The sequence below is a fragment of the Pseudaquabacterium inlustre genome, from assembly GCF_038066595.1.
GTDB lineage: Bacteria > Pseudomonadota > Gammaproteobacteria > Burkholderiales > Burkholderiaceae_C > Pseudaquabacterium > Pseudaquabacterium inlustre.
This window is the reverse complement of the sequence record NZ_JBBUTH010000009.1, coordinates 1-228,675: the sequence shown is the minus strand read 5'-3', so window position 1 is coordinate 228,675 and position 228,675 is coordinate 1. Positions and strand designations below refer to the sequence as shown.

The 228,675-nt window shown below is 69.8% G+C and carries 194 protein-coding genes, 3 tRNA genes and 1 pseudogene (1 of these 198 only partly in view); 102 read left to right on the top strand and 96 right to left on the bottom strand.

Annotated elements, in window-relative coordinates; all coding sequences use genetic code 11:
- The 10 genes from AACH10_RS18470 to rimP all read right to left on the bottom strand — a co-directional run.
- On the bottom strand, window positions 1–144 hold the 5' portion of the coding sequence (locus AACH10_RS18470; RefSeq protein WP_341411959.1) for a VOC family protein. Its footprint begins 249 nt before the window's first position; 144 of the gene's 393 nt are visible here — the first part of the coding sequence; its start codon is at window positions 142–144; the stop codon falls past the left edge of the window.
- Window positions 141–1,238, bottom strand: a complete 1,098-nt coding sequence (locus AACH10_RS18465; protein WP_341411958.1) for a glycosyltransferase family 9 protein — start codon at window positions 1,236–1,238, stop codon at window positions 141–143. Before AACH10_RS18465 ends, AACH10_RS18470 begins: the two co-directional genes overlap by 4 nt.
- 42 nt (window positions 1,239–1,280) lie before the next feature.
- Window positions 1,281–2,369, bottom strand: a complete 1,089-nt coding sequence (gene glk, locus AACH10_RS18460) for a glucokinase (protein WP_341411957.1) — start codon at window positions 2,367–2,369, stop codon at window positions 1,281–1,283.
- Between the two features lie 89 nt (window positions 2,370–2,458).
- Complete coding sequence (locus AACH10_RS18455; protein ID WP_341411956.1) at window positions 2,459–3,385, bottom strand: DMT family transporter; 927 nt, start codon at window positions 3,383–3,385, stop codon at window positions 2,459–2,461.
- A 6-nt stretch (window positions 3,386–3,391) separates the two neighbouring features.
- The gene (typA, locus tag AACH10_RS18450; RefSeq protein ID WP_341411955.1) at window positions 3,392–5,221 is read right to left on the bottom strand and encodes a translational GTPase TypA; all 1,830 of its coding nucleotides are present in this window, start codon (window positions 5,219–5,221) and stop codon (window positions 3,392–3,394) included.
- Between the two features lie 57 nt (window positions 5,222–5,278).
- Window positions 5,279–6,268 carry a tRNA pseudouridine(55) synthase TruB gene (gene truB / locus AACH10_RS18445; protein WP_341411954.1) on the bottom strand — a complete coding sequence of 330 codons (990 nt, stop codon included), beginning with the start codon at window positions 6,266–6,268 and terminating at the stop codon, window positions 5,279–5,281.
- Window positions 6,269–6,278: 10 nt separating this feature from the next.
- Window positions 6,279–6,647: a 30S ribosome-binding factor RbfA gene (gene rbfA / locus AACH10_RS18440; RefSeq protein WP_341411953.1), complete on the bottom strand. Its 369-nt coding sequence runs from the start codon at window positions 6,645–6,647 to the stop codon at window positions 6,279–6,281.
- An 86-nt stretch (window positions 6,648–6,733) separates the two neighbouring features.
- On the bottom strand, window positions 6,734–9,700 hold the full coding sequence (gene infB, locus AACH10_RS18435; protein WP_341411952.1) for a translation initiation factor IF-2: 2,967 nt from the start codon (window positions 9,698–9,700) through the stop codon (window positions 6,734–6,736).
- 56 nt (window positions 9,701–9,756) lie between these two features.
- Entirely contained in the window at window positions 9,757–11,247 is a 1,491-nt protein-coding gene (gene nusA, locus AACH10_RS18430) for a transcription termination factor NusA (RefSeq protein WP_341411951.1), read from the bottom strand.
- A complete protein-coding gene (gene rimP / locus AACH10_RS18425) occupies window positions 11,247–11,924 on the bottom strand; it encodes a ribosome maturation factor RimP (protein ID WP_341411950.1) in 678 nt (225 codons plus the stop codon). The genes nusA and rimP overlap by 1 nt, the downstream gene beginning before the upstream one ends.
- Before the next feature lie 254 nt (window positions 11,925–12,178).
- Between rimP and fabI the strand changes: the two genes are divergently transcribed.
- The gene (gene fabI, locus AACH10_RS18420; RefSeq protein WP_341411949.1) at window positions 12,179–12,964 is read left to right on the top strand and encodes an enoyl-ACP reductase FabI; all 786 of its coding nucleotides are present in this window, start codon (window positions 12,179–12,181) and stop codon (window positions 12,962–12,964) included.
- Window positions 12,965–13,036: 72 nt separating this feature from the next.
- On the opposite strand, the gene AACH10_RS18415 is transcribed toward fabI, so the two are convergent.
- Complete coding sequence (locus tag AACH10_RS18415; protein ID WP_341411948.1) at window positions 13,037–15,301, bottom strand: Orn/Lys/Arg family decarboxylase; 2,265 nt, start codon at window positions 15,299–15,301, stop codon at window positions 13,037–13,039.
- A 183-nt stretch (window positions 15,302–15,484) separates the two neighbouring features.
- On the opposite strand from AACH10_RS18415, the gene AACH10_RS18410 reads away from it, so the two are divergent.
- From AACH10_RS18410 to AACH10_RS18395, 4 genes are all read left to right on the top strand, one after another.
- Window positions 15,485–15,940 carry an NfeD family protein gene (locus tag AACH10_RS18410; protein ID WP_341411947.1) on the top strand — a complete coding sequence of 152 codons (456 nt, stop codon included), beginning with the start codon at window positions 15,485–15,487 and terminating at the stop codon, window positions 15,938–15,940.
- Between the two features lie 97 nt (window positions 15,941–16,037).
- Window positions 16,038–16,967: an SPFH domain-containing protein gene (locus tag AACH10_RS18405; protein WP_341411946.1), complete on the top strand. Its 930-nt coding sequence runs from the start codon at window positions 16,038–16,040 to the stop codon at window positions 16,965–16,967.
- Between the two features lie 75 nt (window positions 16,968–17,042).
- A tRNA-Ser gene (locus tag AACH10_RS18400) sits at window positions 17,043–17,133 on the top strand.
- A 157-nt stretch (window positions 17,134–17,290) separates the two neighbouring features.
- Window positions 17,291–18,268 carry a hypothetical protein gene (locus AACH10_RS18395; protein ID WP_341411945.1) on the top strand — a complete coding sequence of 326 codons (978 nt, stop codon included), beginning with the start codon at window positions 17,291–17,293 and terminating at the stop codon, window positions 18,266–18,268.
- Between the two features lie 15 nt (window positions 18,269–18,283).
- Here AACH10_RS18395 and AACH10_RS18390 read toward each other — a convergent pair whose 3' ends face one another.
- The 3 genes from AACH10_RS18390 to glgC form a co-directional block, all read right to left on the bottom strand.
- Window positions 18,284–19,942, bottom strand: a complete 1,659-nt coding sequence (locus tag AACH10_RS18390) for a glycosyltransferase family 39 protein (protein ID WP_341411944.1) — start codon at window positions 19,940–19,942, stop codon at window positions 18,284–18,286.
- A 209-nt stretch (window positions 19,943–20,151) separates the two neighbouring features.
- The gene (gene glgA / locus AACH10_RS18385) at window positions 20,152–21,606 is read right to left on the bottom strand and encodes a glycogen synthase GlgA (protein ID WP_341411943.1); all 1,455 of its coding nucleotides are present in this window, start codon (window positions 21,604–21,606) and stop codon (window positions 20,152–20,154) included.
- Window positions 21,606–22,919, bottom strand: coding sequence for a glucose-1-phosphate adenylyltransferase (gene glgC, locus AACH10_RS18380; RefSeq protein ID WP_341411942.1), 1,314 nt, complete (start codon window positions 22,917–22,919; stop codon window positions 21,606–21,608). The genes glgA and glgC overlap by 1 nt, the downstream gene beginning before the upstream one ends.
- A gap of 151 nt (window positions 22,920–23,070) precedes the next feature.
- Here glgC and AACH10_RS18375 point away from each other — a divergent pair, with 151 nt between their 5' ends.
- On the top strand, window positions 23,071–25,584 hold the full coding sequence (locus AACH10_RS18375; protein WP_341411941.1) for a glycogen/starch/alpha-glucan phosphorylase: 2,514 nt from the start codon (window positions 23,071–23,073) through the stop codon (window positions 25,582–25,584).
- A 70-nt stretch (window positions 25,585–25,654) separates the two neighbouring features.
- On the opposite strand, the gene AACH10_RS18370 is transcribed toward AACH10_RS18375, so the two are convergent.
- From AACH10_RS18370 to AACH10_RS18360, 3 genes are all read right to left on the bottom strand, one after another.
- A complete protein-coding gene (locus AACH10_RS18370) occupies window positions 25,655–26,785 on the bottom strand; it encodes a branched-chain amino acid ABC transporter substrate-binding protein (RefSeq protein ID WP_341411940.1) in 1,131 nt (376 codons plus the stop codon).
- A gap of 183 nt (window positions 26,786–26,968) precedes the next feature.
- Window positions 26,969–27,427 carry a DNA polymerase III subunit chi gene (locus tag AACH10_RS18365; RefSeq protein WP_341411939.1) on the bottom strand — a complete coding sequence of 153 codons (459 nt, stop codon included), beginning with the start codon at window positions 27,425–27,427 and terminating at the stop codon, window positions 26,969–26,971.
- 28 nt (window positions 27,428–27,455) lie between these two features.
- Entirely contained in the window at window positions 27,456–28,922 is a 1,467-nt protein-coding gene (locus tag AACH10_RS18360; RefSeq protein ID WP_341411938.1) for a leucyl aminopeptidase, read from the bottom strand.
- 27 nt (window positions 28,923–28,949) lie between these two features.
- Here AACH10_RS18360 and lptF point away from each other — a divergent pair, with 27 nt between their 5' ends.
- Genes lptF through AACH10_RS18335 form a run of 5 tightly spaced genes read left to right on the top strand, consistent with a single transcriptional unit; the run spans window position 28,950 to window position 33,781 of the window.
- Entirely contained in the window at window positions 28,950–30,083 is a 1,134-nt protein-coding gene (lptF, locus tag AACH10_RS18355; protein ID WP_341411937.1) for an LPS export ABC transporter permease LptF, read from the top strand.
- Window positions 30,080–31,189 (top strand): LPS export ABC transporter permease LptG, encoded by a 1,110-nt coding sequence (lptG, locus tag AACH10_RS18350; protein ID WP_341411936.1) that lies wholly within the window; start codon window positions 30,080–30,082, stop codon window positions 31,187–31,189. Before lptF ends, lptG begins: the two co-directional genes overlap by 4 nt.
- Window positions 31,186–31,638, top strand: coding sequence for a sirohydrochlorin chelatase (locus AACH10_RS18345; protein ID WP_341411935.1), 453 nt, complete (start codon window positions 31,186–31,188; stop codon window positions 31,636–31,638). The genes lptG and AACH10_RS18345 overlap by 4 nt, the downstream gene beginning before the upstream one ends.
- Window positions 31,635–32,597 carry a CysB family HTH-type transcriptional regulator gene (locus AACH10_RS18340; RefSeq protein WP_341411934.1) on the top strand — a complete coding sequence of 321 codons (963 nt, stop codon included), beginning with the start codon at window positions 31,635–31,637 and terminating at the stop codon, window positions 32,595–32,597. The genes AACH10_RS18345 and AACH10_RS18340 overlap by 4 nt, the downstream gene beginning before the upstream one ends.
- Window positions 32,598–32,620: 23 nt before the next feature.
- Window positions 32,621–33,781, top strand: a complete 1,161-nt coding sequence (locus AACH10_RS18335) for a pyridoxal phosphate-dependent aminotransferase (protein ID WP_341411933.1) — start codon at window positions 32,621–32,623, stop codon at window positions 33,779–33,781.
- 34 nt (window positions 33,782–33,815) lie between these two features.
- Here AACH10_RS18335 and AACH10_RS18330 read toward each other — a convergent pair whose 3' ends face one another.
- Window positions 33,816–35,366, bottom strand: coding sequence for a hypothetical protein (locus AACH10_RS18330; RefSeq protein ID WP_341411932.1), 1,551 nt, complete (start codon window positions 35,364–35,366; stop codon window positions 33,816–33,818).
- A gap of 319 nt (window positions 35,367–35,685) precedes the next feature.
- On the opposite strand from AACH10_RS18330, the gene AACH10_RS18325 reads away from it, so the two are divergent.
- The 3 genes from AACH10_RS18325 (at window position 35,686) to AACH10_RS18315 (ending at window position 38,891) form a co-directional block, all read left to right on the top strand.
- A complete protein-coding gene (locus AACH10_RS18325; protein WP_341411931.1) occupies window positions 35,686–36,390 on the top strand; it encodes a Crp/Fnr family transcriptional regulator in 705 nt (234 codons plus the stop codon).
- Window positions 36,391–36,460: 70 nt separating this feature from the next.
- On the top strand, window positions 36,461–37,549 hold the full coding sequence (locus AACH10_RS18320) for a phosphotransferase family protein (RefSeq protein WP_341411930.1): 1,089 nt from the start codon (window positions 36,461–36,463) through the stop codon (window positions 37,547–37,549).
- A 115-nt stretch (window positions 37,550–37,664) separates the two neighbouring features.
- The gene (locus AACH10_RS18315) at window positions 37,665–38,891 is read left to right on the top strand and encodes an acyl-CoA dehydrogenase family protein (RefSeq protein WP_341411929.1); all 1,227 of its coding nucleotides are present in this window, start codon (window positions 37,665–37,667) and stop codon (window positions 38,889–38,891) included.
- Window positions 38,892–38,916: 25 nt separating this feature from the next.
- On the opposite strand, the gene AACH10_RS18310 is transcribed toward AACH10_RS18315, so the two are convergent.
- Entirely contained in the window at window positions 38,917–39,675 is a 759-nt protein-coding gene (locus AACH10_RS18310) for a hypothetical protein (protein WP_341411928.1), read from the bottom strand.
- A 307-nt stretch (window positions 39,676–39,982) separates the two neighbouring features.
- Here AACH10_RS18310 and AACH10_RS18305 point away from each other — a divergent pair, with 307 nt between their 5' ends.
- Window positions 39,983–41,761, top strand: coding sequence for a protein kinase domain-containing protein (locus AACH10_RS18305; RefSeq protein WP_341411927.1), 1,779 nt, complete (start codon window positions 39,983–39,985; stop codon window positions 41,759–41,761).
- 109 nt (window positions 41,762–41,870) lie between these two features.
- On the opposite strand, the gene AACH10_RS18300 is transcribed toward AACH10_RS18305, so the two are convergent.
- The 3 genes from AACH10_RS18300 to AACH10_RS18290 all read right to left on the bottom strand — a co-directional run bounded on the left by AACH10_RS18300 (window position 41,871) and on the right by AACH10_RS18290 (window position 43,908).
- Window positions 41,871–42,086 (bottom strand): hypothetical protein, encoded by a 216-nt coding sequence (locus AACH10_RS18300; protein WP_341411926.1) that lies wholly within the window; start codon window positions 42,084–42,086, stop codon window positions 41,871–41,873.
- A 147-nt stretch (window positions 42,087–42,233) separates the two neighbouring features.
- On the bottom strand, window positions 42,234–42,761 hold the full coding sequence (locus AACH10_RS18295; RefSeq protein WP_341411925.1) for a hypothetical protein: 528 nt from the start codon (window positions 42,759–42,761) through the stop codon (window positions 42,234–42,236).
- A gap of 1 nt (window position 42,762) precedes the next feature.
- Window positions 42,763–43,908, bottom strand: coding sequence for a JmjC domain-containing protein (locus AACH10_RS18290; RefSeq protein WP_341411924.1), 1,146 nt, complete (start codon window positions 43,906–43,908; stop codon window positions 42,763–42,765).
- A 53-nt stretch (window positions 43,909–43,961) separates the two neighbouring features.
- Here AACH10_RS18290 and AACH10_RS18285 point away from each other — a divergent pair, with 53 nt between their 5' ends.
- Window positions 43,962–44,483, top strand: coding sequence for an FKBP-type peptidyl-prolyl cis-trans isomerase (locus tag AACH10_RS18285; RefSeq protein WP_341411923.1), 522 nt, complete (start codon window positions 43,962–43,964; stop codon window positions 44,481–44,483).
- A gap of 90 nt (window positions 44,484–44,573) precedes the next feature.
- Here the strand turns inward: AACH10_RS18285 and dut are convergent, their stop codons facing one another.
- Both dut and coaBC read right to left on the bottom strand, forming a co-directional pair.
- Entirely contained in the window at window positions 44,574–45,023 is a 450-nt protein-coding gene (gene dut / locus AACH10_RS18280) for a dUTP diphosphatase (RefSeq protein WP_341411922.1), read from the bottom strand.
- Entirely contained in the window at window positions 45,020–46,285 is a 1,266-nt protein-coding gene (gene coaBC, locus AACH10_RS18275) for a bifunctional phosphopantothenoylcysteine decarboxylase/phosphopantothenate--cysteine ligase CoaBC (protein ID WP_341411921.1), read from the bottom strand. Before coaBC ends, dut begins: the two co-directional genes overlap by 4 nt.
- On the opposite strand from coaBC, the gene AACH10_RS18270 reads away from it, so the two are divergent.
- Window positions 46,265–47,953 carry a PEP-CTERM sorting domain-containing protein gene (locus AACH10_RS18270; RefSeq protein WP_341411920.1) on the top strand — a complete coding sequence of 563 codons (1,689 nt, stop codon included), beginning with the start codon at window positions 46,265–46,267 and terminating at the stop codon, window positions 47,951–47,953. The genes coaBC and AACH10_RS18270 overlap by 21 nt on opposite strands.
- Here AACH10_RS18270 and AACH10_RS18265 read toward each other — a convergent pair.
- The 4 genes from AACH10_RS18265 to AACH10_RS18250 all read right to left on the bottom strand — a co-directional run bounded on the left by AACH10_RS18265 (window position 47,931) and on the right by AACH10_RS18250 (window position 53,710).
- Entirely contained in the window at window positions 47,931–48,698 is a 768-nt protein-coding gene (locus AACH10_RS18265; RefSeq protein ID WP_341411919.1) for a UPF0149 family protein, read from the bottom strand. The two genes, AACH10_RS18270 and AACH10_RS18265, sit on opposite strands and share 23 nt — an antisense overlap.
- 120 nt (window positions 48,699–48,818) lie before the next feature.
- Window positions 48,819–49,379: a GNAT family N-acetyltransferase gene (locus tag AACH10_RS18260; RefSeq protein ID WP_341411917.1), complete on the bottom strand. Its 561-nt coding sequence runs from the start codon at window positions 49,377–49,379 to the stop codon at window positions 48,819–48,821.
- Window positions 49,380–49,539: 160 nt separating this feature from the next.
- On the bottom strand, window positions 49,540–52,185 hold the full coding sequence (alaS, locus tag AACH10_RS18255) for an alanine--tRNA ligase (protein ID WP_341411916.1): 2,646 nt from the start codon (window positions 52,183–52,185) through the stop codon (window positions 49,540–49,542).
- A gap of 118 nt (window positions 52,186–52,303) precedes the next feature.
- Window positions 52,304–53,710: an aminotransferase-like domain-containing protein gene (locus AACH10_RS18250; protein ID WP_341411915.1), complete on the bottom strand. Its 1,407-nt coding sequence runs from the start codon at window positions 53,708–53,710 to the stop codon at window positions 52,304–52,306.
- Window positions 53,711–53,878: 168 nt separating this feature from the next.
- Here AACH10_RS18250 and gabT point away from each other — a divergent pair, with 168 nt between their 5' ends.
- Window positions 53,879–55,192: a 4-aminobutyrate--2-oxoglutarate transaminase gene (gabT, locus tag AACH10_RS18245; protein ID WP_341411914.1), complete on the top strand. Its 1,314-nt coding sequence runs from the start codon at window positions 53,879–53,881 to the stop codon at window positions 55,190–55,192.
- 82 nt (window positions 55,193–55,274) lie between these two features.
- Here gabT and AACH10_RS18240 read toward each other — a convergent pair whose 3' ends face one another.
- Window positions 55,275–56,165, bottom strand: coding sequence for a LysR substrate-binding domain-containing protein (locus AACH10_RS18240; RefSeq protein WP_341412314.1), 891 nt, complete (start codon window positions 56,163–56,165; stop codon window positions 55,275–55,277).
- A 107-nt stretch (window positions 56,166–56,272) separates the two neighbouring features.
- Here AACH10_RS18240 and AACH10_RS18235 point away from each other — a divergent pair, with 107 nt between their 5' ends.
- From AACH10_RS18235 to AACH10_RS18200, 8 genes are all read left to right on the top strand, one after another.
- Window positions 56,273–57,457 carry an acyl-CoA dehydrogenase gene (locus tag AACH10_RS18235; RefSeq protein WP_341411913.1) on the top strand — a complete coding sequence of 395 codons (1,185 nt, stop codon included), beginning with the start codon at window positions 56,273–56,275 and terminating at the stop codon, window positions 57,455–57,457.
- An 84-nt stretch (window positions 57,458–57,541) separates the two neighbouring features.
- Window positions 57,542–58,729, top strand: a complete 1,188-nt coding sequence (locus AACH10_RS18230; RefSeq protein WP_341411912.1) for a CaiB/BaiF CoA transferase family protein — start codon at window positions 57,542–57,544, stop codon at window positions 58,727–58,729.
- Between the two features lie 212 nt (window positions 58,730–58,941).
- Entirely contained in the window at window positions 58,942–60,042 is a 1,101-nt protein-coding gene (locus AACH10_RS18225; RefSeq protein ID WP_341411911.1) for an ABC transporter ATP-binding protein, read from the top strand.
- Window positions 60,043–60,131: 89 nt separating this feature from the next.
- On the top strand, window positions 60,132–61,181 hold the full coding sequence (locus tag AACH10_RS18220) for an ABC transporter substrate-binding protein (protein WP_341411910.1): 1,050 nt from the start codon (window positions 60,132–60,134) through the stop codon (window positions 61,179–61,181).
- Between the two features lie 48 nt (window positions 61,182–61,229).
- Window positions 61,230–62,489, top strand: coding sequence for an ABC transporter permease (locus AACH10_RS18215; protein ID WP_341411909.1), 1,260 nt, complete (start codon window positions 61,230–61,232; stop codon window positions 62,487–62,489).
- A 92-nt stretch (window positions 62,490–62,581) separates the two neighbouring features.
- Window positions 62,582–63,412 carry an ABC transporter permease gene (locus tag AACH10_RS18210; RefSeq protein WP_341411908.1) on the top strand — a complete coding sequence of 277 codons (831 nt, stop codon included), beginning with the start codon at window positions 62,582–62,584 and terminating at the stop codon, window positions 63,410–63,412.
- A complete protein-coding gene (speB, locus tag AACH10_RS18205) occupies window positions 63,409–64,365 on the top strand; it encodes an agmatinase (protein WP_341411907.1) in 957 nt (318 codons plus the stop codon). The genes AACH10_RS18210 and speB overlap by 4 nt, the downstream gene beginning before the upstream one ends.
- A gap of 131 nt (window positions 64,366–64,496) precedes the next feature.
- A complete protein-coding gene (locus tag AACH10_RS18200) occupies window positions 64,497–65,975 on the top strand; it encodes an NAD-dependent succinate-semialdehyde dehydrogenase (protein WP_341411906.1) in 1,479 nt (492 codons plus the stop codon).
- A 156-nt stretch (window positions 65,976–66,131) separates the two neighbouring features.
- Here AACH10_RS18200 and AACH10_RS18195 read toward each other — a convergent pair whose 3' ends face one another.
- Window positions 66,132–67,037 (bottom strand): GGDEF domain-containing protein, encoded by a 906-nt coding sequence (locus AACH10_RS18195; RefSeq protein WP_341411905.1) that lies wholly within the window; start codon window positions 67,035–67,037, stop codon window positions 66,132–66,134.
- 125 nt (window positions 67,038–67,162) lie between these two features.
- Here AACH10_RS18195 and AACH10_RS18190 point away from each other — a divergent pair.
- From AACH10_RS18190 to AACH10_RS18180, 3 genes are all read left to right on the top strand, one after another.
- Window positions 67,163–67,236, top strand: a tRNA-Gly gene (locus AACH10_RS18190).
- Between the two features lie 84 nt (window positions 67,237–67,320).
- Window positions 67,321–69,309 carry a DUF6538 domain-containing protein gene (locus AACH10_RS18185; protein WP_341411904.1) on the top strand — a complete coding sequence of 663 codons (1,989 nt, stop codon included), beginning with the start codon at window positions 67,321–67,323 and terminating at the stop codon, window positions 69,307–69,309.
- 72 nt (window positions 69,310–69,381) lie between these two features.
- Complete coding sequence (locus AACH10_RS18180) at window positions 69,382–70,116, top strand: PEP-CTERM sorting domain-containing protein (RefSeq protein ID WP_341411903.1); 735 nt, start codon at window positions 69,382–69,384, stop codon at window positions 70,114–70,116.
- A gap of 51 nt (window positions 70,117–70,167) precedes the next feature.
- Here the strand turns inward: AACH10_RS18180 and AACH10_RS18175 are convergent, their stop codons facing one another.
- Window positions 70,168–70,521 (bottom strand): DUF5655 domain-containing protein, encoded by a 354-nt coding sequence (locus tag AACH10_RS18175; protein WP_341411902.1) that lies wholly within the window; start codon window positions 70,519–70,521, stop codon window positions 70,168–70,170.
- A 531-nt stretch (window positions 70,522–71,052) separates the two neighbouring features.
- On the opposite strand from AACH10_RS18175, the gene AACH10_RS18170 reads away from it, so the two are divergent.
- Window positions 71,053–71,964, top strand: a complete 912-nt coding sequence (locus tag AACH10_RS18170) for a PEP-CTERM sorting domain-containing protein (protein WP_341411901.1) — start codon at window positions 71,053–71,055, stop codon at window positions 71,962–71,964.
- Here the strand turns inward: AACH10_RS18170 and AACH10_RS18165 are convergent.
- The 8 genes from AACH10_RS18165 to AACH10_RS18130 form a co-directional block, all read right to left on the bottom strand.
- Window positions 71,961–72,959 carry a DUF5655 domain-containing protein gene (locus AACH10_RS18165; RefSeq protein WP_341411900.1) on the bottom strand — a complete coding sequence of 333 codons (999 nt, stop codon included), beginning with the start codon at window positions 72,957–72,959 and terminating at the stop codon, window positions 71,961–71,963. The two genes, AACH10_RS18170 and AACH10_RS18165, sit on opposite strands and share 4 nt — an antisense overlap.
- A complete protein-coding gene (locus AACH10_RS18160; RefSeq protein ID WP_341411899.1) occupies window positions 72,956–74,218 on the bottom strand; it encodes a restriction endonuclease subunit S in 1,263 nt (420 codons plus the stop codon). The genes AACH10_RS18165 and AACH10_RS18160 overlap by 4 nt, the downstream gene beginning before the upstream one ends.
- Window positions 74,215–75,654, bottom strand: a complete 1,440-nt coding sequence (locus AACH10_RS18155; RefSeq protein ID WP_341411898.1) for a class I SAM-dependent DNA methyltransferase — start codon at window positions 75,652–75,654, stop codon at window positions 74,215–74,217. Before AACH10_RS18155 ends, AACH10_RS18160 begins: the two co-directional genes overlap by 4 nt.
- A 67-nt stretch (window positions 75,655–75,721) precedes the next feature.
- Window positions 75,722–79,309 carry a type I restriction-modification system endonuclease gene (gene hsdR / locus AACH10_RS18150; protein WP_341411897.1) on the bottom strand — a complete coding sequence of 1,196 codons (3,588 nt, stop codon included), beginning with the start codon at window positions 79,307–79,309 and terminating at the stop codon, window positions 75,722–75,724.
- Window positions 79,257–79,460, bottom strand: a complete 204-nt coding sequence (locus AACH10_RS18145; protein ID WP_341411896.1) for a hypothetical protein — start codon at window positions 79,458–79,460, stop codon at window positions 79,257–79,259. The genes hsdR and AACH10_RS18145 overlap by 53 nt, the downstream gene beginning before the upstream one ends.
- 157 nt (window positions 79,461–79,617) lie before the next feature.
- Window positions 79,618–80,073, bottom strand: a complete 456-nt coding sequence (locus tag AACH10_RS18140) for a hypothetical protein (RefSeq protein ID WP_341411895.1) — start codon at window positions 80,071–80,073, stop codon at window positions 79,618–79,620.
- 69 nt (window positions 80,074–80,142) lie between these two features.
- Window positions 80,143–81,624, bottom strand: coding sequence for a hypothetical protein (locus AACH10_RS18135; RefSeq protein WP_341411894.1), 1,482 nt, complete (start codon window positions 81,622–81,624; stop codon window positions 80,143–80,145).
- Between the two features lie 367 nt (window positions 81,625–81,991).
- A complete protein-coding gene (locus AACH10_RS18130) occupies window positions 81,992–83,344 on the bottom strand; it encodes a D-alanyl-D-alanine carboxypeptidase/D-alanyl-D-alanine-endopeptidase (RefSeq protein WP_341411893.1) in 1,353 nt (450 codons plus the stop codon).
- Window positions 83,345–83,649: 305 nt separating this feature from the next.
- On the opposite strand from AACH10_RS18130, the gene trmB reads away from it, so the two are divergent.
- Window positions 83,650–84,282, top strand: coding sequence for a tRNA (guanosine(46)-N7)-methyltransferase TrmB (trmB, locus tag AACH10_RS18125; RefSeq protein ID WP_341412313.1), 633 nt, complete (start codon window positions 83,650–83,652; stop codon window positions 84,280–84,282).
- A gap of 93 nt (window positions 84,283–84,375) precedes the next feature.
- Here the strand turns inward: trmB and AACH10_RS18120 are convergent, their stop codons facing one another.
- Window positions 84,376–85,200: an undecaprenyl-diphosphate phosphatase gene (locus AACH10_RS18120; protein WP_341411892.1), complete on the bottom strand. Its 825-nt coding sequence runs from the start codon at window positions 85,198–85,200 to the stop codon at window positions 84,376–84,378.
- Window positions 85,201–85,276: 76 nt separating this feature from the next.
- Entirely contained in the window at window positions 85,277–85,930 is a 654-nt protein-coding gene (locus AACH10_RS18115; RefSeq protein WP_341411891.1) for a hypothetical protein, read from the bottom strand.
- Between the two features lie 100 nt (window positions 85,931–86,030).
- Between AACH10_RS18115 and AACH10_RS18110 the strand changes: the two genes are divergently transcribed.
- From AACH10_RS18110 to AACH10_RS18075, 8 genes are all read left to right on the top strand, one after another.
- Window positions 86,031–86,714: a TetR/AcrR family transcriptional regulator gene (locus tag AACH10_RS18110; protein WP_341411890.1), complete on the top strand. Its 684-nt coding sequence runs from the start codon at window positions 86,031–86,033 to the stop codon at window positions 86,712–86,714.
- Window positions 86,715–86,746: 32 nt separating this feature from the next.
- On the top strand, window positions 86,747–87,934 hold the full coding sequence (locus tag AACH10_RS18105) for an efflux RND transporter periplasmic adaptor subunit (protein WP_341411889.1): 1,188 nt from the start codon (window positions 86,747–86,749) through the stop codon (window positions 87,932–87,934).
- A gap of 16 nt (window positions 87,935–87,950) precedes the next feature.
- Entirely contained in the window at window positions 87,951–91,118 is a 3,168-nt protein-coding gene (locus AACH10_RS18100; protein WP_341411888.1) for an efflux RND transporter permease subunit, read from the top strand.
- 52 nt (window positions 91,119–91,170) lie between these two features.
- Window positions 91,171–91,824 (top strand): protein-L-isoaspartate O-methyltransferase family protein, encoded by a 654-nt coding sequence (locus AACH10_RS18095; RefSeq protein WP_341411887.1) that lies wholly within the window; start codon window positions 91,171–91,173, stop codon window positions 91,822–91,824.
- A gap of 41 nt (window positions 91,825–91,865) precedes the next feature.
- A complete protein-coding gene (locus AACH10_RS18090; RefSeq protein ID WP_341411886.1) occupies window positions 91,866–92,213 on the top strand; it encodes a rhodanese-like domain-containing protein in 348 nt (115 codons plus the stop codon).
- Between the two features lie 35 nt (window positions 92,214–92,248).
- Window positions 92,249–93,601 (top strand): TolC family outer membrane protein, encoded by a 1,353-nt coding sequence (locus tag AACH10_RS18085; protein ID WP_341411885.1) that lies wholly within the window; start codon window positions 92,249–92,251, stop codon window positions 93,599–93,601.
- 81 nt (window positions 93,602–93,682) lie between these two features.
- Complete coding sequence (locus tag AACH10_RS18080) at window positions 93,683–95,098, top strand: DUF1800 domain-containing protein (RefSeq protein ID WP_341411884.1); 1,416 nt, start codon at window positions 93,683–93,685, stop codon at window positions 95,096–95,098.
- Between the two features lie 60 nt (window positions 95,099–95,158).
- Window positions 95,159–96,469, top strand: a complete 1,311-nt coding sequence (locus tag AACH10_RS18075; RefSeq protein WP_341411883.1) for a DUF1501 domain-containing protein — start codon at window positions 95,159–95,161, stop codon at window positions 96,467–96,469.
- A gap of 28 nt (window positions 96,470–96,497) precedes the next feature.
- On the opposite strand, the gene AACH10_RS18070 is transcribed toward AACH10_RS18075, so the two are convergent.
- Together AACH10_RS18070 and AACH10_RS18065 are read right to left on the bottom strand one after the other, a co-directional pair.
- Window positions 96,498–97,829: a 3-deoxy-D-manno-octulosonic acid transferase gene (locus tag AACH10_RS18070; RefSeq protein ID WP_341411882.1), complete on the bottom strand. Its 1,332-nt coding sequence runs from the start codon at window positions 97,827–97,829 to the stop codon at window positions 96,498–96,500.
- Window positions 97,830–97,863: 34 nt separating this feature from the next.
- Entirely contained in the window at window positions 97,864–99,267 is a 1,404-nt protein-coding gene (locus AACH10_RS18065) for a phosphomannomutase/phosphoglucomutase (protein WP_341411881.1), read from the bottom strand.
- Window positions 99,268–99,405: 138 nt separating this feature from the next.
- Here AACH10_RS18065 and AACH10_RS18060 point away from each other — a divergent pair, with 138 nt between their 5' ends.
- The 5 genes from AACH10_RS18060 (at window position 99,406) to AACH10_RS18040 (ending at window position 105,502) form a co-directional block, all read left to right on the top strand.
- A complete protein-coding gene (locus tag AACH10_RS18060; protein WP_341411880.1) occupies window positions 99,406–100,941 on the top strand; it encodes a DNA-3-methyladenine glycosylase 2 family protein in 1,536 nt (511 codons plus the stop codon).
- Window positions 100,938–101,471: a methylated-DNA--[protein]-cysteine S-methyltransferase gene (locus tag AACH10_RS18055; RefSeq protein ID WP_341411879.1), complete on the top strand. Its 534-nt coding sequence runs from the start codon at window positions 100,938–100,940 to the stop codon at window positions 101,469–101,471. The genes AACH10_RS18060 and AACH10_RS18055 overlap by 4 nt, the downstream gene beginning before the upstream one ends.
- Window positions 101,468–102,370, top strand: coding sequence for a DMT family transporter (locus tag AACH10_RS18050; protein WP_341411878.1), 903 nt, complete (start codon window positions 101,468–101,470; stop codon window positions 102,368–102,370). The genes AACH10_RS18055 and AACH10_RS18050 overlap by 4 nt, the downstream gene beginning before the upstream one ends.
- A gap of 74 nt (window positions 102,371–102,444) precedes the next feature.
- Window positions 102,445–103,794: an argininosuccinate synthase gene (gene argG / locus AACH10_RS18045; protein WP_341411877.1), complete on the top strand. Its 1,350-nt coding sequence runs from the start codon at window positions 102,445–102,447 to the stop codon at window positions 103,792–103,794.
- A gap of 172 nt (window positions 103,795–103,966) precedes the next feature.
- Window positions 103,967–105,502, top strand: coding sequence for a methyl-accepting chemotaxis protein (locus AACH10_RS18040; RefSeq protein ID WP_341411876.1), 1,536 nt, complete (start codon window positions 103,967–103,969; stop codon window positions 105,500–105,502).
- A gap of 81 nt (window positions 105,503–105,583) precedes the next feature.
- On the opposite strand, the gene AACH10_RS18035 is transcribed toward AACH10_RS18040, so the two are convergent.
- The 5 genes from AACH10_RS18035 to AACH10_RS18015 all read right to left on the bottom strand — a co-directional run bounded on the left by AACH10_RS18035 (window position 105,584) and on the right by AACH10_RS18015 (window position 111,035).
- Window positions 105,584–106,498 carry a GGDEF domain-containing protein gene (locus AACH10_RS18035; RefSeq protein WP_341411875.1) on the bottom strand — a complete coding sequence of 305 codons (915 nt, stop codon included), beginning with the start codon at window positions 106,496–106,498 and terminating at the stop codon, window positions 105,584–105,586.
- Between the two features lie 135 nt (window positions 106,499–106,633).
- Entirely contained in the window at window positions 106,634–107,806 is a 1,173-nt protein-coding gene (locus AACH10_RS18030) for a PLP-dependent transferase (protein ID WP_341411874.1), read from the bottom strand.
- Complete coding sequence (gene rimO, locus AACH10_RS18025; RefSeq protein ID WP_341411873.1) at window positions 107,803–109,233, bottom strand: 30S ribosomal protein S12 methylthiotransferase RimO; 1,431 nt, start codon at window positions 109,231–109,233, stop codon at window positions 107,803–107,805. Before rimO ends, AACH10_RS18030 begins: the two co-directional genes overlap by 4 nt.
- A gap of 100 nt (window positions 109,234–109,333) precedes the next feature.
- Window positions 109,334–109,915, bottom strand: coding sequence for a polyhydroxyalkanoate synthesis repressor PhaR (gene phaR / locus AACH10_RS18020; protein WP_341411872.1), 582 nt, complete (start codon window positions 109,913–109,915; stop codon window positions 109,334–109,336).
- 139 nt (window positions 109,916–110,054) lie between these two features.
- Window positions 110,055–111,035 carry a porin gene (locus tag AACH10_RS18015; protein ID WP_341411871.1) on the bottom strand — a complete coding sequence of 327 codons (981 nt, stop codon included), beginning with the start codon at window positions 111,033–111,035 and terminating at the stop codon, window positions 110,055–110,057.
- A 328-nt stretch (window positions 111,036–111,363) separates the two neighbouring features.
- On the opposite strand from AACH10_RS18015, the gene AACH10_RS18010 reads away from it, so the two are divergent.
- The 6 genes from AACH10_RS18010 (at window position 111,364) to AACH10_RS17985 (ending at window position 116,446) form a co-directional block, all read left to right on the top strand.
- Window positions 111,364–112,419 (top strand): ABC transporter substrate-binding protein, encoded by a 1,056-nt coding sequence (locus tag AACH10_RS18010; RefSeq protein WP_341411870.1) that lies wholly within the window; start codon window positions 111,364–111,366, stop codon window positions 112,417–112,419.
- Window positions 112,419–113,264 carry an ABC transporter ATP-binding protein gene (locus AACH10_RS18005; RefSeq protein ID WP_341411869.1) on the top strand — a complete coding sequence of 282 codons (846 nt, stop codon included), beginning with the start codon at window positions 112,419–112,421 and terminating at the stop codon, window positions 113,262–113,264. Before AACH10_RS18010 ends, AACH10_RS18005 begins: the two co-directional genes overlap by 1 nt.
- The gene (locus tag AACH10_RS18000) at window positions 113,261–114,031 is read left to right on the top strand and encodes an ABC transporter permease (protein WP_341411868.1); all 771 of its coding nucleotides are present in this window, start codon (window positions 113,261–113,263) and stop codon (window positions 114,029–114,031) included. The genes AACH10_RS18005 and AACH10_RS18000 overlap by 4 nt, the downstream gene beginning before the upstream one ends.
- 210 nt (window positions 114,032–114,241) lie before the next feature.
- Window positions 114,242–114,736 (top strand): hypothetical protein, encoded by a 495-nt coding sequence (locus AACH10_RS17995; protein ID WP_341411867.1) that lies wholly within the window; start codon window positions 114,242–114,244, stop codon window positions 114,734–114,736.
- Between the two features lie 758 nt (window positions 114,737–115,494).
- Window positions 115,495–115,839 carry a hypothetical protein gene (locus AACH10_RS17990; protein WP_341411866.1) on the top strand — a complete coding sequence of 115 codons (345 nt, stop codon included), beginning with the start codon at window positions 115,495–115,497 and terminating at the stop codon, window positions 115,837–115,839.
- A 1-nt stretch (window position 115,840) separates the two neighbouring features.
- Window positions 115,841–116,446 carry a helix-turn-helix domain-containing protein gene (locus tag AACH10_RS17985; RefSeq protein ID WP_341411865.1) on the top strand — a complete coding sequence of 202 codons (606 nt, stop codon included), beginning with the start codon at window positions 115,841–115,843 and terminating at the stop codon, window positions 116,444–116,446.
- 891 nt (window positions 116,447–117,337) lie between these two features.
- On the opposite strand, the gene AACH10_RS17980 is transcribed toward AACH10_RS17985, so the two are convergent.
- Window positions 117,338–118,561: a hypothetical protein gene (locus AACH10_RS17980; protein WP_341411864.1), complete on the bottom strand. Its 1,224-nt coding sequence runs from the start codon at window positions 118,559–118,561 to the stop codon at window positions 117,338–117,340.
- 672 nt (window positions 118,562–119,233) lie between these two features.
- Between AACH10_RS17980 and AACH10_RS17975 the strand changes: the two genes are divergently transcribed.
- A complete protein-coding gene (locus tag AACH10_RS17975; RefSeq protein WP_341411863.1) occupies window positions 119,234–119,515 on the top strand; it encodes a hypothetical protein in 282 nt (93 codons plus the stop codon).
- A 10-nt stretch (window positions 119,516–119,525) separates the two neighbouring features.
- Here the strand turns inward: AACH10_RS17975 and AACH10_RS17970 are convergent, their stop codons facing one another.
- Window positions 119,526–119,747: a hypothetical protein gene (locus AACH10_RS17970; RefSeq protein WP_341411862.1), complete on the bottom strand. Its 222-nt coding sequence runs from the start codon at window positions 119,745–119,747 to the stop codon at window positions 119,526–119,528.
- 2 nt (window positions 119,748–119,749) lie between these two features.
- Window positions 119,750–120,514, bottom strand: coding sequence for a hypothetical protein (locus AACH10_RS17965; RefSeq protein WP_341411861.1), 765 nt, complete (start codon window positions 120,512–120,514; stop codon window positions 119,750–119,752).
- A gap of 92 nt (window positions 120,515–120,606) precedes the next feature.
- Between AACH10_RS17965 and AACH10_RS17960 the strand changes: the two genes are divergently transcribed.
- The 11 genes from AACH10_RS17960 (at window position 120,607) to AACH10_RS17910 (ending at window position 133,625) form a co-directional block, all read left to right on the top strand.
- Complete coding sequence (locus AACH10_RS17960) at window positions 120,607–120,837, top strand: helix-turn-helix domain-containing protein (protein WP_423228624.1); 231 nt, start codon at window positions 120,607–120,609, stop codon at window positions 120,835–120,837.
- A gap of 43 nt (window positions 120,838–120,880) precedes the next feature.
- Complete coding sequence (locus AACH10_RS17955) at window positions 120,881–122,797, top strand: N-6 DNA methylase (RefSeq protein WP_341411859.1); 1,917 nt, start codon at window positions 120,881–120,883, stop codon at window positions 122,795–122,797.
- Window positions 122,794–124,038 (top strand): restriction endonuclease subunit S, encoded by a 1,245-nt coding sequence (locus AACH10_RS17950; RefSeq protein WP_341411858.1) that lies wholly within the window; start codon window positions 122,794–122,796, stop codon window positions 124,036–124,038. Before AACH10_RS17955 ends, AACH10_RS17950 begins: the two co-directional genes overlap by 4 nt.
- On the top strand, window positions 124,035–124,793 hold the full coding sequence (locus AACH10_RS17945; RefSeq protein WP_341411857.1) for a DUF3800 domain-containing protein: 759 nt from the start codon (window positions 124,035–124,037) through the stop codon (window positions 124,791–124,793). Before AACH10_RS17950 ends, AACH10_RS17945 begins: the two co-directional genes overlap by 4 nt.
- Before the next feature lie 115 nt (window positions 124,794–124,908).
- Complete coding sequence (locus AACH10_RS17940) at window positions 124,909–127,851, top strand: type I restriction endonuclease subunit R (RefSeq protein ID WP_341411856.1); 2,943 nt, start codon at window positions 124,909–124,911, stop codon at window positions 127,849–127,851.
- Window position 127,852: 1 nt separating this feature from the next.
- Window positions 127,853–128,221: a M48 metallopeptidase family protein gene (locus tag AACH10_RS17935; RefSeq protein ID WP_341411855.1), complete on the top strand. Its 369-nt coding sequence runs from the start codon at window positions 127,853–127,855 to the stop codon at window positions 128,219–128,221.
- A gap of 34 nt (window positions 128,222–128,255) precedes the next feature.
- A complete protein-coding gene (locus tag AACH10_RS17930) occupies window positions 128,256–128,786 on the top strand; it encodes an SLATT domain-containing protein (protein WP_341411854.1) in 531 nt (176 codons plus the stop codon).
- A gap of 3 nt (window positions 128,787–128,789) precedes the next feature.
- Window positions 128,790–129,566, top strand: a complete 777-nt coding sequence (locus AACH10_RS17925; RefSeq protein ID WP_341411853.1) for an SMODS domain-containing nucleotidyltransferase — start codon at window positions 128,790–128,792, stop codon at window positions 129,564–129,566.
- 13 nt (window positions 129,567–129,579) lie between these two features.
- Window positions 129,580–130,275, top strand: coding sequence for a hypothetical protein (locus tag AACH10_RS17920; RefSeq protein ID WP_341411851.1), 696 nt, complete (start codon window positions 129,580–129,582; stop codon window positions 130,273–130,275).
- Window positions 130,276–130,315: 40 nt separating this feature from the next.
- On the top strand, window positions 130,316–132,685 hold the full coding sequence (locus tag AACH10_RS17915; protein WP_341411850.1) for an AAA family ATPase: 2,370 nt from the start codon (window positions 130,316–130,318) through the stop codon (window positions 132,683–132,685).
- Window positions 132,686–132,752: 67 nt separating this feature from the next.
- Window positions 132,753–133,625: a hypothetical protein gene (locus AACH10_RS17910; protein ID WP_341411849.1), complete on the top strand. Its 873-nt coding sequence runs from the start codon at window positions 132,753–132,755 to the stop codon at window positions 133,623–133,625.
- A 293-nt stretch (window positions 133,626–133,918) separates the two neighbouring features.
- On the opposite strand, the gene AACH10_RS17905 is transcribed toward AACH10_RS17910, so the two are convergent.
- The 5 genes from AACH10_RS17905 to AACH10_RS17885 all read right to left on the bottom strand — a co-directional run bounded on the left by AACH10_RS17905 (window position 133,919) and on the right by AACH10_RS17885 (window position 139,085).
- The gene (locus AACH10_RS17905; RefSeq protein ID WP_341411848.1) at window positions 133,919–134,350 is read right to left on the bottom strand and encodes a hypothetical protein; all 432 of its coding nucleotides are present in this window, start codon (window positions 134,348–134,350) and stop codon (window positions 133,919–133,921) included.
- Between the two features lie 151 nt (window positions 134,351–134,501).
- On the bottom strand, window positions 134,502–135,494 hold the full coding sequence (locus AACH10_RS17900) for a site-specific integrase (RefSeq protein ID WP_341411847.1): 993 nt from the start codon (window positions 135,492–135,494) through the stop codon (window positions 134,502–134,504).
- A gap of 319 nt (window positions 135,495–135,813) precedes the next feature.
- A tRNA-Val gene (locus tag AACH10_RS17895) sits at window positions 135,814–135,890 on the bottom strand.
- Between the two features lie 50 nt (window positions 135,891–135,940).
- On the bottom strand, window positions 135,941–138,244 hold the full coding sequence (locus AACH10_RS17890; protein WP_341411846.1) for a RelA/SpoT family protein: 2,304 nt from the start codon (window positions 138,242–138,244) through the stop codon (window positions 135,941–135,943).
- A gap of 31 nt (window positions 138,245–138,275) precedes the next feature.
- Window positions 138,276–139,085 carry an alpha/beta fold hydrolase gene (locus tag AACH10_RS17885; protein WP_341412312.1) on the bottom strand — a complete coding sequence of 270 codons (810 nt, stop codon included), beginning with the start codon at window positions 139,083–139,085 and terminating at the stop codon, window positions 138,276–138,278.
- Window positions 139,086–139,261: 176 nt separating this feature from the next.
- Between AACH10_RS17885 and AACH10_RS17880 the strand changes: the two genes are divergently transcribed.
- Window positions 139,262–140,032 (top strand): 3-hydroxybutyrate dehydrogenase, encoded by a 771-nt coding sequence (locus tag AACH10_RS17880; RefSeq protein ID WP_341411845.1) that lies wholly within the window; start codon window positions 139,262–139,264, stop codon window positions 140,030–140,032.
- A 156-nt stretch (window positions 140,033–140,188) separates the two neighbouring features.
- Here AACH10_RS17880 and AACH10_RS17875 read toward each other — a convergent pair whose 3' ends face one another.
- A complete protein-coding gene (locus AACH10_RS17875) occupies window positions 140,189–140,926 on the bottom strand; it encodes an SIMPL domain-containing protein (protein ID WP_341411844.1) in 738 nt (245 codons plus the stop codon).
- Window positions 140,927–141,200: 274 nt separating this feature from the next.
- Between AACH10_RS17875 and ompR the strand changes: the two genes are divergently transcribed.
- Together ompR and AACH10_RS17865 are read left to right on the top strand one after the other, a co-directional pair.
- The gene (gene ompR / locus AACH10_RS17870; RefSeq protein ID WP_341411842.1) at window positions 141,201–141,935 is read left to right on the top strand and encodes an osmolarity response regulator transcription factor OmpR; all 735 of its coding nucleotides are present in this window, start codon (window positions 141,201–141,203) and stop codon (window positions 141,933–141,935) included.
- Between the two features lie 22 nt (window positions 141,936–141,957).
- Window positions 141,958–143,295: an ATP-binding protein gene (locus tag AACH10_RS17865; RefSeq protein ID WP_341411841.1), complete on the top strand. Its 1,338-nt coding sequence runs from the start codon at window positions 141,958–141,960 to the stop codon at window positions 143,293–143,295.
- A 35-nt stretch (window positions 143,296–143,330) separates the two neighbouring features.
- On the opposite strand, the gene ispF is transcribed toward AACH10_RS17865, so the two are convergent.
- Window positions 143,331–143,828 (bottom strand): 2-C-methyl-D-erythritol 2,4-cyclodiphosphate synthase, encoded by a 498-nt coding sequence (ispF, locus tag AACH10_RS17860; protein ID WP_341411840.1) that lies wholly within the window; start codon window positions 143,826–143,828, stop codon window positions 143,331–143,333.
- A gap of 371 nt (window positions 143,829–144,199) precedes the next feature.
- Window positions 144,200–144,919 (bottom strand): annotated as a pseudogene (ispD, locus tag AACH10_RS25360) (2-C-methyl-D-erythritol 4-phosphate cytidylyltransferase); the annotation flags it as partial.
- Window positions 144,920–145,019: 100 nt separating this feature from the next.
- Here ispD and mfd point away from each other — a divergent pair.
- A complete protein-coding gene (mfd, locus tag AACH10_RS17850; protein WP_341411838.1) occupies window positions 145,020–148,481 on the top strand; it encodes a transcription-repair coupling factor in 3,462 nt (1,153 codons plus the stop codon).
- Window positions 148,482–148,532: 51 nt separating this feature from the next.
- Here the strand turns inward: mfd and AACH10_RS17845 are convergent, their stop codons facing one another.
- Entirely contained in the window at window positions 148,533–148,790 is a 258-nt protein-coding gene (locus tag AACH10_RS17845; protein ID WP_341411837.1) for a DUF4212 domain-containing protein, read from the bottom strand.
- A gap of 176 nt (window positions 148,791–148,966) precedes the next feature.
- On the opposite strand from AACH10_RS17845, the gene prfB reads away from it, so the two are divergent.
- The 3 genes from prfB (at window position 148,967) to AACH10_RS17830 (ending at window position 153,850) form a co-directional block, all read left to right on the top strand.
- A protein-coding gene (gene prfB / locus AACH10_RS17840) for a peptide chain release factor 2 (RefSeq protein ID WP_341411836.1) occupies window positions 148,967–150,071 on the top strand; the annotation gives its coding sequence in 2 pieces (ribosomal slippage) (window positions 148,967–149,047 and window positions 149,049–150,071; 1,104 coding nt in all).
- A gap of 70 nt (window positions 150,072–150,141) precedes the next feature.
- Window positions 150,142–152,832, top strand: a complete 2,691-nt coding sequence (gene pepN, locus AACH10_RS17835; protein WP_341411835.1) for an aminopeptidase N — start codon at window positions 150,142–150,144, stop codon at window positions 152,830–152,832.
- 4 nt (window positions 152,833–152,836) lie between these two features.
- Window positions 152,837–153,850, top strand: a complete 1,014-nt coding sequence (locus AACH10_RS17830; RefSeq protein WP_341411834.1) for a class 1 fructose-bisphosphatase — start codon at window positions 152,837–152,839, stop codon at window positions 153,848–153,850.
- Between the two features lie 7 nt (window positions 153,851–153,857).
- On the opposite strand, the gene AACH10_RS17825 is transcribed toward AACH10_RS17830, so the two are convergent.
- The 17 genes from AACH10_RS17825 to AACH10_RS17745 all read right to left on the bottom strand — a co-directional run bounded on the left by AACH10_RS17825 (window position 153,858) and on the right by AACH10_RS17745 (window position 171,780).
- Complete coding sequence (locus AACH10_RS17825) at window positions 153,858–154,772, bottom strand: SDR family oxidoreductase (protein ID WP_341411833.1); 915 nt, start codon at window positions 154,770–154,772, stop codon at window positions 153,858–153,860.
- Entirely contained in the window at window positions 154,769–155,701 is a 933-nt protein-coding gene (locus AACH10_RS17820; RefSeq protein WP_341411832.1) for a glutathione S-transferase family protein, read from the bottom strand. The genes AACH10_RS17825 and AACH10_RS17820 overlap by 4 nt, the downstream gene beginning before the upstream one ends.
- Entirely contained in the window at window positions 155,698–156,162 is a 465-nt protein-coding gene (locus AACH10_RS17815) for a GNAT family N-acetyltransferase (RefSeq protein ID WP_341411831.1), read from the bottom strand. Before AACH10_RS17815 ends, AACH10_RS17820 begins: the two co-directional genes overlap by 4 nt.
- Before the next feature lie 14 nt (window positions 156,163–156,176).
- Window positions 156,177–157,199: an NADP-dependent oxidoreductase gene (locus tag AACH10_RS17810; RefSeq protein WP_341411830.1), complete on the bottom strand. Its 1,023-nt coding sequence runs from the start codon at window positions 157,197–157,199 to the stop codon at window positions 156,177–156,179.
- The gene (locus AACH10_RS17805; protein ID WP_341411829.1) at window positions 157,196–157,687 is read right to left on the bottom strand and encodes a PaaI family thioesterase; all 492 of its coding nucleotides are present in this window, start codon (window positions 157,685–157,687) and stop codon (window positions 157,196–157,198) included. Before AACH10_RS17805 ends, AACH10_RS17810 begins: the two co-directional genes overlap by 4 nt.
- 5 nt (window positions 157,688–157,692) lie before the next feature.
- The gene (locus AACH10_RS17800) at window positions 157,693–158,484 is read right to left on the bottom strand and encodes an SDR family oxidoreductase (protein WP_341411828.1); all 792 of its coding nucleotides are present in this window, start codon (window positions 158,482–158,484) and stop codon (window positions 157,693–157,695) included.
- A gap of 1 nt (window position 158,485) precedes the next feature.
- Complete coding sequence (locus tag AACH10_RS17795; protein ID WP_341411827.1) at window positions 158,486–158,671, bottom strand: hypothetical protein; 186 nt, start codon at window positions 158,669–158,671, stop codon at window positions 158,486–158,488.
- 41 nt (window positions 158,672–158,712) lie between these two features.
- Window positions 158,713–160,539, bottom strand: coding sequence for an acyl-CoA dehydrogenase (locus AACH10_RS17790; protein ID WP_341411825.1), 1,827 nt, complete (start codon window positions 160,537–160,539; stop codon window positions 158,713–158,715).
- A gap of 38 nt (window positions 160,540–160,577) precedes the next feature.
- On the bottom strand, window positions 160,578–161,753 hold the full coding sequence (locus AACH10_RS17785) for an acetyl-CoA C-acyltransferase (protein ID WP_341411824.1): 1,176 nt from the start codon (window positions 161,751–161,753) through the stop codon (window positions 160,578–160,580).
- Window positions 161,754–161,799: 46 nt separating this feature from the next.
- Entirely contained in the window at window positions 161,800–162,396 is a 597-nt protein-coding gene (locus AACH10_RS17780) for an HD domain-containing protein (protein ID WP_341411823.1), read from the bottom strand.
- A gap of 61 nt (window positions 162,397–162,457) precedes the next feature.
- Entirely contained in the window at window positions 162,458–164,554 is a 2,097-nt protein-coding gene (locus AACH10_RS17775) for a 3-hydroxyacyl-CoA dehydrogenase NAD-binding domain-containing protein (RefSeq protein WP_341411822.1), read from the bottom strand.
- A 225-nt stretch (window positions 164,555–164,779) separates the two neighbouring features.
- Window positions 164,780–165,475: an ABC transporter ATP-binding protein gene (locus tag AACH10_RS17770; protein WP_341411821.1), complete on the bottom strand. Its 696-nt coding sequence runs from the start codon at window positions 165,473–165,475 to the stop codon at window positions 164,780–164,782.
- 7 nt (window positions 165,476–165,482) lie between these two features.
- Window positions 165,483–166,271 (bottom strand): ABC transporter ATP-binding protein, encoded by a 789-nt coding sequence (locus tag AACH10_RS17765; RefSeq protein WP_341411820.1) that lies wholly within the window; start codon window positions 166,269–166,271, stop codon window positions 165,483–165,485.
- Window positions 166,268–167,569: a branched-chain amino acid ABC transporter permease gene (locus AACH10_RS17760; protein ID WP_341411819.1), complete on the bottom strand. Its 1,302-nt coding sequence runs from the start codon at window positions 167,567–167,569 to the stop codon at window positions 166,268–166,270. Before AACH10_RS17760 ends, AACH10_RS17765 begins: the two co-directional genes overlap by 4 nt.
- Window positions 167,570–167,599: 30 nt before the next feature.
- Window positions 167,600–168,565: a branched-chain amino acid ABC transporter permease gene (locus tag AACH10_RS17755; protein WP_423228633.1), complete on the bottom strand. Its 966-nt coding sequence runs from the start codon at window positions 168,563–168,565 to the stop codon at window positions 167,600–167,602.
- 131 nt (window positions 168,566–168,696) lie between these two features.
- Window positions 168,697–169,866, bottom strand: a complete 1,170-nt coding sequence (locus AACH10_RS17750; RefSeq protein ID WP_423228632.1) for a branched-chain amino acid ABC transporter substrate-binding protein — start codon at window positions 169,864–169,866, stop codon at window positions 168,697–168,699.
- A 264-nt stretch (window positions 169,867–170,130) separates the two neighbouring features.
- Window positions 170,131–171,780, bottom strand: coding sequence for a 3-(methylthio)propionyl-CoA ligase (locus AACH10_RS17745; RefSeq protein WP_341411816.1), 1,650 nt, complete (start codon window positions 171,778–171,780; stop codon window positions 170,131–170,133).
- Between the two features lie 233 nt (window positions 171,781–172,013).
- Between AACH10_RS17745 and msrB the strand changes: the two genes are divergently transcribed.
- The 4 genes from msrB to AACH10_RS17725 all read left to right on the top strand — a co-directional run bounded on the left by msrB (window position 172,014) and on the right by AACH10_RS17725 (window position 174,412).
- A complete protein-coding gene (msrB, locus tag AACH10_RS17740) occupies window positions 172,014–172,478 on the top strand; it encodes a peptide-methionine (R)-S-oxide reductase MsrB (protein WP_341411815.1) in 465 nt (154 codons plus the stop codon).
- Window positions 172,479–172,589: 111 nt separating this feature from the next.
- Complete coding sequence (locus AACH10_RS17735) at window positions 172,590–173,222, top strand: septation protein A (protein WP_341411814.1); 633 nt, start codon at window positions 172,590–172,592, stop codon at window positions 173,220–173,222.
- A gap of 2 nt (window positions 173,223–173,224) precedes the next feature.
- A complete protein-coding gene (locus tag AACH10_RS17730; RefSeq protein WP_341411813.1) occupies window positions 173,225–173,503 on the top strand; it encodes a BolA family protein in 279 nt (92 codons plus the stop codon).
- Window positions 173,504–173,602: 99 nt separating this feature from the next.
- Window positions 173,603–174,412 carry a peptidylprolyl isomerase gene (locus AACH10_RS17725; RefSeq protein WP_341411812.1) on the top strand — a complete coding sequence of 270 codons (810 nt, stop codon included), beginning with the start codon at window positions 173,603–173,605 and terminating at the stop codon, window positions 174,410–174,412.
- Between the two features lie 46 nt (window positions 174,413–174,458).
- On the opposite strand, the gene AACH10_RS17720 is transcribed toward AACH10_RS17725, so the two are convergent.
- Both AACH10_RS17720 and AACH10_RS17715 read right to left on the bottom strand, forming a co-directional pair.
- Entirely contained in the window at window positions 174,459–175,310 is an 852-nt protein-coding gene (locus tag AACH10_RS17720) for a peptidoglycan DD-metalloendopeptidase family protein (RefSeq protein WP_341411811.1), read from the bottom strand.
- On the bottom strand, window positions 175,307–175,990 hold the full coding sequence (locus tag AACH10_RS17715) for an ABC transporter ATP-binding protein (protein ID WP_341411810.1): 684 nt from the start codon (window positions 175,988–175,990) through the stop codon (window positions 175,307–175,309). The genes AACH10_RS17720 and AACH10_RS17715 overlap by 4 nt, the downstream gene beginning before the upstream one ends.
- Between AACH10_RS17715 and AACH10_RS17710 the strand changes: the two genes are divergently transcribed.
- Window positions 175,989–176,666 carry an arylesterase gene (locus AACH10_RS17710; protein ID WP_423228623.1) on the top strand — a complete coding sequence of 226 codons (678 nt, stop codon included), beginning with the start codon at window positions 175,989–175,991 and terminating at the stop codon, window positions 176,664–176,666. The two genes, AACH10_RS17715 and AACH10_RS17710, sit on opposite strands and share 2 nt — an antisense overlap.
- Window positions 176,667–176,714: 48 nt before the next feature.
- Here AACH10_RS17710 and AACH10_RS17705 read toward each other — a convergent pair whose 3' ends face one another.
- From AACH10_RS17705 to AACH10_RS17670, 8 genes are all read right to left on the bottom strand, one after another.
- A complete protein-coding gene (locus tag AACH10_RS17705; RefSeq protein ID WP_341411809.1) occupies window positions 176,715–178,151 on the bottom strand; it encodes a DUF6600 domain-containing protein in 1,437 nt (478 codons plus the stop codon).
- A 106-nt stretch (window positions 178,152–178,257) separates the two neighbouring features.
- Window positions 178,258–179,067 carry a type I methionyl aminopeptidase gene (map, locus tag AACH10_RS17700; protein ID WP_341411808.1) on the bottom strand — a complete coding sequence of 270 codons (810 nt, stop codon included), beginning with the start codon at window positions 179,065–179,067 and terminating at the stop codon, window positions 178,258–178,260.
- A 21-nt stretch (window positions 179,068–179,088) separates the two neighbouring features.
- A complete protein-coding gene (def, locus tag AACH10_RS17695) occupies window positions 179,089–179,634 on the bottom strand; it encodes a peptide deformylase (protein WP_341411807.1) in 546 nt (181 codons plus the stop codon).
- A 50-nt stretch (window positions 179,635–179,684) separates the two neighbouring features.
- Entirely contained in the window at window positions 179,685–180,935 is a 1,251-nt protein-coding gene (locus tag AACH10_RS17690) for an anion transporter (protein WP_341411806.1), read from the bottom strand.
- On the bottom strand, window positions 180,932–183,052 hold the full coding sequence (ligA, locus tag AACH10_RS17685) for an NAD-dependent DNA ligase LigA (RefSeq protein WP_341411805.1): 2,121 nt from the start codon (window positions 183,050–183,052) through the stop codon (window positions 180,932–180,934). Before ligA ends, AACH10_RS17690 begins: the two co-directional genes overlap by 4 nt.
- A gap of 60 nt (window positions 183,053–183,112) precedes the next feature.
- Window positions 183,113–184,033 (bottom strand): PEP-CTERM sorting domain-containing protein, encoded by a 921-nt coding sequence (locus tag AACH10_RS17680; protein WP_341411804.1) that lies wholly within the window; start codon window positions 184,031–184,033, stop codon window positions 183,113–183,115.
- Between the two features lie 245 nt (window positions 184,034–184,278).
- Window positions 184,279–185,829 (bottom strand): methyl-accepting chemotaxis protein, encoded by a 1,551-nt coding sequence (locus AACH10_RS17675; RefSeq protein ID WP_341411803.1) that lies wholly within the window; start codon window positions 185,827–185,829, stop codon window positions 184,279–184,281.
- Window positions 185,830–185,866: 37 nt separating this feature from the next.
- A complete protein-coding gene (locus AACH10_RS17670) occupies window positions 185,867–186,337 on the bottom strand; it encodes a cache domain-containing protein (protein ID WP_341411802.1) in 471 nt (156 codons plus the stop codon).
- Between the two features lie 199 nt (window positions 186,338–186,536).
- Between AACH10_RS17670 and AACH10_RS17665 the strand changes: the two genes are divergently transcribed.
- Window positions 186,537–189,368 (top strand): M1 family metallopeptidase, encoded by a 2,832-nt coding sequence (locus AACH10_RS17665; protein WP_341411801.1) that lies wholly within the window; start codon window positions 186,537–186,539, stop codon window positions 189,366–189,368.
- A 4-nt stretch (window positions 189,369–189,372) separates the two neighbouring features.
- Here the strand turns inward: AACH10_RS17665 and AACH10_RS17660 are convergent, their stop codons facing one another.
- Together AACH10_RS17660 and smc are read right to left on the bottom strand one after the other, a co-directional pair.
- A complete protein-coding gene (locus tag AACH10_RS17660) occupies window positions 189,373–190,452 on the bottom strand; it encodes a cell division protein FtsZ (RefSeq protein WP_341411800.1) in 1,080 nt (359 codons plus the stop codon).
- Window positions 190,449–193,976, bottom strand: coding sequence for a chromosome segregation protein SMC (smc, locus tag AACH10_RS17655; protein WP_341411799.1), 3,528 nt, complete (start codon window positions 193,974–193,976; stop codon window positions 190,449–190,451). Before smc ends, AACH10_RS17660 begins: the two co-directional genes overlap by 4 nt.
- Before the next feature lie 167 nt (window positions 193,977–194,143).
- Here smc and queF point away from each other — a divergent pair, with 167 nt between their 5' ends.
- Window positions 194,144–194,650, top strand: a complete 507-nt coding sequence (queF, locus tag AACH10_RS17650) for a preQ(1) synthase (RefSeq protein WP_341411798.1) — start codon at window positions 194,144–194,146, stop codon at window positions 194,648–194,650.
- Window positions 194,651–194,712: 62 nt separating this feature from the next.
- Complete coding sequence (locus tag AACH10_RS17645; protein WP_341411797.1) at window positions 194,713–195,918, top strand: MFS transporter; 1,206 nt, start codon at window positions 194,713–194,715, stop codon at window positions 195,916–195,918.
- 57 nt (window positions 195,919–195,975) lie between these two features.
- On the opposite strand, the gene AACH10_RS17640 is transcribed toward AACH10_RS17645, so the two are convergent.
- The gene (locus AACH10_RS17640; protein WP_341411796.1) at window positions 195,976–197,520 is read right to left on the bottom strand and encodes a phospholipase D-like domain-containing protein; all 1,545 of its coding nucleotides are present in this window, start codon (window positions 197,518–197,520) and stop codon (window positions 195,976–195,978) included.
- Window positions 197,521–197,685: 165 nt separating this feature from the next.
- On the opposite strand from AACH10_RS17640, the gene AACH10_RS17635 reads away from it, so the two are divergent.
- The 11 genes from AACH10_RS17635 to AACH10_RS17585 all read left to right on the top strand — a co-directional run bounded on the left by AACH10_RS17635 (window position 197,686) and on the right by AACH10_RS17585 (window position 208,852).
- On the top strand, window positions 197,686–198,234 hold the full coding sequence (locus AACH10_RS17635; RefSeq protein WP_341411795.1) for a peroxiredoxin: 549 nt from the start codon (window positions 197,686–197,688) through the stop codon (window positions 198,232–198,234).
- 17 nt (window positions 198,235–198,251) lie between these two features.
- Window positions 198,252–198,677 carry an SET domain-containing protein gene (locus AACH10_RS17630; RefSeq protein ID WP_341411794.1) on the top strand — a complete coding sequence of 142 codons (426 nt, stop codon included), beginning with the start codon at window positions 198,252–198,254 and terminating at the stop codon, window positions 198,675–198,677.
- A gap of 31 nt (window positions 198,678–198,708) precedes the next feature.
- A complete protein-coding gene (gene dapC, locus AACH10_RS17625) occupies window positions 198,709–199,929 on the top strand; it encodes a succinyldiaminopimelate transaminase (RefSeq protein WP_341411793.1) in 1,221 nt (406 codons plus the stop codon).
- Window positions 199,930–199,942: 13 nt separating this feature from the next.
- Window positions 199,943–200,776, top strand: coding sequence for a 2,3,4,5-tetrahydropyridine-2,6-dicarboxylate N-succinyltransferase (dapD, locus tag AACH10_RS17620; RefSeq protein WP_341411792.1), 834 nt, complete (start codon window positions 199,943–199,945; stop codon window positions 200,774–200,776).
- A gap of 32 nt (window positions 200,777–200,808) precedes the next feature.
- Window positions 200,809–202,026 carry a PilT/PilU family type 4a pilus ATPase gene (locus AACH10_RS17615; RefSeq protein WP_341411791.1) on the top strand — a complete coding sequence of 406 codons (1,218 nt, stop codon included), beginning with the start codon at window positions 200,809–200,811 and terminating at the stop codon, window positions 202,024–202,026.
- 57 nt (window positions 202,027–202,083) lie between these two features.
- The gene (prmB, locus tag AACH10_RS17610) at window positions 202,084–202,980 is read left to right on the top strand and encodes a 50S ribosomal protein L3 N(5)-glutamine methyltransferase (RefSeq protein WP_341411790.1); all 897 of its coding nucleotides are present in this window, start codon (window positions 202,084–202,086) and stop codon (window positions 202,978–202,980) included.
- Window positions 202,981–203,028: 48 nt separating this feature from the next.
- Complete coding sequence (locus tag AACH10_RS17605; protein ID WP_341411789.1) at window positions 203,029–204,072, top strand: alcohol dehydrogenase catalytic domain-containing protein; 1,044 nt, start codon at window positions 203,029–203,031, stop codon at window positions 204,070–204,072.
- Between the two features lie 41 nt (window positions 204,073–204,113).
- Entirely contained in the window at window positions 204,114–206,138 is a 2,025-nt protein-coding gene (locus tag AACH10_RS17600) for an ABC-F family ATP-binding cassette domain-containing protein (protein ID WP_341411788.1), read from the top strand.
- 138 nt (window positions 206,139–206,276) lie between these two features.
- Entirely contained in the window at window positions 206,277–206,813 is a 537-nt protein-coding gene (locus tag AACH10_RS17595; RefSeq protein WP_341411787.1) for a MarR family winged helix-turn-helix transcriptional regulator, read from the top strand.
- A 45-nt stretch (window positions 206,814–206,858) separates the two neighbouring features.
- Complete coding sequence (locus tag AACH10_RS17590; protein ID WP_341411786.1) at window positions 206,859–207,293, top strand: organic hydroperoxide resistance protein; 435 nt, start codon at window positions 206,859–206,861, stop codon at window positions 207,291–207,293.
- A gap of 107 nt (window positions 207,294–207,400) precedes the next feature.
- Window positions 207,401–208,852: an esterase-like activity of phytase family protein gene (locus tag AACH10_RS17585; protein WP_341411785.1), complete on the top strand. Its 1,452-nt coding sequence runs from the start codon at window positions 207,401–207,403 to the stop codon at window positions 208,850–208,852.
- 26 nt (window positions 208,853–208,878) lie between these two features.
- On the opposite strand, the gene AACH10_RS17580 is transcribed toward AACH10_RS17585, so the two are convergent.
- Entirely contained in the window at window positions 208,879–209,856 is a 978-nt protein-coding gene (locus AACH10_RS17580; protein WP_341411784.1) for an asparaginase, read from the bottom strand.
- Between the two features lie 72 nt (window positions 209,857–209,928).
- On the opposite strand from AACH10_RS17580, the gene lexA reads away from it, so the two are divergent.
- Genes lexA through AACH10_RS17565 form a run of 3 tightly spaced genes read left to right on the top strand, consistent with a single transcriptional unit; the run spans window position 209,929 to window position 211,291 of the window.
- Entirely contained in the window at window positions 209,929–210,603 is a 675-nt protein-coding gene (gene lexA / locus AACH10_RS17575) for a transcriptional repressor LexA (protein ID WP_341412310.1), read from the top strand.
- Entirely contained in the window at window positions 210,603–210,899 is a 297-nt protein-coding gene (locus tag AACH10_RS17570) for a helix-hairpin-helix domain-containing protein (protein ID WP_341411783.1), read from the top strand. Before lexA ends, AACH10_RS17570 begins: the two co-directional genes overlap by 1 nt.
- The gene (locus AACH10_RS17565) at window positions 210,899–211,291 is read left to right on the top strand and encodes a DUF3224 domain-containing protein (RefSeq protein ID WP_341411782.1); all 393 of its coding nucleotides are present in this window, start codon (window positions 210,899–210,901) and stop codon (window positions 211,289–211,291) included. Before AACH10_RS17570 ends, AACH10_RS17565 begins: the two co-directional genes overlap by 1 nt.
- A 46-nt stretch (window positions 211,292–211,337) precedes the next feature.
- Here the strand turns inward: AACH10_RS17565 and AACH10_RS17560 are convergent, their stop codons facing one another.
- Window positions 211,338–213,809 (bottom strand): penicillin acylase family protein, encoded by a 2,472-nt coding sequence (locus AACH10_RS17560; RefSeq protein ID WP_341411781.1) that lies wholly within the window; start codon window positions 213,807–213,809, stop codon window positions 211,338–211,340.
- A 222-nt stretch (window positions 213,810–214,031) separates the two neighbouring features.
- Between AACH10_RS17560 and AACH10_RS17555 the strand changes: the two genes are divergently transcribed.
- Window positions 214,032–214,493: a hypothetical protein gene (locus tag AACH10_RS17555; protein ID WP_341411780.1), complete on the top strand. Its 462-nt coding sequence runs from the start codon at window positions 214,032–214,034 to the stop codon at window positions 214,491–214,493.
- Window positions 214,490–214,891, top strand: a complete 402-nt coding sequence (locus AACH10_RS17550) for a hypothetical protein (protein ID WP_341411779.1) — start codon at window positions 214,490–214,492, stop codon at window positions 214,889–214,891. The genes AACH10_RS17555 and AACH10_RS17550 overlap by 4 nt, the downstream gene beginning before the upstream one ends.
- 2 nt (window positions 214,892–214,893) lie before the next feature.
- On the opposite strand, the gene AACH10_RS17545 is transcribed toward AACH10_RS17550, so the two are convergent.
- On the bottom strand, window positions 214,894–215,406 hold the full coding sequence (locus AACH10_RS17545) for a DUF1993 domain-containing protein (RefSeq protein WP_341411778.1): 513 nt from the start codon (window positions 215,404–215,406) through the stop codon (window positions 214,894–214,896).
- A gap of 157 nt (window positions 215,407–215,563) precedes the next feature.
- On the opposite strand from AACH10_RS17545, the gene AACH10_RS17540 reads away from it, so the two are divergent.
- Genes AACH10_RS17540 through AACH10_RS17520 form a run of 5 tightly spaced genes read left to right on the top strand, consistent with a single transcriptional unit; the run spans window position 215,564 to window position 219,600 of the window.
- Window positions 215,564–216,571, top strand: coding sequence for a D-2-hydroxyacid dehydrogenase family protein (locus AACH10_RS17540; RefSeq protein WP_341411777.1), 1,008 nt, complete (start codon window positions 215,564–215,566; stop codon window positions 216,569–216,571).
- Window positions 216,568–217,776 (top strand): MFS transporter, encoded by a 1,209-nt coding sequence (locus AACH10_RS17535; RefSeq protein ID WP_341411776.1) that lies wholly within the window; start codon window positions 216,568–216,570, stop codon window positions 217,774–217,776. The genes AACH10_RS17540 and AACH10_RS17535 overlap by 4 nt, the downstream gene beginning before the upstream one ends.
- Window positions 217,769–218,362, top strand: a complete 594-nt coding sequence (locus tag AACH10_RS17530) for a chromate transporter (protein ID WP_341411775.1) — start codon at window positions 217,769–217,771, stop codon at window positions 218,360–218,362. Before AACH10_RS17535 ends, AACH10_RS17530 begins: the two co-directional genes overlap by 8 nt.
- Window positions 218,359–218,904: a chromate transporter gene (locus AACH10_RS17525; RefSeq protein WP_341411774.1), complete on the top strand. Its 546-nt coding sequence runs from the start codon at window positions 218,359–218,361 to the stop codon at window positions 218,902–218,904. Before AACH10_RS17530 ends, AACH10_RS17525 begins: the two co-directional genes overlap by 4 nt.
- A gap of 36 nt (window positions 218,905–218,940) precedes the next feature.
- A complete protein-coding gene (locus AACH10_RS17520) occupies window positions 218,941–219,600 on the top strand; it encodes a LysE family translocator (protein ID WP_341411773.1) in 660 nt (219 codons plus the stop codon).
- A 67-nt stretch (window positions 219,601–219,667) separates the two neighbouring features.
- Here AACH10_RS17520 and sodC read toward each other — a convergent pair whose 3' ends face one another.
- The 3 genes from sodC to AACH10_RS17505 form a co-directional block, all read right to left on the bottom strand.
- The gene (sodC, locus tag AACH10_RS17515) at window positions 219,668–220,207 is read right to left on the bottom strand and encodes a superoxide dismutase [Cu-Zn] SodC (RefSeq protein WP_423228622.1); all 540 of its coding nucleotides are present in this window, start codon (window positions 220,205–220,207) and stop codon (window positions 219,668–219,670) included.
- 153 nt (window positions 220,208–220,360) lie between these two features.
- Window positions 220,361–222,124: a Y-family DNA polymerase gene (locus tag AACH10_RS17510; RefSeq protein WP_341411771.1), complete on the bottom strand. Its 1,764-nt coding sequence runs from the start codon at window positions 222,122–222,124 to the stop codon at window positions 220,361–220,363.
- 81 nt (window positions 222,125–222,205) lie between these two features.
- Window positions 222,206–223,315 carry a hypothetical protein gene (locus AACH10_RS17505; protein ID WP_341411770.1) on the bottom strand — a complete coding sequence of 370 codons (1,110 nt, stop codon included), beginning with the start codon at window positions 223,313–223,315 and terminating at the stop codon, window positions 222,206–222,208.
- A 100-nt stretch (window positions 223,316–223,415) separates the two neighbouring features.
- Between AACH10_RS17505 and msbA the strand changes: the two genes are divergently transcribed.
- The 4 genes from msbA (at window position 223,416) to AACH10_RS17485 (ending at window position 228,485) form a co-directional block, all read left to right on the top strand.
- Window positions 223,416–225,173: a lipid A export permease/ATP-binding protein MsbA gene (gene msbA / locus AACH10_RS17500; RefSeq protein ID WP_341411769.1), complete on the top strand. Its 1,758-nt coding sequence runs from the start codon at window positions 223,416–223,418 to the stop codon at window positions 225,171–225,173.
- Window positions 225,174–225,280: 107 nt separating this feature from the next.
- Entirely contained in the window at window positions 225,281–226,930 is a 1,650-nt protein-coding gene (locus AACH10_RS17495) for a phospholipase D family protein (protein WP_341411768.1), read from the top strand.
- Between the two features lie 81 nt (window positions 226,931–227,011).
- Window positions 227,012–227,593 carry a peroxidase-related enzyme gene (locus AACH10_RS17490; RefSeq protein WP_341411767.1) on the top strand — a complete coding sequence of 194 codons (582 nt, stop codon included), beginning with the start codon at window positions 227,012–227,014 and terminating at the stop codon, window positions 227,591–227,593.
- A gap of 4 nt (window positions 227,594–227,597) precedes the next feature.
- Window positions 227,598–228,485 (top strand): aldo/keto reductase, encoded by an 888-nt coding sequence (locus AACH10_RS17485; protein WP_341411766.1) that lies wholly within the window; start codon window positions 227,598–227,600, stop codon window positions 228,483–228,485.
- The last annotated feature ends 190 nt before the right edge of the window (window positions 228,486–228,675 follow it).

Genomic DNA, 228,675 nt, shown 5'->3' with positions numbered 1-228,675 from the left:
CGGCGCCACCACCACCCAGCGCTTGCCGGGGCCCTGCGGCCGGTCTTCCAGCAGCGTGAAGCCCAGCGCCTGGGTGAAGAAGGTGATGGCCGGGTCGTAGTCGGGCACCAGCAGCGCCACGGTGGCGAGCATCGGCGTGCTCATGCGACAGGCTTTCGACGCGGCAGCGCGCGCCACGCGGCCAGCGCGGCCTCGGGCGTCAGATCCATCAGCTTGGCCGTGGGCGTGGGCGCCTCGGGGCCCAGCGCGGTGACGGTGGACGTGGGCGCGCGCGGCTTCCAGCGGCCCCAGCCGGCGGTGGCATACAGCACCACCAGGGGGCAATCCATCGCGCCGGCCACATGCGCCGGGCCGGTGTCCACCGACACCATGCTGTGGGCGACGGACGCCAGCGCTGCCAGGCGCGACAACGTGGGCTGGTGCCGCGCCAGGTTGACGACCATGCCACCGTGGGCCGGCGCGCCGACGGCGTCGATCACCTCCTGCACCAGTCCGGCCTCGCGCGGCGCGCCGTTGACCAGCACCGCGGCGCCCGGCAGCTCGGCCAGGATGCCGCGGATCACCGTGGCCCAGTGCTCGGCGGGCCAGTGCTTGTCGTGCGTGGTGGTGCCGATGCGCCCGCGCTTGTAGGTCTTCTTGTGGCCGGGCTGGATCAGCACCAGCGGCCGGCCCGTCAGGCTCTGGGCTTGCAGCCAGCGCTGGGCTTCTGCATGCCAGGCTTGCGGCACGGCCAGGCGCGGCCGCGCCGGCACGGTGACGGGCTCGTCGGGCCCCGGCGCCGATGACGCATCCAGCGCGGCGATCTGCAGCCACCAGTCGGCCCAGTGGATGCCGTCGCCGGGCCAGTGCTGCCAGGCCCGCACCAGCTGCGCCTCGGGCACACCGGCCTCGCGGATCACGCGCTCGGCATGTTCGTCGGGGTCGCACAGGTAGATCGGCCCGCGGTGGGCGCGGATGTAGCGCGCTGCGGCCCAGCGGCTGGGCGTCAACCAGTACGGCGAGCGGCGGCTGGTGACCAGGCGCAACTCGCTCACCGCCGGGTCATGGCCCAGCAGCACCGGCGTCCATTCGCCCGACGACAGCAGGTGCACCGGCCGGCCGTAGCGCTGGGCCAGCGCGGCCAGCAGCACGGTGAGCAGCACCACATCACCCACGGCGGCAAAGCGCAGCACCAGCGGGGCATCGGGGTCGGCGGTGTGCGGCGAGGTCCAGTCGGCGAGCGGGCGGGTCGGGGTCATCGAGTCGAGGGTATCAGTTGCGCGGTGGGTGGCCGGGGGGCGTCAGGCGTCCGGCTGGCCCGACGGCAGCGCCGCCGCGCCGCTGCGCCGCAGGCCGCGGGGCCCGCGCCGCGCGGCGCCGGCGGTGGTGAGCGGCGAGCCCGGCGACAGCAGCGACAGCGCACGCGCCGCGCCCAGCAGGCCGGGCATGGGATCGGGCGTCAACGCCCAGGTGGGAATGGCGTGCAGGTAGGCGCGCAGCCGGCCCTTGCCCTCGAAGCGCTCGCGGAACAGCGAGCGGTCGAGCCAGCGGCCCAGGCGCGCGACGATGGGGCCGCTGAGGTACACGCCGCCGCGCGCGCCCAGCGTCAGCGCCAGGTTGCCGGCGGTGCTGCCCAGCAGGCTGGCGAACAGCTGCAAGGCCTGCTCGCACACCGCGTCGGTGCCGGCCAGGCCGGCCTGCAGCACCGCCTCGGGCGCATCCACACGGCAGGGCTCGCCGCGCAGCTGGGCCACGGCCAGGGCCAGGTTCAGCAGGCCCGGCGCCGACAGCGCACGCTCGGCCGACACATGGCCGAAGCGGCGTTGCAGCAGCGCCAGCACCGCGGCCTCGTCGGCGTCCTGGGCGCACAGGCTGGCATGGCCGCCCTCTCCGCCCAGCGGCACGGGCTGGCGTCCGTCCAGCGATGGCAGCAGGCCCGACACACCCAGGCCGGGCCCGGGGCCAATCAGCGCCACGGCAGCCCCCGGCACGCCCACGCCGCCACCCACCGGGCGCGCGGCATCGGCCGGCAGCAGCGGCAAGGCCAGCGCCAGCGCCGAGAAGTCGTTGATGACCAGCAACTCGTCGAGGCCGAGTGCGCGCCGCAGTTCGCGGGTGGAGAAGGCCCAGCCGTGGTTGGTCATGCGCACGCGGTCGCCGGTGACGGCGGTGGCCAGGCCCAGCGCGGCCACCGTGGGCCGCGGGCCGTCCAGCCGGGACAGGCAGGCGCGCAGTGCTTCTTCCAGCGTCGGGTGGGCGTGGCAGCGCAGGCTGTCGAGTGGCTGCAGCGCGGCCGCGGGGGCGGTGGCCAGCGCGAAGTGGGCGCTGCTGCCATCGACCATGCCCACCAGCCGCGGATAGGGCAGCGGGGCGTTGGAACGGCGTGGCATGGGCGGTGCGCGGCGGTGGCGGGCGTTGGGGCGAGGTGCCGGATTCTGCCCGTGCCGGTGGCGCGTTCCGGCGCGCGGTGTGGCCGGGTTCAGGCCGGCGCGGCGCTGCGCTGGCGCAGCGCCAGCGCCTCGTTGACCAGCAGCGCACCGATCACCAGCGCACCGCCCTGCAAGGCGGTGGGCCCCGGGGCTTCGCCCGCTCCCACCCAGGCCAGCAGCACGCCGAAGATGACCTCCAGCAGGCCGATCAGCGACACCTCGGCGGCCGGCAGCACGCGCACCACCTGGATCACCAGCAGGCACGGCACGGCCAGCTGCATCAGGCCGAGCAGGCCCAGCAGCGCCAGGTCATGCCCGTTGGCCTGGAACGGCAGCGCGGCCGGCAGCGTGAGCAGCGAGGACACGATGGCGCCGATCAGCACGGCGGGCAGCATGTCGGGCTCCTGCACCGAGGGGTCCTGCGCATGACGGCGGTGCAGCCACTGGATCAGCGTCCAGTTGCTGGCGCCGGCAAAGGGCACGGCCAGGGCCACCAGCGCGCCGGTCAGCGAGGTGCCGCCCGACAGCGCCTGCTGCCCGAACATCCACGCGATGCCGGCGCCGGCCACCGCGATGGCGCCCCAGGTGCGCGCGGGCAGCGGGTGGCGCAGGAACACGCGCGAGAACAGCGCGGTGATCAGCGGCGCCATGGCCAGCGTGATCAGCACCATGGCCACGCTGGTCAGCATCATGGCCACCATGAAGTTGGTGAACATGAAGGTCCAGCACAGGCCCGACGCGTACAGCGGCCATTTCTCGTGCCAGCCACCGGCCGTCAGGTCGCGCCACAGCACGCTCAGGCCACCACGCTGCCAGGCGATCATCGCGCCCAGGAACAGCACGCAGAACGCGCTGCGCCAGAACGTGACCTCGAAGCTGCGTGCGCCCTCCAGGTGCCGCGTGACCACCCCCGCGATGCTCCACAGGAAGGTCACCAGCACCATCAGCGCGGCCGCACGGCCGTGGCTCAGGCGCATCGTGCGTCAGGCGCTTTCACGCTGAGCACGCTTGCGCTCGTTTTCCGACAGGTGGCGCTTGCGCACGCGGATGCTCTTGGGCGTGATCTCGACCAGTTCGTCGTCGTCGATGAACTCCACGCCGTACTCCAGCGTCAGTTCGATCGGCGGCGTGATCTTGATCGCGTCTTCCTTGCCCGAGACACGGAAGTTGGTCAGCTGCTTGGTGCGGGTGGCGTTGACCACCAGGTCGTTCTCGCGGCTGTGGATGCCGACGATCATGCCCTCATACACCGGGTCGTTGGGCTTGACGAACATGCGGCCGCGATCGTCCAGCTTGCCCAGCGCGTAGGTGAAGATCTCACCGGCGTCCATGCTGATCAGCACGCCGTTCTTGCGGCCGGCGATCTCGCCCTTGTGCGGCTCGTAGCCGTCGAAGATGTTGCTGATCAGGCCCGAGCCGCGGGTCAGGTTCAGGAACTCGTTGCTGAAGCCGATCAGGCCACGCGCCGGGATGCGGTACTCCAGGCGCACGCGTCCACGGCCGTCCGGCTCCATGTTCACCAGCTCGCCCTTGCGCTCGCCCAGCGCCTGCATCACGCCGCCCTGGTGCTGTTCCTCGACGTCGGCGGTGACCAGCTCGATCGGCTCGCACTTCTCGCCGTTGATCTCCTGGAACACCACGCGCGGCTTGCTGACGGCCAGTTCGTAGCCCTCGCGGCGCATGTTCTCCAGCAGGATGGTCAGGTGCAGTTCGCCGCGGCCCGAGACCTCGAAGATGCCGTCCTCGTCGGTCTCCTTCACGCGCAGGGCCACGTTGCTCTGCAGTTCCTTCTGCAGGCGGTCCCAGATCTGGCGGCTGGTGACGAACTTGCCTTCGCGACCGGCCAGCGGGCTGGTGTTGACGCAGAAGTTCATCGTCAGCGTCGGCTCGTCCACCTTCAGCATCGGCAGCGGCGTGGGCTTCTGCGGATCGGTGACGGTCACGCCGATGCCGATCTCCTCGATGCCGTTGATCAGCACGATGTTGCCGGGGCCGGCCTCGTTGGTCTGCACACGGTCCAGGCCCTGGAAGGTCAGCACCTGGTTGACGCGGCCCTTGAACGACTTGCCGTCCGGGCCTTCCATCACCAGCACGTCCATCGCCGGCTTGAGGGTGCCGGCGTTGATGCGGCCCACGCCGATGCGGCCGACGAAGGTGGAGTAGTCGAGTGCCGAGATCTGCAGCTGCAGCGGCGCGGTGGGGTCACCGGCGTGGGGCTGCACATGCTCGAGCACGGTGTCGAACAGGGCCGACATGTCGGGGCCCCACTGCTCGCCCGGTGCGCCCTCGGTCTTGGACGACCAGCCGTTGATGCCCGAGGCGTAGACCACCGGGAAGTCCAGCTGCTCGTCGGTGGCGCCCAGCTTGTCGAACAGGTCGAAGGCGGCGTTGATCACCTTGTCGGGGTTGGCGCCCGGCTTGTCGACCTTGTTCACCACCACGATCGGTCGCAGGCCCAGGGCCAGCGCCTTCTTGGTCACGAAGCGGGTCTGCGGCATCGGGCCTTCCTGGGCGTCGATCAGCAGCAGCACGCCGTCCACCATGCTCAACGCGCGCTCGACCTCACCGCCGAAGTCCGCGTGTCCCGGGGTGTCGACGATGTTGATGTGCGTGCCCTTCCAGCTGACCGCGCAGTTCTTGGCCAGGATGGTGATGCCACGCTCGCGTTCGATGGCATTGCTGTCCATCACGGTGTCGACGACCTTCTCGTGCTCGGCGAAGGTGCCGCTCTGGCGCAGCAGCTGGTCGACCAGGGTGGTCTTGCCATGGTCGACGTGGGCGATGATGGCGATGTTGCGGATCTGTTGGCTCATGGGAAGGCTCTTCGGGGAACTTGGAAATCTCTTGCGGCGCCGTGGGGCGCGCCAGGCTCAGGCGGTGACGGCGGCGATCGGGTCCGGGGGGCGCAGCGGCGCGCCGCGCTGGGCGGCCAGCCCGGCCACCTCGGGCGGGCTGAGCAGGCGGTCGGCGATCAGCTGACCCGCGGTGATGTGGGCGCTGCCCAGCAGTGCGCCGTCGGGCCCGTGTACGCGCACCTGCGCGGCATCGGGCAGCGCCACGCGGCGGCGCATGCCGGCCAGCAGGCGCGCGGCCTCGTCGGCGGCCAGCGTCACCACCGGCCAGTCGGCCAGCAGCACCTCGGGCGGGCGCAGGTGCGACAGGCGCTCGTCCTCGCTCATCGCCTGCAGCTGCTCCAGCGTCAGGGCTTCATCCAGGCGCAGCGGGCCGCTGGCTGTGCGGCGCAGGCCGGCCAGGTGGGCGCCACAAGCCAGCGCGGTGCCGATGTCCTCGGCCAGCGTGCGGATGTAGGTGCCTTTGCTGCAGCGCACGTCGATCACCAGGGTGTGGGCGGCATCGTCCCAGGCCACGATGTCGATGGCGTGAATCGTCACGCGGCGTGGCGTGCGCTCGACCTCGACGCCGGCGCGCGCGTACTCGTACAGCGCCTTGCCGTCCTTCTTCAGCGCCGAATGCATCGGGGGCAACTGGTCGATCTCGCCGACGAAACGCGCGCAGGCGGCTGCCAGCTGGTCGGCATCCACCTGCACCGGGCGCGGATCGAACAGCTCGCCTTCGAGATCGCCGGTGGTGCTGCGCTGGCCCAGCTGCAGCGTGGCGCGGTAGGTCTTGTCGGCATCCAGGCTGACCTGGCTGAACTTGGTGGCCGCGCCGAAGCACAGCGGCAGCAGGCCGGTGGCCAGCGGATCCAGCGTGCCGGTGTGGCCGGCCTTCTCGGCGCGCAGCATGCCCTTGGCCTTCTGCAAGGCGTCGTTGCTCGTCCAGCCGCGCGGCTTGTCGAGCAGCAGCACGCCGTGCAGGGCACGGCGTGGCTGGCGTGGCGGGCGGACCGGCGCGGTCATGGCGATGGGCTCAGTCTTCCTTGGCGCGCGTGCTGTTGGCCTGGCGGATCAGCGCATTCAGTTCGGCCGCGTTCTCGGTGGTCTTGTCGAACTGGAAATGCAGCGTCGGTACGGTGTGGATCTGCAGGCGCTTGAACAGGCCGTTGCGCAGGAAGCCGGCGGCCTCGTTCAGGCCAGCCTGGCACTCGGCGGGATCGCCCACCAGCAGCGAGAAGAACACCTTGGCGTGCGCATAGTCGGGCGTCACCTCCACGGCATTGATCGTCACCATGCCGATGCGCGGGTCCTTCAGCGTGCGGATCAGTTCGGCCAGATCGCGCTGGATCTGGTCGGCCACCCGGAAACTGCGGTTGGGAATGGAGCGTTGCTTGTGGCGCATGGTGGGCTCTCCTGCGGTTGCAGCCCCTCAAGCACAAACCCCGCCTGGGGTCAGGCGGGGTTTGCTGCAGGAGGCTGGAAGCCGGCTTACAGCGTTCTGGCGATTTCCTTGATCTCGAAGAGTTCGAGCTGGTCGCCTTCCTTGATGTCGTTGTAGTTCTTCAGCTTGATACCGCACTCGAAGCCTTCCTTGACCTCGCGCACATCGTCCTTCATGCGCTTCAAGGACTCGAGCTCGCCGGTGTAGATCACCACGTTGTCGCGCAGCAGGCGGAACTTGGCGTCGCGCTTGACCAGGCCCGAGGTGACCATGCAGCCGGCCACCGTGCCGATCTTCGAGGCCACGAACACGGTGCGGATCTCGGCCGTGCCCAGCACTTCTTCCTTCTGCTCCGGCGCCAGCATGCCGGCCATCGCGGCGCGCACCTCATCCACGGCGTCGTAGATGATGTTGTAGTAGCGCACGTCGACGCCATTGCCTTCGGCCAGCTTGCGCGCACCGGCGTCGGCACGCACGTTGAAGCCAATGACCACGGCCTTCGACGCGATGGCCAGGTTGACGTCGCTCTCGCTGATGCCACCCACGGCGGCGTGCACGATCTGCACACGCACCTCGTCGGTGCTGAGCTTGAGCAGCGAGGCGGCCAGCGCTTCCTGCGAGCCCTGCACGTCGGCCTTGATGATCAGCGGCAGGTTCTGGGCCGCGCCCGAACCCTGGCCCATCGAGGCCACGATGTTCTGAAGGTTGGCGGCCTGCTGCTTGGCCAGCTTGACGTCGCGGTACTTGCCCTGGCGGAAGGTGGCGATTTCGCGGGCACGGCGCTCGTCGGCCAGCACCATGAACTCGTCGCCGGCGCCCGGCACCTCGGTCAGGCCCTGGATCTCGACGGGGATCGACGGGCCTGCCTCGTTGGCCGGCTTGCCGTCCTCGTCCAGCATGGCGCGCACGCGGCCGAAGCTTGAGCCGGCCAGCACCACGTCGCCACGCTTGAGCGTGCCGCTGGTCACCAGCACCGTGGCCACCGGGCCGCGGCCCTTGTCCAGGCGGGCTTCGATCACCAGGCCCTTGGCCGAGGCCTCCTTCGGGGCGGTGAGCTCCAGCACTTCGGCCTGCAGCAGCACCTGCTCCAGCAGTTCGTCAACGCCCTGGCCGGTCTTGGACGACACGCCCACGAACGGGCTGTCGCCGCCGAATTCTTCCGGCACCACCTGCTCGGCCACCAACTCGCTCTTCACGCGCTCGGCATTCGCCTCGGGCTTGTCGATCTTGGTCATGGCCACGACGATGGGCACGCCCGCCGCCTTGGCATGGTGGATGGCTTCACGCGTCTGCGGCATCACGCCGTCGTCGGCCGCGCAGACCAGGATGACGATGTCGGTGGCCTTGGCGCCGCGGGCACGCATGGCCGTGAAGGCCTCGTGACCCGGGGTGTCCAGGAAGGTGATCACGCCACGCGGCGTCTCGACGTGGTACGCGCCGATGTGCTGCGTGATGCCGCCGGCTTCGCCCGCGGCCACGCGGGCACGGCGGATGTAGTCCAGCAGCGAGGTCTTGCCGTGGTCGACGTGGCCCATCACGGTGACCACCGGCGGACGCGGCAGCTGCTCGCTCTCGGTGGCGGCGTGCTCTTCCTCGAGGAAGGCTTCCGGGTCGTCCAGCTTGGCGGCCAGCGCCTTGTGGCCCATTTCCTCGACGAGGATCATGGCCGTTTCCTGGTCGAGCTGCTGGTTGATGGTGACCATCTGGCCCAGCTTCATCATGTGCTTGATCAGCTCGGCGGCCTTGACCGACATCTTGTGCGCCAGGTCGGCCACGCTGATGGTCTCGGGCACGTGCACTTCCTGGGCCACGAACTCGGCGGGCGCCTGGAAGTTGCTCTGGCCACCGTCGCGGTCGCCACCGCGGCGGCCACCGCGCGTCGGCGCGCGCCAGTTGCCGGTGCGGCTGGCGCCGGCATCCGGACGGCCCTTGCCGGCCGCGGCGCGCTTCTTGGCGGCGTCATCGGCCCAGCTGGACGAGAGCTTCTCACTCTTGACCGACTTCTTGTCGCCCGGCTTGGCGGCGCCCGGCGCGGCTGCGCCCGGAGCCCCCGGCGCGGCCTTGGGCTTGTGGATGGTGCCCGAGATGCCGGCCTTGTCGGCGCCCGGCGCGGCGGCGGCCGGCTTGGCTTCCTCGGGCTTCTTGGCCGTCAGCACGCCACGGCGGGCGTTCATCATGTTGCGGATGGCGGCGGCCTCGGCCTCGGCGGCCTTGCGGCGCTTTTCCAGGTCGGCCAGGCGCTGCTTCTCGGCGGCTTCGGTGTCGGCGGCCTTCACCACGCGCAGCGCGGGCTTGGGCGGTTCGGCCGGCTTGGCGGCTTCAGCAGCCGGTGCGGCGGCCACCGGGGCGGCGGGCGCAGCCGGTGCGGGGGCCGGCGCAGCGGCCTTGGGAGCGGCTTCGGCCGGGGTGGGCGCTGCAGCCTTCTCGATGGCGGCGGCGGCCGCAGCCTTGGCGGCGGCTTCGGCGGCCTCGGCCGCAGCCTTGGCTTCGGCGGCGGCCTTGGCCTCGGCCTCGGCACGGGCGGCGGCCTCGGCAGCCTCACGCTGCTGACGCTCGCGCTCGGCGCGCTGGCGGGCCTGCTCGGCCAGTTCTTCCTCCTGGCGGCGCAGCACCTCGGCCTGGGCGCGGGCTTCTTCCTCGCGGCGCTGCAGCTCCGCCGACTCGGCGGCGGCAGCGGCCGCAGCCGCCTGGGCCGGCGTCTCGCCCGGCACGTCGTCGCGCTTGACGAAGGTGCGCTTCTTCACCACCTGCACCTGGATCGTGCGGGCCTTGCCGGAGGCATCGGCCTGCTTGATCTCGCTGGTGCTCTTGCGCGTGAGCGTGATCTTGTTGCGCGGGGCACCAGCGGTGCCGTGCGCGGTGCGCAGGTAGTCGAGCAGACGCTCCTTGTCAGACTCGGTGAGCTGATCGTCGGGCGACTTCTTCGCGACACCGGCAGACTGCAGCTGCTCGAGCAGCGTCCCCGCGGGACGGTTGAGCTCGGCTGCGAACTGGGCGACGGTGGTCACGGCCATGGGCGGTTTTCCTTGCGTAACTTCTCGGGCGTTTCGGGCTGGTTTCGGGGCGGCGCTCAGGCCGTGAACCAGTGCTCCCGCGCCTTCATGATCAGGGCCTTGGCTTCGGACTCGTCGAGACCGGTCATCTCGACCAGTTCATCGACGGCCAGATCGGCCAGGTCGTCGCGGCTGTGCACGCCGCCGGTGGCGAGCTTGGCGATCAGCTCGGGGTTCAGGCCCTGGCCCTGGAATTCCAGGTCGCGCAGGTCCTGCGACACCTCCTCGACCGACTCCTCGCGGGCGATTTCCATCGTCAGCAGGGCGTCCTTGGCACGGTTGCGCAGCTCGTGCACCGTGTCCTCGTCGAAGGCCTCGATCTCCAGCATTTCCTGCAGCGGCACGTAGGCCACTTCCTCGAGGCTGCCGAAGCCCTCCTCGATCAGGATGTCGGCGACTTCCTCGTCGACGTCGAGCTTCTCGACGAACAGCTTGCGCACCGACTCGGACTCCTGGGCCTGCTTGGCCTGGCTTTCCTCGGCGGTCATGATGTTGATGCGCCAGCCGGTGAGCTCGGACGCCAGGCGCACGTTCTGGCCGCCACGGCCGATGGCGATGGCGAGGTTCTCCTCGTCGACCACCACGTCCATCGCGTGCTTTTCCTCGTCGACGACGATCGACACCACGTTGGCCGGGGCCAGCGCGCCGATGACGAACTGCGCCGGGTCCTCGCTCCACAGCACGATGTCCACGCGCTCGCCGGCGAGCTCGTTGGTCACGGCATTGACGCGCGAACCGCGCACGCCGACGCAGGTGCCGATCGGGTCGACACGGCGGTCGTGCGAGACCACGGCGATCTTGGCGCGACTGCCCGAGTCGCGGGCGCAGCTCTTGATCTCCAGCAGGCCCTGCTCGATCTCGGGTACTTCCTGGCGGAACAGCTCGATCATGAAGCCGGGCGCCGAGCGCGACAGCATGATCTGCGCCCCGCGGGCGGTGGGATCGACACCGGTGATGAAGGCCCGCACGCGGTCGCCCGAGCGCAGGTTTTCCTTCGGGATCATCTCGTTGCGCTTCAGGCGACCCTCGACGCGGCCCGACTCGACGATGATGTCGCCCTTGTCCAGGCGCTTGACGGTGCCGACGAAGATCTGGTCGCCGCGCGACATGAAGTCGTTGAGCAACTGCTCGCGCTCGGCGTCGCGGATCTTCTGCAGGATCACCTGCTTGGCGGCCATGGCGCCGATGCGGCCGATCGGCACCGAGGGAATCGGCTCCTCGATGTAGTCGCCGACCTCGATCTCGGCGATGCGGTCGACGGCGTCGCTCAGCATCTCCTCGGCGTCGGGGTTCTGCAGGCCGGCCTCATCGGGCACCACCAGCCAGCGACGGAAGGTCTCGTACTCGCCGGATTCGCGGTCCACCGCCACGCGGATGTCCACCTCGCCGCCGTGCAGCTTCTTGGTGGCTTGCGCCAGCGCGGCTTCCACGGCGCCGAACACCACGTCGCGATCCACGTTCTTCTCGCGCGAGATGGCATCGACCAGCATCAACATTTCGCGGTTCATCAGTTCTGACCTCCGTCTTCCTTCTCGGCCTCGGCGGGGTGGGCGGCGTCGTCATCGAGGGCCGGCGCGGCACCGCGACGCCCCTTGAAATCGACCACCGGCACCAGGCGCGCCTCGCGCACTTCATCCAGCGAAAAATCCAGCACCTGCTGCACCGGCGCCACCGAGGCGGCATCGCCCTTGGCGACCTTGGCCGTGCGGGCAGCGGTCTTGGCCGCGGGCTTGCCGCCCTTGCGCAGACGCGCCGGCTTGTCGTTCTCGGCAGGCAGCTCCAGCCGCCAGGCGGTCTCGCCCGCGCCGGCCACCTCGGGTGCGGCCGCAGCCAGCACGCCCCGCCACTTGCGGCGGTTCATGAACGGCTCGCGCAGCGAGATCTCGACCTCGGCCCCGACGAAGCGCTGCCAATCGGCCGGCTTGTTCAGCGGGCGATCGAGACCGGGCGACGAAACCTCGAGGCGGGCATATTCAACGGCCTCGACCTCGAGCAGGTATTGCAACTGGCGGGTGACGAGCTCGCAGTCCTCGACCAGCACATACTCCCCAGGGCCGGTGGGATACACCTGACCGGGCAGGCGATCGATCGTGACGCGCAGCAAGCCGCCCGCCGAACGCTCGACGTCCACGAGGTCGTACCCCATGCCGGTGACCGTGCGCTCCAGCGCTGCCTGCCAACTCATCTGCCTAATGCGATCCCGCGATCCTGCCGCTGCTCTAAAGACATCCCGGACCGCCAGACAGGCCACCCCGGGTGTGGAAACTTGAAATGCGTCGGAGCAAAAAAAATGGGCAGGAAGTATCCGCCCACGTTGCTCTTCAGCGAAAGACGGGATTGTAGCCTGCAAATGCTGTGCCCTCAAGCACGCCCGCAGTTTTGCGCCCTCAGCATGCGAGAATCGCGGGCTTCGATCGATTGAAGCCAAGGATCACCAGCATGGGATTTCTCGCCGGCAAGCGCCTGCTGATCACGGGCGTGTTGAACAACCGCTCCATCGCCTACGGCATCGCCCGGGCCTGCCACCGCGAAGGCGCGGAACTGGCCTTCAGCTACCAGGGCGAGCGCTTCAAAGAGCGCATCACCGAATTCGCCGCCGAGTTCGGCTCGACGCTGGTGTTCGACTGCGACGTGAGCGACGACGCGCAGATCGACCGGCTGTTTGCCGACCTGGGCCAGCACTGGGACCAGTTCGACGGCTTCGTGCACGCCATCGCCTTCGCGCCGCGCGAGGCGATTGCCGGTGACTTCCTCGACGGCCTGAGCCGCGAGAACTTCCGCATCGCGCACGACATCTCGTCGTACAGCTTTCCAGCCATGGCCAAGGCGGCCCTGCCCCGCCTGCGCCCCGGCGCCTCGCTGCTGACGCTGAGCTACCTGGGTGCGCAGCGCTACGTGCCCAACTACAACACCATGGGCCTGGCCAAGGCCAGCCTGGAGGCCAGCGTGCGCTTCCTGGCGCAGAGCGTGGGCGCCAAGGGCGTGCGCGTGAACGGCATCTCGGCCGGCCCGATCAAGACGCTGGCGGCCTCGGGCATCAAGGACTTCGGCAAGCTGCTGGCCGAGTTCGCCGCCACCACGCCGATCCGCCGCGCGATCACCATCGACGACGTCGGCAACACCGCCGCCTTCCTGCTGAGCGACCTGTCCGGCGGCATCTCGGCCGAGATCGTCTACGTGGACGGTGGTTTCAGCCACGTGGCCATCGGCAACCCCGAGGCCTGATCCGGCGGCGCATCCGAGCCACCATGACAAACGGCGCCCCGCGGGGCGCCGTTTTGCTGGGTGGCCGGGCCGTCAGGCCGCGTCGCGCACGCAGTCGACGTAGTAGCGCTTGCCGCCCTTGCCGTCGTCCTCGGCCACCAGGCCGTGCACGTCGGCAGCAAAGCCCGGGAAGCGGGCATTGAACGCACGCGTGAACTTCAGGTAGTCGCAGATCTTGCGGTTGAACCGCTCACCCGGGATCAGCAGCGGAATGCCCGGCGGGTACGGCGTCAGCAGGCTGGTGGTGATGCGGCCTTCCAGTGCATCGATATCGACCCGCTCGGTCTCGCGGCGGGCGATGTGGGCGTAGGCGTCGGTCGGGTTCATCGCCGGCTGCAGGTCGCTCAGGTACATCTCGGTGGTCAGCCGGGCGATGTCGCCCTCGGCATAGGCCTCGTGGATGGACTGGCACAGGTCCTTCAGGCCCATGCGCTCGTACTGCGGATGGGCGCGGCAGAACTCCGGCAGGATGCGCCACATCGGCGCGTTCTTGTCGTAGTCGTCCTTGAACTGCTGCAAGGCGGTCAGCATGGTGTTCCAGCGGCCCTTGGTGATGCCGATGGTGAACATGATGAAGAACGAGTACAGGCCGGTCTTCTCGACCACCACGCCGTGCTCGGCCAGGAACTTGGTCACCACGCCCGCCGGGATGCCGGTGGCGGCGAACTTGCCGTTGACATCCAGGCCCGGGGTGATGATGGTGCTCTTGATCGGGTCGAGCAGGTTGAAGCCCTCGGCCAGCGGGCCGAAGCCGTGCCACTCTTCATCAGCACGCAGCGTCCACTCGTCGGCGCGGCCGATGCCCTCCTCGGCCAGCGCATCCGGGCCCCAGACCTTGAACCACCAGTCGTGGCCGTATTCCTCGTCCACCTTGCGCATGGCGCGGCGGAAGTCCAGCGATTCGCTGATGCTCTCCTCCACCAGCGCGGTGCCGCCGGGCGGCTCCATCATCGCGGCCGCCACATCGCAGCTGGCGATGATGGCGTACTGCGGGCTGGTGCTGGTGTGCATCAGGTAGGCCTCGTTGAAGAGGTGGCGGTCCAGGTGCACGGTCTGCGAGTCCTGCACCAGCACCTGCGAGGCCTGGGACAGGCCGGCCAGCAGCTTGTGCGTGGACTGCGTGGCATACACCATGGCCTGCTTGGGCCGCTCACGCTTCTTGCCCATCGCATGGAAGCTGCCGTAGAACGGGTGGAAGGCGGCGTGCGGCAGCCAGGCCTCGTCGAAGTGCAGCGTGTCGATGTAGCCGTCGAGCTCGCGCTTGATGGTCTCGGTGTTGTAGAGCACGCCGTCGTAGGTGCTCTGGGTCAGCGTCAGGATGCGCGGCTTGGCAGCCTTGGGGTCGACGCCGGCCAGCAGCGGGTTGGCGGCAATCTTGCGCTCGATGGCCTCGCGGCTGAACTCGCTCTTCGGGATCGGGCCGATGATGCCGTAGTGGTTGCGCGTGGGCGTCAGGAACACGGGGATGGCCCCGGTCATGATGATCGAGTGCAGGATGCTCTTGTGGCAGTTGCGGTCGACCACCACCACGTCGCCGGGCGCCACCGTGTGGTGCCACACCATCTTGTTCGAGGTGCTGGTGCCGTTGGTGACGAAGAAGCAATGGTCGGCATTGAAGATGCGCGCGGCGTTCTTCTCGCTGTCGTACACCGGGCCGGTGTGGTCGAGCAGCTGGCCCAGCTCTTCCACCGCATTGCACACGTCGGCGCGCAGCATGTTCTCGCCGAAGAACTGGTGGAACATCTGGCCCACCGGGCTCTTCAGGAATGCCACGCCGCCCGAGTGGCCGGGGCAGTGCCAGCTGTACGAGCCGTCCTGCGCGTAGTCCATCAGCGCCTTGAAGAACGGCGGCGCCAGGCCATCCAGGTAGCTCTTGGCCTCGCGGATGATGTGACGCGCCACAAACTCGGGCGTGTCCTCGAACATGTGGATGAAGCCGTGCAGCTCGCGCAGGATGTCGTTCGGGATGTGCTGGCTGGTGCGCGTCTCGCCGTAGATGTAGATCGGGATGTCGGCGTTCTTGCGCCGGATCTCCTCGATGAAGGTGCGCAGGTTCAGCACCGCCGGATCGAGCTCGGGGCCGGGCGTGAACTCCTCGTCGTCGATCGACAGGATGAAGGCCGAGGCACGGCTTTGCTGCTGCGCGAACTGCGCCAGGTCGCCGTAGCTGGTGACGCCCAGCACCTCGAAGCCCTCTTTCTCGATGGCTGCGGCCAGGGCGCGGATGCCCAGGCCCGAGGTGTTCTCGGAGCGGAAATCCTCATCAATGATCACGATGGGGAAACGAAAACGCAGCATCGGCGGCTCCAGTGGCCAGGGGTGATGGAAAACCCGAAATCTCGGCGAAGGCGCGAAGTGTAGGGCCGTGCGGTGGCTGTGCCGTGACCGCCCTCGCCGCCCGCGGTGACTACACTGTCGGCGAGCCGCCCCGACCGGGGCGGTGCACGCTTCCAACGCGACCCTGCAGGCTGGGAGGCCCTGGTGACCTGGACGAACGCAACCCTGTGGTGGCTGGCCAGCGGCGGCCTGGTGATCGCCGAGCTGCTGAGTGGCACCTTCTACCTGCTGATGCTGGCCATCGGCACCGCGGCCGGTGCCCTGGCCGCCCACGCCGGCCTGGGGCCGCAGGGCCAGATGCTGGTGGCGGCGCTGGTGGGCGGCGGTGCCGTGGGGCTGTGGCACCTGCGGCGCCAGGGCCGGCCCGGCGCACCGGCGGCGCAGGCCAATCCCGACGTGAACCTCGACATCGGCCAGACCGTGCTGGTGAGCCAGTGGCAACCCGACGGCAGCGCCCGCGTGCAGCACCGCGGCGCGGCCTGGGACGCCCGCTACGCCGGCGCCGGCACGCCCGCGGCCGGTGCGCATGTCATCCAGGCCATCGCCGGCACCTGCCTGATGCTGACACCGGCCGCGGCAGCGCCGCACCCGGTGGCCTGATCGCGCCACGGCGGCACGCCCGTCGACACCACGGCGCAGCCGCACACCGGTCGCGCTCCCTCTTCCCACCACGGCCGGTCCGCCGGCCCCGCATGCCATGGAAATCGTCCTCGTCCTGCTCGTCATCGCCGCGCTGTTCGTGGTGCGCTCGATCAAGGTGGTGCCGCAGCAGCACGCCTGGGTGGTCGAACGCCTGGGCAAGTACCACGTCACGCTGTCGCCGGGCCTGAACTTCGTGGTGCCTTTCGTCGACCGCGTGGCGCACACGCACTCGCTCAAGGAGATCCCGCTCGATGTGCCCAGCCAGGTGTGCATCACCAAGGACAACACCCAGCTCACGGTGGACGGCATCCTGTACTTCCAGGTCACCGAAGCCATGCGCGCCAGCTACGGCTCGAGCAACTACATCGTGGCCATCACCCAGCTGGCGCAGACCACGCTGCGCAGCGTGATCGGCAAGATGGAGCTCGACCGCACCTTCGAGGAACGCGCCGCGATCAACGCCGCCGTGGTGGACGCGCTGGACGAGGCCGCGGTGAACTGGGGCGTCAAGGTGCTGCGCTACGAAATCAAGGACCTGACGCCGCCGGGCGAGATCCTGCACGCGATGCAGGCGCAGATCACCGCCGAGCGCGAAAAGCGGGCGCTGATCGCCGCCAGCGAGGGCCGGCGCCAGGAACAGATCAACATCGCCACCGGCGAGCGCGAGGCGGCGATCGCCCGCAGCGAGGGCGCCAAGCAGGCCGAGATCAACAAGGCCCAGGGCGAAGCGGCTGCCATCGAGGCGGTGGCCGAGGCTTCGGCCGACGCCATCCGCACCATTGCCGCGGCCATCCGCGAGCCCGGAGGCGATGCGGCCGTGCAGCTGAAGGTGGCCGAACGCGCCATCGAGGCCTATGCCGGCCTGGCGCGCAGCAGCACCGCGCTGGTGGTGCCCGGCAACCTGAGCGAGGTGTCGGGCCTGATCGCCAGCGCGCTGAACGTGGTGCAGCACGGCCAGAAGGCCCCCGCGCCCCCGAAGCCCTGAGGCGAGCGGCGTGACGCACGCCACGGCAGGCCCCGGACAAGCCCTCGGCCTGGGCTAGAATCACAGGCTGACCACGGAGAGATGGATGAGTGGTTTAAGTCGCACGCCTGGAAAGCGTGTGTGGGTTAACAGCCCACCGCGGGTTCGAATCCCGCTCTCTCCGCCAGATCGATCTGCCTGACGCGCTCGACGCGACACAACATCACAAAGCCCCGGGAGCGCTGCGACATGCGCGCCGGGGCTTTTTTTGTTTTTTCGATCGTCGTTTCGCGACGCCGGACGCGCCGGGCGGGTTTTCAGGGCCACCTTGCCGAGAAGTACCGATGCCCTCGCCCGCGATCGAAACGCCAGGCCTGGCGCCTGACGAGCCGCCAGCCGCCGCCGGCTGGACCGAATGTCCGCGCTGCGGCGAGCCCTGGGTGGCCGACAGCCCGTACTGCACCAATTGCGGCTGGGTGCCCGAGCCCGCCAACGCGGCCGACGTTGCCGCACCCGGGGCCCTGGATGCCCGTGTGGTGCCGGCGGTGGCGCTGGGGCTGGGCGGCCTGGCCCTGGCGGCCATGGCCTGGGGCTGGCTGGGACTGCAAGGCGACGCACCGGCGCCCAGGCCGGCACCGAAGCCCGCGCCAATGCCCACGCTGGCCGCTGCGCTGCCGGCCGCGGCATCGATGCCGGCCGCACCGCCCGTGCCGGCGTCGCAACCCATGCCGATGCCCGTGCCCGTGCCCGTGCCCATGCCTGTGGCCGACGCCGCGGCACCGCCGGTGGCTTCAGCGCCGACACCGGCCCCTGCACCGGCACCGGCCCCGGCCGTACCGCCGGTGCGGCACGCCACGGCGCCCGCGCCGGTCGCCACCCCGGTGGCGGCCTTGTCGGCGGCCCGATCCGCTGCCGGCGCGTCGGCGACCTCGGTCGCCGAGGCTGCGGCGACGGTGAACGCCGAACGCTTCGCCAGGGAGTGGCTGGCCGCCGAATCGGCGCAGGATGCGGCCGACGCCGCGCTGGCACGCTCGCGGCCGCTGTATGCCGAGCGGGTGGACTACCGCGGTCAGGCCGGCGCGGACTGGGCGCTCATCCTGGCCGACAAGACCGAGTTCGCCCGCCGCTGGCCCAAGCGCCAGTACCAGCTGCTCGCCGTGCAGGAGGCGCGGGTCGACGCCCAGGGCCGGCTGGACACCCGCCTGCAGCTGCGCTGGCGCCTGGAGAACCAGGGCCGCTGGCGCGAAGGCACGTCCACCGCCGTGCTGCGCCTGCAGCGCATCGACGGGCAGTGGCGCATCGTGGCCGAGTCGGGGGCCTGAGCGCCGCCGCGGGCCTCAGAGCCCGCCCAGGGAATCTGCCAGCGGGTCGGCCGCCGGCGGCGCGCGGCGCTGCACGGCCAGTGCCGCTGCGGGGCAACGGTCGACGCGCTCGCTGAGCACCTCCACACCCCACCACAGCCCCTGCCCGCCGGGCACGGCCTGCGCCTGCACGGCGGCCGGCGGGCGGTCGCCGGCATCGCCCACCCACAGCACCGCGCACAGCGCGCTCAGGTCCTCGGGCAGCCACGGGCTCAGTTCGGGGCGGCCATCCACCAGCACCAGCGGCCGCTCGGGCAGGCGCAGCGCCAGCACGCTGACCAGGCGCTGGCGACCGGCGATCACCCGCACCGGGCCGCCGATGGCGGCGCGCGCCTGCGGGCCGATGGCATCGGCCACGCGCTGTGAATCGAACTGCGACGAACGGTGCTGGCTGAACACCGGCCGCGGCAGCCGGTGCTGCTGCCAGGCCCAGGCGGCCAGCACCGCCTGCACCAGCACGAAGCCCGCCAGCGCGTGGGCCAGGCGCACGCGCTGCCAGCGCCAGGCACCGCTGAAGTGGATCAGCGCGGCGCAGGTCAGTGGCATGAAGGCCGTGCCCCAGTTCATGTGCATGCGCGCATTCAGCATCACCGCCATCAGCGGCATCCACAGCAGCGGCAGCAGGCCGAAGCAGAACAGCAAGGCGCCCACGCCCGACGGCCCGCTGGCGGCCTCGCCCGGTCCGGCCGGGGCTGCGTCGCCGCCACGGCGCCAGCCCATGGCCACCGGTCCCCAGGCCCGCACGCCGCGGCGCAGCCGGTCGAGTTGCAGGCCCAGGCCGAGCAGCAGCGGCCCGGCCAGCTGGGCGAGTTGATCGCCCACCCAGCGCATCGCATCCACCGAGCACTGCACCCGGGTGTGGCGGCCGGTCAGCGCGTTCTGGCGCGCGTAGTCGAAGGGCTGGAAGTCATGATTCACCAGCCACAGCAGGTGCGGTGAGACCACGGCCAGCGCGATGACCGCGGCCTCGGCAAGCCCGCGGCGGTACTCGGCCTGGCGCCAGCCCTGGCGCAACACCCAGAAGACGAAGGCGGCGCCCGCGGTCAGCGAGACCTGGTACTTGGCCAGCGCGCCCAGGCCCAGGGCCAGACCCAGGCCCCACCAGGCCAGCCGCCGGCCCGAATGGCTGTGCGCGGCGAACGCGTGCCAGACGCACCAGGCGCCGGCCAGATGGGCCAGCATCAGCAGCGTGTCGTGGTTGAAGTAGGCCAGACGCAGGCTGTAGTAGCCCACGCACAGCGTGGCCAACAGGGCCAGCAGGGCCTGGCGTGCCCCGGTCAGACGCAGCAGCAGCCGGTGCAGGATCAGCAGCGAGGCCAGGTTCACCGCCGCGGCCGCGGCATAGGTGGCCGTCTCGGTGAGGCCCAGCACCTGCACGAACGGCCACAGCAGCACCGTCGGCAGCGGCGGGTGCTTGTAGTAGCCCCATTCGAGCGAACGCACCCAGCTCAGTTGCTCGGCGTTGTCGACCGGCGGCGACTGCGTGCTGAGCCCCGTCCACACCAACCACAGCACCAGCCAGGCCAGCAGCACGCCCGCGCGGGGGAACTGGCCGGCCAGTTGCTCGGACCATTGCCGCAGGCCGGGCTGCCAGACTCGGGTGCCGGGAAGTTGCAGGAACGGGGGCTGGGACATGGGCCGGTACAGCAGCAGAACGGCCGACATCCCGGCGGTGCCGCTCGTGGCGGCCCGCCCGATCCCATCGACGTTGCGTTCTTGGTTTGTTACGCAACGTATCTTTACAGTTTTGCAACTTGCTTCACAGTGGTGTGTGCCCGGATGCGGTCATCCGGTGGCGTCTCACCACCCGAACCGGGGGCCGCAGCCCCCTGCGTACACCCGGTTCAGCCCGCCACCAGGCGTGGCGCGCGCTGGCGCGCGGCCACCGCGCGCTCGTACAGGGCCAGGTAGTCGCGGGCCGGGCCGGCCCAGGACAGGTCTTGCGCCATGCCGGCTGCGGCCACCGTCCACCAGCGCGCGGCATCGGCACGCAGCACCACGGCACGGCGCACCGCGGCCGCGAAGGCCGTGGGCGTGGCCTCGTCGAAGACGAAGCCGGTGGCGCCGTCGGCCACCGTGTCGGCCAGGCCGCCGACACGGCGCACGATGGGCAGCGTGCCGTAGCGCAGGCCGTACATCTGGGTCAGGCCGCAGGGCTCGAAGCGCGAGGGCACGGCGATGGCGTCGGCGCCGGCGATCAGGCGGTGGGCACGGGCCTCGTCGTAGCCGATGTGCACGACCACGCGGCCGGGGTGCGCCTCCTGGGCCATGCGGAAGGCCGCCTCGAAGGCCGGATCGCCCGTGCCCTGCACGGCGAACTGCACCCCTTCGGCCACCAGCGCGGGCAGCGCGGCCAGCACCAGGTCGAGCCCCTTTTGCGAGGTCAGCCGGCTGACCACGGTGACGAGCAGCGCCGCCCCGTCCGGCGCCAGGCCCATCTCGGCCTGCAGGGCCTGCCGGCAGGCCGCCTTGCCGGCGCGCTGGCTGACGTCGTAGCGGCTGGCGATGGCGGCATCGGTGGCGGGGTTCCACACCTGCGGGTCGATGCCGTTGAGGATGCCCCAGACATCGCCGCGCCGGCCCTGGATCACGCCCTCCAGACCACAGCCGAACTCGGCCGTGGCGATCTCGCGCGCATAGCCGGGGCTCACCGTGGTGACGGCATCGGCGAACTTCAGCCCGGCCTTCATGAACGACAGCTGGCCGTGGAACTCGAGGCCCGCCGGCGACATGAAGCCCGAGCGCAGCCCCAGCAGCGCCCAGTCGTCGTGCGCGAACAAGCCCTGGAACGCCAGGTTGTGGATCGTGAACACCGAGGCCGCCGTGGTGGGCCGGTGCTCGGCCATGTAGGCACAGGTCATGGCCGCATGCCAGTCGTGCGCGTGCACCAGATCGGGCACCCAGTCGGGGTCGGCCTCGCCGGCCGCCAGATGGGCCGCCACCCAGCCCAGCAGCGCAAAGCGCTGCAGGTTGTCGGGCCATTCGCTGCCGTCGTCGGCCTGGTAAGGACTGCCGCCGCGGCGGTACAGGTAGGGCGCGTCGACCAGGTACACCGGCAGCTGGGTGCCCGGCATGCGACCCTTGAGCAGGCGCACGCGCATGGCGCCAAACACCGCGCCGATGTCCAGCACCACGCGCGGTGACTGCACGGCCTCCAGCACCGCCGGCAAGCCCGGCAGCAGCAGGCGCACATCGGCCCCTTGCGCGGCCAGCGCCGGTGGCAGCGCCGCCACCACGTCGGCCAGGCCGCCCGTCTTGACCAGCGGATAGACCTCCGCCGCCACATGCAGCACGCGCATCAGGACGGCACCCCCGCGCCTTCCGGGCCGGCATTGGCGCCGGTGCCGTTGGCCAGCGCCGCCAGCATCGGCCGCGTCACCAGGGTCACGCCCTGCTCGCTGCGGTGGAAGCGCCGCGCGTCCTCGGCCGCGTCCTCGCCGATCACCATGCCGTCGGGGATGCTGCAGCCGCGGTCGACCACCACCTTGGTCAGGCGGGCACCGCGGCCCACCTGCACACCGGGCATCAGCACGCTCCAGTTGACCTTGGCATGCGAGTGCACGCGCACGCTGGAGAACAGCACCGAGCGGAACACCGCACCCGAGACGATGCAGCCGCCCGACACCAGCGACTCGATGGCCATGCCGCGCCGGTCGTCGGCGTTGTGCACGAACTTGGCTGGCGGCAGCTGCGGCTGGTAGGTCCAGATCGGCCAGCGCGTGTCGTACAGGTTCAGCTCGGGGTCGGTGGCGGTGAGGTCGATGTTGGCGTCCCAGAACGCGTCGATCGTGCCCACGTCACGCCAGTACGGTGCGCTGCCGTGCTTGCTGCCCACGCAGCTCATCTCGAACGGATGGGCCACGGCCTGGCCGCGCTTGACGATGGCCGGGATGATGTCCTTGCCGAAGTCGTGGCTGCTGTTCGGGTCGGCCATGTCACGCTCGAGCTCGCGGTACAGGAAGCGCGCGTTGAACACGTAGATGCCCATGCTGGCCAGCGAACGCTCGGGCTTGCCCGGCATGGCCGGCGGATCGGCCGGCTTCTCGACGAACTCGACGATGTTGCGCTGCTCGTCCACCGCCATCACACCGAAGGCATGGGCCTCGGCACGCGGCACCTCGATGCAGCCCACGGTGCATTCGCGCCCGCGCGCCACATGGTCGGCCAGCATCAGCGCGTAGTTCATCTTGTAGATGTGGTCACCGGCCAGCACCACGATGTAGTCGGCGCGGTAGGCGGCCAGGATGTCCTGGTTCTGGTAGACGGCGTCGGCCGTGCCGCGGTACCAGCTTTCTTCGTCCACCCGCTGCTGCGCCGGCAGCAGGTCGACGAACTCGTTCATCTCGCCCTTCAGGAAGGCCCAGCCGCGCTGCAGGTGGCGCAGCAGGCTGTGGCTCTTGTACTGGGTGATGACGCCGATGCGGCGGATGCCCGAGTTCAGGCAGTTGCTGAGCGCGAAATCGACGATGCGGAACTTGCCGCCAAAGTACACCGCCGGCTTGGCGCGGTTGTCGGTGAGGTTCTTCAGGCGGCTGCCGCGGCCGCCGGCCAGCACCAGGGCGACGGCGCGCTTGGGCAGATCGAGGCTGGTGGCCAGCTCATGGTGGTTCATCGAAGGCATGACGGGATCACCCACTGCGCCGGCATACCGCCGCGGGCCCCCTGCCCGCGCCCCATGCCGGCTTGCTGTTGCATGGTGCCATGCCGCCATGGGCTTTCGCACGGCATGCGGCATCAATAATGCGATTCACATGCCAGCCACCATGCCCACCGACCCGACCCCCACCCCCGACCGCCCCGACACGCCGCACGGCCTGCCGTCGGATGCCCTGCCCCGCCCCGCCGACGCGCCGGCCGGCCTGGCCCGCCGCATCGAGCAGCACCTGCTGCACACCATGGCCGTGGCGCCGCAGGCCGCCGGGCCGGTGGAACTGCTGGGGGCCGTGTCGCAGGCGGCGCGCAGCGAGCTCTCGCGCCGATGGGTGCAGGCCGATGCGGCCGATCGCGCCGCCCAGGCGCGCCGCGTGGTCTACCTGTCGATGGAGTTCCTGATCGGCCGCAGCCTGGGCAACGCCCTGGGCGCGCTCGACCTGAGTGCAGAAGCTGCCGCCAGCGTGGCCACCCATGCGCGCACGCTGGAGGAAATCGAGGACCAGGAGCGCGATGCCGCCCTCGGCAATGGCGGCCTGGGGCGCCTGGCGGCCTGCTTCCTGGATTCGATGGCCACGCTGGGCCTGCCGTCCTATGGCTACGGCATCCGCTACGAGTTCGGCATGTTCGCGCAGAGCATCCAAGGTGGCCGCCAGGTCGAGCACCCCGACCCCTGGCTGGAGGATGGCACGCCCTGGGAGTTTCCACGCCCCGGCGTGGTGCATCCGGTGCGCTTCGGGGGCTGGGTCGAGCATCCGGAGTCGCCCGACGTGCCGCCGGTCTGGCGCCATGCCGGCACGGTGCAGGCCAAGGCCTACGACATGGTGGTGCCGGGCCACGGCACCGAGCGCGTCAGCACGCTGCGGCTGTGGAAGGCGGTGGCGCCCGCGCACATCGACCTGCACGCCTTCAACAGCGGCGACTACGCCCGCGCCGCCGAGTTCAAGAACGCCTTCGAGAACATCTCGTGGGTGCTGTACCCCAACGACAGCACGCCGGCCGGCCGCGAACTGCGGCTGAAGCAGGAGTACTTCTTCACCTCGGCCTCGATCCAGGATGTGCTGGCACGGCACCTGGCCGAGCACGGCCGGCTCACCAACCTGGCCGACAAAGTGGCCATCCACCTGAACGACACGCATCCGGCCATCGGCGTGGCCGAGTTGCTGCGCCTGCTGGTGGACGAGCACGGCTTTGCCTGGACGCCGGCCTGGCGCATCACGCAGCGGGTGTTCAGCTACACCAACCACACGCTGATGCCCGAGGCGCTGGAGACCTGGCCGGTGAGCCTGTTCCAGCAGGTGCTGCCGCGGCACCTGGAGATCATCTTCCGCATCAACCACGAGCTGATGGTCGAGGCCCAGGCGGCGCGGCCGGGCGACCTGGACTTCATGCGCCGCCTGTCGCTGATCGACGAGAACGGCGAACGCCGCGTGCGCATGGCGCACCTGGCCGTGGCCGGCAGCCACCAGGTCAACGGCGTGTCGGCGCTGCACTCGCAGCTGCTGGTGCAGACCATCTTCGCCGACTTCGCGGCGCTGTGGCCCGACCGGTTCTCCAACGTCACCAATGGCGTCACGCCGCGGCGCTGGCTGGCCCAGGCCAATGCGCCGCTGGCCGGCCTGATCGACCGCCGCATCGGCCCCGGCTGGCGGCGTGACCTGGACCAGCTGGTGCACTTGAAGCCACTGGCCGACGACGCCGCCTTCCGCAGCGAGTTCCTGGCCGCCAAGCAGGCCAACAAGCAGCGCCTGGCCCGCGTGATCGCCGAGACCACCGGCATCGCGGTCGATGCGGCCAGCCTGTTCGACGTGCAGGTCAAGCGCTTCCACGAGTACAAGCGCCAGCTGCTCAACGTGCTGCACGTGGTGACGCGCTACCGCGCCATCCTGGCCCAGCCCAACGGCCCCGACGGCCAGGGCTGGCAGCCGCGCACGGTGATCTTCGCCGGCAAGGCGGCCTCGGGCTATGCCATGGCCAAGCAGATCATCCGGCTGATCCACGATGTGGGCCGCGTCATCAACCACGACCCGCGCATCGGCGACAGGCTCAAGCTGGTGTTCATCCCGAACTACGGCGTCTCGCTGGCTGAAGCGATCATGCCTGGCGCCGACCTGTCCGAGCAGATCAGCACCGCAGGCACCGAGGCCTCGGGCACCGGCAACATGAAGCTGGCTCTCAACGGCGCGCTGACCATCGGCACCGACGACGGCGCCAACATCGAGATCCGCCAGGCCGTGGGCGATGACAACATCTTCATCTTCGGCCGCCGCGCCAGCGAGGTGACGGCCATCCGCGCGGCGGGTTATCAGCCGATGCGGCTGTACGAGAGCCTGCCGCAGCTGAAGGCCGTGCTCGATGCCATCGCCTCGGGTGCCTTCAGCCCCGACGAGCCCGGCCGCTACCGCGGCCTGGTGGATGCGCTGCTGTGGGGCGGCGACCACTACCTGCTGCTGGCCGACTACGAAGACTACGTGGCGACGCAGCTGAAGGTGGATGCGCGCTACCGCGACCGCGAGGCCTGGGCACGCCAGGCCATTGCCAACGTGGCGGCGATGGGCGTGTTCTCGGCCGACCGCGCCATCGGCGAGTACGCGCGCCGCATCTGGCAGGTGGCACCGCAGGCCTGACGCCCGGCGGCCATGCCCCATGAAAAACGGCGCCCGAGGGCGCCGTTGTGCTGTGCGTTTGAACCGATGATCAGTTCAGCGGCACCTTCTTGCCGTCCTTGTAGACGTACAGGGTCATGGCGGGGTTCTTCAGCTCGCCATCGGCCTCGAAGCCGACCTTGGTGGTCACGCCCTGGTAGTTCGTCTCGAACAGCTTGGCGGTGTACACCTTGGGGTCGGCCGAGCCGGCGCGCACCATGGCGTCGACCAGCACGTGCACGGCGTCGTAGGTGTAGGGCGAATAGACCTGGAACTGCTTCGGGTACTTGGCTTCGTACTTGGCCATCCAGGCCTTGCCGCCAGGCATCTTGTCCAGCGAGGCGCCGCCTTCGGCGCAGATCACGCCGCCCAGGGCCTTGGCACCGCCCGACAGCTCGGCCAGCTTGGCCGTGCAGATGCCGTCGCCGCCGAAGAACTTGACGTTGCTCAGACCCAGCTGGTCCATCTGGCGCAGCATCGGGCCGGCTTGCGGGTCCATGCCGCCGTAGAACACGCCGTCCGGGGCCTTGCTCTTGATGGCGGTCAGGATGGCCATGAAGTCGGTGGCCTTGTCGTTCGTGAACTGCTCGTCCACGATCTGGATGCCACGGGCCTGGGCCGTCTTCTTGAACACCTCGGCCACGCCCTGACCGTAGGCGGTGCGGTCGTCGATGATGGCGACCTTCTTCAGCTTCAGGTTGTTGGCGGCGTGCAGGGCCAGACCAGCGCCCAGGGCGTTGTCATTGGCCAGCAGGCGGAAGGTGGTCTTGTAGCCCTGCTGCGTCAGCTTGGGGTTGGTGGCCGACGGGGTGATGTGCGGGATGCCGCACTGGTTGTACACCGTGGACGCCGGGATCGTGGTGCCCGAGTTCAGGTGGCCGACCACGCCGTTGACCTTGGCGTCGCACAGCTTCTGCGCAGCGGCCGTGCCCTGCTTCGGATCGGCGGCGTCGTCTTCGGCCACCAGTTCCAGCTTGACCTTCTTGCCGCCGATCGTCACGCCCTTGGCGTTGAGTTCCTCGACCGCCATGCGGGCGCCGTTCTCGTTGTCCTTGCCGTAGTGGGCCTGTGCGCCCGACACCGGGCCGACGTGGCCGATCTTGACGACCACTTCCTGGGCCATGGCCGTGCCGCTGAGCACGGTGGCGGCCGCAGCGACGATCAGATTGAGCTTGGCTTGCATTAAAAAAACCTCCGGGTGGAAGAAAGGTGAGGTCGCCTGCGGGACAGGCGGTTTTCTCAACGGGCGGAACGATACACCTGTTGACAAGGCCGTCCCTGACGCCCCGCATCGGGGCTTGCACCTAGTCAACAGGCGTTCAGCCTGTGCGTGCACGCAAGCCGCGTGCCCATGAACGCACAGGCGTCAGCCGGCCTGGCCGCCCGGCTCGGGGCGGGTTTGTGCATGGGCGCGCGGGCTCAGGCCGGCGGCCTTGTACTGGCGCCAGCGCTCGCGGCCGGCCGCCACCTCGTCGGGTCCGTCGGCCACGATCTCGATCACGCGCGGCCAGGCCGCGGTGTCGGGCAAGGCCTGGGGCCCCAGGTTCACCAGCACGTCGCGCACGCCGGCATCGGCCGCCTGGTCGGCCAGCCACAGCGGTGTGCGCGCCAGCACCGGCGCGATGGCCTGGCCGGCACGCAGCCGCGCATGGGGGATGAACTCGCCGGGCTCGAAGGTCCACAGCAGCTGGTCGAGCCGCTGCAGCTCGGCCGGCTGACCGGTGACCACCACCTGCTTGCCTGCGCGCAATGCCTTGCGCAGCAGGCGGCAGGCGTAGCCGAGCTTGTCGGCCACGCCGGTGTGGAAGTCGATCGCCTGCGTCATGCCGGTCCCGCGGCGCCTGTGCCGCCGCTCACTTGGCCTGCGACAGCAGCCAGTGCGTCAGCAGGCCCACCGGCCGGCCGGTGCCGCCCTTGGCCGCGCCCTGCTTCCAGGCCGTGCCGGCGATGTCCAGGTGCGCCCAGCGCAGCTTGGCCGTGAAGCGCTGCAGGAACTTGGCCGCGGTGATGGCACCGCCAGCGCGGCCGCCCACATTGCCCATGTCGGCGAAGTTGCTCTTCAGCGCCTCGTCGTACTCGTCGTCCACCGGCATGCGCCAGCAGGGATCGAGTGCCGCGTCGCCAGCGGCCTGCAGCGCGGCGGCCAGTTCGTCGTCGGGGCTGAACAGGCCCGAGCGCACGCCGCCAAGGGCGATCACGCAGGCGCCGGTCAACGTGGCGATGTCGACCACGGCCGCGGGCTTGAAGCGCTCGGCATAGGTCAGCGCGTCGCACAGGATCAGGCGGCCTTCGGCATCGGTGTTGAGGATCTCGATGGTCTGCCCGCTCATGCTGGTGACCACGTCGCCCGGCTTCACCGCGCGGCCGCCCGGCATGTTCTCGGTGGCCGGCACGATGGCCACCAAGTTCAGCTTGGGCTTGAGTTCGGCGATGGCGCGCATGGTGCCCAGCACGCTGGCGGCGCCGCCCATGTCGAACTTCATCTCGTCCATCTCGGCGCCGGGCTTCAGCGAGATGCCGCCGGTGTCGAAGGTGATGCCCTTGCCCACCAGCACCAGCGGTGTCACGGTCTTGGCGGCACCCTGGTAATGCATGACGATGAACTTGGGCGGCTCGGCCGAGCCTTGCGCCACCGACAGGAAGCTGCCCATGCCCAGCGCCTCGCAGTGCTTGCGGTCCAGCACCTCGACCTTCAGGCCATGGCTGCGGCCCAGCTTGCGCGCCTGGGCGGCCAGCACGCTGGGCGTGCAGTGGTTGCCCGGCAGGTTGGCCAGCTCGCGCGCCAGGCCCACGCCCTCGGCGATGGCCGCGCCACGCGCAAAGCCCTGCGCGGCGGCGGCGGCTTCGGCTTTGCCGGCCACCAGCAGCGTGAGCTTGGCCAGGGCCGGTGCGGCGGGCGCACTGGGCTTGGTGGCGCGGTAGACGTACACCACCTCGGCCGCAGCGGCGGCCAGCACCTCGGCCAGGGTGTCGGCCGGCGGTGCGTCGGCAGCGGCCAGTTGCACCGCCAGATGCTTCACGCCCAGGCCCTTCACCAGGCCCAGGCCGGCCAGCGCGGCCGACTTCAGCGCCTTGGCGCTGCCGTCCTTGGCCACGGCCACCGCCACGCGCGGCGCCTTCAGCCCGGCCACGCGGCCGAGGTAGGCACTCTTGCCGGCCTTCAGCGCCAGGTCACCCTGGGTCACGGCCTGCTGGACGGCTTCGGCCAGTGTGGGATCGATCGCTGCCGGCAGGGTGTCGCCCACCACCAGCAACAGGATGGCATCGGCGCTGACGCGGCTTGTGGCCTCGGGCGCGCTCACGAGAGTCTTGCAATCCATAATTCGCTCTGGTTAGAAGAGCCAAGAATGTTATTCGATTCAACTGTGCGGCGAGAGCTGGCGAGGAGTTTCGGGGCCACCCTCGTGGTGATCCTGACCATCGTGATCACGATGATGCTGATCCGCACCCTGGGCATGGCGGCCGGCGGCAACGTGGCGCCCGAGGACGTGGTGCTGGTGCTGGGCTACTTTGCGCTGGGCCACCTGCCCACCATGCTGTCGCTGTCGCTGTTCATCGCGGTGGTGGTCACGCTGGGGCGCATGTACCGCGACAGCGAGATGGTGATCTGGTTCGCCAGTGGCGTGGGTCTGGGCCGCTTCGTGCGGCCGGTGCTGCGCATGGCCTGGCCGGTGCTGCTGGCCGTGGGCCTGCTGCTGCTGTTCGTGTGGCCCTGGGGCAACCAGGCCGGCACCGAGCTGCGCGGCCGCTACGAGCAGCGCTCGGACCTGTCGCGCGTCACGCCCGGCGTGTTCCAGACCTCGCGCGACGGCAGCCGCGTGTTCTTCATCGACCGCGCCAGCCAGGCCGCCGGCAACGGTGCCGGTGTGGAGGGCCAGAACGTGTTCGTGCTGGCCCAGCGCGACACGGTGGAATCGGTCACCTCCGCGCACAAGGGCCGGCTGGTGGATGTGGGCGAGCAGCGCATGCTGCAGCTCGACGAAGGCCAGCGCAACGAGGTGGACAGTGCCAGCGGCGTGCGCACGCTCAGCAGCTTTGCGCGCTACCGCGTGGCGGTGAGCGATGCCGCCGCGCGCAGCGCCGAGGAGCGCCCGCCCAAGGCCACCAGCACGCTCGGCCTGCTGCGCAACCCCACGCCGCGCAACCAGGGTGAGCTGGCCTGGCGCTTCGGCCTGCTGCTGGCTGCGGCCAACCTGCTGCTGCTGGGCGTGGGCCTGTCGGCCACCCAGCCGCGCCGCGCCTCCAACTGGAACCTGCTGCTGGCGCTGCTGAGCTTCGTGGCCTACTTCAACCTGATCAACCTGACCCAGACCTGGGTGGCCAGCGGCCGCATGGGCATGGGCGTGGCGCTGGCTGGCATCCACGGCGCGGTGTTCGTGCTGGCGCTGGGGCTGATCTGGTGGCGCGACCACGCCACCGTGTGGCGCGCCATGCTCGCACGCCAGGGCCGCGCCGGCCGTGCGGCAGGAGGTGGCGCATGAGGACCGTGCGGCGCCTGCTCTACCGCGACATCGGCTGGTCGGTGGTGTTCGTGGGCCTGGCCTTCCTGAGCCTGTTCTTCTTCATCGATTTCGTCGACGAGCTGGAGGACGTGGGGCGCGGCAGCTACACGCTGGCCCGCGCGCTGCTGCGCACGCTGCTGCTGGTGCCGGGGCACTTCTACGAGCTGTTCCCGATCGCGGTGCTGATCGGCACCATCTACGCCATGGCCAGGCTGGCGCAGTCGTCCGAGTTCACCATCCTGCGCACCGCCGGCCTGGGGCCTGGGCGGGCACTGCGCCTGCTGGCCGTGCCTGGCGTGCTGTTCGCGCTGCTGACCTTCGGCGTGGGCGACTACCTGGCACCGATCACCGAGCGCGAGGCGGTGGCCATCAAGGCCGGCAACCGCACCATGAGCCTGGGCCGCACCGGCGCCTGGCTGAAGGAGCACCGCGACGGGCCCGAGGGCCCGCGCGCCGTGTCGGTGAACGTGCAGGCCGTGGCGGGCGTGGGCGAGCTGCGCGGCGTGCGCATCTTCGAATTCGACGACCAGGGCCGGCTGCGCACCCGGCTGGAGGCCACCGAGGCCAGCGTGCGCGACGGCCACTGGCAGCTGCGCCAGGTGCAGCGCACCGACTGGCCCACGCCCGAGGCGGCCCATGCCGGCCAGGCGCTGCGCCAGCGCAGCCTGCCCGCGCAGGACTGGCCCAGCAGCCTGCAGGCCACCGTGGTGACGGCCGCGCTGCTGCCGGTGCAGACCATGTCCACGCTGGACCTGTGGCGCTACACCCGCCACCTGGCCAACCAGTCGCAGGAGGTGCAGCGCCACGAGATCCAGTTCTGGAAGAAGGCCCTGTACCCGCTGGCCTGCGTGGTGATGGTGGCCTTGGCCCTGCCCTTCGCCTACCTGCATGCGCGCGCGGGCGGCGTGAGCTTCAAGGTCTTCGGCGGCATCATGCTGGGCATCAGCTTCGTGCTGCTGAACAACGCCGCCGGCCACCTGGGCCTGTTGCGCCACTGGGAGCCCTGGATGGCCGCCGCGGCCCCCAGCCTGCTGTACCTGCTGATCTCGATGGCCGCCTTCGCATGGCTGGTGAGGTACCGATGACATCCGACACCCCTTCCTCCCCCGCGGCGGCCGAAGCTCCGCGCGGCCTGCTGCTGTTCGCCCATGGTGCGCGCGATCCGCTGTGGGCGCGGCCGTTCCAGGCCGTGGCCGCGCACTGCCGCCAGGCGCGTGGCGAGGCACCCGGCCTGCCCGAGGCGGACAGCCGCGTGGCCCTCGCCTTCCTGGAATTCATGCAGCCCACCCTGGTGGACGCCGGTGCACGGCTGGCCGGCGCCGGCTGCACGCAGGTGGACATCGTGCCGCTGTTCCTGGGGGCCGGCGGCCATGTGCGCAAGGATCTGCCGGCCCTGGTGGCGCAGCTGGAGGCCGCGCACCCCGGCGTGCAGTGGCATCTGCGCCGCGCCGTCGGCGAGGCCGAGGCCGTGGTGCAGGCCATGGCCGGCGTGGCGCTGGGCGCCGCCGATCTGCCGCTGGTCACGCTGCGATGAACCTGCACCAGTTCCGCTTCGTGCAGGAGGCGGTTCGCCGCAACCTCAACCTCACCGAGACGGCCAAGGCGCTCTACACCTCGCAGCCGGGCATCAGCAAGGCCATCCTCGAGCTGGAGGAGGAGCTGGGCGTGGACATCTTCGCGCGCCACGGCAAGCGCCTGAAGCGCGTCACCGAGCCCGGCCAACTGGTGCTGCAGTCGATCGAGATCATCATGCGCGAGGTGGCCAACCTCAAGCGCATCGGCGACGAGTTCAGCAAGCAGGACGCCGGCACGCTGTCGATCGCCACCACGCATTCGCAGGCGCGCTATGTGCTGCCCGAGCCGGTGGCCCAGCTGCGCCGGCAGTTTCCCAAGGTGCAGGTGCAGATGCACCAGGGCACGCCGGGCGACGTGGCGCGCATGCTGATCGACGACGTGGCCGAGATCGGCCTGGCCACCGAGGCGCTGGCCGACCATCCCAACCTCGTCTCGCTGCCCTGCTATGACTGGGAGCATGTGATCGTGGTGCCGGCCGAGCACAAGCTGGCTGGCATGGAACGGCTCACGCTGGAGCAGCTGGCCGCCGAGCCGCTGGTGACCTACCACCCCACCTTCAGCGGCCGCACGCGCATCGACACCGCCTTCGCCCGCGCCCGGCTCAAGCCCAACATCGCGCTGGAGGCCATCGACGCCGACGTCATCAAGACCTATGTGAAGCTGGGCATGGGCGTGGGCGTGGTGGCCGAGATGGCGGTGCGCGGCGACGCGCCCGAGGCCACCGGCCTGGTGGTGCTGCGCGCCGGCCACCTGTTCGGCACCAACACCTCGCGCGTCGCGTTCAAGCGCGGCGCCTACCTGCGCCACTTCGTCTACGCCTTCGCCGGCCTGCTGTCCGACCGGCTGACCCGGCCGATGATCGAGCGGGCGATGGCCGAGCGCGGCGGCGCCGACGCCGCCTCGAACTACGAACTCTGACCCGACGCACGCTGCCCCCACCCATGAGCACCCCTCGCACGCCCCTGCCCCCCAGCCGCCTGCCCAACGTGGGCACCACCATCTTCACCGTGATGTCGGCGCTGGCCGCCGAGCATGGCGCGGTGAACCTGGGCCAGGGCTTCCCCGATTTCGACTGCGACCCCGCGCTGCTGGCCTGCGTGCAGCAGGCCATGGCCGAGGGCCTGAACCAGTACCCGCCGATGGCCGGCGTGGCGCCGCTGCGCGAGGCCATGGCCGCCAAGATCAGCACGCTGTATGGCCACCGCTATGACGCGGCCAGCGAGATCACCGTCACCGCCGGCGCCACGCAGGCCATCCTGACCGCCATCCTGGCCATCGTGGGCCCGGGCGACGAGGTCATCGTGCTGGAGCCCAACTACGACAGCTACGTGCCCAACATCGAGCTGGCCGGTGGCGTGGTGGTGCGCGTGGCCTTGCAGGCCGGCACGTTCCGGCCCGATTTCGACGCCATCGCCGCGGCCATCACGCCGCGCACCCGGGCCATCATCGTCAACACGCCGCACAACCCCAGTGCCAGCATCTGGCGCCAGGCCGACATGCAGCGCCTGGCCGAGATCCTGGCGCCGACCGACGTGCTGCTGATCAGCGACGAGGTCTACGAGCACATGGTCTACGACGGCGAGCCGCATGCCAGTGCGGCGCGCATCCCCGAGCTGGCGGCGCGCAGCTTCGTCATCAGCAGCTTCGGCAAGACCTACCACGTCACCGGCTGGAAGGTGGGCACCGTCGCCGCACCCGCGCCGCTGACGGCCGAGTTCCGCAAGGTGCACCAGTTCAACGTGTTCACGGTCAACACGCCGATGCAGCACGGCCTGGCGCGGTTCATGGCCGACCCGAAGCCCTACCTGGATCTGCCGGCCTTCTACCAGCACAAGCGCGACCTGTTCCGCGCCGGGCTGGCCGGCACGCGCTTCCAGCTGCTGCCCAGCGAGGGCAGCTACTTCCAGGTGGTGGACTACAGCGCCATCAGCAGCCTGAACGAGGCCGACTTCTGCCGCTGGCTCACCACCGAGATCGGCGTCGCGGCCATCCCACTGTCGGCCTTCTACGGCGACGGCCGCAACCAGGGGCTGGTGCGCTTTTGCTACGCCAAGCGCGACGAGACGCTGCAGGCCGCACTGGCCCGCCTGGCGCGGCTCTGAGCCACCGGCTGCATCGCAACGAGGGCCGTCGCGCTCAGCCGCGCCGGCTCGGCGTGGTGGGCAGCGGCTGCGGGCTGTCGTCGAGGTCGGCGAAATCCGAGCTGCTCAGGTCCACGTCACTGAAACCCGCCGGCTGCGTGAACTCGCGCGGCGGCGGCGTCAGCTGGCCCAGGTCGATGTCGAGCGCCATGTCCAGGTCGATGCGCGGCGGCGGCAGGTCGCTGCTGCGCAGTGTCACGGTGCGGTCGCCCACCGCCTGGCCCGGCGACACGGCCGGCCGCTCGTTCAGCCGCGCCCATTCGCCGGTGCGGCCACCCAGTCCTTCGTCCGAGAACAGGCCCAGGTGCGGTCGCGGCGAGGTGGTGTCCTGGTCGTTCAGGTCATCGTCCAGCGGCAGCAGCACATCCACCTGACGCTGCGCGGGGGCCGGCGCCAGGGCGTCCAGATCGCGCGCCACGGCATACAGCAGCAGCAGTTCGCGGTAGGCCGGCAGCTCGAACAGCTCGCCCTCCTGGCGGCGGAACAGCAAGGCCTCGAGCTCGGCCATCGCGTCCAGCGGCGCGGCCCACAGGCGCTGCAGGCGCTCGACCACGCCGGGATAGTCCTCCAGCAGGCGGCCGGCTTCCAGATCGGCTTCCCAGTCGGGGGCATAGGCGTTGAAGCGCAGGTTGAAGCGGCTGCGCGTGCGCTCGTAGGCCTCGGCCTGCCCCTGCTGGCGGTAGACCTCCAGCAGCTTGAGGTACGGCAGCGGGCTGGTGCCGCCGGTGCTGCGGATGTGGCCGACGAGCAGGTCGATGGCCGCATCCTCCTGGCCCAGCACCATGAAGAAGTCGACCTGCTGTTCCAGATCGAGCAGTTCCTCCACGGTGACGTCGCGCGGCTCGTGCCCGGTCAGCGAGAGTTCGCCATTCGCCGACGCGGGCACGGTCAGCGCCGCGCGTGGCGTGGCCACGGCCGGGCGGGTCAAGGTGCCGGTATCGGAGCCGTAGGTCGCCATCGCGCCGGCCAGGGTGGTGGGCGCACCCAGCGACGGCCCCCGACTGCTGCCCGGAAACAGGCCCGACCCCGCATCGGCCAGCGGTGTCGCCGGCGCACCGGCCTTTGGCGCAGCGCTCGGCGCGGCGCCTGCCGCGGCCGGCTTGCGGGCGGTCGACGCCGCATCGAATGCCGAGAGCTCCGCGGCCATGGCGGCGCGCGGTTGGCGGCCGTTGCGCTGGGTCTGCGCCAGGCGCAGACCGAACCAGCCCGCCAGGCCCAGGCTGAACACCAGGCCCAGGCCCACCCAGGGCAGCCAGTGGCTGGCGCTGTCGGCATCGGCCTGGCGCTGACGCAACTGGCGCACCAGTTCTCGCTGGGCTTGCAGATCGGCGCGTAGGCTGGCCAGTTCGCCAGCCGCCAGGGTGTCCGCCGCCGTGGGGGCCGTCGGCGCGCCGGATGACGTGATCGCGGCGGGGCTGGCCACCGCGCTCGCCGCCGTTGCCGCCGGGTCCGGCGCGGTGCCCTGCGCCAATGCCCCGCAGCCATGCCACAGCACGGCGCTCAACAGCGCGGCACGCAGGAAGCGGAGGTGGGCGCGGCTCGCCATGCGGGGGGACTGCAGCTTGGGCGGCGGAGGGTGAAAAGTGGGGGATGCCGGGGGGCCGGCGCGGGTTGGCGGGCACTCTAGCACGCGCCTCCGGCACCACTGGTCGCCCCGGCGCGCCGATCGCGGCAGATGCCGCAGACGGCGTGCGCCGGTGCTGCGCGCGGGCGTCAACGGGTGGTTTGCTACCGGCCGGTAGCGACTGCTGCGTACACCGGCACACGGCTGTCGCGGAATCGTCGTTTGCGACGGTGCGGTGCAGCATTGGCACGTGGACAATAGAGATTGCATGTTGGCGCCCTTGTCGCGCCAGGGACAAGCCATGAATACCCCGGTTCTTACAATCGAAGAGCGACAGAACATCGAGTCAGGCGCGTGGTTCTCCAAGCTCTCTCAACCCCTGCGCAATGCGATCCTGTCGCGGGCCTATGTGCGGCGGCTGAGCGACGGCGCGCCGCTCGCCACGCGCGGCAGCCCGGCCGAAGACTGGATCGGCGTGGCACGCGGTGCGGTTCGCGTCTCGCTGGTCTCGCTGTCGGGCAAGCAGGTCACACTCACCTACTGCGAGCCCGGCACCTGGTTCGGCGACATCGCACTGTTCGACGGTCTGCCGCGCACCCACGATGCCGATGCCCATGGCGACACCACGCTGCTGTGCGTGCGCAAGGCCGACTTCAAGGAACTGCTGAGCCAGCACACCGAGCTTTACGACGCGCTGCTGCGCCTGAACTGCCGGCGCCTGCGCCTGATGTTCAACCAGTTCGAGGACCTGAACACCAAGCCGCTGGCCGCTCGCCTCGCAAAGCAGATCCTGCTGCTGGCCAAGAGCTACGGCATCTCGCAGGGCGAGGAAATCCGCATCGGCCTGCAGCTGGCGCAGGAAGACCTGGCGCAGCTGCTCGGTGCCTCACGCCAGCGCGTCAACCAGGAGTTGAAGGGCTTCGAGCGCGAAGGGGCCGTGCGCGTGGAGCCCACGCGCCTGGTGGTGCTGTCGCGCGAGAAGCTGCTCGCCATCGCCGAGCGCTGACCCCAGGTGCGCTGCGGCGCGCCGTTTCCCACATGGATACGCCCGGTCCGCGGGCACAGGAGACCTCCCGATGGACCACAGCGTGAACATCGGCACCCAGCCGGTGCTGGCTTCGCACGCCTTCGACGTGGCCGCACTTGAGCGCTGGCTTTCGGCCAACATGGGCGGCTTCGCCGGCCCGCTGACCGTCGAGCAGTTCAAGGGCGGCCAGTCCAACCCGACCTACAAGCTGATCACGCCCGGTCGCAGCTACGTGATGCGCAGCAAGCCGGGGCCGCTGTCCAAGCTGCTGCCGTCGGCCCATGCCATCGAGCGCGAATACCGCGTGATGAACGCGCTGGCCTTGTCGGGCGTGCCGGTGGCGCGCATGCATGTGCTGTGCGAGGACGAGTCGGTGATCGGCCGTGCCTTCTACATCATGGAGTGCGTGGAAGGCCGCGTGCTGTGGGCACAAGACCTGCCAGGCATGACGCCCGCCGAGCGCGGCGCCATCTACGACGAACTGAACCGCGTGCTGGCCACGCTGCACTGCGTCGACCCCAAGGCCGTGGGCCTGGCCGACTTCGGCAAGCCGGGCAACTACTTCGCACGCCAGATCGGCCGCTGGAGCAAGCAGTACCAGGCCTCGATCACCGAACCCATCGAGGCCATGGACCAGCTGATGGCCTGGCTGCCCGAGCACATGCCCGCCAGCGCGCTGGACGAGAGCCAGGTCAGCATCGTGCACGGCGACTATCGGCTCGACAACGTGATCTTCCACCCCACCGAACCGCGCATCGTGGCCGTGCTCGACTGGGAGCTGTGCACGCTGGGCCACCCGCTGGCCGACTTCAGCTACCACTGCATGAGCTGGCACATCGCGCCCGGCACCTTCCGCGGCATTGGCGGGCTGGACCTGGCCGCACTCGGCATCCCGGCCGAGCGCGATTACATCCGCCGCTACTGCGAGCGCACCGGCCGCGGCACCGGCCCCGATGCCGCCGACGCGCTGCTGGCCGACTGGAACTTCTACCTCGCCTACAACGGCTTCCGCCTGGCCGCCATCACGCAGGGCATCGCCAAGCGCGTGCTCGATGGCACGGCCTCCAGCGCCCAGGCCCGCTCCACCGGCGCCGCCACGCGCGCCCTGGCCGAGATGGCCTGGGGCTTCGTGGAGTAAATGGAGCACCCGGCGTCGCGGGTACGCGACGCCACCCGCCGGGCGGGTTGGCGGGCCGGCTTGGGAGCGGCCCGGCGCTCGGCCCGCCACGCCCCTTGATACCTGAAAGAACACCATGGAATTCGCCTACTCCGCCAAGACCCAGCAGTACCGAGAACGCGTGGAGGCCTTCATGGCCGAGCATGTCTTCCCGGCGGAGGCCCGCTATGCGGCTGAACTGGCGGCCAACACGGCGGCTGGCAAGCGCTGGACGCCGCTGCCGGTGATCGAGGAACTCAAGCCCAAGGCACGTGCCGCGGGTCTGTGGAATCTGTTCCTGCCGCACGACTCGCACCATGGCGGCGCCGGCCTGACCAATCTGGAGTACGCACCACTGGCCGAGCTGATGGGCCGCGTGCTGTGGTCCAGCGAGGTGTTCAACTGCTCGGCGCCCGACACCGGCAACATGGAGGTGCTGGCGCGCTACGGCAGCCCGGCGCACCAGAAGCAATGGCTCGAGCCGCTGCTGGCCGGCGAGATCCGCTCGGGCTTCGCCATGACCGAACCGGCGGTGGCCTCGTCCGACGCCACCAACATCGAGGCGCGCATCGAGCGCCAGGGTGACGAGTACGTCATCAACGGCCGCAAGTGGTGGACCTCGGGTGGCGGCGACCCGCGCTGCAAGATCCTGATCTTCATGGGCAAGACCAACCCGGATGCGCCGCGCCACGAGCAGCAGTCGATGATCCTGGTGCCGATGGACACGCCGGGGGTCAAGGTGCTGCGCCAGCTTCCGGTGTTCGGCTACGACGACGCGCCGCACGGCCACAGCGAGGTCGAGTTCACCAATGTGCGTGTGCCGGTGTCCAACATCCTGCTCGGCGAAGGCCGGGGCTTCGAGATCGCCCAGGGCCGTCTGGGCCCGGGCCGCATCCACCACTGCATGCGCCTGATCGGCATTGCCGAGCGCGCGCTCGAACTGATGTGCCAGCGCGCGGTGGCGCGCGTGGCCTTCGGCAAGACCATCGCGCAGCAGACCGTCACGCAGGAGCGCATTGCCGAGGCGCGCTGCATGATCGAACAGGCCCGCCTGCTGACGCTGAAGGCCGCCTGGATGATGGACGTGGCCGGCAACAAGACCGCCAAGGCCGAGATCGCGATGATCAAGGTGGTGGCGCCCAGCATGGCCCTGAAGGTCATCGACTGGGCGATGCAGGTGCATGGCGGCATGGGCGTCAGCGACGACGTGCCGCTGGCCTTCTTCTATGCCCAGGCCCGCACGCTGCGCTTTGCCGACGGCCCCGATGAAGTGCACCGCAACGCCATCGCCAAGATCGAACTGGGGCGTCACACCCCGCGGTGATCGGGGCTCCCGGCCGCCCGCGGATCTAGCCGCGGGGCGGCATGCGCTGCGTGGTTTCGTCGGGATCGGTGGGGCCGATGTGCTCCCACAGGCTGGGCTGCGTGGTCTGGCCGGCGCCCGAGGCGTCGCGCCATTCCTCGCCCAGGCGGCGGGCCTCGCGCAGTGCATGCTCGAACACCGACACCCACTGCGCCAACTGCGGCACATCGGGCTCGTTCAGCGCGGTGCGCAGCGTCAGGCGGCCACGGCCGATGGTCAGCACCACCGGATGCTCCTCGGGCACCTGGTCGAGCAAGGCGGCCAGCGCGTCGTTGAGCGGCGAGGCCAGCCACTGCTGCGCCCAGGGCAGCATGCTGGACACCGTGCCGTAGCGCTCGCGCAGCCGGCCCATGTCGGCCGCCGGCAGCTTGTGGTACAGCACCAGCCAGCGCATCTCGGGCGGTGTTTCGGTGTCGATGCGGGTCTGCACGTCGTCGACGTACTGCTCGTAGACCGCCTTCTCCATGGCCTCCATCAGGTGCCGGTTCAGCACCAGCACCTGCAGATCCTTGGGCAGGTTGAACTCGGCCATCAGCCGCAGCTCATGGCCGGTGATGTACTGGCGCTGCGGTGCGCCCCATTCGATGCGCCAGGGCTGCGCGCCCAGGCGGCCCTCGACCACGCACCCCTCGGCATCGCGCACGCGCCGGAAGGCATGGCCACGCTCGCTGGCCCAGGCCTCGAACACACCGGCGGCCGGGCTTTGCCCGCCCAGGGACAACAGGCGCCGCAACGACTTCAGCATGATTGGAATGGGGTCGAATGCCCGCTTGACGCTGGCCGAACAATCATAGACGCGTTGCGGTCGACGCGACCGCCGGTTCAGGCCGCACGCCGCCGCACAGCGCCAGCATCTGCCTTACCGCACGAATGCGGGGGGCGCGTCCCACGTTGCAGCGACGCGCACCGCTGCCATCGCACCGCCCCGGGCACCGGACTGCGCAACAATCGGCGTGCCGCCCGACTGCCCGCCGCACGCCATGAATCCGAGCGCCTCTGACGAATCGCCGACCCCGGCCCCGCCGCCGAGACCGGCCGAAGCGCAGGCCTGGGTGCCCACGCAGATCATCCCGCGGGCCCAGGCCCAGCGCCCCGCCGGCGTGGGCAATGCGCTGCCGCTGGGCACGCGCATGGCCGAGTTCGAGGTGCTGAAGGTCATCGGCGAAGGCGGCTTCGGCATCGTCTACCTGGTGCAGGACCACATGCTGCAGCGCCGGGTGGCGATCAAGGAGTACATGCCGGCCTCGCTGGCCACCCGCGGCCAGGGCCTGGAGGTGGTGGTCAAGTCCGAGCGCGACCGCAGCCTGTTTGACGCCGGCCTCGCCGGCTTCCTGCAGGAGGCGCGCATGCTGGCGCAGTTCGACCATCCGGCGCTGTTGAAGGTCTACCGCTTCTGGCAGGCCAATGGCACGGCCTACATGGTGATGCCGTTCTACGAAGGCACCACGCTCAAGGCCACGCTGAAGAACCTGGGCGCGCCGCCCGACGAGCGCTGGCTGATGGGCCTGCTGGCCCCGCTGACCGAGGCGCTGGAGGTGCTGCATGCCGAGCGCTGCTACCACCGCGACATCGCGCCCGACAACATCCTGCTGCTGGCCGGCACCGGCAAGCCGCTGCTGCTGGACTTCGGCGCTGCGCGCATGGTGATCAGCGACGCCACGCAGGCGCTCACGGCCATCCTCAAGCCGGGCTACGCCCCGGTGGAGCAGTACGCCGAGGTGCCCGGCATGAAGCAGGGCCCGTGGACCGACATCTACGCGCTGTGCGCGGTGGTGTACGCCGCCATCACCGGCGCCAAGCCCCCGGCCGCCGTGGGCCGCACGGTGCACGACGGCTATGTGCCGCTGGTACGCAGTGCCGCCGGGCGCTATTCGCCCAGTTTCCTGCAGGCCATCGACGACGGTCTGCGGGTGCGCCCAGAAGAGCGCACCCAGTCGATCGATGCCTTGCGGCAGGCGCTGGCCATCGATGGTGCGGGCGCCGGCGGCGTGACCGTGATCGTGCCGTCCACGCGGCCACCCGCAGCGCCCGCGCCAGCCACCGTGCTGCCGCCGGTGGCCGCGCCGGCGATGCAGCCGATGCCCGTGCCAGCCGCCGCGCAGGTCGCGAGCCGCCGCCCACCAGTGCTGGCCTGGGGCCTGGGCATCGGTGGCGCGCTGCTGCTGGCCGCCGGTGCGTTGCTGTGGCTGCAGCGGCCGGCGCCGGCCCCGGCCCCGGCCACTGGCGCCACCGGGCCCACCCCGGCAGCGAACACCGTCCCTGTAGCGGCCCAAGTACCGGCCGCCATGTCCCCCGCCGCAACCCTGTCACCGGCCGCCGCCTGGTCCCCATTGACCGAGTTCGACCGCATCGTGCAGGGCCGTACACCGGGTTTTGACGTGCAGGCCGGCGCCCAGCAGGCCAGCCTGCGCATCGGGCGCGACCGGCTGGCGTTCACGGTGCGCTCGTCGCGGGATGGCTACCTGTACGTGCTGGCGCACAGCGGCGACGGCCAGTGGCTGCTGATGTACCCCAACACCCAGGCCACGCAGAACCGGGTGCGTGCCGGTCAGGCCGTGACCCTGCCCCAGGCCAACTGGCCGCTCGATACCACCGAGCCGCCGGGCGAAGAGCATTTCGTGGCGCTGGTGTCGGAGAACCCACGAGACTTCTCCGCACTGCAGCCGGTGCGCGAAGCCTGGTTCCAGAAACTGCCCACCGGCGATGCGGCGGCGGCAGTGGCGCGCGCGCACACGGGCGCGGGGTCGGCCTTCGCAGGCAAGGCGCAGTGCGCCACGCCGGGCTGCGATGCCTACGGTGCAGTGCGCTTCAGCGTCACGGTGACGCGCTGACCGAGGCGCGATTCACCCCGACGCAGGGCGGCAAGCGCCCATGAAAAAGCCGCCCCGAGGGGCGGCTTTTCCGATCTGGCGAACGGCCCGAAGGCCGTGCGAAACCAGATTACTTGCTGGCGGCCGAAGCGGCAGCGTCAGCGGCGCCCGAAGCGGCAGCGGCAGCACCCGAAGCGGCGGCAGCGGCAGCCGAAGCGGCGGCGTCAGCGGCGGGGGCCGGGGCAGCGGCGGGAGCCGGAGCGGGGGCCGGAGCCTCTTCCTTCTTGCCGCAGGCGGTCAGGGCAGCAGCAGCGATCAGCGAAGCCAGCAGGAGCGACTTGTTCATTTGGTTTGTCCTTTAAAGAGGTCGATCAACAATTACCGGTAATAGGATCCGACGCATCGGTTGAAACAGATCCGTCGTAAACCAGACCCAGAAAGCTCGAGCCCTTCTGGGACTAGCCCGCCATTATAGCCATACTAGGGAACGTCCCTATAAACCCAACGTGGTCGGGGGCCAGCAGGGCTCGCATCGTTGCAAACATGCATCACTTTGCTCGCGCCAGGCGCGCAACATCGGTGCATCGCTGACGATTCTGGTGCGCCAGTGCACGTTGTCGAGCAGTTGCCAGCAACGCTCGCCGCACAGCAGCAAGCCCATCGGCTCGCCTTGCACCGGCTGCGTGGGCCGCCAGGCCTCGATGCGGTGCGACCAGTCGCGCCGCCAGCGCGTCAGGCGGGGATGCCGGCGCGCCGTGGCGTCGAAGTCATGGCCGATCAGCACCAACCGGCGGCCGGGCTCGCGCAGCCACAGCGAGAGCGCGGCGTGCACGGCCGGTTCGTCCAGCGGCCATTCACCGAAATCGCTGCCCCACAGCAACACCTCACGCGGCGCCGGCGCCAGCGCGGGCAGAGCGGTCAACGCGGTGCGCAGCGCCTGCACCCAGGCCTCGCGCCCGATCAGCACCTCGGCCGCACGCGTACCTGGCGCGTCAGGCGCAGGGCCGTCACCGGCGTTCATGTCATCCGTTCCGGCCGTGCAGCCAGCCGGCCTCGGCCCAGTCGTCCAGCAGTGCGCGGGCGCCCTCGCCCAGGCGCGCCACCTCGGCGGCGGCCAGCGCGCGTTCATCGGCCAGGCGCTGCATCAGGCGCGCATCGCGGCCGCCGGCCTCGAAGGCCTCGCCGTTGATGAACACGTGGTGCGCGTCGTAGGCCATGCGGGTGCGGCGATCCAACTGCACGCCCTGCCCCGGTGCGACCGGCTGCCCCGCGTCGAACCACACCTGCGGCTTGGGATCGGTGATCGCCGCGCCGAGCACGCGGTCGAGTGCCTTCGGATCCTCCAGCGCGCGCTCCAGCGCGGCGATGGCGAACTGCCGCAGCGTTTCGGGCATGCGGCCCGGCGTGGCGGTGGCGCCGTGGCCGGGGTCGCGGTAGATCGGCTCGCGTGCGCCGGGCGGCGGCGCCTCCAGGTCGTCGGCCAGGCGTTGCAGCAGGTCCTGCGCCAGCGTGGTCTGCGTGGCGGCGCGAAAGCCCACCGAACAGGTCATGCATTCGCCCTCGGCGATGCCGTCATGGCCCCACAGCGGCGGCAGGTACAGCATGTCGCCGGGCTCCAGCACATGCTCTTCGGTGGGCTCGAAGTTGGCCAGGATGCGCACCGGCAGGCCGGGCACCAGGCTGCGGTCCTTCACCGGCCCGAAGCGCCAGCGCCGCCGCCCGTGCACCTGCAGCAGGAACACGTCGTAGGAATCGAGGTGCGGACCGACGCCGCCGCCATCGCTGGCATACGAGATCATCAGATCGTCCAAGCGCGCATCGGGCACGAAGCGGAACGGCGCCAGCATCGCGTGTGCGGCATCCAGGTGCAGGTCCAGGCCCTGCACCAGCAGGGTCCAGCCGGGCTTGCCCACCGCCGGGATCTGCCGCCGCGTGAACGGGCCGTGGCGCAGTTGCCAGCCGGGCTGGCCGCGGCCATCGAACTGCGTCAGCAGGCGGCTTTCCACGCCCTCCTGGCCGGCCAGGTCAAACAGCGCCGAGCGGGCGATCGGGGGCTGAACGCCGGGCCAGGCCTGGCGCACCAGCAGTGGCTTCTTCTGCCAGTGGCGGCGCATGAAACGGTCGGGCGACAGGCCGCCCAGCAAGGCGGTGGGTTGGTTCACATCCATGCGGTGGATTGTCGCTGCGCAGGCCGTCGGCCGGCATGTGCGATCATGACCGCATGTTGATCCAAGCCCCTTGCGTGGTGAGCCTGACATGGACCCTGGCCGATGCCCAGGGCCAGGCCATCGATGAATTGCTCGAACCGATGGAGTTCTTCTACGGTGGCGACGACCTGCTGCCCAAGCTGGAAGAAACCCTGGCCGGCCAGGAAGCCGGATTCGAGACCGACCTGCACCTGGAACCCGAACACGCCTTCGGCGACTACGATGCGCAGCTGGTGTGCTTCGAAGACCGTGCCGTGTTCCCCGAGGCGGTGGAAGAAGGCATGCAGTTCGACGGCCTGCCCGAGGGCGCGGCCACCGTGGGCATGCCCACCGACCTGATCTACACCGTGACCGAGATCTATCCGTCGCACGTGGTGCTGGACGGCAACCACCCGCTGGCCGGCGTGGCGCTGAACCTGCACGTCAAGGTGTCGGCCGTGCGCGAGGCCACCGAGGCCGAGACCGAAGCCGGCTCGGTGGCCGAGAGCCTGCTGAGCGTGGCGCATGCGGCGCAGACGCCGCCGCACCTGCACTGATCATGGTGCACCCGGCCCTGCGGGACCGCAGGGCCACCCGCCGGGCGGGTGCGGGCCGGCTTGGGAGCGGCCCGGCGCACGGCCCGCTGCTCAGTTCTTCCCCGTCGAGCCGAACCCGCCCTCGCCGCGCTGCGAGGCGTCGAACTCGTCCACGCGGCGGAAGCTGGCCTGCACCACCGGCACGATGACCAGCTGTGCCAGGCGCGCCATCGGCTCCAGCGTGTAGGCCGTGCTGCCGCGGTTCCAGCAGCTGACCATCAGCGGGCCCTGGTAGTCGCTGTCGATCAGTCCCACCAGGTTGCCCAGCACGATGCCGTTCTTGTGGCCCAGGCCCGAGCGCGGCAGGATCATCGCCGCCAGCCCGGGATCGGCGATGTGGATGGCGATGCCGGTGGGAATCAGCTCGCACTGCCCTGGGGCCAGCGTCAGCGGTGCGTCGATGCAGGCGCGCAGGTCGAGGCCGGCGCTGCCGGGCGTGGCGTAGGCGGGCAGGTGCTCAGCCATGCGGGCGTCGAGCACTTTCAGGTCGATGGTGGTCATGCGGTCTTCGGGGTCGATGCGGCCAGGCGCGTGGCGATCTCGGCCACCAGCGCGCGGGCCAGGCTGAGCTTGTCGGCGGTGGGCAACTCGCGCTCGCCGGCATCGTCCACCAGCAGCAGCGTGTTGTCGTCCCGGCCGAAGGTGGCCGGGCCCAGGTTGCCGACGATCAGCGGCACGCCCTTGCGCAGGCGCTTCTCGCGGGCGTGACGAGCCAGGTCATGGCTCTCGGCCGCGAAGCCCACGCAGTACGGCGGCTGCGGCAGCCGCGCCACGGCGGCCAGGATGTCGGGGTTCTCGGTGAAGGCGATGGCCGGCACCTGGCCCGAGCCATCCTTCTTGATCTTCTCGCCGGCGCTGCTGGCCGGCCGCCAGTCGGCCACCGCGGCGGTGGCCACGAACACGTCGTGCGCAGCGGCCAGTGGCAGCACCGCGTCGTGCATCTGCAGCGCGCTCTTCACGTCGATGCGGCGCACATGGCGCGGCGTGTCGAGCGCCACCGGGCCGGCCACCAGCGTGACCTCGGCACCGGCCTCCTGCGCCGCGCGGGCGATGGCGAAACCCATCTTGCCGGACGACAGGTTGGTGATGCCGCGCACCGGGTCGATGGCCTCGAAGGTGGGGCCAGCGGTGATCAGCAGGCGCTTGCCGGCCAGGGCCTTGGGCTGGAAGAACGCGATCAGTTCGTCGCGCAGTTCGGTGGCTTCGAGCATGCGGCCGTCGCCCACCTCGCCGCAGGCCTGGTCGCCGTTGCCGGGGCCGAACACCGTGGCGCCGTCGGCCACCGCCTGGCGCACATTGCGCTGTGTGGCCGGGTGCAGCCACATCTCGCGGTTCATGGCCGGCGCCAGCAACAGCGGCACGCTGCGGCCGATGGCGGCATCCGCTGACTGCGGTCGCGCCAGGCACAGCAGCGACAGCAGCTCATCCGCCCGGCCCTGCGCGATCTTGGCGATGAAGTCGGCCGAGGCCGGCGCGATCAGGATCGCATCGGCCTCACGGCTGAGGTTGATGTGCGCCATGTTGTTGGGCTCGCGCGCGTCCCACTGGCTCAGCACCACCGGCAGGCCCGAGAGCGCCTGCATCGTCACCGGGGTGATGAACTGGCAGGCGGCCTCGGTCATCACCACCTGCACGCTGGCGCCGGCGCGGCCCAGCTCGCGCACCAGCTCGGCCGCCTTGTAGCAGGCGATGCCGCCCGAGAGGCCCAGCACGATGTGGCGACCGCCCAGTGGCTGCGGGGAATGAGGAACGGGGATGGACATGGTGGCGCGCAATGTACCAGCGCGCGACCGTGCATCCTGAAGGCGTGGGATGCGCGCCGCACGGATTGCCGGCGACCATCGACCCGTGCGGGTGCTGGCCAGGCCCGACCGTACCGAGCCGAGCAGGAGATCCGCATGACCACGCAACCACGCACTGTCGCTGCCGCGCCCACCGCGCTGCGCAGCGATGACCGCACGCCCCGGCAGCGCATGCCGAACATCCGGCTTCGCGACGGCGGCCTGCGCACAGCCCTGCCCTGGCTGCTGGGCCTGACGCTGGCCGGCACGGCGCAGGCTGGTACCGGATGGGCCATCGAGTACTTCTCGTTCCCCGGTCAGACCACTTCGTGGTTCTGGGACATCGACAATCAGGGCCGACTGGCGGGCACGGCCGGTGACGACGGCGGGATCGGCTTCCTGCTCGACGCCAGCAAGATCGTCCGGCTCACAGCGCCGAATGGCAGCGCCCTGTTTCCCGTCTCGCTGAGCAGCAGCGGCCTGATCGCCGGCTACCACGACGATCCGACGCGCAGCTACCAATCCACCACCTACGTCTGGGACCCGGTCAGCCAGACGCAGATCGAACAGACCATCACCGCGCCGGTCGTGGTGGGTACGGTAGGCCAAGCCGGTGGACCGTGGCAAACCGTTGAGTTGCCTCTGGCCGGCATTCAGCAGACCACCTTGCGCTCGATCTCGCCCAATGGGCGCTATGTGATCGGACAAGCGTTCAGCGACAGCACGTTCTCCCTGTTTCGCCTGGATCTCGGCACCGGCAGCTACAGCCTGCTTCCGTCGGCACGCGGTTCTGGCTTCGCAGTCGCCGCTGCGGTGGACAACGAGGGCCGCGTGATCGGGTCATCCAACGCGCCTGACCGCGCACCGCTGATCTACGACCCGCTGACCGGCACGCGCGGCACGCTGCCCTTGTTCGGCCACCAGCGGCTGTCGCCGCGCGCCGTGAACGCCGACGGCCTGATGGCCGGCTGGCTGTATGACACGGTGGGAGACAGCCTCGTGCAAAGCGCCTGGGTGGGCACCGCGCAGGGCATCGAGGTGCTGCCCACCAAGGCCGGCTTCAGCAACGCCGTCGGGCTGAACGACCTGGGCCAGGTGGTGGGCAGCTGGAGCCCAGTGGATGGCTCACGCACCGAGGGCTTCATCGCCACCCCCGTGGTGTTGCCCGAGGCTGGAACGGCTGCCGGCGAGTTTCGCTTCGCCGTGGCGGTGCGTGCCGATGTGCCGATCTTCCTCGATCCCGAGGTGGCCGTGGGCTACCGCTACCAGCTGGGCGTCGGCGACCCGCTGTTCAAGACGGTGATGCTGCCGCAGCGCATTGGCGATGACCGTTACACCCTGCTGGTGGGCGGGCGCAGTCTGGACGTCCAGGGCGGGCAACTGATCGACTTCACAGCGCTGGGCTTCGCCGCCGGCGTGGCCGAATTCACCGTCACCGGCATCGAGACCGGCGCCATGCTGGATCCGAACGACGCCCGGGCATTCGTCACGCGCGTGAGCTTCATGGCCGACGGCCGCTTCACCGGCACGCAGCTGGCCATCACGGCCCAGGTGCCCGAGCCCGGCACCTGGGCGCTCTGGGCGATGGGGCTGATCGCCGGGGCCGGACTCAGCTGCCGCAGGCCGCTCAGGCCCCGTGGCACTTCTTGAACTTCTTGCCGCTGCCGCAGGGGCACGGGTCGTTGCGGCCCACCTTGGCCTCGACGCGGCGCGTCTCGGGCTTGGGCGCGTGATCGAGCCAGTAGACGCGCAGGTCTTGGATGCCGAAGCAGGCCTCGTCGACGATCTGATCGCGCTCCAGCGTCTCGCCGGGGTATTCGGCCTCGAGGTGCTCGGCCAGTTCCTTCTGCGGCAGCGTCAGCGCCAGCACGCGCATCATGCAGCTGTCGAACCACACGCCCTCGTCGCTCTCGGGGTCTGGCTCGGGCCAGTCGTCGGCGAAGTGCTCCACGGCCTGCTGGAAGCCCTCGGACCACAGCGCACCGGTCTGCAGCAGGTCGCGCGCCTCGTCCTCGGTGGCGTGGCCCTCGGCCACCATCTCGGCGCGGGCCGCGTCGTCGTACTGGGCCATCAGCGGCGCCAGGCGCAGGTTGTCGGGGGCGTCCAGCAGTTCCTCGGCGTCCAGCTGGCTGGCCAGCAGGTCGGCATGGGTCTGCAGCGTGGCGCGGGCGCCTTCCAGGTCCAGCGGGTCGGCAAAGGTGCGCTCGAAGGCGTCACCAAAGGCCTTGGGCAGCCACTCGTCGATGGCGATGGCGCGGCGGCTGGCGGCAATGGCGGTCATGTAGCCATCCAGCCACTCCAGCGAGGTGTCGGCGCCGAAGCCGGCCAGGCGCTCGCACAGCTTCTCCAGCGCGTCGATCTGCGCCTCGGTGGCGCTGCGGGGGGCGCGGCTCATGCGGCGCGGGCCGGCGCGGGCCGGCGGTGGGGGTTCAGGAAGGTGGTGCAGCAGCGCATGGCGTGGTTCCGGTTCAATCGCACATTGTCGCCGCTGCGCGCGTCCTGGCCGTGGCGGCGATCAGGCCCCCTGCGGCGGCCAGACCGGCGGGTTGGGATGCAGGCGCGCCATCGACAGTGAATCGACGTACTGCCCGTCGCGCAGCGCATAGCCCACATGCCGGCCTTCGTGGCGAAAACCCATCGACTCGTACAGCGCGATCGCGCGGTGGTTGTCGGCGTACACCTGCAACTCGAGCCGCAACACCTGGGCCCAGCGGTCGGCGTAGTCGACCAGGGCCTGCATCAGCGCACGGCCCACGCCCTGGCCCTGCGCCTCGGGTGCCACCGAGATGCCCAGCATCATCACGTGGCGGCGGCGCAGGTGGGCGCCCACCGGGTGCATGCCGCAAGTGCCCACCACCTGCGGTTCGCCATGCGCATCGGGCCGCTCGGCCACCAGGAACAGATCAGTCTTGCCCAGGGCCTGTTGCTCGATCAGCCCGGCCTTCATGCGCTCTTCCACCATGTACGGCACCTGCATCAGGTTGGGCAGCACTTCGGGGTGGCCCATGATGCGGGTGTAGGCGGCGGCATCGGCCGGCGTGGCACGGCGGATGGTCAACGGGGCGTGGGTCGTCATCGGTTTCCTCCAGCGCCCGAGTGTTGACGCCGCTCCGGTCGCCGTCAACGGCGTGGTGCCGGCCGACTCCTCTTGGGCCTGGTCGGCAGGCCCGCGGCAGACCCACCCAGCACGAGGGGCGCCGCAGCGCCCCTCGTCTTGGTTCAAGCGAGATACCGGATCAGGCGCGCTCGCCCACCCAGGCGGCCACGCTGGCCAGGGCCTGGGGCAGGCCGGACGGATCGGTGCCGCCGGCCATCGCCAGGTCGGGCTTGCCGCCGCCCTTGCCGCCCACCTGCTGGGCGACGAAGTTCACCAGCTCGCCGGCCTTGAGCTTGCCCACGCTGTCGGCGGTGACGCCGGCGGCCAGCTGCACCTTGCCGCCATCGACCGCGGCCAGCACGATGGCGGCGGTCTTGAGCTTGTTCTTCAGCTGGTCCATCGTGGTGCGCAGCGTGGCGGCGTCGGCGCCTTCCAGCATCGCGGCCAGCACCTTCAAGCCCTTGACGTCCACCGCCTGCGCCACCAGGCCGTCACCCTGCGACGAGGCCAGCTTACCCTTCAGCGCGGCCAGCTCCTTCTCGAGCGCGCGCACCTGCTCCAGCACGGCGTTCACACGCGCCGGCACCTCGGTGGGCGTGACCTTCAGCGTGCCGGCCACACCACCCACGGTGCTTTCCAGCTGCTGCAAATAGGCCAGCGCGTTGTCGCCGGTCACCGCCTCGATGCGGCGCACGCCGGCGGCCACGCCGCCTTCGGCCACCACCTTGAACAGGCCGATGTCGCCAGTGGCCTTGACGTGCGTGCCGCCGCACAGCTCCTTGCTGCTGCCGATGCTGAGCACGCGCACCGTTTCGCCGTACTTCTCGCCGAACAGCATCATCGCGCCGCTCTTCTGCGCGTCATCAATGGCCATCACCTGGGCCTGCGTGCCGGCGTTGGCCAGGATCTCGGCATTCACCAGGGTCTCGATGCGGCGGATCTCGTCGTCCGTCACCGGTTGGTTGTGCGAGAAGTCGAAGCGCGTGCGCTCGGGCGTGACCAGCGAGCCCTTCTGCTGCACATGGGCGCCCAGCACCTCGCGCAGGGCCTTGTGCATCAGGTGGGTGGCGCTGTGGTTGCGCACGGTCTTGGCGCGGCGCTCGGCATCCACCTTGGCGACGAAGCTGTCGCCCACGGCGATGCTGCCTTCCAGCACGCGGCCCTGGTGGCCGGCCACATCGGCCTGGATCTTGGTGGTGTCCTCGATCTGCACGCGGGCCACGGCATTGCGCAGCTCGCCGGTGTCGCCCACCTGGCCGCCGCTCTCGGCGTAGAACGGCGTGTGGTCGAGCACGATCACCACGTCATCGCCCGCCTTGGCCTGCTGCACCGGGCTGCCGTCGATGTAGAGCGCCGTCACTTTCGAGGTCTCGCACTGCAGGTGCTCGTAGCCATGGAAGGTGGTGGGCGCGCCGTCGTAGCTCAGGCCGGCGGCCATCTTGAACTTGGCAGCGGCGCGGGCCTGCTCGCGCTGGCGGTTCATCGCCGCCTGGAAGCCGGCCTCGTCGACCGCCACGCCACGCTCGCGGCACACATCGCCGGTCAGGTCGACCGGGAAGCCGTAGGTGTCGTGCAACTTGAAGGCGGTGTCGCCGTCGATGGTCTTGGTGCCCGACTTGTCCATGTTGGCGAGTGCCGCCTCCAGGATCTCCATGCCGTGGTGGATGGTCTGGAAGAAGCGCTCTTCCTCGGTCTTCAGCACCTCGGTCACGCGCTGGGCGTCGCGCGCCAGTTCCGGGTAGGCCTCGCCCATTTCGGCGGCCAGGGCCTTGACCAGGGTGTGGAAGAAGGGCTTGCGCGCACCCAGCTTGTAGCCGTGGCGGATGGCGCGACGGGCGATGCGGCGCAGCACATAGCCGCGGCCTTCGTTGCCGGGGATCACACCGTCGGTGACGATGAAGCTGCAGGCGCGGATGTGGTCGGCGATGACCTTCAGGCTGGGGCTGCTGGCATCGCAGTCGTTGCCGGCCGGGCTGGCGGCGTCCACGGCCTGCTTGGCCGCGGCCAGCAGGTTCACGAACAGGTCGATCTCGTAGTTGCTGTGCACATGCTGCAGCACCGCGGCCAGGCGCTCCAGGCCCATGCCGGTGTCCACGCTGGGCTTGGGCAGCTTGTGCATCACACCGTCTTCGGTGCGATTGAACTGCATGAACACGTTGTTCCAGATCTCGATGTAGCGGTCGCCGTCCTCGTCGGGCGATCCGGGCGGGCCGCCCGCCACCTCGGGGCCGTGGTCGTAGAAGATCTCGGTGCACGGGCCGCAGGGGCCGGTGTCGCCCATCATCCAGAAGTTGTCGGACATGTAGCGGCCGCCCTTGTTGTCGCCGATGCGCACGATGCGCTCGGCAGGCACGCCCACCACCTTGTTCCAGATCTCGTAGGCCTCGTCGTCCTCGGCATAGACGGTGACCCACAGCTTGTCGGACGGCAGCTTGAAGTGCACCGTCAGCAGCTCCCAGGCGTAGCTGATCGCGTCCTTCTTGAAATAGTCGCCGAAGCTGAAGTTGCCCAGCATCTCGAAGAAGGTGTGGTGCCGCGCGGTGTAGCCCACGTTGTCCAGGTCGTTGTGCTTGCCGCCGGCGCGGATGCACTTCTGGCTGGTGGTGGCCCGGCTGTACGGCCGCTTGTCGAAGCCCAGGAACACGTCCTTGAACTGGTTCATGCCGGCGTTGGTGAACAGCAGCGTCGGGTCGTCGCCGGGGATCACCGGCGAGCTGGCGACGATGGCATGGCCCTTCGACTCGAAGAACTTCAGGAACGTGGAGCGGATCTCGGCGGCTTTCATCGGGTCGGGCGGTGCCTGGTGAGGGGTTCGAGGGTGCGTTCGCGCGGCGCACGCCAGCAAGGCGCACGGAACCCGCGATTTTAGGCCCTGGGCGAGCGCCGCCCGGGGCGGTGGCCGATCAGGCCGTGACCCGGTGCTGTTCGAGGAAGGCGAACACGCGCTCGTCTTCGCACCAGGCCACGTTGAAGCGCATCCAGCCGGTGGGTGCCAGGGTGGCCGAGAACAGGTGGCCGGGGCCCAGCAGGATGTCGTGCTCGGCGGCCATGTTGGCGATGGCGGCCGAATCGGGCAGCCCGGTGTGCCGCGCCCACAGGAACATGCCGGCCTTGGGCTCGGCAAAGATCTCGAAGCCGAGCGCGGCCAGCCGCCCGGCCACGCGCTCATGCGCCTGGCCCAGGCGTTCGCGCAGCGCCTTCAGGTGCTTGCGCCAGCGGCCCTCGGTCAGCGCGCCGTAGACCAGGCGCTCGGTGAACTCCGACGAGGTCAGGCCGGCGGTCATCTTCAGTTGCGCCAGGTCTTCCACCAGTTCGGGGTCGGCCACCAGGTAGCCCACGCGCAGGTTGGGCGAGATGGTCTTGGAGAAGCTGCTGACATGGATGACCCGCGACAGCTGGTCCAGGCTGGCCAGCGAGGGGCGCGGCGCGGGGTCGAGGTCGGCATAGATGTCGTTCTCGACGATGACCACATCATGCTTCTCGCACAACTGCAGCACGCGGTGCAGGTGCGCCAGCTGGGCCACCGAGCCGGTGGGGCTTTGCAGCCGCGGCTGGGTGAAGAACACGCGCGGCCGGTGGTCGGCGATCAGGCGCTCCAGCGCGCCCAGGTCATAGCCGCCCGGCGTGCGCGGCACGCCCACCAGCTGCGCGCCCATGAAGCGCAGGCAGAACAGCAGGTTGGCATAGCCAGGGTCGTCGACCAGCACCACATCGCCCGGTCGCACCAGACGGCGCGCGGCCAGGTCGAGTGCCTGGCTGGAGCCCTGGGTGAGCAGCACCTGCTCCGGGTTGACGGCGATCTCCTGCTCGGCCAGCGCATCGCGGATCAGGCGACGCAGCTCGGGGTAGCCCTTGGGGTCGCCGTAGCCGCCCAGGTCCAGATCCTCGGCGGCCAGGCCGCGCAGGCTGCGCTTCAGGCCGTCCTCGAACAGCCAGTCGCCGGGCAGCCAGCCGCAGCCGGGCTTCATCGACAGGTGCCGGTTCTCGAAGATCTTGCGCAGGTACCACATGGCGTCGAAATCGGCGCCACCGGCCTGCGGCGACTCGCTGGCCCGGCCCACCGCCGACGCCCCGACGCGCTTGCGCACGAAAAAGCCCGAGTGCGGCCGCGACACCAGCCAGCCCTGGGCCACCAGACGGTCGTAGGCCTCGACCACGGTGAACACGCTGACCTCGTGCGCATGCGCGAACTGCCGGATCGACGGCACCTTGGTGCCGGCGCGCAGCGATCCGTCCTCGATCAACCGGGCCAGGCCCTCGACGATCTGGGCGACCAGGGGCACGGAGGACTGCGGATTGAGCGTGAACATCGGGAACCGGGCGTGGGCGGCGATCTGTACTGGGCACGACGCCTGCACAGTGCATCGGCCCCGGCGCGCAAGCTGTACATGGTAGCGCCCAGGCCGGCTGCCTAGAGTGGGCGGCATGCTGCCGGCACTGTCGGCACCCCCACCCGCCCTGCCCTGTCCGAGGTTTCCATGCAACGCGATTCCCAGCTCCACGACGCCGCCCGCACCAACGAGATCCTGATGGCACGTCGCCGCGCCGCCCTGCCCAAGGGCATGGGCCAGAGCCACGAGATCTTCGTCGACCGTGCCGAGAACGCCGAGGTGTGGGACGTGGAAGGCAAGCGCTTCATCGACTTTGCCGGTGGCATCGCGGTGCTGAACACCGGCCACCGCCACCCGGCGCTGGTGCAGGCCGTGCAGCAGCAGCTGGGCCGCTTCACCCACACCTGCTTCCAGGTGCTGGCCTATGAGAGCTATGTGGAACTGGCCGAGCGCCTGAACGCCAAGGCGCCCGGTGACTTCGCCAAGAAGAGCTTCTTCCTGACCACCGGCGCCGAGGCCGTGGAAAACGCGGTGAAGATCGCCCGCGCCCACACCAAGCGCGCCGCGGTCATCGCCTTTGGCGGCGGCTTTCACGGCCGCACGCTGATGGGCATGGCGCTGACCGGCAAGGTGGCGCCGTACAAGGCCGGCTTCGGCCCGTTCCCGGCCGAGGTCTACCACGCCAAGTACCCCTGCGCCTTCCACGGCGTGAGCGTGGCCGACGCACTGGCCTCGCTGGAAGCCATCTTCAAGTACGACGTCGAGCCTGCCCGCGTGGCGGCCATCATCCTGGAGCCGGTGCAGGGCGAAGGCGGCTTCTATGCCGCGCCGGCCGAGTTCGCGATCGCGCTGCGCCGGCTGTGCGACCAGCACGGCATCGTGCTGATCGCCGACGAGGTGCAGACCGGTGCCGGCCGCACCGGCACCTGGCTGGCCTGCGAGCAGTGGGGCCCCGAGGCCGTGCCCGACCTGATCACCATGGCCAAGAGCCTGGCCGGCGGCATGCCGCTGTCGGCCGTGATCGGCCGCGCCGAGATCATGGACGCGCCCGGCCCCGGCGGCCTGGGTGGCACCTATGCCGGCAACCCGCTGGCGACCGTGTCGGCCCTGGCTGTGCTGGAGGCCTTCGAGCGCGACGACCTGCTGGCGCGCAGCCGCCAGGTGGGCGCGCTGCTGACCGACGGCCTGAAGGCCATCGCGGCCAGGCACAAGGTCATCGCCGACGTGCGCAGCCACGGCGCCATGGTGGCCATCGAGCTGTGCCAGGACGGCGACGCGCACCGCCCCGATGCGGCGCTCACCAGCGCCATCGTCAAGGGCGCGGCCCAGGCCGGGCTGATCCTGCTGTCGTGCGGCGTCTATGCCAACGTGATCCGCATCCTGGTCCCGCTGACGGCCTCGGACGCGTTGCTGGCCGAGGGCCTGGGCATCCTCGCCGAGCAGTTCGACAAGCTCGGTTGAATGGGGCACCCGGTCGCCGGGTACGGCGACCACCCGCCGAGCGGGTGCTCAGGCGGCCCGGCGCTCGCCTGAGCGCCCGTCCTCACGCCTGCGCCACGGCCCGCACCGTGTCCAGAAACGCCTGCAGCGCCGCCAGGTCGCGCTGCGTGCGCCACAGGCAGTGCGTGTCGTAGGGCGCCAGCGGCGCAGCCAGCGGGCGGAACACCACGCCCGGCAGGCCGGCCTGCTGCAGCGCTGCGGGCACCAGGCCCACGCCCAGGCCCTGGGCGATGACCGACACCACGCTGAGCCAGTGGCGCAGCTCGAAACGCAGGTCGGGCTCGAAGCCGGCCTCGGCGCACGCGGCCAGGATGCGGTCGTGGTAGTCGGGTGACACGGCGCGCATGATCAGCGCGAAGGGCGCGCCGGTCAGCTGCTTGAGTTCCAGCGCCTCCGCCCCCTCGACCGCCAACGCGTGGCCGGCCGGCAGACAGGCCATGAAGGCTTGGCTGGACAGCAGGATCTGCGAGAAGCCCGGCGGCACGCGCGGCGTGTGCACGAAGCCCAGGTCCAGCCGGTCCTGCGCCAGCTCGGCCAGTTGCTCGGCCGAGCTCAGCTCGTGCAGGCTCAGGCGCAGCCGCGGATGCGCCGCGGCAAAGCGCTGCAGCACCTGCGGCAGGCCGCGGTACAGCACCGTGCCGGCAAAGCCGATGCGAAGGCTGCCGGCCAGGCCCAGGCCCACGTCGCGGGCCTCGCGCGCGGCGGCGCCGGCCTGCTCCAGCAGGCTGATGGCGCGCGGCAGCAGCGCCGCGCCCGCGGCGGTGATCGCCACCCCGCGGCTGTTGCGCTCGAACAGGCGCGCACCCACCGAGGCCTCCAGCTGCTGGATGGCGGTGGTCAGCGGCGGCTGGGTCATCGCCAGGCGGGCGGCAGCGCGGCCGAAGTGGCGCTCCTCGGCCAGCGCGACGAAGCAGCGCAGGTGGCGCAACTCCATGAATTCGTCCTGCATATTGATCAATCGGTAATCAATATTAGACAGCTATTCATCACGCCACCACAATCGGCGCCATCGCAGACTCATCCAAGCAAGAGAGACACGCCATGGCCGCCACCTCCGCCAAGTTCCAATGGGACGATCCGCTGCACCTGGACAGCCAGCTGACCGATGACGAGCGCGCTGTGCGCGACGCCGCCCGCGCCTACTGCCAGGAGCGCCTGCTGCCGCGCGTGACCGAGGCCTTCCGCCACGAGCGCACCGACCGCGCCATCTTCAAGGAGATGGGTGAACTGGGCCTGCTGGGCGCCACCATCCCCACCGAGTACGGCGGCGCCGGCCTGAACTACGTCTGCTACGGCCTGGTGGCGCGCGAGGTGGAGCGCGTGGACTCGGGCTACCGCAGCATGATGAGCGTGCAAAGCTCGCTGGTGATGGTGCCGATCAACGAGTTCGGCACCGAGGCGCAGAAGCAGAAGTACCTGCCCAAGCTGGCCACCGGCGAGTGGGTGGGCTGCTTCGGCCTGACCGAGCCCAACCACGGCTCCGACCCCGGCAGCATGGTGACGCGCGCCAAGAAGGTGGACGGCGGCTACAGCCTGTCGGGCGCCAAGATGTGGATCACCAACAGCCCGATCGCCGATGTGTTCGTCGTGTGGGCCAAGGACGAAGGCGGCCAGATCCGCGGCTTCATCCTCGAGAAGGGCTGGAAGGGTCTGAGTGCCCCGGCCATCCACAGCAAGGTGGGCCTGCGCGCCAGCATCACCGGCGAGATCGTGATGGACGAGGTCTTCGTGCCCGAGGAGAACGCCTTCCCCGAGGTGCGTGGCCTCAAAGGCCCATTCACCTGCCTGAACAGCGCGCGCTACGGCATCGCCTGGGGAGCACTGGGCGCGGCCGAAGACTGCTTCCACCGTGCCCGCCAGTACGTGCTGGACCGCAAGCAGTTCAACCGCCCGCTGGCCGCCAACCAGCTGATCCAGAAGAAGCTGGCCGACATGCTGACCGAGATCACCCTCGGCCTGCAGGGCTGCCTGCAACTGGGCCGCATGAAGGACGCCGGCACCGCCGCGGTCGAGATCACCAGCATCATGAAGCGCAACAGCTGCGGCAAGGCGCTCGACATCGCCCGCCTGGCCCGCGACATGATGGGCGGCAATGGCATCAGCGACGAGTTCGGCGTGGCGCGCCACCTGGTGAACCTGGAGGTGGTGAACACCTACGAGGGCACGCACGACATCCATGCGCTGATCCTCGGCCGCGCGATCACGGGCATCCAGGCATTCAGCTGATCTTGTGCCGATCGCGTCGCCCAGGCGGCTTCGCGGCCGGCCTGGGCGGGCGATGATCCGCCGACCCTGAACAAAGGAGAAACCTTGAGCGGTCCCAAGCTGTTGGATGGCGTGCGCGTCCTGGATCTGTCGCGCGTGCTGGCCGGCCCCTGGTGCGGCCAGTTGCTGGCCGATTACGGTGCCGATGTGGTCAAGGTCGAGCGCCCCGGTGCCGGCGACGACACACGCGGCTGGGGCCCGCCGTGGTGGGGCGATCCGGCCACCAAGACCTCGGCCTACTACCTGAGTGCCAACCGCGGCAAGCGCTCGATCGCCATCGACATCGCCACGCCCGAAGGTGCGGCCCTGGTGCGTCAACTGGCCACCGAGGCCGACGTGGTGCTGGAGAACTACAAGGTCGGCCAGTTGGCCAAGTACGGGCTGGACTACCCCAGCCTGAAGGCGCTGAACCCGCGGCTGATCTATGCCTCGGTCACCGGCTATGGCCAGACCGGGCCGTACGCACCGGCGGCAGGCTACGACTTCGCCATCCAGGCCACCGGTGGGCTGATGAGCGTCACCGGCGAGAAGGACGGCGTGCCCGGCAGCCAGCCGCAGAAGGTGGGCGTGGCCGTGGCCGACCTGTTCACCGGCGTGTACACCGCCACCGCGGTGCTGGCGGCCCTCATCGAGCGCGGCCGCACCGGCCAGGGCCGTCACATCGACGCCGCGCTGCTCGACACCCAGGTGGCCATGCTGGCCAACCAGGCCAGCAACCACCTGATCGGCGGCCTGCGGCCCAAGCGCATGGGCAATGCGCACCTGAACGTGGTGCCCTACCAGGTGTTCGCGACGAAAGATGGCCACATCGTGCTGGCCGTTGGCAATGACGGCCAGTTCGCCCGCTTCTGCCAGCTGGCCGGCCACGCCGAGGTGGCGCGCGACGAGCGCTTCACCACCAACGCCGGGCGCATCGGCCACCGCGACATCCTGATCCCGCAGCTGGCCGAGTGGATGCTGACCCGCACCACGGCCGAATGGACCGCGCTGCTGGAGCCGAACGCCGTGCCCTGCGCACCGATCCTGGAGCTGCCCGAGGTGTTCCAGCATCCGCAGGTGCAGCACCGCGGCATGCGCATCGAGCACCACGGCATCCCCAGCGTGCCCACGCCGATGCGTTTCGACAACGAACGGCCGGTGGCCGAGTTGCCGCCGCCGGGCCTGGACGAGCATGGCGAGGCCATCCGCACGGCGCTGGCATCGGGCCTGAACTGGCCGCCCGCACCGCGCTGAGCCCACGGCAGGCACCAGCCCCAGGCGCCAGGCACCAGCCTGGCGCTTTGCTTTGGGCGTCCCGTTTCGGCACGCACCATTGGGGTGATCGTGTATTGGGCGTCCGGCCGGTACAGTGCCGAAACTGTCCGTTCTGTCTGTACATGGCGGTGGTGTGACAGGCGGGCCTACAGTCCGCATCGCCGTAGCCAGTCCCTGTTGCCGACCCCACCATGCCGCCCGATCTCTTCACCCGCACCGACACGCTGGTCGCCTTCCGTGGCGTGCAGAAGACCTACGACGGCGAGACGCTGGTCGTCCGCTCGCTCGATCTGGACATCCGCCGCGGCGAGTTCCTGTCGCTGCTGGGCCCCTCGGGCTCGGGCAAGACCACCTGCCTGATGATGCTGGCGGGCTTCGAATCGCCCACCGGCGGCGAGATCACGCTGGACGGCGTGCCGATCACCCGCACCCCGCCGCACAAGCGCAACTTCGGCATGGTGTTCCAGAACTACGCGCTGTTTCCGCACATGACGGTGGCCGACAACGTGGCCTACCCGCTGACCGTGCGCAAGGTGCCCAAGGCCGAGATCGCCTCCCGCGTGACCAAGGCCCTGGCCATGGTGCAACTGGGCGGCCGCGACCGCGCCTACCCCAGCCAGCTCTCAGGCGGCCAGCAGCAGCGCGTGGCGCTGGCCCGCGCGCTGGTGTTCGAGCCGCAGCTGGTGCTGATGGACGAGCCGCTGGGCGCACTCGACAAGCAGCTGCGCGAGCACATGCAGATCGAGCTGAAGGAACTGCACCGCCAGCTGGGCGTGACCTTCGTCTACGTCACGCACGACCAGCACGAAGCGCTGACCATGAGCGACCGCGTGGCCGTGTTCAACGACGGCGAGATCCAGCAGATCGACGCGGTGGAGCGCCTCTATGAGACGCCCAGCAACCGCTTCGTGGCCGGCTTCGTCGGTGACAGCACGCTGCTGACCGGCCACATCGGCGCGGCCCAGCACGACAGCTGCGAACTGGTGCTGCCCACCGGCGAGCGCCTGGCCGGCATCAATGTCAACAACGCGCTGCCCGGCGCGGCGGTGGTGGCCTCGGTGCGGCCCGAGCGCATCGAGGCGCACTTCACGCCGCCCGTGCACACCGCCAACACGCTCAAGGCGGCCGTCAACGACGTCATCTACTTCGGCGACCACCTGCGCCTGCGCTGCGCGCTGGCCGGCCAGGAGCAGGCCACGGTCAAGCTGCCGCTGTCGGCCGGTGAGCAGCCGGTGGCCGGCCAGACCGTGTGGCTGCACATTCCCACGCCCTACCTGCGCGTGTACGTCTGAGCGTTCGATCCCCGTTCCATCCCGAGCCCGGACCACCGGGCCATTCCACTCCCTTCCACCCCGACCTGTCCCCAGGAGTTGCATTGACCATGACGAAACTCGCCCGCATCGCCGCTGCCGTCGCCGCCACCACGGCGATGGCCCTGCCCGCCACCGCGGTGTTCGCGCAGAACCTCACCGTCGTCAACTTCGGCGGCGCCAACGGCGCCGCGCAGAAGAAGGCCTTCGTCGAGGCCTTCGAGAAGGCCAACGCCGGCGCCAAGATCACCGGCGTGGAATACAACGGCGAGCAGGCCAAGATCAAGGCCATGGTCGAGACCAAGAAGATCACCTGGGACGTGGTCGAGGTGGAAAGCCCCGACGTGAGCCGCGGCTGCGACGAAGGTCTGTTCGAGAAGCTCGACTACGCCAAGATCGGCGCCAAGGCCGACTTCACGCCCGCCGCGGTGCACGAGTGCGGCATCGGCATCTTCGTGTGGTCGACCGTGATGGCCTACAACGGCGACAAGTTCAAGACCGCGCCCACCACCTGGGCCGACTTCTGGGACACCCAGAAATTCCCCGGCAAGCGCGGCCTGCGCAAGGGCGCCCGCTACAACCTCGAATTCGCGCTGATGGCCGATGGCGTGAAGCCCGGTGACGTCTACAAGGAACTGGCCACCAAGGCCGGCGCCGACCGTGCCTTCAAGAAGCTCACCGCGCTGAAGCCCAGCATCCAGTGGTGGGAAGCCGGCGCCCAGCCGCCGCAGTTCCTGGTGGCAGGCGATGTGGCCATGACCACCGCCTACAACGGCCGCATCGACGCCGCCCAGCGCGAAGGCAAGAACCTCAAGATCACCTGGACCGGCGGCATCTACGACCTGGACTACTGGACCATCGTCAAGGGTACGCCCAACAAGGACGCCGCGCTGAAGTTCATCGCCCTGGCCTCCAGCGCCGATGCCCAGGCCGAGTACGCCCGCCACATCAGCTACGGCCCCACCAACACCAAGGCCCTGGCCAAGCTGGACGCCAAGGTGCTGGAAAAGCTGCCCACCGCCCCGGCCAACGCCAAGGACGCGCTGCAGTTCAACATCAAGTTCTGGGCCGACCAGGGCGAGGAACTGGAAAAGCGCTTCGCCTCCTGGGCCGCGCAGTAAGCGCCTGGCCTGACCTCGGGTTCTTCATCCCTGCGTGAGTTGTCCGCCATGAGCACAGCCGCCCTTCCTGCGATCGGTTCGCCCGCGTTGCGCCAATCGCTGCACCGCGCCGAGACCCGGCGGCGCACGGTGGCCGTGCTGCTCACGTTGCCGCTGCTGGTCTTCCTGCTGGTGACGCTGCTGGTGCCCATCGGCGCCCTGCTGATGCGCGCGGTGGAGAACCCCGAGGTGGCCGCGGCGCTGCCACGCACCGGTGAAGCCCTGTCGGGCTGGGACCGGCACGGCACGCCGCCGGCCCCGGCCTTTGCCGCGGTGGCCGCCGATCTGGCCGCCATCGACGACGGTGCCCAGGCCGGTGGCCTGGCGCGCCGCCTGAACACCGAGGCCTCGGGCGCACGCTCGCTGGTCATGTCCACTTATCGCGCCGTGCGCGACAAGGACGCCTGGCCCGCCACCCTGCCCGCCGCCGACGTGCAGCAGCGCATGCTGGCACTGGACGAACGCTGGGGTCAGGCCAAGTACTGGCAGGCCATTGCCAAGAACGCCAGCCGCTGGACGCCCGACTACTTGCTGACCTCCATCGACCTGAAGCGCCAGCCCGAGGGTGGCATCGCCCGGGTGGAGCCCGAGCAACGCGTGTTCGGCCGCATCCTGCTGCGCACCTTCGAGATCAGCCTCACCGTCACGCTGTGGTGCCTGCTGCTGGCCTATCCGCTGGCCTACTGGCTCAGCACGCTCAAAGCCCGCCAGGCCAACCTGCTGATGATCCTGGTGCTGGTGCCGTTCTGGACCAGCATCCTGGTGCGCGTGGCCGCCTGGATCGTGCTGCTGCAGCGCGAGGGCCTGGTCAACAAGAGCCTGATGGCGCTGAGCGTGATCCAGGAGCCGTTGGCCCTGCTGTTCAACCGCACCGGCGTGGTCATCGCGATGGTGCACATCCTGCTGCCCTTCATGATCCTGCCGCTGTACAGCGTGATGAAGAGCGTGCCGCCCACCTACCTGCGCGCAGCCGTGTCGCTGGGCAGCGCGCCGCTGGCGGCCTTCTTCCGCGTGTACGTGCCGCAAACCTATGCCGGCATCGGCGCAGGCGCGCTGCTGGTGTTCATCCTGGCCATCGGCTACTACGTCACGCCGGCCCTGCTGGGCGGCGCCGACGACCAGATGCTCAGCTACTACATCGCCCAGTACACCAACGTCGACATCAACTGGGGCATGGCCTGCGCGCTGGGCGCCGTGCTGCTGGCGGCCACGCTGGCGCTGTACGGCATTTACCGCAAGCTGGCGAAAGCCGAACTGAGCCTGGGCTGACATGTCCACCCCCACGTCGCTTCGCGCCGTACCCCCCGCGGGGGTGCTCAGCCGCCTTGGGGCGGCCCGGCGCCGGCTGAGCTGATCCGACCATGAGCATCGCCACATTCGTTCGCCCCCAGTTCCCGGCCTACTACACGCCCATCGACAAGGCCGGCTGGTGGGCCCTGCGCGCCGTGGGCATCGGCCTGCTGCTGTTCCTGCTGCTGCCCATCCTGGTGATCGTGCCGCTGAGCTTCTCGGCGAGTTCCTTCCTGGCCTACCCGATGCCGGGCTGGAGCCTGCAGTGGTACCAGAACCTGTTCACCAGCGCCGACTGGGCGCGCGCGGCCAAGAACAGCTTCATCGTCGCGCCGGCGGCCACGCTGATCGCCACCGTGCTGGGCACGCTCACGGCCGTGGGCCTGGCGCGCGTGCAGTTCCCCGGCAAGGGCGCGCTGATGAGCGTGCTGATCGCGCCGATGGTGGTGCCCATCGTGGTGGTGGGCGTGGCCTGCTACCTGTTTTTCGCGCGCCTGGGCCTGGCCGACAGCTACATCGGCCTGATCGTCGTGCATGCGGCGCTCGGCGCGCCCTTCGTTGTGACCACGGTGCTGGCCACGCTGCAGGGCTTCAACCACAACCTGGTGCGCGCATCGCTGAGCCTGGGCGCTGATCCGGTGACCACCTTCTTCCGCGTCACGCTGCCGGTGATCGCGCCAGGCGTCATCAGCGGCGCGCTGTTCGCGTTCGCCACCTCGTTCGACGAGGTGGTGGTCACGCTGTTCATCGCCGGGCCCGAGCAGGTGACCCTGCCGCGCCAGATGTTCACCGGCATCCGCGAGAACATCAACCCGACGATTGCCGCGGTGGCCACGCTGCTGACGATCTTCACCACGGGCCTGATGCTCACACTCGAGTGGATCCGTGGCCGCCGCGCATGACGACCGAACGCCAACTCAACCAGCCGCTGGGCGGCAACGACATGCCGCGCTTCGGCGGCATCGCCAGCATGATGCGGCTGCCGGTGGCCACCTCGCCCGAGGGCCTGGACGCCGCCTTCATCGGCATCCCGCTGGACATCGGCACCAGCCACCGCCCAGGCGCGCGCTTCGGCCCGCGCGCCATCCGGGCCGAATCGGCCCTGCTGCGCCCCTACAACATGGCCACCGGCGCCGCGCCCTTCGATGCGCTGCAGGTGGCCGACCTGGGCGACGTGCCGATCAACACCTATTCGCTCGACAAGTCGCTGGCCACGATCACGGCCTTCTACGCCCGCGTGCTGGCCGCCGGCTGCGTGCCGCTGACGCTTGGCGGCGACCACACCATCGCGCTGCCGATCCTGCGCGCCATCGCGGCCCAGCACGGCCCGGTGGCCCTGGTGCATGTGGACGCGCACGCCGACGTCAACGACACCATGTTCGGCGAGCGCATCGCCCACGGCACACCCTTCCGCCGCGCGGTGGAGGAAGGCCTGCTGCAGGGCGACAAGGTGTTCCAGATCGGCCTGCGCGGCACCGGCTATGCGGCCGATGATTTCGACTGGCCGCGGCAACAGGGCTTCACCGTGGTGCCGGCGCACGAGGTCTGGTGGCAGTCGCTTTCGCCGCTGATGGCGCGCGTGCGCCAGACCATCGGCGATGTGCCCTGCTACCTCAGCTTCGACATCGACGGCATCGACCCGGCCTATGCCGGTGGCACCGGCACGCCCGAGATCGGCGGCCTGACCGTGCCGCAAGCGCTGGAGATCGTGCGCGGCTGCCAGGGCCTGAACCTGGTGGGTGCCGATCTGGTGGAGGTGTCGCCGCCCTACGACCCCAGCGGCAACACCGCGCTGCTGGGCGCCAACCTGCTCTACGAGATGCTGTGCGCGCTGCCCGGTGTGCCGCACCGTTGACTTCCCCGCCGGGCGCCCGCCCGGCCGCCATCCCCCGCTCCAGCGACAAGATACACACCCCGATGCAACAGGCCGACACCCCCGCCATGCCCCAGCCGGGCCAGAATGACCGGCTCAACGGAGAAACCGCCATGGACATGAAGAGCTCACCGCTGGCCGCGCTGAACGACCCCACGCTGCTGAAGACCGATGCGCTGATCGCTGGCGAATGGGTGGGCGGCAACAGCCGCTTCGACGTCACCGACCCCGCCACCGGCCTCAAGCTCGCCGATGTGGCCAACCTGGGCCCGATCGAGACGCACGACGCCATCGTGGCGGCCGAAAAAGCCTGGCCGGCCTGGCGCGCCAAGACCGCCAAGGAGCGCGCCGCCATCCTGATGAAGTGGTTCCACCTGCTGCACCAGCATGCCGACGACCTGGCCCGCATCATGACCGCCGAGCAGGGCAAGCCGCTGGCCGAGGCACGCGGTGAAGTGGGCTACGGCGCCAGCTTCCTGGAGTGGTTTGCCGAGGAAGCCAAGCGCGTCTATGGCGAGACCATCCCCACCACCGACGGCAACAAGCGCTACCTGGTGGTCAAGCAGCCGATCGGCGTGTGCGCGGCGATCACGCCGTGGAACTTCCCGATCGCGATGATCACGCGCAAGGTGGCGCCGGCCCTGGCCGCCGGCTGCCCGGTGATCATCAAGCCCGCCGAGCAGACGCCGCTGTCGGCCCTGGCCTGCGCCGAACTGGCCCAGCGCGCCGGCATGCCCGCGGGCGTGCTGAACATCGTCACCGCCGACGGCCCGCAGTCCATCGAGGTGGGCAAGGTGCTGTGCAGCAGCGGCGTGGTGCGCCACCTGTCGTTCACCGGCTCCACCGAGGTCGGCCGCATCCTGGCCGCGCAATGCGCGCCGACGATCAAGAAGCTCAGCCTGGAACTCGGCGGCAACGCGCCCTTCATCGTCTTCGACGACGCCGACATCGACTCGGCCGTGGAAGGCGCGATGGTCAGCAAGTACCGCAACGCCGGCCAGACCTGCGTGTGCGCCAACCGCCTGTACGTGCAGGACAAGGTGTACGACGCCTTTGTCGAGAAGCTGGCCGCCAAGGCCGGTGGCATCCAGGTGGGCAACGGCTTCGACAAGGGCGTGAACCAGGGCCCGCTGATCGACGACCAGGCCATTGCCAAGGTGGAGGGCCATGTGGCCGACGCCGTGGCCAAGGGCGCGCGCGTGGTGGTGGGCGGCGAACGCATCGGCGATCGCTTCTACACGCCCACGGTGCTGGCCAACGTCACCGGCGACATGCTGTGCGCCCGCGAGGAAACCTTCGGCCCGGTGGCGCCGGTGTTCCGCTTCGAATCCGAGGCCGAGGTGATCGAGCTGGCCAACGCCACCGAGTTCGGCCTGGCCAGCTACTTCTACAGCCGCGACGTGGGCCGCATCTTCCGCGTGGCCGAGGCACTGGAGTACGGCATGGTGGGCATCAACACCGGCCTGATCTCCACGGCCGAGGTGCCCTTCGGCGGCGTCAAGCAATCGGGCCTGGGCCGCGAAGGCGCGCACCAGGGCATGGACGACTATGTCGAGCTGAAGTACCTCTGCCTGGGCGACATCCTGAAATAACGACAGCCCCTCGCCCGGTCTTGCGCCGGCTGAACGCCGGAAAGCCCGGTCGGTCCCCCGAGGGGATGGCGATGCTTGCGGCATTGAGCCGCAAGCACATCGCCTCGCGGGCCGGCTTGGGAGCGGCCCGGCGCTCGGCCCTCAATACCCCGAGCTTCACTCGTCGTTGGCGGCCATCGCGCCGCCGCGTGGCGTGAGGCCGGCACGCCCCAGCGTGGGCGCCTCCCCGGCCTGGGCCATGGCCCGGCGCAGAAGGGCATCGGCCTCCTTGCCATGCTCGGGGTACTGGGCCACGCCCACGTTCACCGCCACGGCCACGTCCTGACCGGCCACGGTGAACGGCCGCTGCAGCGACTGCGCCAGCTTGGCCGCCACACGCGGGCCGTCGGCTGCGCTGTCGATCCAGGCCAGCAGCACGGCGAAGCTGTCCTGCCCCACCGAGGCCACCACGTCGCTGGCACGCAGGCCCGAGCGCAGGCGCACAGCCACCTTGCGGCGCAGCACATTGGCCGATTCAGCGCCCAGGCGCGCCTCGGTGGCGGCCAGGCCGTCGATGCGCAGCGCCAGCAGCGCCATGGCCGCCGGCTCGCGCTCGCGCAGCGCCAGCAGGTGGGTCATGTGTTCCATCAGCTGCTGGTGGTTGGGCAGGCCGGTGGCCAGATCGGTGGCGTAGGCCTTGCGCGCCATGCGCTCCAGGCGCTTGCGCTCGACGGCCAGGCGCACGGCACGGCCCAGCGCCTCCACGCCCAGATCGCGCTGGGGCAGCACGTCCTGCACACCCAGGCGCACCAGGCGCAACGCATCGGCCGACGCCGGCTCGGGCGCCACCACCAGCACGGCGGCATCGATCACGGCGCGCGGCAGCTCGGCCCAGCCGGCCAGCGCGGTCAAGGGCTCGGCCAGATCGGCGCCGATGACCAGCGCGTCGCAATGGTGGTGTTCGAGCGCCAGCGCCAGTTCGGCCCGGTCGGCGCAGGGATGCACCACGAACGGCCCGAACACCGAGGTGGACAGATCGGGCGCGCCACGGCCCAGGAACAGCAGTTGAATCGGCTCGCTCATGATGGATGGCCGCATGATGCCCGATGCCGGGGCCGCGGCGCCACGCAGGGAAGTACGGGGACGGACATGCCCGCATCCACGCACGGAACATGCCGGCGGCATGGCTAGAATGCGGCCTACACCCGGCGGGCGTAGTTCAATGGTAGAACTTCAGCTTCCCAAGCTGACTACGTGGGTTCGATTCCCATCGCCCGCTCCATAGTTTCGTAAGTCCTTGATCTGTCAGGGGCTGCCGCCCGACTCGGGCGGGCGCTGGTGGTGGTGTCCCAATGGGGTATCCCACGTGAGTCAGCGCCTTCATCTGCGCCGCCGGTCCAGCGGCGTGTACGCGGTTCGCTTCGTCGTCCCCGAGCGCCTGCGCGCCACCATCGGCTGCAGCGAGGTTCAGCGCAGCACGGGCTGTCGTGATTTGGCGGTGGCCAAGATCGTGGCTGCCGAGATGGCTGCTCACTGGCATCGCACAATCGCGAGCCTAATGACGATGGACCCGCAGAAAGTTCTCCACGGCAGCATGGACCTCCTGGGCGACGGCACCCTGCCCCTCGTGGACGCCGCCAAGCTGCTGGGCGCCGAACTGGTGGACCTCACCAATCGCTTGGTCTACCGCCACGCACGCTTCTTGGTCGAGGCGAAAGACTGGTCGGGGTGGGTGCTGGACGACATCACCGAACTGGACCACGAGCAGGACGAGAGCGGCTACCTGGTGTCTGTGGACATCAGCGACGGTGCGTTGCAGCAACTGGGCCAGGAGCGCATCGTGAGCCGGCAGCTGGAGCTCTACCTCCCGAGCGACGCGGTGCGCGTCGTGCAGGCCGCAGCGGGTGCCAAAGTTGCGCTCTTTCGGTTTTCAGCCACTGGCCTCTCGAGGGTCGGCTTTGTGCTGCCCTACCCCGGTGTCGTCCTCGTCGCCGATCAACTCCTCGTGCGACGGCTGGACGTCGAGTCGTTGCGCCGGTCTTTGAGTCCACAACTGCGGCAAGTTGATCCAGGGGAGCCAGGCCATGCGTCGCCCGTCTCACCGGCACACGATAGCGGATTCGCGATCCCACGGCACGCGAAGAAGCGGCTGTCCGAACTGGCGAGCCTGTACCTGGACAAGCGCGCTGGGCACTGGAAGCCCGATGAGCTCAGGCGGCAACGCGACGCCTGCGGCGCACTGGTGGCTTTCACAGGCGACGCACTGTTGAGCGAAGTCGACCGAGAGATGCTCTGGAGCGTCTCCGACCAACTGCGTCGGCTGCCGCACCGCCGACATCTTGTCGAAGCACCCAAGCTGAGCGACGGTACGACCGACTGGCACGCACTGGTGCGCCTCGCCGGCGAGCGTTCGATGCCGACCGCAACGGCGGGCTCGGTTGAGCGCCTCGTGGAGGACATGAGCTCGATCATTGCCTTCGGCGTCAGGATGGGCTGGCTGATGCAGAACCCCGCAGCCGAGTTTGCCGCAGAGGTGTTCGAGTCCATGGGCGGTACCCGTCGCCAAAGCCACCAGCAGCGTGAGCAGTTCAGCGATGAGGACCTCGGCAAGATCTTCGGCGTGGAGTGGTTCGTCGCCGGCGTCGGGCGCCGGACGCCGCAGGGCATCTTCCATAGCTACAGACCGCACTACTACTGGCTGCCTGTGCTTGCCTTGTTCACCGGCGGCCGGATCAACGAGCTGTCGCAGCTGTACCTGGACGACATCAAGGAGCTTGAGCCCGGCCTGTGGGTGATCGACTTCAACCTTGCGAACCCCGACAAGCAGAACAGCGACGACGACGACATCGCGCCGGACAAATCACTGAAGACCGTCGCAGCAGAGCGGCAAGTGCCGATCCACAGCAAGCTCTTGGAGCTTCGTCTGCTGGACTACGTCGCCGCATTGCGCATCGCCGGCCACCAGCGGCTGTTCCCCGAACTCACACATCACCCCGACAAGGGCTACGGCAAGGCGGCGAGCAGTTGGTTCAACGAGCGCTTCCTCGGCAAGCGGCTGAAGCTGCCGCGCGATGGTCGGAAGGTGTTTCACTCGTTCCGGCACACAGTGAACACCGCGCTGGAGCGGGCTGGCGTACCCGACAAGGCGTCCAAGCAGTTGCTCGGCCACTCTCTGAAGGCCCAGGCCGGGGCCAGCGCGCACTACATCAAAGCGCGCGAGGCGGCGGAACTTCTCCCTCACATCGAGGCGCTGCAATTCGACAACGTCACACCGGCCAGGTTCGACGTCGCCGCGGGAGTCGAGGCAGTCGGCCATGCGCTGCGCCTGAAGGAATCGCATCAGCGGTCTCGCTGACCCACTCGCCTGGGTGGTGCTCGCGCTCCTGCGCCGATGGTGCAGGGCACACTCGGTCAGGCCATCGGGCCGATGCCCATGAGCCTGTCCATAGTCACCAGGGAGAACACATTGAAGTTGGCCATCAACCTTGTCTCGGCACGCATCGTGTCGCAGACCGCCGCGATCACCTTGTTCGGCGCCTTCAGCGCGAACGCCGCGCTGGTCACCACCACGGCCAGTACGTCCACCGGGCTGAGTGTCGCGGCCCTTCAGGACACCGATACTGGCCTGACCTGGCTGACGCCGACGGCAACCCTGGGCATGACCTTTGCCCAGGCGGCCAGCGGCGTGTGGGCGCAGAGCGGCTTCCGGCACGCCACCGGTGCAGAGTTCCTGGCACTGCTGGGCCATGCTGGCATTGACCCCGCGTTGGGCACGACGCCGCCGCTGCCCTACCTCTCGGTCACCTTCAGCGGCAGCCAAGCCCAGGCGGTCCGCGAACTCATTGGTACCCTCGGCGCAACCAACATCGTCGCGCCGCCCAGCGCGGGCAATCCGTTCGGGCAGCAGGATCTCTACGCGGTACTCGCAGACCACGGTAGCCGCGGTGTCGGCACCGCACCGGGCAACTCGGAGGTCTACCTCTCAGGCTTCTCCGCCGGTGCCGTGGTGCGTGTGACCGACTACACCTGGGCCGACGGCAACGCCGATGCCTATGTGGGCCACCTGTTGGTCAGTGCCCCGGTTCCCGAGCCGGCCAGTTGGGCCATGCTGATGGCGGGCGCACTGGTTCTCGCAGGCGCTGCGCGTCGACGCCAGCGCTGAACTGGCTGCATCTCTCGGTTGGTGCCAGGGGCGATGTAGGCGGCCGGCAGGTCACGCGGGCGATGCCACCGCTGGCGCCTTGCCCTCGTACGCCATCACGACCCACCCCTTGGCCGCGTCCAGCTGCTCCTGCGTGGTCAGCGCAAGCTCCAGGTCACCGGTGCCCCAGTGGCCTTGCTGGTTCACGTCGCGGGCGTTCGGGGGCAAGGGCCCCAGACTGGCCGGGTCGAGGTGCAGGTAGAGCAGCAGCCGGCCTTTCTGCGGCACCACGGTGGCGAAGTTCTTCAGGCGCTTGAACGCGGCGTAGAGCTTGAGCTCCTTGCGCTGCACGTCGTCGCCCAGCGCGAACATGTAGTCCTCCAGCGAGGCCAGCGGGCCCTGCGGCAGCTGTGCCCTGCTTGGCAAGGACCACGGTATGGGCCAGCGGGCAACTCGTCTTCACGGCCGTTGTGTCGCCCGAGATGCGATCACACTCCTTCGGATTGAGCTGGCCCGGAGGCAGCCTGGCCGGCCGCAGGTGATGCTAGGTGCGAAGACATTCTTCACCTGTGTGTACCCGCAGCCAACAAGACCAATTGGTCGACTCCCAGGTGAAAGAAGCGGCAGCCCCCATCTGGACGGGGCAAGTGCTGAACTGGCCTAGGACGGGAAGTGCACCGCAGTCGTGCACGCCCCCCGTAGAGTAGCCGCGCCCTGGTCGTATGGGCAAGACCAGACGTCGCGCAGCCGAGCTCACTCGTCAGGTGCCGAGCAATCAGTCAATCCAGGCTCGCCGCTGGTGGAGGTGCAGCAATCCCTAAATCTGAGTGCAGCTTCGGTTGTGCTGACGCCTTTCCGCCATGTTCCTAGACTGTCGCCCGGTATAGCCTTGCAGTTGCGGTCAGACCCGTCCAATCCAGATATGGAGATCTTCGGTCGCCGCCGGTGAACCATTCAATGAGTGTCAAATTCAGGGAGAGCGACGTGAGAAGCAAGCAAATGGGCCTTGACGGCTTCTTTCAATTTGAGCGACTTGCCGAATCGTTTCGGTTCACCGCGCTGGCAATATGCTGCGCCGTATTTTTCGCACCCGCTTCAGCATCTGCCATTACGCACGCCGAAACTCGCGTCACCATCAATATTTCACCCATTGATCTCGATGTCGCTGACGGAATAGGTGCTGCGATCATTGGGCGATTTGACAACAGCCTGACAGGAACGGTGTCAATATCAGAGATGAACCTGATCACTGGGAAGACGACAGAGTTGAATAGCTTTGGAGGCATCCCGGGGGCGCAGATCTCGAATGGATTTTCTTCCGCTGCTTCGACGATCAGCTATCGAAGCACACGCAGCGGCGTCACGCTCTCATTTGTTGTCGTTTCTGAAGTCGCGGCCGAGGAGGCGAAAGCGTACCCTGTCTACAGGCTGAGCGAGGCATTTGCCAACCTGACTCCATTGGGGATCAGCGTCACCCCGAACACCGGCCTTCGAGTAACAGGGAACATTGACTACTCTCTGATCAAGTCAGGTACGCCAGAGTTCGAAAGATCATATGCCCAGGGTAGGATCGTCATCAGCGGAGATGGCAGCGCGGGATACATGAATGACGATACCCTTTCGATGTCCCCAACGGACGTCTCCGAATCGAGGGGCGAAGGGTTTTCATTTGATCTGACTTCGAATACGAGTAGACATACCATCGGAATTGAGATCTCATCGACGGCGGCGGTACTCATGACCGCTGTCCCGGAGCCGGCGACAAATCTTTTGCTACTGATCGGAGCAATCGGCCTCGCCATTCGCCTGAAGCGTCAGCGCATTGACGGATTTGGTGACCTGCAACTCGCTCGACAAACTTTGAGCTAGGCTCCGTACGCTGGCGCCTTACCCTCGTACGCCATCACGACCCACCCCTTGGCCGCGTCCAGCTGCTCCTGCGTGGTCAGCGCAAGCTCCAGGTCACCGGTGCCCCAGTGGCCTTGCTGGCTCACGTCGCGGGCGTTCGGGGGCAAGGGCCCCAGACTGGCCGGGTCGAGGTGCAGGTAGAGCAGCAGCCGGCCTTTCTGCGGCACCACGGTGGCGAAGTTCTTCAGGCGCTTGAACGCGGCGTAGAGCTTGAGCTCCTTGCGCTGCACGTCGTCGCCCAGCGCGAACATGTAGTCTTCCAGCGAGGCCAGCACGTCCTGCAGCGCCGGTGCCATGCTGGCCACCACCTCGGCATACGGCTTGTCGGTGCCGGCGGGCTTGTCGGTGGCTGCGGCGGGCGCCGGCTGGTCGGTCCCCAGGTGACCTGTGGCCTCGGTGGCCTCGGTGTCGGCCTTGCCCGGCTTCTTCGCGGCGGTGGCGCCGGCCGCCTGCTGGGCGGTGTGCACCTGCTCCAGCAGCAGCAGGTCGGGGCCGAACTGGCGGTAGCGGATCAGGTCGATGCTGTGGTGCATCTGGCGCACCGCGTGGCCGTCGTACTTGGTGAAGGCGCCGGCGATGCACACCACCCGCGGCGCCTTCCACTCGATGGCCTGGGCCACGTCGGCGCCCAGGCACTCCTGCACCAGCAGGTGGAACTCGCCCTTGTGGTCGAGCAGCCAGTCCAGGTAGTACAGGCCCTGGTTGATGACGCTCTCGCCCACCGCGCGCTTGTACTCCACGATGACCGGGCAGTTGTCCTCGTCCAGGCCCAGGGTGTCGATGCGGCCGCCGTGCAGCTTGCCGGTGCTGTACTCGGTGGCCAGGAAGCGGATGCCCAGCATGGGCTCGAGGTTGGCCTCGATCAGCTTCTGCAGCGGCTTCTCCAGATCTGACGCGCTGCCCTCCAGCTCACTGGCCTTGCCGTCGATCAGGCGGTACAGCTTCACCTCGCTCATGCGGTGCTTCTCCCTCGCCTGGCGGTCTTCTTCGGTGGGGTGGATGCGGCCAGCCGGGCCAGCAGCTCGGCGGCGGGCTCGTCGTTCGGGTCTTGGGGGACGAGTTCGCCGCGGAAGGCTTTGGCGAGGGTGGCGGCGGGCAGACGGCCGACGACCGCCTGACCGGACGTGAGCCGCTGTTCGAGCGAGTCGGCGACCTGCATCAGACGCCCAACACGGCGCACGATCTCTGCCTGTTCCTCCAAGGACGGCAACGAAAGCGGCACGGCGCGCACCTTGGACAGGTTGAGGTTGGGCTGTGCCCCGCCCTCGGCCATGTCACGCATCTGCAGGTAGTTGGCCCGCAATGCCAGCTTGACGAACGGCTTGAGCGCCTTCGCTTCGTCGACCTGGACGGCGGCACATGCTTGGTTGATCGTGGCGGCCATGCCGAGCTCGGTCACTTGGCCACGGGTCTTGCCTTCGCCATACATGGCCACCAGCAACGTGCCAGGCGGATAGACGCGAAGACGGTGGTCACGAATGGCTTGGTCGGTCACGAATTCGGCCGCCACTGTCACCAGGTCCAGCGAGGTGGCACTGCTGGTGATCCAGGGCGTGCCGGTGACATCGAAGTACCCGGCCTTGGACCGCAGCGGCGTCGAGCCGGTGCCGACTTCGGCCACGTCACCAATCGTGGCTGTTGTCCATTGCCCCACATGGTTCGCCTCGCGCCATTCGGCGCTCAGCGAGCCGTTCATGGCGACGGCGAGCACCGACTGCCTGAACCGCTGCAGCAGCGGCCCCACGCGGTCGAGACGGTCGCGGCAGGCATCGACGCGGGCGAGGATGGAGTCGAGCTTGTCGGCGATGCGCTGTTGTTCGGGCAGCGGTGGGAGCTCAAGATCAAGCCCATAGGCGTCTTCGCGGTTCAATCCGGGAATCGCTGTGGCTCGATTCAGATCCGCCAACGGCATGGCGCGCAGCCGATGCATCAGGAAGCGTGGCAGGCATGACCCGAAGCTGTCGATGAAGTACGTCGTGTCGATCGGCGAGCACGGCGCGGCTGAATAGTGAACCACGCCAACGCTGCCCTTCCTCCCGATGACGATCGCCGGGCCATTGCAGAGCGGCTGGCTATGTGCGCCAACTACACCGTTGGAACCGAAGACTGGGAAGCCGACGCCGTCTCGCAATGGGGACGGCAGAGCCTTGCCGTACTTGAACTCGCAGATCTGACGCAAGTTGGTGAGCGCCCAACCATCAGGCAACCCGCTCACCCGTCCACCTCCGCACCCAGCTCTGCCAGGATGGCCTCCAGCTCGGTCATCGCGTGTTCCAGCTCCTGCATCGCGGCCTGGGCCAGCGCGGCGGGCTCGGGCAGGTCGGCGGCGTCTTCGGCGCTGTCGTCCTTCAGCCAGGCGATGTCCAGGCTGTCGTCGCGGGCGCAGATGTCTTCGCGGCTGAAGCGGCGCAGGCGCCCGGCCTCGCCCTCGTCGGTGCGCGGGCTGCTGCCGTCGGCGCGCTCGCCATAAGCGGTGATGAACGGCTGCAGGTGCGCCAGCGTGAACGGCGTGCGTTTGCCGAACTGCGGCATGTTGGCCCGCAGGTCGTACACCCACACCTCCTGCGTGTTGCCGGTGGGCGTGCGGCCCTTCTCGAAGAACAGCACATTGGTCTTCACGCCCTGGGCGTAGAAGATGCCGGTGGGCAGGCGCAGGATGGTGTGCAGCCGGCACTTGTCCATCAGATCCGCGCGGATCTGTCTGCCCACGTTGCCCTCGAACAGCACGTTGTCGGGCAGCACCACGCCGGCCCGGCCGCCGGGGTTCAAGCCGCGGTAGATGTGCTGCAGAAAGGCCAGCTGCTTGTTGCTGGTGGGGTAGGTGAAATCGCCCCGCGTGGGCAGGCCGCCGCCCTTCTTGGTGCCAAAGGGTGGGTTGGCCAGGATCAGGTCGGCTGGCGGCAGGCTCTCGCCCTCGCCCGACAGCGTGCTGCCCACGCGCACCGGGCCCTGGCCCGCGCCGGTGATGTCGTGCAGCAGGCAGTTCATCAGCGCCAGGCGCTGGGTGTCGGGCACCAGCTCCATGCCCACGAAGGCGTGCTGGCGCTGGAAGTTCTGCTGCTCCACCGTGAGGGTGAACAGGTCGTCGGTGTGCTGCTTGATGTAGCGGTCGGCCTCGATCAGGAAGCCGGCGGTGCCGGCGGCAGGGTCTTGCACCACCTCGCCGGGCTGGGGCTTGAGCACCTCCACCATGGCGCGGATCAGCGGGCGGGGCGTGAAGTACTGGCCGGCGCCGCTCTTGGTCTCGCCGGCGTTCTTCTCCAGCAGGCCCTCGTACAGATCACCCAGGCCGTCGGTGCGGGCGGTGTACCAGTCGAGCGCGTCGATGCTCTCCACCAGCTGGGCCAGGTGGCGCGGCTCCTTGATGCTGGTGTTGCTGCCGGCGTAGATGGCGGCCACGCTGGGCTCGGCGGCGCGGCTGAGCACCAGCAGGCTGCTGCGGTAGTGGTCGAGCTGGGCGATGCCGTTGCGCGCCTTCAGGTCAGCCCAGCGCTGGCCTTCGGGCAGGCGGTGCTCGGTATCGGTCTCCTGCGCCATCTTCAGGAACAGCAGCAGCGTGAGCTCGGTGACGTACTGGTGGTAGGTGATGCCGTCGTCGCGCAGGATGTCGCAGAGCGACCAGAGCTTCTGGACGATGTTGTGGGTGGACATGGGATCGTTGTCGTTGTTCTGGGCGTCGGCTGGCCCGGTGCGCGATTGTCGGCGGTGAGTACCCCGGTCAGGCCGCGTCGCTCCATACCTCGTCTTCCAGCGTGCCGATCACGTCCTTGCCATGGCCGTCGAACACCTTGTCCACGGCCTTGAAGCCGCCGTGGGTGACGTAGGCGCCCTGGGCGAAGGTGCTCTCGTCGACCACCACCTGGTCCTTCAGCGTGGTGGCGATGCGCTCCAGCCAGCGGCGCTGCGGCGGGGTGTAGCTGCCGCGGGCCAGCAGGCGGGCCACGGCCCGGTCCACCCGGGTGGCGAAGGGCAGCAACGGCGAGCCCAGCGCCAGCTGCCGGATGTAGCCAATGACGGTGGCCGCCACATCCTCCTGCCGGGCCTGGGCGAAGGCGGTGCGCAAGGCCGGCTCGGTGAACTGGTGGCGGGCCAGTTCCACGCGCAGGCTGCGCAGGTGCTCGGCGGTGAGGTCGCGTGGGCGGGTGAGCACGATCTCCAGCGCCGCCAGTCGATTGCGGTTCTCTGTGATGAAAGCCTGAAACGCGCCCAGATAGTCCTCGGGGCGCTGGTGCGGCCCCCAGCCGTGCTCCACGCCGAGCAGCTGATCCGCGTGCGGGGCCAGCACGCGGTCCACGCCCGCGGTGGGCGTGGCCTCGGTGCGCAAGGCGGCCAGGGCCTGACCGTGCTGGGCCATGAAGGCGCGCAGGCCGGCCACATCCAGGCCGCGCAGGTGCTCTACCAGCGGCGCCGGGGCCAAGCCGGTGAGCAGCTGCAGCCGCTGCAGGCCGTCGCGCAGCTCGGGGCGCTGGCCGGCCAGCTTCTGCGCCCAGCGCAACAGGTTGCGCACGCGCACCAGCAGCTGATCGCGCAGCTCGTCGGCATGGGTGATGGCTTGGCCGGTGCGGCCATCCTCGCCCACCACCAGCTGGCCGGCGCGTTCGTCCTGCAGCTCGGCCAGCAGCTGGGGCAGCGGCACGTTGGGGTTCTGCACCACCGGTCGCATGGTGTTCACTGCATCGAGCGCGGCGTACAGATCCACGGCGTCGAAGATGCGGAAGTGCTCCTTGCCGATGGCCGGGCACAGGCGCGTGGCGCGGCCCAGCATCTGCTCGTACAGGATGCGGCTGCGCACCCGGCGCAGGAACACCAGGTTGGTGATGGCCGGCACGTCGATGCCGGTGGTGAGCAGGTCCACCGTCACCGCCACCTTGGGCAAGGCTTCGTTCTTGAACAGGCGGATCAGCTCGTCGGGCTTGTCGGCGCGGCCGGTGATCTTGAGCACCGTCTTGTCATGCACCGGGCCGTGCTCGCGCTCGAGCGCCGCCGTCAGCAGGTTCACCACCAGGTCAGCGTGGGTGTCGTTGGCGCAGAAGACCAGGGTCTTCTCGTCGCCCATCGGGTCGAGGTGCTTCGCGATCTCGTCGCACACCACGCGGTTGAAGTCGGGCGTGATGACCAGGCGGTTGAAGTGGTCGATCTCGTAGTCCAGTTCGTCGGGCAGCACCTGCTGCGCCGTGCTGCCCTGGCTGTTGAGCACGGTGACGGTGGCGCCGGTGTCGAAGTGGATGCCGTGGGCGGCCAGTTGGGTGAGCAGCCGGATGGGCGGCAGGTGGTCGATCAGCCAGCCGTCGATCACGGCCTCGTGGTAGCTGTAGGTGTAGACCGGCAGGCCGAAGATCTGCGTGGTGTGCTGCGCCGGCGTGGCGGTGAGCGCGATCTTCACGGCGTCGAACTGATCGAGCACGCGGCGGTAGGCCGAGATGTAGTCTGTCTCGTCGCGGAACAGCAGCTCGCCTTCGCCCATCTCGCGGTCGAGGATGTAGCCGCGGTGGGCCTCGTCGATGATGATGCAATCGTAGCGGTCGACCGGCATGTCACCGGCATCACCGGCAAACAGCCGCCGCACCATGCCCTGCACTGTGGCCACATGCACCTTGGTGGCGGCGTCGGGCGTGATGTCAGCCAGCTCCTTGAGCTCATAGATCTCGGTGAAGCGGCGGTTCTGCTCCAGCCGGGCGTCCTTGAAGGCGTTCTGGGCCTGCTCACCCAGCGCGGAGCGGTCGACCAGGAACAGCACGCGCTGGAAGCGCTTGGCTTTGAGCAGGCGGTAGATCAGGCCGATGACGGTGCGAGTCTTGCCGGTGCCGGTGGCCATGGCCACCAGCGCGGTGCGACGCCCGGCGGCGATGGCGCCTTCCACGGCCTGCACGGCACGCTCCTGGTACGGCCGCAGGCCCAGGTAGCCGAAGGGTTCGGCCTGCAGGTCACGCTCGGCCGTGTCCACATCCTTGGCCAGCTCACGCAGCAGGCCCTCGGGTGTGTGCCAGCCGGGCAGCGCGTGGGCATGATTGGCCGGGCGGCGCACATCGCGGTGCCATACCCCGCTGAACGCCTCGAACTGGCGGTGGTAGCTACGCCCGTTGGCGCTGAAGACGAAGGGCACGCGGAAGTGCGTGGCGCCGATCACCGTGGCGGCTTGCGCCGGCCAGCCGGCGAACTGCTCGCGGGCCTTGGCGTCTCCCCCCGCCCAGCCGGGGGGCACGGCCGGCCTGGCATCGCGCTGGAACTCGAAGCCCAGGCTGTAGCGCTCGGCCTGGCCCAGCACGCTGGCGATCTCCAGCCCAAAGCGCTTGGCCTCCACCACGGCCATGGCCTGCAGGCCGCAGAACAGCACGTAGTCGGCCGGGCCGGAGGCGGTGGGCCACTCGGCGATGGCCATGTTGCGGCCGGCCTCGGGCTGCGCGCCCCTGGCGAAGCGCAGGCGCTGACTGTCAGCCTCCCAGCCGGCGACGCGCAGCTGGTGGTCGATCAGGGCGCGGGTCTCAGCTTCGTCCAGGTCGATGTCCCGCGTCGCCTGCTGGGCGGCCTGCATCGTGGCCTGGAGCTGGGCCTGGTGGGCGGGCGCAGAGGGCTTGGCCTGGGCCGCGGCGGTCTCGGCACGGATGCGTGCCAGCTCAGCGTCGAAGTCGGCCTGCAGGCGTTGGCGCTCGCGTTCCTCGTCCTGGGCCAGTTGTTGCCACAGGGCGCGCTCCTGAGCCTGCACGGCGGCATCGGCCCTGGCGCGCTCGGCGTCTTGGCCGGCGGCAGCCACAGCCTGCCGGGCGGCTTCCAGATCGGCCTGCAGGGCGGCCAACCGGGCAGCAGCGGCGGCCGCATCCACATCGGGCGCCTCGTCCACCTGACGGGCGGCCACGGCGACGTAGCTCACCTGCGCAGCCGGAGCCGTGAAAGGGCCGGGCTTGAAGCTGGCCGGCGGGTTGCGGAAGGCGCGGTGGAACCAGATGGCCAGCTGCCGGGCGATGCGCAGGGCACTCAGCGCGGCCCGGGCATCCACCTCGAAGCGGTGCACGCCCTCGTTGCCCTGGGTGCGCAGCATGTGCAGCATCGCCAACACATCGCCATCGAGCACCTGCTTGCGCCGGATGTCGGCCAGCAGGTCGGCCTGGGCGCGATCCGGGGTGGCGGCGATGCCATGCAGCGCAGCCACATGCTGGGCGACGGCCTCGCCGAACTGGCGCAGCTTCAGCAGGCTGGCGTTTGGGTCGTCATGGCAGTAGCGCTCGGCGCTGACTGCCAGCTGGGCCAGCAGCGGATCACGCGCGTGCAGGAACGCGAAGTTCGACGTCGACTCGGTACTGCCCGGCATCTTGCTGCGCTGCCCGCCCGAGGTTGACCCCGGTGCGCTCCCTGGAGATGACAGGCTTGATGATAACCAGCAGCTTCGGCGGGTTCATTGCATCGTTCTTGCCGAACAACTGCGTGCTTGCGCTGATGTTCCAAATAGGGTGCTGCTTCACTGGAAGATCGCAGCACCTGGATGAACAAGGCGAAGACCAATCAGCAGATCACGACCGGGATTGGAGATTGTGCGCTGCATACGCTACAGCACCTGGCCGTCTTCGTCGATGTCACGATCCGCTGCCAGATCGTGAACCGCTTACAGCGCCGCGACGATCAGCACTCCAGCAAGGCGACCACCGGGCCCTTGTCGAATACGACCGGGACCACACCGCGACCGAGGGTGAGCGTGCGGATCTGCTCGATCAGAGTGACCTCGCCAGGCGACAGGTTCGTGAGCTCCCGCATGCGGTTGAAGTAGTCGTGCAGTCGCGGATCGTTCTCGCGCATCCACAGACCGGCCAGGGCGATCTCGTCGATGCCCAGGGCCTTCGACAAGGCCGGCACCAGGCTCAGCGGCACCTTCATCGCCCCGGAGAGCATCTGCCGCAGGGGAGCCTCGCCCGTGAAGCCCAGCTGGGCGGCCAACTGCTGCTGGGTGACCTTGCCGGCGTCGATGTGCTCCCGCATCAGCTGAACCAGCGGCACCGGCGTGGCGGCCAGCTTGTCGGCAGTGATGAGCTCGGGGTGACGCTCGGCCCGGAGGTTGGGCATGCGCTTGAACGTGGACATGGTGGTGATCTCCTCGAAAGTGTCGGGCACGACATGTACCCGCTCGATTTGATTATTGGGACCGGTGGGTCACCACCATGCAGGCAATCTCAGCGACTTCCTCAACGTGTGCAGCAGGGTGCGCTCGGCGCGTGTGGCCCTATAAGACTTGCTCCTGGCCGCCAGGAAAAACGGCGGCCAGGGCCTCATGGATGGGCTCATCCAGCTAGGGGGTAGAAGGTCCATTCTCGATCTGCAGCCGCGGCGCCCGCCCGTCGGCCGGTCGCAGCTGCGCACACTTCGAAGCCCGGAGTACCGTTGACCCGACGACAACCGACGACTAGAGGCACGACCAGCCCCACTGAGCCCCCTCCCCTTGCCGCTGATCCCGCGGTCGATGACCTGCACAACCCCGAGAGCAGCCCCAGTCCTCAGATTTTGGGGCAAGCTAGTATTCAGGTGCGCAGCAGAACCTTTAACAAAATCAACAACTTGCCGGTCGCCCGGTCGAACTTCCCGCGCGCTGAGCAGGTGCACACCCCCCAGCCGCGCTACCTTGGTCAGCACTGACTGCCAACCGCGGGCTTGCGCAGTCGACAGGCGCTTCAGCGCCTTCACCGCCTCGCTTCCCAGCGCCGTGTCAGCGCGCGTGCCGAAGGCGTGCACTCGGCGATGTGCGTTGCGGCGGCGCTCATGGTCGTTCAGCGTGAGCGAGGTTCGGACGGCCTGCCAAGACGGCTTGACCAGGCGGTCCATGTCAGGGGTACGCCACCGGAACCAGCCACTGAGGCTCTCGAAGCGGAACGAGGCCAGGTCGTCCAGGCTAGACACCGGGCAACGCTCGTTGGTCAGTGTGACCTCGTACCGCGCGCGGGCCAAGCCCTTGGCGTAGATGCGCTGGGTGACCGGATCTCCGGCGTTGCCGATGAAGATCGTGCGCTGTGCTGCGAGCGCTCGGAGATTGTCCCGGCGGTGATCCTTGGCACTCGTCGCCGTGCCGCGGATACCTTTCTCGCCCGTGATCCGGTGGTTGTCGCTGGCCAGCACGGCCAAGCCACGGTAGAGGTGCTCGGCCATGCGCACAACATCTGCCCCGGGCCGCTGCAGCCAGAGATCGACGCCCACCTCCACGCCCACGATGCGAACCGGTGCGGCGAGTGGCATCTGGTGGTCGAGCTTGCGGAACTGCATCAGCAGGTCCGCCGCGCTCACAGGGTCTTGGACTCGAAACCGGAATTGCGTGGACGTGCCGTTCCTCGACGCCCCCACCGCCTCGACGAACGGCGCCTTGCCGTTCGTGAACCAAGCCTTGGGGAGCCTGCCCCGAACGTGGCGGGCCTGCGAGGCCCCTGCGAGCTCGATCTCGAACTCCAACCAATCGACGAACGCAGTGACGCGGAAGTCAGACAGCGCGGGCGGCACGGGTGCTTGCCAGTCGGCAGCCGTGGGGCCGGTGCCCACGGCTGCTCGCGCCACCGGGTTGGGGTGCCCGGGTTGGTGTTCGACCTCGGGCACCTGGGCCGTGGACGTGCCGATGGCCGGCGTCGTCGCGATGTTCTTGTTCTTCTTCATGGGTGCGATCAGCAGTCGGGCCCGATTCTGATGCGCAGCCTCGAACTCGTCAAAAACGCGACTTGGCTGGTGTGGCCGCACCCACGGCCCCGAGTTCTGCAGCTGGGCTGTCAAGGCTACCCGCCGTATCCATCGGCTCGATGGCGCCGCTGTCGGTGCACCGGGTCTCGCATCGGCGTAGCCCAAGGGGGTGTCCCAAACCCGCGCGGCGGGGGCTTGTGCTGCCCGCCGCCTGCGCCGATAAACTCCAAGCACGTCAACAACCTACACCGCTGGCGCCAAACTATGGGGCGGGCTCCCATCGCCCGCTCCAGACGCATCCCTCGAATGACAGGCCCGCACGGGCCTGTCGTCGTTTCCGGCCTGCTCAGCCGTGGGCGGCCAGCCACTCCACCAGGGCGTCCAGCATCGGCGTGGCGCGTGCGGCGTCGGGGTGGTTGACCAGCACCGCCAGCGCGTACACCGTGCCGCGGCCGTGCACATAGCCGGCCAGGGCGCGGGTGTCCAGCAGCGTGCCGGTCTTCAGGAAGGCGCGGCCGGTGGCCTGGCCGCGGGTCATGCGGTGGGCCAGCGTGCCATCGACGCCGGCCACCGGCAGCGACTGCACGAAGTCCTGCGACTGCGGTGCCTGCCAGGCGCGGCGCAACAGCTGCACCATGGCGCGCGGCCGGCCCCGCTCCTCGCGCGACAGGCCCGAGCCGTTGTCGACCGCGATGTCGTCGGCCGCCAGGCCCTGGCGGCGCAGCCATTGGGCCAGGCGGTCGCGCGCGGCTGGCAGCGTGGCCGGGCGTTGCGGGAAACCGGGCGACAGCGTCAGCATCAGGTTGCGCGCGGCCAGGTTGTCGCTGTTCTTGTTGATTTCGCGCACCAGCTCGGGCAGCGGTGGTGAGCGGTGCTCGGCCCACACCGGCAGCGGACGGCCGGCCCCGTCGCGCGGCACGCCGGGCGCCAGGTCGGTGCTGCGGCGTTCGCGCACGCGGCCACGCAGCCGCCCGCCACTGGCGCGCCACAGCTGGGCCACTGCATCGGCCAGGCGGGGGGCGCTCAGCGTGGTGTGCACCGGCTGCCGGGACACGCCGCCGCCGCTGGGCAGTTCACCCATCAGGCGCATGCGGCCGTCGTCCAACGTCAGCGCATCGGGCCAGGCATGGTGCGGACGCTCGGGCGACGGCACGGGTGTGCTGGCATGGTCCTGCTCGTGCAGCTGGTAGCTGCAGTGGTCGAGCACGATGTCGCCCAGCACGTCCTGCACGCCCTGCTCATGCAGGCGCAGGAACCACTGGCCCAGCTCGGCGGCGTTCAGGCGTGCGTCGCCGCCGCCCTGGATCACCAGGTCGCCCAGCAGCCGGCCCTGGCGCAGCACGCCGTCCAGGTAGGCGCGGGTGCGCCAGCAGTAGGCACGGCCCAGCAGGTCGAAGGCGGCCAGCGTGGTGACGATCTTGGCCGTGCTGGCCAGCTGGAAGCGCTGCTCCGGGTTCAGGCTGGCCAGCGGTGCGGCCTGCCCACTGACCGATTGCACCTGCAGACCCACGGCCGACTCGGGCAGGCCGCTGCCGGCCACGATGGCGCGCAAGGCCGCGGGCATGGTGGCGCCGGCCGCATCGGCCGCGCGCTTCGTTGCAGGGGCCGCGCTGGCGCGAGGCTGCGCCGTGGCGGGCAGCGCAACGCCGGCGACCGCCAGCGCGCCGCCGGTCAGCACCTGGCGGCGATCGGAACGCATGCCGCAGGACGGGCCGAACCAAGGCCTTCGGGCAGAATCTCGCACCCCGCCAGCCTAGTCCGGCCCGGCCACGCCGATGCCCGCATCAGGCCCGGGCCCGGCCGCCAGTTCTCACGTTCGACACCATGCACGATTCCCAGCCGCCCCAGGGCGCCCAGCCCAGCGACGAGGCGGATGCCCTGCCCGACACCGGGCACGACACCCTGAACGACACCGCAGCCGACACGCCGGCCGGCCCTGACACCGATGGCGCCGACACCGCGCACCACCGCCCGGTGCGCAGCTTCGTGCTGCGCGCGGGCCGCATGGGCAGCGGCCAGGTGCGCGCGCTGCGCGAACTGGGCCCGCGCTTCGTGCTGCCGTTCACCGGTGCGACCGGCCAGCCGCTGGACACGGCCGCGGTGTTCGGCCGCCAGGCCCCGGTGGTGGTGGAGATCGGCTTCGGCATGGGCCAGGCCACGGCCCAGATCGCCGCGGCGCGGCCCGACCTGGACTTCATCGGCATCGAGGTGCACGAGCCCGGCGTGGGGGCGCTGCTGCGCGAGATCGGCGAGCGCGGCCTGACCAACCTGCGCATCTTCCAGCACGACGCGGTGCAGGTGCTGGAGCACATGGTGGCGCCCGGCAGCCTGGCCGGCCTGCACATCTACTTTCCCGACCCCTGGCACAAGAAGCGCCACCACAAGCGCCGGCTGATCCAGCCGCCTTTCGTGGATCTGCTGGCCAGCCGGCTGGCCCCCGGCGGCTGGCTGCACTGCGCCACCGACTGGGAGCCCTACGCCCACCAGATGCTGGAGGTGCTGGGCGGCTGCGCGGCGCTGGAGAACACCGCCGACGGCTTCGCACCCAAGCCCGAGCTGCGCCCGCTCACCAAGTTCGAGGCGCGCGGCCTGCGCCTGGGCCATGGCGTGTGGGACCTGATGTTCCGCCGCAGGTAAGTGGGCACCCGGCCCCGCGGGTGCGCGGGGCCACCCGCCGCGCGGGGCGGGCCGGCGCTCGGCCCGTGTGGCCCGTGTCCCGACAGGTCGGAATCAGTCGCGCCAGTCGACCCAGCCCATGTGGGCGGTCAGCAGCACCAGCACGCCGAAGGCAATGCGGTACCAGGCAAAGGGCGTGAAGCTGTGGCTGGCGATGTAGCGCAGCAGCCAGCGCACGCAGGCATAGGCACTGACGAAGGCCGTGACCAAGCCCACGGCGAACAGCGGCAGATCGGACGCGTGCAGCAGCGCGCGTGCCTTGTACAGGCTGTACAGACCGGCACCGATCAGCGTCGGGATGGCCAGGAAGAAGCTGAAATCGGTGGCCGCCTTGCGCGACAGGCCCAGCAGCATGCCGCCGATGATGGTGGCGCCCGAGCGGCTGGTGCCGGGGATCATCGCGAAGCACTGCACCAGGCCCACCTTCAGCGCATCCAGGCCGCTCATCTGGTCGACCGACTCGATGCGCACCGCGGTGGCCTGACGCCGCTCGGCCCACAGGATGACGAAGGCGCCGAGGATGAAGGTGCTGGCCACCACCGTGGGCGTGAACAGGTGCGCCTTGATGGCCTTGCCGAAGGCCAGGCCGAGCACCACCGCCGGCAGGAAGCCGATGAGCACATTGGCCACGAAGCGTTGCTGTACCGGGCTGTGCCGCAGGCCGGCCACGGCGTCGCGCAGGCGCTGCCAGTAGACGATGATCACAGCGAAGATGGCGCCGGTCTGGATGGCGATCTCGAAGACCTTGCCCACCTCGTCGTTCATGCCCAGCAGCGAGCCCGCCAGGATCAGGTGGCCGGTCGACGAGATCGGCAGGAACTCGGTGAGCCCTTCCACAATGCCCATGACGGCCGCCTTGGCCAACAACACTACGTCCACGACGGCTCTCTCGGTCGAATGCGAAGCGGCGGATGATAGCCGCGCGCGATGACGGCGCCGGGCGCCGGGGCTGGGGTCAGCCGGCGCGCGCGAGCGTGATCTCGACGCCGCGCGCCGTCACCGTCACCGCACCCGGCTGCAGGCCCAGCTGACGCAGACTGGCCAGGCGCTCGGGGCTGATCTTGTAGATGCTGAGGTTCTCCAGCATGCGCTCGGCCAGCGACTGGCCCAGGCGCTGGCCGACGCTGGCAGGTGCCGACGCGCCTGCGCCGGGCGCCGGCGCGGCCGCCGGGGGCAGCGCCGCGGCCACCGCACCGGGGATCGCCGCCCCGCCCTCCAGGCTGAACTGCGACACGCGCACCTGCTGCAGCCGCACGCTGGCGTCACCGGGCTCGTAGCGCAGCGCGCCGTCGAAGGCCAGTCGGCCCTTGGCCGCCTTGCTGAACAGGCGCTCCTGCGCCGCGATGTCCAGCGCCACCGCCAGGCGGTTGCGCTCGGGCTGCAGGCGCAGGGCCGGCGCACTGAGCGTCACGTCCAGCAGTTCATACAGGCGGCGCTGCAGCGGAAAGGCGCGGTTCACCAGCACGCCCAGTTCGGTTTCACCCAAAGTGATGACGGTGGGGCTGCCCACGGTGGCGCAGCCGGCCAGCCAGGCCAGCGGCAGAGAAGGCAGCACGGGCAGTGCCAGGGCGGCACTGCGACGAAGGAGTTGTCGGCGGTGGAGGCTCATGCGGGCGCGGATTCTAGAGTTCGGCCTGCGGGCTTGCCCGTCTTGACCGGTGTCACGCCACACGGCTACATTACTGACCGGTCAGTCATTAAAGTGCATCTTGCCCCACCGTTCCGCCCCACCCGCCGATGAGCTTGCCGACGGCAGCGAGCCGCTGCAGCGCCGCCGCCGCAAGGAGGCCCGGCCGCAGGAGTTGCTCGACGCCGCGCTGGCGCTGTTCGTCGAGAAGGGCTTCGCCGCCGCCCGCGCCGAAGAGGTGGCGCAGCGCGCCGGTGTGTCCAAGGGCACGCTGTACCTGTACTTTCCCAGCAAGGAAGAGCTGCTGAAGGCGGTGATCACACAGAACCTGGGCAGCCGCATCGTGGCCGGCGCCGAACTGGTGGCCGCCCACCCCGGCACCGCCACCGAGCTGCTCAACGTGATCCTGGTCGACTGGTGGACGCAGCTGTACGACAGCCCCGCTGCCGGCGTGTTCAAGCTGGTCATCACCGAGGTGCGCAACTTCCCCGAGATCGCCGGCTTCTACCTGCGCGAAGTGGTGCAGCCGGCGCATGACCTGCTGGGCGCCGTGCTGCGCCGCGGCATCGCGGCCGGCGAGTTCCGTGATGTGCCGATCGACCACGCGGTGCATTCGCTGGTGCTGCCGCTGATCATGGTCTGCCTGCACCGCCACTCGCTCGGCGCCTGCCAGGTCGACTGGCAGATCGAAGGCCGCGACTTCATCGGCCAGCATGTGCAACTGGTGCTGGCCGGCCTGCGCGCCGGCGCCCCGAACCCGGCCTGAGCCCCACCCCACCCTCCCACCGCCCTGCCCCGATGACACGCTGGATCCGCTGGACACTGCCCGCCGTGGCGGTGCTGATCGTTGCCCTGTTCGCCGCCCGCAGCCTCAAGGGCCGCGGCGACACGCCGCCCGCCGCGGCGGCAGCCGCATCGTCCCCGGCCTCGGCCGCGCTGCCCACGCTGGCGCTGGCCGCGCAAGACCTGCTGCAGGCGCGCCGCACCGAGCTGGCGCGCCAGATCGAGGTCTCGGGCACGCTGCGCGCGATCAACACCGCGGTGGTCAAGGCCCGCGTGGCCGGCGAGCTCAAGAGCGTGGCCGTGCGCGAGGGCGACACCGTGCGCGCCGGCCAGGCCGTGGCCCAGATCGACACCACCGAGTTCGACTGGAAGCTGCGCCAGGCCGAGCAACAGGCCGCTGCCGCCCAGGCCCAGCTGGACATCGCCCGTCGGCAGCTCACCAACAACAAGGCGCTGGTCAACCAGGGCTTCATCTCGCCCACGGCGCTGGAGACCTCGGTGTCCAACGAGGCCGGCGCGCTGGCCACCCTGCAGGCTGCCCAGGCGGCCGTGGAACTGGCGCGCAAGGCCCGCAACGACGCCGCGCTGGCCGCGCCGATCGGCGGCCTGGTGTCGCAACGCCTGGCCCAGCCGGGTGAGCGCGTGGCGGTGGATGGCCGCATCCTCGAGATCGTCGACCTGTCGACGCTGGAGCTCGAAGCCGCCGTGCCGCCGCAGGACGTGGCCGCGCTGCGCGTGGGCGCCCGTGCCCGGCTGGAGGTGGAAGGCGGCGGCGCACCGCTGACCGCCACGGTGGTGCGCATCAACCCCGCCGCCGCCAGCGGCGCGCGCACCGTGCCCGCCTACCTGAGCGTGGCCGGCGCGCCGGGCCTGCGCAGCGGCCTGTTCGCGCGAGGCTGGATCGAGCTGGAGCGCCGTGCGGTGCTGGCCGTGCCGGCCACGGCCGTGCGCAACGACCAGGCGCGGCCCTATGTGGTGGTGGCCGTCACCCGGGACGGCAGCACGCAGGCCGAGCACCGCCCGCTCACGCTGGGCCTGCGCGGCCTGGTGGACGGTGCCGAGTGGGTGGAGGTGAGCGCCGGACTGGCCGAGGGCGAGCGCGTGCTGGCCGCCAGCACCGGCCTGGTGGCCAGTGGCGCACGCCTGCGTCTGCCTGCCACCGCCGCCAGCGCCCCGGCCCCGGCCTCGGCTGCCAGCCGCTGAACGGGGCCGCACCGCCATGTGGTTCACGCGCGTCTCGATCGCCAACCCGGTGATGGCCGTGATGGTCATGCTGGCCCTCGTCGTGCTGGGGCTGGTGGGCTACCAGCGCCTGAAGGTCGACCAGTTCCCGGATGTCGACTTCCCCACCGTGGTGGTGCAGGTCGACTATCCCGGCGCCTCGCCCGAGATCGTCGAGCAGGAGGTGACCAAGAAGGTCGAGGAGTCCGTCAACACCATCGCCGGCATCAACCAGCTGTTCTCGCGCAGCTACGAGGGCACCTCGGTCATCATCGTGCAGTTCAACCTCGACATCGAGGGCCGCCGTGCCGCCGATGACGTGCGCGAGAAGCTGGCCATCGTCAAGCCCAGCTTCCGCGACGAGGTGAAGGAGCCGCGCGTCTCGCGCTTCGACCCCGCTTCGCGGCCGATCTTCTCGCTGGCCCTGACCTCGCCCGACGGCAGCCGCAGCGTGCAGGAGCTCACCACCTATGCCGACCAGGTGCTGCGCAAGCGCCTGGAGAACGTGCGTGGCGTGGGCGCAGTGACGCTGGTGGGCGGCGTCAAGCGCGAGGTCAACGTCTACCTGCAGCCCCAGGCCATGGAAGGCCTGGGCGTGGGCATCGACGCCGTGACCAGCGCGCTGCGCACCGAAAACCAGACCCTGCCGGCCGGCAGCCTGCGCTCGGGCGAAGGCGAGCGCATCGTGCAGATCGAGGGCCGCGTGCAGCGCCCGGCCGACCTGGAGAAGCTGGTGGTGGCGCGCCGTGGCGCCGCGGGCGCGCAGCAGCCGGTGCGCCTGGGCCAGGTGGCGCGGGTGGTCGACGGCCCCGAGGAGATCGAGACCCTGGCGCTGTTCAACGGCCAGCGCACCATCGCGCTGGAGGTGCAAAAGAGCCAGGGCGAGAACACCATCCAGGTGGTGGATGGACTGCTGGCCGCCGTCGAGGGGGTCAAGCCCCAGCTGCCCAAGGGCGTCGCGGTGGAGGTGGTGCGCGACGGCTCGCGGCCGATCCGCGTGTCGGTGGCCAACGTCAAGCGCACGCTGATCGAGGGCGCGCTGCTCACGATCGCCATCGTGTTCCTGTTCCTCAACAGCTGGCGCTCCACGGTCATCACCGGCCTGACGCTGCCGATCGCGCTGATCGGCACCTTCTTCGTGATGTACTGGGCCGGCTTCTCGATCAACATGGTCACGCTGATGGCCATGAGCCTGTGCGTGGGCCTGCTGATCGACGACGCCATCGTGGTGCGCGAGAACATCGTGCGCCATGTGCAGATGGGCAAGAGCGCACGCCAGGCCTCGCTGGACGGCACCAACGAGATCGGCCTGGCGGTGCTGGCCACCACGCTGTCCATCGTGGCGGTGTTCCTGCCCATCGGCTTCATGGGCGGCATCATCGGCAAGTTCTTCCACGAGTTCGGCATCACCATCGTGGCCGCGGTGCTGATCTCGATGTTCGTCAGCTTCACGCTCGACCCGATGATGAGCAGCGTGTGGCACGACCCCGCCATCGACCGCGAGGGCCAGCCCTTCGTGCCGCGCAACCTGTACGACCACACGCTGGGCCGCCTGACGCACTGGGTGGACCGCGCCTCGCACCGCCTGGGCGACGGTTATGTGGTGACGCTGCGCTGGTCGCTGGCGCATCCCGTCCTCACCGTGCTGATCGCCATCGGCTCGCTGGTGCTGGCGCTGGGCCTGCTGAAGAAGGTGGGCACCGAGTTCGTGCCCAAGGCCGATTACAGCGAAAGCTCGGTCAGCTTCTACACCCCGGTGGGCACCCCGCTGGCGCTGACCGAGGCGCGCGTGCGCCAAGTCGATGCCATCCTGCGCGCCATGCCCGAGGTGCACAGCACGCTGGCCACCGTCAACACCGGCCAGGCCCAGGGCCGCAACTATGCGTCAGTGTTCGTGCGCCTGGTCGACCGCAAGCAGCGCACGCGCTCGGTCGACCAGATGTCGGTGCCGCTGCGCCAGCAACTGGCCCAGGTGCCGGGCATCACGGTCACGCACGTGGGCCTGCTGGACGCGGTGGGCGGCGGCAAGCCGATCTCGCTGTCGCTGCAGGGCCCGGATCTGGCCACGCTGCAGCGCCTGACCGACAGCCTGATGCCGCGCCTGGCCGCGGTGGCCGGCGTGGCGGATCTGGACACCAGCATGAAGCCGCCCAAGCCCACGGTGTCGGTGGACGTCAAGCGCGACGCCGCGGCCGATCTGGGCCTGTCGGTGGGCAGCGTCACCAGCACGCTGCGGGCCCTGGTGGCCGGGCAGACGCTGGGCGACTGGCGTGCCGCCGACGACCAGAGCTACGACGTCAAGCTGCGCCTGGCGCCCGAGGCCCGTGCCAATCTGTCCGACCTGGGCCGCGTGCCGCTGGTCACCGGCCCGTTTGCCGACGGCTCGGTGCGCGCGGTGCGCCTGTCGCAGGTGGTGGACCTGCGCCCAGGCACCGGCCCCAACCAGATCAACCGCCGCGACCTGAACCGCGAGAGCGAGATCACCGCCAACGCTGACGGCCGCCCGCTGGGCGAGGTGTCGGCCGACATCCGCAAGCTGCTCGACGCGACCCCGCTGCCGCCGGGCTACAGCTTCCGCTTCGGCGGCAGCACCAAGGACATGCAGGAATCCTTCGTGTTCGCGGTGCAGGCGCTGCTGATGGGCGTGGTGTTCATCTACATGATCCTGGCCAGCCAGTTCCGCAGCGTGCTGCAGCCCATCGCGCTGATGAGCTCGCTGCCGCTGACGCTGATCGGCGTGGTCGGCGCGCTGCTGATCTGGCGCAGCACGCTGAACATGTTCTCGGTCATCGGCGTGGTGATGCTGATGGGCCTGGTGACCAAGAACGCCATCCTGCTGGTCGACTTTGCCAACCGCGCCCGCGAGGACGGCGTGGCCCGCGCCGAGGCCCTGCTGCAGGCAGCGCGCGTGCGCCTGCGCCCGATCCTGATGACCACGCTGGCCATGGTCTTCGGCATGCTGCCGCTGGCGCTGGCACTCACCGAGGGCTCGGAGCAGCGCGCGCCGATGGGCCAGGCGGTGATCGGCGGCGTCATCACCTCCAGCGTGCTGACCCTGGTGGTGGTGCCGGTGATCTACGGCTGGATGGACGATCTGGGGGGCTGGCTGCGCCGCCGCTTCGGCAAAGCTGCGCCGGCGCAAGGCAGCGGTCAGAGCCCCCTCTAGAATTCGGGTTCTCCCGCCCAGTGATACCCTCTACCGTATATCAGGACCCGCGATGAACGTCGAACAGGCCCGTTTCAACATGATCGAGCAGCAGATCCGTCCCTGGGACGTGCTCGATTCCGCCGTGCTGTCGCTGCTGGCCGTCGTGCGCCGCGAGGACTTCGTGCCCGCCGAGCACCGTGCGCTGGCCTTCTCCGACATCGAGGTGCCGCTGCCCGAAGGCGAGCGCATGCTGTGCCCGCGCGTCGAGGCCCGCCTGCTGCAGGAAGCCCAGGTGCAGCGCCACGAGAAGGTGCTCGAGATCGGCGCCGGCTCGGGCTTCATGGCCGCACTGCTGGCCCACCGCGCGCAGAGCGTGGTGACGATGGAAGACAAGCCCGCACTCGCCCGCTTTGCGCGCGAGAACCTGCAGCGCGCCGGCATCGTCAATGCCACGGTGCGCGAGGGCAACGGCGCCGCCGGCCTGGCCGCCGAGGGCCCGTTCGACGTCATGGTGCTCTCCGGCTCGGTGGCGCAGATGCCCAAGGCCCTGCTGCAGCAGCTCAAACCCGGTGGCCGCCTGATCGCCGTGGTCGGCAACGAGCCGGTGATGCGCGCCGTGCGCGTCACCCGCCTGTCCGACGCCGCCTCGCAGACCAAGGAACTGTTCGACACCGTGCAGCCCCGCCTGCGCGGCTTCGACGAGCCCTCGCGCTTCAGCTTCTGAGCCGGCGCACGGCGGCCCACTCAGACGGCATCACCGACGCCATGAACGCCCCCTTGCGCCAGCTGCACGTGCAGGACCTCGCGGCCTTCGTCGCCGAGCACGCCGCCACGCAGCCCGTGCTGCTGGACGTGCGCGAGGACTGGGAGCTCGAGACCGCGCGGCTGACGCTGCCGGGCGCCCGCCTGCTGCACATCCCGATGGGCCAGCTGCCGCAGCGCCTGGCCGAGCTGGATCCGGCGCAGACCATCCTGGCTTTGTGTCACCACGGCATGCGCAGCCTGCAGTGCGTCGCATTCCTGCAGCGCCAGGGCCACGCGCACGTGTACAACGTCCATGGCGGCATCGACGCTTGGTCCACCCAGGTGGACGCCTCGGTGCCACGTTACTGACCGACCATTCCAAACGCCCCCGAAGGACCCCCTCCATGCCCTGCACGCCCCTGCGCCTGACCGCCGTCGTCCGTTCGAGCCTGCTGGTGATGGGGGCGGGACTGGTGGCCATGCCCGGTCTGGCCCAGGCGCAGAGCCTGAAGACGCTGTACGAGGCCGCCCGCGCCTTCGATGCCACCTACCTGGCCGCACGCGCCCAGGCCGACTCGGCCGTCCACAAGGCGGCCCAGGCCGACGCGCTGAAGCTGCCCAGCGCACAGCTCAGCGCCACCGCCAACCGTGCCGAGGCCAACGTGCCGGGCGGCAACAACACCTCGCTGACCAACGGCACCGTCACGGTCGATGGCAGCTACCCGCTGTTCAACCGCGCCAACAAGGCCAGCTTCGACCAGGCCCAGCGTGCGCTGGACGTGGCCCGCGCCGACCTCGAGACCGCCGAACAGGACCTGATCGTGCGGGTGGCCCAGGCCTATTTCGACGTGCTGGCCTCGCAGGATGCGCTGACCGCGCAGCAGGCGGCCAAGAAGGCCACCGCCGAGCAGCTGGCCTCGGCCAAGCGCAATTTCGAGGTCGGCACCGCCACCATCACCGACACCCGCGAAGCCCAGGCCCGCTTCGACCTGGACGTGGCGCGCGAACTGGTGGCCGAGAACGACCTGCGCACCAAGCGCGTGGCCCTCGACCAGTTGGTGGGCCGCCAGAGCGTGGCGCCGCGCGGCCTGGCCCTGCCGCTGACCCTGCCGCCGGTGCTGCCGGCCAGTGCCGACGACTGGGTCGGCCAGGCCGACGGCCGCCACCCCGGCATCCGCAAGGCCCAGCTGGCCATGGACGTGGCACGCCTGGAGACCGAGAAGGCCAAGGCCGGCCATCTGCCGACAGTCAACCTGGTTGGCCGCGTGTCGGGCAGCGACAGCCGCGGCACCGCCGTCACCGACGCTTTCGGCCGCCCCGGCACCACCACCACCACCAGCGTGGGCGTGCAGCTGGCGATGCCGCTGTTCGCCGGCTACGCGATCCAGAACCGCGTCAAGGAAACCCTGGTGTTGGAAGACAAGGCCCGCCAGGACCTGGACGCCGCCCGCCGCAGCGTGGCGCTGGGCACGCGCAGCGCCTTCCTGGGCGTGCAGTCGCTGCAGGGCCAGGTCAAGGCCCTGGAGGCAGCCGAATCGTCCAGCAAGCTGGCGCTGGATGCCACGCAACTGGGCTACAAGGTGGGCGTGCGCGTCAACCTCGACGTGCTGAACGCCCAGTCGCAGCTCTACGGCACGCAGCGCGATCTGGCCAAGGCGCGCTACGACGCCCTGGTCACCAGCCTGAAGCTGCGCCAGGCCGCGGGCCTGCTGCAGCCCGGCGATGTGGACGCCATCGAGGCCCTGCTCGTCCGCTGAACGCGGCGCCGGCCGGCGGTGCCGGGCCGGTGTTTACCCTGGCGCGGCCAACCCGGCGCCCACGCCGGCCGTTGAAGCGGCATGACCGCCGCCGCGCGCACCCTGGCCGCCACCGTCGCCGCCCACCGCTTCGGTCTGGGTGAGGCCGACACCGCCGCGCTGGCCCCGGACGCCGCCGGCTGGCTGCGCGCCCAGATCGGCCCGGCCGACGCCCCGCTGGGCGAGGCGCTGCCCGACTTCGCCCAGGCCCTGCGCGTGCAGGCCACCGCCCGCCGGCTGCGCGAGCCCGAGGCCGAACGTGCGCTGCGCCAGCAGGTGCTGGCCGACCAGCAGTCGCGCCTGCTCACCGCGCTGCGCACGCGCCGGCCCTTTGCCGAGCGCCTGCAGCTGTTCTGGTGCAACCACTTCACCGTGTCGCTGGCCAAGGGCGCGGCCCAGGGCCTGGTGGGCGCCTTCGAGCGCGAGGCGATCCGGCCGCACATCGCCGGCCGCTTCGCCGATCTGCTCGCGGCCGCCGTGACCCACCCGACCATGCTGCGCTACCTGGACAACCAGGGCTCGGCCGGGCCGCAATCGGCCATCGTGCAGCGCGTGCGCCGCCGCGGCGAGCGCAGCGGACAGGCGCCACGCCTGACCGGGCTGAACGAGAACCTGGCCCGCGAGGTGCTGGAACTGCACACGCTGGGCGTGGCGCGCAGCGGCGACATGGCCGGCGCCGACGCCACCTACGGCCCGATGGGCGGCTACGGCCAGGCCGACGTCACGGCCTTCGCGGCCGTGCTGACCGGCTGGCGCGGCCCGGTGATCGACGGTGACGCGGCATCGGCGCCCGGCACGCGGTTCGACGCCGATTGGCACCAACCGGGCGACAAAGTGGTGCTGGGCCGCCGCCATGCCGAAGGGCCGCAGGCGCTGCGCGCTGTGCTGGACGACCTGGCGCGCCACCCGGCCACCGCGCGGCACATCGCGCTGAAGCTGGCGCGCCACCTGGTGGCCGACCAGCCGCCACCGGCCCTGGTGGCACGGCTGGCACAGCGCTTCACCGACAGCGACGGCGACCTGCCGGCGGTGTATGCCGCGCTGATCGACAGCCCCGAGGCCTGGGCCGCGCCGCCACAGAAGCTGAAATCGCCCGAGGAGTTCCTGCTCTCGGCCGGCCGCCTGCTGACGCTCGACGAGCGCGCGGCGCGCCGCCTGGCCGAGGCTGGCGCCCCCGCGCTCAACGCCATGGGCCAGCGGCTGCAGGCCGCGCCCTCGCCCGCCGGCTGGCCCGACCGCGCCGACGAATGGCTGGGCCCTGAGGCCCTGTGGCAGCGCGTGGCCTGGTCGCGGCGCTGGGCCGAGCGTGCCGGCGCCGCCGTGGATGCCCGCGCGCTGGCCGCCGCCAGCCTGGGCCCCTGGCTGGGCGACACCGCCCGCCAGCAGATCGCCCGTGCGGCCGACGGCCAGCAGGCCCTGGCCCTGCTGTGGCTGGCGCCCGAGTTCCAGCGCCGCTAGGTGGCCACCGGCCGGTCCGCCCACCTGTTCCGCCCTTCTTCATCAACACAGGCCCCACCGATGCCCCCAGCACCGCGCGCTCGGACCCCGAACGCCCTGCCCACGTCCGGCGCCGCCGGCATCGGCCGCCGGCGGCTGATGGGGGCGGCACTGGGCGCCGGCCTGCTGCCGGCAGCCCGCCTCAGCGTCGCGGGCCAGGCGGGCGCCGGCGCACCGCGCCTGGCCCTGGTGATCCTGCGCGGCGGCCTGGACGGCCTGGCGGCGGTGCCCGTACCGGGCGATCCGGCCTTCGCCAACGCGCGCGGCGCGCTGGCCGCGCCGCCGGCCACGGCAGCCACCGGCGCGCCGCTGCGGCTGGACGACACCTTCGCGCTGCACCCGGCGCTGGGCCGCCTGCACGCCCTCTACCAGCAGGGTGACGCGGCCGTGCTGCATGCCGTGGGCCTGCCCTACCAGGAGCGCTCGCACTTCGACGCCCAGCAGCTGCTGGAATCGGGCGGCCGCCGCCCCTTCGAGCTCGACAGCGGCTGGCTGGGCCGCGTGCTGGCCGAATTGCCCGGCGCGCCGGCCGGCAGCAGCGCCGCCCGCGGCCTGGCCCTGCAGGCAGCCGTGCCGCTGGTGCTGCGCGGCAACGCGGTGGTGGACACCTGGCTGCCGCCACAGCGCAATGAACCCGCCCCCGATGCCTTGGCCGACCTGGGCCAGCGCGTGGCCCAGCTCTACGCCGGCGATGCCGCCCTGGCCGCGGCCTTCGAGCGCGCTCGCCGGCTGCACGCACCGGGCCCGGAGATGGCCGCACAGGGCATGGCGTCCGGCGCTGGCCCGGCGGGCAACGCGGCACGGCTGGCCGCCCTGGGCACGCAGGCCGCGGCCTTTCTGACCCGGCCCGACGGCCCGCAGACCGTGGTGCTGGAGATGGGCGGCTGGGACACCCATGCGAACCAGGCCAATGCGCTGGCCGGCAACCTGGCCGCGCTGGATGCCCTGCTGGACGCGCTGCACCAGGGCCTGGCCGCAGCGACCTCGACGGCAGGCAGCGGGCCAGCTCCGTGGGCGCGCACGCTGGTGCTGGTGGTCACCGAGTTCGGCCGCACCGTGGCGCCCAACGGCACCCAGGGCACCGACCATGGCAGTGGCGCCGCCGCCTTTGCGCTCGGCGGCGCGGTGCGCGGCGGCCGCGTGCTGGCCGACTGGCCGGGCCTGGCCCCGCGTGAACGCACCGAGGGCCGGGACCTGCGCAGCACCACCGACCTGCGTGCGCTGTTCAAGACCGCGCTGCACCAGCACCTGGGCCTGCCGCTGGCCACCGTGCATGGCCGCGCACTGCCGGGCAGCGAGCACCTGGGCCTGCTGCCGCTGCTGCGCAGCTGAACACCTGCGCCCGCCGGCGGTGGCCCGTTCAGGCCGTCCCGGGCCGGGTGGTCGGATCCTGCGGCGCCACGGCCACCGCGTCGCCGGCCAGAGCCAGCACCTCGGCCGCCATCTGCTCGGCCGCGCCACGGTGCGCAGCGGCAAAGCCCAGCGCGCGGTCGACCCACTGGTTGCGCGCCAGGTCGGCCACCGCCATCACGGCCACGTCCACGCCTTGCTGCAGGTCCTGCACGCGGCGCGCGGCGCCGCACTGCTCGGCATGCCAGGCCGCCTGGGCGAAGTTGAAGGTGTGCGGCCCCATGACCACCGGGCAGCCGCAGGCCGCGGCCTCGATCAGGTTCTGGCCGCCCAGCGGCTCGAAGCTGCCGCCCAGCAGGGCCACGTCGGCGCAGGCGTAGTACAGCGGCATCTCGCCCACCGTGTCGCCCAGCCACACATCGGCCTGCGCAGCGTTGTCGGGCGGCATGTTGACCCAGCGGCTGCGCCGCGCCAGTGTCAGCCCGGCAGCCTGCACCAGGCTGGCCACCATGTCGAAGCGCTGTGGGTGCCGCGGCACCAGCAGCAGCAGCGGGCGCGGCGACGGCAGCGCGGCCCAGTCGTCGAGCAGCGGCTCCTCCTCGCCCTCGCGGCTGGAGGCCATCATCACCACTGGCCGCATCAGCGCGCGGCGCCACTGCAGGCCGCGCGCCAGCAGCAGCGGCGGTGGCGTCATGTCGAACTTCAGGTTGCCGCTCACCGCCACGTCGCGTGCACCGGCGGCACGCAGGCGCTGGGCGTCGTCGGGTGTCTGGGCCAGCACCTTGGCCAGGCGCGCGGCGGCCGGATGCAGCAGCGCGGCCAGGCGCCGGCCCTTCCTCGCGCTGCGCTCGGACAGCCGGGCATTGGCCAGCACCATGGGCACGCCGGCACGCTCGGCCTCGCGCAGCAGCACGGGCCAGATCTCGGTTTCCATCAGCACGCCCGCGCTGGGGCGGAAGTGCCGCAGAAAGCGCCGCGTGGCGCCCGGCGTGTCGTAGGGCAGCCAGGCCTGCAGGTCACCGGGCTGCATCAGGCGCTCACCGGCCTCGCGCCCGGTGGCCGTGCCATGCGTGAACAGCAGGCGCACGCCCGGCCGCTGACGGCGCAGTGCTTCCACCAGCGGCAGCGCAGCGCGCGCCTCGCCCAGCGACACGGCATGCAGCCACACGCAGCCCGGCTCGGGCGGCGCGCCGACGTAGCGGCCCAGGCGCTCGCCCCAGTGCGCGCGGTAGCCAGGCTCGCTGGCGCCGCGCCGCCACAGCCGCCACAGGTACAGCGGCGTGGCCAGCCACAGCGCCAGCGCATAGACGGCGCGCACGGCACCCTGCCACAGGCGGCTCAAGATGGCAGGGCTCCGCTGCGGCGCAGGGGCGCGCTCAGTGCGCCGCCTGCTGGATGTGCGCGTCGGCCTTGACCGCGCGCAGCGCGTCCATGAACTGCGTCTCGATGCGGGCCAGCGCCTCGGCCGTGTGGCCCTCGAAGCGCAGCACCAGCACCGGCGTGGTGTTGCTGCCGCGGATCAGGCCGAAGCCGTCGGCGAAATCGACGCGCAGGCCGTCGATGGTGCCCACCTCGCCACCCGGGAAGGCCAGACGGCCATCGGCCACGCGGGCCAGCAGCTCGGCCACCACCTGGTGGTGCTCGCCTTCGGCGCAGGGCACGTTCAGCTCGGGCGTCGAGAAGCTGGTGGGCAGCGCGTCGAGCACGGCACTCGGGTTCTTCTCGCGGCTCAGGATCTCGAGCAGGCGGCCGGCGGTGTACATGGCGTCGTCGAAGCCGTACCAACGCTCGCCGAAGAACAGGTGGCCGCTCATCTCGCCTGCAAACGGGGCGCCGGTTTCCTTCAGCTTGGCCTTGACCAGCGAATGGCCGGTCTTCCACAGCAGCGGCTTGCCGCCGGCGGCCTTGATGACCTCGGGCACGCGCTGCGAGCACTTCACGTCATAGATGATCTGGGCGCGCTTGTTGCGCTTGAGGATGTCGCGCGCGAACAGCATGATCTGCCGGTCGGGGTAGATGATGTTGCCGCCGGCCGTCACCACGCCCAGGCGGTCGCCGTCGCCGTCGAAGGCCAGGCCCAGTTCGGCGCCGGTGGCGCGCACCACGGTCTTCAGCACCTCCAGGTTCTCGGGCTTGCTGGGATCGGGGTGGTGGTTCGGGAAGTCGCCATCGACCACCGAGTACAGGTCGATCACCTCGCAGCCGAGCGCGCGCAGGATGCCGGGGGCGCTGGCACCGGGGATGCCGTTGCCCGAGTCGACGACGATCTTCATCGGGCGCTTGAGCTGGCAGTCGCTGGTGATGCGGTGCGTGTATTCGGCCAGGATGTCCAGCTTGGCGACGCGGCCGCGCTTGGCGGTGTAGGTCTCGCTCTCCATGCGCTGGCGCAGCTTCTGGATGTCGTCGCCATAGATGGCGCGGCCGGCCAGCACCATCTTGAAGCCGTTGTAGTCCTTGGGGTTGTGGCTGCCCGTCACCTGGATGCCCGACTTGCAGCCATGCGCGCCGCGCGTGGCAGCCACGTAATACAGCATCGGCGTGGTCACGGCGCCCAGGTCCACCACATCCAGACCGGTGCTCTTCAGGCCACGGATCAGCGCCGCCGCCAGGCCGGGGCCCGACACGCGCCCGTCACGGCCCACGGCCACGGCCTTCTCGCCGGCGGCCACGGCCTCGCTGCCGAAGGCGCGGCCCAGGTGCTCGGCGAAGGTCTCGTCGATCGTCTGGCCGACGATGCCGCGGATATCGTAGGCCTTGAAGACACTGGCGTGGACTTGCATGGGATGGATGAATGCTGTGGAAGGTAGACCGGGCGGCATTGTAGGCAGGCCCCGTCGCGCCTTGCGCCAGCCAGGCGGCCGCGGCTCACAGGTCCGAAAACGGCCAGCCGTCCGGGGGCGAGTGCCTATCATGGCCGCATGCCCGCCCCGCCGCCGTCCGCCGCCCCGCCCTCCGCCCTGCACGACGATGCGGCCTATGCGGCACTGCGCACCCGCGATGCCCGCTTCGACGGCCGGCTGTTCGTCGGCGTCACGTCCACCGGCATCTACTGCCGGCCGGTGTGCCGGGTGCGGGCACCGCGGCGCGAGAACTGCCGCTTTTTCGGCCAGGCGGCGCTGGCCGAGGCCGCCGGCTTCCGTCCCTGCCTGCGCTGCCGGCCCGAGCTGGCGCCGGGCCTGTCGCTGACCGACTCGTCCGACGTGCTGGCCGCCCAGGCGGCGCGCCTGCTGGCCGCGGCCGTTCACGGTGGCGAAGCCGGTGCGCCCGCCGCTGCCGATGCCCCGGCCACCGTGCCGGCCGTCGCGGCGCGCCTGGGCATCACCGACCGGCACCTGCGCCGCATCTTCCAGCGCGCCCATGGCGTCACGCCGATCGCCTGGCTGACCACGCAGCGCCTGCTGCTGGCCAAGCAGCTGCTGACCGACACGGCGCTGCCAGTCACCGAGGTGGCGCTGGCCAGCGGCTTTGCCAGCGTGCGCCGCTTCAACGCCGCGTTCGCCGAGCATTACCGGCTGCAGCCCGGCGCGCTGCGCAAGCAGGCGGCCGATGGCGCGCCGGCGCCTCTCAGTCCAGACCGCACGGCGGCCGAGGCCACGCTGCGTCTGGCCTGGCGCCCGCCCTACGACCTGCACGGCGTGCTCGACTTTCTGCGGCACCGCGCGCTGCCGGGCATCGAGCAGGTGGACGGGCTGACGGTGCGGCGCACGCTGGCACTGCCCCACCACGGCCAGGTGCTGGCCGGCTGGCTGCAGGCGCGCTTCGAGCCTGCGCGGCACGAGCTGCACCTGCGCGTGGCGCCCGCCTTGCTGCCGGCCATTGCCGCCGTGCGCGAGCGGGCGCGCCAGGCGCTGGACCTCGATGCCGACCCGGCGCGCATCGACGCCCAGCTGGCCACGCTGCCGGTGCCCGCCCGGCCGGGCGTGCGCGTGCCCGGTGGCTGGTGTGGCTTCGAGTCGGCGGTGCGGGTGATCCTGGGCCAGCAGGTCACGGTGGCGGCTGCGCGCACCCTCACGCGCCGCCTGGTCGAGCGTTTCGGCACACCGCTCGACACGCCCTTCGACAGCCTGGACCGGCTGTTCCCCAGCGCCGCCACGCTGGCCGCCGCCGCGCCCGAGGACATCGGCACGCTGGGCATCGTGCGCCAGCGCGTGCGGGCGCTGCAGGCCCTGGCCCAGGCCGTGGCCGAAGGCCGCCTGCACCTGCACCGCGCCGCGCCACTGGACTCAACCCTGGCCACACTGGCCAGCCTGCCCGGCATCGGCGACTGGAGCGCGCAGCTGATCGCCATGCGCGCGCTGGCCTGGCCCGATGCCTGGCCGGCCACCGACATCGGCATCCTCAACGCACTGGGCCACCGCGATGCCAAGGCCGGCACGGCCCAGGCCGAGGCCTGGCGGCCCTGGCGCGCGTATGCCGTGATGAATCTCTGGCTCAGCTTGGAGGCCACCCCATGACCCCGCACCCGAAGATCGAGGCGCAAACCCACATCCCCACGCCGCTGGGCCCCTTGCTGGCGGCCGCCACGCCGCAGGGCCTGGCCGGCCTGTGGTTCGACGGCCAGCAACACCATCCCGGCGCCATCGACGCGCCCGGGCGGCCCGACCACCCGCACCTGGCCGCTGCGGCCCGCGTGCTGGCCGGCTACTTCCACGGCGACGCGATGACGCTGGACGCCCGCACCTGGCAGCAAAGCCTGCCGCTGGACCTGCACGGCACGCCCTTCCAGCGCGCCGTGTGGCAGGCGCTGCTGGCCATCCCCGCCGGCCGCACCAGCACCTACGGTGCCATCGCGGCCCAGGCCGGCAACGCGGCGGCCGTGCGTGCGGCCGGCGCCGCCATCGGCCGCAACCCGGTCAGCATCCTGGTGCCCTGCCACCGCGTGCTGGGCCGCGACGGCAGCCTCACCGGCTATGCCGGCGGCCTGCCGCGCAAGCAGGCCCTGCTGCAACTGGAGAGTGCGCAGCAGGCGATGATCGGCGCATGAAATCCCGCGATCTGACCGACCTGCTGCTGCTGGCCGCCATCTGGGGCAGCTCGTTCCTGTTCATGCGAATGGCCGTGCCGGCCTTCGGGCCGGTGCCGCTGGCCTTCGTGCGCGTGCTGGGTGCGGCGCTGATGCTGTTGCCGCTGCTGCTGTGGCGCGGGGAATGGGCCGCGCTGCGCAGCCGCTTCAAGCCGATGCTGGTGCTGGGGCTGACGAACTCGGGCCTGCCCTTCCTGTGCTTCGGCTATGCGGCGCTGACGCTGCCGGCCGGCCTGGCCGCGATCTTCAATGCCGCCACGCCGATGGCCACCGCGCTGATCGCCTGGGCCTGGCTGGGCGATCCGCTGAGCCGCCCGCGCGCCATCGGCCTGCTGATCGGCTTTGCCGGCGTGGCCGGGCTGGCCTTGAACAAGTCGCTGGCCAGCGGTGCCCTCCACGGCCTGCAGCTGAACCTGCCGGTGGCCCTGGCGATCGCCGCCTGCCTGGCCGGCACGCTGATGTACGGCCATGCCGCCAGCTTCACACGCCGCTACATGACCGGCACGCCATCGATGGTGCTGGCCACCGGCACGCAGGCCGCCGCCGCGCTGGCGCTGGCACTGCCGGCGGCCCTCACCTGGCCGGCCGTCAACCCCGCGCCACAGCACTGGGCCATGGCACTGGCGCTGGCCGCGTTGTGTTCGGCGCTGGCCTACATCCTGTACTTCCGTCTGCTGCAGCGCATCGGCCCCACGTCGGCGGCCTCGGTCACCTTCTTGGTGCCGGTGTTCGCCAGCGCCTGGGGGGCCGTGGTGCTGGGCGAGGCCATCACGCCGGCCATGCTGCTGGGCGGCGCGGTGATCCTGGGCGGCACCTCGCTGGTGCTGGGGCTGTGGCCGCGTTCGGCCCGCAGCGCATGAGGACCGGTGCAGCCGCCCATCCGGCCTAAAATGCCGGGTTTTCCCGTCAACCCCAGCACAGCGAGATCACCCCCGTGGGCGCCAACATCCTTCAGAAGCTTCCCGTCGGCGAACGCGTCGGCATCGCGTTCTCCGGTGGCCTGGACACCAGCGCCGCCGTGCTGTGGATGCGCAAGAAGGGCGCCATCCCCTGCGCCTACACGGCCAACCTGGGCCAGCCCGACGAGAGCGACTACGACGCCATCCCGCGCAAGGCGCTGGAGTACGGCGCCGAGCACGCCCGCCTGATCGACTGCCGCGCGCAGCTGGTGGCCGAGGGCATTGCCGCCATCCAGTGCGGTGCCTTCCACATCACCACCGCCGGCGCCACCTACTTCAACACCACGCCGCTGGGCCGCGCCGTGACCGGCACCGCGCTGGTGGTGGCGATGAAGGACGACGGCGTCAACATCTGGGGCGACGGCAGCACCTACAAGGGCAACGACATCGAGCGCTTCTACCGCTACGGCCTTCTGGCCAACCCGGCGCTGCGCATCTACAAGCCCTGGCTGGACCAGACCTTCATCGACGAACTGGGCGGCCGCAAGGAGATGAGCGAGTTCCTCATCGCCAACGGCTTCGACTACAAGATGTCGGTCGAGAAGGCCTACAGCACCGACAGCAACATGCTGGGCGCCACGCACGAGGCCAAGGACCTGGAGTTCCTGAACTCGGGCATCCGCATCGTCAACCCGATCATGGGCGTGGCCTTCTGGAAGGACGACGTGGTCGTCAAGGCCGAGGAAGTGTCGGTGCGCTTCGAGGACGGCGTGCCCGTGGCGCTGAACGGCCGCACCTTCGCCAATGCCGTGGAGCTGATGGCTGAGGCCAACCGCATCGGCGGCCGCCACGGCCTGGGCATGTGCGACCAGATCGAGAACCGCATCATCGAGGCCAAGAGCCGTGGCATCTACGAGGCCCCGGGGATGGCGCTGCTGCACATCGCCTACGAGCGCCTGGTCACCGGCATCCACAACGAGGACACCATCGAGCAGTACCGCGCCAACGGCCGCCGCCTGGGCAAGCTGCTGTACCACGGCCGCTGGTTCGACCCGCAGGCCCTGATGCTGCGCGAGACGGCCCAGCGCTGGGTGGCCCGCGCCATCACCGGCGAGGTGACGCTGGAACTGCGCCGCGGCAACGACTACTCGCTGCTGAACACCGAGAGCCCGAACCTGACCTACGCGCCCGAGCGCCTGAGCATGGAAAAGGTGGAGGACGCCGCGTTCACGCCGGCCGACCGCATCGGCCAGCTGACCATGCGCAACCTCGACATCGCCGACACGCGCGAGAAGCTGGGCGTCTACACCCGCACCGGCCTGCTGGGCAGCGGCTCCAGCGGTCCGGTGCTGCTGGGCGCACCGGACGGCGGCGACGCCGCCTGAAGCCCGCTTGATGCCCGCCTGACGCCCCGACCAGGGGCCAGGCTGCGCATAAATCCACCAGGACGCGGCCAGGCGCGCTTCAGCCCGCCGCCGCCCGGCCGATAAGCCCGTCATCCAGACCATCTGAAACGGGCGTCGCCAGGGTAGGCACACGGGCGCGCTCGGCGCTCCCATGAGTCACGCTTCCTCCAGTGCCCTGCTGGGCCTGCAGGCCTCGCAGGCGTTCTCGCTCTGCGCGGCCGTGTGGGCCGGCGTGCTGGGGATCATCCTCAGCTTCGTGTGGTGGCAGTTGCGCCAGCGCCAGTGGTCGCTGCTGGCGGTGGGCTGCCTGTCGGCCAGCGTCTACTACGGCGCCGAGATCCGCGCCACCTCGCTGCCCGAGCCCGGCCTGATGGCCGTGGCCCTGTCATCGGTGATGTGGGGCCTGAACCTCGAGGCCTATGCCCTGGCCTTCGAGCTCTCACCGTCTGCACGGCGCAAGGTGCGCGCCTTCATCGTCAGCGGCTTCTCGCTGGCCCTGGTCGGCATGGCCATCTGGGGCAGCTCGCGCCTGTCGGCCAACCTGGTCTACGACGGCATGCTGCTGTCGGTGATCATCACCGCCTACAGCCACGGGCGCCTGCGGCAGCACATCTGGGTGGCGGTGGCCCTGCTCACCCACACGGCGGCCTCGCTGCTGTGCCTGGCCGGCTGGATCACGCCGGTGGAACTGCGCTACCTGCTGGTGCCCACCGGCTTCGGCGCGATGATGGTGATGCTGGTCGAAGGCCTGATGGTGGCCAACGCCCGCGCCAAGCGCACCGTGGACGACCTGCAGCGCACCCAGCATGACCTGCACGACCTGATCGCCACCATGCTGCGCGGCACGCAGGAGGTGGCGGCCGCCGGCGACACCATGTCGGGCAATGCCCAGACACTGGCCATGCGCACCGACGAGCAGACCACGCGCCTGAAGCGCACCGAGACCGAGGTTCGCCAGCTCAGCGAGCAGGTGCACCACACGGCCCAACATGCCCAGGCCGTGCAGGCCAACTGCGAGGAACTGCGCCGCCACAGCGATGCCGGCCGCCAGGCGGCCGACAGCGCCGCCGCCGCGATGGGCCGCATCCACCACGGCACCCAGGCCATGCGCGACAGCCTGCAGGACATCGAGAACGTGGCCTTCCAGACCAACCTGCTGGCGCTGAATGCGGCGGTGGAGGCGGCGCGCGCCGGCGAGGCCGGCCGCGGCTTTGCCGTGGTGGCGGCCGAAGTGCGCACGCTGGCCCAGCGCAGCAAGCGCATGGCCGAGGCCGTGCGTGCCCAGGTGCTGGGCACCACCGAGCTGGCCGATGCCGGCACGCGCGAGGTGGACGCGATGCGCCAGACGCTGCAGCGCACGCAGTCGGCGGTGGACCAGGTGGCCGAGCGCATGAAGGCGCTGAGCGGAGACGCACAGGCGCAGTCGGGCGCGCTGTCCGAGGTGCTGGACGGCCTGGTGCGCGTGACCGAGCTGACCGATGCCAACGCCACGATGGTGGCCGAGTCGGTGCTGGCCTCGCAGGCCATGCACGACAGCGCCAACCGGCTGCGTCAGGCGATCAGCGAATCCGACGCCACCGAGGGCACCGAGACGCTGGCGCCGGTGGTGCGCCAGACCGTGCAGCCGCAGGCCAATCCGCATGCCGGGCTGCAGGCCTCGGCACCGTCGAACGTCGACTTCTTCTGACGCGCATCCCGGTCAGGCCGCGCGGCCTGTCGCCGGGCGCGAGGTCCGGGTTGCGGGGTGCGGGTTACGGGGTGTGGCGGCTCAGGCGTCCACCACGCGGTTGCGGCCGCCATGCTTGGCCGCGTACAGGCGCTGGTCGGCCAGTTGCAGCATCGCGTCGGCATCGACCAGCGCGGCATCCCAGCAAGCCACACCCAGCGAGGCGGTCTGCACATGGCGCACCGGTTCGGCGCCCGGCGCCGCCGTCACGCTCATCGGCCACTGGGCCAGCGCCTCACGCAGGCGCTCGGCACGGCAGCGGGCCTGGGTGGCGTCGGCGGCCGGCAGCAGCACCGCGAACTCCTCACCGCCCAGGCGGCCCAGGGCCTCGCCCGGGCCCAGCTCGGCACGCCAGCGCGCCACGGCCTCGCGCAGCACCGCGTCGCCGGCGGCATGGCCCCAGCGGTCGTTCACGCGCTTGAAGTGGTCGAGGTCGATGCACACCACGGCCGGCAGCGGGCCGCCACGCGCGGCCAGGCGCACGGCCTGCTGCAGCGCGTCCATCCAGTGCCGGCGGTTCCAGATGCCGGTGGCGGCATCGGTGGTGGCCAGGCGCCAGATGCGGTCATGCACCTGGGCGTCGGGGTTGGCCTCGACCAGGAAGCGCAGGCGTGCGCGGCCGAGCTTCAGGCGGTCGCCATCGACCAGCGGACGCGGCGCGGTGACGCGCTGCTCGTTCACCCAGCTGCCGTTGGCCGAGCCCAGGTCGTGCAGCACGGTGCCGCCCTGCGACACCTGCAGCAGCGCATGGCGGCGGCTGATGCTGGCGTCGTCGATCATCAGGCCCGCGGCGGCCGAGCGGCCGACGACATGCGCGCCGGGCTCCAGCGTGAAGCGGCGGCCGGCATCGTCGCCGCTGTAGAGCACCAGCACGCCACGCGTGGCCGCCCCGGGCGAGGCGGCGGGCATGCTCATCAGGTCACTGGCCGTGACCTCGATCGTGGACGGGTCCCACATGGCAACGTGTCGGGCTGGAGTCGCGCGGAAAAGCAGAACCGCGACGGTATCCCAGCCCGGCCGGCCGCGGCCACGGCAGGCGCCGACAGCGCCGGCCACGGTGCGAAGTTGTGCGCGGCGGCCGCGTCGGCGTGATCAGCCGAGTTGCGCCAGCGCCTGCGCCAGGTCGGCCTGCAGGTCGGCCACGCCTTCCAGACCGATCGAGAAGCGCACCAGATGGCCCGGCAGCGCCGAGCGGTCGCTGCGCATCGCGTCCAGCTCGTACGGCACCACCAGGCTCATCGGCCCACCCCAGCTGTAGCCGATGCGAAACAGCCGCAGCGCGTCGACGAAGGCATCCACCTGGGCGCGCCGCAGGGCCGGATCGAGCAGGATCGAGAACAGCCCCGCCGCCGCGGTGCAGTGGGCGGCCCAGTGCCCATGCCCCGGCGCGCCCGGCAGCGCGGGATGCAGCACCCGCGTGACATGGCGCTGCGTGCCCAGCCAGGCCGCCAGCTGGCGCGCCGCGGCGTCGTGCGCGTGGTAGCGCAGCGCCAGCGTGGGCAGGCCGCGCAGGATGAACTCGACATCGTTGGCCGCCACGCCCAGGCCCAGCTGGCCGTGCAGCTTCAGCAGCTTCAGGTGCAGGGCCTCGTCGCGGGTGATCACCGCGCCCATCAGCACATCGGCGCCGCCCGAGGGGTACTTGGTCAGCGCATGCATCACGATGTCGACGCCGAAGTCGAAGGCGCGGAAGGCCAGGCCGGCGCCCCAGGTGTTGTCGAGCGCGGTGAGCACGCCACGCGCCTGGGCCGCGGCCACCAGCGCCGGCAGATCGGGAAACTCCATCGTCACCGAGCCCGGGGCCTCGATCCACACCAGCTTCGTGCGCTCGGAGATGCGCGCGGCCAGGTCGGCCGGGTTCATCGGGTCGTAGGTCTGGTGCGTGATGCCCCAGCCCGACAGCACGCTGGCCGCCATGTCGGCCGACGGGCCGTAGACATTGGCCGGCAGCAGCACCTCGTCGCCCTGCTTCAGCAAGCCCAGATTCACGTTGGTGATGGCCGCCAGCCCGCTGGGCGACAGGATGCAGAAGCGCCCGCCTTCCAGCGTGGCCAGGCGTTCTTCCAGCTGGTAGGTGGTGGGCGTGCCACGCAGGCCGTAGGTGTAGCCGGTCTTGGCGGTGTAGCTGCGCCCGCGCAGCGCGGCCACGCTGGGAAAGATCACCGTGGAGGCCTTGAACACGCCCGGCGGCACGGCGCCCCAGCCGGCGGGCGCCTGGTAGGGGTGGTGGACCAGTTGGGTGATCAGGTCGTCGGAGTCGCTCATATCGGCAGTGCCAGGAGGTCGTGGCCTTCGACGGCCAGGATGCGGGCCTTGGTGAACTCGCCCACCTTCAGCGTCTTGCTGGCCTTCTCGGGCGGCAGCAGGCGCACGGTGCCGTCGATCTCGGGCGCATCGGCAAAGCTGCGGCCGCGGCCGCCCTTGCGGCCCAGCGCCGGCGCATGGTCCACCAGCACCTGCATGGTGGCGCCCACACGGCGCGCCAGGCGCTGGATCGACACCTCTTCGGCCACCGCCATGAAGCGCGCGCGGCGCTCCTCGCGCACCTCATCCGGCAGCGCACCCGGCAACTCGTTGGCCGTGGCACCCTTCACCGGCGAGTAGGCGAAGCAGCCGGCGCGGTCGATCTGGGCCTCGCGCACGAAGTCCAGCAGGTGCTGGAACTCGGCCTCGGTCTCACCGGGGAAGCCGGCGATGAAGGTGCTGCGGATCACGAGATCGGGACAGGCGGCGCGCCAGGCCAGCAGGCGCTCGAGGTTCTTCTCGCCCGAGGCCGGACGCTTCATGCGGCGCAGCACGTCGGGGTGGCTGTGCTGGAAGGGCACGTCCAGGTAGGGCAGGATCTGGCCCGAGGCCATCAGCGGCAGCAGCTCGTCGACATGCGGGTACGGATAGACGTAGTGCAGCCGCACCCAGGCGCCATGCTTGCCGGCCAACTCGGCCAGCGCGATGCACAACTCGGTCATGCGCGTCTTCACCGGGCGGCCGTCCCAGAAGCCGGTGCGGTACTTCACGTCCACACCGTAGGCGCTGGTGTCCTGGCTGACCACCAGCAGTTCCTTCACGCCGCTCTCGAACAGCGCCTGCGCCTCCTTCAGCACATCGCCCACCGGGCGCGAGACCAGGTCGCCGCGCAGGCTGGGGATGATGCAGAAGGTGCAGCGGTGGTTGCAGCCTTCGCTGATCTTCAGATACGCGTAGTGCTTGGGTGTGAGCTTGATGCCCGCCTCGCCGCGGAACAGCGCGCGCTGCTCGGGCACCAGATCGACGAAGGGATCGTGCGGCTTGGGCACATGGGCGTGCACCGCGTCCATCACCTCCTGCGTGGCATGCGGGCCGGTGACGGCCAGCACCTTGGGGTGCACGGCGCGCACCAGGTTGCCGCTGCCGTCATCCGTCGCCTTGGCGCCCAGGCAGCCGGTGACGATGACCTTGCCGTTCTCGGCCAGGGCCTCGCCGATGGTGTCCAGACTTTCCTTCACCGCATCGTCGATGAAGCCGCAGGTGTTGACGATCACCAGGTCGGCGCCGGCGAAGGTCTTGCTGGTGACGTAGCCCTCGGCGCTGAGCTGGGTGAGGATCAGCTCGGAATCGGTCAGCGCCTTGGGGCAACCCAGGCTGACGAAGCCGATCTTGGGCGGCGCGCCGGTGGTCGTGCCGGCGGCGGCGGGGGTATCGGGGGTCTCTTGCATCCCCCGATTGTCGACGAAGCCTGAGCGCCGGGCCGCCCCAAGCCGGGCGAAGACCCGCCCGGCGGGTGGCGACGGTACGCCGTCGCCGGGTGCCGCAGGTTCAGGGCTTTTTCGCGCCGAAGCCGGGCATGCCGGGGAACAGCGATCCGCTCTGGATCTGCTCCTGCATCTGCACGAACAGGTTCTTGCTCTGCTCGAGGTAGTTGCCCATCAGGCCCTGCATCAGCGGCGCCTGGCCGCTCATGAACTGGCTCCACATCTCGGGCGTGAAGGCCTTGCCGTCGTACAGGCCCTTGCTCTGCTCGGCGAAGCGCGCCTGCAGGTCGACGAAGGTCTGCAGGTTCTTCTCGAGGTACGAGCCCATCATGCCCTGCATGGCATGGCCGTAGAAGCGGATGATCTGCGCCAGCATCGTGGTGCTGAACATCGGCATGCCACCGGTCTCTTCTTCCAGGATGATCTGCAGCAGGATGCTGCGGGTGAGGTCGTCGCCGGTCTTGGCGTCGCGCACCTCGAAGGCTTCGCCACCCAGCACCATGCCCTTCACATCGGCCAGCGTGATGTAGCTGCTGGTGCGCGTGTCGTACAGGCGGCGATTGGGGTACTTCTTGAGGATGCGTGGGCCGCCATCGGCGGGGGCCTGCGCGCCATCGGATGTGGCGGCGCGGCGTTGGGCTGGCATGGGGTCGAACTCCTTGTGCACTGCGGCAGATTCTAAGGAGCCCCCATGGTGCACTGCCGCAGGGCTTACCCCGTCCGGTTGAACCCGCAAGCACAGCGGCGCGGCCGTCACCTGGCCGGCCGCGCCGTCCCAGGCCGGATCAGAAGCGATGACGCGCACCCACGCTGTAGCTGGTGCCGCTGCTGCTGCCGCTCAGGCGGTCGCTCATGGCCACGGCGTAGACATCGGTGCGCTTGGACAGGTAGTAGTCGTAGCCCACGCTGTAGGTGCTGCGCTTGGCGCCGGTCTCGGGCTTGATCTGGCCGAACTGCAGCAGCGCGCTGCCCTGCGGCGTGATGCGCCAGGCAGCGCCCAGATCGGTGAGCTTGTAGTCGATGCCGGTGGTCTTGTTGTCCACCTTGCCGTACTGGGCGTACAGGCGCACCGGGCCGAAGGCGTACGAACCGGCCAGCTGCCAGGTGGTGGTGTCGGCCACGGTGGCGCCCTTCTCCACCTTCTGCCAGGTGCCGCCCAGCGCCAGATCACCCGCGGCGTAGTGGCCGGCCAGGCTCATGTTGCGGCCGCCATTGCCCTCGCCCAGCGCGCCCATGGCGGTGGCGGTGAAGCCACCCAGCTTGGGGCTGACGTACTTGACCGAGTCGCTCCAGCCGGTATCGCCCGTGGTGGTGCCGCTGGTGAAGTAGTGGCGGATGCTGGGCGAGTAGCCGAACGAGTCGCCGAAGGCATTGAACTGCAGCGTCTGCACGAACAGCGAGGTGGTGTTGCGGCCGACGGTCAGCGTGCCCAGGTTGTTGCTCAGGCCCACGTAGGAGTTGCGAGCCCAGTACGTGTCACCATCGAAGCGGCCTGCCGCGCCGGTGTCGTTGCGCATGAAGCTCTCCAGCACGAACAGCGCGAACAGGCCGTCGCCCAGGTCTTCCTGGCCCTTCAGGCCCCAGTAGCTGGTGGTCATCTTGCCGCTGTCCACGTTCTTGATGGCCTTGGCGCCGGGCGACTGGCTGCGGCCGGCCGACATGTCGATCAGGCCGTACATCGAGACCGTGGATTGGGCGGCGGCGCTGCCGGCCAGGGTGGCCAGGGCCAGGGCGGCCATCAGGGGGCGCAGGGCGATGCGTTGCATGGAGTTTCTCTTGCTCGGGGATGGGAGGGAGGTCGTCACCCGGCGTCGAGGCCGGGCGTACCCCCAGCGGTTAGCAAGCCACATGCCCTGGCACGGATGCCCAGCGCAGCACCGCCGCGGCGCATGCGCCCCGCCGCGGGGCGCGCCATGCCCCACGGGGTAGCCCGTGCACCGACAAGGCGCCCGGACCCGATCGGCCCATACCGCGCACGAAGCTTGCTGATGGCTCGGGCACACACCGGTCACGCCGGCGACCGACACATCCGCCGGTTGCGCCGGTTGCGCCGGCCCATGCTCTCAACGCCCACCGATCTCAGGAGCTCTCCCGATGGCCCGCCCCCTCTCCCGCCGCCTGGCGCTCGTCGCCGCTCTGGCCGTCACGCTGGCTGCGGCCCTGCCCGTCCGGGCCCAGGCGCCGGCCCCGATCAAGTTCCAGCTCGACTGGCGCTTCGAAGGTCCGTCGGCCTTCTTCCTGCATCCGGTGGCCAAGGGCCTGTTCGCGGCCGAGAAGCTCAACGTCACGGTGGATGCCGGGAACGGCTCGGCCAATGCGGTGAACCGCGTGGCCTCGGGCACCTACGACATGGGCTTTGCCGACCTGGCGGCGCTGATGGAGTTCCACGCCAACAACCCCACCGCGCCCAACAAGCCGGTGGCGGTGATGATGGTCTACAACAACACGCCGGCGGCCGTGCTGTCGCTGAAGAAGACCGGCATCAAGGCGCCGGCCGACCTCACCGGCAAGAAGCTGGGCGCGCCGGTGTTCGACGCCGGCCGCCGCGCGTTCCCGGTGTTCGCCAAGGCCAACGGCGTGGGCACGGTCAACTGGATCAGCATGGAGCCGGCGCTGCGCGAGACCATGCTGGCCCGCGGCGACGTGGACGCCATCACCGGCTTCAGCTTCACCAGCCTGCTGAGCCTGGAAGCCCGCGGCGTGAAGCCCGAGGACGTGGCGGTGATGCCCTACCCGCAGTTCGGCGTGAAGCTGTACGGCAACGCCATCATCGTGGGCGAGGAGTTCCTGAAGAAGAACCCTGAAGTCGTGAAAGCCTTCCTGCGTGCCTTCGCCAAGGGTGCCAAGGCGGTGATCGCCGATCCCAAGGCCGCCGTGGCCCTGGTGAAGGAACGCGACGGCATCGCCAATGCCGAGCTGGAAGAACGCCGCCTGCGCATGGCCATCGAGTCGTCGATCGCCACCGCCGATGCCAAGGCCGAGGGCTTCGGCGATGTGAAGCTGCCGCGCCTGGCGCTGATGGCCAGCCAGGTGGCCGATGCCTATGCCACCAAGGGCCGCATCAACCCCGACGCGGTGTGGAACGGCAGCTACCTGCCGCCCGCCGCCGAGCGCGACATCTTCGCCGTGGCCAAGCCGGCCAAGAAGTGATGGACACCGCCGTGCCGGGCAGCAGCCCGTTCGTGCACTTCAGCGACGTCTGGCTGGCCTACAACGACGAGTTGCTGGCGCAAGGCAAGTTCGCCGTCGAGGCCATCGACCTGCAGGTGCGCGATGGCGAGTTCATCGCCATCGTCGGCCCCTCGGGCTGTGGCAAAAGCACCTTCATGAAGCTGGCCACCGGCCTGAAGCGGCCCAGCCGCGGCACGGTGACGATCGGCGGCCAGCCGGTGACCGGCCCGCTGAAGATCACCGGCATGGCCTTCCAGGCGCCCAGCCTGCTGCCCTGGCGCACCGTGGTGGCCAACGTGATGCTGCCGCTGGAGATCGTGGAGCCGCACCGCAGCCAGTTCAAACGCAAGAAGGCCGAGTACGAAGCCAAGGCCCGTGCGCTGCTGCGCAGCGTGGGCCTGGGCGGCTACGAGGACAAGTTCCCGTGGCAGCTGTCGGGTGGCATGCAGCAGCGCGCCAGCATCTGCCGCGCGCTGATCCACGAGCCGAAGATGCTGCTGTTGGACGAACCCTTCGGTGCGCTGGACGCCTTCACGCGCGAGGAGCTGTGGTGCGCGCTGCGCGACCTGCAGGCGGCGCAGAAGTTCAACGTCATCCTGGTCACGCACGACCTTCGCGAGAGCGTGTTCCTGGCCGACACGGTGTACGTGATGAGCCGCAGTCCCGGCCGCTTCGTCGTGCGGCGCGAGATCGAGCTGCCGCGTCCGCGTGATCTGGAGATCACCTACACGCCGCAGTTCACCGACATCGTGCACGAGCTGCGCGGCCACATCGGTGCCATGCGCAAACCGGTGGGTGGGCAAGGTGCGGAGGTGGCGCAATGAGCTCCAGCAAACGCCTCGAAACCATGGCGCCTTGGCTGCTGCTGACTGCGGTGATCCTGCTGTGGCAGGCGCTGTGCTCGGCCTTCAACGTCAGCGAGTTCATCTTCCCCAGCCCGGTTCGCATTGCCCAGCAGCTCAACGAGTTCAAGGGAGAGATCCTCAAGCACGCCTGGCGCACGTTGTGGGTCACGCTGGCGGGCTTCGGCATCGCCATCGTCATTGGCGTGCTGCTGGGCTTTCTGATCGGCAGCTCGCGCCTGGCCTATGCCGCGGTGTACCCGCTGATGACCGGCTTCAACGCCCTGCCCAAGGCGGCCTTCGTGCCGATCTTGGTGGTGTGGCTGGGCATCGGCATCGGCCCGGCCATCCTCACCGCCTTCCTGATCAGCTTCTTCCCGATCACCGTGAACATCGCCACCGGCCTGGCCACGCTGGAGCCCGAGCTCGAAGACGTGCTGCGCGTGCTGGGCGCGCGCCGCTGGGACGTTCTGGTGAAGGTGGGCCTGCCGCGCAGCATGCCCTACTTCTTCGGCAGCCTGAAGGTGGCCATCACGCTGGCCTTCGTGGGCGCCACAGTCAGCGAGATGACGGCCAGCAACGAGGGTATCGGCTACCTGCTGGTCAGTGCCGGCAGCAGCATGCAGATGGGCCTGGCCTTCGCCGGCCTGGTGGTGGTGGGCGCCATGGCCATGCTGATGTACGAGGCCTTCTCGGTGCTGGAACGGCGCATGACCGGCTGGGCGCATCGGGGGTCGCAGGCGGGGTGAGTCTGAAGCGTCGAACAGTGCGCTTGCGTGACTGCCATGTGCGGCGTCAACGCACCGTCACTGGATGTTGAACCCCTGTGCGAGCCTGCGCGCGCGACGTGCATGGCCCGTACCTGACGATTGCTGGCCTATTGCAGGGGCTGGCCTTGCGTCATGCGGACGCCGCCGCTACGCTGGTTGCGCTGACGGTGATGGGGGTTCCGACAGACCATGTGCCAACAAGCCGACGACCTGATCCGCATCCACGGCCGCACTTACAGCGTGATAGGCCGACCACTGGACGGCGCGGACAGCCCCACCATCAAGCATCGCCTGGGCGAACTCCGCAGCTACCGGTCTAGCTTGTATCGCGGCTACCGATGCACCTGGGAAATCCGCGCCGGCCGTCTGTGGCTGGCGGATTGGTACGGCATGACTGCCGATGGCGACGTTGGCCTGGGATGGCTGTTCCCTGGGGCTCCCGGCCCCGTTCACGCGACGTGGTTCACGGGCGAGCTCGTGACCGGCCGGGGCAAGGCAGACCAGGTGGGCATGTACCTGCGCGGCTGGCCGTACTACCGGACGTATGACGTTCAGGCGGGTGAAGTGCTGGGCAGCACGCTCAAGGACGACAGGGCCGCGTTCCGGGCCGGGGCCGCGCGGCATCGCCGCATGTGGGAAACCCTGGACGCACTGGATGCCGCTGAAAAGAAGCTGCGGACTTGACCGCGCGTCACCTGCGAGGCCGCAGGTGGCCGCCTGTCGCCCAATTTGATCCACTGCAGTGACCACTGACCGATGGCAGGGGGCCTGAGGCAGTCACCCGCCAGCGGCTGGCAGTCGAGGCAACGAAGGATCCGGGACAGTCAGGCATCACGCGCCTGAAACACCTTGTCAATCAACAACCTGTCCGAAACGAAAAAGCCCCGAGGTCTTTGGAACCTCGGGGCTTCACGGGTCTGCTACCGATCGGTATGAAACCGAATTTGGTAGGCGCGATTGGACTCGAACCAACGACCCCCACCATGTCAAGGCGCTCCGGCACGGAGGAAAGCCACTGCTTTCCCTTGAAAATCAAGCACTTAGCTCGCTTCAAGCAACCCGGATTATACCGGTGCAACCGGTCGGAGTGGCGGAAAAATGGCGGAGAGAACGCCGGTCGCTACGTCGTCACGGCGCGAATTCTTATACCGGGCCTACCCGAATAAACTGACGACGTTGCTGGACGTGCAGGAGCCTCCTGAAGCTACCTGGAGGGCATCCTGATACCGCGCCCTGCAACCTGACGCCTCGGGCTTCACCGAGGGTATGACGCTGCTGCCAGGCATCACGCCTGCGCGAGCAGAAGACGCCGAAGCCGGCTGGTAGCCGCCGGCTTCACCACGCTTCGAGCACCGGGCCCGACACCCCGCCCACCGCTCGTCGTACCGACGCATGCCGGGTCCCCGGACCCGCCGGCGGTGTTGCGTTCGTCCATCTTCGTCATGCCCAACCTGAAGACTTCATCGGCCGCTACAGGCCTGGAATCTCGCACCCTCTCGCTCCTCTCCACCCGATATCCAGCCGTCGTCGATCTGGTCGATGCCGCCCGGGAATGCGCCCGCGCGCATCAGACGCTGCTCAATGAGCTGAGCGCCGGCCGTTGCCGGCTGAAGTGTTTCAAGCAAGGCCGCCGCTGGTACGTGCGGCTGGTTGATCTTGCGGACTACATCGATGCCGGCGCCTCGACGACATCAGTGAGCAAACCGACACCGCCCCGTAGGCGCGGGCGGCCAACCAAGGCAGAGCAGATCGCCCGCCGGCTCGGACTCGGCACGGAGGTACGGTGACATGCGAACAGAAGCCGACCTGCTCGTCGTCACCCAGCTCATGAGCGAGATGCGGCCGCCTCTGACGGCCGACAGCATGTGGTCGCACCTCTTCAAGGAGCACGTGCGAACCAAAGGCATTCGGGAGATTGGCCCTCTGGCCTTCACCACCCTCGAGGTGATCCGGGTACACGTGAACCTGAACACCGGGGTGTCCATCGTCGCTCAGCAAACCATCGCAGACCTGATCGGCGTCAGCGTCCGCTCGATCTCGAGGGCGATCAACAGGCTGCGCGACCACGACTATCTGGTGGTGGACAACATCCCCGGACGCAAGACCCTGCAATATCGGCTGATTGAACGCTTCAGCCTCAAAGACTCGACTGGTACGGCCGTCGCCAGCGTGCGCTGGGTTTATCACCCTCAGCAGGTTGCCGGCCTTCAGCAAGTGTTGCGGGGACTGTGCGAGACAGGGTGCGTAGAGGGCGAACAACGGCTGCGCTTCCAGCCGCTCCAGATCACGGTCAACGTCGTCAACGGGCCTCAGGTCAACGTCGGCACGGTGAACGTGACCAACATTGGTGCCGCGACGGCGCGTTATCCACAACCGGACATCCGTGTCCGGTAAAAAGTTGTCCACACGACACCCGTGTCGTGCATCTCGCGTTTGACCAGACATGGGTGTCGTGGGACATGTCCACAACCAGACACCGGTGACCGGTCAAGGTGGCAGGAACATGACATGGGTGTCCGCCATAAGAGACAAGAATTTTTAAAACGGAGATTGAGAACCCAGCGCGCGGCGGAGTTGCCCGGCAGTCAGCGGCTGCTCGAATGCGGCATCAGATCCCGGCGCTGATCGAAGGAAGCCTCTTACAAGCTGGGCGCACTTTTCACGGCTGGGACATCGCAGTTCACCCCATCCCCCCGCCCTTCCCCTGCCCGGGGAAGGGAGCGAGTCGCCCTCAGGCGGCAGGAGGCCGGCCACAGGCTACGCCTGCATCCCGCCTCCGACGCCGCGAGCGTGCTCGTCGATCGCCCCGCGTCAAGGCAACCGCTTCGCGGTGGCCTGCGGCCAGCCTTGACCCGTGCCGCTCGCCGGCTGCAGGATGCCCCTGGCAGACCATGCTCGTTTCAGGAAGCATGGTCGCGCTGGAAACGAGCATGGCGCGCGGAACGCGCAATTGGTGAGGACATGAGGAAAGAACTGACCGACAGAACCCTGTTGCCGGCAATGAGGTCGAGCCTGAATCGGATCGACAGCATTGAGTCCGGGATCGCAGCATCGATCGACCACTTTGCTGACGCGGTGGGCGCGAAACTCCGCAGCGCCATCGAGCACAGCACACGCCACGCAGAGGCAGCGGCCGATAAGCGTTCCCCGTATCCAGACGACGGCCCCGTCACAAGGTAACCGCCCCGTGCACCTGGAACGAGGCCGTTGCGGCACGACGGGGGTTGTTGAACATTGCCAATTACGGCACCGGCATGGGCTACCCCAAGGCGCGTTGTGCGTCCATCATGCGAAGTCGCTCGGGAGGCCTGTCGCTGGGTCAAATCCGGCACGCTCCAGATGCTCGGCAATCGTCGCATCATCAAGCAGCCATCGGCGAGCCAGTGCCAGTGCATCGTGCATGCCCCGGACCAGGGGCATGGTCTCGCCAAACAGCACCACGTCGCCGACGCGGTTCAGCAGGTTCACGTACAGCAGCTCGTCGGGCGCATCGGGCATCGGACCGCACTCGCAGCAGACCGGGTAGACGGCGCCGATCCGCTCGACACGAATCTCACCTTCGTTGCCAGGCTCTGTGACCCTGAAACGCGCCGTCATCGCGTCACGGCGCCGTCGTGCGGTGACGGGCGCACCAGAGGACTGCAAGGCGGCGAGCGCCTTCGCGAAGGGCACAGCCTGGAAGGTGGGGCGCATCGACTGCGGCGTTTTCATGTCGCCATAGACCAGCCAGAGATTGGGCTCTGCGTGATCGCGCCATGGCACCAGGTCGAGAAAGTCGTTCAGGTATCTGAGCTGTCGATCGACGAGCGCCTCGTACCCAACGCCCGGTGTGCGAGGCACGAAAACCAGCGCCTGGTGGCCGAGCTTGGCGGCACGGGCCAGGGACTCGGCCTGGATGCGGGCGTATCGGCCGTCCTTCTCTGCCCACTCCACCTCGCCGACGAGGGACACCAGGTCCGTCGCGGCCGTGTTCTGAAGCCGCCATCGGAGACGAAAGTCGGCGACATGCTCACCGTGCGCGGCCTTGCCTCGCAGCTCGGGCTCGGTCTCGTAGCGGACCAACGGACCATCGATGCCTGACGGCAGAAGGCTCCGACTCCATTGGATCGACCAGGCCAGACAATGAATGGAAAATACATCGTGGAATTGAGGACGACCGGCTGTCAGTTCCAGGCTGCGGTACGCCCGAAGCCCATCGGCCGTCACGCCGGCGGCCATCAGACGGGCTTTGCCTTTGACTTTGAGGAAGAAGGCATCCCCAAGCCCACCGGGCAACCGTACCGAACCGAGTTGCTTGTCGGCCAGCAAGCGCCGGCAACTGCGGGAGACCTGGTTAAAGTCGGCCGTGGTCCTGGCCCTGAGCAGGACGGCGACCTCGGGCGATCGCAGCAGCCTGAACCGATTGATCAGGTTGAGGATGCGGAGGTCGCGCTGTTCGCCAAGCTCGTTGGCTTGGCTGCGCAGGGCGGGCCTGGTAGACCCGGGAAGTGGTGGTGTTTGCGTGGTCATGGATGGCGTCCTCGAAGGTTGAGGGCCATCTATTTACTCCACGGGCCAAAGTATAAATTTCGTGGTCTTCTCGCTGTTGGCCGCCCCCAACGGCCCCATCAACACGCCTCCGAATCGGCTTCCCACGCCCCGCCTGCGGCGGTCTCCGCTGGACGCGGAGCAAGGCGTGGCGCGGGCTGGACGCCCGCGACCGATCCGGCCAACCTGTTGGCCGCCCCTCCCCTCACCAACAGGTACAGGACGCCGGCTTGCGCCGGCGGGCAACCGCCTTCGCCGGCTGCGCATGGCCCCGCTCGGTACCCGATCGGCCCCCTGCTTGGTCCCGCTGCCGCAGGACTCGCCCCTGAGACGGGGCGACCACGAAGGCGGTTGCCCGCCGGCCCAATCCAACCTGTCCGGAGGCGGGGCGGCGGGCTTCGCCCCCACCCGGCTAACGCGCGCTGGGGCGCGCTGCGGTCGCGGCAAGCGCGACCGCTACGCCGGGCGGCTCCCCCGCGTCCGTGCCCTGGGGGGCACGGATGCTCGCCCTGCACGGGCTCGCACCCGCTTTCGCGGGCGCATGTCTGGCGTCTCCTGGCATGTTTGGCCCGACTTGAGTTCGCCCGCCCTTTGCACATGTGCAACTGGCAATGTGCCAATGAACAATGTGCAATCGACATTGGCACTGGATGCATGGCAATGGTCGAATGGCCAATGAACAATGTTGAGCCCGGCACCAGCATGGCCGCAGTACAAGGAGACCCGATGGAAGCAATGCCCGGCCACAACATCGCACCGTCGATCTCGCACGAGACCTGCGTGATCGCCGAGTTCTCGACCGACCTTGCAGGCCTGGCCGACTATCTGGACGCCGTGGCCAGCGATGGGGATGCGGAAGAGATGAGGCTTGCCTTGCGCCGCGCAGCGGCAGCTATCCGGCTTGGGATCAATGACAAGACGGGCTCGGCCGGCTGACCAGCCAGAGTCAGACCGGGTTGCCGTACACGTCGGATGCCACGCCGTCCAGGTCGTGGCTGTAGATGCCCGCCAAGGGATCGTCGCCGTGGTGGGAAATCACCGGCGATGAGCAATCGCCATGCTGCGGGAACACGGAGGGCACGTGACGCGCGGTAGTCCATTGCGCAGTTCCTCGGCGGCCCCGGCCCAGCAGGTCAGCAAAGATGTCCTTGAAGACCTCATGCAGCATGATCAACCCCCTTCACCCTGCCTGGCGGCGGGCCTCAGCGCCTTGACCGGCACCCACAGTTCGGAGACCTGATCGCCCGATGTCCGCTGCACCTTGGCCAGCGGCGGCTTGATCTCGACGATCAGGCCCTGTGCCGCGCTGTCGCCAACGTTGAACACCTTGGGGTAGCCCCACGCCGTCAAGATCGCTTCGGTGCCGGTCAGATGCTCCATCGCAACAACGGGCACCTGGTCCTTGGCGCGGTAGACGACGCCACGCGACACCTGGATGCCGAACATCGGCGACGCGCCTGCTGCCTCGGCTTTCGGATGGCACGCCAGCCGCTCGACGTTCACCACCGGGTCGTTCAGCGGGTAGCGGACCGCCTTGCCTGCATTGGCCAGGCAGAAGGCCCTGAACCAATCGGTCGCGGCCATGGCCATCCTGCTGCGCACGCTGTCGCTGCTGGGTGATGTGAGGTCCAGGATGCCGCCACCGCTGCGGTGCAGGGTCATGGCCGGGGCCGCTCCGGGCCTGGCCGGCACAAACTGGATGGTGTCGGCAGCGAAGGCGAGCTTGACGAAGTCCAGGTAGTCGAGGGTGGCGTTCTTCGCGATCAGTTCGGCGCGCTCTTCCTTGTTCGAGCAGAGGAAAGTGCCGCCCCCGTTGCCAACGCACCACGGCGACGGCAGGTCGAATGCGAGCGCAGGTAGCGACCACGCCATGGCGCCGAGGGCCAGCACGAGCGGGGCCGCAGCGAGGCTGAGATTCGGGGGCGAGGTGGTCATGCGCATCAAGACGTGAAGCAAACTCCGTAGATGCAAATCTAGCAGATCGCGACGCTGACGGCATGTCAGCGAAGCCCAAACCACCCACTGCCTTGCCCTCACAGGGTGACCTGCGGGGTGTGCTGGCCTACAACGTTCGCTTGCTTCGGGTGCAGAAGGAGTGGTCGCAGGAAGACCTGGCCATGGAGTGCGACCTGGACCGCACCTACGTGTCAGCCGTCGAGCGCTCGCGCTGGAATATCTCGCTGTCCAACATCGAGCGGCTGGCTCTGGCACTCGACACTGAGCCCTGGCGCCTGCTTCATCCGCCACCGACGCCGTGACCCTCCCCGAACAGTCTGCAACAGCCCCGCCCTCGCGGGGCTGTTGTCATTCCGGCTCCCGTTTTTCGGCAACGGATTGACAAACTGCCGAAATATCGCAAACATAACAAACATGACATCCGAGAACGATCTGCCTGCCACCCTGCGCACGCTGCGCGCCACCCTCAACCTGACCCAGGAGCAACTGGGCGAGCGGTTGGGCGTGTCCTTCGCCACCGTCAACCGGTGGGAGGGCGGGCTCTCCAAGCCGCAGAAGGCTGCTGCCGCCGCGATCCAGGCGCTGGCCGTGGAGGCCGGCATCGCCCCGGAAGAACTGAATTCCCAGGCTGCCGCCGTGGAAGTAAGCCGCCGCCGGGCGCGATCGCCGAAGTCCGGCGACCAGGCGCTGACCACCAAGCCCATGGAACAGATGCTGTGGGATGCCGCGTGCTCGATCCGGGGCGAGAAGGACGCAGCCAAGTTCAAGGACTACCTGCTGCCGCTGGTCTTCCTGAAGCGCCTGTCCGACGTATTCGACGATGAGGTGAACCGCCTGGCCGAGGACTATGGCGACAAAGCCACCGCGCTGGAGATCGCCGAGGCCGACCACTCGCTGCTGCGCTTCTACCTGCCACCCGAGGCCCGCTGGGGCGTGATCAGTGGGCGCGAAGCCTTCGACTGGCCGCTGGACGACAAGGGCCGCAGCACCGCACCCAAGGACGCCGGCGAGCACCTTACCCGCGCTCTGCGCGGCGTCGTCAAGCACAACCCCAGCTTGTCCGGTGTGATCGACGTGGTGGACTTCGCCGCCGAGCGCAACGGCGAGCGCGACATCAACCCCGCCAAGCTGCGCGAGGTGATCGAGACTTTCTCAGACCCGCGCTACCGCCTGGGCCTGGCCGATGTGCAGCCCGACTTCCTGGGCCGGGCCTACGAGTACCTGCTGCGCAAGTTCGCCGAAGGCTCAGGCCAGAGCGCCGGCGAGTTCTTCACCCCGACCGAGGCCGGCTTCCTGATGGCGCACCTGCTGCGCCCCCGTCCTGGCGAAACGTGCCACGACTTCGCCTGCGGCTCTGGCGGCCTGCTGATCAAGCTGCAGCTCGTCTCGCGCGAGCTGGACCCGATGGCCAAGGTGCCGCTCAAGCTCTATGGGCAGGAGCTGGAGGGCGCCAGCTACGCCGTGGCCCACATGAACGCCAAGATCCACGACATGGACATCGAGCTGGCGCGGGGCAACAGCATGCTGAACCCCAAGTTCCGCACGCCGGACGGCCGCATCCAGGCCTTCGACATCGTGATCGCCAACCCGATGTGGAACCAGCCGTTCGACGCGGACACCACCTTCGCCAACGACCCCTATGACCGCTTCCGCACAGCCGGCGGCATCACCAGCGGCAAGGGCGACTGGGCCTGGCTGCAGCACACGCTGGCCTGCCTGAACGACCACGGTCGCGCGGCCGTGGTGCTGGACACCGGCGCGGTGACGCGCGGCAGCGGCTCCAAGAACGAAGACAAGGAGCGCAACATCCGCAAGTGGTTCGTCGAGCAAGACCTGATCGACGGCGTGATTCTGTTGCCCGACAACCTGTTCTACAACACCACGGCGGCCGGCATCATCGTGCTGCTCAACAAGCGCAAGCCCGCCGCGCGCCAGGGCCGCATCGTGCTGCTGAACGCCAGCAAGCGCTTCAAGAAGGGCAAGCCCAAAAACTACCTGCCCGAAGACGCGATCCGGCCGCTGGCTGCGATGTACCTGAAGGGCGAAGTTGTTGAAGGTGAATTGACTGTCATCACGCAGGCTCAGGCGGCGGAGGCGGACTACAACTTGAGCCCGAGCCGGTGGGTTGAAACCATCGGAGGTGAAGGCGGGCAAAGCCTGGCCGATTTGCTGGCTCAGTATGAGGCACTTTCTCTGCGCGAGAGCGAACTGTCTGCGAGCGTCGATGCAGTGCTCAAGCAGCTCAAGGAGCTTGCCCGATGAGCCCGGCCCCTACTCGCCGCCTCCGGGATCTTTGCGAACTCATTTCTATCCAGGTGGATCCTGCGGCCACACCCAACGCCGCCTATGTTGGGCTTGAGCACGTACCCTCCGGTCGCTTTTGGACTTCACGGCAAGGGCTCGCGCAGGATGCACAAAGCTCAAAGTTCGAGTTCGCCGAAGGCGATGTGCTGTACGGGAAGCTGCGCCCCTATTTGGATAAGGCAGTGATTGCGGCGAGCACCGGCGTTTGTACCACTGAGCTTCTCGTACTGCGGCCACGCCCTGGCGTTCCATCGACGTACCTCGCGGCAGTGGTGCACGCGCCTGACTTCACAGAACATGCAATGTCTGGCGTTACCGGCGCTCATCACCCAAGGACATCCTGGCACCATATTTCTGATTTCGATCTGCCGGGCCATAGCATTGATCAGCAGCAGCGGATCGGCAGTGTCCTGACACGAGTTCAGCGGCTGATTGAGTGCGTCGAAATTCAATCGACGACAGCACTTGACATCAAGTCGCACGCTATGAGTGCGCTTTTCAGGCAGGGCCTTGTCAAGGCCGCCTTGAGGGAAAGCGAGATCGGACAGATCCCTTCTCACTGGCAAGTACTGCCCCTCGGTAGTCTGGGCCGAGTGGGAAATGGCTCTACGCCGAAGAGAACAGTTGGCGCGTATTGGAACGGCGGGCACTATCCCTGGCTGACGAGCGCCAAGGTGTACGACCGTGACATCATTCGTGGTGACGAGTTCGTTACGGACACTGCGCTTCGGGAATGCCACCTTCCCAAGGTTCAGCCTGGCGCGCTGCTGATGGCTATCACTGGCCAAGGCAAAACGCTGGGACATTGCGCCGTTCTCCGCACGGAGGCCACCGTTAGTCAGCACGTGGCATATGTGCAGACCGACACGACCCGCGCGAATCCTGCCTTCCTGCGTGGCTACCTGGAAACGCAATACGACTATCTGCGGCAAGTCGGCGCAGGTGGCGGAAGCACCAAAGGTGCGTTGACCTGTGCGTTCCTGCGCAGCTTGCCCGTTCCCTTGCCGCCGTTGGACGAGCAGAACGAAATCGCGGAAATCCTCGACGCCATCGACGCCAAGATCGCTCTGCATCAGCAGAAGCGGGCCGTGCTGCAAGAGCTGTTCAAGGCCCTCCTGCACAAGCTGATGACCGGCGAGATCGATGTCAACGATCTGGATCTCAGTGCACTGGACCGCGAGGTCGAGGTGGCGGCATGAGTTTCGACGCATGCCTCAGCGGTTCACGCTTCCTGGCCTTCTTCGACGAGTGCGGCGATCACTCGCTGGTGAAGATCAACCCGCAGTTGCCGCTGTTCCTGCTGTGCACGGTCATCGTGGATCGGCAGGCCTACGCAGAGCACGTGATCCCGGCCATCGGCGCCTTCAAGCTGCGCTACTTTGCCCATGAGGGCATCAACCTGCACAGCCGGGACATCCGCAAGGCAGAAGGGCCGTTCACCATCCTGCAGAACGCGGCCGTCCGCGAGCGGTTCATGACTGAGCTGACCGAGTTGATCGCCGGCATGCCGGTCACGGTGTTCGCCACGGCCATCAACAAGAACGGGTTCGTCGCGCGTTACGGCCACGAGGCCCGCAACCCCTACGACGTGGCACTGGAATACAGCTTCGAGCGGGTGCTGCACTTCATGGAGGCGCAGGGCGAGGCGCACCTGCCGGTGATCGCCGAGGCGCGCGGCAAGCAGGAAGACGACGCACTGCGCGCCAGCTTCTACAACCTGCTGAGCCAGGGCACTTACTACAACGGGGCGGAGCGCTTCCGCAAACTGGTGTGCCCCATCAGCTTCCGGCGGAAGAACGACAACATCGCCGGCATCCAGCTCGCCGATCTGTGCGCCCACCCGATTGCGCGCCAGGTGCTACGGCCCGGCGAGGCGAATCGAGCCTATGAGGTCGTGGCGCCCCACATCTACCAATCCGGCCGGGTGAACGGGCTGAAGGTGTTCCCCAAATGAAAACGGACGCCGCCGGTTTCACCAGCAAACGTCCGCCGATCGGGCATTCCCGATCCAAAGCGGAGTTTACACCAGACGGTGTGCACGCACACCGCCGCACGAAAGCCCCTGCCCCATGAGCGAACTCAAGATCAGCGAAGCCGGCAGCGTCCAGTTTCCGATGGTGGACCACGCGGTCGAGATCGGCTGGACGCCGCTGACGCCGCAGGAGGCGCTGACCCGACGCGGCGGGGAGGCTGGCAGCTTCTTGCGCGGAACGCTGGCCCGCAAGCTGTCCGAGTTCAATCCGTGGCTCAGTGACGAGGGCGTGCGCGGCGTGATCGATGCGCTGGAGGCGCTGCCGCCCACCATCGAGGGCAACCGCCAGCTCATGGCCTGGCTTCGTGGCGAGCATGGCTGGTATGACGAAGCCGAGAAGCGCCACCGGCGCGTCACGCTGATCGACTTCGGCACGCCGGGCGCCAACGATTTCCATGTCACCTGGGAATGGCGCATCAAGCCGCCTGCGCGCAAGGGCAACCGGGCCGATGTGATGTTCGTCGTCAACGGCGTGCCGGTGTGCATCGTCGAGCACAAGAACCCGAAGGACGGCGACGCCATCGAGCGCGGCATCAAGCAACTGCGCCGCTACGAGCTGGAGACGCCCGAGCTGCTGGCCAGCACCCAACTGTTCAACGTGACGCACCTGCTGGACTACTGGTACGGCGTGACCTGGAACGTCACCCGCCGCGACATGGCGCGGTGGAAGCAGGTGCCAGAAGACACCTACCGCTTCGCGGTGCAGTCGTTCTTCGAGCCGACCGACTTCCTGCGCACGCTGCAGCACTGGATTCTGTTCTACGTGCAGGACGGCGAGACGCGCAAATCGGTACTGCGGCAACACCAGCAGCGCGCCATCCAGGCCGTGCTGGACCGCTGCGCCGACCCCGCCAAGACGCGCGGCCTGATCTGGCACACGCAGGGCTCCGGCAAGACCTTCACGCTGCTGACGGCGGCCAAGCGCATCCTGGAGGACAAGGCCCGGTTCCAGAACGCCACCGTCATCCTGGTGGTGGACCGCACCGAGCTGGAGGGCCAGCTCAAGGGTTGGGTGGAGCGGCTGCTGGGCGAGATGCAGAAGCAGGACATCGCCACCAAGCGGGCCAACTCCAAGGCCGAGCTGCAGTCGCTGCTGGATGCCGACTTCCGGGGCCTGATCGTCTCGATGATCCACAAGTTCGAGGGCATCGCCAAGGCGAGCTGTACCCGCCCCAACGTGTATGTGTTCATCGACGAGGCGCACCGCTCGGTGGCCAAGGACCTGGGCACCTACCTGATGGCGGCGGTGCCCAACGCCACCATCCTGGGCTTCACCGGCACCCCCATCGCCAACAACGCCCAGGGCGAAGGCACCTTCAAGATTTTTGGTGCGCAGGATGACCTGGGCTACCTCGACAAGTATTCGATCAAGGAGTCCATCGAGGACGAGACCACGCTGCCGATCAAGCATGTGATGGCGCCGTCCGAGATGACCGTTCCTGCGGAACGGCTGGACAAGGAGTTCTTCGAGCTGGCCGAGGCCGAGGGCATCACTGACATCGACGAACTCAACAAGGTGCTGGACCGCTCGGTCGGGCTGCGCACCTTCCTGTGCGCCGACGAGCGCATCGAGAACGTCGCGGCCTTCGTGGCGCAGCACTTCCAGGAAAACGTGATGCCGCTGGGCTACAAGGCCTTCGTCGTCGCGGTGAACCGCGAGGCCTGCGCCAGGTACAAGCGCGCCTTGGACAAGCTGCTGCCGCCCGAGTGGACCGTGCCGGTCTACACCGACAACGCGGCCGACATCGTGGACCGGCCGCTGGTGGCCGAGCTGCAGATCAGCGCCGAGCGCGAGGAGGACGTGCGCCTGCTGTTCAAGAAGGCGGACCGCGATCCAAAGATCCTGATCGTCACCGACAAGCTGCTCACGGGCTACGACGCTCCGCCGCTGTACTGCCTGTACCTGGACAAGCCCATGCGCGACCATGTGCTGCTGCAGAGCATTGCGCGGGTCAACCGGCCCTATGTGGATGCCCAGGGGGTCAGCAAAAAGGTCGGCCTGGTGGTGGACTTCGTGGGCGTGCTGCGCGAGCTGAAGAAGGCCCTGAAGTTCGACTCCGACGACGTGAGCGGCGTCATCGAGGACCTGGACGTGCTGATGGCCGACTTCCAGCAGAAGATCGTGCTGGTCAAAGCAGACTACCTGGGCGACGTGGGGGACGGTGGCGCCGACGAGAAGCTGGAGAAGGTGGTCTATGGCCGCTTCCTCGCCACCGACGTGCGCAAAACCTTCTTCGAGCGCTACAAGGAGATCGAGGCGTTGTGGGAAATCCTGTCCCCGTCGCCCGAGCTTCGTGACCACATCGCCACCTACAAGCAGCTCTCGGTGCTGTACGCCGCAGTGCGCAACGCCTACGCCGACAAGGTGGGCTTTGTCGCAGACCTGGCCTACAAGACCCGCCGGCTGATCGAGGAAAACGCCACCCAGCAGGGCCTGGGTCGGCTGACCAAGAGCATCACCTTCGACACCAAGACCCTGCAGTCACTTCGCGGCGACACGGGCACCGACGAGGGCAAGGTGTTCAACCTGGTGCGTGGCCTGCAGAAGGAGATCGACGACGACGCCAATGCAGCCCCCGTGCTGCAGCCGCTGAAGGACCGCGCCGAGCGCATCCTGAAGGACATGGAGGAGCGGCGCACCACGGGCCTGGCCGCCATGGACCAGCTCGCCGCGCTGGCCGCCGAGAAGGAGGCCGCGATGCAGGCCGCAGCGGACAGCGGGCTGTCCGGCCGGGCCTTCAACGTCTACTGGACGCTGCGGGCGGATGCCGACCTGAAGGAAGCCAGCATCGATCCCATGGCGCTGGCGCGCGAGGCTGAGACCCAACTGGGCAAGTTCCCCAATGCGGCGGTGAACTCCGACGAGAAGCGACGGCTGAGAGCAGCGCTGTACCACCCGCTGCTCAAGCTGTCGGCTACGGCGCGTGCGCGCGTGGTAGACGCCATGATCGCCGTGCTGCTGAAGGACTCGGACGGCTGACATGGCGACGGCACACCATCGACAACAACCGGCCCAGCGCCGTCGCAAGGGCTCGGGCTACCCCGTCCAGGACCTGCGGCAGCGTGCCCTGGCCTGGGCCGTGAAGCTGCGTGTCAATCCGCGTGTCATCCGCGTCCAGGACATGCGGCACAAGTGGGGGTCCTGCACCTCGCAAGGCACCGTCACGCTGGCGCATGACCTTTTGGACCGCTCCGACGAGTTCCAGGACTACGTGATCGTGCATGAGCTGCTGCACATGCGGTATGCGAACCACGGTCGGGTCTTCAAGGCGCTGATGAGCGCCTATGTGCCGACCTGGCGCCGCCTGGAATCCGAGGCCGACAGCCCACCCGCGAAGACGGGACGCTGAGACGACAGATCAACAACACATCAGGGAAGATGAAATGACGGAAACCAAGGACGGCAACGACACCGAAGCGGCGACCATCGCGGCTCTGAGCCGCGAGGCCGAGCGACTGGAGGAGGACGCCACGTACTCCAGCAAAGGCCATTTCAATGCGGAAGATACGTGGGTGCGCCGCAACTACTGGCTTGGCGTACCGGCCACCGCCCTCGGCGCGATCGCTGGGGCTTCGCTGATCAAAAGCAGTCCCGAATTGGCGACGGTCTTCACGCTGCTGGCATCGCTGCTGACCGGGCTAATGACGTTCCTGAAGCCCAACGAGCGAGCCGCCCTCCACCGCGCAGCGGCTGGCCAGTTCCTGGCCTTGCGCAATGAGGCTCGATTCTTCCGCGAGATTGAATTGCTCCAGCTCGACCGACTTGCTGAGCTACCAGACAAGCTCCGGGCCTTGTCGGCCACCAGGAATGAGCTGAACAAGACGAGTCCCAGCATTCCCCGACACGCATTCGTCACTGCACGCAAAGGCATCGAGGAAGGCGAGGCTAGGCACAAAGTCGATCAGGGGGAGTAAGCGATGTCCGTCCTGAGCTTTCTGACCGACCTGGCCAGCCGCGCGGTGCTGTCCAGCACCGAGCAACAGTCCATCAACACTTCGGTGAGCACGCTGCAGAGCCGACTCGGCCTGCACTTCGAAGCCGGCGCCATCAAGCAGCACTTCCGGTTCGGATCGTCCACGCGCGGCACCATCCTGCCACGGTCGATGGATGAGCAGTCCGACATCGACTACATGATCGTGTTCAACGACGCCAGCGCCACGCCACAGACATATCTGAACCGCCTGCGGTCCTTCGTCGAACGGCGCTACGGCACCTCCGAGATTTACCAGTCGCAGCCGACCATCGTATTGGAGCTGAACCACATCAAGTTCGACCTTGTGCCTGCCACAACGAACTGGCTCGGCCAGCTCCAGATCCCCGACGGCGCGGGCGGCTGGCAAACCACCAATCCGAACGACTTCAACGCGACGCTGGAAGCCAGGAACAAGGAGCACCGCTCGCTGATCAAGCCGACGATCCGCCTGTTCAAGTTCTGGAGCGCGGCCAGCGGCTACGTCTTCCCCTCCTTCGAGATGGAGAAGTGGGTCTGTGGCCTGACCTTCTGGTTCCCGACAAACCAGCGGGATTACTTCTTCGCGGTGATCGATGCCCTGAGCACCGATTTCTCGTACACCCAGCGGGTCAACAACGAGATCAACCGCGCCAAGGTCATCGTCCAGAACACCAAGCAATACGAGGCCGAGGGCATGCCGCTCAAGGCCGAAGCCGAGATCAAGAAACTCTTCCGCCTCTGAAGCCTCACCAGTCATGAACCATTTGAACAACATCGCGCGGTCGCCGCGCGCATTGGCGGTCGGCATGGCAGCCGTGGTGGCCGTGCTGATCGGCTCGCACGGAACTGCCTTCGCCAACGACAGCAACGCTGCGAAGCCGGAGTCTCTCGCCTCGTTTGTCCAGCAAGCTTGGAAGATCGATGGCTTCCAGCTTGGTCGCGATGCCGTGAATTCCACCGTGCCGATGCGCGTGTCCACCTACATGTCGCCGGCATTCATCCACCGGGGCCAGATGGAGGGACTCGGCCTCAAGGCGAAGGAACTCTCCGAGCTGTGCAGCCGCCAAGGTGGCGAGTGGGCCTATCTGGGTTTGCCACCGGCACGCAGCGAACGGGGGCAGCCCCTGGCGTCCGGAAACTCGCTGGCTGGCGCCGCAGCCAGCGCCCCACCCACGGAAGCCGGTATGCGCGACTTCGTGAAGGCCGGCGAGCAGAGCGTCGCGGCCGATGTCGCCAAAGCCTTCATCGCAGCGCTGCAGCAAGCGCCCGATGCGTTGGTCGCAGACGCCCTTGAGAACGCGGTTCGATGGAAATGGCTGGGGCGCTTCGAGTGCCGCCGCGATGCTGCGCCCTGGACCGCCACGATCAGCTTCTCGAAGTGGGCTGCCCGCACCGAGAAGAGCTACGTCTACCGGGATGTCACGCTCAAGATCGAGTTGGCGCAGCGCTGACCGGCACGATTACTGAAACGCGGCACCGAGTGGACCGTCTATGGCCAGATTCTTTCCGGCACTCGATCAAGCAGAATTCCGCAGCGAAGGAGAATTCACGCTATTTCAGGAGCTTGCTGCGCTCAATGATCAATTCGTCGTCATCCACTCACTGCCATGGTTGCGCGGCAGAACAAAACGGATTTATTCGCAGGCTCTGAATGAATACCTGAAGGTCTCTGCATCGCGCAAACATCTTTCTGGGGAGGTGGACTTCGTGATCATGCATGCGGAATTCGGCATGCTATGCATCGAGACGAAATCGGGGCTCTACAAACCCTCGGGCTTCCGGTTCGTCCACGAGCGTGACGGATACGAAATCGATCCCCTAAATCAGGTCAAGGACAATACTTTCGTTCTAGGCGAGATGCTGCAATCGTGGCAAATGAAGTGCCCTATCGGTTACGCAGTTAATTTTCCAGACTTCGATCTGGATAGCTCGCAGATTGCTGGCGCATACTTGCCGATTGGCAGTTCACTTCCAGACGGCATCCTGATTCTGCATAAGCATCGTCGGGATATTCCTGCGCGCATCATTCAACTGATGACACACTGGAAGGCGGCACTCAACTACGAAAACCAGCATGAATTCAGTTGCGAAATTGACCGATTCCTGACGACCGTTTGGCCACAGGAGGTCCAAATTGGAAATCTTGGACGCAAGATTGCTGCGGACGGGGATCTATGGCTTCGACTTGATGACAAGCAGGCGCATCAGGTCTCGATGTGCCTCGATGCCAACCGCAGGCTGATCGCAGGGTTTTCGGGGAGCGGCAAGACCCTAATTGCCCGTTGCCTTGCTGAGCAGCTGGCAGCCCGAGGAGTCGATGTAATATTTCTTCTTAAGAATCGACAAATCACCCAGCGAGTGGCGACTCAATTGAGGCATCTCGGCCGAGCGGTCACGGTTCAGACCTTTCATTCTTACTGCGAGTCGCTCGGGGCGCGGAATCTGGATGGCGACCACGGTGAGCCAAACTATGACACGCATCACCTGGCTCTAGTTGGAAAGGTGGATCGCCGGTACGCAGTGCTGATCGTCGATGAGGCTCAGGCTCTCAATGAAGCAGATCATTTAGCACTGAGCAAGCACTTTTCCAGCGCGCGCATCTTCGTGTTTGCCGATGAACTTCAGGTGCTCCCCGGTATCGAAAAGGGCAGTTCATATCGGTTCTTGGAGGATACCTACAGCGGGCAATTCTTTTATCTTGCGACGGTCTATCGGAATCCTGGCGGAATCACGCAGCAGATGAAGGAAATGCTTATGCCTCGGCATGAAGTGACCTGCCCTCGCCCAATATTGAAAGAGGATTTGTCGAGGAGCATCAGCTGGGATGTACCAAGGACGATCCGCAGTTTGATGGCAGAACTGTCCTCGGCAGGTGTCCGAACTGAGGACATCATCATCCTAAGTCAGTTTTCCTGGGTGACTGAAGGTATCGACGTGCCGCGATCAACGATATCTGCGTATCGCGGCATGGAAAAGCCAGTCGTCATTGTCGTTGCCGGCTTCGAGATAGACGACACTACTTTGGCTTGCGCACTTGGGCGCGCTACCACGCGAGCCCATATCGTCGTGCCTGTCGAATTGCTCGTTGGGCTAAGCGATGCGAAGTCTGACTTCCTGCGCAGCGCATTGCAGGAGATTGACCGTACCAAGGTACTCAATCAGGATGCCAGCGCCTTATCCCCTCGATTCATCGCCAACAAGGTGCAAAAATACGCTGGCACGGTCGGAGAGCACAGCGTCCTGGGCGAAGGATTCGTCTACGCAAGTCGGTGGAGGCGCTGGATATACGAAGGCGGTCCCAAGTGGGCAAATCGCAGTGTTCAACTCTGGGGCTGGTGGCTTTCGCTTTCGACGGGCCTCGCTATCTCAGGACTCGACTCCGTTCGCAACGAGCCGACCGACTGCCGCCTCCAGCATTGTGCTGAATGCGACAACATCACACCGCATGATGGGCTGGGGAAGTGCCTCACTTGCCTGGCCCCGCCATTAAGCGAAGCCCGTGTGTCCGAGATGGTTCGGCACGCGGCTACGTTCGGCAAAGTGCACTCTGGACTGCCGTGGCAGTCGTTGGTCAACGTGGCAGTGCTCGTCACCAATTTCGAGTTCCCCCGATCAAATGAAAGTGTGCGTGGAATCGACGAGGTGCCGGCCCTTTTCCTCGCCACCACCATCGTCGAGTTTCGGATGCGCAACGAAGCGCCAGTTGCTCAAAAAACCCAGATGGAACAATGGCTGCGTGACGTGCTGGTCGTCGAGGAGTTGGACGACTCCATCGAGGGCCTCACGGGCAGAACGGTTGGCAGCCTTTGCGCGCAGAAGCTCTTGAAGAAGATCGGCATCGGTCGATACCGGTTGGCATGATGCTGTCGACAACCTCGGCGGACGCGAGCGTGGCGAGTATGAAGAACAACAGGGAGATGAACCCAGCATGATCAAGAAGCTCGAATCCATCAGCCTCAAGCGGCACCCCAAGCTCAATGAGAAGTGGGTGCAGGAACAGATCGCAGCCGACCCGACGCTGCTCGGTCTCGGCGACGTGGAAGTGAAGGACATCGAACGGCGGCAACCGGGTGCAGGGCGCCTCGACCTGCTGCTGTACGACACCGAAACCCTCAAGCGATACGAGGTCGAAATCCAGCTCGGCGCCACAGACGAGAGCCACCTGATCCGAACCATCGAGTACTGGGATGTCGAACGGCGGCGATACCCGCAGTACGAGCACACGGCGGTGATCGTGGCCGAGGAGATCACCTCGCGCTTTCTCAACGTCATCCACTTGTTCAACGGCCACATCCCGCTGATCGCGCTGAAGATGACCGCCTACCAAGTGGGCGACGAGGTGGCGCTGACGTTCGTGAAGGTGCTCGACGAGGTGAACCTGGGCCTGGTGGATGAGGACGAGCCCGTTGCTGAGGCACGAGACCGGCCGTACTGGGAGGCCAAGGCATCGAAGGCGACGCTCGCCTTGACCGACGACCTGCTGAACAAGGTGGTCAAGGCCGTGGAGCCGGGCGCGGCCTTGAAGTACAACAAGCACTACGTCGGCTTGGTGATCGATGGGGCGGCCTTCAACTTCGTCTCCTTCGTCCCGAAGAAGGCCCACGTCATCGTGTCCTTCCGCCTGGAACGGTCCGAGGAGGTGGACGCGGAACTTGACGAGGCCGGCCTGGTGAAGCTGGCCTATGACGCACAGTTCCGGCAATATCGGGTGCGGATTGACGCCAACCTGAAGGATCAGGGCCGTGAAGCCATGATCGAGTTGGCCAAACGAGCCAGGGCCAGTTTCGGCAAGGCCGGCTGAACCCGCCCCCCAGAGGTACCGTGATGAAGACTGCGAGCAGAGCGCTCAGGCGCCACCACCGCGAACGACTGCAAGGCGCCCGCCGTCATCGCTTCGGCCGGGACCTCAGCGCAGATGCACGATCGCTCGGCATGGCGGTGACCACGGCCAAGCCCTGCAGTTGCTGGGGTTGTGGCAACCAGCGCCGCTACTTCGGTCACACGCACCAGGAGGCCCGATTGTTTGCCCGGCTACTGGATATCGATCCGCCAGAGGCTTGACAGCGAGCCCGATCTCCGCAGCGTAACCTTCACCTAGCCGCGCAGCAGCTCTTGGAGTGGCTCTGGCAGCCTTGCCAGGAATCCATCGAAGTCGCCGGCAAAGTCCCGATCCACGCAACCGAGCAGTTCAGCTCGACCCGCCTCAGCGGTGAAGCGAACGGCACATCGATGCGGCTCCCGGTCGTCATCAACGAAGGCGTCCGCCAAGCCGTTGAAGTCGCACAAGAGGACGAGCCCCTCGGACGCGGCCCATTGGCGTATTGCCATGTCGGCTGCTGGGCCACCTGCGATAAACGTCGGCACAGCCTGCTCGTGCGCCTCCATGAACAGCGGTCGTGCCCAGATCGATCCGTTCATGCAAAGCATATGCACATGGTCGGCCGGCAGGCGTTCGACGAACTGACGCAGCGCCGCTTGGAAGTTGACGCGCTCAGGATCAGCAGAGTCGTTGTAAAACGAGTTCATTCAGTCCTCTGAAAATTGTTCGGGGCGTGGCCGGCCCCGTGAGGGTCTTGAGCGCTCTGATTGGCCACGGAGATATCCTATTGCGGAGGCCGTTGTATAACTTTCAGACCGTGGTGAAGGTGACACGCCGAGGCCGGGCGGGCTTACCTCCTCAGCCGGCCAAAACCGATGCAGCCAGCTTCTTCGCCAGGTCCTCGGCCCTCGGGTGGTAGTAGCGCTTCAACATGCGCAGGTCCTTGTGACCGGTGACGCTGGACAGCTCCAGCACGTTGGAGAGCTTTTCCGCCAGCCGTGACGCCGCCTCGTGCCGCAGGTCATGGAAGTGCAGGTCAGGCAGCTTGGCGCGCTTCACGGCACGCTGCCAGGCCAGCTTGAAGGCATTCTCGGTGGTGCCAAAGACCAGCGCCCCGCTGCCCTTGGGCCAGGCCCGCAGGATGGCCACCGCCTTGGGTGTCAGCGGCACGTACCGGGGATCGCCGTTCTTGGTCTCCGGCAGGTAGGCCACGGCCTTGTCCAGGTCGATGTGCTGCCATTCCAGGCGCAGCAGCTCACCGCGTCGCATCGCGGTCTCGATGGCCAGTTCCACCATCGGCCGCAGCCACTTCACGCGGCAGCTCGACAGGTCGCCATCGACGTGCGTGCAGGCGGCCAGCAATCGCGCCTCCTCCGACGGCGTGGGCGCAGTGCCCTCCCCCGCTTCCGATCCGGCCGCCAGCCGGCGGCTGCGGGCGTTCGACACCTTCGGCCGCTTGACATGGTTGAGCGGGTTGACCGGTAGGACGATCCCCCACTCCTTCATGGCGTGGTTGAGGATCAGCGCGAGGTCGCCCATTTCGCGCAGCACGGTGGCCGGCGCCACCTGCTTCAGGCGCTCATCGCGCCACGCGGCGAAGTCAGTCGCCTTCAGATTGGCGACATAGGTCTGCCACAGCTTGTGCTTGGCAGTGTTGCGAAGGCGGGCAGCTTCCTTCACCTGGCCCCGATGCGAGGGCGTGACCTCGCGGATGAAGCGCTCGATCAGCTCCTTCATCGTGGTGCGGTCGGCCTCGTTGCGGACGATGTAGCTGCCGCGCTGCATCTCCGCCTCGACCTGTACCGCCCAGGCATGGGCCTCGGCCTTGGTGTCGAAGGTGCGGGCCTGCATCGGATAGCCCTTGCGGCGGATGCGCGCTTCCCACTGGTACTCGCCGCGCTTGTAGTAGCTGGCCATGCCAACTTGCTCCTGTCACTTCCTTGGTTGCCAAAACGGGCAGTGGCGGAAAAGTGTCGGAGAAATGGCCGCGTATAAATTTGCGTGGCCGCTCAAGCTGTTCCTGGCCTGCAACGCCGAGCTGCCGGGCGCTCCCGTCACCTGCGAGCCAGGCGACCAAAACACCAGTCAAATCAAGCACTTACAGAGCAAAGACCAAACAAAAAGCCCGACACGAATTCATCCGTGTCGGGCTCTTGATTCCTACCAAATTTGGTAGGCGCGATTGGATTCGAACCAACGACCCCCACCATGTCAAGGTGGTGCTCTAACCAGCTGAGCTACGCGCCTGTTGAGCCCATAACTATAGCACAGCTTTTTCCGGCTGCCGAATATTTCTTTCAGCGGCGGCGCGCATGGCGCACGCCGGGCACCTGGGCCACCTGGCGCAGCACGGCGTTCAGGCGCGTGGCGTCGCCCACCTCCACCGTGAAGGTCATGTAGGCCGTGCTGCCCGTAGGCCCGCGCACCGACTGCGTGTGCACGCCGGTGATGTGGGTCTTGTCCTTGGCGAACACTTCCGAGATGTCGCGCAGCAGGCCGGGCCGGTCGGCCGCCTCCACCATCACGTCCACCGGGTAGATGGCCTCGCGGTCCTTGGGCGGCTCGCCCCAGGCCACGGGAATCACGCGGTCGGGCTGCTGCTGGGCCATGTGGCGGAAGTTGGGGCAGCCCACGCGGTGGATGGCCACGCCCTTGCCGCGCGTGACGTACCCGCCGATCTCGTCGGGCGGCGCCGGCCGGCAGCAGCGCGACAGCTGCGTGAGCAGCGATTCCACGCCCACCACCAGCACACCGCCATCGCCCGCGCCGCCGGCCCGGCTGCGCTTGAGCGCGATGGTCTCGGGCGCGGCCTCGGGCTCGGGCGCCGGCGGACGCAGCAGGTTCTCGATGGTGCGCAGCGAGAACTCGTCCTTGCCCACCACCTCGAACAGCGCATCGGCGCCCTTGAAGCCCAGCTGCGCGGCCAGGTCGTCCAGCTTGATGGCGGTGCGGCCCTCGCGCTGCAGCAGCTTCTCCACCAGTTCGCGGCCGCGGGCGATGGTGCCGGCCTGGGCCTGGGCGTTGAACCAGGCGCGCACCTTGGCGCGGGCGCGCTGGCTCTTCAGGTAGCCCAGTTCGGGGTTCAGCCAGTCGAGCGACGGGCCGCCCTCCTTCACCGTGATCACCTCCACCGTCTGGCCGTTGGCCAGCGGCGTGCCCAGCGGCACCATCACGCCGTCGACCTTGGCGCCGCGGCAGCGGTGGCCCACATCGGTGTGCAGCGCGTAGGCAAAGTCCACCGGTGTGCCACCGGCCGTCAGCTCCACCACCGCGGCCTGGGGCGTGAACACGTAGATGCGGTCGTCGAAGGCCGGGGCGCCGGGCGTGGCGCTGCCAGCCGCACCCTCGCCTTGCCCGCTGCCCTGGCCGACGAAGTCGCGCTCCCAGGCCAGCAGCTGGCGCAGCACGGCCTTGCGCGCCTCGGCCACGCGCTCCTCGAAGTCGCCCGCGGCCAGCACACCGGCATAGCCCTTGGTGCCGGCCTCCTTGTAGGCCCAGTGCGCGGCCACGCCGTGCTCGGCATGGTCGTGCATGGCCTGGGTGCGGATCTGCACCTCCACCGGCCGCGCGGGCTCGTCGCCCACGGCCATCATCACCACTGTGTGCAGGCTCTGGTAGCCGTTGGGCTTGGGGCGGGCGATGTAGTCGTCGTACTCGCCGGCCACCGGCGTGTAGCGCTCGTGCACGCGCGACAGCGCGGCGTAGCAGGCCGGCACATCGGCCACGATGACGCGCAGCGCGCGCACGTCGAACACGCGCTCCAGGCCCAGGTTCTTGCCGCGCATCTTCTTCCAGATGCTGTAGAGGTGCTTGGGCCGGCCCTGCACCTGAGCGGTGATGCCCACCGCTGCCAGTTCGTCGGCCAGCTGGCGGCGGGTGGCCTCGATGCCGGCCTCGCGCTCCACGCGGCGCTCGGCCAGCAGCCGCGCCACCTGCTTGTAGGCCTCGGGTTGCTGGAAGCGGAAGGCCAGGTCCTCCAGCTCCCACTTGATCTGCCAGATGCCCAGGCGGTTGGCCAGCGGCGCGAAGACCTGCTGGCTCTCCTGCGCCAGCGCCTGCGGGCACGGGTTCTTGCTGGCGGCGTACCAGCGCAGCGTCTGCAGACGGCTGGCCAGGCGCAGCAGCACCACGCGCAGGTCACGGCTGAAGGCCAGCAGCATCTTGCGCACGCGTTCGGTCTGCTCGGCGCGCTGCTCGTCGCCCACCTGGGCCTCGCGCGCGGCGCGCTGGATCTGCACCAGCTTGCGCGTCAGCGTCACCAGGCTGGCATAGCTGGGGCCGAAGGCCTTGGCCACCACCTCCTCGGGGCGCTGCAGAAAGTCACCGGCATACACCAGGTAGGCGGCGGCGCGCATCGACGGCGCCGCGCCGATGCTGCGCAGGATCTCGGCCACGCCGTCGGCATGGCCTTGCGCGTCCTCGCCGGTGTCGAGCAGGCGGCCAGCCAGCAGCGGCTCGGCAAAGGCGCGGGCACGCTGCAGGGCGTCGGCGCCGCCATCGTCGCCGGCCTGGGCACGCGCAGCGGGATCCACCTCCACCACCTGCACGATGGCAGCGGCGTCACGCGCCTGCGGCCCCAACGCCGCGGGTTCTGTCTTCATGGAATCGCTTCGGGCTGTCGGTCGGACTGCGTCAGGGCTGCAGCAGGAAGTCGCGCACCACGGCCACCTGATCCGGCGCCACCAGGGTGGGGGCATGGCCCACGCCGGGCAGTTCCACCAGGCGCGCCTGGGGGCCACGCTGGGTCATGGCCTGGGCGGTGGCGGGCGACAGCAGATCGCTCTGCGCGCCGCGCAGCAGCAGCGTGGGGCATTTCACGCGGTCATAGCCGGCCCACAGCGCGGCCTCGCCGGCCTGGGCCAGCTCGGGCGTCACCAGGCGGAAGGGCACGGCGATGGCCGGGTCGTAGTGCGGCTTGAAGCCGTCGCCATCGGGCTTGAGCTGCGGGCGGGTGAGCGCCAGCCACTGCTCACGCGTGTGCGGGCCGAAGCCCTGGCTGATGGCCCACAGCGCATCGGCGGCATCGTCCACGCTGCCCCAGCGCGCCGGCAGGCCCAGGTAGGTGCCGATGCGCTGCAGCGCCGCGTACTCGATGCTCGGGCCCACGTCATTGAGCACCAGGCGCGAGATGGGGGTGTCGGGCAGCGAGGCCACACCCAGGCCGATCAGTCCGCCCATCGAGGTGCCCACCCAGTGCACGGTGTCGGCGTTCAGACGCGCCAGCAGCGTGACCATGTCGGCCACGTAGGCCGGAATCGCATAGCCCATCGGGTCGGCCAGCCAGTCACTCTGGCCGCGGCCCACCACGTCGGGGCAGACCACGCGGTACTCGCCGGCCATGGCGGCCGCCAGCGTGTCGAAGTCGCGCCCCTGGCGCGACAGGCCGTGCACGCACACCAGCACGCGCGGGTTGGCGGCGTCGCCCCATTCCCAGTAGGCCATGCGGTGCAGGCCGCGGCTGTCCAGGCATTGCACATGGTTCAGGCGCGGCTGGGCGACGTCGGCGGGCAGGCGGTGAAGGTCAGTCACTTTTCAGGCTCCTTGCCCATAATGATCGCAGCAAGCCGGGCCCTTGCACGCCCGCACCATCCGCATCACGACAGACAGGAGATATCGATATGCTCAAAGGCAAGACTGCCCTCGTCACCGGCTCCACCAGCGGCATCGGCCTGGGCATGGCCCTGGCCATGGCCCGCCAGGGCGCCAACGTGATGCTCAACGGCTTCGGCGACGTCGAGGGCGCCAAGGCCGAGGTGGCCAAGCTGGGCGGCCGCGTCAGCTACCACGGCGCCGACATGAGCAAGCCGGCCGAGATCGAGGCCATGGTGCGCGCGGCCGAGGCCGAGTTCGGCGCGGTGGACATCCTGATCAACAACGCCGGCATCCAGCATGTGGCGGCCATCGAGGACTTCCCGGTCGAGCGCTGGGACGCCATCATCGCCATCAACCTCAGCTCGGCCTTCCACGCCATGCGCGTGGCCTTGCCCGGCATGAAGCAGCGCAACTGGGGCCGCATCGTCAACGTGGCCTCGGTGCATGGCCTGGTGGCCTCGGCACATAAGTCGGCCTATGTGGCGGCCAAGCATGGCGTGGTGGGCCTGACCAAGGTGGCCGCGCTCGAGAACGCCACCACCGGCGTCACCATCAACGCCGTGTGCCCGGGCTGGGTGCTGACGCCGCTGGTGCAAAAGCAGGTGGACGCCCGCGCCGCCCAGGCCGGCATCAGCGAAGAGGAAGCCAAGCGCCAGCTGCTGGCCGAGAAGCAGCCCTCGCTGCAGTTCACCACGCCCGAGCAACTGGCAGAGCTGGTGGTGTTCCTGTGCTCTCCGGCGGCCGACAACATCCGCGGCGTGGCCTGGAACGTCGACGGCGGCTGGGTCGCGCAATAACAGGAGCACCCGGCCTCGCGGGTACGCGAGTCCACCCGCCGGACGGGGTGAACGCGGACACGAAGCGTCCAGTGGACGATTCGTGCCAGTGAACGCCGGCTCCGCAGCGGCCGAGCGCTCGCCCGGCTCCGCTTCGTTCACTGCCGGGCAGAAGCGCTAGCGCGGCGACATCTGGATGCTGCCGCTGACCGTCACGCTCACCGTGGCGCGGCCGGCCTCCACCGGCTGTGATTCGTCTGCCGGCGCGGCGGCCATGGCCCGCGCCACGCGGAACATCGGCACCGGCGCGCTGGGGCCGACGTCGCCGCCGCTGATGTTGACTTCGCGCACGCTCCAGCCGCCAAAGCCGAACTGCTGGGCGTAGCTGGCCGCGCGCTGGCGGAACTTGGCGATGGCCTCGGCCGACACCTCGCCGGCCACGCGCTCGCGCGCCTCGCGCGACAGGCCGAAGCCCACGCGCGCCACGCTCAGGCCCGGCAGCTTGCCGGCCAGCGCGCTGATGGCCGGCAGGTCACGACCCTCCAGCACCAGTTCGGCCATGCCCTGCCAGCCGGCAATGCCGCCCTTGGGCGCCGTGCGCGGGTACAGCGAGAAGGCGCCGGTGCGCACGTCCAGCTGGCCCGGCCGCTGGGCCTTGCGCGCCTCGGTCAGCGCAGCGTCCAGCACCTGGCGCAGCTGGCTTTGCACGGTGGCGGCATCGCTGCCCTCGCGCACCACCTGCAGCGTGATCGCCAGCAGGTCCTGCGGCACCTCGGTGCTGGCCTCGGCCGACAGTTGCAGCACATTGGCCGGCGGCGCCAGCACGGCGGTCTGGGCGGCGGCGCCCTGTGCCAGTGCCACCAGGCTTGCCAGGGCCAGGGCGCGACGAAGCCTTGCGGCCGTTCGATGGGACATGCGGGTTCCTCGGTGAGGGAATGGGAAGGCGATGGACCGCCCGATGCTGGACGCCGACTGAACAGGCCGGCTGAACGTGCCGACTGTAAGTGCCGGCTGTTGCGCGGCGTTTGCGCGGCCGTGGCGCCCTGCTCTGCTCACGCCGGCGGGGCCCGCGTGGTTGACGTCACACCCGGCCCGGCTGGCCGGTTAGAGTTGTAACAGAGGGTCAGAATCCGGCGGTCGGGCCCGAAACCCGGGCCCACAATGCCTCTGTTACAAATTCGGAGCGCGCATGAACACCGCTGCCACGGCCCGGCCCGACCGCATCGTCGTCGTCGATGACGACGCCCGCATCCGCGACCTGCTGCGCCGCTACCTCACGCAAGAGGGCTTCGAGGTGCTGCTGGCCGAGGACGGCAAGACGCTGAACCGCCTGCTCACCCGCGAGAACATCGACCTGATCGTGCTCGACCTGATGCTGCCCGGCGAGGACGGCCTGTCGATCTGCCGCCGCCTGCGTGCGGCCAATGACACCACGCCGATCATCATGCTCACCGCCAAGGTGGAGGATGTGGACCGCATCGTGGGCCTGGAGGTGGGTGCCGACGACTACCTGCCCAAGCCCTTCAACCCGCGCGAACTGCTGGCGCGCATCCACGCCGTGCTGCGCCGCCGCCCGCAGCAGGAGGCGCCCGGCGCGCCGTCCAAGGAGGCACAGGTGGTCAGCTTCGGGCCGTTCAGCTTCGACTTGTCGCTGCGGCGGCTCACCAAGGATGGCGAGGCCATCCAGCTCACCACCGGCGAGTTCTCGATGCTCAAGGCCCTGGTGCGCCACCCGCGCCAGCCGCTCAGCCGCGACAAGCTGGCGCAGCTGGCGCGCGGCCGCGAGTTCGAGCCCTTCGACCGCAGCCTGGACGTGCAGGTCTCGCGCCTGCGCAAGCTGATCGAGCCCGATCCGTCGGCACCGCGCTACATCCAGACCGTGTGGGGCGTGGGCTACGTGTTCGTGCCGGACGGCGCGGCCTGAACCCGCACAACCGCCTACCGTCATGGCCTTGCCGTCCCAGCGCGTGGCGCTGAGCCTGTTCTGGCGCACCTTCTTCCTGCTGCTGCTGCTGGTAGGGGGCTGCCTCACGGCCTGGACCGCGGCGCTGCTGATGCGCGACGACCCGCCGCGCGAGGTGCTGGCCGCCCGCGAGCTGGCCTGCGTGGTCAACGTCAGCCGCGAGGCCCTGGCCCGCGTGGAACCCGCCGCCCGCAGCGGCCTGCTCAAGGCCATCGCCGCGCGCGAGAAGCTGCAGTTGCAGGCGCGCGGCGGGGCCGACCGCTGGACGAGTGCCGCCGACGATGCCGGCATGCGCCGCTTTGCCGCCGCACTGCGTACCGAACTGGGGCCCGACACGCTGGTGGCCAGCCAGGTGAACGGCAAGCCGGGCCTGTGGGTGGGCTTCAGCGCCGAGCGCGACGCCTGGTGGCTGCGTGCCGACCCCGAGCGTGCCCAGCCGCCGCAGAACCTGCCCTGGCTGCTGGCCTTGCTGGCGGTGCTGGCGGTGATCCTGCTGGCCTCGGTGCTGGTGGCCCGGCGCATCAACCGGCCGCTGCGTGAGCTGCAGTTCGCGGCCAGCCGCATCCGTGAGGGCGATCTCGATTCGCGCCTGGACGAATCCACCATCACCAGCGAGATCCGCGAGGTGAACATGGGCTTCAACCGCATGGCGCGCGAGCTGGCCAAGGTGGAGGAAGACCGCGTGGTGATGCTGGCCGGCATCAGCCACGACCTGCGCACGCCGCTGGCGCGCCTGCGCCTGGAGGCCGAGATGAGCGTCTCGGACGAGGAGGCGCGGGCCAACATGGCCGATGACATCGACCAGCTCGACGCCATCATCGACAAGTTCATGGACTATGCGCGGCCAGGCGAGACCCGGCTGCAGAGCGTGCTGCTGTCGCGCCTGATCGACAAGGAGGCCGCGGCCTTCCGCGACCCCGGCGAGATCCGCATCACGTCGCGGGTGGCCATCGACCTGGAGGTGCTGGCCGACGAGGTGGAACTGGGCCGCGTGTTCGCCAACCTGTTCGAGAATGCGCGCCGCTATGGCCGCAGCCAGGACACCGGTGTGGCCGAGGTGCAGGTGAGCTATGTGCGCACCGGCGGCTGGGTGATCTGCACCGTGCGCGACCGCGGCCCCGGCGTGCCCGAGTCACGCATCAAGCAGCTGACCGCGCCGTTCTACCGCGGCGACACCGCGCGCACCGCCGCCACCGGCGCGGGCCTGGGCCTGGCCATCGTCGAGAAGGCGATGGCGCGCATGGGCGGCACGGTGGAGTTCCACAACGCGCCCGACACGGGCCTGATGATCCACCTGCGGCTCAAGCACGCCAGAGCGTGAAGCACCCGGCGTCCGGAGTACCGGGTGCCAGCCGGCTAGGCTTTCGCCAGCAGGCACACCGCCCGCGCCTCGATCGCCCGGCCCTCGCCCACCGGGCCCAGCTTCTCGGCCGTCTTGGCCTTCACGTTGACGCGGCCGGCCTCCAGGCCCAGCAGTTCGCCAATGCGCGTCACCATGGCCGGAATGTGCGGCGCCAGCTTGGGCGCCTGCGCCACGATGGTGCTGTCCACGTTGACGATCTGCCAGCCGGCGGCACGCACGCGCCGGGCGCATTCGGCCAGCAGCACGCCCGAGTCGGCGCCCTTGAACGCGGCATCGGTATCGGGAAAGTGGCGCCCGATGTCGCCCAGCGCGGCGGCGCCGAACAGCGCGTCGGTGATGGCGTGCAGCAGCGCGTCGGCATCGCTGTGGCCCAGCAGGCCCTTGGTGTGCGGCACGGTGATGCCGCCCAGCACCAGCGGCCGGCCCTCGACCAGCTGGTGCACGTCCCAGCCCTCACCGATCCTGAGATTCAGCAGATCGAAGGCGTTCACTCCACCACCTCCATGCGCTCGGCGATGCGCCACAGCACGCCGCTGGGGTCGGTGATCGACATGTCCTTCAGGCCCCAGGGGCGCTGCTGCGGCGGCTCCACGCGCACGCCGTAGCGCTCGGCCAGGCCTTCGCGCGAGATCTTGGCCCAGAAGGTATCCAGATCAGCCAGCGTCAGATGCAGCACCAGGTTGCTGGCCAGGCCTTCCTCAAAAAAGTCCTGCAGCAGGAAGGCGCTGTTGCCGAAGCGGAAGCCGGCCAGCTTGCCGCGGTTGAACTCGCGCACGAAGCCGAGGTCGGTGTAGAACTCCTGCGACAGATCGAAGTCCCTGGCCGGCACCATGGGCCGCAACTCGGTGCCGCGGCGGCCGGTGGCCAGCAGGCGCTCGGCCAGGCCGAAGTCGGGCTGGTAGGTGATCTTCAGGTTCTCGAGGTCGCCACGCACCAGGCGCGGCGCATGGCCCAAGGCCTCCACCGCGCTGCTCTCGTCGGTGATCGCGGTGCCCGCTTCAGCGGCCTGGCGCAGCGCCGGCTCCAGCAGGCCCAGGCGAAACATCTGCGGCGTCTGAGCGGCCCACTTGCCGTCGCGGGCGATGGTGGTGGCCACGCGGTCGCCGCTGTCATCGGCCGCCTTCAGCGTGTCGGCCACCGGCAGGGCCAGCAAGCCGCCCACCTCGTCGTGCCAACAGGTGCTGAGCAGGCGCTCGATCCACGCCGGCCGCACCAGGCAGCGCGCGGCGTCGTGCACCAGCACCCAGTCCTGCGGCTGCGCGCCGCGGGCCTTCAGCTCGGCCAGGCCAGCCAGCACGGTGGCAGCACGGCTGTCGCCGCCGACGCGGGCGATCCAGCCCTTGTCCGTGCCGGCAAAGCCGGGCACCTCTTCCTCGAACTGCTCGTCATCAGGCGCCAGCACCACCAGCGTGGCGGCGATGCGGTCCACCTGGCCCAGCGCCGCCAGCGTGTGCGCCACCACCGGCAGGCCGGCCAGCGACACGTACTGCTTGGGCACGAACGAGCCCGAGCGGCTGCCGGTGCCTGCACAAGGCACCAACGCGAAACAACGGGGTTCTGCCCCAACAGTGAAACTGGTCATCGGCCCAATTTTAGAATCGGCGCTTTTCACGCCCCCGAGTCACGGCTCCGGGGCGTGCTGTCGTTTTCGGCCCGCCGCCTTTCCATCGCCCGACCCGCCCATGCAACTGCCCGTCATCGCCCCCGGCAAACGCTTCACGCTGCCCCGGCCCATTGGTTCGGCCGATGCGCTGCTGCTGTCCCGCTTTGCGCAGAAGCAGTTGGCCGACAAGCGGATGCTGGCCATCGTGACGGCCGAGCCGGCCGACGCCCAGCGCCTGGCCGATGAGCTGCCCTTCTTCGCGCCGGGCCTGCGCACGACGGTGTTCCCTGACTGGGAGACCCTGCCCTACGACACCTTCAGCCCGCACCAGGACCTGATCAGCGAGCGCCTGGCCACGCTGTGGCGCATCCACAAGCAGGACGCCGACGTGGTGCTGCTGCCGGCCACCACGGCGCTCACGCGGCTGGCGCCGCCGTCCTTCCTGGCGGCCACCACCTTCGAGTTCAAGCAGAAGCAGAAGCTGGACGAGGCAGCCTTCCGCGCGCAACTGACGCTGGCCGGCTACAACCATGTCAGCCAGGTGGTGTCGCCGGGTGAGTACGCGGTGCGCGGCGGCCTGATCGACCTGTTCCCGATGGGCTCGCCGGTGCCCTACCGGGTCGATCTGTTCGACAACGAGGTCGATTCGATCCGCACCTTCGACCCCGACAGCCAGCGCAGCCTGTACCCGGTGCCCGAGGTGCGGCTGCTGCCGGGCCGCGAGTTCCCGATGGACGAGGCGGCGCGCACCATGTTCCGCCAGCGCTGGCGCGAGAAGCTGGACGGCGACCCGACCAAGAGCCGCATCTACAAGGACATCGCGCAAGGCATCGCCACCGCCGGCATCGAGTACTACCTGCCGCTGTTCTTCGAGCAGACGTCGACGATCTTCGACTACCTGGGCGCGCAGGCCGGGGTCGTTCTGCACGGCGAGGTCGACCAGGCCATCGAGCGCTTCTGGACCGACACCCGCGAGCGCCACCGCTTCATGGCGGCCGACCCCGACCGGCCCGTGCTGGCGCCGGAAGACATCTTCCAGCGCGCCGACGAGTTCTTCGCCCACACCGGCGCGCACGCCACGCTGGTGCTGCGCGGCCAGGAGCCGCTGGACTGGGCGCGGCCGCTGCCCGACATCGCCGCCGACCGCGGCGCCACCGAGCCGCTGGCCGCGCTGGGCAAGCACCTGGACGCCACGCCGCACCGCGTGCTGATCGTCGCTGAAAGCGAAGGCCGGCGCGAAAGCCTGCTGGAGACGCTGCGCGACCACAAGATCAGCCCGCCCAGCGTGGCCACGCTGGCCGAGTTCCAGGCGCAGACGGGCGACGCGTTCGAGAAGGTGGCGATCACCGCCGCGCCGCTGGCCGCCGGTTTCTTCTGGCATGAGCCCGACGCGAACATCGCGATCCAGTTCATCACCGAGACCGAGCTGTTCGCCAGCTCGCCGCAGGCGCGCCGCCGCCGCAAGCAGGAGCAGACCAGCAGCGTCGACGCGCTGATCAAGGACCTGTCGGAGCTGAAGGTGGGCGACCCCGTGGTGCACGCCAGCCACGGCATCGGCCGCTACCAGGGCCTGCTGAACATCGACCTGGGCGACGGCCCGTCGGAATTCCTGCACCTGGAGTACGCCGACAAGGCCACGCTGTACGTGCCGGTGGCGCAGCTGCAGCTGATCAGCCGCTACACCGGCGTCAGCGCCGAGGAAGCGCCGCTGCACAAGCTGGGCAGCGGCCAGTGGGACAAGGCGCGCCGCAAGGCCGCCGAGCAGGTGCGCGATGCCGCGGCCGAGCTGCTGAACCTGTATGCCCGCCGCGCCGCGCGCGAAGGCTTCGCCCACCGCTTCAGCCCGCATGACTACGAGGCCTTCGCCGCCAGCTTCGGCTTCGAGGAGACGCCCGACCAGCGCGCCGCCATCCATGCGGTGATCCAGGATCTGGTGAGCCCGAAGCCGATGGACCGGCTGGTGTGCGGCGACGTGGGCTTCGGCAAGACCGAGGTGGCGCTGCGCGCGGCCTTCGTCGCCGTGCACGGCGGCAAGCAGGTGGCGCTGCTGGCGCCCACCACGCTGCTGGCCGAACAGCACTACCAGACCCTGGTCGACCGCTTCGGCAAGTGGCCGGTGAAGATCGCCGAGATGTCGCGTTTCCGCTCGCCCAAGGAGATCCGGGCCGCGCTGGACGGGCTGGAGGACGGCACGATCGACATCGTGGTGGGCACGCACAAGCTGCTGAGCCCCGACGTGAAGTACAAGCGCCTGGGCCTGTTGATCATCGACGAGGAGCACCGCTTCGGTGTGCGCCACAAGGAGGCCATCAAGGCCATGCGCGCCGAAGTCGACGTGCTGACGCTGACCGCCACGCCGATCCCGCGCACGCTGGGCATGGCGCTCGAAGGCCTGCGCGACCTGAGCGTCATCGCCACCGCGCCGCAGCGCCGGCTGGCGATCAAGACCTTCGTGCGCAGCGAGGGCAACAGCGTGATCCGCGAGGCCGTGCTGCGTGAACTGAAGCGTGGCGGCCAGGTGTACTTCCTGCACAACGAGGTGGAGACCATCGAGGCGCGTGGCCGCAAGCTGGCCGAGCTGCTGCCCGAGGCGCGCATCGCCATCGCCCACGGCCAGATGCCCGAGCGCCAGCTGGAAGCGGTGATGCGCGACTTCGTGGGCCAGCGCGCCAACGTGCTGCTGTGCTCGACCATCATCGAGACCGGCATCGACGTGCCGAGCGCCAACACCATCGTCATCAGCCGCGCCGACAAGTTCGGCCTGGCCCAGCTGCACCAGCTGCGCGGCCGCGTGGGCCGCAGCCACCACCAGGCCTATGCCTACCTGCTGGTGCCCGACACCGAGACGCTGAGCAAGCAGGCGCAGCAGCGCCTGGACGCCATCCAGAGCATGGAAGAGCTGGGCTCGGGCTTCTACCTCGCCATGCACGACCTGGAGATCCGCGGCTGCGGCGAGGTGCTGGGCGAGAAGCAGAGCGGCAACATGATGGAGGTGGGCTTCCAGCTCTACAACGACATGCTGGCCGAGGCGGTGCGCGCGCTCAAGAAGGGCGAGGAGCCCGACCTGCTGTCGCCCACCGGCGTGTTCGGCGGCAGCACCGAGGTCAACCTGCATGCCCCCGCCCTGCTGCCCGACAGCTACTGCGGCGACGTGCATGTGCGCCTGAACCTCTACAAGCGCCTTGCCACCGCCAGCAAGCCCGAGCAACTGGACGGCATGCTCGAAGAGATCACCGACCGCTTCGGCAAGCTGCCGGCGCAGGGCCAGACCCTGTTCGACACACACCGCCTGCGCGTGCTGGCGCGGCCCTACGGCGTGGTGAAGATCGACGCCAACCCGAAGCTGATGAACATCTGGTTCCGCCCCAACCCGCCGGTGGACGCGATGCGCATCATCGAGCTGGTGCAGAAGAACCGCGCCATCAAGCTGGTGGGCAACGACAAGCTGCGCGTGGACCGCGAGATCGCCGACCCGAAGGACCGCGCGCAATTCGTGCGCGACGTGCTGCGCAGCCTGGGGCAGCCGCAGGCACGGGCGTGACGGCGCCCGGGCGCGCGCCGGGCCACACCGAAGGGGCCGCGAAGGGGCCGGTCAATCGGCGCGCGGCGCGTCCTGCTCGGCGTCCAGCCGGTCCATCAGCAGCGCGTACAGCCACACCAGGCCGCAGAAGACGAACAGCGCGCCCTGTGAGGCCATCCAGAAGCTGAATGGCCAGCCGAAGAACTGAAAGCTCAGTTCACGGGCGAAGACCGACAGGCCCAGCGTCAGCGCGAACCAGGCGCCCAGCAGGGCCACCGTCAGGCGCAGGACGCGGCGCCAGTAGTGGCGGTGCTTGTCGGAGGCGGGCATCGGTACGGCGGAAGGGCTGGCGCGAAAACGCGGCGCGATGCTATGCGCAAACCGCCCCGGGTACCCATCGGGGGCATCCCGGGTGCCGGTGCCGAGCGGCCCGTGGCCGGCGGTGGGCTGCATGCGAGAATTGTCGTTTGTCATCCGTGCCGCCATTTCAGCACCGAGGCCACACCATGGACACCGAACAGATCAACGCCATCGGCACGCTGCTAGCCGACCTGAGCGCCCGCACCCAGCAGCTCCGGGGGTATCTTTGACTACGATCGCAAAGCCCTGCGATTGAATGAAGTCAATGCCGCGCTGGAGAACCCCAGCGTCTGGAACGAACCCAAGCGCGCGCAAGATCTCGGGCGCGAGAAGCGCCAGCTGGAAGACGTGGTCGAGACCATCAACCACCTGACCAGCAACCTGGCGGACAACGCCGAGCTCTACGAGATGGCCAAGGCCGAGGACGATGTGGACAGCCTGTCCACCATCGAGGCCGAAGCCCAGCCGCTGCGCGAAACGGTGGAGCGGCTTGAGTTCCGCCGCATGTTCAGCAACCCGGCCGATCCGAGCAACTGCTTCATCGACATCCAGGCCGGCGCCGGTGGCACCGAGGCCTGCGACTGGGCCGGCATGCTGCTGCGCCAGTACCTGAAGTACGCCGAGCGCAAGGGTTTCACCGCCAGCGTGGAAGACGAGACGCCCGGCGACGTGGCCGGCATCAAGAGCGCCACCATCAAGGTGGAAGGCGAGTACGCCTTCGGCCACCTGCGCACCGAGACCGGCGTGCACCGCCTGGTGCGCAAGAGCCCGTTCGACTCGGCCGGCGGCCGCCACACCTCGTTCGCCAGCCTGTTCGTCTACCCCGAGATCGACGACTCGATCGAGATCGACATCAACCCGGCCGATGTGCGCACCGACACCTTCCGCGCCAGCGGCGCGGGCGGCCAGCACATCAACAAGACCGACTCGGCCGTGCGCCTGACCCACATCCCCACGGGCATCGTGGTGCAGTGCCAGGACAGCCGCAGCCAGCACAGCAACCGCGACGTGGCCTGGCGCCGCCTGCGCAGCCGCCTCTATGACCATGAGATGCGCAAGCGCATGGAAGAGCAGCAGAAGCTGGAAGAAGGCAAGACCGACGTGGGCTGGGGCCACCAGATCCGCAGCTACGTGCTCGACCAGAGCCGCATCAAGGATCTGCGCACCAACGTCGAGATCAGCAACACGCAGAAGGTGCTGGACGGCGACCTCGATGCCTTCATCGAGGCCAGCCTGAAGCAGGGCCTGTAAGCACGCCGCGCGCCGCCCGGCCACGGGCCTGCGGCGCGCCCCCGACAAAGAGCAAGAGGAGCGCACCGCCATGCGTGAAGCCGCCGCCAGCGCCATCCGGCGCGAGGACTATGCCGCCCCGGCGTTCTGGATCCGCACCGTCGAACTCACGTTCGACCTGGATCCGGCCAAGACCATCGTCGCCAGCAAGCTGGCCATCGAGCGCAACCCCCAGGCCGCCCCCGGCCAGGCCCTGGTGCTGCACGGTGAAGATCTGACGCTGCTGCGCTGCCTGGCCGACGGCGAGAGCGTGAGCTTCCGGCATGAAGAGGGCCTGCTGGTCATCGACCACCCGCCCGAGAAGGACGCCTTCACGCTGGAGATCCGCAACACCTGCGCGCCCGAGAAGAACACGCAGTTGTCGGGCCTGTACACCAGCACCGGCGGCCTGTTCACGCAGTGCGAGGCCGAGGGCTTCCGCCGCATCACCTACTTCCTGGACCGGCCCGACGTGATGGCGGTGTTCAGCGTGACGCTGCGCGCCGACAAGGCGAAGTACCCGGTGCTGCTGTCCAACGGCAACCTGGTCGAGCAAGGCAGCCTGGACAACGGACGCCACTTTGCCAAGTGGCACGACCCGTTCCCGAAGCCCAGCTACCTGTTCGCCCTGGTGGCCGCCGATCTGGTGTGCCGCGAGCAGAAGATCGTGTCCCGCTCGGGCAAGGAGCACTTGCTGCAGGTCTACGTGCGCCGCGGTGACCTGGACAAGACCGAGCACGCCATGGCCTCGCTGATCGCCAGCGTGGCCTGGGACGAGGCCCGCTTCGGCCTGCCGCTGGACCTGGACCGCTTCATGATCGTCGCCGTGAGCGACTTCAACATGGGCGCGATGGAGAACAAGGGCCTGAACGTCTTCAACACCAAGTACGTGCTGGCCAGCCCCGCCACCGCCACCGACGGCGACTTCGCCGGCATCGAGAGCGTGGTGGGCCACGAGTACTTCCACAACTGGACCGGCAACCGCATCACCTGCCGCGACTGGTTCCAGCTGAGCCTGAAGGAAGGCCTGACGGTCTACCGCGACCAGGAGTTCTCGATGGACATGGCCGGCTCGCCGTCGGCCCGCGCGGTCAAGCGCATCGACGACGTGCGCGGCCTGCGCGCCGTGCAGTTCCCCGAGGACGCCGGCCCGATGGCCCACCCGGTGCGCCCTGACCGCTACCAGGAGATCAACAACTTCTACACCGCCACGGTCTACGAAAAGGGTGCCGAGGTGGTGCGCATGATGGCCACCCTGGTGGGCCGCGAGGGCTTCCGCCGCGGCATGGACCTGTACTTTGAGCGCCACGACGGCCAGGCCGTGACCTGCGACGACTTCGCCCAGGCCATCGCCGATGCCAACCCCGGCAGCGCGCTGGCGGTCAATCTGGCGCAGTTCAAGCACTGGTATGCCCAGGCCGGCACGCCGCGGCTCACCGCACGCGGCTCGCACGACGTCACCACGCGGCGCTTCACGCTCACGCTGACCCAGAGCGCCCTGCCCTCGCCCGGCCAGCCCGACAAGCAGCCCTGCGTGATGCCGGTGGTGATGGGCCTGATCAGCACCGACGGCCGCGCGCTGCCGCTGCGCCTGGCGGGCGAAGAGGCGGCCCACGGCACCGAGCGCACGCTGGTGCTGACACAGCCCGAGGAGAGCTTCGTCTTCGAGGACATCGACGACGCCCCCGTGCCCTCGCTGCTGCGCGGCTTCTCGGCGCCCGTGGTGCTGGACAGCGGCCTGTACGACGGCGCGCTGATCACCCTGCTGCGCCACGACCACGACGCCTTCAACCGCTGGGAAGCCGGCCAGCGCCTGGCGCTGAACCGCCTGCTGGCCGCCCTGCCCGGCACCGGTGAACTGCCGGCGCTGGACGACGCCTACATCGACGCCATGCGCGCGGTGCTGCGCGACCCGGCGCTGGACCCGGCCTTCAAGGAACTGGTGCTCACCCCGCCCGGCGAAGGCTACGTGGCCGAGCAGTGCGCCGAGGTCGACCCGCAGCGCATCCACCGCCTGCGCGAGGAGATGCGCCAGCAACTGGCCGCCCGCCTGCACGCCGACTGGCTGTGGGCCTGGGAGGCGCACCAGGTGCGCGAGGGCTACCGCCCCGATGCCGTGCAATCGGGCAAGCGCGCACTGGCCAATCTGGCGCTCACGATGCTGGTGCTGGACGCCGTGGCCAAGGGCGACCCGGTGTGGCCCGGCCGCGCCTACCAGCGCGTGAAGGACGCCGGCCAGATGACCGACCGCCATGCCGCGCTGAAGGCCCTGATCGACGGCCATTCGCCGCTGGCGCAGGGTGCGCTGGCCCACTTCCACGGCGTGGCCGCCGGCGACGACCTGGTGCTGGACAAGTGGTTCGCCGCGCAGGCCCAGGCCGCCGAGCCGCTGGATGGCGGCGGCGTGGTGCTGGGCCGGGTGAAGGCCCTGCTCAAGCACCCCGACTTCTCGATGAAGAACCCCAACCGCCTGCGCTCGCTGGTGGGCAGCTTCTGCCGCGAGAACCCGGCCGCCTTCCACCGCGCCGACGCCGCCGGCTACGTGTTCTGGGCCGACCGCGTGCTGGAACTCGACGCCATCAACCCGCAGATCGCCGCCCGCATCGCCCGCGCCATGGACCGCTGGCGCGTGCTGGCCGAGCCCTACCGCAGCGCCGCCCGCGAGGCCCTGGCCCGGGTGGCCGGCTCGGCCAAGCTCTCGGACGACGTGCGCGAGATCGTTTCCAAAGCCCTGGAGGACTGAACCGATGCGACGCATCAGCCTGACCCAATACCTGGTCGAACAGCAACGCGACCGGGGCCAGATCCCGCCGCCGCTGCGCCTGCTGATCGAGACCGTGGCCCGCGCCTGCAAGCGCATCGCCATCTCGGTGAACAAGGGCGCGCTGGGTGACGTGCTGGGCACCGCCGACACCGAGAACGTGCAAGGCGAGGTGCAGAAGAAGCTCGACGTCATCGCCAACGAGGTGCTGATCGAGGCCAACGTCTGGGGCGGCCACCTGGCGGCCATGGCCAGCGAAGAACTGGACACCATCTCGCTGGTGCCCGACCGCTATCCGCAGGGCGAGTACCTGCTGCTGTTCGATCCGCTGGACGGCAGCAGCAACATCGACGTCAACGTCAGCATCGGCACCATCTTCTCGGTGCTGCGCAAGGTCACCAACCACCGCGGCGTCGACGAGAGCGACTTCCTGCAGCCCGGCAAGCAGCAGGTGGCCGCCGGCTACTGCGTGTACGGCCCGCAGACCACGCTGGTGCTGACCGTGGGCGACGGCGTGGTGATGTTCACGCTGGACCGCGAGACGGGATCCTGGGTGCTGACCGAGGACGATGTGCAGATCCCGGCCGACACCAAGGAATTCGCGATCAACATGAGCAACATGCGCCACTGGGCCCCGCCGGTGCGCAAGTACATCGACGAATGCCTGGCCGGCAAGGAAGGCCCGCGTGGCAAGGACTTCAACATGCGCTGGGTGGCCAGCATGGTGGCCGACGTGCACCGCATCCTGACCCGCGGTGGCATCTTCATGTACCCCTGGGACCAGCGCGAGCCCAACAAGCCCGGCAAGCTGCGCCTGATGTACGAGGCCAACCCGATGGCCTTCATCGTCGAGCAGGCCGGTGGCGCCGCCACCAACGGCCTGCAGCGCATCCTGGACATCGGCCCGACCAAGCTGCACGAGCGCGTCAGCGTGGTGCTGGGCTCGAAGAACGAGGTGGAGCGCGTCACGGCCTACCACCGCGAGGCGGCGGCCAGCTGATCCTGTCTCAGCCGCGCAGCTGGGCCTTCAGCTGCGCGCCCACCTCGGGCCGCTCCTTGAACGGATCGGTGGGGTTGCGGTGCTGCAGGATGTCTTCCATGCGCAGCTGCACGCCACCCAGGGCCTTGGGGTGGCTGAAGACATAGAAGCGGTTCTCGCGCAAGGCGTCGAACACGAAGCCGGCCACCTCGGCCGCGCTGACCTTGCCGCTGCCCACGGCCTTGTCGCTCATGGCCTGGGCGATGATCTGGCTCTTGGTGGGGCCGCTGGCATTGGCCATGCCGGCCGGGCGGTTGCGCTCGCTCTGGTGGATGCCGGTGGGCACGAAGTACGGGCACAGCACATGGGCGTGCACCTGCTCGGTCACCAGGCCCAGGTCCTGGTACAGCGTCTCGCTGAGCGTGACCACGGCATGCTTGCTGACGTTGTACACGCCCATGTTGGGCGGGCTCAGCAGGCCGGCCATCGACGCGGTGTTGACGATGTGGCCTTCATAGGCCGGGTCGGCCTGGGCCGCGGCCAGCATCATCGGCGTGAACAGGCGCACGCCATGCACCACGCCCCACAGGTTGACGCCCAGCGTCCATTCCCAGTCCTGCACCGAGTGTTCCCACACCAGGCCGCCGGTGGCGATGCCCGCGTTGTTGAACACGAAGTGCGGCGCGCCGAAGGTCTCGTGCACGGTCTTGGCCAGCGCCTCCATCGCGTCGGCCTTGCTCACGTCCACGCGCTGAGACAGCACGCGGCCGCCCTGCGGCGCGGCCAGCGCGGCGATCTCGGCCTCGGCCGCCGCCAGGGCATCGGCCTGCACGTCCACCAGCACCACGTTCATGCCCTCGCCTGCGGCGATGCGTGCGCACGCCAGGCCGAAGCCCGAGGCGCCACCGGTCAGCACCGCGGTGCGGCCCTTGAATGTCTTCATGCGTTCTGCTCCTTGCGAATCTGGAATCCCTGGCGCGGGAAGTGCACGTGCACGCAACCCGCGCGCTCGTCCTGGCGTTCGATGGTCACGCGCTCGGCGCTCAGGCCCACCAGCGTGCCAGCCACCGGATCGGTGCCGTAATCGGTGGCCGCGACCACCACGCGCTCACCGGCCTCGAAGCCCAGGCCCGGCTGCACCTGGGTGGGTTCATGGCCACCGGCCGCGGCGGCGATGGCCACGGCGTCGGCACTGGCCAGCGGCTGGCTGCTGCCGTGGCCGATGGCCAGCATGCGGTCGAGCCAGGCGTTCAAGGCGGCATGGGGCTGCAGGATGGCCGCCACCGGGCCGGCCTGGCGCACGAACCACAGGCAGTGCGCCACCGAGAAATCGGCGATCGACCGCTCGGCGCCCAGCAGCCAAGGCCCGCCCTGGGCCAGTTGCGCATCCACGGCCGCTGCGGCCGCCTGCAACTGCACCGTGGCATCGGCCAGCGTGGGCCGCGGCATGCCGGCCGTGAGCGCGGCGCGGTCGGCGCGGAAGGCCTTCACGGTCTCGGGCGTGGGGTTGGGCAGGATGGCGGCGGCGCCGGCCGGCTGCATGGCCACCGTGGCGGCCAGCCAGAACAGCGTGAAGTCGGCCCACTGCGCCAGCTGCGGCGCCAGCGGCGCGCTGGCCGGGTACAGCGTGGGCGCGGGCTGGCGCGCCTCCAGCACGCGGGCGATCAGCGCGGTGTCGCAGTACACATCGGCGCCCACCTGCAGCAGCGGCGTCTTGCGGTAGCCACCGGTCAGCGCGGTCACGTCGGGCTTGGGCATCACGGTGGGGATCAGCACCGAGCGCCAGGCCAGGCCCTTGGCCCCCAGCATCAGGCGCGCCTTCTCGGCAAACGGCGACATCGGATAGTGGTGCAGGATCAGTTCATCGCTCATGCGGAGGTCTCCTCGGGTGCCCGCCACATCTGCACATGGGGGATGCCGTCTTCGTCATAGGGTTCGCCGACGGTCAGGAAGCCGTGGCGGCCGTAGTAGCCCTGCAGATGCGCCTGGGCGCTGATGCGGTTGCCGCGGCCCGGCCAGGCCTGCGCACAGCGCTGCACCGCCTCGGCGACCAGTGCATGGCCGGCGCCGGTGCCGCGCAGCGCGGCATCCACCACCACGCGGCCGATGGACGGCTCGTCGTACTTCAGGCCCGGATCGACCACGCGCAGGTAGGCGCGCAGCTCACCCAGGGCGTCGCGGCCGAACAGGTGCCAGCTGTGCTGGTCCAGCCCGTCGGGGTCCAGATAGGGCCCCTGCTCCAGGATGAAGATGCGGCAGCGCAGCGCCAGCATCTCGTAGACCTGCTGGCCGGTCAGCGCATCGAAGCGCTGCCAGGTCCATTGCAAGGGCACGGCGCTGCCCGCGGTCAAATGAGTTTGACGAGTTGCTTGCCGAAGTTCTTGCCCTTCAGCAGGCCCAGGAAGGCCTCGGGCGCGGCGGCCAGATCGGGCGCCACGGTCTCGCGGTACTTCAGCGCGCCGGTGGCCACGGCCTGGCCCAGCTCGGCCAGCGCAGCGGGCCAGTGCTCCATGTGCTCGCCGACGATGAAGCCCTGCACCTTCATGCGATTGATCAGGATGAGCTGCGGCGCGCTCATCGGGATCGGCACGCCGTTGTAGCCGCTGATCATGCCGCACATGGCGATGCGCGAGAACGCGTTGGCGCGCTGCATCACCGCATCCAGCACCATGCCGCCCACGTTCTCGAAGTAGCCATCGATGCCGTTCGGACAGGCCTCCTTCAGCGCCTGCGACAGGCTGCGCACATCGGCATGGGCCTTGTAGTCGACACAGGCGTCGAAGCCCAGTTCGTCCACCACCCAGCGGCACTTGTCGGCACCGCCGGCCACGCCCACGGCACGCGCGCCGCGCTTCTTGGCCAGCTGGCCCACCGCACCGCCCACGGCACCGCTGGCGGCCGACACCACCACGGTCTCCCCTTCCTTGGGCGCGATGATCTGCGTGAGGCCGTACCAGGCCGTGACGCCGGGCATGCCCACCGCGCCCAAGTAGGCCGACAGCGGCACGTGCGTGGTGTCCACCTTGCGCAGCAGGCCGCGCTGGGCCGCATCCACCACGGCGTACTGCTGCCAGCCGCCCATGCCCACCACGTGGTCGCCCACCGCGAAGTGCGGGCTGCGCGTGGCCACCACCTCGCCCACCGTGCCGCCGATCATGGTCTCGCCCAGCGGCTGCGGGTTGGCATAGCTCTTGGATTCGCTCATGCGGCCGCGCATGTACGGGTCCAGGCTCAGGTAGTGGTGGCGCACCAACACCTGGCCGTCCTGCAGCTCGGGCACCGGCACGGTCTCGAGGCGGAAGTTGTCGACGGTGGGTTCGGCCGCCGGGCGGCTGGCCAGCACGATGCGCTGGTTGGTGGTGTGGCTCATGGGGTCTCCGGGTCGGGTTGGTCTGCTGTCGGCGCTCGCCGCTTGGCCAGTCCGCGCAGGTACTTGAAGGTGCCGCTGGCGGTGGCGCACAGCTGGCCGCGGTCGTCGTAGACATGGCCTTCGCAGAAGGCCATCGTGGCGGTGGCATGCACCAGCTTGCCCACCGCGCGCAGCTGGTGCTCGGCGGGGCGCATGAAGTTGGTCTTCATCTCGATCGTGGCCACGCCCTGCCCGGCGGCGTTGCCGCTGCGCGCGGCCATGGCCATGGCCACGTCCAGCAGGGTCATCACCACGCCGCCGTGGGCCACGTCCCAGGTGTTCAGGTGGCCGGCATCGAGGTCGACGCGCAGTTCGGCCTCGCCCTCGCCGTAGCGGTGCAGCTCGAAGCCCAGGGTTTCGACGAAAGGCACCTTGGCTGGAAAGTCCAGCGGCGAAGGCTTGGCGCCGGCACGGCGGCGCACTGGAGTCTTGGGGTCTTGGACGCTCATCTTGCTCACTGGGCCAGCACGGCCGTCACACCGCCGTCCACGGGGATCGTCTGGCCGGTGATGTGCTTGCCAGCATCGCTGGCCAGCAGCAGCACGACGCCCTTCAGGTCATCGTCATCGCCCAGGCGGCGCAGCGGCGCGCGGGCGGCCATCACGTCGGCGCCCACCTGCTCGATCATGTGATCGGCCATCTTGCTGTGGAAATAGCCCGGCGCGATGCCATTGACCGTGATGCCGAACTCGCCCCACTCGCAGGCCAGCGCGCGGGTGAGGTTGACCACCGCGGCCTTGCTGGTGTTGTAGGCCACCGTCTCCTGACCCGGCGGGTTGCCGCCGAAGGCCGTCATCGACGCGATGTTGACGATGCGCCCGCGCCGGCGCGGGATCATGCAGCGCTTGCCCACCTGCTGGGCGAACAGGAACACGCTGCGCACGTTCAGGTTCATCACCTTGTCCCAGCCGTCCAGCGAGTGATCTTCGGCCGGCGCGCCCCAGGCGGCGCCGGCGTTGTTGACCAGGATGTCCACATCGCCCAGGCGCTGCACCGTCTCGTCGACGATGCGCGTGATGTCGTCGGGCTTGCCGGCGTCACCCGCCACCCAGCGCGCATCGATGCCGCGCTCGGCCAACTGGGCCACGGCCTCTTCCAGCTCATGCGTCTTGCGCGCCGTGAGCATCACCTTGGCACCGGCCTCGCCCAGGGCCTCGGCCATCTGCAGGCCCAGGCCGCGCGAGCCTCCGGTGACGAGCGCCACGCGGCCGCTCAGGTCGAACAATTGCCGGATCGGGGTTCCCATGTCATTCCTTCATTCGCGAGCGAACATAGATCAGCAGCACGCCCAGCGACGCCACCAGGCTGCCGCCGGTGACCAGCGGTTCCCCCAGGGCCAAACCGTAGCGCTCGGCGGCCAGGCCGGTGCACACGCCCAGCAGGCCACCGTAGATCAGCACCCACACCCAGATTTCGACAACCGACGGTTTCATGGCCGCCAGTGTGCGCCGGGTGGAACATCCCCATCAAGGGCTCAGAACCAGGCGTCCTGCATCTCGCGGCAGGTGGCCTCGCGGCGCGCCACCACGCCCAGCCAGGCGTCGATGCGCGGCAGCTCATAGGCGTAGAAGTAGCGGCAGGCCTGGCGCTTGCCCTGGGCAAAGGCCTCGGGCAGTTGCGCCTCATGCTGGTGCACCGACAGGGCCACATCCAGCCACACCCAGGCCAGCACCACATGGCCGAAGGCCTGCAGGTAGGCCGTGGCATTGGCCAGGGCCTCTTCGGGCACGCCGGTGGACCAGGCGGCCTTGGTGGCCGCGCCCAGCTTCTGCAAGGCCGCGGCCAGCGCGGCGCCATGCTCGGCCAGGCCCGGTACCTGACCGGCCTGCTCGATGGTGCGGTTGATCGTGGTGGCCAGCAGCGTGAGGCCCTTGCCACCGTCCATCACCACCTTGCGGCCCAGCAGATCCAGGCCCTGGATGCCGTGCGTGCCCTCGTGGATCATGTTCAGGCGGTTGTCGCGCCAGTACTGCTCCACCGGAAAGTCGCGCGTGTAGCCATAGCCGCCGTGCACCTGGATGGCCAGGCTGTTGGCCTCCAGGCACCACTCGCTGGGCCAGCTCTTGGCAATCGGCGTCAGCACCTCCAGCAGCCACTTGGCCTGGTCGGCAGCCTCCGGGCCGGCCGTGTGCTGCTCATCCACCAGGCGGGCGCAGTACAGCGCCAGCGCCAAGGCGCCCTCCGAATACGCCTTCTGCGCCAGCAGCATGCGTTTCACATCGGCGTGTTCGATGATGGGCACCTGCGGCGCGGCCGCGTCTTTGCCGCCCACGCCCATCGGCCGGCCCTGCGGCCGCTGGCGCGCATAGGCCAGGCTGGCCTCGTAGCCGGCCATGCCCAGCATGGTGGCGGCCATGCCCACGCCGATGCGCGCCTCGTTCATCATGTGGAACATGCAGGCCAGGCCCTGGCCCGGCTTGCCCACCAGGTAGCCCACGGCACCGGCCTGGCCACCCGGCTTGAAGCGCCCTTCGCCAAAGTTCAGCAGCGTGTTGGTGGTGCCACGCCAGCCGCACTTGTGGTTCAGGCCGGCCAGCGCCACGTCGTTGCGCTCGCCGGTGAGTTGGCCATCGGTGTCCACCAGCTTCTTGGGCACGATGAACAGCGAGATGCCCTTCACGCCGGGAATCGTCTTGCCATCGGGGCCAGGGATCTTGGCCAGCACCAGGTGGATGATGTTCTCGGTGAGCTCATGCTCACCGGCCGAGATCCACATCTTGTTGCCCTTGAGGCGGTAGCGCGGGCCGAGCGGATCGGCCTCGTGCCCCTCGCCATCGGGCGTGGCGCGCGTGGCCACGTCGCTCAAGGACGACCCGGCTTGCGGCTCGGAGAGGCACATGGTGCCCGAGAAGCGGCCCGAGAACTCGTTGAGCGCGAACACGCGCTTCTGCGTCTCGGTGCCATGCGCCATCAGCAGGTTGGCATTGCCCACACTGAGCATGCCCGAACCGATGCTGACCGAGGCCTTCGAGAAGAAGGCATTGGCCGCCGCCTCCACCGTGTACGGCAGCTGCATGCCGCCGATGTCGTAGTCCTGCGCGGCGCTGAGCATGCCGGATTCGGCATACGCGTCCCAGGCCTCTTGCGTGGCCTGGGGCAGGATGACCTTTTCGCCATCGAAGCGCGGCTCCTCCACGTCCACCAGCCGGTTGAACGGCGCGAACTTCTCGCGCGCGATCTTCTCGCAGGTGTCGAGCACCTGGCCGAAGGTCTCGGCCGAGTGGTCGGCAAAGCGCTCACGCTCGGTGAGCGCGGCCACGTTCAGCCAGTGGTGCAGCAGGAAATCGACGGTGTCGCGCATCGGGTCGGTCAGTCTCGGATCGGTGGATCAGCGCAGGCTCAAAGAACCTCGAACACGCCAGCGGCACCCATGCCGCCGCCGATGCACATGGTCACGCAGACGCGCTTGGCGCCGCGGCGCTTGCCTTCGATCAGCGCATGGCCGGTCAGGCGCTGGCCGCTCACGCCATAGGGATGGCCCACGGCGATGGCGCCGCCGTTGACGTTCAGGCGGTCCATCGGGATGCCGAGGGTGTCAGCGCAGTACAGCACCTGCACGGCGAAGGCCTCGTTCAGCTCCCACAGGTCGATGTCGCTCACCTTCAGGCCCAGCTTCTTCAGCACCTTGGGCACGGCGAACACCGGGCCGATGCCCATCTCGTCGGGCTCGCAGCCGGCCACGGCAAAACCCAGGAAGCGGCCCAGGGGCTTCAAGCCCTTCTGCTGCGCATAGGTGTCGCTGACCAGCACGCAGGCGCCGGCGCCGTCGCTGAACTGGCTGGCATTGCCGGCCGTCACCACACCGCCCGGCACGGCCGAGCGGATGCCGCGGATCGACTCCAGCGTGGTGCCGGGGCGCAGGCCCTCGTCGGCCGACACGGTGACTTCCTTGCTGCGCAGGCCCAGCACGGCATCGGCCACGCCGGCTGTGACGGTGATCGGCGCGATCTCGTCCTTGAACAGGCCGGCTTCCTGGGCGGCGCAGGCCTTTTGCTGGCTGCCGACGCCGTACTCGTCCATGCGCTCCTTGGCGATGTTGTAGCGCTTGGCCACGTTCTCGGCCGTCTGCAGCATGTTCCAGTAGATCTCAGGCTTGATCTTGACCAGCGAGGGATCCTGGATCATGTGCATGTTCATTTCCTGCTGCACGCAGGAGATGCTCTCCACGCCGCCGGCCACGTACACATCGCCCTCGCCCGCGATGATGCGCTGGGCCGCCATCGCGATGGTCTGCAGGCCGCTGGAGCAGAAGCGGTTGATCGTGACACCGCTCACCGAGATCGGCAGGCCGGCCTTCAGCAGGGCCTGGCGGGCGATGTTCATGCCGGTGGCGCCTTCGGGGTTGGCGCAGCCCATCAGCACGTCCTCGATGTCGGCCGCGTCGATGCCGGCACGCTGCACGGCGTGCTGGATGGCGTGGCCGCCCAGCGTGGCGCCGTGGGTCATGTTGAAAGCGCCCTTCCAGCTCTTGCAGAGCGGGGTGCGGGCGGTGGAGACGATGACGGCGTCGGTCATGGGAAAGCTCCTGGGGGAATCTGGAAGATGGGGGGGGGTAGTGGGCTCAGGCCTGCGCGGCGTTCTGCGCCACGGTGGAGGCCTGGTAGACGCTGCGGCGCACCTGCGAGAACACGCGGCGCACCATGGGCTCGAACTCGCTGATCGGCAGCGGCTTGGCGGCCGGGTCGAACGCGGGGTTGTCGTACAGCGCGCAGAACTCTTCGGTGCGCGCGAAGTGCTCGTGGCCGCGGAACTGCTCGCGCAGGTTGCGGTCGAGCCCGATGTGGTGGAAGAAGTAGTAGCCCTGGAAGATGCCGTGGTTCTGCACCATCCAGAGGTTGGCCTCGCTGACGAAGGGCTTGAGGATGGCCGCCGCGATGTCGAAGTGGTTGTAGCAGCCCAGCGTGTCGCCGATGTCGTGCAGCAGCGCGCAGACCACGTACTCCTCGTCGCGGCCGTCGCGCAGGGCCAGCGTGGCGGTCTGCAGCGAGTGCTGGTAGCGGTCGATCGGGAAGCCGCCGTAGTCACCATCCAGCAGGGCCAGGTGCTTGAGCACCCGGTCCGGCAGCGTCTTGGCGAACGCGGGGAACTCCGCGCCGATGGCCTGCCAGTCGGCGGCCGTGCTCTCTTCCATGCGGGTGAAAGTGGCGCGTGCGTTCATCGCGTGTCTCCTGTGAGGATGGGTGGGTGCCTCGTGCGGCCTGGACTGACCGGTCGGCGCGTCAGGTGAAGCTGGTGCCCTCGGCCACCTTGCGCGCCAGCAGCGGCGCCGGCTGCCAGAAGGCGGCGTCGTCGTGCGGGTTCCGGGCAAAGCGCTTCATGGCCTGGGCCACGTTGTACAGGCCCAGGCTGTCGGCGTAGCACAGCGGGCCGCCGCGGAACAGCGGGAAGCCATAGCCGGTCAGGTACACCATGTCGATGTCGCTGGCCTTGTTGGCGATGCCCTCCTCCAGGATGTGCGCCGCCTCGTTGACCAGCGCGAACACCAGGCGCTGCACGATCTCCTCATCGGAGATCTTGCGCGGCGTGATGCCCAGTTCGGTGCGGTGCGCGGCGATCATGTCCTCGACCAGCTTTGACGGAATGGCATTGCGGTTCCCGGCCTGGTAGTCGTACCAGCCGGCGCCGGTCTTCTGGCCGTAGCGGCCCAGCTCGCACAGCTTGTCGGCGGTGCGGCTGTACAGCATGTTGGGATGCTCGATGGCGCGGCGCTTGCGGATGGCCCAGCCGATGTCGTTGCCGGCCAGATCGCCCATGCGGAACGGGCCCATCGCGAAGCCGAACTTCTCGATGGCCTTGTCCACCTGGGCCGGCGTGGCGCCTTCGTCCAGCAGGAAGCCGGCCTGGCGGCTGTACTGCTCGATCATGCGGTTGCCGATGAAGCCGTCGCACACGCCCGACACCACGGCCGTCTTCTTGATCTTCTTGGCAATGGCCATCACGGTGGCCAGCACGTCCTTGGCGGTTTCCTTGCCGCGCACCACCTCCAGCAGCTTCATCACGTTGGCCGGGCTGAAGAAGTGCATGCCCACCACATCCTGCGGGCGCTTGGTGAAGGACGCGATCTTGTCGACGTCCAGCGTGCTGGTGTTGCTGGCCAGGATAGCGCCGGGCTTGGCGACCTCGTCCAGCGTCTTGAACACCGTTTCCTTGACGCCGATCTCCTCGAACACCGCCTCGATGATCAGGTCGGCGTTCTTCAGGTCGGCGTAGCTCAGCGTGGTGGTCAAGAGCGCCATGCGCTGCTCGTACTTCTCCGCTTTCAGCTTGCCCTTCTTGACCTGGGCTTCGTAGTTCTTGCGGATGGTGGCCACGCCCCGGTCCAGCGCCTCCTGCTTCATCTCGAGCATCGTGACCGGGATGCCGGCGTTCAGGAAGTTCATCGTGATGCCGCCGCCCATGGTGCCGGCACCGATCACGCCCACCGTGGCGATGGTGCGCTGCGGCGTGCTCTCGGGCACATCGGGGATCTTGCTGGCAGCGCGCTCACCGAAGAAGGCGTGGCGCAGCGCCTTGGCCTCGGGCGTGAGCATCAGGCCCTTGAAGATGCGCAGTTCCTCGGCCAGACCGTCGTCCAGGCTGCGGGCCTTCAGCGAGTAGGCCACGGCGTCCACGCAGCCCAGCGGCGCCGGGAAGTTCTTGGCCATGCCGGCCACCATGTTGCGCACGAACTTGACGTAGGCATCGGGGTTCGGGTGCTTGACCTTCAGGTCGCGCACACTGGGCAGCGGGCGCACATCGGCGATCTTCAAAGCGAAGGCGATGGCACCTGCCAACAGGTCGCCCTCGATCATCTGGTCGATCAGCTTCTGGCCGGGCAGCGAGGCCAGCACCTCGCTGGGCACCGGATCGCCCTTGACGATCATGTTCATGGCCGTCTCGACGCCCAGCACGCGCGGCAGGCGCTGCGTGCCGCCGGCGCCGGGGATCAGGCCGATCTTGACCTCGGGCAGCGCGATGGCCGCGCCCGGTGCGGCCACGCGGTAGTGGCAGCCCAGCGCCAGTTCCAGCCCGCCACCCATGCACACGGTGTGGATGGCGGCCACGATGGGCTTGCCGCTGGCTTCGGCCAGCTTGATCAGCGACAGCAGGTTGGGCTCGGCCGTGGCGCGGGGCGAATCGAACTCACGGATGTCGGCGCCGCCCGAGAAGGCCTTGCCGGCACCGGTGACGACGATGGCCTTGACCGCGGCGTCGCCATTGGCACGCTCGATGCCATCGGCGATGCCGCGCCGGGTGTCGTAGCCCAGGCCGTTGACCGGCGGGTTGTTCAGCGTGATGACGGCCACACCGTCACGGACTTCGTAGCTGGCGCTCATGGTTGCCTCGCGGGTTCAGGAAAGGGGTGCTTCTCGAAAAAAGCACGATCGTTCGATTCTAGGCATAGCCGCTGATCAGGATGTCCCTGGCGGGACAATCGCGCAGTCGGCGTGATCGCTTACGGGAAAACCCGAGTTCATCCATTCCTTGCAGTCAAAGTACGCGGCAAAGCAAGGTAGGCATCAACGCAACACCCCGGCCGCGAGCGGCCGGGGCGGCCGGGCTCAAACCTCCAACCACTCCTTGCGGATGTCGGCGTTGGCCTTCAGCTGCGCCGGCGTTCCCTCGAACACGATCTGGCCATGGCCCATCACCAGGCAGCGCTCGGAGACTTCCAGCGCAATGGTCAGCTTCTGCTCCACCAGAAGCACGGCGATGCCGCGGCGCTTCAGCTCACGCAGGTACTCGGCCACCAGTTCCACGATCTTGGGCGCCAGGCCCTCGGTGGGCTCGTCGATCATGATCAGGTCGGGGTCGCCCATCAGCGTGCGGCACAGCGTCAGCATCTGCTGCTCGCCGCCCGAGAGCACGCCGGCCTCGGTGTGCTGGCGCTCCTTCAGCCGCGGGAACATGCGGTACATGTCGTCGAAGGACCAGCGCGGGTTCTTCTTGCCGCGCTTCTCGCCCAGCATCAGGTTCTGGTGCACCGTGAGCTTGGGAAAGATGTCGCGGTTCTCAGGCACATAGCCCAGGCCCAGGTGGGCGATCTCGAAGGCCGGCTTGCCCATCAGCGGCGTGCCGTTCCAGCTGACCGCGCCCGTGCCTTCCACCAGGCCCATGATGGCCTTGACCGTGGTGCTGCGGCCCGAGCCATTGCGGCCCAGCAGGGCCACGATCTCCCCGGGCCGGATGTCGAAGCTGACGCCATGCAGCACATGGCTCTTGCCGTAGTAGGCGTGCAGATCTCGCAATGACAGCATGGTGGTTTCAGTGCCCCGCAGCTTGTTGTTCGGCCAGCACCGAGCCCAGGTAGGCCTCCTGCACGCGGGCATTGGCGCGCACCGCGTCGGGCGTGTCGAAGGCGATCACTTCGCCGTACACCAGCACGGCGATCTTGTCGGCCAGGCCGAACACCACGCCCATGTCGTGCTCCACGGTCAGCAAGGTCTTGCCCTGGGTCACGTCGCGGATCAGGTCGATGAAGCGGCTGGTTTCGCTCTTGCTCATGCCGGCCGTGGGCTCGTCGAGCAGCACCACCTCGGCGCCGCCGGCGATGGTGATGCCGATCTCGAGTGCGCGCTGCTCGGCATAGGTGAGGTTCATCGCCAGCGTGTCGCGGCGCTTGTCCAGGTGCAGCATGGCCAGCAGCTTTTCGGCGCGGGCATTCACGTCGTCCATCTTGGACAGGAACTTCCAGAACGCGTACTTGTGGCCCAGGCTCCACAGCACGGCGCAGCGCAGGTTCTCGAACACCGACAGGCGCACGAACAGGTTGCTCACCTGGAAGCTGCGCGCCAGGCCGCGGCGGTTGATCTCGTAGGGCGTCAAGCCGTCGATGCGCTGGCCGTTGAGCCGGATCTCGCCGCCGCTGGGGCCGAAGCGCCCGCTGATCAGGTTGAACAGCGTGCTTTTTCCCGCGCCGTTGGGGCCGATGATGGCCACCCGCTCGCCCGGCTTCACCTGCAGCTGCGCGCCGCGGATGATCTCGGTCTTGCCGAAACGCTTGGTCAGGTTCAGCAACTCGACCGCGTATTCACTCTTGCCGGCGGCACTCATGCCCGGCCCTCCCGCTGCGCAATGATGTGTTCGATCTCGGCCTGGATGCCGCCCCAGATGCGCGCGAAGTCACGCCGGCGCCACTCGAAGAGGCCACCGGCCACCACCAGCAACGCCACCGCGCCCGCCCAGCTGCCCGCGGCGCTGGCATCGAGCTGCACGCCCAGGAACTTCATCGTCGGCCCCAGTGCGGCGTTGAGCTGCAGGTGGTAGAGCATCTCGATCATCGCGGCGATGCCGGTCAGCGCGGCCAGGCCGGTGATGGCCAGCACGATGTAGGACGGCACCAGCCGGCCCAGGCGCTTGAAGGCCGCCACCCGCACGTTCATCATGATCAGGCTGGCCAGGCCGCCGGGGGCGTACATCACCATCAGCAGGAACACCAGGCCCAGGTACAGCAGCCAGGCCTTGGTCAGCTCGGACAGCAGCACCAGCGCGATCACCATCAGCACCGCGCCCAGGATGGGCCCGAAGAAGAAGGTGGCGCCGCCCAGGAACACGAACAGCAGGTAGGCGCCCGAACGCGCCGCGCCCACCACCTCGGCGGTGACGATCTCGAAGTTCAAGGCGCCCAGACCGCCGGCAATGCCGGAGAAGAAGCCCGAGATCATGAACGCCAGGTAGCGCACCATCTGCGTGTCGTAGCCGATGAACTCCACGCGCTCGGGGTTGTCGCGCACGGCGTTGAGCATGCGGCCCAGCGGGGTGCGGGTCAGCGCATACATCAGCGCGGTGCTGATGAAGCAGTACACGGCGATCAGGTAGTAGACCTGGATCTGCGGGCCGAAGTTGATGCCGGCCACTCCCTTGCCCACCACGCGATTGCCACTGATGCCGCCCTCGCCACCGAAGAGCTCGGGGATCATCAGCGACATCGACCACACCAGCTCGCCCACACCCATCGTGATCATCGCGAAGGTGGTGCCGCTCTTCTTGGTGGTCACCCAGCCGAGCACGGCCGCGAAGAACAGGCCCGACAGGCCGCCCACGATGGGCAGCAGCGCCACCGGGATGTGCAGCTTGCCGGCCGACACCAGGTTCAGCGTGTGGATGGTCAGGAACGAGCCCATGCCGCTGTAGACGGCATGGCCGAAGCTGAGCATGCCGCCCTGCCCCAGCAGCATGTTGTAGGCCAGGCAGGCGATGATGGCGATGCCGATCTGGCTGAGCATCGTCTGCGCAAAGCTGCTGCCCCACAACAGCGGGGCCACGGCCAGCACCAGCGCGAAGCCGCCCCACACCATCAACGGCCCACCCAGCGGATTGGGCCGGTAACTCAGGGTTGGTAATCCACTCATGACGTCTCGGATCTCGCTTCAGCGTTCGGTTCAGCTCTCACGGGTGCCCAGCAGGCCCTTGGGCCGGAAGATCAGCATCAGCACCAGCAGCAGGTAGGGCAGGATCGGCGCGGCCTGCGCCAGCGTGATGCGCAGCAGCGGCCAGCCCGGCGTGCCGGCGCCCACGGTGCCGGCGCCGGCCAGTCGGTTGATGGCGTCGGCCAGGCTGGCGTCCACGGTCAGCGGCAGGGTCTGCAGCAGGCCGATCAGCAGCGAGGCCACGAAGGCCCCGGCCAGCGAGCCCATGCCGCCCACCACCACCACCACGAAGATGATCGAGCCCACCACCGCGGCCATGGCCGGCTCGGTGACGAAGGTGATGCCACCGATCACGCCGGCCAGGCCAGCCAGCGCGCAGCCGCTGCCGAACACCAGCATGAACACCCGCGGCACGTTGTGGCCCAGGGCTTCCACGGCTTCAGGGTGGGTCAGCGCCGCCTGGATCACCAGGCCGATGCGGGTGCGCGTGAGCAGCAGCCACAGCGACACCAGCATGGCCAGCGCCACCAGCATCATGAAGGCGCGCGTCATCGGGAAGCGCGAGCACTGTGCGCCCTGGCAGATGGCGTCAGCGGCGGCCCCCAGCACCACCGAGAAGCCCTGCGTGGGCGACTGCACGATGGTGAAGGCCGGGCCCTGCAGCAGCTCGGGCGGGGCGAACTGCACCGGGGTGCGGCCCCAGATCAGCTGCACCAGCTCCAGCACCACGTAGCTCAGGCCGAAGGTGATCAGCAGCTCGGGCACATGGCCGAACTTGTGCACGCGGCGCAGCGCGGTGGTCTCGAACACCGCGCCCATCACCCCGACGGCCAGCGGCGCGACCAGCAGCGCCAGCCAGAAGCCGAGCACGCCGGTGAGCGTGTAGGCGATGTACGCGCCGATCATGTAGAAGCTGGCGTGCGCGAAGTTCAGCACGCCCATCATGCTGAAAATCAGCGTGAGGCCCGAGCTGAGCATGAACAGCAGCAGCCCGGAGCTGACGCCGTTGAGTACGTTGATGAGGATCTGGTCCACGGTGGGGCTGGCCTTGATGTGAAAACGGCCCGGCGGAGGTGGCTCCGGCGGGCCGGCGACTCAGGCGTTGGGGTTTACGGACGCTTCATCTGGCAGCTCGTCGGCGTGGACGCGACATACGCGTCGTAGGCCTTCACCGGCTGGAAGTTGTAGCCGGTGTTCTCGACGCTGTACGGCGCCTTGGCATCGGCCTTCTTCCACACCGTGACGAACAGGCCCTGCTGCAGCTGGTGGTCGGTCTTGCGCATCTCGACCTCGCCGTTGAAGCTCTTGAACTTCAGGCCTTCCATCGCCGCGGCCACCTTGGCGGGGTCGGTGGTCTTGGCCGCAGCCATCGCGTTGCTCAGCAGCGCGAAGGCGTGGTTGACGGCCAGCGTGTAGTAGTCGTCGTTGAACTTGGCCTTGAAGTCGTTGGCGATCTTGCCCACTTCGCCCGGCATGTTGCTGTGCGCGTAGGCCACGGCGTACACGCGGCCGGCGGCGCCCGCGCCCAGGGCCGTGGGCGTGCCGGTCACGCCGGCGTAGTAGGTCAGGAACTTGACGTTCAGGCCGGCGTCGTTGGCCGCCTTGACCAGCAGCGTCAGGTCGGAGCCCCAGTTGCCGGTGAGCACCGTGTCGGCGCCCGAGGCCTTGATCTTGGCGACATAGGGCGCGAAGTCACGCACCTGGGCCAGCGGGTGCAGGTCGTCGCCGACGATCTGGATGTCGGGGCGCTTGCGCTGCAGCGTCTCCTTGGCGAACTTGCTGACCTGGTGGCCGTGGGCGTAGTTCTGGTTGATCAGGTAGACCTTCTTGATGTCGGTCTGGTCCTTCATCCAGGCGGTCAGGGCCTCCATCTTCATCGAGGTGTCGGCGTCCAGACGGAAGTGCCAGTAGTTGCACTTGCTGTTGGTCAGGTCAGGATCGACCGCCGCGTAGTTCAGGTAGACGAGTTCCTTGCCGGGGTTGCGCTCGTTGTGCTTGGCCACGGCGTCCATGATGGCCAGCGCGGCGCCCGAGCCGTTGCCCTGCACGATGTAGCGCACGCCCTGGTCGATCAGGCTCTTGACCGCGTTGGTGCTCTCCTGCGGGCTGAGCTTGTTGTCGATGGGCACCATCTCGAACTTCACGCCGGCAGGGTTGTTCTTGTTGAACACCTCGGCCACGAACTGGAAGCTCTTGATCTGGTTGGTGCCCACCGGGGCCATCAGGCCCGACAGCGGGTCAACCCAGCCGATCTTCACGGTCTCGCCCTTCTGGGCCATGGCGCTCGCGGCGCCCAGCGTCAGGGCAGCGGCGGCGGACAGGGTGAACAGGGTCTTGGAAAAGCGCATCCAGGTCTCCAAAGTTGTTGCGGTGCAACCGGCGGCCGTGACGGTAACGGATGGTGCGCACGGGCCGCCTCGGGGACTACCCCAGCGCCTTGTCGCACCGGGGACAAAACCATACCCAAAACCCGAAAGTTATTCCGCAAAACGAAAAAGCCACCCGCAAGGGGTGGCCTCTTCACAGGGAGAAGTTGATTTCGATCAGGCCGACGGCAGCACGTGATTCTTGAACTGCTCGCGCAGTTTCAGCTTCTGGATCTTGCCGGTGGCGGTGTGCGGAATCTCGTCGACGAAGACCACGTCGTCCGGAATCTGCCACTTGGCGATGCGACCCTCGAAGAACGCCAGAAGTTCCTCACGCGTGACGTTCTGGCCCGGCTTGCGCATCACCACCAGCAGCGGGCGCTCGTCCCACTTGGGGTGCTTGGCAGCGATGGCCGCGGCCTCGTGCACGGCCGGGTGGGCCATGGCGATGTTCTCGAGGTCGATCGAGCTGATCCACTCGCCTCCCGACTTGATCACGTCCTTGCTGCGGTCGGTGATCTGCATGAAGCCGTCGGCGTCGATGGTGGCCACGTCGCCGGTGGGGAACCAGCCCGGCTCGCCATCCACCGTCACCAGCGGCGACTCGGGCTTGCCGAAGTAGCGGTCGATGACCCACGAGCCACGCACCACCAGGTTGCCGGCGGCCTGGCCGTCCCAGGGCAGCGACTTGCCGTCGTCGTCGATGATGGCCATGTCGATGCCGTAGATCACGCGGCCCTGCTTTTCCAGCAGGCGCTGCTGCGCCTCGTGCGGCAGGTCCTTGTGCTTGGCCTTGAGCTTGGACAGCGTGCCCAGCGGCGACAGCTCGGTCATGCCCCAGGCGTGGATCACCTCGACGCCATGCTCCTCCTGGAAGGCCTTCATCATCGCTGGCGGGCAGGCCGATCCCCCGATCACCGTGCGCTTGAAGGTGCTGAACTTCAGCTTGTTGTTCTTCATGTGCGTCAGCAGCCCCAGCCACACGGTGGGCACGCCGGCGCTGAAGGTGACCTTCTCGCTCTCGAACAGCTCGTAGACGCTCTTGCCGTCCAGGTGCGGGCCGGGGAACACCAGCTTGCAGCCCACCAGCGCGGCCGAGTACGGCAGGCCCCAGGCGTTGACGTGGAACATCGGCACCACCGGCAGCACCACGTCCGAGGCGCTGCAGTCCATCGCGTCGGGCAGCGCCGCGCCATAGGCATGCAGCACGCTGGAGCGGTGGCTGTAGACGGCGCCCTTGGGGTTGCCCGTGGTGCCCGAGGTGTAGCAGATGCTCGACGCGGTGTTCTCGTCGAAGGTGGGCCAGGTGTAGCGCCCATCCTCGGCGGCCACCAGGTCCTCGTAGCACAGCAGACTGGGAATGGCGGTGCTGGCCGGCATGTGGGCGCGGTCGGTCATCAGCACGAAGTGCTTCACCGTGGTGAGCTGCACCGCGATCTTCTCCACCAGCGGCAGGAAGGTCAGGTCGAAGCACAGCACCTTGTCTTCCGCGTCGTTGGCGATCCAGACGATCTGCTCGGGAAACAGGCGCGGGTTGATCGTGTGGCACACCAGCTGCGAGCCGGAGCTGCCGTAGTAGATCTCCACATGGCGGTAGCCGTTCCAGGCCAGCGTGCCGATGCGGTCACCGGCCTCGCAGCCCAGCCGTGCAAAGGCCTGGGCCAACTGGCGCGAGCGCAGTTCCACCTCGCCCCAGGTGGTGCGGTGCATGTCGCCTTCCACGCGCTTGGACACGATCTCGGTGTCGGCAGCGTGGCGGGCGGCATGGCGGATCAAACTCGAGATCAGCAGGGGCATCTGCATCATCTGGCCCATCAGCGCAGGCATCGTGTTCTCCTCGGATCAAGGGTGCATCGGTCAGTGGCAGGCCAGGCGGCACAGGGGCCGTGGCACGGGGCGCGCACGGTAGCCGAGTGCCGGCATGCCCCTGGTCGCAGATGCGACAAGCCAGCCTGCCTACACTGGCTGCATCCTGTGCGCCAGCCGCGTCGCGATTCTGCGCCGGCCCGATGCCCCGCCGGGCATGGCTAGAGGTATCTCACGAGTTCAGTCGCAGCCCCATGAACCCCTTCGACAAGTTCGGCAAGAAAGCCGCCGCGGCCCCGGCACCGCACCCGCACGACGACGCGCGCTACCCGGTGCGCAAGAGCGAGGCCGAATGGCGCGCCCAGCTCGACCCGATGCAGTTCGAGGTGGCGCGCCGTGCCGCCACCGAGCGCGCCTTCACCGGCCGCTACTGGGACCACTGGCAGGACGGCGTCTACCGCTGCGTGGGCTGCGCCACACCGCTGTTCCGCTCGGCCGAGAAGTTCGATGCCGGCTGCGGCTGGCCCAGTTGGTGGCAGGAGATCGAGCCGGGCCGCGTCGAGCGCCTGGTGGACACCAGCCACGGCATGGTGCGCGTGGAGGTGCGCTGCGCCACCTGCGGCTCGCACCTGGGCCATGTGTTCGAGGATGGGCCCGCGCCCACCGGCGAGCGCTACTGCATCAATTCCGCATCCATCGACTTCACGCCCGAAGCTTGACTTTGTTCACGCCCGGCGCCTGCCAGGCCCGCCCCGGGGCCTGCAAGCGCGGGGATGCGCCACGCTGGCACCCATGAGGGCGTCTGCGCCCAGGGCTACACTCGTCGCCGCATGAAACTGCTTCTGGACTTTCTGCCGATCCTGCTGTTTTTCGCGACGTTCAAGTACGCCGAGAACCACCGGGAATGGGCTGCCGCCTTCGCCACCGAACATTTCGCCTGGATGGTGGCCGGCGGCACCGTGGGCCCGACCGAAGCGCCGGTGATGCTGTCCACGTTGGTGGTCATCGCCGCATCGCTGGCCCAGGTGGCCTGGCTGAAGCTGCGTGGCCGCAAGGTCGACCTGATGCTGTGGGTCAGCCTGGCCCTGGTGGTGGTGCTGGGCGGCCTGACCGTGTGGCTCAAGAGCGAGACCTTCATCAAGTGGAAGCCCACCGGCCTGTACTGGGCCATGGCGCTGTCCTTCCTGGTCAGCCAGATGGTGTTCGGCCGCAACCTGCTCAAGCTGATGCTGGGCGAGCAGATCGAACTGCCCGACGCGGTGTGGCAGCGATTGTCTTGGGCCTGGGTCGGGTTCTTCGCCGGCATGGGCGTGCTGAACCTGTGGGTGGCCTACCATTTCAGCACCGATGCCTGGGTCAACTTCAAGCTGTTCGGCGGCATCGGCCTGATGCTGGTGTTCACGCTGGCTCAGGGCCTTTACATCAGCCGCCACATGCCCGAGCAGCCGGCCGAGGACCAATGAGCATGGGCGCTGCCGCCGTACAAGCCAGCCAGATCGAAGCCGCGCTGCGCGCGGCGATCGCGCCGATCACCACGCTGGAGGTGATCAACGAAAGCCATCTGCATGCCGGCCATGCCGGCGCCGCCGAAGGCTCGCACTGGCGCGTGCGCCTGGTCAGCGCGCGCTTGGCCGGGCTGACGCCCGTGGCGCGCCATCGCCTTGTGTATGATGCCCTGCGCCCGCTGCTGGCCCAGGGCATCCACGCGCTCGCCATCGACGCGAAGGCGCCCACGCCGGCCTGATTGGCCATCCGCCGCAGCGGCTCACCCCCTGCCCTGATCGTTCCCGTTCCCAGGCCGCCCGCGTGGCGCGCCCCGCTCCCCGAGAAGGTTTCCCTGCACATGACCCGCAAGAGCTTTGCTGCCCGCGCCACTGCCGTGGCCGTGACTTCCGCCCTGCTGCTGCCGCTGGCGGCCCTGGCGCAGAACATCGCCATCGTCAATGGCAAGGCCGTGCCCAAGGCCCGCCTGGACACGCTGCTCGAGCAGGCCAAGCGCGCCGGCCAGGAAGTGACGCCCGAGATCCAGGCCCGTGCCAAGGATGAAGTGGTGCGCCGCGAGATCTTCGCGCAGGAGGCCGAGCGCCGTGGCGTGGCGCAGAGCGTCGAGTACAAGTCGCAGATGGAACTGGCCCGCCAGAGCATCCTGATCCGCGAACTGTTCGAGGACTACAAGAAGAAGAACCCGGTCACCGACGCCGAAGCCAAGGCCGAGTACGACAAGTTCAAGGCCCAGAACACCGGCACCGAGTACCGCGCCCGCCACATCCTGGTCGAGCAGGAAGAGGAAGCCAAGGCCCTGATCGCCCAGATCAAGGGCGGCGCCAGCTTCGAAGAACTGGCCAAGGCCAAGAGCAAGGACCCGGGCTCCGGCCAGAACGGCGGCGACCTCGACTTCGCCAAGCCCGAGAGCTATGTGCCCGAATTCGGCAAGGCCATGTCCAGCCTGAAGAAGGGCGAGATGACCGAGACGCCGGTGAAGACCCAGTTCGGCTGGCACATCATCCGCCTGGAAGACACGCGCCAGGCCCAGTTCCCCGAGTTCGACGCCGTCAAGGCCCAGATCCAGCAGCACCTGGCGCAGCAGAAGCTGGTCAAGTTCCAGACGGATCTGTCGAAGGGCGCGAAGACGGATTACAAGTTTGCTCAATAAGGTCTGAGCTGACTTCAGCGGCAACGGGCGCCCAGGGCGCCCGTTTTCATTTGGCCGGCAGGTCGGCCAGAAACAGGGCAGGATCGACCATCGCCCGGTTCAGCGCCACCCCCCAGTGCAAGTGCGGCCCGGTGACGCGGCCGGTGGCCCCCACCTTGCCCACAGGTGCGCCCACAGCCAACTCGTCACCGACCTTCACGTCGATGGCGCTCAGGTGGCAAAGCAGCGACAACAGGCCGCTGCCATGGTCCAGCCACACCGACTGGCCGGCGAAGAAGTAGTCGCCGGTGTCCAGCACCGTGCCCGCCAGCGGCGCCCGCACCGGCGTGCCGCTGGCGGCCGCGATGTCCATGCCGCTGTGCGGCGAGCGCGGCTGGCCATTGAAGACGCGCCGCAGCCCGAAGGAACTGGAGCGCGGGCCCGGCACCGGCGGCTGCATGCGCAGCGCGGGCGGCACGCGCTCGCTGTGCGTGGCGATGACCTGGGCCAGGTGGGCACGCTCCCTTTCTGCGCGCGCGGCGTCCGCCGGCGACAGGTCCACATGGCCTGGCGCCACCTTCAGCCGCTGTTCGGCATAACGGTGGGGCTGCACGTCCAGGTTCAGCAGCCTGGGGGCACCCTCACCGGCCTGCACGCGCAGCCCCAGCGGCCCGGGCTGCACCGACAGGCCGATGCCCACCAGCGCCGTCCAGCCCGCCGGGACGCCCGTCATCAGCAGCGGTACCTCGCCCAGCCAGGCGCGCGGCCGCTCGGCGGCGGCCCCCAGTTCCACCAGGGCCACCCCGCCGGGCGCCACGCGCACCGCCGGCGCATCGGCCGGTGCCGCGTGCAGGTCCGACAGCCAGACGCCGGGCGCCACCAGCAGCGGCAGGTGCAGCGCCAGCGCGCGGCGCTTCATGCCACGCTGTCCTCGCGCAGGCGCCCGGCCTCGATGTGCAGTTGGCGGTCGCAGCGCGCGGCAATGCCGCGGTCGTGCGTCACCAGCACCAGGGTCGTGCCCGACTCGCGGTTCATCTCGAACATCAGCTGCATCACCGTCTCGCCGGTGGCATGGTCCAGGCTGCCGGTGGGCTCGTCGGCCAGCAGCACCGCCGGCTCGACGACGAAGGCCCGCGCCAGCGCCACGCGCTGCTGCTCGCCACCCGACAGCGTGCGCGGGTAGTGGCGCAGGCGCTCGCCCAGCCCCACGCGGCGCAGCATCTCGGTGGCCTTGGCGCGCGCATCGGCGCGGCCCAGCAGTTCCAGCGGCAGCATCACGTTCTCCAGCGCCGAGAGGTGCGCCAGCAGCTGGAAGCTCTGGAACACGAAGCCCAGCTGCTGCGCACGCAAGGCGGCGCGGGCGTCCTCGTCCAGCGCGAAGAGGTCGGTGCCGGCGATGTGCACGGTGCCGCGCGTGGGCCGGTCCAGGCCCGCGATGATGGCCAGCAAGGTGCTCTTGCCCGAGCCCGAGGCCCCGACGATGGCGGTTGAACCGCCGCGGTCGATCCTCACATCGATGTCATGGAGAATGGTCAGCGTGCCGGTCGAATCGGCCACCTCGCGGGTGACGTGCTCGACCGAGATGATGGGATCGCTCATGGATGGTGTGAAGCCGCGGCAGGCCCTGTCGCGACGAAAGCTGCTGGCGCACTGTAGCGCGCTGACGATGACGGCGTGGGGGCTGCCGGCGATGTCCGCCACGGCCGCCACGGGCTCTGCGCGCACGCTGCTGGTGGTGGGCGACAGCCTGTCGGCCGAGTACGGGCTGGCGCGCGGCAGCGGCTGGGTGGCGCTGCTGGAAAAGCGCCTGGCCGACGAGAAGATCGCGGCCCGGGTGGTCAACGCCAGCATCAGCGGCGACACCACCTCGGGCGGGCGCTCGCGCCTGGCCGCGCTGCTGACCCAGCACAAGCCCACGCATGTGCTGATCGAGCTGGGCGGCAACGACGCGCTGCGCGGCCTGCCGCTGGACATGACCCGGCAGAACCTGACCGCGATGGCCCAGGCCGCCCGCGACAGCGGCGCCAAGGTGATGCTGGTGGGCATGCAGGTGCCGCCCAACTACGGCGCGCGCTACGGACAGGACTTTGCCGCGCTGTTCGGCAGTGTGGCCAAGGAACAGGGCGCGGCGCTCGTGCCCTTCCTGCTGGCCGGCGTGGCCGATGCGCCAAATGCCGACAAGCTGTTCCAGCCCGACCGCATCCACCCGCTGGCCGAGGCGCACCCGACGATGCTGGCCAATGTGTGGAAGGTGCTGAAGCCCTGGCTGCGCTGAGGCCCTGGCTGCGCTGAGGCGCCCGACGCCCACGCGCCTGGACCGGGCTCAGCGGACCTGGTGCTCGTCGCTGCGGCGCGAGTCGCGCGGCGAGTGGCCGTCGCGCTGCAAGCGACCGTCGGGCAAGGGCCGTTCAACACGCGGCACCTGGGCCGTGGGCGGTGGCGCGGGCGGTGCCGAGGGCTTGGGCGTCGCGCCGGGTGCCGATGGCGCCGCAGGCACGGCGGGTACGGCCGCCGCGGGCGGAGGCGGAGCCGGTGCGGGGACGACGGGTGCGGCAGGCACCGGTGGCACGGGGCGCAGCGGCGACTCGGCGCGGGGTGGCTGCACCCGTGGCGGTACGGCGCGCGGCGGTTCGGCCCTGGGCGGTTCGGTGCGCGGCGGCTCCAGGCGCGGAGGTTCCAGGCGCAGAGGCGGCTCGGGCCGGCGCCACGGGCGTGGCGGCTCGTGGCGCGGCACCACGTGGCCCCAGCCCGGCAGCACCGGCACGTAGCGGTGGCGCTCCACGCGCGGCGCGGGCGCCCAGGCCCACCGGCCGCCGATCAGCACCCACTGCCCGTAGTGGAAGGGGGCAAAGCCCCAGGGCGCGGCGTCGATCCAGGTCCAGCCCCAGGGTGACACCCACACCCAGCGGCCGTCGCGGTACGGGGCCCAGCCCGGCGGCAACTCACGCGGCAGCCACACGCGGCCGGCCGCGGGGTCGTCGCGCCAGTCACCCCAGCGCTGCAGATCGCCGGCACCGGGCATGCCGGCAAGCTCGGGCGCCAGCGGCGCGGCCGGCGCCACATCGTTGCGGGCCTCGCGGCGCGTCCAGTCGGCAAAGGCGTCGCGGTCCACGCCCACCCAGGCGTAGTGGGTGCGTGGCGGCCGGCCCTGCTGCCAGAAGTCCGCGCGCCGGCCTTCCGGCACGTTCAGCGCGCTGTCATCGGCGTCGAAGCGCCATTCACCCGCCCATGCCGTGGCCTGGGTGCTGTCGTGCGCGCGGCTGGCCCGGTAGTGGCCCACGCGCAGCGGCCACAGCCGCCCCTCGGGCGTGCGCAGTTCGATGGCCCGGCCCTGCGGCTCGGCCAGCACGTGCAGCGCCAGGTCGCCACGCGGCAGCCACAGCAGCACCCGGGCGGCATCCAGTTGCTCGATGCGCAGTTCGGTGTCGGCCCCCAGGCGCAGCGTCAGCGTGTCGATCTGCAGCGTGGCACGGCCATCGGGCGCGGTGCGCAGCTGGTCGCCGCGGCCCAGCGGCCAGTTGGTCAGAGGCGTGGTGCTGCTGTCGCGCCAGCGTTCGCGGCCGGTGGCCTCGGTGCCGGGCCCGTCCTCGCGGTCGAGCAGCCACACCCGGCCCTGGGTGGCGGCAAGGCGACCGACGCGCCAGCCGTCGTCCTCGGCCGCCTGGGCACCACCGACCAGGGCCAGACCGACCAGCGCGCCCAGCAGCAGCGCCAGTGCGCCGCCCAGCCACCATCGACATTCGAACGCGGAGTGCGCCAAGCGCCTGTCGTGTGCCATCGGCACGCCTTCCAGCGCCCGCCACCGGGCGCATGCAGGCTCAACGCACCAGCTGGCACGGCGGCTGACGCCGCACCGGCTGCGGGCGTCACACGGTCGGCGTCTGTGCCGCCAGGAAGGCCAGCCAGCCCGCGCGCTCGGACGGCCGCAGCGTCAGCGGCTCGGCGCCCTGCTCGGTGACCAGCACCGTGTGCTCCCACTGCGCCGACAGGCTGCGGTCGCGCGTCACCACGGTCCAGCCGTCGGCCAGCGTGCGGCAGGCGTGGCCGCCGGCATTGAGCATCGGCTCGATCGTGAAGGTCATGCCCGGCACCAGCGTGATGCCGGGGTTGCCGGTGCGGTAGTGCAGCACCTCGGGCGCCTCGTGCATCTGCTGGCCGATGCCGTGGCCGCCGTAGTCGCGCACCACCGACAGGCCGTGCGCCTGGGCATGGCGCTGGATGGCCGCGCCGATGTCGCCCACGCGCGCACCGGGGCGCACCGCCAGGATGCCCAGGTACAGCGCCTGCTGGGTCAGCGTGGCCAGGCGCGTGGCGGCCAGCGTGGGCCGGCCGGCGATGAACATGGCGCTGGAATCCCCATGCCAGCCCTGCACGCTGGCCACCAGGTCGATGTTCAGCAGGTCGCCATCGCGCAGCGCCTTGTCGCCCGGCACGCCGTGGCAGACCACATGGTTGACCGAGATGCAGCTGGCATGGCGGTAGCCCTCGTAGCCCACGCAGGACGGCACGCCGCCGTGGTCGACGATGTAGTCGTGGCACAGCCGGTCCAGCCGCGCGGTGGTGATGCCCGGGCGCACATGGGCACCGATCATCTCCAGCGCACCGGCCACGATGGCCGCCGCCTCGCGCATGTGGGCGATGGCCTCGGGCGTCTTGATCAGGGCGGACATCAGCATGGCCGGGCTCCTTGGCGAATGTCAGTCATCGTCGCCGGCGCTGGCGTCCAGCTCCGGGAACAGCACGCTGGTGAAGCCCAGTTCGCGCAGATCGCTCATGCGCGTGGGGTACAGGCGGCCGATCAGGTGGTCGCACTCATGCTGCACCACGCGGGCGTGGAAGCCCTCGGCCTCGCGGTCGATGGGCTGGCCCAGCGGGTCCACGCCGGTGTAGCGGATGCGCGCATGGCGCGGCACGCGGCCGCGCAGGCCGGGCACCGACAGGCAGCCTTCCCAGTCGCTTTCCATCGCCTCGTCCAGCGGCGTGATCTGCGGGTTGATCAGCACCGTGGCCGGCACCGGCGGGCGGTCGGGGTAGCGCGGGTTGGGCCCGGTGCCGCCGAAGATCACCACCTGCAGGTCCACACCGATCTGCGGCGCGGCCAGCCCGGCGCCGTTGGCCGCGGCCATGGTGTCGGCCATGTCCACCAGCAGCTGGTGCAGTTCGGGCGTGTCGAAGGCGGTGACCGGCTGCGCCACGCGCAGCAGGCGCGCATCGCCCATCTTCAGGATCTCTCGCACGGCCATCGGCTCGGCTCCTCGGGTGACTTGGGGGTAACGGGATCGGGCGATTGTCGTCAGCCGGCGCGCCATAGCAGCCAGCCGGCGGCCAGCCCCAGCGTCAGCAGGGTGACTGGCACACCGGTGCGCGCGTGGCGCCGCCAGTCGATCGCGATGCCCTCGCGGCGCGCGGCGTCGACGACGATGATGTTGGCGATCGAGCCCACGATCAGCAGGTTGCCGGCCAGCGTGGAGATCAGCGCCAGCGTGGGCCCCACATGCGCGCCATGGGCCACCGGCAGCAGCAGCATCACCGCCGGCACGTTGGACACCAGGTTGCTGAGCACCAGCGTGGCGCCCATCAGCGGCAGCGGCTGGTTCAGATCGATGCCCTGCCCGGCCAGCGCCGCCACCGCCTGCCTGGCCAGCCCGGTCTGCGCGAAGGCCGCATTGACAACGAACAGGCCCATGAACAGCACCAGCAGTTCCCAGTCCACCAGGCTCATCACCCGGCTGGAATGGAAGCGCTGGCTGAGCAGCAGCACGCCGGCGCCCACCAGCGCCGCCACATCGCGCGGCCAGCCGCCCCACAGGAACACCAGCACCAGCGCGCCGGCCACGGCCAGGCCCTTGGCGGTCTGCCAGCGGTCCAGCGGCGGCTCGTCGTCGCTGTCGGCCGGACGCCGCGCGGCATCGGTCTGGATGCGCGGCTGAAGCCCGGCGCCGCGCAGCGGCCAGGCCAGCAGCGCCCACAGCGCCAGCAGCCCGGCCAGCACCGGTGGCAGCGCCTCGCGCAGGTAGGCGCCGAAGGGCAGCTTCAGCACCTCGCCGATCAGCATGTTCTGCGGGTTGCCGATCAGCGTGGCGGCCGAGCCGATGTTGGCGGCGCAGGCCAGGCCCAGCAGGTAGGGCACGGCGTCCAGAGCGCGCTGGCGGCAGGCGCGCGCCAGCACCGGCGCCACGGCCAGGCACACGATGTCGTTGGAGAACACCGCCGACAGCGCCGCCGACACCCCCACCACCACGCCCATCAGCGCCGCCGGCGACAGCGGCAGCGCCACGATGGCGCGCGTCACCGCGCCGTAGAAGCCGCCCAGCCGCATCTGCGCCGAGATCACCATGAACGAGAACAGCAGCACGATGGTCGGCAGGTGGATGGCCTGCGCCGCGGCCTCGGGCGTCATCAGCCCGAGGCCCACCACCGCGATGGCGCCCAGCAGCGCCACGCCGGTGCGGTCGAGCCGCAGGCGCGGCAGGCCGCCGAGGACCATGCCCAGGTAGACGGTGGCGAAGATGGCCACCGCCTCCCAGGTGCCGGCACTGCTCATGCCGCGGGAGCAGCCGGCAGCGTGCCGCTGACCAGCAGCGCATGCAGCCCGGCCTCGTCCAGCACGGCGATGCCCAGCTCGCGCGCCTTGTCCAGCTTGCTGCCGGCTTCCTCGCCGGCCACCACGGCAAAGGTCTTCTTGCTCACGCTGCCGGCCACCTTGCCGCCGGCGGCCTCGACCAGCGCCTTGGCGTCCTCTCGACCCAAGGTGGGCAGCGTGCCGGTCAGCACCAGGGTCTTGCCGGCCAGGGTTTGCGGCAGCGTGGTGGCGCCCTCGCCTTCGGGCCAGGTGATGCCGGCGGCGCGCAGCCGTTCGGCCACCTCGCGGTTGTGCGGCTGGTCGAAGAAGGTGCGGATGCTGTGCGCCACCACCGGGCCCACATCGTTGACCTGCAGCAGTTCGGCCTCGGGCGCGTCCATCACGCGGTCCAGACTGCCGAAGTGGCGCGCCAGGTCCTTGGCCGTGGCCTCGCCGACATGGCGGATGCCGAGTGCAAACAGGAAGCGCGGCAGCGTGGTGGTCTTGCTCTTCTCCAGCGCGGCCACCAGGTTCAGCGCGCTCTTCTCGCCCATGCGCTCCAGCGCGGTGAGCTTGGCCACGCCCAGCGTATACAGCTCGGGCAGCGTGCGGATCAGGCCCGAATCGACCAGTTGATCGACCAGCTTGTCGCCCAGGCCTTCCACGTCCATCGCGCGCCGGCCGGCAAAGTGCAGGATGGCCTGCTTGCGCTGCGCGCCGCAGAACAGGCCACCCGAGCAGCGGTGGTCAATGCCGCCGCGCTCGCGTTCCACCAGGCTGCCGCACACCGGGCAGGCCCTGGGCATGCGGAAGTTGGGCACGTACGCCGCGCGCTCGCCGGGGATGCGGCCCACCACCTCAGGGATCACGTCGCCGGCGCGGCGCACGATCACTTGGTCGCCCACGCGCACGCCCTTGCGGCGCAGCTCGAACAGGTTGTGCAGCGTGGCATTGCTGACCGTGGTGCCGCCGACGAACACCGGCTCCAGCTTGGCCACCGGCGTGAGCTTGCCGGTGCGGCCCACCTGGATGTCGATGCCGTTCAGGCGCGTGGCCTGCTCCTGCGCCGGGTACTTGTGGGCCACGGCCCAGCGCGGCTCGCGCGTGACGAAGCCCAGGCGCTGCTGCAGCGCCAGGCTGTCCACCTTGTAGACCACGCCGTCGATGTCGAACGGCAGCGCGTCGCGCTGCGCGCCGATCTGCTGGTGGTAGGCCACCAGCCCGGCCGCGCCCTCGACGCGCTGGCGCAGGCCGTTGACCGGCAGGCCGAAAGCCGCCAGCGCCGCCATCACCGCACTGTGCGTGGCCTCGGGCGACTCCAGCAGCGGCCAGCCCCGCACCTCGCCCAGGCCATAGGCGAAGAAGCTCAGCGGCCGCTGCGCGGCAATCGCCGGATCGAGCTGGCGCACGGCGCCGGCCGCGGCATTGCGCGGGTTCACGAAGGTCTTGTCGCCGCGCTCGCGCTGGCGCTCGTTCAGCGCCTCGAAGTCGTCGCGGCGCATGTAGACCTCGCCGCGCACCTCCAGCAACGGCGGCACGGCCATCCCCTCGCCGGTGGCGAGCAGGCGCAGTGGGACTTTTCCGATGGTGCGGATGTTCTGCGTGACGTCCTCGCCGGTCTCGCCGTCGCCGCGCGTCGCGGCCTGCACCAGCACGCCCTGCTCGTAGCGCAGGTTGATGGCCAGGCCGTCGAACTTCAGCTCGGCGGCATAGGCCACCGGCGGGTCGGCCTCGGTCAGCGCCAGTTCGCGGCGCACGCGGGCGTCGAAGGCCTCGGCGCCGCTGGCCTCGGTGTCGGTCTCGGTGCGGATGCTCAGCATCGGCACCGCATGGCGCACCGGGGCAAAGCCGTCCAGCACCTGGCCGATCACGCGCTGCGTGGGCGAATCGGCGGTGCGCAGCTCGGGGTGCGCCGCCTCCAGCGCCTGCAGCGCCTGGAACAGGCGGTCGTACTCGGCGTCCGGGATTTCCGGCGCGTCGAGCACGTAGTAGCGGTGGGCGTGGTGCTGCAGCAGGGTGCGCAGCGCGGCGGCGCGCTCGGCGGGCGCCGCGGATTCGGGCAGATCGGGCAAGGCGGGCGACACGGGCAGCACAGGCATGAGGCCCGCCAGTGTAGGCGCGCAGGCGCGCCACGCGCCCGCCCGCCCCGCATGCAGCGGTCAGGCCCGGCGACGGCGCGTGGCCAGCAGACCGAGCGCGGCCGTGGCCGCCAGCAGCAGCGAGCCCGGCTCGGGCACGTTCTGCGCGGTCAGGCTGAAGCCGGCGCTCGGCATGAAGCCGGCCGGGTCGCCCGAGCGCGCCAGGCCGTTGAACCACGCACACGAACCGCCCTGCCCCGGCTCCTGGCCCACCTCGACGGCAAAGGTCTCCAGAAAGCCGTCGCAGTAGAGCTCGGCCCCGCTCACATCCATGGCTTCGCCGCTGGTGGTGGCCAGGATCTCGTAGACCACCGACAAGGTCTCACCCGCCGCCAGCGTGTAGCCCACGCTGTAGCCGGTGCCGGCGCTGTAGATCGACGCCGCATCCGACGCGCCACAGGCCATGTACGAGGCCAGCACGCCGGTGCCGCTGTCGGAGCAGCTCACCACACCAGCCGCCGTCTGTTCCACGCGGCCGTGCTCGCTGGCAACCGTGCTGCCGTTGAAGCTGAGGTTCAGCGCCAGGTCGGCATAGCCGCGGCCCGAGCCGGAAAGGCCGATCTGGCCGCCATCCACATAGAACGAGAACACCACCGTCTGTGCCGAGCCGCTGCTGTTGGTGTAGCTGTCGGTGTAGGTGGCCGAGGTGCGGGTGTACCAGGTGCCGGTGCCCGAGGTGCGGGCACCGAAGGACGCCAGGCTGCCGGTGTCGCCGTAGGTGTGGAAGAAGGACGCGTTGTCGCCCGTGCTGTTGGCGTAATAGAAGTCACCGCCGCTGGCATAGCCACCGATCACGTCGGTGACGCCGGCCGGATCGGTGCCGCCCAGCAGTTCAACGGCCGTCAGCGACACCGCCGGTGCGGCATGCAGTGCCATCGGCAGACACAGCGTGGTGGCCGCCAGCGCAGCGCGCTGATACAGCTTGTGGACAAGAACAGACATGGAGCTCCCGTGGGTTGAGTTGGAAGCCCTGAACCTGCAATTGTCCTGCCAACGCCGCCGCCGGTGCGGCAAATGCCTGTCGACATTGACACCGGCCGCCCAGGTCAAACGCCACGGCATCCACCGCTGTCAAGGCGGCCGACACCGTGGCGTTACATGCGCTCACCCTTGCGAGCGGATCGATACAGCCGGTTGCCGATCCAGCGCGGCAGCACGCGTCTGTCACGCGCTGGGCCGGCAGGCGATCAGTGCGTCTCCATGCGGAACACACCCACCGCCTGGTTCAGCGTGGCGGTCTGGTCCTTCAGGCTGCTGGCGGCGGCGGCGCTCTGCTCCACCAGCGCGGCGTTCTGCTGCGTGGCACTGTCGACCTGCTGCACCGAGTGGCTCACCTGCGAGAGGCCCGAGGCCTGCTCCTGCGTGGCGTGGCTGATCTCGCTGATGATCGAGGCCACCTGCTCCGACGAGCGCACGATGTCGGCCATCGTGCTGCCGGCTTCGGCCGCCAGGCGGGTGCCGCTCTCCACCTTCTCGACGTTGGCGGTGATCAGGCCCTTGATCTCGCGCGCGGCCTGTGCACTGCGCTGCGCCAGGTTGCGCACCTCGCCGGCCACCACCGCGAAGCCGCGGCCCTGCTCGCCGGCGCGGGCGGCTTCCACCGCCGCGTTCAGCGCCAGGATGTTGGTCTGGAAGGCGATGCCGTCGATGACACCCACGATGTCGGCGATGCGACGCGAACTGGCGCTGATCTCGTCCATCGTGGCCACCACCTGGCTCACGCGGTCGCCCCCCTGGCCGGCCACGCCGGACGCATCGGCTGCCAGGCGCGTGGCCTGCTGTGCGGCCTCGGCGTTGCGGCGAACCGAGTCTTCCAGCTGGTCGATGGTGTGCACCGTGGCCTGCAGGCTGGCCGCCTGCTGCTCGGTGCGGGCCGACAGGTCGTGGTTGCCCGCGGCGATCTCGCCCGAGGCCATCAGCACCGATTCGGACGAGTGCCGGATCGTGCTGATCACCCCGCGCAGCCGGTCGGCCATGCGGTCCAGCGCGCCCAGCAGTTCACCGAACTCGTCGCCGCGGCTTCGCTGCAGCCGCACGCTGAGGTCGCCTTCGGCCACACGGCCGGCGGCGCGCAGGGCCTCGTGCAGCGGCTGCGTCACCGAGCGGGTGCTCAGCCAGCCGGCAAGGCCGGCCAGCGCCAGGCCCAGCACCGCCGCACCGGCCATCAGACCGGCCGAGAGGCGGCCTTCGGCCTGCAGCGCCTGCTCCAGGCCATCGGCGCGCTGCTGCTGCAGCTTGGCAAAGGCGTTGAGCGCCTCGCGCCGCTGCAGCGACAGCGGATCGACCTGGGTGGTCAGCAGCTTGGCGGCGTCCTCGGTCATCACCGCCATGGCCAGGCCCACGGCCTTGTCCACCAGCGGGCGCGACTGCGCATCCAGCGCCTGGGCCTTCTGCAGCAGGCCGCGTTCGGCACTGTCGAGCCGGTCGCCCTTGAGCAGCTTGTCCAGCCGCTCGGCCACGCGCTTGCCGGATTCGCGGGCCAGCTTGGCCTGGGCCTCCATCGCCGGCACCTCGCTGTGCAGGCTCACCTGGCGCAGGTGCAGGTCCTGCTCCAGCACATCCTGCACCATGGCGCGGGCATCACCGAGGCGGTCATGGGCCTCGCCGATGTCGCCGGTGACGACCTTCAGCGTGCGGGCCATGCCCAGGTAGGCCCCACCGCACACCAGCAGCAGCAGCAGGGCCATGGCGCCGAAGCCCAGCGCCAGACGTTGCGAAACCTTCAGATTTCCGAACATCGAAGCTCCCGACGGGGGTTGCGACTGCCGCCAGGGCTCACTTGTAGGCGCCGACGCAGAACATCTGGTTGTCGTGCGGCTCGCAGTAGGTGGTCTTGGCCTCGATCTCCTTGCTCACCGGGTTGGGCCACTTGTAGTCGGTCCAGCCGCCCTTGCCGGTCTTGCCCTTTTCCAGGATCTCGGTCACGAAGGCCTTGCCGTCGGCGTCCTTGAGCTGCAGCAGGTCACGGCCCACCAGCTTCTCGTTGGCGCCGTGCGACGTGCACTTGCCGCTCATGTCGGCGGTGTAGACGTAGAGGTCGCGGTCGGTGAACGCGCCGCCCTTCTGGTTGAAGTCGGCCAGCGCCTTGTCCTTGCCGGCGGACTTGTAGTGCGCCACGGCCTTCTTGACCATGGCCTGCGCCTCGTCCTTGCTGCCGTGCTTGACCTGCGCCAATGCGCCGGTGCAGCTGAACACGGCCGCGAGGCCCAGGGCGGCGAGGGACGGGACGGACGGGAAACGGGGCATGGAATCGACTCCGGTTGTCTGGTGTTGTGGAATGGAGGCACCCGCCAGTACGCCTGGGCGGCGGGTAGCGACATATCGACCGCCCAGCAGCCAACTTGAGCGCCAGCCGGCCACGCCACGCCGGCAGGCCGTTCGCCCGTGTAGAGTGCCGCGCCAACCCCTGGTCTTGCAGGCGCCCGCTGCGCCCCAGCTCCACACGATGCCCCCGGACACCTTCCCTCGGCCGCACAGGCCGCACCGGGCTGCCGCCTGGTTCTCGATCGGCCTGGCGGGCTGCATGGGCCTGTTGGCGGCCCAGTCCGTTGCCGCACCGCGCCAGCCCGCGGTGCGTGCCACCGCCGCCGCGGCGCCCAGCATGCGCCTGCCCGACGGCGTGCGGCCCACCGCCTACCGCCTGTCGCTGGCCGTCGATCCGGCCCAGCCCACGCACCGCGGCGAGGTGGAGATCGACATCGCGCTGGCGCGGCCTGCGGCCAGCGTGCTGCTGCATGCCAAGGACCTGAAGATCACCACGGCCTGGGCCGAGAGCGGCGCCCACCGCATCGCCGCCCGCGTGCTGCGCCACGACGCGCAGCGCATCGAGCTGCGCCTGCCACGCCAGCTGCCGGCGGGCAAGGCCGTGCTGGGCCTCGGCTTCGAGGGCCACCTGCAGGACAAGGACGTGTACGGACTGTTCCGCCAGCGCGACGGCCTGCCGGGCCAGGGGCCGGCCGGCGGTTGGGCCGCCTTCACCCAGTTCGAGGCCGTGGGCGCGCGGCTGGCCTTCCCGCTGTTCGACGAGCCCGGCTTCAAGGTGCCCTGGACCCTGACGCTGACCGTGCCCGACAGCCTGAGCGCCGTGGCCAACATGCCCGTGGCCAGCGAGGAGGCCGCCGGCGGCGGGCGCAAGCGTGTGCGCTTCGACACCACGCCACCGCTGCCGGCCTACCTGCTGGCCTTCGCCGTGGGCGACTTTGGCGTGCGCGAGGTGCCGGCCACCGCGACCACCACCACACCCGACGCCACCACCACCACGCCGCTGCGCTTCATCGTGCCCCGCGGCCGCGAGGCCGAGGCCGGCTATGCCGCAGCGGTCACTGGCGGCATCCTGGCGCAGCTGGAACGCTACTTCGACATGCCCCACCCCTACGCCAAGCTCGACAGCCTGGCGGTTCCCGTGACGGTGAACTTCTCGGCGATGGAGAACCCGGGGCTGGTGACCTACGCCTCCACGCTGCTGCTGGCGCCACCGGGCCGCGAGCCGGCACGCTTCCGGCAGGACTACGTCAGCACCGCGGCGCACGAACTGGCGCACCAATGGTTCGGCAACCTGGTCACGCCGGCCTGGTGGGACGACCTGTGGCTCAACGAGTCCTTCGCGTCCTGGCTGGGCGACCGCATCACCGCCCAGGTGCTGCCCGATGCCGGCTGGGACGCCGCCCCGGCCCAGGCCCGGCGCTGGGCCATGCAGGCCGACCGCCTGGCCAGCGCCCGGCGCATCGAGCAGCCGGTGCGCGTGGACGAGGACCTGGGCAACCTGTGGGACGCCATCACCTACCAGAAGGGCCAGGCCGTGCTGGGCATGGCCGAAGCCTGGCTGGGCGAGGCGGCGTTCCGCGCGGGCGTGCAGCGCTACATGCAGCGCCATGCCTGGGGGCATGCCACCAGCGCCGACTTCTTTGCCGCGCTGGCCGCGGCCACGCCGGCCGATGCCGCCCTGCCCGCCGCGCTGCGCAGCTTCACCACCCAGCCGGGCATTCCGCTGCTGCGCGCCACGCTGCTGTGCGAGCCCGGCCAGCCGCCGCAGCTCAGGCTGGCCCAGTCGCGCCTGCTGCCGCTGGGCTCGCCGGCGCCGGCCGGTCCTCCCACGCGCTGGCAGATCCCGGTGCGCCTGCGCACGCCGGCCGGCACCACGCGCACGCTGCTCGACGCCGTGGAAGCCACCGTGGCCCTGCCCGACGCCGGCTGCCCGGCCTGGGTGAATGCCAACGCCGAGGGCAGCGGTTACTACCGCGTGGCCTACGCGGCCGATGGTCTGGCCCGCCTGACCACACCGGACGTGGCCGCCTCCCTGCCGATCGGCGAGGTGCTGACCCTGATCGACGATGCCGCCGGCCTGCACGAGGCCGGCGAGATCGACACCGCCACCGCACTGGCCGTGGTGCAAGCCTTCGCCGGCCACCCGCGCCGCGCGGTGGTGGAAGCCGCCGCCGACCTGCTGGCCCACCTGCGCCCGCTGGCCGAGACCGACGGCCCGCGCAGCCCGGCACGCCAGGCCTACGCCGCACGCTGGCAGGCCGCCTTCGGTGAACGCGCCCGCGCGCTGGGCTGGCAGCCGCAGCCGGCCCGGCGCGACGGCGGTGACAGCGGCAGCGGCGGCGCCCCACGTACTGACGGCACTGTCGGCACTGATGGCACCGACGCCAGCGACGACGCGAACCTGCTGCGCGCCCAGCTGCTGCCGCGCGTGGCCGAACTCGGCGACGACGCCACGCTGCGCACCCAGGCGCGCACGCTGGCCCAGGCCTGGCTGACCGATCCCGCGGCCCTGGGCACCGACCAGCGCCGCGCCGTGCTGGCCACCGCCGCGCTGGATGGCGACGCGGCCCTGTTCGACGGCCTGCTGGCCGCACTGCGCGCCACCGGCGACCGCGCGCTGCGCGAGGATCTGCTGGGCGCGCTGGGCCACTTCCGCCAACCGGCGCTGGCCCTGCGTGCGCGGGCGCTGCTGCGCGATCCGGCCATCGACATCCGCGAAAGCCTGTGGCCGCTGCTCGGCGCCCAGGTGCGCGATGCGGCCACCCGCCGTGCGGCGCTGGCCGAGGTGGCCGGGCAGTACGACGCGCTGTCCCGGCGCATGGGCCGCGACGACCCGGCCCACCTGCCCACGCTGTTCAGTGGCGCCTGCGGCCCCGACGAACGCCGGCAGCTCGATGCCGCCTTCGCGCGGCGCATGGCGCGCCATCTGGGCGGCCAGCAGGCCCTGCAGCGCGCACTGGAGGCGGCCGAGCTGTGTGGCGCCTGGCGCGCCCGCCAGGCCGCCGCGTTCTAGCGCGTCAGCTGAACAGGCGGCGCGCCGCCGGCGAGCCGGCGGCCAGGTCGCGCTGCTCCAGCGCCTGGTACAGCATCTTCAGGTCCTCGCCGATGCCCACGAAGGCCTGCAGGGTGATCGGCCGGCCGGCGTCGTCGCACACCGTGGCGTCGATCTCGGCGGCCAGGCGGCGCGCGGCATCCTGCCAGGCCGGATAGGGCTCGACGCTCTCGGGCGTCTGCGGCACGTCCAGGCTCAGCGTGATCGAGCGCACCGCGGCCACGCTGGGGTCGTCGGCCAGCGCGGCCTGGGCGTCGAAGCCCAGCACCAGCACCGGCGGCGCGCCTTCCTCGGCGCCCGGCAGCACCAGGCGGCCAGGCAGCACGCCGGGCACGAAGCCGTGGCGGCCGGCGGCCTGCTGCAGATAGCCCACCGTCCACGCAGCCTGGTTGGCGCGCAGCACCACGGCCAGCTGGGCATCGTGCGCACTGGCGAAGGCATCCAGTTCGCGGGCGTGGCCCACCACCTCCAGCATGTCGGGCAGATCGACCATCGCGCCCACCGATTCGGCGAAGGCCTGCAGCTTCTGCACGAACTCGCTGTACTCGATCTCGTTGAGCGCGCCCGAGCGGTTGGCCATCTGCACGCCGGCCTGGAACTCGGTGTAGCGCTGGCCCGGCGCGGGCAACTCGAACTCGCCGCTGTCGGCGTTCAGGCCTTCGATCAGGAAGGGCTTGGTGCCGGCGCGGCGCGTGGGCGGCAGGTGCATCAGCGCCGATTCACCGGTGACGGCCGACTCCAGCCGCAGCATCGCGATGGCGTCGATCAGCGGGTCGAGCCGCGCGGTCTTGCGCGGCACCACCGGCGGGCGCAGTTCACCCAGCGCCTGGGCCGCGCCCTCGGCCTCGGCCATGTCGGCGGCGGCGTCCTCGGGCGCGCGGGTCACGGCGGCGGCACCGCCCAGCACCGGCTCCAGCCGGCTGTCACTGTGCCCCTCGGGCAGCCGCGGGCTGGCCTTGCGTGCGCTCCACACGCCATGCGCGATCACGCCTGCCAGCACCACACCGCCGGCAATGGCCAGGCCTTGCATCAGGGTCACGCTCATGCTTCCACCATCCGCGCGGCAGCTTCCATGTCCACCGCCACGATGCGGGACACGCCCTGCTCCTGCATCGTCACCCCGATCAACTGCTCGGCCATTTCCATCGCGATCTTGTTGTGGCTGATGAAGAGGAACTGCGTGCCCTTGTGGCTCATCTCGGCCACCAGCTTGGCATAGCGCTCGGTGTTGGCGTCGTCCAGCGGCGCATCCACCTCGTCCAGCAGGCAGAACGGCGCCGGGTTCAGCAGGAAGATGGCGAACACCAGCGCGATGGCGGTCAGCGCCTTCTCGCCGCCCGACAGCAGGTGGATGGTGCTGTTCTTCTTGCCCGGCGGCTGGGCCATCACCTGCACGCCGGCATCCAGGATCTCGTCGCCGGTCATCACCAGCTTGGCATTGCCGCCGCCGAACAGGCTGGGGAACATGCGGCCGAACTGCTCGTTGACCTGGTTGAAGGTCTTGCCCAGCAGGTCGCGCGTTTCCAGGTCGATCTTGTGGATGGCGTCTTCCAGCGTGCCGATGGCGTCCAGCAGGTCGGCGTTCTGCGCATCCAGAAAGGTCTTGCGTTCGCGCGCGGCGCTCAGCTCATCCAGCGCCGCCAGGTTCACCGCACCCAGACCCGCGATCTCCTTGTTGATGCGGTCGATCTCGCCCTGCAGGCCCCACAGCTTGGTACCGTCGGCCTCGATGCGCGCGGCCAGCGCGTCCATGTCGACGTTGGCGGCGGTCAGCTGTTCCAGGTACTGCGCACCGCCCAGCTGCGCGGCCTGGGCCTCCAGCTGCAGCTTGGTGATCTGGTCGCGCAGCGGCTGCAGGCTGCGCTCGAAGCTCATGCGCTGCTCATCGGCGGCGCGCAGCTTCTGCGAGAGCTCGTCGTACTCGCTGCGCTGGGCGCCCAGGGCCTGCTCACGCTCGAGCTTGAGCGCCAGCGCGGTCTGCAGGCCGGCCTGGGCGGCGGCGTCGTTCAGCGTCTCCAGCTCCAGCGCCATCTGCTCGCCAGCCTGCAGGTTGCCCTTCACCTGCTCGGCGGCGGTCTCGATCATGCGCTGCAGCTCGCCACGGCGGGCGGCCAGCGAGCGGGCCTGGTACTGCGATTCCTGCGCGCGGCGCTCCAGTGCGCGCAGCTGCTCGCGGGCGTCGCTCAGCTTGCGCTCGGCGTTGATCACGCCTTCTTCCAGCTCGGCGTGGCGCTCCTGCGTGGTGGCCAGCTGCAGGTCCAGCTCCTCGAAGCGCGCCTCGCCCATCGCGCGGCGCTCCTGCAGCTGCTCGTCCTGCGCGTCGATCTCGGCCAGCTCTTCGTCGAGCTGGCCGCGGCGCGTGGTGGTGGCCTCGGCCTGCTGGGCCAGGCGCAACAGCTCCACCTGCAACTGGTGGGCGCGGGTCTGGGTTTCGGTGGCCTCGCGGCGCGCGCTCACCAGGCGCTGCTGGGCGTCGGTGTATGCGGCCTCCAGCCGCACCAGGGCGGCCTTGGCCTCGTCGGCCAGCAAGGCCTGGGCCTTGATCTGGCGCTCCAGGTTCTCGATCTCCTGCGCGCGGGCCAGCATGCCGGCCTGCTCGGAATCGGGCGCGTAGAAGGCCACCGCGTGCTGGCTCACCGCATGGCCCTGCGGCGTCATGATGACTTCGCCATGCGTGAGCTGGCCGCGCTGGGCCAGGGCCTCGTCCAGCGTGGGAGCGGTGTACACGCCTTCCAGCCAGTCGTTCAGCAGGGCCTTCAGGCCATCGTCGCCGGCGTTGGCGCCCAGGCGCAGCAGATCGCTCAGCCGCGGCAGCGTGCGGTGCGTGTTCTCGATGCCGGCCGACGGCGGCGAATAGAAGGCCAGGCGCGCCGGCGGCGCATCGGTGGCGAAGGCGCGCACCATGTCCAGCTTGCCGATGGCCAGCGCGTTCAGGCGTTCGCGCAGCGCGGCTTCGAGCGCGGCTTCCCAGCCGGGTTCGATGTGGATGCGGGTCCACAGCCCGGCCAGGCCGTCCAGCCCGTGCTTGGCCAGCCAGGGCTTGAGCTTGCCCTCGGTCTGCACCTTGTCCTGCAGTGCGCGCAGCGCGGCCAGGCGGGCGCCGATGTCGGCGTGCTTGCGCGCCTCGTCGTTGGCCCGCTGCTGCTGGCTGCGACGCTGCTCGTCGAGTGCCGGGGCCTGCTCCTGCAGCTCCTGCAGCCGGGCCTCGGCCACGGCATGGGCCTCGTCGGCGCCGGCCGATTGCATGCGCAACTCATCCAGCCGCGCGGTGTCGGGCGCGGCCAGCGCGCGGCGCTCGTTGTGCAGGCGTTCGCGGCGGTTGCGCAGGCCCTTGGCCTGCTCGTCGAGGTGGCGGCTCTCGCTGGCCAGCACCTGGATCTGCTGCTGCACCTCGGCCACCTTGGCGCGCTGCGCATTGGCCTGGCCCTGGGCGGCGCGCACGGCGTCCTCGCTGTCGGGCAGGCGCATGGCCTGCTCCTCGGCCTGGGCGGCCAGCAACTCGGCGTTCTCTTCGGCGGCGGCGATCTGCTCGGCAATGGTTTCCTGCTCGGCGATGGCCTCGTCGCGGCGCAGCTCCCAGCTGGCGCTCTGGTTCTTCAGGTCGGCCAGGCGCTGCTGCAGCTTCTGGCGACCTTCCACCACGTAGCGGATGCGCTCCTCCAGCCGGCTGACCTCCAGCGAGGCCTCGGCCAGCGCACCCTGGGCCAGGTGCAGGCGGTCACTGGCGGCGTAGTGCGACTGGCGCACCGTCTCGAGCTCGGCCTCGACATGGCGCAGCTCGGCCAGGCGCGATTCCAGCGCGTTGGTGGCCTCCAGCACGGCCTTCTGCACGCGCTGCTCTTCGCCTGCAGCATCACGCTGCTTCAGGAACCACAGCGCATGCAGCTTGGTGGTGCCGGCCTCTTGCAATGCGTGGTAGCGCGCGGCCACCTCGGCCTGCTTCTCCAGCTTCTCGAGGTTGGCGTTCAGCTCGCGCAGGATGTCGTCCACGCGGGTCAGGTTCTCGCGCGTGTCCTTCAGCCGGTTCTCGGTCTCGCGGCGGCGTTCCTTGTACTTGGAGACGCCCGCGGCCTCCTCCAGGAACATGCGCAACTCTTCCGGCCGGCTCTCGATGATGCGGCTGATGGTGCCCTGGCCAATGATGGCGTAGGCGCGCGGGCCCAGGCCGGTGCCCAGGAACACGTCCTGCACGTCGCGGCGGCGCACCGGCTGGTTGTTGATGTAGTAGCTGCTGGTGCCGTCACGCGTGAGCACGCGCTTGACGGCGATCTCGGTGAACTGGTTCCACTGGCCGCCGGCGCGCGCGTCCTCGTTGCTGAACACCAGTTCCACGCTGGCGCGGCTGGCCGGCTTGCGCTGGCCCGAGCCGTTGAAGATCACGTCCTGCATGGACTCGCCACGCAACTCGCTGGCCTTGCTCTCGCCCAGCACCCAGCGCACAGCATCCATGATGTTGGACTTGCCGCAGCCATTGGGGCCGACCACGCCCACACGCTGACCCGGCAGCTGGAAGGTGGTGGGCTCGGCGAAGGACTTGAAGCCCGAGAGCTTGATCTGGTTCAGGCGCATGCGCTGGGGCGGCGGTCGCGATCATCGGCCCCGGGCTGGAACGACGACTGCAAGTGCTTGATTCGTATGGATTTATCGCACCCCGACCGGGGTTCGGATCGGGCCGGATGATACCATCGCGCCCCCACCGAAACCCGCAGCATCACCCGGCCCCGAGCCGCGCCGCCATGGCCAAGACGCCCAGCAAGAAGACCCCCGCCAAGAACGCATCCGCCACGGCCCCGCAGGCCAACGAGCGCCCCTTGCCGCCCAATCCGCCCAGCGCGCCGAGCAAGCAGCTGCACACCTTCGAGAACCCCTCGCCGGGCCGCGACTACCTGATCCAGTTCCAGGTGCCCGAGTTCACCTGCCACTGCCCGCTGACCGGCCAGCCCGACTTCGCGCACTTCACGATCGACATGATCGCGGACAAGCTGTGCGTGGAGCTGAAGAGCCTGAAGATGTACTTCTGGAGCTACCGCGACGAGGGTGCGTTCCACGAGAAGGTGACCAACACCATCCTCGACGACATCGTGGCCGCCACCGATCCGCGCTTCATCCGCATCACCGCCAAGTGGTACGTGCGCGGCGGCATTTACACCAACGTGGTGGCCGAGCACCGCCAGAAGGGCTGGAAGCCGGCCCCGGCGGTGGACCTGCCGGCGCTGCCGATGGAGCGCGGGCTGCTGGGTTGACCCCCGCCGGCCCGCCGCGGCACGGCCCCGCGGGCGCTGCGCCACGCACCCACTGGCCTGCCGTGCTGGCCGCCGCCAGCGCCGGCGTGGCCATCGCGATGAACGTCGGCAAGGTGCCGCTGGCCATCGGCGCGCTGCGCGCCGAGCTGGGCCTGAGCCTAGTGCAGGCCGGCTGGGTGTCGTCTACGCTGGTCACGCTGGCCGTGTGCGGTGCGCTCGCCACCGGCCTGGCGGCCGGCCGGCTGGGTGCGCTGCGCCTGCTGCTGGCGGGCCTGCTGCTGGGGGCCCTGGCCTCGTTGGCCATCACGCTGATGCCCGCCGCCCAGCTGGCGGCCGCAGGCGGCAGCGGGTTTGCCTGGCTGATCGCCGCACGCTTGGCCGAAGGCGCCGGCTTCCTGGCCGTGGCGGCCACGGCGCCCACGCTGATCAGCGCCGCCGCCGCACCGGCCGACCGGCGCTTCGCGCTGGGGGTGTGGGCCACCTACCTGCCGGCAGGCGCCGGGCTGGCGATGGCCCTGTCACCGCTGCTGCTGCAGGCCGCCGGCTGGCGCGGTCTGTGGTGGCTGGCCAGTGCCGGCCTGCTGACGGCCGCCGCCGCCACCTGGCTGCAACGCGCGCACTACGCGGGCGCCGCGCCCAGCGGCCACGCCCTGGCCTGGGGCCCCACGCTGGCCGTGCTGCGCCAGCCGCTGCCCTGGGTCTACGGCCTGGCCTTTGGCGCCTGGGCGCTGCAGCATTTCGCGCTGATCATCTGGATGCCCAGCTTCCTGCGCGAGCAGCGTGGCCTGGGCGCGGTGGCCGTGGCCCTGCTCACCTGCACCATGCTGCTGGCCTGCGTGCCGGGCAACCTGATCGGCGGCATGCTGGTGCAGCACGGCCTCTCGCGCGGGCGGCTGATCGCCTGGACACACGTGGCCACCGGTCTGTTCGGCCTGGGCTGCTTCAGCGACAGCCTGCCCGATGGGGTGCGCTTCGCCTGCAGCGTGGCGCTGTCGTTCACCGGCGGACTGATCCCGGCGGCGGCGCTGACGGCCTCGGCTGCGCTGGCGCGCACGCCCAGCCAGATCAGCGCCGTGCAGGGCGCGGTGATGCAGTGCTCGCAGCTGGGCCAGTTCTTCGGCACGCCGCTGATCGCCGCCGTGGTGGCCGCCACCGGGCACTGGAGCTCGGCGCGCTGGGTGACCGCCAGCGCGGCCGCACTCGGCGTGCTGCTGGGCGCCTGGGCCCTGCGCGCCGAGCGCAGGCTGCAGGCCCGGCCGGCCGCATAGAGGGCCCGCATCCGCCCGGCAGGTGGACCCGCGCGCCCACGGGGCCGGGTGCCCCGGTTACAGCAGTTCCTCCGGCGCCAGCGGCGCCAGCAGTTCCAGCCACAGGCGCATCAGCCAGTCGGTGTCGGGCTCGTGCTCGACGCTGATCTCGCCTTCCTCGTCATTGGCCAGCCACTGCAGCGTCTGGCCGTCGGCCTTCAGCTGCACCCGGTAGGCGGCCTGCAGCTTGTCCAGGTCCACCAGGCGCAGCATCTCGCGGGCGATGTCGGGGCTGTCGATGAACATGCCCAGCTCGGTGTTGTGCTTGTCCGAGCGCGGGTCGAAGTTCATCGAGCCGATGAACACGCGCTGGCGGTCCACCACCACGGTCTTGGCATGCAGCCGGCCCAGGCTGGGCATCAGGAAGCCCAGGCGGCTGTTGCGCTTGACCCGCAGCGGGCTCAGCTCGTAGAGGTCGACGCCCATCTTCAGCAGGTCGCGCCGGTACTTGCGGTAGCCCAGGTGCACCAGCGGCTCGTCGGTGGAGGCCAGCGAGTTGGTCAGCAGCTTGAACTGCACACCGCGCGCACGCTGGTCGGCAAACAGCTTCATGCCGTGCTCGCCGGGGATCAGGTACGGCGAGGTGACGATCACCTCGCGCCGCGCGCCGCGCATCATGTCCACCACGCTGTAGCGCACCGACTGCACGTCCTCCAGCGGCACGTTGCCATAGCTGGCGCCCTGGCCCTTGATGCGGTCGGGCGGGTCGGCGTAGGCGGTGGCGAAAGCCCACACCAGGCCCAGGCGACCCGACTCGATCTCGTCGCTGATCGGCCCGTAGCCCAGCACGTCGGTGGCCGGGGGCGGCGGCGGCGCGGGCGCGTCGGCCACCGCGGCGTCGAACTGGCGGCGCAACTCGGCCGCCGGCGCGTCGGGCGGCACGATGGCGTGCAGCGGGTACACGGCCTGGCTGTTCCAGTAATCGTCGAAGGCCTGCTGCAACTGGGGCAGCAGCGCACCGGTGACAAAGGCGTCCAGGTCGACGAAGTTGGCCTGGGCATGGCGCATGAAGTATTCGTCGGCGATGTTGCGCCCGCCCAGCACGGCCATCGCGCCGTCCACGATGAACAGCTTGTTGTGCATGCGGCGGTTGACGCGCCGGAAATCGGCTGCCGACGCGAGGAAGCGGTTGACCAGCCCCTCGCGGCCGGCCGGGAACGGGTTGAACAGCCGGATCTCGATGCCGGGATGCGCCGACAGCGCCGACAGCAGGGCATCGGTCTCGGCGGTGTACAGGTCGTCGAGCAGCAGGCGCACGCGCACGCCGCGCAGCGCCGCGTCGCGCACGGCGCGCAGCAGCACGCGGCCGGTCTCGTCGTTCTGCAGCACGTAGTACTGCAGGTCCACCGAGCGCTGCGCATGGCGCAGCAGGGCCAGGCGGGTGTCCAGCGCATAGGGGCCGGTGGGCAGCAGCCGGATGCCGGTGAGCTCCTCGTCGGGCTGCGACTCGGCGGCGATGCGGCCCAGCAGCGTGTCGGTGGCCGCCGGGATGGCACTCGACGGCTGGCGCTGCACACCCTGCGGCAGCGTGGCGCAGCCGCCCAGCCACAGCAACAGCAGCAACAGGGTCAGCCATGCGAGGACGCGCAGGGCCGCGTGGCTATCATCCGGTGCGACGACGCCACGCCCCCGCGCACGCTGCGCAAGGTTTGCCAGGCCCGCAACTTGCTGACCTGGCCATCCACCCACGAAACCCCTGCTGTCGTTCATCGGCGCGGAGGATACGCAATGCCACGATCCCTTGCCACAGCCGCTTTTGCTGCCTTCGTGCTAAGTTTTTGCAGCCTGCCGGCGCAGGCCGCGCTGGACGTGGGCGACAAGGCGCCCGATTTCGCGCTCGATGCGGCGCTGGGCGGCAGCACCTTCCGCTTCTCGCTGGCCGATGCGCTGAAGCAGGGGCCGGTGGTGCTGTACTTCTTTCCGGCCGCGTTCTCGGTGGGCTGCACCATCGAGGCACACCAGTTCGCCGAGGCCACCGACCAGTTCAAACAGCTGGGCGCCACCGTCATCGGCGTGTCGGCCGACGACCTGGAATCGCTCAAGCGCTTCTCGGTCACCGAGTGCCGCAACAAGTTCGCCGTGGGCGCCGACGTCGACCAGAAGGTGATGAAGGCCTATGACGCGGTGCTCAAGCTCAAGCCCGACTACGCCAACCGCACCAGCTACCTGATCTCGCCCGAGGGCAAGGTGCTGTTCCAGTTCACCAGCCTGAACCCCTACCGCCACGTGGCCAACACGATGAACGCGCTGAAGGCCTGGCAGGCCGCGAAGAAGTAGAACAAGGACACCCCCGCATGGCCCTGGCGATCCGCCCCAGCTACCAGAAGTACGACGTCACAGTCAAACGCAGCCGCATCGACGGCTTCGGCGCCTTCGCGGCCGAGCCGGTGCCGGCGCACCGCAAGATCGGCGAGATCCGCGGCGAGAGCATCAGCGTGGCCGAGGCGCGCCGCCGGGCCGCCGGCCAGCAGCGCATCATGATCGTCGAGGTGTCGCCGAAGCACGCCATCGACGCCTCGAAGAGCACCGACCCGATGCGCTTCACCAACCACAGCTGCCAGGCCAACGCGCGGCTGCAGATCCGCGACGGCCGCATCGAGTTCTACAGCCTGCGTGCCATCGAGCCGGGCGAGGAAGTCACCGTCAACTACGGCGAAACGCACCACGAGGGCACCCTGCCCTGCCGCTGCGGGCAACCAGGGTGCGTCGGCTTCCTCTGACAGCCATGGCCCGCGGGGATAATCCCGCGCCATGAATCCGTTGCTGGGCAAGCTCCACCCGTACCCGTTCGAGCGCTGGCGTGCACTGACTGCCGGCATCACCCCGAATCCTGACCTGCGCCCGATCAGCCTGGGCATCGGCGAGCCGCGCCATGCCACGCCGGCCTTCATCGAGGCATCGATCCGCGCGGCCATGCCCGGCCTGTCGGTCTACCCGCCCACCGCGGGCGACCCCGCCCTGCGCCAGGCCTGCGCTGCCTGGATGCAGCGCCGCTACGGCGTGACGGTGGACGCCGCCAGCCAGGTGCTGCCGGTCAACGGCTCGCGCGAGGCGCTGTTTGCGCTGGCGCAGACCGTGCTGGACCCCACCGAGCGCGATGCCGTGGTGGTCTGCCCCAATCCGTTCTACCAGATCTACGAGGGCGCGGCCCTGCTGGGCGGCGCGTCCACGGTGTTCGCCAACAGCGACCCGGCGCGCAACTTCGCGCCGCGCTGGGACCAGATCGACGCCGCCACCTGGGCGCGCACGCGCCTGGTCTATGTGTGCTCGCCGGGCAACCCCACCGGCGCGGTGATGCCGCTGGACGAGTGGCGCACGCTGTTCGAGCTGAGCGACCGCCACGGCTTCGTGATCGCCAGCGACGAGTGCTATTCGGAGATCTATTTCCGCGACGAGGCGCCGCTGGGCGGCCTGCAGGCGGCGCTGGCACTGGGCCGGCCCGCCTTCCGCAACCTGGTGATGCTGACCAGCCTGTCCAAGCGCAGCAATGTGCCGGGCCTGCGCGCGGGCTTCGTGGCCGGTGACGCGGCTATCCTGAAGGCCTTTCTGCTCTACCGCACCTACCACGGCAGCGCGATGAGCCCGCTGGTGCAGGCCGCCAGCATCGCCGCGTGGAACGACGAGGCGCATGTGGTGGACAACCGCAACCTCTACCGCACCAAGTTCGCCGAGGTGACGCCGGTGCTGGCCGCGCAACTGGACGTGGCCCTGCCCGACGCCGGCTTCTACCTGTGGGCGGCGGTGCCATCCGTGGACGGCCAGCCGGGCGACGACATCGCCTTCGGCCAGCAACTGCTGGCTCAATACAATGTGGCGGTGCTGCCGGGCAGCCTGCTGGCCCGCGAGGCCCATGGCGTCAACCCCGGGCGCGGTCGCATCCGCATGGCCCTGGTGGCGACCACCAGCGAATGCCTGGAGGCGGCCCACCGCATCGCCGAATTCACCTCTTCCTACAAGGCCAGCCTGCGCTGAGCGAGAAAAGCCCATGACCACCGAACTGCAAACCATCATCGATCAGGCCTGGGAAGGCCGCGCCGCCCTGAGCCCGACCAGCGCCGATCCCAAGATCCGCGAGGCCGTCGAGGCGGTCATCGCCGACCTGAACGGCGGCCGGCTGCGCGTGGCCGAGCGCCAGGGCGTGGGCCAGTGGACGGTGAACCAGTGGATCAAGAAGGCCGTGCTGCTGAGCTTCCGCCTGAACGACAACCACGTGATGCGCTCGGGCGACCTGAGCTTCTTCGACAAGGTGGACACCAAGTTCGCCCATGTCAGCGACGACGCGATGAAGGCCACCGGCATCCGCGTGGTGCCGCCGGCCGTGGCGCGCCGCGGCAGCTACATCGCCAAGAACGTGGTGCTGATGCCCAGCTACGTGAACATCGGCGCCTATGTCGATGAAGCCACCATGGTCGACACCTGGGCCACCGTGGGCTCGTGCGCGCAGATCGGCAAGAACGTGCACCTGAGCGGCGGCGTGGGCATCGGCGGCGTGCTCGAACCCCTGCAGGCCAACCCGACCATCATCGAGGACAACTGCTTCATCGGCGCGCGCTCCGAGGTGGTGGAAGGCGTGATCGTCGAGGAGAACTCGGTGCTGGGCATGGGCGTGTACATCGGCCAGAGCACGCCGCTGTTCAACCGCGAGACCGGCGAGATCACCTACGGCCGCGTGCCCAGCGGCAGCGTGGTGGTGAGCGGCAACCTGCCCAAGAAGACCGCCGCCGGCCAGGACTACAGCATGTACGCCGCCATCATCGTCAAGCGCGTGGACGCGCAGACGCGCAGCAAGACGTCGATCAACGACCTGCTGCGTCCGTAAGCCAACCCGCCGCAGTCGAGACAGGGGTCAGCATGAGCAGTCGGATGGAACGCATCCTGCGGCTGATGGCCGAGCGGCAGGCGTCCGACGTCTACCTCTCGGCCAACATGCCGATCCTGATCAAGATCCACGGGCAGATGCTGCAGCTGTCGGATCAGGTGCTCACCCCCTCGCAGCCGCGCCAGCTGCTGGCCGAGATCCTCACGCCCCAGCAGCTGGAAGACCTGGACGACACCGGCGAGCTGAACCTCGCCGTGGCGCTGGACCGCGTCGGCAGCTTCCGGCTGTCGGCGTTCAAGCAGCGTGGCTCGGTGGCGGGCGTGGTGCGCCACATCCCGCACGACATCCCGCCGCTGGAGACGCTGCACCTGCCGCACAAGCTGGGCGAGCTGGTGCTGGAAAAGCGCGGCCTGATCCTGATGGTGGGCGCCACCGGCTCGGGCAAGAGCACCACGCTGGCCTCGATGCTGGAACTGCGCAACCGCACCGCGCCGGGCCACATCCTCACCATCGAGGACCCGATCGAGTTCCTGTTCCAGAGCAAGAAGTGTGTGGTCAACCAGCGCGAGGTGGGCCGCGACACCGAGTCGATCCAGGTGGCGCTGCGCAATGCACTGCGGCAGTCGCCCGACTGCATCATGATCGGCGAGATCCGCGACCGCGAGACCATGACCGGCGCGCTGAGCTATGCGCTGTCGGGCCACCTGGTGCTGGCCAGCATGCACGCCAACAACAGCTACCACGCGCTGGGCCGCATCCTGTCGTTCTACACGCCCGAGACGCGCCCGGTGCTGCTGGGCGATCTGGCCTCGGGCCTGCGCGCAATCGTGTCGCAGCGCCTGCTGCGCGCCAACGGCGGCGGCCGTGTGCCGGCCGTCGAGATGCTGTTCAACAGCAACCTGGTGGCCGAGCTCATCGAGAAGGGTGACTTCGCCGGCATCAAGGAGGCGATGGAGCGCTCGGTGGCCGAGGGCTCGCGCACCTTCGAGGAAGACATCGCCCGGCTGATCACCGATGGCACGGTGACGCGGGACGAAGGCCTGGCGAATGCCGACTCCACCACCGACCTGCTGTGGCGCCTGCAGAACCAGACCACCAGCGCCTCGCGCACGCCGCCACGCCGTGACGAGCCCGACGACGCGCAGTTCACCGACTTCACCGTCGACATCGTGCCCGAGGGCGCGCTGTCGCAGCGCATGGCCGGCATGCCCGGCGGCCCGCCGGTGCAGTTTCCGCCGGTGACGCGCTGAGCCCCCATTCCGGCCGGCGCGTCCCGCGCGCCGGCCCCTGACCTCCGCACCCTGGCCATGACCGTCATCGACCTGATCCACGCCCTGAGCGCCCGCCTCGAATCGGCGGGCGTTTCATTTGGGCACGGCACCACCAATGCCTTCGACGAGGCGGCCTGGCTGGTGCTGTGGCGCCTGGGCCAGCCGCTCGACGCGCTGGACGAGGTGGCCGACCAGCCCGTCACCCCCGAGCAGCAGGCGCAGGCTGAAGGCCTGGTGGACGAGCGCATCGCCACACGCAAGCCGGCCGCCTACCTGACCGGCGAGGCCTGGCTGCAGGGCGTGCCGTTCACGGTGGACGAACGCGTCATCGTGCCGCGCAGCTTCATTGCCGAACTGCTGGCCGACGGCACCATCGACCCGTGGCTGGGCGAGCACACCGAGCATGTGCTCGACCTGTGCACCGGCAACGGCAGCCTGGCCGTGCTGGCCGCGATGGCCTGGCCCGAGGTGACGGTGGACGCCGCCGACCTGAGCGCCGATGCGCTGGCCGTGGCCGCGCTGAACGTGGCGCGCCACGGCCTGGGCGATCGCATCACGCTGCGCCAGGGCGACGGCCTGGGCGCGGTGGGCGCTGCGCGCTACGACCTGATCCTGTGCAATCCGCCCTATGTCAACGCGCAGGCCATGGCGGGGCTGCCGGCCGAGTACCGCGCCGAGCCGGCGCTGGCGCTGGACGGCAACACCGCCGGCAGCAGCGACGGCATGGACTTCATCCGCACGCTGCTGCGCCAGGCGCCGGCGCACCTGACCGACACCGCCGTGCTGGTGCTGGAGATCGGCAACGAGCGCGCCCACTTCGAGGCCGCCTTCCCGGCGCTGGAGCCGGTGTGGCTGCCCACCAGCGCCGGCGACGACCAGGTGCTGCTGCTGACCCGCGAGGCGCTGACCGCACCGGGTGCCCTGCCCGGCTGAGCCGCGGCCGATCCGACCCGCCCACCGCCGCCTGAAGGAGACACCGCCATGCTGCCCACCCAGATGCACGCCGCCGTGATGCAGGGCTTCGGCCAGCCGCTGGCGCTGCGCCAGCTGCCGCTGCCGGTGCCGGCCGCCGACGAGGTGCTGATCCAGGTGCAGGCCTGCGGCGTGTGCCACTCCGACCTGCACATCCTGGACGGCGACACGCCGCCGTTCAAGCCCATCACCAAGCCCGAGCTGATCCTGGGCCACGAGGTGGTGGGCACCGTGGTGCAGCGCGGCGCCGACGTGCGCCAGCTGGCGCTGGGCCAGCGCGTCGGCGTGGCCTGGATGCACTGGGCCTGCGGCCAGTGCGAGCCCTGCCGTGACGGCCTGGAGAACCTGTGCCGCAACACGCTGATCACCGGCCTGCGGGTGGACGGCGGCTATGCCCAGTTCATGCGCGCCAAGGCCGACTTTGCGCTGCCGGTGCCCGATGCACTGAGCAACGCCGAGGCGGCGCCGCTGTTCTGCGCCGGCGTCACCTCGTTCCGCGCGCTGCGCAATGCCGGCGTGCACGCCGGCCAGCGCGTGGCGGTGGTGGGCGTGGGTGGCCTGGGCCACCTGGCGGTGCAGATCGCCCGCGCGATGGGCGCCGAGGTCATCGCGCTCGACGTGGCCGAGGACAAGCTGGCCAGCGCCCGCGCGCTGGGCGCGGCCCACGCCTTCGACGCCCGCGCGCCCGAGACGCCCAAGGCCCTGCGCGCGCTCGGTGGCGCGCATGTGGCAGTGGTGACATCGGCCGCCCGCGCGGCCTATGACCTGGCGCTGAAGGCGCTGCGCCCCGGCGGCACGTTGTCGGTGGTCGGACTGCCGCCCGAGCCGCTGAGCTTTGCCGCGCTGCAGTTGGTGGGCGGCGAGTTCCGCATCGTCGGCTCCAGCATCGGCACGCGCGACGACATCCGCGCCACGCTGGCCATGGCCGCCGCCGGCCAGCTGCACTGCCATGCCGAGCAGCGCCCGCTGGCCGACGTGAACGCCGTGCTCGACGAAATGCGCGCCGGCCGCATCGGCGCGCGAGTCGTGCTCGATCTCGCGGCCACCTCCTGAACCCCTGCATACCTGAGCGGCGCTGAACCGCCGCGATCCCGATGATCCAGTTGAAGAACCTCACGCTGCGGCGCGGCGTCAAGGTGGTGCTGCAAGACGCCAGCGTCACCCTCAACCCCGGCGAGCACGTGGGCCTGGTGGGCCGCAACGGCGCCGGCAAGTCCAGCCTGTTCGCACTGCTGGCCGGCCGGCTGCAGGCCGATGGCGGCGACGCCGAGATGCCGCCCACCTGGCGCCTGGGCGAAGTGGCCCAGCACATGCCCGAGACCGAGCAGCCGGCCACCGACTTCGTGCTCGACGGCGACATCCCGCTGCTGGAGGCGCGCCAGCAGCTGGCCGCCGCCGAGGCCAGCGGCGACGGCCATGCCATCGCCGAGGCGCATGTGGCGCTGGAGCACGCCGGCACCTTCGACGCCCGCGCCCGCGCCCAGGCGCTGCTGCTGGGCCTGGGCTTCAAGCTCGACCAGCTCGATGCGCCGGTGGACAGCTTCTCGGGCGGCTGGCGCATGCGCCTGCAGCTGGCCCGCGCGCTGATGTGCCCGGCCGACCTGCTGCTGCTGGACGAACCCACCAACCACCTGGACCTCGACGCCCTGGTGTGGCTGGAAGGCTGGCTGAAGCGCTTCCAAGGTCTGATGATCGTGATCAGCCACGACCGCGAGTTCCTCGACGCCATCACCAACGTCACGCTGCACCTCGACGAGTCCCGGCTGACGCGCTACGGCGGCAACTACACCACCTTCGAGGAAATGCGCGCCGAGCGCCTGAGCCAGCAGGCCGCGGCCTTTGCGCGCCAGCAGGACAAGATCGCCCACCTGCAGCGATTCATCGACCGCTTCAAGGCCAAGGCCACCAAGGCCAAGCAGGCGCAAAGCCGCGTCAAGGCGCTGGCGCGCATGGAGAAGCTGGCCCCGGTGCTGGCCGACAGCGACTTCTCCTTCAACTTCCGCGAGCCGGGCAACCTGCCGAACCCGATGCTCACCGCCCGTGATCTGGTGTGTGGCTACACGCTGGAAGATGGCGGCAAGAAGCCGATCGTCCGCAACATCAACCGCACCGTGCTGGCCGGCCAGCGCATTGGCATCCTGGGCGCCAACGGCCAGGGCAAGTCCACCTTCGTGAAGACGGTGGCCCATGCGCTGGCGCCGCTGGACGGCACGCTGACCGAGGGCAAGGGCCTGGCCATCGGCTACTTCGCGCAGCAGGAACTCGACCTGCTCAGCGAGGACGACACGCCGCTGCAGCGCATGGTGCGCCTGGCACGCGAACTGGGCGTGCAGGGCCAGGAGGGGCGCGAGCAGGAACTGCGCAACTTCCTGGGCCAGTTCCGCTTCGTCGGCGACATGGTGCACCAGAAGGTGGGCACGCTGTCAGGCGGCGAGCGCGCGCGCCTGGTGATGGCCACCATCGTCTGGCAAAAGCCCAACCTGCTGCTGCTGGACGAACCGACCAACCACCTGGACCTGAGCACCCGCGAGGCGCTGTCGATCGCGCTGAACGAGTTCGAGGGCACGGTGCTGCTGGTCAGCCACGACCGTGCGCTGCTGCGCGAGGTGTGCGACGAGTTCTGGCTGGTCACGGCCGGCGGCGTGCAGCCCTTCGACGGCGACCTGGACGACTACCAGAAGTGGCTGCTGGAAGTCAGCCGCGCCGTGGCCCGCGGCCTGGAGCCGCCGCCCCCGCCCAAGCCGCAGCTGGCCAGCGACGAGCCGGCGGCCGCAAGCGGCAAGGCCGGCGCCAAGGCGCCCGCCCCGGTCGCCAAGACCGCCGACGCCGGCAACCGCAAGGACGACCGCAAGGCCGCAGCCCAGGCCCGCGCCGAACTGGCCAACAAGACCCGGCCGCTGCGCAACGAGCTGGGCCAGATCGACGGCCGCATGGAGAAGCTGGGCGCCGAGAAGGCCGCGCTGGAGGCGCAGTTCGCCGACGGCAGCATCGCCGGCTCGGAGATGGCCGAGGCCGGCCGCCGCCTCAACCACATCGGCGCCGAGATCGCGATGCTGGAAGAGCGCTGGCTGGAGTTGCAGGAAGAGATCGAAGCGATCAACGCGTCGGCCGGCGGCTGAGGCCACCCCACGCGCCGCGGCGCGGCGCGACCCGCCCTCGCGGACACGGCACCCATCCGGGCCGGGCAGCCTTGCTGTCCGGCCTCTCAAAGTCCTTTTAAATTGTGTGCAATTAAATTGCCAACTACAGTTCAGCCCATGCCCTCGCGCCGCCCCCGCACCACCGCCAGCCCGCTGCCCGCTACGGCGGCCCCGCAAGACGCCGCGGCCTGGCTGGCGCTGGACCACCAGCTGTGCTTTGCGCTGTACTCGGCCTCGCTGGCCATGACCAAGACCTACAAGCCACTGCTCGAGCCGCTGGGCCTGACCTACCCGCAGTACCTGGTGATGCTGGTGCTGTGGGAGGGCGACGGCGTCACCGTCTCGCAGGTCGGCGAGCGCCTGCAGCTCGACTCGGGCACGCTGACGCCGCTGCTCAAGCGCCTGCAGGCCCAGGGCCTGCTGCTGCGCCAGCGCGACGCGGCCGACGAGCGCCGCGTGCTGCTGCAGCTCACGGCCGAGGGCCGCGCGCTGAAGGCCCGCGCCGTGGCCGTGCCCCAGGCCATCGCCTGCGCCTCGGCCTGCGACCTGGCCGAGATCGCCGAACTCACCACCCGCCTGAAGCAGTTGCGTGACCAGCTGCGAGATGCACTGCGCCAGGCGGCCAACGACGCTTCCCCTCCCGCCGCGGCCTGAACGCCGCGGCACCTTTCCCCAACCGCCGTGCAAAGGATTCGCACCATGGCCATCGACACCGCCCTGTACACCGCCACCGCCACCGCCACCGGGGGCCGCGCCGGCACCGCCGAATCGAACGACGGCCGCCTGAAGACCACGCTGTCCACGCCCAAGGCCCTGGGCGGCGACGACGGCGCCGGCACCAACCCCGAGCAGCTGTTCGCTGCCGGCTACTCGGCCTGCTTCATCGGCGCCATGAAGGCCGTGGCCGGCCGCCAGGGCAAGCGCCTGCCGGCCGAAGTCAGCATCACCAGCGATGTCGGCATCGGCCCGATGACCGGCAAGGCCGGCGCCTTCGGCATCAGCGTGGCCATGCGCATCTCGGTGCCGGGCATGGACCGCGCCGAGCTCGAGACCCTGGTGGCCACGGCGCACGAGGTCTGCCCGTACAGCAACGCCACGCGCGGCAACGTGGATGTGACGCTGACGGTGGTCTGACCGATCCCACGACCCCTGGTCTGAAGGGGTCCGCGGCGCCTGTCACAGCACGGACATGCGCCGCCGCGAGGCTCTCCGGTTTCCAAAGGTTTCCGGAGATGTCCACGATGTTTCGCCCCCGTCTGACGACCCTGGCCCTGGCCACCGCCGCGGCCGCCTTGTTCAGCCAGGCCGCCTCGGCCCAGACCGTTTCCAGCGTCAGCTTCGTCAATGGCCTGGCCATCTCGGGCAGCACGCCCGACCTGAGCGGTGGCAGCACCTTCGACAGCCGCGTCGGCTTCTTCTCCGACCTCTACTACGACCGCGCCCGCAACGAATGGTGGGGCCTGTCGGATCGTGGCCCCGGCGGCGGCACCCTGCCGTATGAGACGCGCATCCAGCGCTTCACGCTGGACGTCAACGCCACCACTGGCGCCATCAGCAACTTCCAGGTCGTGCAGACGATCAAGTTCAGCAACGCCGCCGGCGTGGCGCTGAACGGCCTGGCGCCCAACCCCAGCAGCGTGCTGGGCACCTCGTTCGACCCCGAGGGCATGGTCGTCAACCCGAAGAACGGCAACCTGCTGGTCTCGGACGAGTACGGCCCGTCGGTCTACGAATTCAACCGCAGCGGCCAACTGGTCAAGACCTACACCGTGCCGGCCAACCTGGTGCCCCAGGTCAATGGCACGGTGAACTACAACACCACGCCGCCCACCACCGGCCGCGAAGGCAACCGTGGCCTCGAGGGCCTGGCCATCAGCCCGGACGGCAAGTACGCCTACGCGGTGCTGCAGAACGGCCTGGCCGACGATGGACTGACAGCCACCGGCACGCGCAGCGTCTACAGCCGCATCGTCAAGTACGACACCGACAGCGGCACGGCCGTAGCGCAGTACGCCTACAAGCTCGACAGCAGCGGCCAGGGCCGCGGCATCTCGGCCATCGTGGCGCTGGGCAATGACAAGTTCATGGTGCTGGAACGCAACAACCGCGGCGTGGGCGTGGGCGCCACCGTGGCCAGCCCCGACAAGAACGTGTTCATGATCGACCTGGCCGGCGCCACCGACGTCAGCGGCATCGCGCTGCCCGCCTCCGGCGCGCTGCCGGACGGCTTCAGCGCCGTGACCAAGGGCGCCAAGGTGATCGACCTGGACGCCAACACGCTGGCCGCGCTGGGCAACAAGTCGCCCGAGAAGTGGGAAGGCCTGGCCGTGGGCCCGCAGTTGGCCGACGGCCGCTACCTGATCCTGGCCGGCACCGACAACGACTACAGCGTCACGCAGAACGGCAGCAACGTGCAGTTCGACGTGTGGTTCGACTTCAGCAAGGCAGACCCCTACGCCAGCTCGATCCAGTGCCCGGTGGGCAGCACCACCGGTTGCGTGCTGACCAGCAACAGCAGCACCGCCGCCACGCTGACCAGCGCCTACAGCCTGCTGCCCGGCGTGCTGCACGCCTACACCGCCGAGGTCAACGGCTACACCGCGCCGGTGCCCGAACCCGGCACCTGGGCGCTGATGGCCGGTGGCCTGGCCGCCGTGGGCGCGCTGGCCCGCCGCCGCCGCCAGCACGCCTGAGGGTGAAGGCGCCAGGGCGCCGGTGCTCAGCCCATCAGGCTGAGCATCAGCGCCACGCGCGCCTGCCAGGGCGAGAGGGCCGCGGCGGCGCCGGCGGCCTCGGCCACGGCCCCGATCAGCACGCCGTCGGCGCAGCGCGTGCTGCGCCACACCACCACGCCGGCCGCCTGCGCCTGGGCCAGTGCCGCCTCCAGCTCGCGGTGCACCGTGCCGTTGCCGGTGGCGGCCACCACCAGGCCACGCACGCCGGCCGCCACCAGCGCCCGCACGCCGTCACCGCGCGCGCCGGCGTGGCTGGCAACGATCTCCACCCAGGGCCAGGCCTGCGGATCGGCCGGCAGCGCGGCGGCGCCGCGCCCTGCCGCCACCGGCCAGGGCCGGAACGGGCGCAGCCGCCCTTCCTCCACCACCGCGATCGGCCCGCCATCACCGGCGGTGAAGGCATCGGGCCGGTAGGTGTGCGCCTTGCGCAGGCCCAAGGCGCCGAACACCTGGCCGGCCAGCACCGCCAGCACGCCCTGCACCCCTGGCGTGGCGGCCACGGTCACGGCGTCCAGCAGGTTCTGCGGGCCGTCGGCGGCCAGCGCGGTGGCCGGGCGCATCGCCGCGGTCAGCACCACCGGCTTGGGCGTCGCCAGCACGCTGTGCAGCCACCAGGCGGTTTCCTCCAGCGTGTCGGTGCCGTGGGTGATCACCACGCCGGCCACCTCGGGCCGCGCCAGCACCAGTTGCACGCGCTGTGCCAGCGCCAGCCAGGTGGCATGGTCCATGTCCTTGCTGTCCAGCTGCGCCAGCTGCTCGGCCTCGATGGCCGGCGCGCCGGGCGCGGCCAGGGCCGGCACGGCCGCCAGCAGGTCCTGCACGCTGCGCTGGGCGGCGGTGTAGCCCACGTTGTCGCCGGCCCGGGCCGAGGTGCCGGCGATGGTGCCGCCGGTGCCCAGGATCACCACCGTGGCGCGCGCGCCGCGCCCGGCATCGGAAATTGCGTCGGAAAGGCTTGGCATCAGGCCCTCATCTGGATGAAAATACAGTCACTGGATGGAAACTCAGGAGCGTGCATGACCGGTCTGCCCTTCTTGCCCGACGGCCCCAAGCTCACCCCGCGCCAGCAGCAGATTCTCGATCTGGTGCAAAGCACGATCGAACGTACCGGCTCGCCGCCCACGCGGGCCGAGATCGCGGCCGAGCTCGGCTTCAAGTCGGCCAACGCGGCGGAAGAGCATCTGCAGGCCCTGGCCCGCAAGGGCGTCATCGAGCTGGTCAGCGGCACCTCGCGCGGCATCCGCCTGCGCTCTGAAACGCTGCGTGCGGTCAACGAGTCACGCGGCCGCCAATTCTCGCTGCCCCTGCCCAGCCTGGCCCAGCTCACGCTGCCGCTGGTGGGCCGCGTGGCCGCCGGCAGCCCGATCCTGGCGCAGGAGCACATCGACCAGAGCTACGTGGTCGAGGCCTCGATGTTCCCGCGCAAGCCCGACTACCTGCTGCGCGTGCGCGGCATGAGCATGCGCGACGCCGGCATCCTCGACGGCGACCTGCTGGCCGTGCAGAAGGCCAGCGACGCCAAGAACGGCCAGATCGTCGTGGCCCGGCTGGGCGACGACGTCACCGTGAAGCGCCTGCACCGCACGCGCAACGGCATCGAGCTGCTGCCCGAGAACCCCGACTACCCGGTGATCCAGGTGACGGACGCCGACAGCTTCGCGCTGGAGGGCGTGGCGGTGGGCCTGATCCGCAACACCATGCTGATGTGATGATCAAGTCGCCCAAGGCCCGCAGCGCTGCCGAGTGCCGGGCGCTCGAGCAGTTGCCCAACATCGGCCCCAGCATGGCGGCCGATCTGCGCGCCCTGGGCATCCGGTACCCCCAAGACCTGGCGCAGCGCGACGCGTTCTCGCTGTACCAGTCGCTGTGCACGCTCAGCGGCAAGCGCCAGGACCCCTGCGTGCTCGACACCTTCATGGCCGCCACCGACTTCATGCGCGGCGCGGCCCCCGCCCCCTGGTGGGCCTACACCGCCGAGCGCAAGCGGCTGTACGGGAGTCTGTGATGCCAGAAGCCACCGGCACCTTCGAGGTGCAGATGACGCCGCAAGGCCAGGCCGATACCGCCGACGGCAACGCCCTGGGCGAGATGCGACTGGACAAGCGCTTCAGCGGCGACCTGTCCGGAACCGGCGCGGGCCGCATGCTCACGGCCTTGACCACCACCCAGGGCTCGGCCGGCTATGTGGCCATCGAACGCTTCACCGGCAGCTTGCACGGGCTCAGCGGCAGCTTCGTGTTCCAGCACAGCGGCAGCATGGACCGCACGACGCGTCAGCTGTCCATCACCGTGGTGCCCGATTCCGGCACCGGTGAACTGTCCGGGCTGCGCGGGCAGTTCATGATCGAGATCGAAGGCGGCGTGCACCGCTACCGCTTCGAGTACACGCTGCCCTGACCCCCGGCCAGCCCGCTGGCGGCTGCTTTGGCCGCGGTTTCGCCGGCTACTTCGCCGGCGTCACCACCAGCGTCTGCCAGCCCTCGCCGCCGGCCGGCGGAAACAGCGGCACATAGCCCACGCCGCGCCACACCTCGGCCAGGCTGCGGTACTGCGGCGACCACGGGATGCCGCTCTGGCCCGTGCTGTGCACGATGCGTGAGCGGCCGCGGTCGGCCAGGTCGTACAGGCCGCGCAGGCTGGGGCCGTGCTCGTCCAGGTAGTACTCGCCGGTGGTGGCGTCGGGCTTCAGGCTCACGCGGCTGACGTTCACCGTGTAGGTGTCACCCCCCACCGGCTGGCGGATCTCGAACCAGCGCGCCAGCGCCTTCACCCGCGAGAACGGCCGGTGCTCGCTGCGGGCCTGGTGGGCACGGCCCCATTGCCAGGCGGCCACATCGGCGCCCTGCAGCGCCTGCAGTTCGTCCAGCGCCGCGGTGAAGGCGGCGTTCACCTGCTCGGCGCAGGTTTCCACCGCCGGCGTGGCCTTGTCGTCGCACCACCAGCCGTCGTCGCGCGCCAGCACGCCTTCCAGCGCGTCGAAGTAGCCGCGCTGGCCCAGCATGCGCTCGTAGATCGCCGCGCCCACCTCGTCGGCCAGCACGCGCTGCGACAACTGGCGGTTCCAGGCCCAGAAGATCAGCGGCGCAGCCTGGTCGGCGGCCATGGTGCCGTCGAAGCCCTGCAGGGCCTTCATCGCCGCGGCGGCCAGCGGGTGGCTGGACCGGGCCTGCAGCAGCCGCGGCAGCAGGCGCGCCACGGCCAGCGACTTCACGTCGCCATGCATCACCGCCAGGTCATCCAGGCTGTGCTTGGGGCGGGCGTCGATCATCTGCTCGATGCGCTGGTGGCGGAACGGCAGCGCCCACTGGTGGCTGATGAAGTGCGGGTAGCCCGGCGGCGTGATCTTCTGGTTGGCGTTGGCCACATAGCCCTTGGCGGGGTCGCGCACCTGCGGCAGCTCGGCCACCGGTAGGAAGCCGGCCCAGTCGTAGCGCGCATCCCAGCCCGGCGCCGGGGCCAGGCCCTGCAGGTCGTTGTCGGGCTTGCGCAGCGGCACGCGGCCGGGCGACACCAGGCCGATGTGGCCGTCGCGGTCGGCCACGGCCATGTTCTGCATCGGTGCCACCCAGGTCGAGGCGGCCTGCACGAAGGCCTCCACCGAATCGGCGGCCATCATCATCAGCGAGGCGGCCATGATGTCCTGGTCGGTATCGAGCCCGGTCCAGCGCAATGCCAGCACGTAGCCGGGCTTGGCTTTGGGGCCCAGCGCCTCGTCGGCCACGCCGGCCACCGCCACGTCCGAGATCACCGGGCCGTGGCGTGTGCTGCGCACGGTGATCGTCACCGGGGCCTGGCCGCGAACGGCAATCTGCTCCTGCCGGGTCTCGAAGCGGGCCCAGCCCTCGGGCGTCTGGTACTGCGCGGGATCGCTGGCATGCAGGCGTTCGAGGTAGGTGTCCTGCACGTCGGGGCCGGTGTTGGTCATGCCCCAGGCAATGCGCGCGTTCTGGCCCATCACGATGGACGCCAGGCCGGGCATCGACGCGCCGGCCACGTCCAGCCCCGGCGCCACGAGGCGCGCGAAGTACCACAGCGCCGGCGCCGAGAGCTTCAGGTGCGGGTCGTTGGCCAGCAGCGGCGCGCCGGTGGTGCTGCGGCTGCCGGCCAGCACCCAGCTGTTGCTGCCCAGGCCGTCGATCTCGGCCTCGGGCGCCAGCGCCAGCAGGCGCTGCAGGTGGGCATCGCCCAGGCCCGGCAGACCCGGCGCGCCGGCCTGGCGGGCATCGAGCTTCAGGCCGCGGTAGAAGGCCACGTAGTCCTGCGTGGCCGGCACCGAGTCGCCGGCATAGGGCGGCATCAGTTCGTCGATGCGCGGCTTGGGCAGCAGCATGGCCAGGCGCAGGCGCAGCACCTCGGCCTGCCAGTTGGCGCCCAGGTCCAGCGCCATCATGATCGCCCACGACAGGCTGTCCTCGGGCGTCCAGGGCTCGGGCTGGATGCCCAGCAGCATGAACTCGGGCGGCCGCGCCTTCAGCTGGGCGATCACCGCGTTGACGCCGGCCGCATAGGCGGTCAGTGCTTCGCGGGCGGCCGGGCTCGCCTTGGCCCACTGCGCCGCGGCGGCGCGGCGCACGCCCAGCGTGCGGATGAACTTGTCGGTGTCCAGCGCCCCGTCGCCGAAGGCCTCGGCCAGGCGGCCGGCGCCGATGCGGCGGTGGGTCTCCATCTGCCACAGCCGGTCCTGCGCATGCACCACGCCCAGGCCGTACATCGCGTCGCTGACGCTGGCCGCGCGGATGGTGGGGATGCCGTGGCGGTCGCGCTCGATGCGCACCTCGGCGCGCAGACCGGGCAGGCTCAGCGTGCCCTCGGTCTGCGGCAGCACGCGGCGGCTGTAGATCCAGCCGGCAACGGCCGCACCGATCAGCAGCCACAACAGCAGGGTGACGATGCGGCGGAGCCAGCGTCGGGTCATCGGGGGTGTCCTCACAAGGTCTTGCTCGGGACGGGCCGTGGCGGCCGCGCCGGTACCGCAGCGTATCAGCGCCCGCGCCCGGCACCGAACTGGGCGCGCTTCGCCGCCCTGTTCACCCCACTGGCGACAGGCCTGCCCCCGAACAATCCCCCCAAGCCCGCTGCGCCGGTCGTTGGTGCCGGGGCCCTTCAGACCCGAGCGTCTGTTGCCGATGTACCCCCCATGACTGTCCACAAGCGCCCGATGACCGACTGGATGCTCCGCCTGGTGAACCGCCGCGTGCCGCCGAGTTCCAGCCTGATGAACTCCCGCATCGAGGTGTGCCCGCCGGAGCTGTGGCCCTCGTCGCTGGGCTGGCGCGCCAAGGTGCGCCGCTGGCTGGACAGCCGCCCGGGCTGGACGCACAGCAGCACGCTGCCGCCGGTCGACCAGCTGACGCTGGCGCGCGACGAATTCATCGCCTGCCTGGCCGACCTGTCCGGGCCCGATCCCTGGGACCTGGGCGACCGCATCGCCCGGGCCCGCTCGCTGCGCGAGCTGTGGCACCTGCGCTCGCGGGTCTACGGCGTGGTGGCCGTGGCGCTGAACCAGGCCGAGGCCGAGCGCCGCATCGAGCGGCTGAACCGGCACTTTCCGGTGCGCGCCCAGCGCACTGCCCCCAACCCGATGGTGGTGAACGGATGATCCCGATGCTGCAGACCGTGCCGGCGTTGTCGTCCCGCCCCGAGGCCATCGGGGCCCCGGATTCGCAGGCGCCCTGGGCGCCCGGCGCGGCCTGGCTGCCCGAGGCCGGCCTGCCGCAGGACCGCCACGCCCGCATCGCGGCGCGGCGCTGCTTCGTCGACATCAAGCAGCGCTTCATGGCCGCCACCGCGCTGGTGGATGGGCCGCGCGGCGACTGGCTGCGCTACCAGGTGCGCCAGACGCAGGAGCCGCTGGACCTGTGGCTGCTGCGCGGCGCGGTGTTCAGCGCGCTGGCCGGCGAGGGCCGCACCACCGAGCGCGCGCAAAGCGAACTGCAGGGCGCGCTCGACAGCGTGTTTCCCAACGCCGGCGAACTTCTCCCCTATGGAGTTCGATAGGTTCAGCCCATCGCCAGATAGTCACCCTTGCCCAGCGCCACGCCGGCATGGCGCAGCAGCGCGTAGGCGGTGGTGACGTGGAAGTAGAAGTTCGGCAGCGCCCAGTGGCGCAGGTACACCTCGCCGGTGAAGCGCAGCGGATCGCGGTGGCGCATCGGCAGCACGATCTCGCGCGACTCGCTGCCGTCGATGGCGGCCGCCGGCACCGAGCCGATGTAGTCCAGCGTCTTCTGGATGCGGCCACGCAACTGCGCGAAGGTGGTCTCGTCGTCGTCGAACTTCGGCGGCTCCTCGCCGGCCAGGCGCGCCACACAACCCTTGGCCGTGTCGCCGGCAATGCGGATCTGTGACACGAAGGGCAGCATGTCGGGCGCCAGGCGCAGCTGCAGGTAGTTGTCGGGGCTGAAGCCGCGGGCCTGGGCATGGGCCTCGGCCTTGTCCAGCCAGGCCAGCATGGCGCCAAGCTGCTTCTGGAACAGCGGCACGCTGGCCGAATGCATGCTGATGGAAGGCATCGTGTTTGTCTCCGTGTGAGATGTCGTTAATGAAACAGCGGACATGCTAGCCACTGCCACCAGACCTTGCCGAAGCGGGCACAATACTTAGCAATGGATGTGCATGCAGCGGATGCACATCGGCTTCTAAGTGGTTGATGTGCAAAGAGATGCCCCGGTGAATATCATCATTCTGGACGACTACCAGGACGCCGTGCGCAAGCTGCGCTGCGCGCCGCTGCTGGAGCCCTTCAACGCCAAGGTCTTCACCAACACCGTCAAGGGCATCGGTCAGCTGTCGGTGCGCCTGCGCGACGCCGAGGTGCTGGTGCTGATCCGCGAGCGCACCGCGTTCCCGAAGGCCCTGCTCGAGAAGCTGCCCAAGCTGCGCCTGATCGCCCAGACCGGCAAGGTGGGCAGCCACATCGACATCGACACCTGCACCCGCCTGGGCATCGCGGTGGCCGAGGGCGTGGGCTCGCCGGTGGCGCCGGCCGAACTCACCTGGGCGCTGATCATGGCGGCCATGCGCCGCCTGCCGCAGTACGTGGGCAACCTCAAGCACGGCGCCTGGCAGCAAAGCGGGCTGAAGTCGGCGTCGATGCCGCCCAACTTCGGCATCGGCATGGTGCTGCGCGGCAAGACGCTGGGCATCTGGGGCTACGGCAAGATCGGCACGCTGCTGGCCGGCTATGGCCGCGCCTTCGGCATGCAGGTGGTGGTGTGGGGCAGCGAGGGCTCGCGCGCACGCGCCGTGGCCGACGGCTACCAGGCCGCGGAGAGTTGCGAGAGCTTCTTCGAGACCTGCGACGTGCTGAGCGTGCACCTGCGCCTGCGCGACGAGACGCGCGGCATCGTGCGCCTGGAGCACCTGGCGCGCATGAAGCCCACCGCGCTGTTCGTGAACACCTCGCGCGCCGAGCTGGTGGAGGAGAACGCGCTGGTCTCGGCGCTCAACAAGGGCCGGCCCGGCCTGGCCGCGGTGGACGTGTTCGAGAGCGAGCCCATCCTGCAGGGCCATCCGCTGCTGCGCCTGGAGAACGCCATTTGCACGCCGCACATCGGCTACGTGGAGCAGGACAGCTACGAGCTCTACTTCGGCGCCGCGTTCCAGAACATCGTCAATTTCATCCGCAACGAGCCGACCAACATCGTCAATCCCGAGGCGCTGAAGGTGATCCGTTGAGCGATCCGGCCGGCGCCCGGCCCGTCGATCCCGCCTGGGCGCTGGCCAAGGCCCGCTGGGCCCTGCTGTTCGGCAACTTCGCCATCGGCTGCGGCGTGATGGCCACGGCCGGCACGCTCAATGACCTGGCGCGTGACCTGCAGATCAGCATCCCGGTGGCGGGCCAGCTGATCAGCGTGGCCGCGGTGGCGCTGGCCCTCGGCGCGCCGCTGGCCGCCGCGGTGGTGGCCGGCTTCGACCGCCGGCGCCTGCTGGCCTGGTCGCTGGTGATCTATGCGCTGGGCCATGTGCTGTGCGCGCTGATGCCCAGCTTCGCCACGCTGCTGCCGGTGCGCGCGCTGGCCGTGCTGGCGGCGGCCGTGTTCTCGCCGCAGGCGGCCGCGGCCATCGCCGTGATGGCGCCGCCCGAGCAGCGCGGCCGTGCCATCACCTTCGTGTTCCTGGGCTGGAGCGTGGCCTCGGTGCTGGGCATGCCGCTGGCGGCCTGGATCGGCGAGGTCTTGGGTTGGCGTGCGGCCTTCGGCGGCGTGGCGCTGATGGCCGGCATCGCCACCGTGGGCGTGTGGCGCGCGGTGCCCGATGGCGTACGGCCGGCGGCCATGTCGCGCGCCGGCTGGGCGCAGGTGGCCACCAGCCCGGCGCTGCTGGCCACGGTGGCGGTCACGCTGCTGTCGGCCTCGGGCCAGTTCACGCTGTTCGCGTACCTGGCGCCCTATTACCGCCAGGTGCTGGGCGCCTCGCCCGCGGCGGTCAGCGGGCTGTTCTTCTGGTTCGGCGCGCTGGGCGTGCTGGGCAATGTGTGGGTGTCGCGGCACATCGACCGCCTGGGCGCCTCGCGCCTGGTGGCCATGATGCTGGGCGCCATGACGCTGTCGCTGCTGCTGTGGCCGCTGGGCGCCAGCGTGCCGCTGATGATGGCGGTGTGCGCGCCCTGGGCGCTGGGCTGCTTTTCCAGCAACTCGGCGCAGCAGGCACGGCTGTCGATCGCCGCCCCGGCGCTGGCACCGGCCCTGGTGGCGCTGAACAGCTCGGCGCTGTACGCCGGCCAGGCCGTGGGCGCGGCCACCGGTGGCGCGATGCTGGCCGGCACCGGCGGCTTCGGTCAGCTGCACTGGGCCGGCCTAGGCTGGATGCTGGCGGCGCTGGCCACCAGCCTGTGGGCGGCCACGGCACTGCGGCGGCGCAGCGGAGTGGCCGGTGGCTGAACACCCTGAGCACAGCGCACCGGCACGGCCGGGCTCGTGCACCGAGCTGTTCGTGGCCTTCACGCGGCTGGCGCTGCAGGGCTTTGGCGGCGTGCTGCCGGTGGCCCACCGCGAGCTGGTGGAGCGCACGCGCTGGCTCACGCCGGCCGAGTTTGCCGAGCTGCTCAGCGCCGGCCAAGTGCTGCCCGGCCCCAACATCGTCAACGTGGCGCTGATCGCCGGCGACCGCTGGTTCGGCTGGCGCGGCGCGCTCAGCGCCGCCGGCGGCCTGCTGCTGATCCCGGCGCTGATCGTGCTGGCCGCCGGCGCGCTGCACCGGCACTGGCAGCACCTGCCGTGGGTGGCCGGCGCACTGCGCGGCATGGGCGCGGTCGCCGCCGGCCTGGTGGTCGCCACGGGGCTGAAGCTGGCCCGCACGCTGAAGACCCATCCGCTGGGCCGGTGGCCGGCGCTGGGCCTGGCCGGGCTGACGCTGGCCCTGGTGGGCCTGTGGCGCTGGCCGCTGGCCGGCGTGGTGCTGGGCCTGGGCGGCGCGTCGATGGCGCTGGTGGCCGCGGTGCTGCGGCGTCGCGAGGCCGGCCGGTGACCGCGCTGCAGTCGCTCGGCACCCCCGAGCTGCTGGCGCTGTGCGGGCACTTCATGGTGCTGTCGCTGCTGTCGGTGGGCGGGGCCATCACCACCGCGCCCGACATGCAGCGCTGGCTGGTGGCCGAGCGCGGCTGGCTCACCGACACCCAGTTCACCGACGCCGTGGCCATCGCCCAGGCGGCACCGGGGCCCAACCTGCTGTTCGTGGTGCTGGTGGGCTGGAGCACGGCCGGCCCGGCCGGCGTGCTGGCGGCGATGAGCGGGCTGTTGCTGCCGTCGTCGCTGCTGGCGCTGGCCGCCGGCCGCTACGGCCGCCGCAATGCCCAGGCCCTGTGGGTGCGCGCCTTCACGGCCGGGCTGGCGCCACTCACCGTGGGCCTGCTGCTGTCCACCGGCTGGATCCTCACGGCGCCGGTGCGCAGCAACCTCGGCGCCGGCCTGCTGGTCGTCGCCACCGCCGCGCTGAGCCTGCGCACGCGCATCGGGCCCTTGTGGCTGATCGGCGCCGGCGCGCTGGCCGGCGTCTTCGGCCTGGTCTGACGCCGGTCCGTATCGTCCACTTCTGCGGAGAGCCCCATGCTCGAAGGCATCCACGACTGGCCGCTGTTCATCGCCGCCGGCCTGCTGCTGAACATCACCCCGGGCGCCGACATGGCGCTGATCGCCACGCGCGCCGCCAGCGGCGGCTTTCGCGCCGGGGCAGCGGCCGCGCTGGGCGTGGGCGCCGGCTGCGGCGTGCACATCGCGGCCGCGGCGCTGGGCGTGTCGGCGCTGCTGGCCGGATCGGCCACTGCCTTCACGCTGCTGCGCTGGGTGGGCGCGGCCTACCTGGTGTGGCTGGGCGTGGCCATGCTGCGCGCGCGGGCCCCCGAAGCCGGCACGGCCGCATCCACGCGGACCGCGCCCGACACCACGCCGTGGCGCCGGGTGTTCGCCCAGGGCTTCCTGACCAATGCGCTGAACCCCAAGGTGGCGCTGTTCTTCCTGGCCTTCGTGCCGCAGTTCATCGCCGCCGATGCGCCGCACAAGGCGCTGGCCTTCGTGGCACTGGGCGCGGTGTTCGTGGTCGATGCCACGCTGGTCAACCTGGGCCTGGCCTGGGGGGTGGCCACGCTGCGCCAGCGCCTGGGCCACGGGGCCGGCACGGCCCGACTGGGCCGCTGGGTTCACCGCGGCGTCGGCGCGCTGTTCGTGGCGCTGGGCCTGAAGCTGGCACTGGGCGAGCCCGGCCGCTGAACGCGCGGCCCCTCGCGGGGCCATCGGCCCGCGCGCGGCGCGTCAGGGCGCGGTGCGTCAGGGCACGTCAGGGCGCGATCACGCCGCAGACCACGCGCGCCCCACCACCGCCCAGCGGCGCCGGGTGGTCGGCATGGTTGTCGCCGCCGGCATGCACCATCAGCGACCGGTTGGCGATGTCGGCCATCTTCAGGCGCGGTGCCAGCACCGGCTGGCGGGCGCTGCCATCGGCGGCCACGAACAGCGGCGGCAGATCGCCCAGGTGGCCGTCACCCCAGGGCTCGCCATGGCGCTTGGTGTCGGCCGGGTCGAGGTGGCCGCCCGCGGCCAGGCCGGCCACCGGGTTGCCGTTCTGCACGCCCGGCCCGCAGGCCGGGTTCTGGTGCACGTGGAAGCCATGCAGCCCCGGCGTCAGGCCGGTCAGGGCCGGGTAGAAGGCCAGGCCGTAGGGCGTGCTGACCACCCGCACCGTGCCGGCCGGCGTCTGGCTGCCGTCGGCGGCCACGGTCTGCATGGTGATGGTGCGTTCGGCCGGATCGGCGGCATGGGCGCCAGCCGCCAGCAGGACGGCGGCCACGGGCAATGCAAGAACGGGAAAGAGACGCATGGGAGTCCTTGGCGGTGTGGATCGGTGGGCTGTGGGTGGACCGGGGGTGGCCCATCGCAGCAGCCGCGAAGGGCGCCACGGCTGGCCCCCAGCCCACGTGCCGACCCACTGTAGCGCCTGCAGGTGACCCCGGTGGCCGCAGGCCCGTCGCCCTCAGGCGAACAGCCCGTGCAGGAACCAGTCCCCGTCCAAGACGGTGCCTGGCGTGTCCTGCGGGTTCTGCGGGACCGTGGCGTCGCGGCGGCGGAACACCCACAGCAGCGCGCCGGCACCGTCGCGGGCGATGAAGTAGTCGCGCAGCGCCAGGCCGGCGTCCCACCAGCCGGTTTCCAGCCGCTCGGGGCCGGCCAGCAGCTGCAGCGGCTGGCCGTGGTGCAGGGGCACGCGGTCGCGCTGGGCCAGCGGCCGGGGCTCGGGCAGCAGCCACAGCGGTTGCGGCGGCAGCGCGATGCGCGCCGCAGCAGCTTCGGCCGGCAGGCCGTCGCCGGGCGCGTCGGCCCGGTGCAGGCGTGCGGCATCGGCCGGCAGCCAGGCGGTGCCGCACTCGGGCCGGCGGTCGGCCCGGGCCACCGGGCGCAGCACCTGGGTGCGGCCCAGCCGGGCCTGCAGGCGCTCGACCAGGCGGGCCAGGCCCTCGCGCCGGCTGCCGGGGCTGGCGAACAGCTCGCCGTCGGGCGCGCCGCCGCTCAGCACCTGATCGCAGTGCAGGCTGAGCTCCAGCGCCGGTGCGGGCAGCGGCAGGCGGCCCAGGCGCTCGGCCAGCAGCACGGCCAGGTGCGCGGCATCGGCCGAGGGCTGGGCGGGGGCGATCTCGAGCTCGCTGCGCTCGGGGGTGGCGCTGTCGTGGCGGCGGTGGCGCGGCTCGTGGTGCATCACCAGCGTGAAGCGCGCAGCGCGCACCTGGCGCGCCTTCAGCCAGGCCACCAGCCGCGCCAGCAGCACACCGGCGCCGTGCAGCACCTGCTCGCTGGTGTCGGCGCGGTGGCACAGCTCGAGCCGGCTGGCGAACTGCGCCGGCAGTGCCAGCCAGCGGTGGGCCTCGGGCCCCTGGCCGCGGGCCTGGTCCAGATCGCGCAGCAGCGCCGGGCCGAAGCGCCGCGCCAGGCCGTCGCGCGGCAGGCCGGCCAGATCGCCCACGCGCCGCAGGCCCATCGCGCGCAGGGCCTCGGCCTCCACCGCATCGGGCACCAGCAGCGGCAGCGGCAGCGCGTCGAGCAGGGCCCGCAAGGCCTCGGCCCGGGTGCTGTGCGGGCCCTGGGCCAGGTCGTCACGCCAGGCCGCCAGCAAAGCCGCGCCCAGCGCGGTGGGCGCGGTGGCCAGGCGCACCTGGTGGCCCAGCGGCGCCAGCTGCGCCCGCAGCCGCGCCAGCAGCGCCGGCAAGCCACCGTGGTAGCGCAGGCAGGAACGCACCTCCAGCCGCACGCCCACCAGGGCTGCGCAGGCCGCCGGCTGTGGTGGCGCCAGCGCGGCCTCGTCGGCGCCGGGCTGCCAGCCGGCCGGCGTGGCCCAGGTGACGGCCGGGCTGAAGGCCAGCGCCACATGGGCCACGGCGCGCAGGGCCTCGGCGTCGCGCCGCGCATCGGCCTGGCCCAGTTGCAGATCGGGGGCCAGCGCCAGCGCGGTGGCCCGGCTCATGCCCGGCTGCACGCCCAGCGCCTGGGCCGCGGCATCGACCAGCGCGATGCGCTGCGGCGCCGGCGGCGGGCTCAGCAGTGCATGGGCCCTTGGCGCGGGTGTGGCAGGCGTGGCGGGCGTGGCGGATGCGGCAGGTGTGTCGGGGACGGCGGATGCGGTGGCCTGCGCGGCCTGCCACGACTCAAGCGACAGGGCCGGCAGGTGCAGGGCCACCCACAGCAGCGCGGGCTCCAGGCCGGACGGCGTGGCGGACGGCGTGTCGGATGGCATGGCGGGCGGCATGGCAGGTTCCATGACGGACGCAGACGTGGCGGCGGTGCGGTTGACGCAATGGCAGGGCCCGGGCGGCGCGGCGCGCGGCCGTCAGCGCCACAGGGCTCGACCCGGGGCACGGACGCCGCGCCCGGCCCTGCGCCCATGCCCCGGCCCGGCGCCGTCCACCGCCCCGGCACGCGCCTCCTGCTGCGCGGTGAGCTGGGCCGCCTGCTGCGCCCCCTGCAGGGCCTGCTGCGCCAGCGCCCGCGCCTGCTGGTGCGGCGTCAGCACCGAAGGCAGCACCAGACGCAGTGGCTCGGCCAGCGGTGGTCCGCGGCGCTTGAGCAGGCGCAGCGTCAGCCCGTCCACGCCGGCGGGCTGCAGCAGCAGGCGCAGCGGCGCGGCACTGGGCCGGTGCAGGGCCTGGGCCTCGCGGAACAGGAACACCGGCCCGTCATGCGCCTGGGCGGCCAGTTGCAGCCGGCGCAGCGCATCGGCGCGCAGGCCGGCCGGCAGCCAGGCCAGCACCGCGCCCACCTGGCCGCTGCGCAGGGCCTGCTCCAGCGCCCACAGCAGATCGGCACTGGGCAACAGCGGCGACAGGCCGCTGGGTGTGCGCGGCGTGCGCGCGGCCCGCGCCCCCTGCAGCCCCGTCTGCCCCGGGCCCGCCCCGGCGCGCTGGCCGGCACGCGCCTGCACCACCAGCCAGTGCTGGTGGCTCAGGCCCTGCTGCGCCAGCGCCCAGGCCGACAGCGCCGCCGGCGGCTCGAACAGCATCACGCAGCGCGGCCCCTCGGCCCAGGCCGGTGCGTCCGCGCCGCCCACCCCGCCGCCGATGGCCGCCAGCGCCGGCGCCAGCAGCCGCAGCTCGCCGATGCCCGGCTGGGCCAGCAACAGCTCGGTCAGCTCGCCATGCGGCCAGCCCTGGCCCGGCAGCTGCGCATCCAGCGCCTCGAAGCCGCTGGCCGTGGCCCGCTGGCGCCCGCTGCCAAGCTGACTGGCGCGCCACAGCGCCGGGTGCAGCGCCCCGGGATCAGCCGGCCCCTGCGCAGCCTGCGCACCCTGCGGGCACGACGGCGCCGGCCGGTCCGCCAGGGCCGCGGCCAGCGGGTCGGGCAGATCGAGCGGACACGGCGCGACCGGTGCAACCGGTGCGTCCGGCGCCTCGGCCGGATCCACCGGCGCGAGCGACTCGAAAAGTGGCAGGGTCAGGTTCACATGGATACTGTATGTTCATACAGTCTTCGTGGCAAGCCAGACCGGGCACGCGGGGGCCGGATAATCGCGGGTCCGGCCCCTGCCGGCCGGTCATTGCTCCATGTCGTCGTCCACGCCGTCCACCCTGCCCTCCCTCAGCCTGCTGCAGCGCTTCGCCCGCATCGCCCCGTATTTCCGCGAGGGCCGGCTGGGCATCCTGGTGGCCATCGTCGGCTCGCTGATCGGCGCGGCCACCGAGCCGATGATTCCGGAGCTGATGAAGCCGCTGCTCGACCAGGGCTTCACCGGCCGCCAGCTGCCGCTGTGGGCCATTCCGGCGGCCATCATCGGCATCTTCGCGGTGCGCGGCGTGGCCGGCTTCGTGGCCCAGTACGCGCTGTCATGGGCGGCGCACCGCGGCGTGCAGGCGCTGCGCGAGGCGCTGTTCCTGCGCATCCTGAACGCCCGGCCGGGCATGTTCACGCAGCAGTCGGCCTCCAGCCTGACCAACACCCTGGTCTACGAGGTGCAGGGCGGCGCGCAGCAGCTGGTGAACTCGGTGCTCACGCTGCTGAAGGATTCGCTCACGCTGGCCGCGCTGCTGGGCTACCTGCTGTGGCTGAACTGGAAGCTCACGCTGTTCGTCGGCGTGCTGTTCCCGGCCGTGGCCTGGGTGATGCGCAGCGTCGGCCGCCGCCTGCACCGCCTGGCCCGCGAGGGCCAGGACGCCACCGATGCACTGGGCTACGTGGTGGAAGAGAACGTGCTGGCCTGGCGCATCGTGCGCCTGCACGGCGCCGAGCCCACGCAGGCCCGCCGCTTCGACACCCATGCGCTGACGCTGCGCCGCGTGATGCTGAAGATCGTGGCCGCCAGCGGCGCGATGACCCCGATCACGCAGATGATCACCGCGATGGCGCTGTCGGCCGTGATCTGCGTGGCGCTGTGGCAGAGCAACGCCTCGGGCACCACGGTGGGCGGCTTCGTGGCCTTCATCACCGCCATGCTGATGCTGGTGGCGCCGGTCAAGCACCTGTCGGACGTCATGGCGCCCATCACCCGCGGCCTGGCCTCGGTGGAGCGCGGCCTGGAACTGCTGGACACCGCCCCGGCCGAGACCGGCGGCAACCACCGCGTGCACCGCGCCGAGGGCGAGATCGGCCTGCGCGAGGTGACGCTGAGCTACCGCGACGACCAGCACCCGGCGCTGGACAACATGTCGCTGCAGATCGGCGCCGGCGAAACCGTGGCCCTGGTGGGCCCCTCGGGCGCCGGCAAGAGCACGCTGGCCAACCTGCTGCCGCGCTTCGTCGAGCCCAGCAGCGGCACGGTGCGCCTGGACGGCGTGCCGCTGGCCGAGTGGGAGATCACCTGCCTGCGCCGGCAGTTCGCGCTGGTCAGCCAGGACGTGGTGCTGTTCAACGACACCGTCGCCGCCAACGTGGCGCTGGGCGACCCGCACCCCGACCCCGAGCGCGTGGAAGCCGCGCTGAAGGGCGCGTGGCTGTGGGACTTCGTGCAGGGCCTGCCGCAGGGCCAGCACACCGTCATCGGCCACAACGGCGGCCAGTTCTCGGGTGGCCAGCGCCAGCGCCTGGCCATCGCCCGCGCGCTGTACAAGGACGCGCCGATCCTGATCCTCGACGAGGCCACCTCGGCACTCGACACCGAGAGCGAGCGCGCCGTGCAGGCCGGCCTGGAGACGCTGATGCGCGGGCGCACCACGCTGATCATCGCCCACCGCCTGTCCACCATCGAGCACGCCGACCGCATCGTGGTGATGGAGGCCGGCCGCGTCGTCGAGCAGGGCCCGCACGCCACGCTGCTGGCCGCCGGCGGCCTGTACGCGCGGCTGCATGCGATGCAGTTCAGGAGCTGAGCGCAGCGCCTGACGACAGCTGCCTGCGGCACGTCGTGCGTGGGCCTGACACCGTCATGCATCGGCGTTAGGCTTGGGCGCACCCTGACCCCGTTGCCCACCCCGAGATGCCGCCGCGCCGTACCCCCTCAAACCGCCTGTCGATCGGCTGGCCGACCGCCCTGCTGCTGACGCTGTTGCTGCTGCTCGGCGGCTGCGCCGCGCTGCCGCCGCGCGGTGAGGCCGTGGTCTCGCAGGCGCTGCCCACCGAGGCCGCCGCCGCCACCCCGCTGGGCGGCATCGCCACCCTCAGCCGGCCAGCCGATGCCGCCGGCGCATCGGGCTTTCGCCTGCTGCCCACCGGCGAATACGCGCTCGAGGCGCGCCTGGCGCTGGCCGCCCGCGCCACGCGCACGCTGGACCTGCAGATCTACCACCTGCACCGCGACCGCGCGGGCCGCGCCGTGCTGCGGGCGTTGGCTGAAGCCGCCGCACGCGGCGTGCGCGTGCGCCTGCTGGCCGATGACTTCTACGCCGCCGAGGTGGAGGACCTGCTGGCCGGCCTGGCCGCGCACGACGGCGTGGAGGTGCGCCTGTTCAACCCGATGTCGCTGCGCTGGGGCGCGCCGGTGTGGCGGCTGGCGCTGTCGCGCGGCGACTTCGAGCTGAACAACCACCGCATGCACAACAAGCTGTTCGTGGCCGATGGCGCGATGGCGCTGTTCGGTGGCCGCAACGTGGCCGACGAGTACTACATGGGCAGCGACGAGGCCAACTTCATCGACATGGACGTGCTGGGCGCCGGTGCAGTGGTGGGCGAGCTGTCGGCCGTGTTCGACCGCTACTGGAACAGCGCCCAGGCTTGGCCGCTGCAGCGCGTGCGGCCGGTGGCCCACGGCGCCGAGGACCGGGCGCAGGCCCGCCGCAGCTTCGATGCCGCCGTGCGCGATGCGCCGCTGCCGCGCGCGCCCTATGCGCGCGACCCGCTGGGCCATGGCCCGGTGGGCGCGCAACTGGCCGCCGGCCGGCTGGAGGGCCTGGCCTGGGCCGAGGCCCGCGTGCATGCCGATCCGCCCGAGAAGGCCGCGCAGGCCACGCCGGGGCGCGACCCCAGCGAGGCCATGGCCGGGCTGATGCGCGCCATGGCCACCACGCGGCGCTACGTGGCCATCGTCTCGCCCTACTTCGTGCCCAACGAGGCCGCGCTGGCCAACATGCGCGAGGCGCGCCGCCACGGCATCCACCTGATCGTGGTGACCAACTCGCTGGCCTCCACCGACGAGCCGCTGGTGCACGCCAGCTACGCGCTGCGCCGGCCCGAACTGCTGAAGATGGGCGTGGAGCTGTACGAGATCAGCCCGGCGCTGATCAGTCGCTCGGAGCACTTCGGCGTCTTCGGCCGCTCGGTGCCGCGCCTGCATGCCAAGGTGGCCATCGTCGACGGCCTGCGCGTGCTGGTGGGCTCGGTGAACCTGGATGCACGCTCGGCCATCGGCAACACCGAGATGGGCGTGGTGATCGACAGCCCGCAACTGGCCACCGAACTGCAGCGCCTGATGCAGGCGCCCGGCGCCCACGCCACCGACGGCACCAGCGCCCGTCCCCCGGCCGTGGCCATGTACCGCGTGAGCCTGGCCGAGGACGGCCAGACCCTGCGCTGGCAGGCGCGCGATGCCGACGGCCAGGGCATCACCACCACCGACGAGCCCGGCAGCAGCGCCTGGCTGCGCTTCAAGCTGTGGCTGCAGTCGCTGGTGGTGCCCGAACGCCTGCTGTAGCGCAGCGGCTGTAGCCGCCGCGACCGGCCGCTGCACCGCGGCCGGCTATCCTCGGGCGACCCATCGAACGAGGAGACCCGCATGAGCGCCGAACGCTACCCCGCCCCCGCCCTGGCCGACGTGCCCGACGACATCCGCGAACGCATCCTGGCGGTGCAGGAGAAGGCCGGCTTCGTGCCCAACGTGTTCCTGGCGCTGGCCCGCCGCCCGGCCGAGTGGCGCGCGTTCTTCGCGTACCACGACGCGCTGATGCTGAAAGAGACCGGCAGCCTCACCAAGGGCGAGCGCGAGATGATCGTCACCGCCACCAGCGGCGCCAACCACTGCCTGTACTGCGTGGTGGCGCATGGCGCCATCCTGCGCATCTACGAGAAAAAGCCCCTGGTGGCCGACCAGGTGGCCATCAACCACCGCAAGGCCGACATCCCGCCGCGCCAGCGCGCCATGCTCGACTTTGCGATGAAGGTGTGCCTGCAGTCGCACGAGGTGGGCGAGGCCGACTTCCAGGCCCTGTACCCGCACGGCTTCGACGACGAGGACATCTGGGACATCACCGCCATCACCGCGTTCTTCGGCCTGTCGAACCGCATGGCCAACGTGACCGGCATGCGCCCGAACGATGAGTTCTACCTGATGGGCCGCCTGCCCAAGAAGAAGGATTGAGCGCATGGCCCGCATGCACAACCCCGCCGGCCTGAGCCCCATCGTCGCCGGCGCCTGGCGCCTGGCCGAATGGGGCTGGACGCCGCAGCAGCGCCTGGCCTGGATCGAGGCCAACCTCGACATCGGCGTGTCCAGCTTCGACCATGCCGACATCTACGGCGGCTACGCGGTGGAAAGCCTGTTCGGCGAGGCGCTGGCGCTGCAGCCGGCGCTGCGCCAGCGCATCCAGCTGGTGAGCAAGTGCGGCATCAAGCTCGTGAGCCCGGCGCGGCCCGGCCATGCCGTCAAGCACTACGACACCTCGGCCGCGCATGTGCGCACCTCGGTGGAACAGTCGCTGCGCAACCTGCGCACCGATCACCTGGATCTGCTGCTGATCCACCGCCCCGACTGCCTGCTCGACCCCGACGAACTGGCCGACACCTTCGAGGCCCTGCGCCGCGAGGGCAAGGTGCGCTACTTCGGCGTCTCCAACTTCACGCCCAGCCAGCTGGCGCCGCTGCACCGGCGCATCGCCCTGGCCACCACGCAGATCGAATGCTCGCCGCTGCACCTGGACCCGCTGCACGACGGCACGCTGGACCAGTGCGTGGACCTGGGCCTGCGCCCGATGATCTGGTCACCCCTGGCCGGCGGCCGCGTGTTCACCGGCCAGGACGAGCGCGCGCAGCGCGTGCGCGGCACGGTGCAGGCCATGGCACATGAACTGGGCATCGCGCCAATCACGCTGATCAGCGCCTGGCTGCGCCGCCACCCCAGCCAACCGCTGCCCATCCTGGGCTCACGCCGCATCGACGTGGCCCGCGAGGCCATGGCCGCGCTGAACGTCACGCTGGATGCGCAGCAGTGGTACCGACTGTGGGAGGCGGCGGCGGGGCGGGAGGTGCCTTGAGCATGCTTGCGCCTGCATGATTTCCGCCAGACAGGCGGCAGGCCTCGCTCAATGCGTGAGCTCATCTGGTCTAGGGCTACGCTGATTAAGGTCCGCGTACCGGGTTGATCTGGTGGCAATGCTGGCGCTAGGTTGGGATGATGCTCGGATGAAGCAGGTCACCCTGGCAGCGGCCGCCGATCAAGGCGCG

Bases quoted from the DNA above. Each gene is read 5' to 3' on its own strand.
- AACH10_RS18465 (WP_341411958.1), bottom strand. From the start codon at position 1,238: ATGACCCCGACCCGCCCGCTCGCCGACTGGACCTCGCCGCACACCGCC.
- glk (WP_341411957.1), bottom strand. From the start codon at position 2,369: ATGCCACGCCGTTCCAACGCCCCGCTGCCCTATCCGCGGCTGGTGGGC.
- AACH10_RS18455 (WP_341411956.1), bottom strand. From the start codon at position 3,385: ATGCGCCTGAGCCACGGCCGTGCGGCCGCGCTGATGGTGCTGGTGACC.
- typA (WP_341411955.1), bottom strand. From the start codon at position 5,221: ATGAGCCAACAGATCCGCAACATCGCCATCATCGCCCACGTCGACCAT.
- truB (WP_341411954.1), bottom strand. From the start codon at position 6,268: ATGACCGCGCCGGTCCGCCCGCCACGCCAGCCACGCCGTGCCCTGCAC.
- rbfA (WP_341411953.1), bottom strand. From the start codon at position 6,647: ATGCGCCACAAGCAACGCTCCATTCCCAACCGCAGTTTCCGGGTGGCC.
- infB (WP_341411952.1), bottom strand. From the start codon at position 9,700: ATGGCCGTGACCACCGTCGCCCAGTTCGCAGCCGAGCTCAACCGTCCC.
- nusA (WP_341411951.1), bottom strand. From the start codon at position 11,247: ATGAACCGCGAAATGTTGATGCTGGTCGATGCCATCTCGCGCGAGAAG.
- rimP (WP_341411950.1), bottom strand. From the start codon at position 11,924: ATGAGTTGGCAGGCAGCGCTGGAGCGCACGGTCACCGGCATGGGGTAC.
- fabI (WP_341411949.1), top strand. From the start codon at position 12,179: ATGGGATTTCTCGCCGGCAAGCGCCTGCTGATCACGGGCGTGTTGAAC.
- AACH10_RS18415 (WP_341411948.1), bottom strand. From the start codon at position 15,301: ATGCTGCGTTTTCGTTTCCCCATCGTGATCATTGATGAGGATTTCCGC.
- AACH10_RS18405 (WP_341411946.1), top strand. From the start codon at position 16,038: ATGGAAATCGTCCTCGTCCTGCTCGTCATCGCCGCGCTGTTCGTGGTG.
- AACH10_RS18395 (WP_341411945.1), top strand. From the start codon at position 17,291: ATGCCCTCGCCCGCGATCGAAACGCCAGGCCTGGCGCCTGACGAGCCG.
- AACH10_RS18390 (WP_341411944.1), bottom strand. From the start codon at position 19,942: ATGTCCCAGCCCCCGTTCCTGCAACTTCCCGGCACCCGAGTCTGGCAG.
- glgA (WP_341411943.1), bottom strand. From the start codon at position 21,606: ATGCGCGTGCTGCATGTGGCGGCGGAGGTCTATCCGCTGGTCAAGACG.
- glgC (WP_341411942.1), bottom strand. From the start codon at position 22,919: ATGAACCACCATGAGCTGGCCACCAGCCTCGATCTGCCCAAGCGCGCC.
- AACH10_RS18375 (WP_341411941.1), top strand. From the start codon at position 23,071: ATGCCCACCGACCCGACCCCCACCCCCGACCGCCCCGACACGCCGCAC.
- AACH10_RS18370 (WP_341411940.1), bottom strand. From the start codon at position 26,785: ATGCAAGCCAAGCTCAATCTGATCGTCGCTGCGGCCGCCACCGTGCTC.
- AACH10_RS18365 (WP_341411939.1), bottom strand. From the start codon at position 27,427: ATGACGCAGGCGATCGACTTCCACACCGGCGTGGCCGACAAGCTCGGC.
- AACH10_RS18360 (WP_341411938.1), bottom strand. From the start codon at position 28,922: ATGGATTGCAAGACTCTCGTGAGCGCGCCCGAGGCCACAAGCCGCGTC.
- lptF (WP_341411937.1), top strand. From the start codon at position 28,950: ATGTTATTCGATTCAACTGTGCGGCGAGAGCTGGCGAGGAGTTTCGGG.
- lptG (WP_341411936.1), top strand. From the start codon at position 30,080: ATGAGGACCGTGCGGCGCCTGCTCTACCGCGACATCGGCTGGTCGGTG.
- AACH10_RS18345 (WP_341411935.1), top strand. From the start codon at position 31,186: ATGACATCCGACACCCCTTCCTCCCCCGCGGCGGCCGAAGCTCCGCGC.
- AACH10_RS18340 (WP_341411934.1), top strand. From the start codon at position 31,635: ATGAACCTGCACCAGTTCCGCTTCGTGCAGGAGGCGGTTCGCCGCAAC.
- AACH10_RS18335 (WP_341411933.1), top strand. From the start codon at position 32,621: ATGAGCACCCCTCGCACGCCCCTGCCCCCCAGCCGCCTGCCCAACGTG.
- AACH10_RS18330 (WP_341411932.1), bottom strand. From the start codon at position 35,366: ATGGCGAGCCGCGCCCACCTCCGCTTCCTGCGTGCCGCGCTGTTGAGC.
- AACH10_RS18325 (WP_341411931.1), top strand. From the start codon at position 35,686: ATGAATACCCCGGTTCTTACAATCGAAGAGCGACAGAACATCGAGTCA.
- AACH10_RS18320 (WP_341411930.1), top strand. From the start codon at position 36,461: ATGGACCACAGCGTGAACATCGGCACCCAGCCGGTGCTGGCTTCGCAC.
- AACH10_RS18315 (WP_341411929.1), top strand. From the start codon at position 37,665: ATGGAATTCGCCTACTCCGCCAAGACCCAGCAGTACCGAGAACGCGTG.
- AACH10_RS18310 (WP_341411928.1), bottom strand. From the start codon at position 39,675: ATGCTGAAGTCGTTGCGGCGCCTGTTGTCCCTGGGCGGGCAAAGCCCG.
- AACH10_RS18300 (WP_341411926.1), bottom strand. From the start codon at position 42,086: ATGAACAAGTCGCTCCTGCTGGCTTCGCTGATCGCTGCTGCTGCCCTG.
- AACH10_RS18295 (WP_341411925.1), bottom strand. From the start codon at position 42,761: ATGAACGCCGGTGACGGCCCTGCGCCTGACGCGCCAGGTACGCGTGCG.
- AACH10_RS18290 (WP_341411924.1), bottom strand. From the start codon at position 43,908: ATGGATGTGAACCAACCCACCGCCTTGCTGGGCGGCCTGTCGCCCGAC.
- AACH10_RS18285 (WP_341411923.1), top strand. From the start codon at position 43,962: ATGTTGATCCAAGCCCCTTGCGTGGTGAGCCTGACATGGACCCTGGCC.
- dut (WP_341411922.1), bottom strand. From the start codon at position 45,023: ATGACCACCATCGACCTGAAAGTGCTCGACGCCCGCATGGCTGAGCAC.
- AACH10_RS18270 (WP_341411920.1), top strand. From the start codon at position 46,265: ATGAGGAACGGGGATGGACATGGTGGCGCGCAATGTACCAGCGCGCGA.
- coaBC (WP_341411921.1), bottom strand. From the start codon at position 46,285: ATGTCCATCCCCGTTCCTCATTCCCCGCAGCCACTGGGCGGTCGCCAC.
- AACH10_RS18265 (WP_341411919.1), bottom strand. From the start codon at position 48,698: ATGAGCCGCGCCCCCCGCAGCGCCACCGAGGCGCAGATCGACGCGCTG.
- AACH10_RS18260 (WP_341411917.1), bottom strand. From the start codon at position 49,379: ATGACGACCCACGCCCCGTTGACCATCCGCCGTGCCACGCCGGCCGAT.
- alaS (WP_341411916.1), bottom strand. From the start codon at position 52,185: ATGAAAGCCGCCGAGATCCGCTCCACGTTCCTGAAGTTCTTCGAGTCG.
- AACH10_RS18250 (WP_341411915.1), bottom strand. From the start codon at position 53,710: ATGTTCACGCTCAATCCGCAGTCCTCCGTGCCCCTGGTCGCCCAGATC.
- gabT (WP_341411914.1), top strand. From the start codon at position 53,879: ATGCAACGCGATTCCCAGCTCCACGACGCCGCCCGCACCAACGAGATC.
- AACH10_RS18240 (WP_341412314.1), bottom strand. From the start codon at position 56,165: ATGGAGTTGCGCCACCTGCGCTGCTTCGTCGCGCTGGCCGAGGAGCGC.
- AACH10_RS18235 (WP_341411913.1), top strand. From the start codon at position 56,273: ATGGCCGCCACCTCCGCCAAGTTCCAATGGGACGATCCGCTGCACCTG.
- AACH10_RS18225 (WP_341411911.1), top strand. From the start codon at position 58,942: ATGCCGCCCGATCTCTTCACCCGCACCGACACGCTGGTCGCCTTCCGT.
- AACH10_RS18220 (WP_341411910.1), top strand. From the start codon at position 60,132: ATGACGAAACTCGCCCGCATCGCCGCTGCCGTCGCCGCCACCACGGCG.
- AACH10_RS18215 (WP_341411909.1), top strand. From the start codon at position 61,230: ATGAGCACAGCCGCCCTTCCTGCGATCGGTTCGCCCGCGTTGCGCCAA.
- AACH10_RS18210 (WP_341411908.1), top strand. From the start codon at position 62,582: ATGAGCATCGCCACATTCGTTCGCCCCCAGTTCCCGGCCTACTACACG.
- speB (WP_341411907.1), top strand. From the start codon at position 63,409: ATGACGACCGAACGCCAACTCAACCAGCCGCTGGGCGGCAACGACATG.
- AACH10_RS18200 (WP_341411906.1), top strand. From the start codon at position 64,497: ATGGACATGAAGAGCTCACCGCTGGCCGCGCTGAACGACCCCACGCTG.
- AACH10_RS18195 (WP_341411905.1), bottom strand. From the start codon at position 67,037: ATGAGCGAGCCGATTCAACTGCTGTTCCTGGGCCGTGGCGCGCCCGAT.
- AACH10_RS18180 (WP_341411903.1), top strand. From the start codon at position 69,382: ATGCCCATGAGCCTGTCCATAGTCACCAGGGAGAACACATTGAAGTTG.
- AACH10_RS18170 (WP_341411901.1), top strand. From the start codon at position 71,053: ATGAGTGTCAAATTCAGGGAGAGCGACGTGAGAAGCAAGCAAATGGGC.
- AACH10_RS18165 (WP_341411900.1), bottom strand. From the start codon at position 72,959: ATGAGCGAGGTGAAGCTGTACCGCCTGATCGACGGCAAGGCCAGTGAG.
- AACH10_RS18155 (WP_341411898.1), bottom strand. From the start codon at position 75,654: ATGTCCACCCACAACATCGTCCAGAAGCTCTGGTCGCTCTGCGACATC.
- hsdR (WP_341411897.1), bottom strand. From the start codon at position 79,309: ATGCCGGGCAGTACCGAGTCGACGTCGAACTTCGCGTTCCTGCACGCG.
- AACH10_RS18140 (WP_341411895.1), bottom strand. From the start codon at position 80,073: ATGTCCACGTTCAAGCGCATGCCCAACCTCCGGGCCGAGCGTCACCCC.
- AACH10_RS18135 (WP_341411894.1), bottom strand. From the start codon at position 81,624: ATGAAGAAGAACAAGAACATCGCGACGACGCCGGCCATCGGCACGTCC.
- AACH10_RS18130 (WP_341411893.1), bottom strand. From the start codon at position 83,344: ATGCGTTCCGATCGCCGCCAGGTGCTGACCGGCGGCGCGCTGGCGGTC.
- trmB (WP_341412313.1), top strand. From the start codon at position 83,650: ATGGGCAGCGGCCAGGTGCGCGCGCTGCGCGAACTGGGCCCGCGCTTC.
- AACH10_RS18115 (WP_341411891.1), bottom strand. From the start codon at position 85,930: ATGAGCCTCCACCGCCGACAACTCCTTCGTCGCAGTGCCGCCCTGGCA.
- AACH10_RS18105 (WP_341411889.1), top strand. From the start codon at position 86,747: ATGACACGCTGGATCCGCTGGACACTGCCCGCCGTGGCGGTGCTGATC.
- AACH10_RS18100 (WP_341411888.1), top strand. From the start codon at position 87,951: ATGTGGTTCACGCGCGTCTCGATCGCCAACCCGGTGATGGCCGTGATG.
- AACH10_RS18095 (WP_341411887.1), top strand. From the start codon at position 91,171: ATGAACGTCGAACAGGCCCGTTTCAACATGATCGAGCAGCAGATCCGT.
- AACH10_RS18090 (WP_341411886.1), top strand. From the start codon at position 91,866: ATGAACGCCCCCTTGCGCCAGCTGCACGTGCAGGACCTCGCGGCCTTC.
- AACH10_RS18085 (WP_341411885.1), top strand. From the start codon at position 92,249: ATGCCCTGCACGCCCCTGCGCCTGACCGCCGTCGTCCGTTCGAGCCTG.
- AACH10_RS18080 (WP_341411884.1), top strand. From the start codon at position 93,683: ATGACCGCCGCCGCGCGCACCCTGGCCGCCACCGTCGCCGCCCACCGC.
- AACH10_RS18075 (WP_341411883.1), top strand. From the start codon at position 95,159: ATGCCCCCAGCACCGCGCGCTCGGACCCCGAACGCCCTGCCCACGTCC.
- AACH10_RS18065 (WP_341411881.1), bottom strand. From the start codon at position 99,267: ATGCAAGTCCACGCCAGTGTCTTCAAGGCCTACGATATCCGCGGCATC.
- AACH10_RS18060 (WP_341411880.1), top strand. From the start codon at position 99,406: ATGCCCGCCCCGCCGCCGTCCGCCGCCCCGCCCTCCGCCCTGCACGAC.
- AACH10_RS18055 (WP_341411879.1), top strand. From the start codon at position 100,938: ATGACCCCGCACCCGAAGATCGAGGCGCAAACCCACATCCCCACGCCG.
- AACH10_RS18050 (WP_341411878.1), top strand. From the start codon at position 101,468: ATGAAATCCCGCGATCTGACCGACCTGCTGCTGCTGGCCGCCATCTGG.
- AACH10_RS18040 (WP_341411876.1), top strand. From the start codon at position 103,967: ATGAGTCACGCTTCCTCCAGTGCCCTGCTGGGCCTGCAGGCCTCGCAG.
- AACH10_RS18035 (WP_341411875.1), bottom strand. From the start codon at position 106,498: ATGTGGGACCCGTCCACGATCGAGGTCACGGCCAGTGACCTGATGAGC.
- AACH10_RS18030 (WP_341411874.1), bottom strand. From the start codon at position 107,806: ATGAGCGACTCCGACGACCTGATCACCCAACTGGTCCACCACCCCTAC.
- rimO (WP_341411873.1), bottom strand. From the start codon at position 109,233: ATGCAAGAGACCCCCGATACCCCCGCCGCCGCCGGCACGACCACCGGC.
- phaR (WP_341411872.1), bottom strand. From the start codon at position 109,915: ATGCCAGCCCAACGCCGCGCCGCCACATCCGATGGCGCGCAGGCCCCC.
- AACH10_RS18015 (WP_341411871.1), bottom strand. From the start codon at position 111,035: ATGCAACGCATCGCCCTGCGCCCCCTGATGGCCGCCCTGGCCCTGGCC.
- AACH10_RS18010 (WP_341411870.1), top strand. From the start codon at position 111,364: ATGGCCCGCCCCCTCTCCCGCCGCCTGGCGCTCGTCGCCGCTCTGGCC.
- AACH10_RS18005 (WP_341411869.1), top strand. From the start codon at position 112,419: ATGGACACCGCCGTGCCGGGCAGCAGCCCGTTCGTGCACTTCAGCGAC.
- AACH10_RS18000 (WP_341411868.1), top strand. From the start codon at position 113,261: ATGAGCTCCAGCAAACGCCTCGAAACCATGGCGCCTTGGCTGCTGCTG.
- AACH10_RS17995 (WP_341411867.1), top strand. From the start codon at position 114,242: ATGTGCCAACAAGCCGACGACCTGATCCGCATCCACGGCCGCACTTAC.
- AACH10_RS17990 (WP_341411866.1), top strand. From the start codon at position 115,495: ATGCCCAACCTGAAGACTTCATCGGCCGCTACAGGCCTGGAATCTCGC.
- AACH10_RS17985 (WP_341411865.1), top strand. From the start codon at position 115,841: ATGCGAACAGAAGCCGACCTGCTCGTCGTCACCCAGCTCATGAGCGAG.
- AACH10_RS17980 (WP_341411864.1), bottom strand. From the start codon at position 118,561: ATGACCACGCAAACACCACCACTTCCCGGGTCTACCAGGCCCGCCCTG.
- AACH10_RS17975 (WP_341411863.1), top strand. From the start codon at position 119,234: ATGGCAATGGTCGAATGGCCAATGAACAATGTTGAGCCCGGCACCAGC.
- AACH10_RS17970 (WP_341411862.1), bottom strand. From the start codon at position 119,747: ATGCTGCATGAGGTCTTCAAGGACATCTTTGCTGACCTGCTGGGCCGG.
- AACH10_RS17965 (WP_341411861.1), bottom strand. From the start codon at position 120,514: ATGACCACCTCGCCCCCGAATCTCAGCCTCGCTGCGGCCCCGCTCGTG.
- AACH10_RS17950 (WP_341411858.1), top strand. From the start codon at position 122,794: ATGAGCCCGGCCCCTACTCGCCGCCTCCGGGATCTTTGCGAACTCATT.
- AACH10_RS17945 (WP_341411857.1), top strand. From the start codon at position 124,035: ATGAGTTTCGACGCATGCCTCAGCGGTTCACGCTTCCTGGCCTTCTTC.
- AACH10_RS17940 (WP_341411856.1), top strand. From the start codon at position 124,909: ATGAGCGAACTCAAGATCAGCGAAGCCGGCAGCGTCCAGTTTCCGATG.
- AACH10_RS17935 (WP_341411855.1), top strand. From the start codon at position 127,853: ATGGCGACGGCACACCATCGACAACAACCGGCCCAGCGCCGTCGCAAG.
- AACH10_RS17930 (WP_341411854.1), top strand. From the start codon at position 128,256: ATGACGGAAACCAAGGACGGCAACGACACCGAAGCGGCGACCATCGCG.
- AACH10_RS17925 (WP_341411853.1), top strand. From the start codon at position 128,790: ATGTCCGTCCTGAGCTTTCTGACCGACCTGGCCAGCCGCGCGGTGCTG.
- AACH10_RS17920 (WP_341411851.1), top strand. From the start codon at position 129,580: ATGAACCATTTGAACAACATCGCGCGGTCGCCGCGCGCATTGGCGGTC.
- AACH10_RS17915 (WP_341411850.1), top strand. From the start codon at position 130,316: ATGGCCAGATTCTTTCCGGCACTCGATCAAGCAGAATTCCGCAGCGAA.
- AACH10_RS17910 (WP_341411849.1), top strand. From the start codon at position 132,753: ATGATCAAGAAGCTCGAATCCATCAGCCTCAAGCGGCACCCCAAGCTC.
- AACH10_RS17905 (WP_341411848.1), bottom strand. From the start codon at position 134,350: ATGAACTCGTTTTACAACGACTCTGCTGATCCTGAGCGCGTCAACTTC.
- AACH10_RS17900 (WP_341411847.1), bottom strand. From the start codon at position 135,494: ATGCAGGCCCGCACCTTCGACACCAAGGCCGAGGCCCATGCCTGGGCG.
- AACH10_RS17890 (WP_341411846.1), bottom strand. From the start codon at position 138,244: ATGAAGACAGAACCCGCGGCGTTGGGGCCGCAGGCGCGTGACGCCGCT.
- AACH10_RS17885 (WP_341412312.1), bottom strand. From the start codon at position 139,085: ATGGCCTACTGGGAATGGGGCGACGCCGCCAACCCGCGCGTGCTGGTG.
- AACH10_RS17880 (WP_341411845.1), top strand. From the start codon at position 139,262: ATGCTCAAAGGCAAGACTGCCCTCGTCACCGGCTCCACCAGCGGCATC.
- AACH10_RS17875 (WP_341411844.1), bottom strand. From the start codon at position 140,926: ATGTCCCATCGAACGGCCGCAAGGCTTCGTCGCGCCCTGGCCCTGGCA.
- ompR (WP_341411842.1), top strand. From the start codon at position 141,201: ATGAACACCGCTGCCACGGCCCGGCCCGACCGCATCGTCGTCGTCGAT.
- AACH10_RS17865 (WP_341411841.1), top strand. From the start codon at position 141,958: ATGGCCTTGCCGTCCCAGCGCGTGGCGCTGAGCCTGTTCTGGCGCACC.
- mfd (WP_341411838.1), top strand. From the start codon at position 145,020: ATGCAACTGCCCGTCATCGCCCCCGGCAAACGCTTCACGCTGCCCCGG.
- AACH10_RS17845 (WP_341411837.1), bottom strand. From the start codon at position 148,790: ATGCCCGCCTCCGACAAGCACCGCCACTACTGGCGCCGCGTCCTGCGC.
- pepN (WP_341411835.1), top strand. From the start codon at position 150,142: ATGCGTGAAGCCGCCGCCAGCGCCATCCGGCGCGAGGACTATGCCGCC.
- AACH10_RS17830 (WP_341411834.1), top strand. From the start codon at position 152,837: ATGCGACGCATCAGCCTGACCCAATACCTGGTCGAACAGCAACGCGAC.
- AACH10_RS17825 (WP_341411833.1), bottom strand. From the start codon at position 154,772: ATGAAGACATTCAAGGGCCGCACCGCGGTGCTGACCGGTGGCGCCTCG.
- AACH10_RS17820 (WP_341411832.1), bottom strand. From the start codon at position 155,701: ATGAGCGATGAACTGATCCTGCACCACTATCCGATGTCGCCGTTTGCC.
- AACH10_RS17810 (WP_341411830.1), bottom strand. From the start codon at position 157,199: ATGAGCCACACCACCAACCAGCGCATCGTGCTGGCCAGCCGCCCGGCG.
- AACH10_RS17805 (WP_341411829.1), bottom strand. From the start codon at position 157,687: ATGAGCGTCCAAGACCCCAAGACTCCAGTGCGCCGCCGTGCCGGCGCC.
- AACH10_RS17800 (WP_341411828.1), bottom strand. From the start codon at position 158,484: ATGGGAACCCCGATCCGGCAATTGTTCGACCTGAGCGGCCGCGTGGCG.
- AACH10_RS17795 (WP_341411827.1), bottom strand. From the start codon at position 158,671: ATGAAACCGTCGGTTGTCGAAATCTGGGTGTGGGTGCTGATCTACGGT.
- AACH10_RS17790 (WP_341411825.1), bottom strand. From the start codon at position 160,539: ATGCGCGACACCGTCGATTTCCTGCTGCACCACTGGCTGAACGTGGCC.
- AACH10_RS17785 (WP_341411824.1), bottom strand. From the start codon at position 161,753: ATGACCGACGCCGTCATCGTCTCCACCGCCCGCACCCCGCTCTGCAAG.
- AACH10_RS17780 (WP_341411823.1), bottom strand. From the start codon at position 162,396: ATGAACGCACGCGCCACTTTCACCCGCATGGAAGAGAGCACGGCCGCC.
- AACH10_RS17775 (WP_341411822.1), bottom strand. From the start codon at position 164,554: ATGAGCGCCAGCTACGAAGTCCGTGACGGTGTGGCCGTCATCACGCTG.
- AACH10_RS17770 (WP_341411821.1), bottom strand. From the start codon at position 165,475: ATGCTGTCATTGCGAGATCTGCACGCCTACTACGGCAAGAGCCATGTG.
- AACH10_RS17765 (WP_341411820.1), bottom strand. From the start codon at position 166,271: ATGAGTGCCGCCGGCAAGAGTGAATACGCGGTCGAGTTGCTGAACCTG.
- AACH10_RS17760 (WP_341411819.1), bottom strand. From the start codon at position 167,569: ATGAGTGGATTACCAACCCTGAGTTACCGGCCCAATCCGCTGGGTGGG.
- AACH10_RS17755 (WP_423228633.1), bottom strand. From the start codon at position 168,565: ATGCTCAGCTCGGGCCTCACGCTGATTTTCAGCATGATGGGCGTGCTG.
- AACH10_RS17750 (WP_423228632.1), bottom strand. From the start codon at position 169,866: ATGGCCCAGAAGGGCGAGACCGTGAAGATCGGCTGGGTTGACCCGCTG.
- AACH10_RS17745 (WP_341411816.1), bottom strand. From the start codon at position 171,780: ATGCCTGCGCTGATGGGCCAGATGATGCAGATGCCCCTGCTGATCTCG.
- msrB (WP_341411815.1), top strand. From the start codon at position 172,014: ATGAACCCCTTCGACAAGTTCGGCAAGAAAGCCGCCGCGGCCCCGGCA.
- AACH10_RS17735 (WP_341411814.1), top strand. From the start codon at position 172,590: ATGAAACTGCTTCTGGACTTTCTGCCGATCCTGCTGTTTTTCGCGACG.
- AACH10_RS17730 (WP_341411813.1), top strand. From the start codon at position 173,225: ATGGGCGCTGCCGCCGTACAAGCCAGCCAGATCGAAGCCGCGCTGCGC.
- AACH10_RS17725 (WP_341411812.1), top strand. From the start codon at position 173,603: ATGACCCGCAAGAGCTTTGCTGCCCGCGCCACTGCCGTGGCCGTGACT.
- AACH10_RS17720 (WP_341411811.1), bottom strand. From the start codon at position 175,310: ATGAAGCGCCGCGCGCTGGCGCTGCACCTGCCGCTGCTGGTGGCGCCC.
- AACH10_RS17710 (WP_423228623.1), top strand. From the start codon at position 175,989: ATGGATGGTGTGAAGCCGCGGCAGGCCCTGTCGCGACGAAAGCTGCTG.
- AACH10_RS17715 (WP_341411810.1), bottom strand. From the start codon at position 175,990: ATGAGCGATCCCATCATCTCGGTCGAGCACGTCACCCGCGAGGTGGCC.
- map (WP_341411808.1), bottom strand. From the start codon at position 179,067: ATGCTGATGTCCGCCCTGATCAAGACGCCCGAGGCCATCGCCCACATG.
- def (WP_341411807.1), bottom strand. From the start codon at position 179,634: ATGGCCGTGCGAGAGATCCTGAAGATGGGCGATGCGCGCCTGCTGCGC.
- AACH10_RS17690 (WP_341411806.1), bottom strand. From the start codon at position 180,935: ATGAGCAGTGCCGGCACCTGGGAGGCGGTGGCCATCTTCGCCACCGTC.
- ligA (WP_341411805.1), bottom strand. From the start codon at position 183,052: ATGCCTGTGCTGCCCGTGTCGCCCGCCTTGCCCGATCTGCCCGAATCC.
- AACH10_RS17680 (WP_341411804.1), bottom strand. From the start codon at position 184,033: ATGTCTGTTCTTGTCCACAAGCTGTATCAGCGCGCTGCGCTGGCGGCC.
- AACH10_RS17675 (WP_341411803.1), bottom strand. From the start codon at position 185,829: ATGTTCGGAAATCTGAAGGTTTCGCAACGTCTGGCGCTGGGCTTCGGC.
- AACH10_RS17670 (WP_341411802.1), bottom strand. From the start codon at position 186,337: ATGCCCCGTTTCCCGTCCGTCCCGTCCCTCGCCGCCCTGGGCCTCGCG.
- AACH10_RS17665 (WP_341411801.1), top strand. From the start codon at position 186,537: ATGCCCCCGGACACCTTCCCTCGGCCGCACAGGCCGCACCGGGCTGCC.
- AACH10_RS17660 (WP_341411800.1), bottom strand. From the start codon at position 190,452: ATGAGCGTGACCCTGATGCAAGGCCTGGCCATTGCCGGCGGTGTGGTG.
- smc (WP_341411799.1), bottom strand. From the start codon at position 193,976: ATGCGCCTGAACCAGATCAAGCTCTCGGGCTTCAAGTCCTTCGCCGAG.
- queF (WP_341411798.1), top strand. From the start codon at position 194,144: ATGGCCAAGACGCCCAGCAAGAAGACCCCCGCCAAGAACGCATCCGCC.
- AACH10_RS17635 (WP_341411795.1), top strand. From the start codon at position 197,686: ATGCCACGATCCCTTGCCACAGCCGCTTTTGCTGCCTTCGTGCTAAGT.
- AACH10_RS17630 (WP_341411794.1), top strand. From the start codon at position 198,252: ATGGCCCTGGCGATCCGCCCCAGCTACCAGAAGTACGACGTCACAGTC.
- dapC (WP_341411793.1), top strand. From the start codon at position 198,709: ATGAATCCGTTGCTGGGCAAGCTCCACCCGTACCCGTTCGAGCGCTGG.
- dapD (WP_341411792.1), top strand. From the start codon at position 199,943: ATGACCACCGAACTGCAAACCATCATCGATCAGGCCTGGGAAGGCCGC.
- AACH10_RS17615 (WP_341411791.1), top strand. From the start codon at position 200,809: ATGAGCAGTCGGATGGAACGCATCCTGCGGCTGATGGCCGAGCGGCAG.
- prmB (WP_341411790.1), top strand. From the start codon at position 202,084: ATGACCGTCATCGACCTGATCCACGCCCTGAGCGCCCGCCTCGAATCG.
- AACH10_RS17605 (WP_341411789.1), top strand. From the start codon at position 203,029: ATGCTGCCCACCCAGATGCACGCCGCCGTGATGCAGGGCTTCGGCCAG.
- AACH10_RS17600 (WP_341411788.1), top strand. From the start codon at position 204,114: ATGATCCAGTTGAAGAACCTCACGCTGCGGCGCGGCGTCAAGGTGGTG.
- AACH10_RS17595 (WP_341411787.1), top strand. From the start codon at position 206,277: ATGCCCTCGCGCCGCCCCCGCACCACCGCCAGCCCGCTGCCCGCTACG.
- AACH10_RS17590 (WP_341411786.1), top strand. From the start codon at position 206,859: ATGGCCATCGACACCGCCCTGTACACCGCCACCGCCACCGCCACCGGG.
- AACH10_RS17585 (WP_341411785.1), top strand. From the start codon at position 207,401: ATGTTTCGCCCCCGTCTGACGACCCTGGCCCTGGCCACCGCCGCGGCC.
- AACH10_RS17580 (WP_341411784.1), bottom strand. From the start codon at position 209,856: ATGCCAAGCCTTTCCGACGCAATTTCCGATGCCGGGCGCGGCGCGCGC.
- AACH10_RS17570 (WP_341411783.1), top strand. From the start codon at position 210,603: ATGATCAAGTCGCCCAAGGCCCGCAGCGCTGCCGAGTGCCGGGCGCTC.
- AACH10_RS17565 (WP_341411782.1), top strand. From the start codon at position 210,899: ATGCCAGAAGCCACCGGCACCTTCGAGGTGCAGATGACGCCGCAAGGC.
- AACH10_RS17560 (WP_341411781.1), bottom strand. From the start codon at position 213,809: ATGACCCGACGCTGGCTCCGCCGCATCGTCACCCTGCTGTTGTGGCTG.
- AACH10_RS17555 (WP_341411780.1), top strand. From the start codon at position 214,032: ATGACTGTCCACAAGCGCCCGATGACCGACTGGATGCTCCGCCTGGTG.
- AACH10_RS17550 (WP_341411779.1), top strand. From the start codon at position 214,490: ATGATCCCGATGCTGCAGACCGTGCCGGCGTTGTCGTCCCGCCCCGAG.
- AACH10_RS17545 (WP_341411778.1), bottom strand. From the start codon at position 215,406: ATGCCTTCCATCAGCATGCATTCGGCCAGCGTGCCGCTGTTCCAGAAG.
- AACH10_RS17520 (WP_341411773.1), top strand. From the start codon at position 218,941: ATGCTCGAAGGCATCCACGACTGGCCGCTGTTCATCGCCGCCGGCCTG.
- sodC (WP_423228622.1), bottom strand. From the start codon at position 220,207: ATGCGTCTCTTTCCCGTTCTTGCATTGCCCGTGGCCGCCGTCCTGCTG.
- AACH10_RS17510 (WP_341411771.1), bottom strand. From the start codon at position 222,124: ATGCCGCCCGCCATGCCATCCGACACGCCGTCCGCCACGCCGTCCGGC.
- msbA (WP_341411769.1), top strand. From the start codon at position 223,416: ATGTCGTCGTCCACGCCGTCCACCCTGCCCTCCCTCAGCCTGCTGCAG.
- AACH10_RS17495 (WP_341411768.1), top strand. From the start codon at position 225,281: ATGCCGCCGCGCCGTACCCCCTCAAACCGCCTGTCGATCGGCTGGCCG.
- AACH10_RS17490 (WP_341411767.1), top strand. From the start codon at position 227,012: ATGAGCGCCGAACGCTACCCCGCCCCCGCCCTGGCCGACGTGCCCGAC.
- AACH10_RS17485 (WP_341411766.1), top strand. From the start codon at position 227,598: ATGGCCCGCATGCACAACCCCGCCGGCCTGAGCCCCATCGTCGCCGGC.